The 173,674-nt window shown below is 53.4% G+C and carries 123 protein-coding genes, 3 tRNA genes, 3 pseudogenes and 1 riboswitch; of the genes and pseudogenes, 102 read left to right on the top strand and 27 right to left on the bottom strand.

The genetic code is table 11. From position 1 onward, the window contains the following. Positions 1 to 279: pseudogene (locus HYD27_RS13185) on the top strand (transposase domain-containing protein); the annotation flags it as partial. A 260-nt stretch (positions 280 to 539) separates the two neighbouring features. Here the strand turns inward: HYD27_RS13185 and ytvI are convergent. Then, positions 540 to 1,655, bottom strand: coding sequence for a sporulation integral membrane protein YtvI (gene ytvI / locus HYD27_RS13180; protein ID WP_219215790.1), 1,116 nt, complete (start codon positions 1,653 to 1,655; stop codon positions 540 to 542). Positions 1,656 to 2,054: 399 nt separating this feature from the next. On the opposite strand from ytvI, the gene HYD27_RS13175 reads away from it, so the two are divergent. The 9 genes from HYD27_RS13175 (at position 2,055) to thiH (ending at position 11,407) form a co-directional block, all read left to right on the top strand. Beyond that, positions 2,055 to 3,167: a citrate/2-methylcitrate synthase gene (locus HYD27_RS13175; RefSeq protein ID WP_219215788.1), complete on the top strand. Its 1,113-nt coding sequence runs from the start codon at positions 2,055 to 2,057 to the stop codon at positions 3,165 to 3,167. Positions 3,168 to 3,336: 169 nt separating this feature from the next. After that, positions 3,337 to 4,632, top strand: coding sequence for an NADP-dependent isocitrate dehydrogenase (gene icd, locus HYD27_RS13170; RefSeq protein ID WP_219215785.1), 1,296 nt, complete (start codon positions 3,337 to 3,339; stop codon positions 4,630 to 4,632). Between the two features lie 18 nt (positions 4,633 to 4,650). Beyond that, the gene (mdh, locus tag HYD27_RS13165; protein WP_219215783.1) at positions 4,651 to 5,592 is read left to right on the top strand and encodes a malate dehydrogenase; all 942 of its coding nucleotides are present in this window, start codon (positions 4,651 to 4,653) and stop codon (positions 5,590 to 5,592) included. A gap of 121 nt (positions 5,593 to 5,713) precedes the next feature. Beyond that, positions 5,714 to 6,139, top strand: a complete 426-nt coding sequence (locus tag HYD27_RS13160; RefSeq protein ID WP_219215781.1) for a hypothetical protein — start codon at positions 5,714 to 5,716, stop codon at positions 6,137 to 6,139. An 859-nt stretch (positions 6,140 to 6,998) separates the two neighbouring features. After that, the gene (locus tag HYD27_RS13155; protein WP_304623768.1) at positions 6,999 to 7,868 is read left to right on the top strand and encodes an SDR family oxidoreductase; all 870 of its coding nucleotides are present in this window, start codon (positions 6,999 to 7,001) and stop codon (positions 7,866 to 7,868) included. A gap of 174 nt (positions 7,869 to 8,042) precedes the next feature. Beyond that, positions 8,043 to 8,144, top strand: a riboswitch (TPP riboswitch). 119 nt (positions 8,145 to 8,263) lie between these two features. Next, a complete protein-coding gene (locus HYD27_RS13150; RefSeq protein WP_219215777.1) occupies positions 8,264 to 8,866 on the top strand; it encodes a thiamine phosphate synthase in 603 nt (200 codons plus the stop codon). 35 nt (positions 8,867 to 8,901) lie between these two features. Beyond that, positions 8,902 to 9,105: a sulfur carrier protein ThiS gene (thiS, locus tag HYD27_RS13145; protein ID WP_219215775.1), complete on the top strand. Its 204-nt coding sequence runs from the start codon at positions 8,902 to 8,904 to the stop codon at positions 9,103 to 9,105. A gap of 394 nt (positions 9,106 to 9,499) precedes the next feature. Further along, entirely contained in the window at positions 9,500 to 10,264 is a 765-nt protein-coding gene (locus HYD27_RS13140) for a thiazole synthase (RefSeq protein WP_219215773.1), read from the top strand. Between the two features lie 30 nt (positions 10,265 to 10,294). After that, positions 10,295 to 11,407: a 2-iminoacetate synthase ThiH gene (gene thiH / locus HYD27_RS13135; RefSeq protein WP_219215771.1), complete on the top strand. Its 1,113-nt coding sequence runs from the start codon at positions 10,295 to 10,297 to the stop codon at positions 11,405 to 11,407. Between the two features lie 310 nt (positions 11,408 to 11,717). Here the strand turns inward: thiH and yfbR are convergent, their stop codons facing one another. Further along, entirely contained in the window at positions 11,718 to 12,359 is a 642-nt protein-coding gene (yfbR, locus tag HYD27_RS13130) for a 5'-deoxynucleotidase (protein WP_219215770.1), read from the bottom strand. Positions 12,360 to 12,462: 103 nt separating this feature from the next. Here yfbR and HYD27_RS13125 point away from each other — a divergent pair, with 103 nt between their 5' ends. Then, complete coding sequence (locus HYD27_RS13125; RefSeq protein WP_219215768.1) at positions 12,463 to 14,136, top strand: fumarate hydratase; 1,674 nt, start codon at positions 12,463 to 12,465, stop codon at positions 14,134 to 14,136. A 1,228-nt stretch (positions 14,137 to 15,364) separates the two neighbouring features. After that, positions 15,365 to 18,292 carry an alpha-amylase family glycosyl hydrolase gene (locus HYD27_RS13120; RefSeq protein WP_219215766.1) on the top strand — a complete coding sequence of 976 codons (2,928 nt, stop codon included), beginning with the start codon at positions 15,365 to 15,367 and terminating at the stop codon, positions 18,290 to 18,292. Between the two features lie 116 nt (positions 18,293 to 18,408). On the opposite strand, the gene HYD27_RS13115 is transcribed toward HYD27_RS13120, so the two are convergent. Next, positions 18,409 to 19,425 (bottom strand): LacI family DNA-binding transcriptional regulator, encoded by a 1,017-nt coding sequence (locus HYD27_RS13115; RefSeq protein WP_219215763.1) that lies wholly within the window; start codon positions 19,423 to 19,425, stop codon positions 18,409 to 18,411. Between the two features lie 216 nt (positions 19,426 to 19,641). Between HYD27_RS13115 and pnpS the strand changes: the two genes are divergently transcribed. From pnpS to HYD27_RS13070, 9 genes are all read left to right on the top strand, one after another. Then, on the top strand, positions 19,642 to 21,435 hold the full coding sequence (gene pnpS, locus HYD27_RS13110; RefSeq protein WP_219215762.1) for a two-component system histidine kinase PnpS: 1,794 nt from the start codon (positions 19,642 to 19,644) through the stop codon (positions 21,433 to 21,435). 191 nt (positions 21,436 to 21,626) lie between these two features. Beyond that, positions 21,627 to 22,355, top strand: a complete 729-nt coding sequence (locus HYD27_RS13105; RefSeq protein ID WP_219215760.1) for a response regulator transcription factor — start codon at positions 21,627 to 21,629, stop codon at positions 22,353 to 22,355. Positions 22,356 to 23,249: 894 nt separating this feature from the next. Then, a complete protein-coding gene (gene pstB / locus HYD27_RS13100; RefSeq protein WP_219215758.1) occupies positions 23,250 to 24,005 on the top strand; it encodes a phosphate ABC transporter ATP-binding protein PstB in 756 nt (251 codons plus the stop codon). Between the two features lie 70 nt (positions 24,006 to 24,075). Then, positions 24,076 to 24,735, top strand: coding sequence for a phosphate signaling complex protein PhoU (phoU, locus tag HYD27_RS13095; protein ID WP_219215756.1), 660 nt, complete (start codon positions 24,076 to 24,078; stop codon positions 24,733 to 24,735). Between the two features lie 330 nt (positions 24,736 to 25,065). Further along, positions 25,066 to 27,735: a DNA polymerase I gene (polA, locus tag HYD27_RS13090; RefSeq protein ID WP_219215754.1), complete on the top strand. Its 2,670-nt coding sequence runs from the start codon at positions 25,066 to 25,068 to the stop codon at positions 27,733 to 27,735. Between the two features lie 51 nt (positions 27,736 to 27,786). Beyond that, a complete protein-coding gene (gene mutM, locus HYD27_RS13085) occupies positions 27,787 to 28,629 on the top strand; it encodes a DNA-formamidopyrimidine glycosylase (RefSeq protein WP_219215752.1) in 843 nt (280 codons plus the stop codon). A gap of 260 nt (positions 28,630 to 28,889) precedes the next feature. Further along, positions 28,890 to 29,645, top strand: a complete 756-nt coding sequence (locus HYD27_RS13080) for a manganese efflux pump (protein ID WP_219215750.1) — start codon at positions 28,890 to 28,892, stop codon at positions 29,643 to 29,645. 9 nt (positions 29,646 to 29,654) lie between these two features. Further along, positions 29,655 to 30,251: a dephospho-CoA kinase gene (gene coaE / locus HYD27_RS13075; protein ID WP_219215748.1), complete on the top strand. Its 597-nt coding sequence runs from the start codon at positions 29,655 to 29,657 to the stop codon at positions 30,249 to 30,251. Continuing rightward, complete coding sequence (locus HYD27_RS13070; RefSeq protein ID WP_219215810.1) at positions 30,248 to 30,811, top strand: lytic transglycosylase domain-containing protein; 564 nt, start codon at positions 30,248 to 30,250, stop codon at positions 30,809 to 30,811. The genes coaE and HYD27_RS13070 overlap by 4 nt, the downstream gene beginning before the upstream one ends. Positions 30,812 to 30,909: 98 nt before the next feature. Here the strand turns inward: HYD27_RS13070 and HYD27_RS13065 are convergent, their stop codons facing one another. Further along, the gene (locus HYD27_RS13065; protein WP_219215747.1) at positions 30,910 to 31,128 is read right to left on the bottom strand and encodes an alpha/beta-type small acid-soluble spore protein; all 219 of its coding nucleotides are present in this window, start codon (positions 31,126 to 31,128) and stop codon (positions 30,910 to 30,912) included. A gap of 165 nt (positions 31,129 to 31,293) precedes the next feature. Between HYD27_RS13065 and nrdR the strand changes: the two genes are divergently transcribed. The 12 genes from nrdR to HYD27_RS32935 all read left to right on the top strand — a co-directional run bounded on the left by nrdR (position 31,294) and on the right by HYD27_RS32935 (position 40,290). Continuing rightward, positions 31,294 to 31,770: a transcriptional regulator NrdR gene (gene nrdR / locus HYD27_RS13060; protein WP_074084047.1), complete on the top strand. Its 477-nt coding sequence runs from the start codon at positions 31,294 to 31,296 to the stop codon at positions 31,768 to 31,770. Positions 31,771 to 32,152: 382 nt separating this feature from the next. Next, a tRNA-Ala gene (locus HYD27_RS13055) sits at positions 32,153 to 32,228 on the top strand. Between the two features lie 6 nt (positions 32,229 to 32,234). Then, positions 32,235 to 32,307 (top strand) — tRNA-Lys (locus tag HYD27_RS13050). Between the two features lie 541 nt (positions 32,308 to 32,848). Beyond that, positions 32,849 to 33,121 carry a YciI family protein gene (locus HYD27_RS13045; RefSeq protein WP_219215745.1) on the top strand — a complete coding sequence of 91 codons (273 nt, stop codon included), beginning with the start codon at positions 32,849 to 32,851 and terminating at the stop codon, positions 33,119 to 33,121. A gap of 14 nt (positions 33,122 to 33,135) precedes the next feature. After that, a complete protein-coding gene (locus HYD27_RS13040; RefSeq protein ID WP_219215743.1) occupies positions 33,136 to 34,332 on the top strand; it encodes an aminotransferase-like domain-containing protein in 1,197 nt (398 codons plus the stop codon). 68 nt (positions 34,333 to 34,400) lie between these two features. Further along, entirely contained in the window at positions 34,401 to 35,405 is a 1,005-nt protein-coding gene (locus HYD27_RS13035) for an MBL fold metallo-hydrolase (RefSeq protein ID WP_219215741.1), read from the top strand. After that, on the top strand, positions 35,398 to 36,720 hold the full coding sequence (locus HYD27_RS13030) for an LLM class flavin-dependent oxidoreductase (protein WP_219215739.1): 1,323 nt from the start codon (positions 35,398 to 35,400) through the stop codon (positions 36,718 to 36,720). The genes HYD27_RS13035 and HYD27_RS13030 overlap by 8 nt, the downstream gene beginning before the upstream one ends. A 46-nt stretch (positions 36,721 to 36,766) precedes the next feature. Next, positions 36,767 to 37,519, top strand: coding sequence for an amino acid ABC transporter ATP-binding protein (locus tag HYD27_RS13025; RefSeq protein ID WP_219215737.1), 753 nt, complete (start codon positions 36,767 to 36,769; stop codon positions 37,517 to 37,519). 30 nt (positions 37,520 to 37,549) lie between these two features. Beyond that, positions 37,550 to 38,413 carry a transporter substrate-binding domain-containing protein gene (locus tag HYD27_RS13020; protein ID WP_219215735.1) on the top strand — a complete coding sequence of 288 codons (864 nt, stop codon included), beginning with the start codon at positions 37,550 to 37,552 and terminating at the stop codon, positions 38,411 to 38,413. A gap of 33 nt (positions 38,414 to 38,446) precedes the next feature. Then, positions 38,447 to 39,148: an amino acid ABC transporter permease gene (locus HYD27_RS13015; protein ID WP_219215734.1), complete on the top strand. Its 702-nt coding sequence runs from the start codon at positions 38,447 to 38,449 to the stop codon at positions 39,146 to 39,148. A gap of 12 nt (positions 39,149 to 39,160) precedes the next feature. After that, positions 39,161 to 39,913 carry an amino acid ABC transporter permease gene (locus tag HYD27_RS13010; protein WP_309242058.1) on the top strand — a complete coding sequence of 251 codons (753 nt, stop codon included), beginning with the start codon at positions 39,161 to 39,163 and terminating at the stop codon, positions 39,911 to 39,913. Between the two features lie 170 nt (positions 39,914 to 40,083). Beyond that, the gene (locus tag HYD27_RS32935) at positions 40,084 to 40,290 is read left to right on the top strand and encodes a KTSC domain-containing protein (RefSeq protein ID WP_375373914.1); all 207 of its coding nucleotides are present in this window, start codon (positions 40,084 to 40,086) and stop codon (positions 40,288 to 40,290) included. Here the strand turns inward: HYD27_RS32935 and HYD27_RS13000 are convergent. After that, a complete protein-coding gene (locus tag HYD27_RS13000; protein ID WP_219215727.1) occupies positions 40,287 to 40,460 on the bottom strand; it encodes a hypothetical protein in 174 nt (57 codons plus the stop codon). The two genes, HYD27_RS32935 and HYD27_RS13000, sit on opposite strands and share 4 nt — an antisense overlap. A 137-nt stretch (positions 40,461 to 40,597) precedes the next feature. On the opposite strand from HYD27_RS13000, the gene HYD27_RS12995 reads away from it, so the two are divergent. Beyond that, complete coding sequence (locus tag HYD27_RS12995; protein ID WP_219215725.1) at positions 40,598 to 41,194, top strand: TetR/AcrR family transcriptional regulator; 597 nt, start codon at positions 40,598 to 40,600, stop codon at positions 41,192 to 41,194. 89 nt (positions 41,195 to 41,283) lie between these two features. Next, entirely contained in the window at positions 41,284 to 41,733 is a 450-nt protein-coding gene (locus tag HYD27_RS12990) for a DoxX family protein (protein ID WP_219215723.1), read from the top strand. A 15-nt stretch (positions 41,734 to 41,748) separates the two neighbouring features. On the opposite strand, the gene HYD27_RS12985 is transcribed toward HYD27_RS12990, so the two are convergent. Continuing rightward, on the bottom strand, positions 41,749 to 42,123 hold the full coding sequence (locus HYD27_RS12985; protein WP_219215720.1) for a VOC family protein: 375 nt from the start codon (positions 42,121 to 42,123) through the stop codon (positions 41,749 to 41,751). A gap of 492 nt (positions 42,124 to 42,615) precedes the next feature. Between HYD27_RS12985 and HYD27_RS12980 the strand changes: the two genes are divergently transcribed. The 6 genes from HYD27_RS12980 (at position 42,616) to HYD27_RS12955 (ending at position 50,016) form a co-directional block, all read left to right on the top strand. Continuing rightward, positions 42,616 to 46,161 (top strand): discoidin domain-containing protein, encoded by a 3,546-nt coding sequence (locus tag HYD27_RS12980; RefSeq protein WP_228745101.1) that lies wholly within the window; start codon positions 42,616 to 42,618, stop codon positions 46,159 to 46,161. 245 nt (positions 46,162 to 46,406) lie between these two features. After that, positions 46,407 to 46,577: a hypothetical protein gene (locus HYD27_RS12975; protein ID WP_219215718.1), complete on the top strand. Its 171-nt coding sequence runs from the start codon at positions 46,407 to 46,409 to the stop codon at positions 46,575 to 46,577. Next, complete coding sequence (locus HYD27_RS12970; protein WP_219215716.1) at positions 46,574 to 46,762, top strand: hypothetical protein; 189 nt, start codon at positions 46,574 to 46,576, stop codon at positions 46,760 to 46,762. Before HYD27_RS12975 ends, HYD27_RS12970 begins: the two co-directional genes overlap by 4 nt. Positions 46,763 to 46,934: 172 nt before the next feature. Continuing rightward, positions 46,935 to 47,007 (top strand) — tRNA-Lys (locus tag HYD27_RS12965). Positions 47,008 to 48,148: 1,141 nt separating this feature from the next. Next, the gene (locus tag HYD27_RS12960; protein ID WP_219215713.1) at positions 48,149 to 48,622 is read left to right on the top strand and encodes a MarR family transcriptional regulator; all 474 of its coding nucleotides are present in this window, start codon (positions 48,149 to 48,151) and stop codon (positions 48,620 to 48,622) included. A 158-nt stretch (positions 48,623 to 48,780) separates the two neighbouring features. Continuing rightward, the gene (locus tag HYD27_RS12955; protein WP_219215711.1) at positions 48,781 to 50,016 is read left to right on the top strand and encodes an MFS transporter; all 1,236 of its coding nucleotides are present in this window, start codon (positions 48,781 to 48,783) and stop codon (positions 50,014 to 50,016) included. Between the two features lie 223 nt (positions 50,017 to 50,239). Here the strand turns inward: HYD27_RS12955 and HYD27_RS12950 are convergent, their stop codons facing one another. Continuing rightward, positions 50,240 to 51,007 carry an ABC transporter ATP-binding protein gene (locus HYD27_RS12950; RefSeq protein ID WP_219215709.1) on the bottom strand — a complete coding sequence of 256 codons (768 nt, stop codon included), beginning with the start codon at positions 51,005 to 51,007 and terminating at the stop codon, positions 50,240 to 50,242. Then, positions 51,007 to 52,113: a FecCD family ABC transporter permease gene (locus HYD27_RS12945; RefSeq protein WP_219215707.1), complete on the bottom strand. Its 1,107-nt coding sequence runs from the start codon at positions 52,111 to 52,113 to the stop codon at positions 51,007 to 51,009. The genes HYD27_RS12950 and HYD27_RS12945 overlap by 1 nt, the downstream gene beginning before the upstream one ends. A 200-nt stretch (positions 52,114 to 52,313) precedes the next feature. On the opposite strand from HYD27_RS12945, the gene HYD27_RS12940 reads away from it, so the two are divergent. From HYD27_RS12940 to HYD27_RS12925, 4 genes are all read left to right on the top strand, one after another. Next, entirely contained in the window at positions 52,314 to 53,384 is a 1,071-nt protein-coding gene (locus tag HYD27_RS12940) for an ABC transporter substrate-binding protein (protein WP_219215704.1), read from the top strand. A 424-nt stretch (positions 53,385 to 53,808) separates the two neighbouring features. Beyond that, positions 53,809 to 54,864 (top strand): LLM class flavin-dependent oxidoreductase, encoded by a 1,056-nt coding sequence (locus HYD27_RS12935; RefSeq protein ID WP_219215702.1) that lies wholly within the window; start codon positions 53,809 to 53,811, stop codon positions 54,862 to 54,864. A gap of 308 nt (positions 54,865 to 55,172) precedes the next feature. After that, positions 55,173 to 55,826 (top strand): hypothetical protein, encoded by a 654-nt coding sequence (locus HYD27_RS12930; protein ID WP_228745100.1) that lies wholly within the window; start codon positions 55,173 to 55,175, stop codon positions 55,824 to 55,826. A 1,549-nt stretch (positions 55,827 to 57,375) separates the two neighbouring features. Beyond that, positions 57,376 to 58,614 (top strand): RICIN domain-containing protein, encoded by a 1,239-nt coding sequence (locus HYD27_RS12925; protein ID WP_219215698.1) that lies wholly within the window; start codon positions 57,376 to 57,378, stop codon positions 58,612 to 58,614. A gap of 105 nt (positions 58,615 to 58,719) precedes the next feature. Here the strand turns inward: HYD27_RS12925 and HYD27_RS12920 are convergent, their stop codons facing one another. The 3 genes from HYD27_RS12920 to HYD27_RS12910 form a co-directional block, all read right to left on the bottom strand. Further along, complete coding sequence (locus HYD27_RS12920; RefSeq protein ID WP_219215696.1) at positions 58,720 to 63,537, bottom strand: galactose-binding domain-containing protein; 4,818 nt, start codon at positions 63,535 to 63,537, stop codon at positions 58,720 to 58,722. A 154-nt stretch (positions 63,538 to 63,691) separates the two neighbouring features. Continuing rightward, positions 63,692 to 65,335: a response regulator transcription factor gene (locus HYD27_RS12915; RefSeq protein ID WP_219215694.1), complete on the bottom strand. Its 1,644-nt coding sequence runs from the start codon at positions 65,333 to 65,335 to the stop codon at positions 63,692 to 63,694. Between the two features lie 28 nt (positions 65,336 to 65,363). Continuing rightward, the gene (locus HYD27_RS12910; protein WP_219215692.1) at positions 65,364 to 67,094 is read right to left on the bottom strand and encodes a sensor histidine kinase; all 1,731 of its coding nucleotides are present in this window, start codon (positions 67,092 to 67,094) and stop codon (positions 65,364 to 65,366) included. 390 nt (positions 67,095 to 67,484) lie between these two features. Here HYD27_RS12910 and HYD27_RS12905 point away from each other — a divergent pair, with 390 nt between their 5' ends. From HYD27_RS12905 to HYD27_RS32010, 4 genes and pseudogenes are all read left to right on the top strand, one after another. Then, on the top strand, positions 67,485 to 68,342 hold the full coding sequence (locus tag HYD27_RS12905) for an ABC transporter permease (protein ID WP_228745108.1): 858 nt from the start codon (positions 67,485 to 67,487) through the stop codon (positions 68,340 to 68,342). 13 nt (positions 68,343 to 68,355) lie between these two features. Then, positions 68,356 to 69,234: a carbohydrate ABC transporter permease gene (locus tag HYD27_RS12900; RefSeq protein ID WP_219215687.1), complete on the top strand. Its 879-nt coding sequence runs from the start codon at positions 68,356 to 68,358 to the stop codon at positions 69,232 to 69,234. Positions 69,235 to 69,364: 130 nt separating this feature from the next. Next, a complete protein-coding gene (locus HYD27_RS12895) occupies positions 69,365 to 71,104 on the top strand; it encodes an extracellular solute-binding protein (RefSeq protein WP_219215685.1) in 1,740 nt (579 codons plus the stop codon). Positions 71,105 to 71,229: 125 nt separating this feature from the next. Further along, positions 71,230 to 71,340, top strand: a pseudogene (locus HYD27_RS32010) (DNA-binding response regulator); the annotation flags it as partial. Between the two features lie 15 nt (positions 71,341 to 71,355). Here HYD27_RS32010 and HYD27_RS12890 read toward each other — a convergent pair. Next, positions 71,356 to 71,895, bottom strand: coding sequence for a hypothetical protein (locus tag HYD27_RS12890; RefSeq protein ID WP_219215683.1), 540 nt, complete (start codon positions 71,893 to 71,895; stop codon positions 71,356 to 71,358). Positions 71,896 to 72,017: 122 nt separating this feature from the next. Here HYD27_RS12890 and HYD27_RS12885 point away from each other — a divergent pair, with 122 nt between their 5' ends. Together HYD27_RS12885 and HYD27_RS12880 are read left to right on the top strand one after the other, a co-directional pair. Further along, entirely contained in the window at positions 72,018 to 72,605 is a 588-nt protein-coding gene (locus tag HYD27_RS12885; protein WP_219215681.1) for a TetR/AcrR family transcriptional regulator, read from the top strand. A gap of 26 nt (positions 72,606 to 72,631) precedes the next feature. Further along, positions 72,632 to 73,014 (top strand): annotated as a pseudogene (locus tag HYD27_RS12880) (iron chaperone). Here HYD27_RS12880 and HYD27_RS12875 read toward each other — a convergent pair. The 3 genes from HYD27_RS12875 to HYD27_RS12865 form a co-directional block, all read right to left on the bottom strand. Further along, complete coding sequence (locus HYD27_RS12875) at positions 72,924 to 73,202, bottom strand: hypothetical protein (protein WP_219215811.1); 279 nt, start codon at positions 73,200 to 73,202, stop codon at positions 72,924 to 72,926. The pseudogene HYD27_RS12880 and the gene HYD27_RS12875 overlap by 91 nt on opposite strands. A gap of 552 nt (positions 73,203 to 73,754) precedes the next feature. After that, the gene (locus HYD27_RS12870) at positions 73,755 to 75,446 is read right to left on the bottom strand and encodes a M3 family oligoendopeptidase (protein WP_219215679.1); all 1,692 of its coding nucleotides are present in this window, start codon (positions 75,444 to 75,446) and stop codon (positions 73,755 to 73,757) included. A gap of 199 nt (positions 75,447 to 75,645) precedes the next feature. Next, positions 75,646 to 76,413 (bottom strand): alpha/beta fold hydrolase, encoded by a 768-nt coding sequence (locus HYD27_RS12865; protein WP_219215677.1) that lies wholly within the window; start codon positions 76,411 to 76,413, stop codon positions 75,646 to 75,648. 197 nt (positions 76,414 to 76,610) lie between these two features. On the opposite strand from HYD27_RS12865, the gene HYD27_RS12860 reads away from it, so the two are divergent. Continuing rightward, entirely contained in the window at positions 76,611 to 77,249 is a 639-nt protein-coding gene (locus tag HYD27_RS12860) for a hypothetical protein (RefSeq protein WP_228745099.1), read from the top strand. Between the two features lie 305 nt (positions 77,250 to 77,554). On the opposite strand, the gene HYD27_RS12855 is transcribed toward HYD27_RS12860, so the two are convergent. After that, positions 77,555 to 78,370, bottom strand: coding sequence for a sugar phosphate isomerase/epimerase family protein (locus tag HYD27_RS12855; RefSeq protein ID WP_219215675.1), 816 nt, complete (start codon positions 78,368 to 78,370; stop codon positions 77,555 to 77,557). A 507-nt stretch (positions 78,371 to 78,877) separates the two neighbouring features. Here HYD27_RS12855 and HYD27_RS12850 point away from each other — a divergent pair. The 5 genes from HYD27_RS12850 to HYD27_RS12830 all read left to right on the top strand — a co-directional run bounded on the left by HYD27_RS12850 (position 78,878) and on the right by HYD27_RS12830 (position 87,068). Then, on the top strand, positions 78,878 to 80,743 hold the full coding sequence (locus HYD27_RS12850) for a rhamnogalacturonan lyase (RefSeq protein ID WP_219215672.1): 1,866 nt from the start codon (positions 78,878 to 78,880) through the stop codon (positions 80,741 to 80,743). Positions 80,744 to 81,613: 870 nt separating this feature from the next. Beyond that, positions 81,614 to 83,050 (top strand): flavin-containing monooxygenase, encoded by a 1,437-nt coding sequence (locus tag HYD27_RS12845; RefSeq protein WP_219215804.1) that lies wholly within the window; start codon positions 81,614 to 81,616, stop codon positions 83,048 to 83,050. A gap of 967 nt (positions 83,051 to 84,017) precedes the next feature. After that, on the top strand, positions 84,018 to 84,590 hold the full coding sequence (locus HYD27_RS12840) for a TetR/AcrR family transcriptional regulator (RefSeq protein WP_219215670.1): 573 nt from the start codon (positions 84,018 to 84,020) through the stop codon (positions 84,588 to 84,590). 162 nt (positions 84,591 to 84,752) lie between these two features. Beyond that, positions 84,753 to 86,594 carry a UbiD family decarboxylase gene (locus HYD27_RS12835; protein ID WP_219215668.1) on the top strand — a complete coding sequence of 614 codons (1,842 nt, stop codon included), beginning with the start codon at positions 84,753 to 84,755 and terminating at the stop codon, positions 86,592 to 86,594. A 255-nt stretch (positions 86,595 to 86,849) separates the two neighbouring features. Continuing rightward, the gene (locus HYD27_RS12830) at positions 86,850 to 87,068 is read left to right on the top strand and encodes a hypothetical protein (RefSeq protein ID WP_219215665.1); all 219 of its coding nucleotides are present in this window, start codon (positions 86,850 to 86,852) and stop codon (positions 87,066 to 87,068) included. Positions 87,069 to 87,318: 250 nt separating this feature from the next. On the opposite strand, the gene HYD27_RS12825 is transcribed toward HYD27_RS12830, so the two are convergent. Further along, positions 87,319 to 88,476 (bottom strand): glycosyltransferase family 4 protein, encoded by a 1,158-nt coding sequence (locus HYD27_RS12825; protein WP_219215663.1) that lies wholly within the window; start codon positions 88,474 to 88,476, stop codon positions 87,319 to 87,321. 343 nt (positions 88,477 to 88,819) lie between these two features. Here HYD27_RS12825 and HYD27_RS12820 point away from each other — a divergent pair, with 343 nt between their 5' ends. From HYD27_RS12820 to HYD27_RS12800, 5 genes are all read left to right on the top strand, one after another. Beyond that, positions 88,820 to 90,742, top strand: coding sequence for a beta-glucoside-specific PTS transporter subunit IIABC (locus tag HYD27_RS12820; RefSeq protein ID WP_219215661.1), 1,923 nt, complete (start codon positions 88,820 to 88,822; stop codon positions 90,740 to 90,742). 39 nt (positions 90,743 to 90,781) lie between these two features. Next, a complete protein-coding gene (locus tag HYD27_RS12815; protein ID WP_219215659.1) occupies positions 90,782 to 92,236 on the top strand; it encodes a glycoside hydrolase family 1 protein in 1,455 nt (484 codons plus the stop codon). A 45-nt stretch (positions 92,237 to 92,281) separates the two neighbouring features. Beyond that, positions 92,282 to 93,118, top strand: coding sequence for a BglG family transcription antiterminator LicT (gene licT, locus HYD27_RS12810; protein ID WP_219215657.1), 837 nt, complete (start codon positions 92,282 to 92,284; stop codon positions 93,116 to 93,118). A 61-nt stretch (positions 93,119 to 93,179) separates the two neighbouring features. After that, positions 93,180 to 93,350 carry a hypothetical protein gene (locus tag HYD27_RS12805; RefSeq protein ID WP_219215655.1) on the top strand — a complete coding sequence of 57 codons (171 nt, stop codon included), beginning with the start codon at positions 93,180 to 93,182 and terminating at the stop codon, positions 93,348 to 93,350. Between the two features lie 1,080 nt (positions 93,351 to 94,430). Continuing rightward, positions 94,431 to 95,747 (top strand): MFS transporter, encoded by a 1,317-nt coding sequence (locus tag HYD27_RS12800; RefSeq protein ID WP_219215653.1) that lies wholly within the window; start codon positions 94,431 to 94,433, stop codon positions 95,745 to 95,747. 275 nt (positions 95,748 to 96,022) lie between these two features. Here HYD27_RS12800 and HYD27_RS12795 read toward each other — a convergent pair whose 3' ends face one another. From HYD27_RS12795 to HYD27_RS12780, 4 genes are all read right to left on the bottom strand, one after another. Next, positions 96,023 to 97,003: a zinc dependent phospholipase C family protein gene (locus HYD27_RS12795; protein WP_219215651.1), complete on the bottom strand. Its 981-nt coding sequence runs from the start codon at positions 97,001 to 97,003 to the stop codon at positions 96,023 to 96,025. Between the two features lie 555 nt (positions 97,004 to 97,558). Further along, positions 97,559 to 98,038, bottom strand: a complete 480-nt coding sequence (locus HYD27_RS12790) for a GNAT family N-acetyltransferase (RefSeq protein WP_219215648.1) — start codon at positions 98,036 to 98,038, stop codon at positions 97,559 to 97,561. Then, positions 98,031 to 99,851, bottom strand: coding sequence for a glycoside hydrolase family 20 zincin-like fold domain-containing protein (locus HYD27_RS12785; RefSeq protein ID WP_219215646.1), 1,821 nt, complete (start codon positions 99,849 to 99,851; stop codon positions 98,031 to 98,033). Before HYD27_RS12785 ends, HYD27_RS12790 begins: the two co-directional genes overlap by 8 nt. 990 nt (positions 99,852 to 100,841) lie before the next feature. Beyond that, positions 100,842 to 101,606 carry a sugar isomerase domain-containing protein gene (locus tag HYD27_RS12780; RefSeq protein ID WP_219215645.1) on the bottom strand — a complete coding sequence of 255 codons (765 nt, stop codon included), beginning with the start codon at positions 101,604 to 101,606 and terminating at the stop codon, positions 100,842 to 100,844. A 349-nt stretch (positions 101,607 to 101,955) separates the two neighbouring features. On the opposite strand from HYD27_RS12780, the gene HYD27_RS12775 reads away from it, so the two are divergent. From HYD27_RS12775 to HYD27_RS12725, 11 genes are all read left to right on the top strand, one after another. Further along, positions 101,956 to 102,810: a carbohydrate ABC transporter permease gene (locus HYD27_RS12775; RefSeq protein ID WP_219215802.1), complete on the top strand. Its 855-nt coding sequence runs from the start codon at positions 101,956 to 101,958 to the stop codon at positions 102,808 to 102,810. Positions 102,811 to 102,853: 43 nt separating this feature from the next. Next, a complete protein-coding gene (locus HYD27_RS12770) occupies positions 102,854 to 103,690 on the top strand; it encodes a carbohydrate ABC transporter permease (RefSeq protein ID WP_219215642.1) in 837 nt (278 codons plus the stop codon). A 133-nt stretch (positions 103,691 to 103,823) separates the two neighbouring features. Further along, positions 103,824 to 105,185 carry an ABC transporter substrate-binding protein gene (locus HYD27_RS12765; RefSeq protein WP_219215641.1) on the top strand — a complete coding sequence of 454 codons (1,362 nt, stop codon included), beginning with the start codon at positions 103,824 to 103,826 and terminating at the stop codon, positions 105,183 to 105,185. 110 nt (positions 105,186 to 105,295) lie between these two features. Continuing rightward, complete coding sequence (locus HYD27_RS12760) at positions 105,296 to 107,125, top strand: sensor histidine kinase (protein ID WP_219215638.1); 1,830 nt, start codon at positions 105,296 to 105,298, stop codon at positions 107,123 to 107,125. After that, positions 107,118 to 108,761 carry a response regulator transcription factor gene (locus HYD27_RS12755; RefSeq protein ID WP_219215636.1) on the top strand — a complete coding sequence of 548 codons (1,644 nt, stop codon included), beginning with the start codon at positions 107,118 to 107,120 and terminating at the stop codon, positions 108,759 to 108,761. Before HYD27_RS12760 ends, HYD27_RS12755 begins: the two co-directional genes overlap by 8 nt. Next, positions 108,761 to 109,537 (top strand): glucosamine-6-phosphate deaminase, encoded by a 777-nt coding sequence (locus HYD27_RS12750; RefSeq protein ID WP_219215634.1) that lies wholly within the window; start codon positions 108,761 to 108,763, stop codon positions 109,535 to 109,537. The genes HYD27_RS12755 and HYD27_RS12750 overlap by 1 nt, the downstream gene beginning before the upstream one ends. Continuing rightward, positions 109,534 to 110,862: an N-acetylglucosamine-6-phosphate deacetylase gene (locus HYD27_RS12745; RefSeq protein ID WP_228745098.1), complete on the top strand. Its 1,329-nt coding sequence runs from the start codon at positions 109,534 to 109,536 to the stop codon at positions 110,860 to 110,862. Before HYD27_RS12750 ends, HYD27_RS12745 begins: the two co-directional genes overlap by 4 nt. A 45-nt stretch (positions 110,863 to 110,907) precedes the next feature. After that, positions 110,908 to 111,105, top strand: coding sequence for a hypothetical protein (locus HYD27_RS12740; RefSeq protein WP_219215632.1), 198 nt, complete (start codon positions 110,908 to 110,910; stop codon positions 111,103 to 111,105). Positions 111,106 to 111,325: 220 nt separating this feature from the next. Further along, positions 111,326 to 111,742, top strand: coding sequence for a VOC family protein (locus HYD27_RS12735; protein WP_219215631.1), 417 nt, complete (start codon positions 111,326 to 111,328; stop codon positions 111,740 to 111,742). Between the two features lie 1,706 nt (positions 111,743 to 113,448). Continuing rightward, positions 113,449 to 114,180 carry a helix-turn-helix transcriptional regulator gene (locus HYD27_RS12730; RefSeq protein WP_228745107.1) on the top strand — a complete coding sequence of 244 codons (732 nt, stop codon included), beginning with the start codon at positions 113,449 to 113,451 and terminating at the stop codon, positions 114,178 to 114,180. A gap of 190 nt (positions 114,181 to 114,370) precedes the next feature. After that, a complete protein-coding gene (locus tag HYD27_RS12725) occupies positions 114,371 to 116,188 on the top strand; it encodes a methyl-accepting chemotaxis protein (RefSeq protein WP_219215627.1) in 1,818 nt (605 codons plus the stop codon). Here the strand turns inward: HYD27_RS12725 and HYD27_RS12720 are convergent. Then, complete coding sequence (locus HYD27_RS12720; protein ID WP_219215625.1) at positions 116,168 to 117,061, bottom strand: NAD-dependent epimerase/dehydratase family protein; 894 nt, start codon at positions 117,059 to 117,061, stop codon at positions 116,168 to 116,170. The two genes, HYD27_RS12725 and HYD27_RS12720, sit on opposite strands and share 21 nt — an antisense overlap. Before the next feature lie 263 nt (positions 117,062 to 117,324). Then, positions 117,325 to 118,092, bottom strand: a complete 768-nt coding sequence (locus tag HYD27_RS12715) for an RNA polymerase sigma factor (protein ID WP_219215623.1) — start codon at positions 118,090 to 118,092, stop codon at positions 117,325 to 117,327. 185 nt (positions 118,093 to 118,277) lie between these two features. Between HYD27_RS12715 and clpP the strand changes: the two genes are divergently transcribed. Both clpP and HYD27_RS12705 read left to right on the top strand, forming a co-directional pair. Then, complete coding sequence (clpP, locus tag HYD27_RS12710) at positions 118,278 to 118,859, top strand: ATP-dependent Clp endopeptidase proteolytic subunit ClpP (RefSeq protein ID WP_304623767.1); 582 nt, start codon at positions 118,278 to 118,280, stop codon at positions 118,857 to 118,859. Between the two features lie 18 nt (positions 118,860 to 118,877). Continuing rightward, on the top strand, positions 118,878 to 119,084 hold the full coding sequence (locus tag HYD27_RS12705) for a hypothetical protein (protein ID WP_219215619.1): 207 nt from the start codon (positions 118,878 to 118,880) through the stop codon (positions 119,082 to 119,084). Between the two features lie 457 nt (positions 119,085 to 119,541). On the opposite strand, the gene HYD27_RS12700 is transcribed toward HYD27_RS12705, so the two are convergent. Then, a complete protein-coding gene (locus tag HYD27_RS12700; protein ID WP_219215617.1) occupies positions 119,542 to 121,437 on the bottom strand; it encodes an acyltransferase in 1,896 nt (631 codons plus the stop codon). A gap of 218 nt (positions 121,438 to 121,655) precedes the next feature. On the opposite strand from HYD27_RS12700, the gene HYD27_RS12695 reads away from it, so the two are divergent. From HYD27_RS12695 to HYD27_RS12615, 17 genes are all read left to right on the top strand, one after another. Further along, positions 121,656 to 122,501: a helix-turn-helix transcriptional regulator gene (locus HYD27_RS12695; protein WP_219215615.1), complete on the top strand. Its 846-nt coding sequence runs from the start codon at positions 121,656 to 121,658 to the stop codon at positions 122,499 to 122,501. Continuing rightward, a complete protein-coding gene (locus HYD27_RS12690) occupies positions 122,494 to 122,685 on the top strand; it encodes a hypothetical protein (RefSeq protein ID WP_219215612.1) in 192 nt (63 codons plus the stop codon). The genes HYD27_RS12695 and HYD27_RS12690 overlap by 8 nt, the downstream gene beginning before the upstream one ends. Positions 122,686 to 122,824: 139 nt before the next feature. After that, the gene (locus HYD27_RS12685) at positions 122,825 to 124,474 is read left to right on the top strand and encodes an AraC family transcriptional regulator (RefSeq protein WP_219215610.1); all 1,650 of its coding nucleotides are present in this window, start codon (positions 122,825 to 122,827) and stop codon (positions 124,472 to 124,474) included. Between the two features lie 97 nt (positions 124,475 to 124,571). Continuing rightward, on the top strand, positions 124,572 to 125,600 hold the full coding sequence (locus tag HYD27_RS12680; protein WP_219215608.1) for an ABC transporter substrate-binding protein: 1,029 nt from the start codon (positions 124,572 to 124,574) through the stop codon (positions 125,598 to 125,600). Positions 125,601 to 125,631: 31 nt separating this feature from the next. Beyond that, positions 125,632 to 126,642: a FecCD family ABC transporter permease gene (locus HYD27_RS12675; RefSeq protein WP_219215605.1), complete on the top strand. Its 1,011-nt coding sequence runs from the start codon at positions 125,632 to 125,634 to the stop codon at positions 126,640 to 126,642. A 4-nt stretch (positions 126,643 to 126,646) separates the two neighbouring features. After that, the gene (locus HYD27_RS12670) at positions 126,647 to 127,678 is read left to right on the top strand and encodes a FecCD family ABC transporter permease (protein WP_219215798.1); all 1,032 of its coding nucleotides are present in this window, start codon (positions 126,647 to 126,649) and stop codon (positions 127,676 to 127,678) included. Positions 127,679 to 127,734: 56 nt separating this feature from the next. After that, positions 127,735 to 128,487, top strand: coding sequence for an alpha/beta hydrolase (locus HYD27_RS12665; RefSeq protein ID WP_219215603.1), 753 nt, complete (start codon positions 127,735 to 127,737; stop codon positions 128,485 to 128,487). Positions 128,488 to 129,973: 1,486 nt separating this feature from the next. After that, entirely contained in the window at positions 129,974 to 131,173 is a 1,200-nt protein-coding gene (locus HYD27_RS12660) for a saccharopine dehydrogenase family protein (RefSeq protein ID WP_219215601.1), read from the top strand. A 26-nt stretch (positions 131,174 to 131,199) separates the two neighbouring features. Further along, a complete protein-coding gene (gene nspC, locus HYD27_RS12655; RefSeq protein WP_219215796.1) occupies positions 131,200 to 132,336 on the top strand; it encodes a carboxynorspermidine decarboxylase in 1,137 nt (378 codons plus the stop codon). A 495-nt stretch (positions 132,337 to 132,831) separates the two neighbouring features. Further along, on the top strand, positions 132,832 to 134,595 hold the full coding sequence (locus HYD27_RS12650) for a cache domain-containing sensor histidine kinase (protein ID WP_219215599.1): 1,764 nt from the start codon (positions 132,832 to 132,834) through the stop codon (positions 134,593 to 134,595). Next, a complete protein-coding gene (locus HYD27_RS12645; protein ID WP_219215597.1) occupies positions 134,592 to 136,160 on the top strand; it encodes a response regulator transcription factor in 1,569 nt (522 codons plus the stop codon). The genes HYD27_RS12650 and HYD27_RS12645 overlap by 4 nt, the downstream gene beginning before the upstream one ends. Positions 136,161 to 136,308: 148 nt before the next feature. Further along, entirely contained in the window at positions 136,309 to 137,592 is a 1,284-nt protein-coding gene (locus HYD27_RS12640; protein WP_219215596.1) for an ABC transporter substrate-binding protein, read from the top strand. A 74-nt stretch (positions 137,593 to 137,666) separates the two neighbouring features. After that, complete coding sequence (locus HYD27_RS12635; RefSeq protein WP_219215594.1) at positions 137,667 to 138,533, top strand: carbohydrate ABC transporter permease; 867 nt, start codon at positions 137,667 to 137,669, stop codon at positions 138,531 to 138,533. Between the two features lie 13 nt (positions 138,534 to 138,546). Beyond that, complete coding sequence (locus tag HYD27_RS12630) at positions 138,547 to 139,422, top strand: carbohydrate ABC transporter permease (protein ID WP_219215592.1); 876 nt, start codon at positions 138,547 to 138,549, stop codon at positions 139,420 to 139,422. A 26-nt stretch (positions 139,423 to 139,448) separates the two neighbouring features. Further along, positions 139,449 to 141,530, top strand: coding sequence for an alpha-glucuronidase family glycosyl hydrolase (locus tag HYD27_RS12625; RefSeq protein ID WP_219215590.1), 2,082 nt, complete (start codon positions 139,449 to 139,451; stop codon positions 141,528 to 141,530). Between the two features lie 344 nt (positions 141,531 to 141,874). Further along, complete coding sequence (locus HYD27_RS12620) at positions 141,875 to 142,498, top strand: deoxynucleoside kinase (protein ID WP_219215794.1); 624 nt, start codon at positions 141,875 to 141,877, stop codon at positions 142,496 to 142,498. Further along, positions 142,495 to 143,148, top strand: a complete 654-nt coding sequence (locus tag HYD27_RS12615) for a deoxynucleoside kinase (protein ID WP_219215588.1) — start codon at positions 142,495 to 142,497, stop codon at positions 143,146 to 143,148. The genes HYD27_RS12620 and HYD27_RS12615 overlap by 4 nt, the downstream gene beginning before the upstream one ends. A 501-nt stretch (positions 143,149 to 143,649) precedes the next feature. Here HYD27_RS12615 and HYD27_RS12610 read toward each other — a convergent pair. Further along, the gene (locus HYD27_RS12610; protein WP_228745104.1) at positions 143,650 to 143,889 is read right to left on the bottom strand and encodes an RNA polymerase sigma factor; all 240 of its coding nucleotides are present in this window, start codon (positions 143,887 to 143,889) and stop codon (positions 143,650 to 143,652) included. A 530-nt stretch (positions 143,890 to 144,419) separates the two neighbouring features. Between HYD27_RS12610 and HYD27_RS12605 the strand changes: the two genes are divergently transcribed. Next, complete coding sequence (locus tag HYD27_RS12605) at positions 144,420 to 144,842, top strand: RNA polymerase sigma factor (RefSeq protein WP_219215584.1); 423 nt, start codon at positions 144,420 to 144,422, stop codon at positions 144,840 to 144,842. 113 nt (positions 144,843 to 144,955) lie between these two features. Here HYD27_RS12605 and HYD27_RS12600 read toward each other — a convergent pair whose 3' ends face one another. Beyond that, on the bottom strand, positions 144,956 to 145,837 hold the full coding sequence (locus tag HYD27_RS12600) for an RCC1 domain-containing protein (RefSeq protein WP_219215792.1): 882 nt from the start codon (positions 145,835 to 145,837) through the stop codon (positions 144,956 to 144,958). Positions 145,838 to 146,322: 485 nt separating this feature from the next. On the opposite strand from HYD27_RS12600, the gene HYD27_RS12595 reads away from it, so the two are divergent. The 4 genes from HYD27_RS12595 to HYD27_RS12580 all read left to right on the top strand — a co-directional run bounded on the left by HYD27_RS12595 (position 146,323) and on the right by HYD27_RS12580 (position 148,564). Beyond that, complete coding sequence (locus HYD27_RS12595) at positions 146,323 to 147,054, top strand: MerR family DNA-binding transcriptional regulator (RefSeq protein ID WP_219215582.1); 732 nt, start codon at positions 146,323 to 146,325, stop codon at positions 147,052 to 147,054. Between the two features lie 468 nt (positions 147,055 to 147,522). Then, on the top strand, positions 147,523 to 147,783 hold the full coding sequence (locus HYD27_RS12590) for a hypothetical protein (RefSeq protein ID WP_219215580.1): 261 nt from the start codon (positions 147,523 to 147,525) through the stop codon (positions 147,781 to 147,783). A gap of 35 nt (positions 147,784 to 147,818) precedes the next feature. Further along, entirely contained in the window at positions 147,819 to 148,088 is a 270-nt protein-coding gene (locus tag HYD27_RS12585; protein WP_219215577.1) for a hypothetical protein, read from the top strand. A 5-nt stretch (positions 148,089 to 148,093) separates the two neighbouring features. Further along, a complete protein-coding gene (locus tag HYD27_RS12580) occupies positions 148,094 to 148,564 on the top strand; it encodes a TetR/AcrR family transcriptional regulator (RefSeq protein WP_219215575.1) in 471 nt (156 codons plus the stop codon). 22 nt (positions 148,565 to 148,586) lie between these two features. Here HYD27_RS12580 and HYD27_RS12575 read toward each other — a convergent pair whose 3' ends face one another. Next, a complete protein-coding gene (locus tag HYD27_RS12575; RefSeq protein ID WP_219215572.1) occupies positions 148,587 to 148,985 on the bottom strand; it encodes a winged helix-turn-helix transcriptional regulator in 399 nt (132 codons plus the stop codon). 148 nt (positions 148,986 to 149,133) lie between these two features. Between HYD27_RS12575 and HYD27_RS12570 the strand changes: the two genes are divergently transcribed. From HYD27_RS12570 to HYD27_RS12550, 5 genes are all read left to right on the top strand, one after another. Further along, a complete protein-coding gene (locus tag HYD27_RS12570) occupies positions 149,134 to 149,712 on the top strand; it encodes an NAD(P)H oxidoreductase (RefSeq protein WP_219215570.1) in 579 nt (192 codons plus the stop codon). Between the two features lie 728 nt (positions 149,713 to 150,440). Beyond that, the gene (locus HYD27_RS12565) at positions 150,441 to 156,107 is read left to right on the top strand and encodes a DUF5011 domain-containing protein (protein ID WP_219215568.1); all 5,667 of its coding nucleotides are present in this window, start codon (positions 150,441 to 150,443) and stop codon (positions 156,105 to 156,107) included. Between the two features lie 26 nt (positions 156,108 to 156,133). Further along, positions 156,134 to 163,801, top strand: coding sequence for an S-layer homology domain-containing protein (locus HYD27_RS12560; RefSeq protein WP_219215566.1), 7,668 nt, complete (start codon positions 156,134 to 156,136; stop codon positions 163,799 to 163,801). 98 nt (positions 163,802 to 163,899) lie between these two features. Then, positions 163,900 to 172,593: a chitobiase/beta-hexosaminidase C-terminal domain-containing protein gene (locus HYD27_RS12555; RefSeq protein ID WP_219215564.1), complete on the top strand. Its 8,694-nt coding sequence runs from the start codon at positions 163,900 to 163,902 to the stop codon at positions 172,591 to 172,593. Between the two features lie 22 nt (positions 172,594 to 172,615). Continuing rightward, entirely contained in the window at positions 172,616 to 173,305 is a 690-nt protein-coding gene (locus tag HYD27_RS12550) for a S1 family peptidase (protein WP_219215562.1), read from the top strand. Positions 173,306 to 173,674 lie beyond the last annotated feature (369 nt).

Here is a 173,674-nt window from a genome sequence, read left to right as displayed (position 1 = left end):
GTTGGACAACAACCGAAGCGAACGGGCGATCAAACCGTTTGTGATCGGGCGGAAGAACTGGCTGTTTGCCAACACCCCCAAGGGAGCGAAGGCCAGCGCTGTTACGTACAGCCTGATCGAAACGGCGTAAGAAAACGGGCTGAATCCGTACGAATACTGCGCTATGTGCTGGAGCAATTACCCCAGTTGCCTGACCCCAAGGATACGACGGTATTGGATGGGCTGTTGCCCTGGTCCAAGACTCTACCGGCGGACATTCGAATACCGCCATCCAATTGAATGAAGCATCCCGCTTGCCCCGATTCACCACCGAATGGGGGCTATTCGGCATTCCCTCGTCGTGATGCCATCCTCTCATAGATCGGACGGCTATGCTGGGTGGTCTGTATTTGACGCTTACGCAGAAACTGATTTTCCAGCTCTGCTGGAGCGTTGGCTTTCTGCGAGCCGCGGTTCTATTCCGCGGGATTCCGTTAGCTGCAGGTTACCCTTAATCGGCTCAGTCGGTCCAGCCGCCGGGAGTAAGCGCACTCCGGGACTCAATGCAGCCTGCCGCTGACAATATAGCTGTGCAGGGCGCGGAATACGCCGGCCCGGTGGAAGGCGTCAAGCACAACCAGCAGGACGGGGCCAAGAAGCAGGCCGAGCATGCCGAACAGCTGGAGGCCGGCGAACATGCCGATCAGCATCGCAAGCGGGTCCAGGCCTATGCTGCTCGCAAGCACCTTCGGCTCCAGCACCTGGCGGGTAATAAGGATCACCGCATAGAGCACCGACAGTCCGATGCCGAGGGCCAGATTGCCGGTCATGTAGGAGTACAGCGCCCACGGAAGCAGCACGATGCCTACGCCGAGATAGGGAACCAGATCGACAAGGCCAATCGTCAGCCCGATGGCAAAAGCGGAATTCACGCCAAGCAGCAGCAGGCCGATGATGACAATTACGGCTGTGATCGAGATCAGCACCAGCTGTGCCCGCAGATAGCCGAACAGCGCTTTGCGCAGGTCCTGCCAGATCTCCGATACGGGTCTGCGCAGCGGCGCAGGCACTATTGCTCTAAGCTTGGCGTTATGCCGTTCCCAGCCGGTGCTGAGGAAAAAGGCGGATAACATGATGACGATAAGAATGGTGCCCATGCTGGGCAGTGCGGAGATCAGCTTAAGGATCATATTGAAGAACCCGGTAATCACCTGGGTCATGGCCTGGCCGACCGTCTCGGTGGTCCTGCTGATATTGCTGTCGATCGTAGCGTGATAGTTCGGGTTATCGTGGTAGAACTGGTTGATTTGGTTAATAATATTTTGAATACTAGCATTCCGGCTGATGGACAGCAGCAGCTCCCGCCACTGGCCGGTATGGAGATCAAAGGTCTGAAGCAGCACAATCAGCTCTTTGACAAGGCGGGTAATCAGCGCGGTCAGCACCAGCGCAGTTCCTCCCACATAGAAGAGAAGCGAAAGGGTCACAGCGAGCCAACGCGGAAGCTTGAACCCTCTTAGAATAAGCACCAGCGGATGCATCAGATAGGCGAGAAGGTAGGCGAGCAGCAGAGGATACACGAGCGGGAGCAATACATAGACCGCCACCAGCAGCAATGAGGCGGCAAGCACAACCCAGAGGCCGCGCAGCACTCTTTTTAATACCAGCGAATCCATGCTTGATCCCTCCAGGGTCACAGGCTGCTGACTCATAGAACCAGCTCGTCTAATATATATTCAAAGATTGAATTTAAAGACTATCCGGTTACCGGGAGGCCCCAGTCCGCCGCAGCGAGGCTGCCTCTATAAACTGAAAGCGCAACCACGAAACAGGGATTTCGGAAGTTTTTTTCTATCTGTCCGATAAAATCATTTGATCCGCTGCAAAGCTCCCACGTTGTTCACATAACCGTCAAAATCCGGTATGATAAATAAAGGTTACATGCCGAAAGTTCGTTGCATTCTCTGCAGGATGTCGCTGCGCCTGGTTATTTAAGATTTGAATACATCAAAATGTAAATGTTTTCATGAGCGAAAAAACAGCTTTTATACCCTTGTTGGCAAAGGAGAGAGATTATGACAGCTACTAAAGGATTGGAAGGCATTGTTGCCACTACCTCCTCGATCAGCTCCATTGTGGACGGAGTACTCACTTACCGCGGTTATGATATTGATGAACTTGCGGAGAAAGCCACCTTCGAAGAGACCGCATATTTGTTATGGTTCGGCAATCTGCCGACGACTCCCGAGCTGCAGGCACTGCAGCGTGATCTCAGCGCCTTTGCCCCTATCCCGGATCAGGTGATTGCGCAAATGAAGCTGTATCCCAGGGAAGCCAACACTATGGCTGCACTGCGTTCGGCTGTATCTAGCCTTGCCCTCTATGACGAAGCGGCAGACGATATGAGCCGTGAGGCCAATGAGATCAAGGCCGTGAAGCTGCAGGCGCAGATTCCGACGGTTGTGGCTGCACTGGCGCGCATCCGCAAAGGCCTGGAGCCTGTAGCTCCCAAGGAAGGCCTGTCGCTTGCCGAGAATTTCCTCTACATGCTCTGGGGCAAACAACCGGATATCGTATCCGTCAAAGCATTGGATGCCGCGCTTGTGCTTCATGCCGATCATGAACTGAATGCGTCCACGTTTGCCGGACGCGTAACTGTGGCTACATTGTCGGACATTTATTCGGGTGTGACATCGGCCATCGGTGCGCTGAAGGGGCCGCTGCACGGCGGCGCGAACGAAGCAGTTATGAAGATGCTGGAGGAGATCGGCAGCCTGGATGCGGTAGAGCCATACATCCGCGGAAAGCTGGAACGCCGCGAGAAGATTATGGGCTTTGGCCATCGGGTCTATAAGAATGGCGATCCGCGCGCCAAGCATCTGATGAAGATGTCCCACGAGCTGGGAATGATGAAGAATGACACAACCCTCTACGATATGTCTGTCAAGGTCGAAGAGCTGATCACTTCGCAAAAGGGCCTCAAGCCTAACGTCGATTTTTATTCGGCTTCGGTTTACACGCAGCTTGGCATTGAGCGGGAGCTGTTCACGCCTATCTTTGCGATCAGCCGCACTTCGGGATGGACTGCACATTTTCTGGAGCAATATGAGGATAACCGCATCATCCGCCCGCGTGCGGAATACACAGGCATGTCCGAACAAAAGTACATTCCGGTGGACGAAAGATAAAGCGGCCCTTGCAGGCCTCTCCACCCCTTTAGTAGAATGAAATATGCGCAAGTCCAAAGCCTGTGCTTCCGAAGTGCGGGCTGCCCCCATTAAGCAGATGCTTCCATATTTGCATGAACTGCCGCAAGGAAGCCATGCACTACAAAACTTTTAGGAGGAATACCCACTAATGTTGAAACTGGAAAAATACGATCTGCCGACAGAAGGCGAACAAATCACAATCGAAGACGGCAAGCTGCTCGTTCCGGATCATCCGATCATCCCGTTCATTGAGGGTGACGGTACAGGACGCGACATTTGGAAAGCCTCCAAACGGGTACTGGATGCCGCAGTAGCCAAAGCCTACGGCGGCGCAAAGCAGATTGCCTGGTATGAAGTATTTGCCGGCGAGAAGGCCTTCAATACATATGGTGAATGGCTGCCGAATGATACCCTGGAAGCAATCCGTGAGTACATCGTAGCGATCAAGGGGCCGCTGACTACTCCAATCGGAGGAGGTATCCGTTCCCTGAATGTGGCGCTGCGCCAGGAATTGGATCTGTATGTCTGCCTGCGTCCGGTACGCTATTTTGACGGTGTGCCTTCGCCTGTGAAGCATCCCGAGCTGGTGGATATGGTGATTTTCCGTGAGAACACGGAGGATATTTATGCCGGAATCGAATATCAGGAAGGCTCCGCCGAAGTGAAGAAGGTAATAGATTTCCTGCAAAACGAGCTTGGTGTGAACAAAATCCGGTTCCCGGAAACCTCCGGCATCGGCATCAAGCCGGTATCCTCGGAAGGCTCGAAGCGGCTGGTCCGCTCCGCCGTTGAATATGCAATCAAGCATGGCCGCAAGAGCGTAACGCTGGTGCATAAAGGCAATATCATGAAGTTCACCGAAGGCGCATTTAAGAACTGGGGCTACGAAGTGGCTGAGCAGGAATTCGGCGATCATGTCTTCACCTGGAATCAGTATGATGCGATTAAGGAGAAGAGCGGCGAGGCTGCGGCGAACGCAGCCCAGAAGGAAGCGGAGGCGGCCGGCAAAATCATCGTCAAGGATGCGATTGCGGATATCGCCCTGCAGCAGGTGCTGACCCGTCCAACCGATTTCGATGTTATCGCTACGCTCAACCTGAACGGCGACTACCTGTCCGATGCACTGGCTGCGCAAATCGGCGGTATCGGCATTGCACCGGGAGCGAATATCAACTACATTACGGGACACGCCATTTTTGAAGCCACTCATGGCACTGCACCGAAGTATGCCGATAAGGACGTAGTGAATCCGGGTTCGGTTATCCTGTCCGGCGTAATGCTGCTGGAGCACCTGGGCTGGCAGGAAGCGGCGGATCTGATCTACAAAGGCATGAGCACTGCAATCAACAACAAGACCGTTACCTACGATTTCGCCCGTCAGATGGAAGGTGCAACAGAGCTGAAATGCTCCGCGTTTGCTGACGAAATCATCAATCATCTGTAATCTTTGGGAGGACAATTCGTGGCCATCAAACGTTATAAAATTACAGTCGTGGGTGCCGGTTTTACCGGCGCCACCACGGCGCTTATGCTTGCCCAGAAGGAGCTTGGCAATGTGGTGCTGCTGGATATTCCCCAGCTGGAGAACCCGACCAAGGGCAAGGCGCTGGACATGCTTGAAGCCGGTCCTGTGCAGAATTTCGATGCCCAGATTACCGGAACCTCAAGCTATGAGGATGCGGCGGATTCTGATATCGTAATTATCACTGCAGGCATTGCCCGCAAGCCGGGGATGAGCCGCGATGATCTGGTCAACACCAATGCAGGCATTGTGAAATCGGTCTGCGGGAATGTGAAGCGGGTAGCTCCGGAATCCATCGTCATCATCCTGAGCAATCCGGTGGATGCCATGACTTATGTGGCCTATAACGCGCTGGGCTTCCCCAAAAACCGTGTAATCGGCCAATCCGGCGTGCTGGATACGGCACGTTACTGCACCTTCATCGCCCAGGAGCTTAATGTTTCGGTGGAGGATGTGCGCGGCTTTGTTCTGGGTGGACACGGCGACGACATGGTTCCGCTGGTGCGTTACTCCAGTGTCGGAGGCATTCCGATTGACACGCTGATCCCGGCTGAGCGGATTGCGGAAATCGTGCAGCGCACACGCGTCGGCGGCGGAGAGATTGTAAGCCTGCTGGGGAACGGCAGCGCTTACTACGCACCGGCGGCATCCCTGGTGCAGATGACGGAAGCCATTCTGAAGGACAAGAAGCGGATCATTCCCGTCATCGCTTTGCTTGAAGGGGAATACGGCTACGATGGCCTCTTCATGGGCATTCCGGCACTGCTTGGCGCGGATGGCATTGAGAAGATTTATGAGCTGGAGCTGACAGCGGAAGAACAGGCGGCTCTGGATAAGTCTGCGGATTCAGTACGTGCGGTAACTTCAGTAGTTACAGTCTGACTTCAAGCTGTCACAAGCCCTCATTTGCGTTTATGGAATGAGGGCTTTCTTTTCATCGGCAAGGCGGTTGGGTATAATAACGATGTAACTTATATCACAGTGAGAAGTGAGGAGGTTAAGCATGGACCGGATTTTCTTTTTCCTACATATGATCGGGACCTTGGCGCTCGGCTTCTATCTGGTGCTGCCGTTTATTCTGAGCGGTACGGCCAAGCTCTCTGCTGCAGCCAAAGAAGGGACGCTTACCGCCATCGGCGGCTTCAACCGGTTTGCCCAGTACGGGCTGGTCATTCAGCTGCTGACCGGCGGCTATATGATGACGCAAGGGGATTATACCGTGGCCTGGATGGTTGTCGTTGTTGTACTACTGCTGGCGATGTTTGCCCTCGGGGGAATCATGAGCAAGCCCCTGCGTCTTGCTGCGGCCGGAATGCGCGAGAACCGCGATGTGTCGGGCCATACCGCGAAGCTCCGGACGATGAGCCTGCTGTTGATGGCGGTGCTGATTGTGATGATGTTTTTCATGGTGTACAGACATATTATCTAAGGAGATGTAAGATGAGATGGCTCTGGCGGCTGCGGCTGCCGGGGCTTTTTTTTGAAATATAAGCATTTATATGTTTCACGCTATCCATTATCCTTCTATTTCTCGCTGGAACACCCCGTCCTTTACAAGGACGGCGAAGCCGTTTCTGCTTGTATAGGAAATTATGAATTTCTTTTGCTGCGGATAAGGTATGTATAAGTTAAAAGGCGTGGTAGCCGTGCTGAACCTGTGGGTTCTATGTTTTGCAGGAAGAAGCACGGAATTCAGGGGCACCCGGGATCACTACCGGGGCAAGGACGTGAATGGACTGAAGTGGAAAAAGTGAACCTAAATGGACAAAAAAACTTGCGGGAGAGGGAATAGTGGGAAAAAGGTAACTTATTTTAAGCATATTTCCCTCTATAAGGGGGGAACGGATGGATTAGGGTTCCTTTTTCCCACTAACGCTTGCGAAAAATGGGTGATGGAGAAAATTAAGTTCACTTTTTCCACTCGGGTGGCTTCCAAACGACTTTCAAGCAGGCAATCTTTCACCTGAATACAGCTGCGCTGTCCACCAGTCAAGGACGGCATAGCCAGTTTGTTCCCTCTGAAGCAAGGTATTTACTAGATGCGCAGAAGACGCTGCCTGCCAAAGCCGGTGAATCCTTTGCCGCTGGGTGGGCAGAGAAATGAATGCAACTATCCGGCCTTTTCGCCGGAAACGGCTCTGTTTTCTGTTTGGCCGGCTGTGAAGTGTGGTAAGTAACATTACGTAAAGCGAATTCAGCTATTGTCCCTGATGTATAATCCAAAACTCATAAGCCATCCTAACAGGATGTGGCACAACCAAGATTGCACAGCGAAAGGAGAATGGATCATGCCAGAAAACAATCAAGCTCAAAAAACCTTGCCGCCGCAGGTGCAGGACCGGCAGCCCGGAATAGAGAGCGAGATGAATCCGCGTCCGGAATTTGAAACGTCAAGCTATAAGGCGGCAGGCAAGCTGCTGGGCAAGGCGGCTCTCATTACGGGGGGCGACAGCGGAATTGGACGGGCGGTTGCCGTTCATTTTGCCAAGGAAGGTGCGGATGTGGTCATTTCCTATCTGAATGAGCATTCCGATGCCGAAGAAACCAAGCGCCAGGTGGAGCAGGAGGGCCGGAAATGTATTCTGGTCGCCGGTGACATCGGAGTAGAAGCGTTCTGCCAGGATTTGATCAACAAGACGGTTGAGGGATTGGGCAAGCTGGACATCCTGATCAACAATGCCGCCGAACAGCATCCGCAGGACAAGATTGAAGATATCACCTCCGAGCAGCTTGAGCGGACGTTCCGCACGAATATTTTCTCGATGTTCTACCTGACCAAGGCAGCCATGCCGCATTTGAAAAAAGGCTCCACAATCATCAACACGACTTCGATTACCGCGTACCGGGGCAGCCCGCAGCTGCTGGATTATTCGTCTACCAAAGGCGCAATCCTCAGCTTCACCCGCTCGCTGTCGATGAATCTGGCGGAAAAAGGCATCCGTGTCAATGCTGTGGCACCGGGTCCGATCTGGACACCGCTGATTCCCTCAACCTTTGATGCCAAAAAGGTCAGTGAATTCGGCGGCACCCAGCCCATGCAGCGTCCGGGGCAGCCGGAAGAGCTGGCACCGGCCTATGTCTATCTGGCTTCCGATGATTCATCCTATGTCAGTGGACAGGTGATGCATGTTAACGGCGGTGAAATTGTCAACGGGTAAGAGCAGCTGTGCAGACCAGGCTGACAGGAAAATACAGATATTCAAGAGTGTGCCTCAGCATCCGGGGCCGCTCTTTTTTGCGCCGGTTCAGAAGATATGAATTGCTGGGCGGCAGGTATAGCTTTTTGGAAGAATAATATGTTAAGATGGACCACAACAGCAAATTGAATACGCATATGTCACTAGGGGTGCCGCAAGGCTGAGACGAACGGAACGTTCGGACCCTTTGAACCTGATCTGGTTGATACCAGCGTAGGAAAGTGGAGAATGAATGAACTGCAGGTGGGTTGCAATTTTCAGCCCTTATTCCTGTACAAATTTCTGACTGCCTCCTATCGCGGGGGTGGTCTTTTTGTGTTTTGGCTGTAAAGGATTGGCGATGGAAGGTGAGAAGAATGGCTGAAATTCATTTGATTTCGGACGGGAAGCTGGAGACGGAACGGTTCGTCAGCCTGGCGGCGGCTGTGTATCCGCTGGTGGACTATATCCATCTCCGGGAAAAGCACCGGTCCGCCCTGGAACTGCTGGACATGGCAGAGCGGCTGCTGCGAGCCGGAATTCCCGCATCCAGACTGGTCATTAATGACCGGCTGGATGTTGCGCTGGGAGCCGGAGCGGGCGGTGTGCAGCTTGCCTGGCATAGCCTGTCTCCGGCGGCTGCACGCGCTGCCGCCCCGGGCCTGCGGCTGGGAAGGTCGGTTCATTCGGCGGCGGAGGCTGCGGAAGCGGGCCGGCAGGGGGCGGACTACGTTCTGTTCGGCCATGTCTTCCCCACCGCCAGCAAGCCGGGACAGCAGGAGCGCGGCCTGGAGCTGCTGGCCGGAGCAGTGCGCAGCAGCAGCATTCCGCTGATTGCCATCGGCGGAATAGAGCCGGTCAATGCCGGACAAGTGCTCCGGCAGGGTGCAGCCGGCATAGCGGTAATGTCCGGCATTTGCGGTGCGGAGGATGCTGCAGCCGCTGCCCGGGCTTACCGGCTGGCAGTTCAGAACGCGTGAACGGTGAATGTAACACGCAAAGGAGGTGAGAAGGCATGAATCTGATCATCAATGGCAAAGCCGCCGAGTATGCGGAAGACTGCCGGACCGTGGCCGACCTGCTGGGCCGTCCGGAATGGAACGGACGGCTCGTCATCGTGGAGCGCAATGGCGAGATTGTCGGCAAGGAGCATTATGCGGATACGGCGTTCAATGAAGGCGACCGTTTGGAGCTTGTGCATTTTGTCGGGGGAGGCTGAAGCCAGGGCCGGGGGCGGAGTTTAGGACTCTACAGTGGGGGAGAAGTTACGGGGAAGCGGCATGGATGTCTAATGTACAAAGTACAATAGCTTCCGTTTTTCGGACGATACAGGGGAAATCTATTGCAGAGAGTGCAATAGAATACACCCGACCCCTCATTTAAATGAGCTTCTAAATGAGCTTCGAATTGTCATACGGATCTTAATCGGCCGTTCTTAACTTTTCAAGTTCAGATGATATAGTCTCCGAAACAACGCAGAAATGCCGTTGTTGAAGCTCCCAGGCTAGAGCTTTGGGCCAAAGCCAAAGCCTTGCTTCGCCGTCAGGTGTGTCCGTTCTTCGTCAAGCTAGCTTATTTTCACTACTGTATTTCATATTCTGGGAGGCGGGTTTATGTTAGATCCTTTTGTTATTGGCGGCGTGTCTTTATCGAGCCGGCTGTTCATCGGCACCGGCAAATACAGCCGCAATGCCTTGATTCCCGAGGTGATTGCCTCCTCAGGCTCGCAGGTGATCACGGTTGCCCTGCGCCGGGTCGACCCGGAGAGCCAGGATAATATTGTCAGCCATATTCCATCGTGTATGACCCTGCTGCCCAATACCTCCGGCGCGCGTACCGCAGAAGAGGCTGTGCGGATTGCCAGACTGGCCAGAGCCGCGGGACTCGGAAGCTGGGTCAAGATTGAAGTCATTAAAGACCAGAAGTATCTGCTGCCGGATAATCTGGAGACGATCCGGGCCACGGAAATCCTCGCCGCCGAAGGCTTCGTGGTGCTTCCCTATATGAGCCCGGACCTGTCAGCTGCGCTGCGGATGAAGCAGGCGGGAGCCGCCGCCATTATGCCGCTAGGCTCCCCCATCGGCTCGAACCGAGGTCTGAAGACCAGAGAGCTGCTGCGGATTCTTATCTCCGAAGTGGGGCTCCCGATTATTGTGGATGCCGGAATCGGCCGTCCGTCCGAAGCGGCGGAAGCGATGGAGCTTGGAGCCTCTGCTGTGCTGCTGAACACGGCTATTGCGACTGCCCGCGACCCGCTGCTGATGGCCGAAGCCTTCCGCGAGGCAGTGTCCGCAGGCCGCAAGGCCTATCTGGCCGGACTGGGTCCGGTTGAAGAGGCGGCAGTCGCCTCTTCGCCTTTGACAGGCTTTCTGAATTGATTCGCAATCTAACGGAAATGAGGGAGGAATATGAGCTTTTTTGAACCACTGACCCGTCTCCAGCAGCTTCCTTACGAGCGCTTGTGGAAGCAGTACAGGCAGGAGGATGTGAAACGGGCACTGTGCAAGGAGCGCCTTGACGAACAGGATCTGCAGGCCCTGCTGTCTCCGGCTGCGGAATCCTGCCTGGAGGAGATGGCCCAGCGTGCGCAGCGGCTGACCCGTACGCATTTCGGCCATGTGATGCAGATGTTCACGCCGATGTACCTCGCCGATTTCTGCGTCAATCATTGTACGTACTGCAGCTTCAGCTCGATTTATGATTTTCCGAGAAAGAGACTGACGCCGGAAGAGGTGCGGCAGGAAGCCAAGGCTATCTCTGCCACAGGCCTGCGTCATATTCTGATTCTGACCGGAGAATCCCGGAGGGAAAGTCCGTCCGCTTATGTGAAGGAATGCGCAGAAATTCTGCACGAATACTTTTCCTCCGTCAGCATTGAGGTGAATCCGCTGTCTACTGAAGAATACCGGGAGCTTAGGGAAGCGGGAGTGGATGGACTGACCCTGTACCAGGAGGTCTACCATCAGGAAACGTACCGCAAGCTGCATGTGAAAGGTCCCAAAAGAGTCTACCGCAACCGCCTGGACGCCCCCGAACGGGGCTGTCAGGCCGGATTCCGCTCGGTCAACATCGGTGCTCTTCTTGGAATGTACGATTGGCGGCAGGAGGCCTTCATGACAGCGATGCATGCACGGTATCTGCAGGACAAGTACCCGGAATGCGAAATCGGCTTATCCGCCCCGCGGTTCCGGCCTTATTTGGGCGAATTCAATCCGGAGAGTGATGTAACCGACCGGGCGCTGGTACAGATTATTTTGGCCTACCGTCTGTTTCTGCCCCGTTCCGGCATTACCCTGTCCACCCGGGAGCCCGCAGCCTTGCGCGATCATCTGATCCACTTGGGCATTACCAAAATGTCCGCAGGCGTCTCAACCGAGGTGGGGGGACACACCCGGGAAGGCGGAACGCCGCAGTTTGAAATTTCGGATAACCGGAATGTGCAGGAGATCACGGACATGCTTCACGCAAACGGCCTGCAGCCGGTATTTAAGGATTGGGACCTTCTGGCGCTTCAGGTGTAACAAGGCTTGCTGTGGCAGCGGAGCTAATTGGCTGTATGCATGCTGAGCTCTGGTGCGGCAGGAGTTTGTGGGGAGTACTTAGGTGTACAAAATACCACTACACACTGCTGTGAAGCGGCATTTCGAGAATTAGTTTTACTATTTCCACCCGGCTTTCAGCAAGAATGTGAACCCTTACTTTGGACCCGCATATGATGTCCTTTTTTCTCGCAGCCAGGCTTTAAAAATAGTAGCGAATAACCGAATACTCCATTCGCTTCAAAAAGTGAGTGTGCGGAGCCGCCGCCTTATTGAACTTGTCTACTGTTTCTCACGGTTTGTCCGCGCCATCCGCAGCCTGTGCGCCGTCTGCTCCGGCAGACAGCTCGTCCAGGGACATCTCAAAGCCGGGAGCCATGTGGATCAGGAAATAATCCATCTCCGGCATGTCTAGCCCGCGGAGCTTGGCGGCGGTCTGCGCCTTGGCGGCGGCGAATTCACGGTTGCCTGCGGCGACCTCCCAGACGCATTTCAAATAGGCGTCGAGATGATCCGCTGCTTTGACATAGCGCAGCAGTCCGGCATCCCCGGAGCCGGGGGGACAGTCCTGCGGCTGCAGGAGCGGTGCATAGACGGCGGTAAGCTCAGGCGGAATCATCGCCGCCAGCCGCTCGGCGGCGATCCGCTCCATGTCGCGGAAGCTGGACAGCAGAAGCGGATTGTTGTGCTTGACCGGCGTGGCGATGTCGCCGGTGAAGACCTCGGTGGCGTCATGGAACAGAGCCATCGCGGCGGCCCGGTCGGCATTCAGCGAGCGGGCGAAGTGGACATTGCCGATGGAGCAGAGCATATGCGACAGCAGGGCTACCTGGAACGAATGCTGCGCCACGTTCTCCGGTGCGGTGCTGCGCATGAGGCTCCAGCGCTGGATATACTGAAGCCGGTAGAGATAGGCAGAAAAATGGTAATTCAATTTTGAAGTAACCCCTTTCATGCGTGGTTTAATATGTTATGATAAAGCTAATTGTAACAGAGTTTGGATAACCGCGAACGCATGGAGAGGAGCTGGACTGAAGATGCAGCATTTTGAAGACAGCGTGTATGATCTGATCGTAGAGACCTCCACAAATTTGCCTGGCGATGTGCGCCGGGCGGTAGCCAGGGGACGTGCTCTGGAGGACCGGGCTACACGATCCGGCCTCGCACTCACCACCATTGCGCAGAATATCGGCATGGCTGAGCTTCAGGTCTCGCCAATCTGTCAGGATACGGGAATGCCCACTTTTATCATTCATACACCGGTAGGTGTGAATCAGATTGAGATGAAGAAGGATATCCATAATGCGATTATCCGGGCCACGAAGAACGGCAAGCTGAGACCCAATTCCGTAGACTCGCTGACAGGCGAGAACAGCGGGGATAATCTGGGAGCAGGCACACCGGTCATCCATTTTGAGCAGTGGGAACAAGAAGGTGTGGATGTGCGGCTGATTCTGAAGGGCGGAGGCTGTGAGAACAAGAACATCCAGTACAGCCTTCCGGCGGAGCTGGAGGGCCTCGGCAAAGCAGGCCGCGATCTCGACGGCATCCGCAAGTGCATTCTCCATTCGGTCTATCAGGCCCAGGGACAGGGCTGCAGTGCGGGCTTCATCGGTGTGGGCATCGGCGGCGACCGTACTGCCGGCTATGAGCTGGCCAAGAAACAGCTGTTCCGCAAGGTGGAGGATGTCAACCCGAATGGGGATCTCGGCAAGCTGGAAGATTATATTATGGAGAATGCCAACAAGCTGGGCATCGGCACGATGGGCTTCGGCGGGGAAGTCACGCTGCTGGGCTGCAAGATCGGTGTGATGAACCGGCTTCCGGCCAGTTTTTTTGTCTCCGTGGCCTATAATTGCTGGGCATTCCGCCGCCAGGGTGTATTGATTGATCCGGCAACCGGAGACATTAAGCAATGGCTCTATGAGAGCGGTACGGGAATCTCTGTGGGGGCTGAAGACCGCTCCGAACCTGCGGCTGTGCTGGAGACCGTGGGTGCGGCTGCAGACGGTGGTGGCTTGGGGGTTGTTCCCGAGGATGCGGCGATTCCTGCTGCGCCTGCAGTGCTCTCTGCTGCAGAAGCAGCGGTGAATCATGACGGTGAACCTGCGGATGAAGCGGCTGGAGGCTCGCGTGAGGTCCGGCTGACTACACCCGTCAGCGAGGAAGACATCCGCAGCCTGCGGGTGGGAGACGTAGTCATTCTGTCCGGGGAAATGCACACCGGCCGCGATGCGCTGCATAAATATCTGATGGACCACGAAGCGCCGGTTGATCTGGACGGAGCCGTGATTTATCACTGCGGACCGGTGATGCTGAAGGACGATGAGGGCTGGCATGTGAAGGCGGCAGGCCCGACGACAAGCATCCGTGAAGAGCCCTATCAAGGCGATATCATCAAAAAGTTCGGCATCCGCGCCGTTATCGGCAAAGGCGGCATGGGCCCCAAGACGCTGAAGGCGCTGCAGGAGCACGGCGGCGTCTATCTAAACGCGATTGGCGGAGCGGCGCAGTATTATGCCGAGTGCATCAAAAAGGTGAACAGCGTCGATTTTATGGAATTCGGGATACCGGAGGCGATGTGGCATTTGCAGGTGGACGGCTTCGCGGCAATTGTGACCATGGACGCGCACGGCAACAGCCTGCATGCTGATGTGGAGAAGGACTCCGCCGCCAAGCTGGCCCAATTCCGGGAGCCTGTGTTTAAATAAGCTGTGAAATAAAGCTATGCCGTAATTCTCCCTTAAGCCTTCTCCCATTTCTGATGGGGGAGGGCTTTTTGTTTCGCCGGAAGCAGGCACATGGCGGAATGAGGTAAAAGTACTCTGAATTCGGCTGGAGCGGCCAAGGTGGTGGAATGAGGTATAAATACCTCTGAATTCGGCTGGAGCGGGCTAGGTGGTGGAATGAGAGGTATAAATACCTCTGAATTCGGCTGGAGCGGGCTAGGTGGTGGAATGAGAGGTATAAATACCTCTGAATTCGGCTGAAGCGGCCAAGGTGGTGGAATGAGAGGTATAAATACCTTTGAATTCGGCTGAAGCGGCCAAGGTGGTGGAATGAGAGGTATAAATGCCTCTGAATTCGGCTGGAGCGGGCTAGGTGGTGGAATGAGAGGTATAAATACCTCTGAATTCGGCTGGAGCGGGCTAGGTGATGGAATGAGAGGTAAAAGTGCCTTTGAATTCGGCTGGAGCGGGCTAGGTGGTGGAATGTGAGGTATAAATACCTCTGAATTCGGCTGAAGCGGCCAAGGTGGTGGAATGAGAGGTATAAATACCTCTGAATTCGGCTGGAGCGGCCAAGGTGGTGGAATGTGAGGTGAAAATGCCTCTGAATTCGGCTGGAGCGGCCAAGGTGGTGGAATGAGAGGTATAAATACCTCTGAATTCGGCTGAAGCGGCCAAGGTGGTGGAATGAGAGGTATAAATACCTCTGAATTCGGCTGAAGCGGCCAAGGTGGTGGAATGAGAGGTATAAATACCTTTGAATTCGGCTGGAGCGGCCAAGGTGGTGGAATGAGAGGTATAAATACCTCTGAATTCGGCTGGAGCGGGCTAGGTGATGGAATGTGAGGTAAAAGTGCCTTTGAATTCGGCTGGAGCGGGCTAGGTGGCGGAATGAGGTAAAAGTGCCTTTAATTACGCCGGAAGCAGACTGCGTGGCCGAATAAGTATCAGCCGTGATAGTTTCAGCTTCCAGTATCCCGGTTGATTCGCGCGGCAGGATGCTTTTTCAGGGAGAATGCACCTTGCTTCAGCAGCCATGGAAACCTGATTCAGTGAAAGATATTTATTATGCTTGACAACGCATACATTGCGTGGTAATTTTTATAAGGGAAACCGGTTTCCTTATCCCGTGGTATAGTCTTGCAAGTGATGTAAGGGTATTCATAGGCTGTAAAGCTCTATATGCGCTTTTATGAGAGGGAGATGAGGAATGAAACGTAAAATATGGCTTATTCCGGTTCTGATCACATCCATTGTTCTGTCCATTACGGCGAATTTATTTGTGCTGCCGCCTGCACGGGTTGAAGCAGCCAGCATTGGCACCGTTACCGAGAATGACACGATCTATCAGATTATGGTTGACCGCTTCAATGACGGGGATACGTCCAATAATGCTACCGGCGCTGCCATCCGTTACGGCGAAACCTCCGAGGATGATTTCCGCTATATGAAGGGCGGCGACTGGCAAGGGATTATCGACAAACTGCCCTATATCCATAACATGGGCTACACCGCGATCTGGATTTCTCCGGTTGCAGAGCCGCAGATGACGAGCCGCGACAACAACGGTACAGGCAAAAACACAGCCTACCATGGATACAACGTTAAGGACCCCAATAGCGCCAATCCCTACTTTGGGACCAAGGAAAAGCTTAAAGAGCTGGTGGATTCCGCACATGCGCTTGGGATTAAGGTGATTATCGACGTTGTGCCGAATCATATCGGAGATTATATGCTGGGTACCCAGGCTTATTATGATATAGCGGGACTGCAGCCGGCAGCCCCTTTTAACAATCCGGCCTGGTACCATCATAACGGAGATATTGACTGGACCCTGGTAGACGGAAGATATGATCAGTGGGCCCAGGACTATATAGAAAATCACGATCTTGCGGGGCTGGATGATATCGACTTTGATGTTCCTGAGGCCAAACAAGCCGTCTTCAGTTCCATAAAAAGCTGGTTTGACTATACAGGAGCGGACGGCGCACGCGTGGATGCGGCCAAGCTGATTAAGCCGACGGATATCGGCGAGCTGCAGAACCTCCTCGGGGTGAACACCTTTGGCGAGAATTTTGACGGCAATGCCGAATTTGTCTCCCGCTGGGTAGGCACGGACAAGGAATGGGGCATGCTTGATTTTCCATTGTTTTTCTCCGTGCTGAACAGCTTCGCTTACGGGCAGTCCTTTGACTCCAACATTAAGGGTACGCTTGCTCAAGATTCTTATTACAACGGAAATGCGAACCATATGGTTACCTTTATCGACAACCATGACCGTAACCGCTTCCTGACGGAAGCCGGAGGCAGTGTTGAGAAGCTGCAGAATGCACTTTCGTTTATCTTTACTGTCCGGGGAACACCGGTGGTCTTCCAGGGGACGGAGCAGAATAAAGGCAATGGCAACGGCCAGATCATGACAGGTGGAATCGCCGATACCTGGAACCGCTGGTCAATGGTGAAACGGGATGCGAACGGTAATGTCCTGGAGAATTATTTTAATGAAAATACCAGCACTTACCAGCATATTGCCAAGCTGAATGAAATCCGCAAGAATAATCCGGCCCTTCGTACAGGCACCCAGCGTGAAATGTGGTCAGCACAGAACCTGTATGCCTTCTCGCGCCGCATCGACAGCGGCACCAATGTGGGCCAGGAAGCAGTCTCTGTATTCAGTAATGCTTCCAGCGGATCGCAGACCGTTACAATTCCGCTGCGTGCAGAGAGCACCTTGACGGCCGGGACGGTTCTGATCAATCAATTGAACACATCCGACACCGTAACTGTACAAGCGGGCGGAACAACCGGCAGACAAATTACCGTAAACGTAGGTGCCAATGCGGCGAAGATCTATTCCACAACACAGCCGGTTGCCGATACTGCCGCACCGACTGTTCCAACCAATGTGACAGCCACAGTGCAGAATGCCTCCAGTGCGCTAGTCAGCTGGACAGCGTCCACGGACAATGTCGGAGTAACCGGCTATGAAATTTACCGCGATGGAGTAAAAGTCGGAACTTCGGCAACCACCTCTTATACAGACAACGGGCTGTCAGCGCAAACCAGCTACAGCTATTCAGTAAAAGCCTTTGATGCCGCTGGCAACCTGTCGGCACTCAGTGCAGCGGCGCTTGTAACCACTCCGGCAGGAAATAATGTAACGATCTATTACAAGCAGGGCTACTCCACGCCTTATATTCATTACCGTCCGGCCGGAGGAACCTGGACGACAGCACCGGGCGCGGTCATGCCGGCAGCCGAAGTATCCGGCTACAACAAAATAACGATCAGCATTGGCTCCGCCACCCAGCTTGAAGCCTGCTTCAACAATGGCAGCGGCACCTGGGACAGCAACGGCGGCAGCAATTATTTCTTCGGCACCGGCACATGGACCTACACGCCAACCGGAAGCATCCAGGCGGGAGCACCGGTGACGCCAACGCCGACTCCGACACCAACGCCGACTCCGACGCCAACGCCAACAGCCACACCGACAGCCACACCGACCGTGACGCCAACGCCAACGGCAACACCTGTTGGCAATTCAGTGACCGTTTACTATAAGAATACCGCATACAACAGTTCTTATATCCATTATAGCCTGGACGGTTCGACAGTCTGGACCACATCGCCGGGAGTACAGATGCAGGCATCCTCCTATCCGGGCTACAATATGGCCACGATACCCCTCGGCACAGCGGCAGGCCTGACGGCGGCCTTCAACAACGGCAGCGGCACCTGGGACAACAACGGGGGCAGCAATTATCACTTTGCTGCAGGCAGCTGGAGTCTGGTGAACGGCAGCATCGCAGCAGGAGAGCCGCAGGCAGACAGCGTAACCTTCAGGGTGAGCGTGCCAAGCACGACTCCTGCAAGCGGGCCGGTGTATCTGACCGGCAGTTTTAACAGCTGGAACGCGGCGGACCCTGCGTATCAGCTGACCAAGGGCGGCGATGGCGTGTATTCGATCACCCTGAGCCTGCCGGCGGGAACAGCGTTGCAGTATAAAATAACGCGCGGAAGCTGGGCCACCGTGGAGACAAGCACGGGCGGTGCGGACATTGCGAACCGGACCCTGACCCCCGCAGGCGGGGCGCAGACAGTAACACTGACCGTGCAGCGCTGGAAGGATCTGTAGCAGCTTGGCTGAGCAATATATATTCCATGTGTTATCAGAGGTATACAGCAAGGAGCGGCCCTTCCCGGGAGCCGCTCCTTGCTGTGCAGGGGAAATTCCATGGATGCAGAGACAGCCTATTGAAGGCGCTTTGCGGTGGATTCGCGCACAATGAGCTCCGGCTCCAGCAGCTGCTGCTGTGCAGCTGTACGGCTTCCCTGTATATGGCCCATCAGCCATTGGCCGGAGGTGACTCCCAGTCTGAAGGTATCAATATTCAGCGAGGTTAGGGGAGGAGTGGTGTAGCGGGACAAGGGATACTCATCAAAAGCGGCAACGCCAAGCTGGCCAGGAACCGCAATTCCGAGTTCACGGGCAGCTTTCAGCACACCAAAAGCGAGATAATTGGTCATGCATACGACCGAATCTGGCCGGTCCTCGCCCTGAAGAAGCTCCCTTGCTGCACGGTATCCTTCATGCTCATCCGCCTGAACGTTTATAATCCAGTCCTGGCGGACAGCACGGCCGGACTGCTGCAATGCCTGAAGATAGCCGTTTGCACGGCGGCTGAAAATCCTCTCGTTCCGCTCGCCGCCTATAAAGGCGGGGCTGGAATAGCCCCGCTCCAGCAAATGGCCGGTCAGCATTCTGCCGCCTGCTTCGTTGTCGAAATCCACCCAGCTTGCGGCAATATCCATCTCACCGATGGAGACGTAGGGGAAGGCCAGCCGGTCCAGCTCTCTGGACAGTTCCTCGGTCAGCACCGAATTGTTGGCAATAATGCCGTCGACACGCTGGTTCAGCACCAGCCTGTTCAGGAAATGGCCCTCCGCAGCATGCTGCTGGATATTGCATAGGGTCAATTCGTATCCCAGGGGGCCGATCACGCTCTCAATGCCTCCGATAATATTGTAAAAGAACTGGTTCAGGAATTCGCTCTCTTTGGACATGTCAATCAGGAGGCCAACCGTATGGCTGCTCTGCCTGGCTAGCCCCGTAGCCATGCTGCTCGGAATATAATTCATCTGCTTCATAATCTCACGCACTTTGCGCTTGGTTTCCTTGGAGATCTTGGGAGAATCGTTCAACACCTTGGATACGGTGGATTTAGCCACATTGGCGGCTTTTGCAACATCAGAAATCGTCGCTTTCATCGGCAGCCCTCACAAGAATTGGAAAAGGATAGGTTTCATCTCATAGTTTATCATTTTGTTGCGTCATGTCATAATACCAGCATTTTTGCAGGATTCCTGTACATTCAGCCCTTGATTTTACACTGCGTTGATAATCGCTCGGGGAACTGGCATTTTGCCGGAAATGAAGGTAGGATGTTCTCAAGGACACTACGACAAGGAAGAGGACATATTCTAATGAGACCGTTCCGCATTCGTTTGACGTTAATATTGATGGCCTTGGTCGGCATATCCATGCTCGGTGCCGGTGTAACAATGGCCAAGCTTTTTAAGGATTCGCATATTTCCGTGCTGGAAGAAAACATGTCCCGGGAAATAAATTTGCTCTCAGGCACCTTTCAATTTATCGATACAGGCAGTCCGGATGCGGTCAGCTATTATACGGAGCAGGCTGAGCGAATCGCCAAGCTGACCAATTCACGGATTACTTTTATTACCAGGGACGGCCAAGTCATCGGAGATTCGGAGAAAGATCCGCTGGAGATGGATAACCATTCCACCCGTGAGGAGGAAGTGCTGGCAGCAAAAGAGGGAATTGGCCGTGCGATCCGTTACAGTGATACGCTTAACCGCGAGATGCTGTACGTCGCCGGTGCGGTCACCTCAGACCAGGGCTTTGACGGCTATATCCGGCTTTCCATGGGTCTGGATGCGGTGTCGGAGGGGCTTAACCGGGCCTGGATGATCATGGCGGGAGGACTGCTGCTGCTGTTCATCGCAGCGGCCTTTGTAAGCTACAAGGTTGCCTCCGGCATGACCTCTCCGCTTGAGCAGATTACAAGAGTGGCCCGGCGGATTACCGACCTGGACTATGATGCGAGGGTTCCCATTAACCGCAGAGACGAGGTCGGGCAGCTGGCAACTGCGATCAATGCCATGGCGGACAGCCTGCAGGCCCAGCTCAAGACGATCCGTGACAACGAGGATCTGCTGCAAAGCGTGCTGGACAATATGACAGGCGGCATCGTGATGATCAATGCAGAAGGAGAAATCGCGCTGCTGAACCGGGCCTCGGAACGGCTGCTGGATGTGAAGAACAGCGAGATGACAGGCCATTCCTATAAGGAACTGAAGCATCATTATGAGCTTACGCGTCTCATAGAGGAAGGAGTCTCCCGCAATGAGCCTATCCATGAAGAGCGGAGCATTTATAATCCCGCCGAGCGGATTGTGCGTCTGGATGGCGTGCCCATGATTCAGGACGGCTCCTGCCGGGGGATGCTGTTCCTGCTGCAGGAGGTGACGGAGATTCGCCGCCTGGAGAAAATGCGCAGCGAGTTCGTGGCGAACGTATCCCATGAGCTGAAGACTCCGGTTGCCGCAGTAAAAGGCTTTGCCGAGACGCTGCTTGGCGGCGGGGTCACGGATGAGAAGACTGCACGCTCCTTCCTCCAGATCATTTATGATGAGAATGAGCGGCTGAACCGCCTGATCGGCGATATCCTGGAGCTGTCCAAAATCGAATCCAAACGCGTGCAGCTCGAATGCTCGCCTGTGCATCTGATTGAATTCTTCGATTCCGTGCTGGAAACGCTAAGCAAGGTGGCGGAGAAGAAGAATATCAGCCTGCGCGCGGAGGTACCCGAAGAGCTGTTCATAGAAGGGGATGAGGATAAGCTGCGCCAGATCTTCATGAACCTGCTGTCCAATGCGATTAATTACACCCATGATGGAGGAAGTGTGAATGTAAATGTTGTGACCGGCCAGAAGGAGGACGGTACGGAGACGGTTGTCTTTACCGTCCGGGATACCGGCATGGGCATTCCGCGCAAGGACCTGCCGCGGATCTTTGAACGCTTCTACAGGGTGGACAAGGCCAGATCCCGAAGCTCCGGCGGAACCGGACTGGGACTGTCGATTGTCAAGCATCTGGTAGAGCTGCATCAAGGCTCGATTTCGGTAGAGAGCGATCTGGGAATCGGCAGCTCGTTTATTTTGAAGCTTCCGCTTCTGCAGGAAGAAGCATACTGAGCAGACCGTGTGGACCGGATAACAGCTTGCCCCTGCCGGATTGCCAGCAGGGGAGCAAGGCGCTACTATTAATTTAACGGCCGGAAATATAATGAAACCTTTGTTATTTTACACCGGGTTAACATTACGGTGATATGATGGGCTTGCCTGCAGTTTTGTAAAATTGAAAACATATGAAGACGGGGGAAACTATGGCACAACGATTGCTTGTCATTGAAGACGAACCAACACTGTCCCGGCTGCTGTCTTATAATTTGACGCAGGAAGGCTATGAGGTCACAGTGGAGGATCATGGAACGGCAGGATACGACCGTGCGACTAGAGAACCTTTTGACTTGATCGTATTGGATCTGATGCTGCCTGGAATGAACGGAATTGATATTCTGGATAAGCTGCGAAGTCAGGGCATCCGCACGCCTGTGATCGTGCTGACCGCCAAAAATGCCGAAGAGGATGTGGTCCGGGGCCTGAAGTCCGGCGCTGATGACTACATCACCAAGCCCTTTGGCGTATCGGAGCTGCTTGCCCGTGTCAGTGCAGTGCTGCGGCGGATATCCGGTCTGGCCGAGGAAGTTCAGCCGGAAGCTGCGGTATCTGCATCAACCATTATCCTGGGACAGCTGGAGATTTATCCCGAACGGTATGAGGTATCGCTGGGCGGCCAGAGCATTAATCTGCGTCCGAAGGAATTCGAGGTCCTCCTGTATCTGGCCCGCAAGCCTGGAGTCGTGCTTACGCGTGATGATCTGATGAACGCTGTCTGGGGCTTTGACTACATCGGCGGGCAGCGTACGGTGGATGTGCATGTCAGCTCCCTGCGCAAAAAGCTGGAGCTGGACCCGGAATCGGTGCATATCGATTCAATTCGCGGTGTAGGCTACAAACTTGTAGTGAACAAAAAAAGAACGCCGGTCATTTAAAATGACGGCGTTCTTTTTGTCCGCAAGCAAGATTTATAGATTTCACTCTGGCAAAAATACCAGCTTCTTCGCAAGGGCGGTGCAGCTATTTCAGTTTGCATTTTTAAGCCTCCGCATTGTGAGGCTTTTTGTAAATATAAGAATTTCCTGAACAAGCTGATGGAACGCAAGGAAGAGATTCATACGGGACTGAAGCGAAGTGTAAAAAGTAACATTAATGGGCTGGAATTCTGGCTTGAACGGGCTTTAGTGGGATTTTGTACACTTCATGGAGGCCTGCTCACCCTATAGGGCTGATTTCAGCCGAATTAGTTGTACTTTTTCCCACTAGGGATGATCCAGTCTCCGAATGCGGTGAATTAGTTATCCTTTTTCCCACTAAAATGGCTGCTCTTTGGATGAATGGTTCAAGTTCCATCTTAATGTAGGCGTATTCCTCTGCAGGGGAGAGAAACGGATCGATTAGGGAGCCTTTTTCCCGCTGCCCTTGCGAAAAAGCGGCTGGGGGAATATGAAGTGATCTTTTCCGCCTGGCTCCCCGCCTGGCTTCAGCGCCAGCCTTACACCTGAAATGCTAACAGCTGCGCTGCCCGGCCAAGACGGCGAAGCCGTTTCTGCTTGACATTTTGCGACAAAACCTGTCTTTAACGCTCCCGTAACCTTAACTCGACATTGAGTTTACAGAATACTGGTATGATTTTTGGCAATAAGCACCAGGATAATCATAAAGGGATTGCGAACCGGGGTACGAGTTGCCGGTATAGCCCTGGTTTGCTGTCAAAGGGGAAAACCTGACATTTGATTTTACACTGCGTTAACAATTCTCTACAACTCCATTTACACTGAAAGCTTATCATGGGGTACGAAGATGATGAGAAGGAGACACATAAACTAATGAAATCCATCATTGACATAGAGAAGCTTGATCTCTTCTATGAGTCATTTCAGGCGCTGAAGAGCGTGGACCTGCAAGTGCCCGAGAAGCAAGTGACCGCTTTTATCGGGCCATCCGGCTGCGGAAAATCCACCTTGCTGCGCACACTTAACCGAATGAACGACATGATTCCCGGCACACGAATTGAAGGAACCGTTAACATTGGCGGCAAAAACATTTACAGCGACGAGGTTGAGGTGGAAAGCCTGCGCAAGCAGGTGGGCATGGTGTTCCAGCAGCCCAATCCGTTTCCCAAATCGATCTATGACAACGTGGCCTATGGCCCCCGTCTGCATGGAGTGCGCGGCAAAGCGGAGCTGGATGTGCTGGTAGAGCAAAGCCTGCGCCAGTCCGCCCTGTGGGAGGAAGTCAAGGATTTCCTCAGGAAATCGGCACTCAGCCTGTCCGGCGGCCAGCAGCAGCGGCTTTGTATTGCCAGAGCGCTTGCCGTCCAGCCGGATATTCTGCTGATGGATGAGGCAACCTCTGCGCTCGACCCGGTCTCCACCCTCAAGATTGAGGAACTGGTGCAGGAGCTGCGGGACAAGTATACGATTGTCATGGTCACGCATAATATGCATCAGGCCGCACGGGTATCGGGCCGCACTGTATTTTTCCTGAACGGTGTGATTGTGGAGGCGGCGGATACGGAATTGCTGTTCTCGAATCCCAAGGACTCCCGCACTGAAGATTATATATCAGGACGCTTCGGCTGATTCTTGGAGAGCGGCACAGTTCTGGCAACAGCAAGCTGACCATAAGTTTTTGAGGAGGATCGCTTTTATCATGATTCGCAGAAAAGAATTCGATAAGGATTTGGAAGAGCTCCGCAGCCTGCTGCAGCAGATGGCCGAGCATGTGACGGATGCACTGGAAGGTGCGGTACTTGCTCTGCAGACACTGGATACCGTCCGTGCACAGGAAATCGTCAAAGCGGATTTGCGGCTCAATGCCATGGAAGACAGAATTATGGAAATCGGCTCGCGGCTCATTATCACCCAGCAGCCGGTGGCCAAGGACCTGCGCCGTATTATTGTTGCTTTCAAAATATCAAGCGATCTGGAGCGTATGGGCGATCTGGCGCTGGATGTCGCCAAGGTGACAATGCGTATCCAGGGTCAGCAGCTCATTAAGCCGCTAGTGGATATTCCGCGTATGGCGGAGATTGTAACAAGAATGACCACGGAAGCGATCCAGTCCTATCTGGATGAGAATACCGATCTGGCCTACAAAATGGCCCAGGATGACGATCAGGTCGATCAGCTCTACAGCAGCATGATCAATGAGCTGTATGCGTACATGGTCGAAAAACCGGAATTTCTGAATCAGTCGATGCTGCTCACGCTGGTCGGCCGTTATATCGAGCGCATTGCCGATCACGCCACCAACATTGGCGAGAGTGTCGTCTACTTAGTGACCGGCAAGCGTCCGGATCTGAACCAATAGCGGGCCGCACGATTTTTCTTAACAGGCAGTGCAGATATTGACTTGTTCGACAAAGCGCAGGCTTTCTTAAATGAAGGCTTGCTTTTTTATGTCAACACGCTGCTTGCGGTTTTAAACGGAGTTCATTGGGAAATCCTGCAATTCTTCATAAGAACGGCAATGCCGTTTTTGCTTGAAATATAAGAATTTATCTGTTTCACGCTATCAATTATCCTTCTACTTTTGGAGAAACGGGTGCCGCCTCTTTCAGAGGACGGCGAAGCCGTTTCTTCTCATGCGGGGCATATGTTAAAATGTAAGGAGTATGCAAGATAAAGGCGAGGTGCTGAAGTGGACAAGTTGATTCTTATAGATGGCAATAACATTATTTACCGCGCATTCTTCGCAATGCCGCCGCTGACGAATACCGCAGGGCAGCAGACGAATGCGGTGTACGGATTTACAACCATGCTGCTCCGCTTAATTGAAGAGCATAAGCCGACCCATATGATTGTTGCTTTTGATGCAGGGAGGATTACCTTCCGGCATGAAGGCTATGAAGACTACAAGGGCGGCCGGCAAAAGACACCGCCGGAGCTGTCCGAGCAGTTCCCCATGCTGAAGGAGCTGCTGCGGAATCTGGGTGTGCCGCAGTTCGAAATTGAAGGCTATGAAGCCGACGATATTATCGGCAGCATCTCCCGTGAGGCCGATGAGGCCGGACGGCAGGTTATGATTGTGTCCGGGGACAAGGATATGCTGCAGCTGGCTTCGGAGCATACGACCGTTGCTCTGGTGCGCAAAGGGGTTACCGAGGTGGAATTGTACGGGCCTCAGCAGATCCGCGATAAATACGATCTGACGCCGGAGCAGATCATCGACCTAAAAGGCCTGATGGGCGATGCCAGTGATAATATCCCCGGAGTTCCGGGCGTGGGTGAGAAGACGGCGCTGAAGCTGCTGCAGCAGTTCGGGTCCGTGGAGGGAGTGCTGGCCGGAACGGATGAGCTGAAGGGCAAGATGAAGGAGAAGCTGGAGGAGCATGCGGACAGCGCCGTCATGAGCAAAAGATTGGCGACGATCTACCGCGAGGTTCCGCTGGAGCATGCCTGGGAGGATATGGTGTTCACCGGAATCAAAGGCGATACCGCCGGCCCGGCGCTGGCCAAGCTGGAATTCAAATCCCTGCTGGAGCGGCTGTCGCTGAGCGCTTATGCACCTGCCGCCGGCGGGGGGGATGGACCTGAAGCTGCGGAGGCCGCGGTGCTCGACATCACCATTGTAGGTGAAGCGGAGATGCCGGACCTTATAGCCGCCTTGCCGGGCATTTCCGCGCTGCATGTGGAGTCAAGCGGCGAGAACCCGCATCGTGCCGAGGTGATCGGCATTGGCCTGTCCTCCCCGGAGCGGCATTATTTCGTACCGTTTGGACTGCTGAAGAGTCCTGCTGCGGCGAAGCTGCGGGATTGGCTGGGGGACGAGCAGGCGCCGAAGAGCGGCTATGATCTGCACCGCGCGGACCTGGCGCTGCACTGGCAGGGAATCGCTTTTGCCGGAGCCGCCAATGATGTTCAACTGGCCGCCTATTTGCTGGACCCGACGGAGGCGAACCAGAACCTGAACGACCTTACCGCCAAATACGGTCTGCCCCGCCTGTCTCCGGATGAAGAGGTGTTCGGCAAAGGCGCCAAATATACAATACCGGAGCTTGAAACCCTGGGCAATCATGTCGCCCGCAAAAGCGCCACCGTACTCGGCATCGTGCAGAAGCAGCAGCAGGAATTGACGGACACCGCGATGACCGGTTTGTTTGTCGACCTGGAGATGCCGCTGTCGCGCATTCTGGCCGATATGGAGAAGCAGGGAATTGCCGTCAACAGAGAGGATCTGATCGACCTCGGCAAGGAATTTGAAGCGCAGATTTCCAGGCTGGTATCGGAAATCTATATGATCTGCGGAACGGAGTTCAACCTCAACTCTCCGAAGCAGCTGGGGGAGATCCTGTTCGTGAAGCTGGGGCTGCCTGTAGTCAAAAAGACGAAGACGGGATATTCCACCGATGCCGAGGTGCTGGAGAAGCTGGCCCCGTATCATGCGGCAGTACGTCTGATTCTGCAGTACCGCACCATCGCCAAGCTTCAATCCACCTACGTGGAAGGTCTGCTTAAGGAAATTTCCCCTGAGACCGGCAAGGTACACACCTTCTACCGCCAGACCATCGCGGCAACCGGACGCCTCAGCAGCCAGTTTCCGAATTTGCAGAACATTCCGATCCGGCTCGAGGAAGGCCGCAAAATCCGCAAGGTATTCGTACCGTCCGAGCCGGGCTGGTCGATTCTGGCAGCGGATTACTCGCAGATTGAGCTGCGGGTGCTGGCGCATATTTCCGGCGATGAGCGGATGAAGGAAGCTTTTCTGGAGGATATGGACATTCACACGAAGACAGCGATGGATGTGTTCGGTGTTGCCGCCGATCAGGTGGACAGCAACATGAGGCGTTCTGCCAAAGCGGTCAATTTCGGGATTGTGTACGGCATCAGTGATTACGGCCTGTCGCAGAATCTGAATATTTCCCGCAAGGAGGCTGCGCGGTTCATTGAACAGTATTTTGAAGTGTTCAAGGGTGTGCGCCGCTACATGGATGATATCGTCAAGGATGCGCGCAAACAGGGCTATGTCACCACGCTGCTGGAACGCAGACGCTATTTGCCGGAGATCAATGCGAAGAACTTCAATCTGCGCTCCTTTGCCGAGCGGACTGCGATGAATACTCCGATTCAGGGGACGGCGGCGGATATTATCAAGCTGGCGATGGTTGAAATGGACAAGGCATTGTATGAGCGCGGGCTGAAGAGCCGCATGCTGCTGCAGGTGCACGATGAACTGGTGTTCGAGGTGCCTGAGGATGAGCTGGAGCTGATGAAGGAGCTGCTGCCAAAGGTTATGGCAGGTGCGCTGAAGCTCTCCGTGCCGCTGAAGGCAGAGGTAAGTTATGGAAGCAACTGGTATGAAGCGAAATAGGCTCCCCGTAAGGACCGGATATCCGGTATAATGGAGTGGAGGTGAGCCATAATGCCGGAATTGCCGGAAGTAGAAACAGTCAAAAGAACACTTAATGCCTTAATTACAGGCAAGCAGATAGAGAACGTCACCGTCCGGCTGCCGCGGATCATTCAGCGCCCGGACGATATTCAGGCTTTTGCCGGCATGCTGGCAGGCCATACAGTGGTGCAAGTGGAGCGGAGGGGCAAGTTCCTGCGGTTTGTGCTGGACGGCCTGGTTATGGTATCCCATTTGCGGATGGAGGGCCGCTATGGACTTTATCAGGGCGAGGAGCCGCTGGACAAGCATACCCATGTCATTTTTCATTTTACCGACGGGAAGGAGCTGCGGTATACGGATGTGCGCCAGTTCGGCACTATGCATCTGTTCCAGCCTGGTGAGGACCTGCTGCTTCCGCCGCTGAAGAAGCTGGGCGAGGAGCCGCTCGGGCCTTCTTTTACACCGGAACGGTTCAGGGAAATTATCTCGGGCAAAAGCACCAGAATCAAGCCGCTGCTGCTCAATCAGGAATATGTGGTCGGCATCGGCAATATTTATGTAGATGAGGCGCTGCACCGTGCCGGCATTCATCCCGAGACGGGCGCCAAGGCGCTTACGGACAGCCAGCTGGATCTGCTGCATCATGCTATTGTGGCTACTTTGACAGAGGCTGTGAACGCCGGGGGTTCATCTGTGAAATCATATGTCAACGGCCAGGGGGAGAGCGGGAGCTACCAGCATCAGCTGCTTATTTACGGGCGCAAGGACCAGCCCTGCGCCAGCTGCGGCACCTTGATCGAAAAGAGTGTGGTGGGGGGCAGAGGCACGCATTATTGTCCAAGCTGCCAGCCTCAGCCTGCATTAGTAAAGTAAGCGCTGCATCGTAAGATTTGGCACGGCGGTATTTTTTGAAATATAAGAAAGAACAGGTTTCAACAAAATGTCCTCCTTCAGAGGCCGGCAATGCCGTCTCATCTTGTTCATGCTTATGCTGTCCATGCTGCGGCAAAAGGCAGGCACTCACTGCACGTCCCGCCCATATACTGTGTGAAGAATGCTGAAAGAAAGCGAACGGAGCCATGCGCCCGGATTGGTATGTGCAGGCTTTTGGTTCTTCACGGGAGGGATTGCGGGTGCTCAGCCCATTTTTTTCACTGCTGCTGTTGGCGTTTGCCCTAAGTCTGGACGGTTTTGGTGTCGGCATTACATATGGGCTGCGTAAAATGAAAATACCGCTGCTCTCTGTTCTGATTATCTCAATGTGCTCGGGAATTGTCATATGTGTCTCAATGCAGGTCGGTGTGCTGCTGGCCAGGGTGGTTTCTCCTCATGCCGCATCCAGTATTGGAGCGGTTATTCTCGTCTTGATGGGCTGCTGGTCCCTATACCAGATGGTTACACAGAAAGAGAAGGAGCACGGCGGTGCAGATGTGCAGGCAGAGTCCGGGCAGGATGGACGGGAAGCTGAACCGGAGACGGCGGCTGCCTTCGCAGGAAATGCTGCCCATGCTGCAGGCGGCGCAGCAGAGGAAGACGAACCGCAGAGGCCAGCGGTCTTCTCATTGGAGCTTCGGCACCTGGGGGTGGTCATCCAGATCCTCCGCACACCTTCGTCGGCGGATATGGACGCATCAGGCAGCATCTCCTCCATGGAAGCTATGGTGCTCGGGATTGCCCTGTCGCTGGATGCATTTGGGGCCGGACTTGGCGCTGCCTTGCTGGGGTTCAGTCCAGTTTCCACTTCATTGATGATCGCCCTCTTCAGCGGCACCTTCCTGTTGCTGGGGATGAAGACGGGGCTGAGGCTGTCAGGAAGCTACTGGATGAAGCATGCCGCCCTGTTTCCTGCGTTATTATTAATTGCAATGGGAATAATGAAGCTATTATGAGGTGAGTACATGATTATGGGCTTAACCGGAGGCATTGCCTCCGGAAAAAGCACCGTATCCGCAATGTTTGTGGATAAGGGAGCGCGGCTGGTAGATGCCGATGTCATTGCCAGAGAGGTAATGCTTCCCGGGTCCCCGGTGCTGGCTGCTGCGGTGCAGCAGTTCGGAGATGAAATTCTGCAGCCGGATGGAACGCTGAACCGGGCCAGGCTTGGCGAGATCGTTTTTCACAACCCGGAAGCCCGGCAGCTGCTGAACGGCCTGACTCATCCGGCGATACGCCGGGAAATTAAGAATCGTATGTATGCTTGGGATCAGGAGGATCCGCGGCGTTTAATCGTTGTTGATATTCCTCTGCTGTATGAATCGCAGCTGGAGAATCTGTTTCAGGACATTGCTGTCGTCTATGTTCCCCGCGAGGTTCAGCTGGCCCGCCTGATGGAACGCAACCGGCTGACGCCCCAGCAGGCTGAGAGCAGACTGGGTGCCCAGATGGATATAGAGCTGAAGCGCAGCAGAGCCACCTATGTCATCGACAACAGCCGTGATCCGGTATATACCCGGCAGCAGGTTGACGGTTTGTGGGACAGGCTGGGGCTGTCATGAAATGGCTGCGCAAAAAAAGAGTGCTGCTCCTGCTGTTCATAGGCTTTACCGCCATACTGTTCCTGAGCACGAACTGGATGTCCTGGTTCTATCCCATTTATTATAAGAACGAAATTCGCACGCACAGCCTCACCTATGAAATGGATCCGTTCCTGGTGGCGGCGATCATCCGGGTGGAGACAAATTACAAGACCGGCCGTGAGTCCAAAAAAGGCGCCATAGGCCTGATGCAGCTGATGCCGGATACGGCCAAGTGGGCGCTCGAAAAGGCCAAGCTTCCCGATGTATCGCTGGAACGGCTGAAGGAGGAGCCTTCGGCGAACATTGAGCTGGGCACCTGGTATCTGTCCTCGCTGTCCCGCCAGTTCGAGGGCAACCGCATAGCGGTAATTGCCGCTTACAACGCAGGGCCGGGGAAGGTGCAGCGTTGGCTGGCTGAGGGAGACTGGGACGGCACCGAGGCGGCGGTGAAGAATATCCCGATTGGCGAGACCCGCCATTATGTTCAGCGCGTGATCTATTATTACGGGCAGTACACGGAGATATATAATGAATTCTAAGCTGCGTTCTGCACTGAAATCACTTCGGTTATGTAAAAAGAAGTATTAAACGACCCGGAGGGTGTTTAATACTTCTTAGGCAAGCTTATGGGGACAGGTTATTTGAACTGACCTGCCAGTGATTGTTCACCCAGGGTTACAAGACGTTTAGTGATGTAACCACCGATCGAACCGTTTTCGTAAGAAGTTTTATTGCCTTGGTATCCATCTGGGGAGAGCGTGATACCGAGTTCCTGGGCAACTTCGTATTTCAGTTGTTCCAAGGCACCGCGGGAATTTGGAGCTACCAGGTTATTGGAGCTGTTGTTTTGGCTCATTGCTGTTCACCTCCTATCGGTTGGTAACTGTATTATGTGCCGTAGTTGCCATCTTCATAACAAGAAATAAACGGTGATTTATGGAAATTAGAATTAGCCTCTTCGAAGCCGGATTCCTGCCGGACCGGGACGGCGCCAATATTGCAAAAGGAAGTGATTAAGCTTATGAAATGCCCTTACTGTGATCACACCAATACCAAAGTGCTTGATTCGCGCCCGGCCAACGAGAATAAGTCAATCCGCCGCAGGCGTGAATGCGAGTCCTGCAGCCGGCGGTTTACCACCTTTGAAATGATCGAGGAGACACCGCTGATCGTGATCAAAAAAGGCGGCAGCCGCGAGGAATTCAGCCGCGACAAAATTCTGCGCGGCCTCATCCGCGCCTGCGAGAAGCGTCCCGTCTCCGTCGAGCGCCTGGAGGTTATCGTCTCCGAAGTCGAGAAATCCCTGCGCGGCATCGCTCTGGCCGAAGTGGAGAGCCGCCAGATCGGCGAGCTCGTCATGGAGCAGCTCTATCCTGTAGATGAAGTTGCCTACGTCCGCTTCGCCTCCGTCTACCGCCAGTTCAAAGATATCAACATGTTCATGAAGGAATTGAAGGGGCTGCTGTCCAAAAGCACCGGGGAGCTGGAAGGATTGTAGGGAGCTGAGGAAGCTTCCTGCAAGCGCCGCAGAATTAAGCTCTTCAAGGACTCCGCAGTGCTGCACATCCAAAGCGGCAGCCCCCTCATGTTGCGGACATGCCTTCAAGCGGCGGAACAGGCCTGCCGGCCTGTTTCCATGCAGAGAAGTAGGCCGCTGCAATGCTGGCGGCTTACTGTCAGGTCGAAGTCGGGCGGGTATGCGGATGGTTGATAATCAGCATTGGCGCGCCAAAAAAAATTTTAACAAAAGTGTTGACATGAAGCTCGATATTTTATATTATATAGAAGTCGCCTGTGAAACAAATCATCAATAAAGTGACATGAATAGTACAGAATAAGTCAGTTTTTAGAATACATATTGTAGTTCTAAAACGCGCCATGGGGAATTAGCTCAGCTGGGAGAGCGCATCGCTGGCAGCGATGAGGTCAGGGGTTCGAGCCCCCTATTCTCCACCATATTGTGGACTCTTAGCTCAGTTGGTAGAGCAGTTGACTCTTAATCAATTGGTCCAGGGTTCGAGTCCCTGAGAGTCCATCATAGAAAGAACGGCAGAGATGCCGTTCTTTCTTGCTGTCTCGGGGATTGTGAGGAGCAAGCAGGCAGCGAAAGTGGAAGCGGGATTTTTGTCATTTCGCGTTCACCTGATCCGGCGCAAACCGCCAGCCCTCAACTTCAGCGGCCAAATCCAGATGCGCAGCCATTATTGAAATCGCGAACCTCCCGCTCCGGAAACAGATGATCTAAATTGCTGATCGCCTATGATTGCTTTCATTCTCCAGATTGTTTTTTTTACCATTCTTCGTACTGCTGCTCCAATCGCGTCATCGCCGTTCTCCTACTTGAATGCTCAAGAATCCGTTGATTTTTCCCGCAAAAAAGCCGCCTTAATACCCGCCTCTTCCTGGAAGCTAACTGGGAGGAGAGCATTAAAAGCGGCGTGTAATATGTCGAAATTTAGCGAAGTTTCACGATTTGTTGTTGCAAAAGAAAGTTTTATATATTAAAATTGCAAATATCATAATTACAAGTAACCCGCTCTAAATAATATTAATATAATCCGATGGGAGAATTGGAGATGGCGTACTTTGCAGTATTTGTAACGGAATTGGATAATTCGAAAAAAGAACAATACTTTGAGGATCATATGAAATATTTAGATGATCTGCGCGCACAAGGAACAATAATTGCAAATGGTAAATTTGCGGACGGTTCTTTGGGATTGATCCTGTTCCGCGGCGGATCTCAGGCGGAGGTGGAGGAACTTTTAGCCCGTTCTCCTTTTGCCGTTCATGGTGTGCGTGAATTTAAAGTTCATGAGTGGGTAGCCAAATGGGGAAATGAAACTTAGGAGAGCGATATAGCATGCCGGAATCCTTTACGTATAACCGCTTTTTACAAACCACCAATACAGTGGGCGGCACGAAAAATGACAACCCTGATCATGTGCATTTATCCTTTGGCTTTCCATATTCGGAGCTGTTTCCGGTTCAAGCGCTGGCCGAAGCGGCAAAACAGGCTACTTTGGAGCAGGGAACACGCGCACTCCATTATTTTGGCGGTCCGGCCGTTTCTTTTTTGCCAAGCTGGGTGGGCGGGCGGCTTGAGAAAATCGGGATGCAGGTGCCGGTGGAACAAATTAAAATTACAGTTGGCGCCGCGCAGGCGATTGAAGTCATTGCGCGCATTCTATGCAACGTTGGCGATGAGGTTTGGGTTGAGAATCCCAGTTTCTTTGGCGCGGTCCGCATGTTCCGTCTTGCGGGTGCGGCTCGCATCCGATCCTTTGAAATCGACTCAAACGGTATTCTGATTGAGCCCCTGCAAGTGGAGCTGGAGAGACGGGTGCTGGCCGGTGAGCCGCTGCCAAAATTGTTGTATGTGATGCCGAACTATCAAAATCCCACAGGGGTTTGTCTGTCTGTTGAACGGAGACAGCAATTGGCGGATTTGGCAGCGAGGTACGGGTTTTATATTTTGGAGGACGATGCGTATCTTGAATTGAACTTTAACGGCTCCTTCCTTCCTGCTATTCACACCTTTGCTCCCCGTTATGTGATTCATATCGGGACGTTCTCGAAAATCATCGGTCCCGGGGTTCGCCTGGGCTGGGCAGTTGTTCCTCCGGTATTAAGCCGATTTGTGCAGCAATTCATGAGCGGTTCCCAAACAAATCCCTACATGCAAGAGATTGTGTCCACGTATTTGCAGAACAACGATTTCCAGACATATTTGGACGGTGTTAATGCGCACTACAGGGAGCAAAGGGATGTGATGGTGAACGCGCTGGTTAATACCTTCGGGGACCGTATTGAAGTCCAAGTGCCAAGGGGCGGATTTTTCTTATGTGCCCGTTTTACACAGCCGACGGATGTCATACGGCTGACCCGGCTTGCAGAAGCGCATGGAGTGAGTGTGCTTGACGGCAGTGCCTTTTATGAAAATAAAGAAGGGAGAGATACCATACGCCTGTGCTTTACATATTGTTCCGGGGAAAGGATTGCGCTGGGTATCCGGCGGTTGTATAAGGCGTACCAGGAATTGCAGCAACGTCCGGAGTAGAATAATTTTTTTATTTCTAATTCCTAGTAAATGCATATGCTTATAAATATATGGGAGTGAAAAGCAAAATGAGCGACTATTCGCTGCATCCGCACGGAATATACCAAATTCGTCTCCCCATGGGCAATCCAGCCTGGATGAACAGCTATCTGCTGCCGGATGGAGAAGGATACACGCTGATTGACCCTGGCTTTAACACAGAAGCCGCCATTGCTTTTTGGCATGAAACGAGTAAAAAGATCGGTTTTACCTTTGATCAAATCCGTAAAATTATCGTTACGCATCATCATCCTGATCATTATGGCCTTGCCGGCTGGTTTCAACAACAATCCCGTGCACCAGTTTATGTGTCTGCCGTAGCCCGGAAGCAAATTGAAGGGTTATGGGGAGAAGGCCGCCCGCTGGTTGCTTATTTCCTCGATACCTACCGCAAGAACGGACTGCCGGAAGATTTGTTGGAACAGATGCAAATCCATCTGAACAACAATATACAGCAAGTGCTCCCGCAGGCGTCCCTGACCCTGCTGGACGAAGGGGAAAGGATTCAAATCGGAGATGCGGAATTCGAGGTATTGTCTGTTCCGGGCCATGCCGCCGGCCACAACGCCTTATACAGTAAAGCTTGGCAAATCATCTTTGTGGGTGACCAAGTGATGCCCGACAGCTTGCCCGATACCTGTTATGTGTCCGACGAGTTTGATCCCAGTCCCATTCACAGCTTCATCCAATCGTTGGATAAATTAAAGCCGTATGCCGTACAATTGGCGTTTCCGGGCCATCATCAGCCCTTTGTTGATTTTGGCGGGCGGCTGGCGCAGCTTCAGGAGTTAAATGCCGAACGTCAGCAAAAGGTGGTCAGCCAATTTACTGCGGATACATGGAAATCAGCCTACGAAGCGTATTACGGGGTATTTGAACCTGTACCTGCTTTAATTCAGAAACGGTTCCATTTTACCGAAACCATCTCCCGGGTCCGTTATGCCTTGTCCCAGGGCTTAATCGAACAAACGGAACAAAACGGAGTTGTGAAATATAGACAAGCTGTTAAGGACGGAGGGAAAAGCAATGACTGATAAACATAAAAAACAAATGAAATTAGGTGCCCGTGTGTTCGGCATTGGACACTATCGCACCTCCTGGCGTCATCCCAACGTGCCCTCGGACGGCAATGTGAACTTTGAAGAGCATGTCCGTCAAGTTCAAGAGGCGGAGGCGGCAAAATTTGATTTTGTATTTTTCTCTGACCGCCTGTACTTTGATGAGCATAGCGCCCCCAAGTCCGTGAACCAGTTGGAGCCGGTCACCTTGCTTGCCGCCCTTTCTTCCGTTACCAAAAATGTGGGTCTGGTGGCCACACTGTCGACTTCCTACACAGAGCCCTTTAACGCTGCACGCCAATTTATGACCATCGATAAAATCAGCGGCGGCCGCGCGGGCTGGAACGTGGTTTCCACCGCATTAAGCGGAGCCTCTCTGAATTACAGCCGTGATGTCCACTACGGGCATGCCGAGCGATACAAACGCGCCCGGGAGCATCTGGATGTGGTGCAGGGGTTATGGGATTCATGGGAAGATGATGCGTTCGTGTACGACAAAGAAAACAATGTATTTTACGACCCCGGCAAATTGCACACCTTGAACTATGAAGGCGAGTTTTTCAAAGTGCGCGGACCGCTGAACATCAACCGTTCTCCGCAAGGACAGCCCGTGATTTTCCAGGCCGGTCAATCCGAGGACGGCAAGAATTTTGCGGCGGAGTATGCGGAAGGTATATATACGACTCCGATTACGTTTGAAGAAGCCAACGCTTTCTATGATGATTTAAAAGCGCGTGTTGTACAAGCGGGCCGTGAGGAAGACGAAATTCTCATCTTTGCCGGCTTAAATCCGGTCATCGGCAGAACTGAAGAAGAGGCCAAAGCCAAATTTGCAGAAATTCTTGCTTACATCAGCTATGAAGAAGCGTTAACAGAGCTGAAGCTGTTCTTTAAAAATGTGGATTTGTTTAAGCTTGATCCGGATGCTCCCTTCCCCGAATTGCAGGACGAAGGCAATGATGGCTACAGCTATATGGCCAACCGCATTAAAATAGCTGCCCAAAAAGAAGGCTTGACCCTTCGGCAAGCGGCATTCCGTTATGGTACCCCCAAATCCGAATTTGTAGGGACACCCGAGCAAATAGCCGACCGTATGCAAGCGTGGTTTGAGGGCAGAGCCTGTGACGGGTTCTTCGTATGGCCTCCATATTATGAAGGAACACGTGAGTTCATTGACCTGGTGTTGCCGATTTTGCGTGAACGCGGATTGTTCAGAGAAGAGTATGAATCTACAACCTTACGCGGAAATCTGGGACTGGATTTTGTTCCGAACCGTTACACTGAATCATGAGAGGTTCAGCGGGATCGGTCGGGCAGCGAAGAGAGGGGGTGTGAAGATGCTTCGGGTAGAAAACATCCATAAAAGGTTCGGTTCCGAAGAAGTGTTGAAGGGAATTTCATTGCAGGTTAAGCGCGGTGACGTCGTTTCGATTCTCGGTCCAAGCGGATCAGGGAAAACCACTCTTCTCAGATGCATTAATTTATTGGAGAGACCCCAGACGGGAACGGTTGCCATCGGTGGTTTATCTGTCAATACCGAGCATTTAACCCGCAAGGATATACTGAAGCTGCGACGGAAAACAGCGATGGTATTTCAGTCGTACGGCCTGTTTATCAACAAAAACGCCCTGGAAAATGTAATGGAAGGCCTGCTTGTAGTGAAGAAAATGAAAAAAGCGGAAGCACGCCTCAAAAGCCTGGCCCTGCTTGAAAAGGTCGGGCTGGCCGACAAAGCGGAGCATTATCCCTCCCAGCTGTCCGGTGGACAGCAGCAGCGTGTCGGTATCGCCAGAGCACTCGCTTTGGACCCGGAAGTTATTTTATTTGATGAACCAACATCCGCACTCGACCCGGAACTGGTTGGAGAAGTGTTGGAGGTCATCAGAAAAATAGCCTCGGAGGGGGTAACGATGATTATCGTTACCCATGAACTGAGTTTTGCCCGGGATATTTCCACCCATGTTGTTTTTATGGAAAAGGGGAACATCGTGGAGCAGGGCGAGCCGAGGCAAATTTTCTTTGAGCCCCGGAAGCAACGGACAAAAGAGTTTATGAGCAACCGTCTGTCAGAATGGACATTTGAAATCTAATAATTCAACATAGAAGAGGGAGTAAGTACAATGAAAAAGATATCTTTGGCAGCAGTAATCCTGACATCTGGCTTGGCGCTTTCTGCATGCGGTTCTGACCCGGAAAAAAACAGCGGAGGGGCAGCTCCAACAACCGGCGGTGAACCTGCTGCCAATGTGACGGTGCTCAAGGTAGCGCAAAATGCCGTGCCAAATCCTCCGTTCAGTTATTCGAACGACAACAATGAAATGGAAGGGTACACGGTCGAATATTTGAAATTATTGGATGAGCGTCTCGAAGAATATGAATTCGAATATGAACAGATCGCCCGTGAAGCCATGCTTGTCGGCGTGGAGTCCGGCAAATATGATTTTGCGGCAAACTTCTACTATCGCAACCCGGACCGCGAAGCCAAGTATTTGTTCGGTGATGTGGAATATGGATATTCCCTGAACGCTTTGATCGTGAAAGAAGATCGTAATGATATCACAAGCCTGGATGATATGAGAGGCAAAACATTGACTCCGATGAGCCCTTCCACCGGATTGCGCACCCTGGTTGTAGATTATAACAAGGAGAATGCGGAGAATCCCATTATTGCCGAAGATATCGATGCGGTAACCGATGCAGAATCTGTACAATGGGTAGCAGATGGCAAATATGACGCCTATTTAACCAATAAAACCGTTTTTGACAACGTAAATGCAGAATTGAAATTGCCTTTAAAGGTTGCAGCTTATGTAACCAAAGAACCGATTTGGGTATTGTTTAACAAAGAAAAAACGGATTTGGCAGCCCGTTTTGACGAAGTGACCCAACAATTGATTGATGACGGCACATTGCCGAAGCTTTCTGAAGAATGGTTTGGCGTAGACATGTTCCAGCCTATTGAAGCAGTGAACGGGCAGCAGTAAGCTAAAAGATACTTTGAACGGAGGGGCAACGGTTTGATTAATTTGGCAGAAGTAATAGATGCGTTTTGGAAGTTGCTTCCGAAGCTGCCCCTTACGTTATCCTTTACAGCATTGGCCTTGGCCGGGGGAATTGTACTGGGATTCATTTTGGCGCTGATTCGAATTTTTCGAATCCCCGTGCTCTCCCAATTGATCGTGGCGTATGTTTCCTTTATGCGCTGTACACCCGGCATCCTGCAATTATTTTTAATTTTCTACGGGCTGCCGCAGCTGCTGCGGCAGGCAGGCATCGATATTAACTCATGGAGTAATTTCACGTTTGCCGTGATCGCTTTTGGATTGCATTGCGGAGCGGTGATGTCGGAAGTGATCCGTTCAGCTTATCTCGCTGTGCCGGCATCACAGCATGAGGCGGCGAGCGCAGTCGGCATGTCGTATTTCCAGGCGCTGCGGCGCATCATTGTTCCTCAAATGCTGCGCATCGCCATTCCGGTGATTGGCAACAATGCCATTACGATTTTTAAAGAGTCGTCTTTGGTCTTTACCGTCGGCGTGGTTGATTTGATGGGACAAGCCCAAATTTTAACCCAACGCAGATATGGCGTAACCTTGATTGAAACCTATTTGGCGGTATCGTTTATATATTGGTTCTGTTCCATGCTGCTGGGGCGCTTGCTGGCCTTCTATCAAAATCGTTCGGAACGGAAATACAAGATTATGGCCAGAAAGGCATAGAGGTGATTCCATATGTTGCTGGATTGGGATTATATGTTGGGCAGGCTGCCCCTGATTATGGAGGCAATACCAAGAACGCTGCTGATGGTGCTGGTATCGGCAGCTGTTGGATTTATTTTCGGCTTCGTGCTGGCCATTGTCCGCTCTTACAAAATACCTGTATTGTCCCAGCTGGCCACGGCCTACATATCCATTTTCCGCGGAGTGCCGTTGCTGGTGCAAATGTACCTCGTTTATTTTGGCTTGCCGGATATTTTTTCCTATTTCAATGAGGTTTTTGGCGGTGGCTTCCTTCCCACCGAGTTTAACAACATGTTTATTGCGCTGCTCATTTTTTCACTCTATACCGCAGCATATCAGGCCGAGGTATGGTATGCCGCACTCCATACAGTGGACTATAGTCAGATGGAGGCCGCATTATCGGTCGGAATGACCCTGCCGCAAGCCCTGCTTCGTATTTTTATTCCTCAAGCGCTGGTAAGCGCCCTGCCGAATTTCGCAAATTTATTTATTGCTTTATTTAAGCAAACCTCACTGGCCTTTACCATAAAAGTAATTGATATTATGGCAGTAGCCAAAATGGAGGCGGGTTCCACTTATCGCTATTTGGAGATGTATGTACTGGTTGCCATTGTCTACTGGCTGTTGATACTCGGATTTGAACGGTTGTTTGTATTTCTGGAACAATATTTTTCCAATCAGAAGAAACATAATGCCGTTTCAAAAAGACGGAAAAAGGGAATTCAAGAAAACCAGGCGAAATGACAATAAAGCACCCCAAGACCATGGTCCCGCAAAACAACTGCTTCAATACAGTGTCCGTCTGTAATTTCAGCCGGATACTGCATGTAAGCGGCGTGCTTCACAGCCTATATTTTCTTATCATATCGTGAACAATAAAGGTATGATCGAATAAGGAGTGGAGCAATGTGGATATGATTCCAGTCTTATCCTCAAGTATAAGCAGAGTAGGATATGATGAAGCGCTTAGAATTCTTCGTATTGAATTTCACAATGGCACTCTTTACCAGTACAGCAATGTACCCGGAATGGAGCATGCTGCTTTACTTTTGGCTGGATCGCTGGGCCGGTATTTTAATCGCCATATCCGCAATAACTACCCATACAAAAGAATCAGTTAGAACATTTCACTGAAATCGTGAATGCCTGTTAATTCGAGCTGTGAGGCAAGCCATTGCCGGTCCAGCTTGAGCTGTTCCAAATTGCTGTCATAGGACCAGCCCCTCCCTGATGAGAGGTACAGACAGGCCGTTAACGGATGTTTGAATCTGGACGGCGAAGCCGTTTCCAATTGCTAGTATCTCCAATGGTTGTTGGGCTTATAGCCTAATCGGCAGAGCGGGTGGCAATTATTAAACACCTTTACAAACCGATGGTCGGTTTGTATAATCAGGCTATAAGCTTATTGCACAGTCAGGAGGGAAGGCCATGAAGAACGAGGACCGCCGAAAGCTGGCCGTCCGGCAATTGCTGGATGCGACAAAGTTGCTGCTGCAGGAAAAAAGCTGTCATGAGATTACCTTGAAGGATATTATGGAGCAATCACAATTATCGAAGGGCGCCATATTCCATTATGTGAAGAGCAGGGATGAGATTTTTGCCTGGGTGCTGCACGAGCGGCTTAAAGCCGTCGATGAACTTTTTAATGCGGAGGTTGCCAAAACCGGGGACAGCACGTTCGAGAGGCCGATGCAGGCCATTTCCAGGAATCTTGCAGAATTGGAAGACAGTCATGAGGTGACCAACAAAGTTCTTCTATACTTGCTGGGCAAGGAAAATGAACCGGCGGTTGCGGAAGTGCTTCAGCAGTTCTATGAGCGGTCTGTATCTGTCTCCAACCAATGGATCAGAACAGGACAGGAGCATGGGGTTATCAAAGAATCTGTACAACCGGACGAAACGGCTGAATTGTTCGTTCTCCTGTCGCTGGGGCTGCGGGTGCGGGCATCTATCCCAACATCATCCGCATCACTCACAGCGAAGGAAGTATCGGATTTTATGGCAGGTATTCTGAAAAAACAATAAGCCTCCAAATGGAAATGTCATTGCCCGTAACGTTGATATTCGTACCGTATGCTTGTGACAAGACACTTAAATGATGGGGAGGAAATTGCATGGTGCCCTTTATAGCCCTTGCCGGGTCCTTTTTGTTGTTCCGGATGGCCGGTTTCCTGGGCGGAGCTTACTTCGATGACTGGCATACATCCATCCAATGGGCAGTAGCTGTGATGCTGCTGCTGTCCGCTTCGGCCCACTGGGGACAGCGGCGTGCTGATCTGGTCAGAATGGTCCCGCCTGCTTTTCCGCGGAGAGAATGGATCGTGACCGCAACAGGGTATCTGGAAATTGCCGGAGCTGTCGGTATATTGCTGCCCTCGGTGTCTCTGGCTGCTTCTGTGTGCCTGGCGCTGCTGTTCATCGCAATGTTCCCGGCCAATTTCTATGCGGCCCGGGAAAAGATGGCATTCGGCGGCAAGCCTGTGCCGAAGCTGCGGGTCCGAGCAGCGCTGCAGCTCGTATTCATCGCTGCGGTGCTGCTCGCTTCCCCCCTATTCGGCGGATAGGCCGGCGGACGCTTATCAGCGGGTCCGGCTGTGCTCCGCAATCTGCACCTCGAAGCCGTCCGGGTCCAGCACATAAAAGAACCGCAGGCTGGGATTAGGCGAGATCGGTCCGCGCGCAACCGGGATGTCCCGGCTGTGCAATTCCTCCAGGGCCGCATCGAGCGACTCCACTTCGAAGCCAACGGAAACGCCGCATTCCGGCTTAAGAGCCGTGTCATTTCCCTCTATAAGCTCGATCTTGGGTTGACCCTCCGGGCCCAGCATAGCGATTTGTCTGCCTCTGCTCTCAAAGCGGCGGCCAATGGGCAGCCCGAGAATCCTGTTATAGAAATCAAGTGAAGCCTCCAGATCGCGCACTCTGAGCGTAATCCAATTCAGGCTCAATTTCATAATTGTCATATCCCCCCTGTGAGTGTTCCGGCATTTCCTTCCCCGCGTGAAGTAAAGGGAGCTTGAACTTAATTATTATAGCACTTTGCGCGTAAAGCTACATTCGAGGCGCATAATCCGCTGTGGAATACTATTCCTGCCGTTCAGAACGGCAAGGCGTATGAAACAGAAGTCATCATCGAAGCCAAGGCCCCACTTTGTGGGGTGATTTTGCTGCTCTTTTTGCAAATAATAAGGGCTGCAAGGCTGCATTATTAAAAAATCTTAAGAATACCGCATATATCGCTTAAAAAACCGCATTTGAATGGGGAAGCCGCCGTGATAACCTTATAGCGTTCCCGCATAGCCGGGTTGTTGCCGGGCAATATGAACGGATTATTTTTTGCGGGAATTGCAAGCGCATACAAAATGTTGGAGCAGCAAGTGTGCGACTGCAGCTCAGCTTCAGGGAAATATTCAAGGCCAATCTATCTAGAATATGGAGGGAAGAACTTGAAATCAGGACAGGCGACGGTTTTCAAAAGGGCATGGAGACGTGTGACGGCGGGGATAGCGGCGGCCGGCATGGTAATTGCGTTTATGCCAATAGCGGCGGCGGACACGGAGGTCCAGCCGGGCACCTTGGCGGCTGCAGACACAGAGAACAGGGTTGAAATCAATGAAAGCGTCAGCAATGGCTTTATTCATCCGGGCGTTGGACTGACCAAAGAGGTTCTTGAGAACATGAGAACCCAGGTGCTGGCGCAAAAAGAGCCCTGGTACTCCTATTATCAGGCAATGACCGTTTCTTCATCCGCTGCAACAAATGTTGCCTCCAGCAACAGGAGCGCTGCGGACCCCACGAAGCCGGACAGCGATGCATTCAACAGCCAGAGCTTCAACTCGAAGTTTATCGCCGACGGATTGAAAGCGTATACGCAGGCGCTGATGTATTATATCACCAGTGATGAGGTGTACCGGGCCAATGCGATGGCGATTATCCGTATCTGGTCTCAAATGGACCCGGCGAAATATGTGTATTTTACAGATTCGCATATTCATACGGGCATTCCGCTGAACCGGATGGTCGCAGCCGCTGAAATATTAAGATATACAACCCCTGAGACGGAAGCGCTGAAGTGGACGGCACAGGACACGGCTGATTTTACGGACAACCTTGTCAATCCGGTAATTGAAACCTTCCAGCATGATAATAATTACTTCATGAACCAGAACAATTATGCGCTGATGGGTGCCATGGCCGGTTATATCTTTACCGATAACAGAGAGAGATACAATGAGGCCGTCGAATGGTTCACTGTGAACAAAACGGCCACGGACCAAGGCTTTAACGGTTCGGTCAAGCAGCTGTTCCGGCTGGTCGATACCAATGCCGCGACGGGGGAACCCCTGGACGTGCCGCATGTGCAGCATGTGGAGATGGGCAGAGACCAGGCGCATGGCGGCGGCGATTTAACGAATGCGGCGATCATATCGCGCATGTTCCTGGCCCAGGGCACCAAGGTTGATCCGGTAGAAGGCACCGTATCTGCTGACAATGATGCAGTGGGCCCGTATGAGTTCCTGGACGACCGGATTTTGGCGGCGGCCGATTATTTTTGGCAATACATGCTTGGTTACGACACTGTATTTACCCCGGTGCCCTACGCTATATCCCCCGATGGCACGGTAAGAGGCATCTATCATTATTTATCCGACTCCTACAGGGGGCGAATGACGACCGCTAATTTCTGGGATCTCTACTACTACTACACGTATGTCAAAGGGATTGATGTAGCGCAGAAGGCCCCGTACTATTATGAGGCTTTTACCAAGAGAATCCCGTCCAACTACTATCATCAGGGAGAATTCAAGCAAAATTGGGATAATGTCGATGGCGGGGGAGACTTCTGGCTGTATATCCCGCAGGCGGCTGAGGCTGAGGGGGCATTGTATCTTCCCAAGGAGCAGCCCGGCGCCGCATTCGTAGAAATCGAAGACAGGTTTACGGATTTTGACCAGCATGCTGCGGCTGTTCAGGAAGGCAGCACCTCCTATGTGCAGATTCAGGCCACGGCAGCGGGAAGCATCATTGCGGTGCAGAATCTGTCCTATGCCGACCGCACGAATTCGCGCCTTATTGGCTTGAAGATACGGACGAACGGCACAGCCGCTTTGGAGCTGGGCAAAGAAAAAAACTCTACTCCATATCACACGCTGGCGCTGCCGGATACGCACGGTGAGTGGAAATATGTGACCTATGACATGGGAATCAGCCACGTCAGCTATGGGCAGCTCGACAAGGATTACAATCTTCTGTATTTGAAAGTAAAGGGAGACGGCACAACGGTTGACATCGATCACTTCAATGTAAAGGCAGGAGAACAGCTGACACCTCCCGTATTCCAGGCCGGTGCAGCAGATATGGATCTCGTTGCCTATGCCTATGCACCTGTGACTCTGGACTTCTCTGCAACGGACTCCGCTGCTGCGGATGCCGTCACCTATAAGAGCTCGAACAAGCCGCAGGGCGCTGCGCTTAATGCGGGTACCGGCGCATTTTCCTGGCAGCCTGTACAGTCCGGTTCGTATTCTTTTATCGTCGAAGCCTCGGACGGGACTACGCTGGCTACCAAGAAGGTCAATATCGTTGTAACAAATGACCGGGCTTCCGCAGTGGAGGCGGCAATTGCGCGCTATAATCCAAATACAGCCTATGTCACAGAGACGCTGGATCATTACAATGCCGTGTATAATGAAACTTTGAGTCAGCTGGACAGCGCTTCGGATGCGGCATTTTATCAGCAATTGCTGGCCCTGGGGAATGCGGTGGAGGGCCTGCAATTATTGACGCCCCTGCTGGATGACGGCAGCATGGACTATTCCAATGCGGTTGCCTCCACCTTTGGCAGCTCGATATCCCTGCTTGTGGATAACAATAATAATACTTTTCCTGTCTACACGCTGGCGCCCGATTTATCCCATATCCTCGATTTCGGAGCTGACTATAAGATCACTGCGGATGCCTTCAGCTTGCAGAGCCGGATGAACTTTGTGGACCGTATGGCAGGCTCGGCGGTGTTCGGGTCGAACGACAAAGAGAACTGGATACGGCTGACACCGGGCGAAACTCCGTTTACCGATGATCTGGCCAGACTCGACGTAGATGATGCATACAGGAATGAGCAGTTCCGGTTCATCCAAATCCAAATGCTTCATCCGCAGCCCGATGTCCTTCATAATGTGGTTGGCAATATGCTGGAATTAGGCGAATTCCGCATCTTTGGCGAGCGCCATGAGACGGAAAACAAGCTTGCTGCGGTCTCGCTCCAATCCGACCAGAGCATCAACGGCAGAATTGTGCTGGGCAGTACAGTGAAATTAACGGTCACAGCCAAAGAAGCTCTTCAAAATGTAGCGGTCACCATTCAAGGACTTCAGGCAGCAGTCAGCAGCACCGACAATATCCACTGGACGGCTGAGGCTGTCATGGCCGGCAATGTGCCTACGGGAGCCGTGGAATTCTCCATCGACTACGAGGCGAATGACGGAACGCCGGGAGATACCACGTATTTTACAACCGACGGCTCCAAGCTGCACCTTGCGGACGAGTCGGATCTTATCAGCAATGTGACAAGCGTGGCTGATTTGTTGGATTCCACCTCGGGAAGAACGGCGGCGGCCACTTTGCAGCAGGTGAACTATTTATTTGACAACAATCCTGCGACTTCATCGGACTTCCGCGTAAACGGCTCCGGTGCGGGAAGCTATATTACCTTTGACTTCAAAGCAGGCCATCAGGCGGTGCTGTCCGGTATAGAGCTGCTGGCAAGACAGGATACCTATTATGGCAGAATTAAGGGAGCGGTGGTCCAAGGCTCCAATGATAATGCATCTTGGACGAATCTAACAGCAGCAGCAGCTTCCACTGTGGATTGGCAGAGCTTTACCATTAACAGCACGGAGCCGTACCGTTATATCCGCATCTATAATTCCGGCACATGGTTCGGGAATATCGCCGAGCTGAAGCTGCACGGAATCGTTGAGACAGCAGACTGAACCTTTTAATAAAACGGTAGTCTTTACTATATCAAGTGAAAACGGATACCGTCCTTATAAGGATGGTATCCGTTTCAGCGGGAAAGATAAGGCTAATGTATAGCGTGAAACATATAAATTTTTATCTTTTCAGAAAAATGGCGGAAACGCCGTTTTTTTGCTGTCACTATTGACTATTTGTCGGGGGTTGAGCAAAATATTATGGGTAAGTATAATAATATCCAAGTACTAAGGGGAGATGAGTGATGGGCAGAAGAAGCCCGGAAGTCGAGGTTCAGCTGGATTCCGGAGGTATCCGGAACCTCCCGGAGCATGACATCAAAGCCATTTTCCGTGCAGCCGGTGACCTGATTATGGCTGGAGGGAGAAACCTGCTGGCCAAAATTCTGAAAGGCTCCAGGGATAAGCGATTTTGAAGCATGAGCTTCAGGCATCTCCCGTGTATGGTTACTACAGTGATTTGAAATTGGAAGAGATTATGCACCGAACAGACTGGATGATCCGTAAGGGATATCTGGAAATTGAGTATAGCGACAGGCTGCCTATGATTGTCTTTTCGGATAATGGGCAATATTTGCTGCAGGAAGGTCAAATTAAATGACGCCCGGGAGGCTTTGGGTGGATTGATGGAGATCATGGATTAAATCATCCGGATTGCTTGCTGAAAATAAATATTGAAATATATTTTTGAAAATGATATACTCTTTTATACGAGAGATTTAAATATATCCTCACATATGAGCTGAAAATGATATAGTTAGAACTCATAATGAGGACTCTTAGCTCAGTTGGTAGAGCAGTTGACTCTTAATCAATTGGTCCAGGGTTCGAGTCCCTGAGAGTCCATCCTGAAGAAACGGCAGAAATGCCGTTTTTTTTGAAAGATAAGAATTTGTATGTTTTGGGGTCCCCGCAAAGTACCTGAGTCATCATCGAAGCCAAGTCCCCACTTTGTGGGGTTATTTTGCGTAGGATATACGTAGGCTTTTGGACTGGACGCTCCGCGAACGGGCCGTTGTTCGGGTTGCTGTGCTCTCCAGATTTATTTCATTCCCCTTAGCGGTGAAAATCCGGAGACCCAGGCGGCCGCTGCCGCTGTTCCGCGGGTCCGACCGCTCCGCTGTTTAAGCGGGAAGGTGGTACTGTAATCTTTAAAAAACACAATAAAGAAACTTAATTTATCCTAAATGGAACCGGAGAACCTGAACAAGCTGACGGAACGCAAGGAAGAGATTCATAGGGGACGGAAGCGAAGTGGAAAAAGTAACACTAATGGGCTGGAATCCTGGCTTGAACGGGCTTTAGTGGGATTTTGTACACTTAATGGAGGCCCACTCGCTCCATATGACTGATTTCAGCCGGATTAGTTGTACTTTTTCCCACAAGGGATGATCCAGTCTCCGAAGGCGGTGGATTAGTTATCCTTTTTACCACTAAAATGGCTGCCCTTTGGATGAATGGTTCAAGTTCATCTTAATGCAGGCGTATTCCTCTGTAAGGGAGAGAGAAACGGATCGATTAGTTATCCTTTTTACCACTAAGGAGCTGCGAGGAAATTAGTACCCGCTTTTGTTGATTTGGGAGTTTTGTCAACAATGTAGCGGTACTTTATTTCGTCGCAGTCTCTAACACTTGCGAAAAAGCGGCTGAGGGAATATGAAGTGACCTTTTCCACTTGGCCTTCTGCCTGGCTTCAGCAGCCAGCCTTACACCTGAAATGCAAACAGCTGCGCTGCCCGGTCAAGGACGGCGAAGCCGTTTCTGCTTGAAAGATAAGAATGTATATGTTTTGGGGTCCCCGCAAAGTACCTGAGTCATCATCGAAGCCAAGGCCCCACTTTGTGGGGTTATTTTGCGTAATACCCACTCCCCTATATATGGTATATTTATTATAAGCAGCATGGCATATGCCGGGGAACAAGGTCAATTCATTTTTGAAAATAAATATTCAATATTGTTAATGCACCGGCGGGTGGGGGGACAGGCCATGAACAAAGAAGAACAGGTCATAACGGGCTTCAGGGACTTATTCAACAAGATGGTTTGGCTTAATAAGTCTAAGATGGAGGCCAGCCTTGAGGGTTATAAGTCTTCTGAAGTACATTGCATCGAATACATTGAAAAAAATGTGGATTCCAACGTGACAAAGCTTGCGGAGTCCCTTTATATGACTAGCGGTGCCATAAGTAAAATAACTAAGAAGCTCATGAAAAAAGGCATTATCGAAAGCTACCAGAAGCCGGATAACAAGAAAGAGATCTATTTTAGGCTTACTGAGCAAGGGAAAGTAATCTATAACATCCATGAGGAGCTGCACAAAGAGTTTCATGAGCGGGATAAAGCCGTGTTTGAGCAGGTAACCGGGGAACAATTTGACAGTATGCTTAGCTTCATGGAAAAGTATAGCAGGCATTTGGATGCAGAAATAAAGAAACAGGGTATAGATATTAAGCCGGAATAAATTTGAAGATTTGAAATCAAACTACAGGCAGCCAGGCTCTATTGGGAGCGGGCTGTCTTTTTATTGCCTTTATTTTGTTGCCAGGGAAGCAAAATTATGATACGATATTTTTTGCTTCCTAGGAAGCAAAACGGCAGATTTTTAAGGGGGGAATTTAAGTGTTCAAATCTAGATCACACAATAAACAGAACACAGAACAAGCCGTAGATCAACACGCTTTAATATTCGGTCTTATCTCTGTGTTCCTTTGCGGATTAGGCTTCAGTATCATAGCACCTGTCGTTCCATTCTTAGTACAGCCTTATACAAGCAATCCTGGAGAACAAGCTATCGCTGTTACGCTGCTGACCTCTGTTTATGCACTCTGTGTGTTTTTTGCGGCCCCCGTACTTGGAGCTTTGAGCGACAAATATGGCCGTCGTCCTTTGCTCTTGATATGCCTTTTGGGTTCCGCAACCGGGTACTTGGTTTTTGGCATAGGAGGAGCGCTATGGGTACTGTTTGCCGGGCGCATAATAGAGGGGATAACAGGCGGGAGCATAAGCACGATCTTCGCATATTTTGCAGACATCATTCCTCCGGAGCAGCGGACCAAATACTTTGGATGGATGAGTGCGGTTGTAGGTGCAGGCACCGTCATTGGCCCCGCTCTGGGCGGGCTGCTTGCCAGGTTTGGTTACTCTGTACCCATGTATTTTGGCGCAATAATAACTTTATTGAATGTAGCGTATGGATTCTTTTATATGCCTGAGAGCCTTGACAAGAGCAATAGGCTGAAAGAGATTGCCTTTGTAAGACTGAATCCATTTTCACAGCTTGCAAGCCTGCTTTCCATGAAAAACTTGAACAGGCTGCTTGTCTCAGCGTTCCTGCTTTGGGTGCCCAACGGATCATTACAGGCGATTTTTTCACAATTTACAATGGATACCTTCAGTTGGAAGCCTGCACTGATCGGACTTATGTTTTCAATCATAGGCTTCCAGGACATCATTTCACAAGCTTTCATCATGCCAAAGCTTTTGCGGAAATTTAGTGATAAACAGATAGCAATTCTCGGAATGGCTTCGGAGATTATAGGCTACAGTCTTATTGCACTATCTGCCTTATTCTCCTTCTATCCTCTTTTTATCGCTGGAATGTTTATATTTGGTTTTGGTGATTCGGTCTTTGGACCTTCATTCAACGGGATGCTCTCCAAGTCAGTCGATTCAAGTGAACAGGGAAGAGTTCAAGGAGGCAGCCAGTCCATTCAGGCTTTGGCAAGAATGATTGGGCCTGTCATTGGAGGTCAAATCTATGTATCGCTTGGGTCTGCCGCACCTGCTGTTATGGGCATGATCCTTATAGCAGCGGCAATACCGGTTTTATATAAAAGAACGCATGGAAGGGTGTAAATACTTGCTGTACATTGAACGGCAATGCAATAGAGCAAAGTGAAAAAAAAGCCTGCCCTGTTGAAAATAAAAAACCGCAGCTTTGGCAGATGGTTTTTTGCGGAAATTTTGATCGAACAGCTGCCCGTGCCAAAGCGATAACCGGATTGAAGGCCAGATGGACGATGGGGCATGATCCCGGAGATTCCCGGCCTGCCTCCCATACGTTCAGCTGCAGGGACGGCTAGCGGGTCTCCAGATAAGCAATGCCAAGCGCCCCGGTCACGGGGTTGCGGTAGGTCTCACAGGCGACATCGAATACCTGTCCGATTAGTTCTTTGGTCAATATTTCTTCAGGCTTTCCGCTGGCGGCCACCCGGCCCTCCTTCATCACATACAGATAGTCGCAGTATTCCGCGGCAAGCGTGAGGTCATGGAGCGCAGCGAGAATGCCGATGTCCAGCCTTTTGACGATATTCAGAATTTGCAGCTGATACTTAATATCAAGATGATTGGTCGGTTCATCCAAAATCATGAATTCTGGCTGCTGGGCCAGCACGCGCGCCAGAATCACACGCTGCTTCTCGCCCCCGGACAATGAATTGTAGCTGCGGCCTGAATGCCCTTCCAGGTTGACTTTGCTCAGGGCGGCGGACACGATGCTGAAATCCTCCTGGTTGTCAGTCTCCAGCATCCCTTTGTGCGGCGTTCTGCCCATTGCGACCATCTCCCGGACGGTGAAATCAAAGCTCAGTTCGTTGAACTGGCCGACCACTCCCAGCTTTTGCGCCACAATGCGGGGGCTGGATTTCATCACATTGAGCTCAGACAGGTACACATCGCCTTGCCGCGGCTTGATGACTTTATAAATACTTTTGAGAAGCGTGGATTTGCCGCAGCCGTTCGGTCCGATCAGCCCCACGAATTGCTTGTTTCTGACCTTCAGGGATACATCCTTCACGATACTGGCATCGCCGAAAGATACGCTTAAATGATCAACGTTCAAATTCATTAGCTTTTGCCTCCAAACGCATAGCCTTTTCTGATCAGCATGTACATGAACATCGGTGCCCCAATCAAGGCGGTGATGATCCCGATCGGCAGCTCCACATTCGGCACAATCGTCCGTGCGATCACATCTGTCCAGATCAGGAAGATGGCGCCGAACAGAATGGACGCCGGCAGCAGCCTGCGGTGATCGGAGCCGACCAGCCCTCGTACCAAATGGGGGATGATAAGCCCCACGAAGCCGATCATGCCGCAGCTTGCCACCATAACCCCGGTAATCAGCGCGGTAAGGATCATATAGGCTTTGCGGTATGCGCCGAGTTGAATCCCCAGAGTGACCGCAGCCTCATCCCCAAGGAGCATGGCGTTCAGGACACGGAACTGCAGCAGGAAAAAGAAAACGGCCAGCAGGACGGCTATCGAGACCAGCGGAAGCTTGTCCCAGCTCGAAGCGGCCAGGCTGCCCATCGTCCAGAAGGTAACGGTCTTGATGCCTTCTGCGTTATTCGCAAAATAAACAATAAAGTTGGCAAAGGCGGTACACAATGCGTTGATAACCATACCCGCCAGGACGAGCTTGACGGAGGTCATTTTGCCGCCTGCACTTGCCAGCATCAACACAAGAAGCGAAGCGCCGACCGCACCGGCGAAAGCCCAGAAGGCGACGCCGGTCTGACCGAGCAGCCCCATGGAGCCGAAGCCGATCAGGATGGCGAAGGTAGCGCCGAGAGAAGCACCGGAGGAAATACCCAGTATGTAAGGATCAGCCAGGGGATTCTGAACAGCCGCCTGCATGATGGTTCCGCACAGCGTAAGTCCGGCACCGATGAACATGGCCATCAGGACACGGGGAAAGCGGATTTTCCAGATAATATCGACGAAGGAACCGGAGGTCAGCTCCTGAACATCTCCAATCTGAATGCCAGTGATGTGATGGAGCAGAATCCGGTAGGATTGCGACACGGGAATATCGACCTGTCCAAAGGAGACAGCGGCGCCGGCTGACAGTATCGTGAGAATCAGCAGGACGCCTATGACAGTTATAAAGCCGGAACGGGTATGAATAAGGGATTGCTTCGGTTCGGATGGTGCGGCTAGTTCAGTTTGCATGGCATTCATAGGACTCCTTAATAAATTTACATGGTTTAATTTAAAATATAATTCATATTGAGAACTGCTGTCAATGATAATAGTTCTCATTGACAGATAGTCTGACATTCTATATTCTACGATTGTACTCCCTGCGAGACTTCGGCTTGATACATACCCTGCAGGATACACAAATGTGCATACAGAAAAGGGGACTGGAAATGAAGAGTGTATTCAAAAGATATGTGCCGCTGCTGGCGGTTTTGGTAATGGCGGTTATGATCGCAGCGTGTTCCTCGAATACAGGCAATCAGAATGAAGCTGCGGAATCGGCCGCACCAGCGGCCAGCAGCACTGCCGCCCCGGAGGAGACTGCTCCGAGCACCAAGACTGTGTACCCGCTCACAGTTGAGAATTACACGAACAACGGTGAAGGCACGGAATGGAAGGCAAAATCACAGACCTTCGACAAAGCACCGGAAAAAGTCGTAGCCAATACCCAGGGCTCCGCCGAGCTGCTGATCAAGCTGGGGCTTACCGACAAAATGGTGGGTGTTGCCGCACTTTACGGTGCAGGTGATCCGGCGGTACAGGAGGAATTCAAAAGGATCCCCGTTATCTCGAAGGATTATGCGAGTAAGGAACTGGTTGTGGGGGCAAGCCCGGATCTCGTTCTGGGACGCAGCGGCCTTTTTGCGGATGCGGATTGGGGCGTAGGGACTGTAGAAGGCTTGAACGAGCTGGGCATCAAGACGTTCGTGCAGAGTACCAGCTTGGAGGGAGCCACACTCGACAGCTTGTACAAGGATATTGAGCAGCTGGGCCGGATTTTTGATGTGCAGGAGAACGCAGCCGCCTATACCGCTGAGTTGAAGGAGCGTGCGCAGGCGCTTAAGGATAGCGCAGCGGCAAGCGGTGAAAAGACCTTTGCTTATGTGTCCGATGGCGGCAATGGGGCCATTGCGGTCTATAGCGGGAACATCGATACTTTTGCAGGAGATGTGCTTGGATTGCTTGGACTTAAAAACAGCTTCGGCGACGTTACCGGTGAAATCAGCAAAGAGCAGCTGATTGCAACCAACCCGGATGTCCTGCTGCTCTCGGTGTATACCGGAGGAGTGGACCCGGAGCAGACGCTGGAGGCATTCTACGCCGATTCGTCGCTGCAAAGTCTGAATGCCATCAAGAACAAAGCGATTTACCTGATCGACTTCAACCAGTTCTGGGGCTACAGCTATTCTATCTTTGACGGAGCCGAGAAGCTTGCATCGGAACTGGTAGCTGCACCGTAAGTCAGCTTGATAATTAACGGCAGAAATGCTGTTAATAAGGCTGGCCCGGGGTGTAGGCGTGGAAATAACGTCAGAAATGCTGTTAATAAAGCCATCGCCGTGCCTTAGGCGTGTCGAATAAGTAGATCCAGAGTTCAACTTGTATGAAAGCAGATTGAGTGATCACGCAAGTGATGATTCAATCTGCTTTTTTTGAAATAATAAGACCCCCAAGCCGCTGCGCGGCACCACTGAGGAATGAAATATCGCTGCGGCCGCGTTATTCAGTGCGGAATTTAATAAATTCCACGCTACCGCTTATTCTTCCATGTTTATTTGCATGGATGGTGAAACGCGATAAGGGAATTTAAATTTTGAACATTCAACTATAAAGATATAGAATGAAGTAATTAACGATTTGATAACAGCTTGGGGGAACAGAGAAGTGGAACTGGGAATAAGCACTTTTGTCGAAACAACGCCTGATGTGAGCACAGGTGAAACAATGAGCCATGCGGAGCGGCTGCGTGAAGTGGTGGAGGAGATTGTACTCGCGGATCAGGTGGGTCTGGATATATACGGTGTTGGTGAGCATCACCGTCCGGATTTTGCCGCATCCTCGCCTGCGGTTGTAATGGCTGCAGCGGCAGCCCTAACGTCCAGAATCCGGTTGACCAGCGCGGTTATGATTCTGTCGTCAGCCGATCCGGTCCGTGTATTTCAGGATTTTGCCACGCTGGACGGACTTTCGGACGGAAGGGCAGAGATTATGGTCGGCCGCGGTTCGTTTACGGAGTCCTTTCCTTTATTTGGCTGCGATCTGAAAGACTATGAAACCTTATTCGAGGAAAAGCTTGATTTGCTGATGAAGCTCCAGAAGTCCGGGAAGGTGAGCTGGGAAGGGCAACACAGGGCCGCCATACATAATCTGGAGATTTATCCGCGTCCGGTGCAGCAGCCATTGCCGGTATGGATTGCCAGTGCGGGGAGTCCCGAATCTGCGGTCCGTGCAGGTTCGCTCGGGCTGCCTTTTGCGCTGGCAATGATCGGACCGGTGCGTCCGCTGCAATTTGCGTCGCAGGTTCAGCTCTATAAAGAAGCGGCCGCACGTGCAGGCCATGACAGCTCGGGGCTGCCGATTGCGGCGCATGCACACGGCTTTGTCGCTGAGACTACGCAGAAGGCGATTGAACAGTTTTTCCCTTCCACCTATGCAAGAACGAATGTGAGAGCGGTGGAGAAGGGGCTTCCGCCGTACCACCGTTCGGATTATGATGCGGCATGCAGCTTTGAGGGGGCATTGTATGTGGGGGACCCGGAAACCGTGGCGGACAAAATCATCCACCTGCGCAAGCATGTGGGAATCACGAGATTCCTGCTGCATGTTCCCCATGGCACGATGCCTCATGCCGAGGTGATGGAAGCGGTCAGGCTGTTCGGAACCGAAGTGGCGCCGCGCGTGCGGGAGGAAGTGGCGTATTGGGAGGAGAATAAGCTGTAAATGGCTGCCAATCTAATTCTTGCCGGTTAGCACAGGGCGGCGGCTGACCCGTTGAAAGCGCGAATGGATACTGGAAAAGTCAATGCCAGGAGCTTGTTCAAAGGGGCTTGGGCGGCGGGAAGGAGCGGAACCCCTGGGACCGGAAGCCAGCTGCCGAAGCGGCGCTCCATCGGATAAGAAAAACTCAAAAGTCCTGCAAATGAATGGAAGCAGCCTGATTTACAATTTGTCCATTACATGTCTTGTCCATAACAAGATGTCGTTTCCAGTCTTGGGATGGTATGATAGGAAACGGGGTGAATATGAAAATGAATAATAAAACAACGACCGGTGAAGCAGTAAAAGAAACAGAAACAGGCGAGGAAGCTGCCAGCCCACAGGAAACCATGACCGAAGAGAAAATGGCAGAGCTTGTACAGGCGGTTCATCATAATGGCATTGTGGCTCTGAAGATGCATTTCAATGAAGTACAGGGACAAGTGTTGAACCTGGAGCCTTATGGTCCGGTATTTGTGTTTCATGTGATGAATGAAGAGAAGGAAGTCTATTCCTGCGGATTTTTCCTGCGCGAGCTGATTGCCAGATTCCAGTCCAACAACAGTCCTGCGCTGTGGATGGCGTCCTTCTTCATCGACCTGATGAAGGTCAAGGGAGGCAAGGCTCTCACGCCGCCGCCTGCAAGTGAAGAAGAAGCCAAAGCCATGATCGATAACGTACTCGTGCCGCATTGCATTGCCGCCGTGCGTGAAGAATTTGCTCCGGAGCAGGTGCACGCCGGCCTGGCCTGGAATGAAACCCACGGTCCCGTGTTTGAAGCGGGATTCCCGGCGGTTACCGAAGGCAATAACGTATGTGCGATTCCGCTGCATATGCTGTTAATTCATCTGCAGCTCAACCGTGATCCTTCGGAGCTGCTGCTGCAGGGCTTGTACAACATCCGGAAAGAACATGGCATGGATTGAGCAATAGTCTGCATTTGCAGCATGAAAGAAACAGCCCGTATCCTTTATGAAGGAAGCGGGCTGCTTTTGTTCAAAGATAAGAATTGATCCTGAATTCCGAAAGTAAGTATCCACAAATCCTCTAAAAAGCTCTACACGAAGGGATTTCTTGCTAAAAACAGCTTGCACCCAATGGATGAAGGAAAAAGGAGGTTTATCCCTTGTCCGATCTGGATTTGTTCAATTCACTTTCGGAATTCAGGTTTATTTTATATGTTTCACGCTAAAAATTAGCCTTATCTTTCCCGCTGAAACGGATACCGTCCTTATAAGGACGGCGTAGCCGTTTCCACTTGTTATTGGTTGGGGAATTATGGTTTCTAAAAAATGCTGACAGCTAAGCCTGATGCTAAACGGTGGTTGGAAGGTAAAACTGCCTTTGATTTCGCTTAGAGTGGGCGGATGGCGGAAAAACATCAGTAGCATCAGGTACAATGTCAAGGTGTGTGCAAACGAATTCATCTGAAAGGGTGATGTTGGTCTTGGGAACCTGAGGGTGCTGTTTTGCAGGAGGAGGTGCAGAATTAAGGGAGCTGACCGGGTTCGCTACCGCAGGCAGGGGAGTGAAGTGGAATTAGTGAAACTAAATGGACTGAAATGCTTGCGGTAGAAGGAATAGTGGGAAAAAGTGAATTTAATTTAGGCGTATTCCCCTGAAAGGAGGAGAAACGGAGGAATTAGGTTTCCTTTTTCCCACTAACGCTTGTGAAAAAGAGGATGTGGGGGAATTTATGTGTACTTTTTCCACTTGGGCTTGCCGCCGCCGGGTCTCAGCAGGAAGGTCCTGGAGGGATTGGGGAGGAAGAGCTTCAGCCGGCCAGGGGAACCGCAGAGCCAGGGAGCCGCAGCAACCTTAACCCCTGAAATTTCAAACGGCAACGCAGTCCAGTGAAGGACGGGATAGCCGTTTTATTATTTGATCTCGCGGAGGAGAGGGTGATGCCCGCTGTAGGCTTTACCCGCCTGACCCTAGAGGGAGTTGCAGAACGTGCGGGGACGGAAAGACGGAAAGACGGTCATCTGCCGGCCTGCCGGCGGTGGCCGAGCCGGAGCCGGCAGATTTTGGCGGCGCTGTGTTCACGGGGGCCGGTGTTTTTTTGAAGAGAAAGTTCCAGAGGAGACCGGAGCACTGCGCAGAGATGTGATCATTCAGCTTCACCGTATGGCGTTGCCCATGCAGGAATTGGGTCCAGAAGCCATTGAATGCCGCCTTGTGCAGCGCAAATCAATCTGCGGCAAACAGGAATATTCTGCACAGAAAACATATACAATGCAAAGGGAGCGGCAGTGAAGCGGTTTCGGGGTCGTCAGAATTCTGCCGGAGAAAATCGAAACCGGTTGGGGAACAGGGGCTTCCTTAATGGGGCTAATGGGGGCTGCCTGCTGTTCATTCTGCCGGTTATGGAATGTGAAAGCTTATACATACGGAATATGTCGGACGGGTTTCAATTGCACGTTCGCGCGGCGTGTATTGAAATAAGCAGGTAACCATACTTTTAGGAGGAATAAGATGCGTAGAAGAGGCAGGATTTGCAGTTTGTTTGTAATGTTTACACTTCTGATTGCGTTAATACCCGTGGGAAGTGCAAACGCAGCTCCGGCATGGAATCTGGTATGGAGCGATGAATTCGACGGCACGTCCCTGAATACCGCAAACTGGACAGCCGAAATCGGCACGGGCAGCAGCGGCTGGGGAAATAACGAGCTGCAGTATTATACGAACCGCACCCAGAACCTTCAGGTAACAGGCGGAAATCTGGTCATTACGGCGCAAAAGGAATCCTATAACGGCAGCAGCTATACCTCTGCACGGATAAAGACACAGGGCAAGAAGAGCTTCACCTATGGAAAAATTGAAGCCAGAATCAAGCTGCCTTCTGGTCAGGGGCTATGGCCGGCCTTTTGGATGCTTGGAACGAATATAGATACCGTGGGCTGGCCCAAATGCGGAGAAACGGATATTATGGAGCGGGTCAACAATAATGCCTTTGTCAACGGCACGGTCCATTGGGATGCGAACGGCCAGGCGGATTACGGGCAGGTTTCGGGGAGCCTGGACTTTTCCCAATACCATGTATACAGCATTGAATGGGATGCGAGCTATATCAAATGGTTCGTAGACGGCGTCCAGTTCAATCAGTTCTATATTGAAAACAGCACCGGCAACACCGAGGAATTCCATAAGCCGTCCTTCCTGCTGCTGAATCTTGCCGTGGGAGGAAACTGGCCTGGAGCTCCGAACAGCGCGACCGCATTCCCTGCGCAGATGCTGGTTGACTACGTGCGTGTCTATCAGCAGTCTAGTGCGCCGAGTATTGTAAGCGGCGGAGTCTATACTTTTGCCTCCAAAGCCAGCGGCAAGGTCATGGATGTTGTGGATGTATCCACGGCAAGCGGAGCCAAAATCCAGCAGTGGACCAACTATACGGCCGTTAACCAGCAGTTCAGAGTGGACAGTACGGGAGACGGTTATTACAAACTGACGGCCGTGCACAGCGGCAGGGTGCTCGATGTCCCAAGCTCATCCACGGCTACCGGCGTACAGCTTCAGCAGTGGGATGACAATGGCAGCAATGCCCAAAGGTGGAGCATTGTCGATGTGGGAGGAGGCTACTACAAGCTGATCTCCAAAGTAAGCGGTTTGGCCGTGGATGTATCCGGATCTTCCACAGCCGACGGAGCAGCGGTTCAGCAGTGGACCGACAACGGAACGGACGCCCAAAAGTGGGCGCTGACCAAGGTGAACTAATTCCGGTTGTACCTTCATTCGAATGGAAGTACAGCCTCGCGTTAACTGCAATGCAAACGGAGAACGGCGATGGGAAGGATTCCGTCAGCCGTTCTCCGTTGTTCATTATTTGAAATCCATATAATTGAAGTTCCAACCGTTGGTGACGCTGTATACCCGCAGAGTTTGAGTTCCTGCACTCAGGGTTACAGTGGCGGTAGCCGTCTGCCAGGTCTGAAAGCTTCCCGTATTAGGCACCGTTACTGCGGCTAACACGGCTGTGTCCTTCATCAGCTGAAGCCGGGTATTGTCGTAAGGACTTGCGACCCGGAATTCGACAGTATAGGTTCCTGCCTGGGCAACGTTTACTGTGTAGTCCATCCAGTCCCCGCCATCCGTATAGCTCACGTTCAGTGTCCCTTCGGAGCAGGCCTCTGTCTGTATGCCGTTCATTGCTGTATAGCTCTCCGCTTCGATCTTGCCGGGAACTGCATTGCCCGACGGCAAATTAATGGTGTACGTGCTGCTTGCGACGTCGGAATCGGACATGCCGGCCTTGACAGCTATGGCTTTGAGGGTGCCCGTGCTTGATACTGTAAGCGGACTGCTGTAAGTGGCGGAATCTGAAGCGGGTGCTGTTCCGTCCGTTGTATATTTGATTGTGGCGCCTGCGGTGGCGGAAGTCAGCGTTACGCTCTGTGCCGAAGCATATGTTCCGCCCGCCGGGCTGAATACAGGCGCCGCCGCCTGATTGGCCACAGCGGTGCCATAGACTTCAAACTCCCAGAGGGAGTAGCCGTAGCCGGTGGTTCTGGCCGTGCCGGACAAGCGGACATAGCGGGCTGTTACCGGCGTGGTGAAGGCAAGGGTTTCAATTCCGCCGGTTCCTCCGGTCCTGGTAAAGGCATCGCTCCAGTCGGCATTGTCGGCGGATACCTGAATCTTGTAGTCCTTGCCCGCCGCAGTCTCCCAGTTCAGCTTGACGCCTGTGACACTGTAGGCCGAGCCCAGATCGGTCTGAATCCACTGCGGATCGCTGCTGGCCGACTCCCAGCGGGTTGAAGCGCTGCCGTCAAAGGCTGCGGCTGCTGTATTGCCGCCTAGTGAGGTAGAGGCGCTGGCCGTTTTGTTCAGTGCCAGATTTGTGCTGTCGGCGCTGATTGTAAGGACGGAGACAGCTACGGCAGAGTCGGTCATTCCGGACTTGTAGGCAATCGCCTTCACCGTAGTCGTCACCGGCACGGTGAACGAAGCGGAATAGAGCGTGCCCGTACTTGCTGTAGGTGTCGAACCGTCTGTCGTATAGCGGATACTTGCGCCCTGTGTGCCGCTGGTAATCGTCACGTTTTGGGCTTCTGTATAATTCCCCGTAGCCGGAGTAATCACCGGCTGCGCAACCTGGCTGGCAGCATTGATGATGTAGGCGGCGCTGGAGGTTGTGGAATCCTGCAACAGCTCCTTGAAGGCTTTGGCCTTGAGTGTCATGCTCTGTGCTACATTGACAGGTGCGGTGTAGCTGGCCGATGCCGCTGTAGGCTCGCTGCCATCCGTAGTATAGCGGATAGTGGCTCCTGCCGTCGCGCTGGAGATAGACACCAATTGGGCCGAGGTATAAGTTCCGCCTGCCGGGCTAAAAACAGGTGCAGCTGCCTTTTCATCGGAATTCGGCGGCTGAATGCCGTTAACCGGATTTCCGGCAACGGTTTTCTTGGCCGGAACCGTTATGGTGCCTACGATGTCTCCGCCTGCATTCCGGAAGACAACGTATTTGGTTTCGTCCGTAGGATTCCAGATGTTGGCCGTATAGGTTCCGTTCTTCTTGAACATTTGGTAGGTGGACCAGTTGGAGGACCAAATATCCGTTGTGCGCGTGCCGAAGGCATCCATGGCATGGAGGAACCAATAGGTATTCGCCCATTCTTTTTTGCCGTTGTTGTCATCGTTCGCAATTTTGACCGGGTCCCATTTGGAGAGCGCATCCTGAGGGTTGCTGAGCGCCTCGAACGGCCAGATGATATGATACCAGCCAGTCTCGGGCCCGCCTTTGTCCGTCTTGAATGCGTTGTAGGTTCTTGCCGCCGCATCGGGACGCAGGCCGAGATAGGTCATATATGGAGCGGTCGGCAGCCACTGAATGCCATAGATATTATTGGCATCGGCGGCAAAGTAGGTTCCGTAGAAGTTCTTGCTTCCAAATAGCTGCCCGACGACTCCATGCCTGTAGCCCGGGAGCCAGTTGTCCTGGTCATAATTGAACCAGTACTGCATGACGGAATTGGTCTCTACCGCATAGACCCACATCCCGGCATCCCGGTAGGCATTGTTGTTGGTCAGAACCCCCCACAGATACTCGCCTGCATAAGCGAACAGCGCCTCGGAGGTGGCCTCCTGATTGTTGCCGTCGTAGCTGTCCCCGTAGCCTCCGGCCCAAGATACCCCTTCATAGGGATCAAATGCCCGCATGAACGGATACATGGAATCGGTGCGCGAAGGATTACCGACATCCCGGATGAGATGCTCGACGATGCCGCCGTAGCTGTTCACGAAATCCTGGTCGTAAGTGCCGAGGATCGCCGAGGCGTAAATGTAATAGCCCCATACATAGTGATGGTCGGACATCCATTTGGCCATGCCGTGATCTCCGCCGTCTCCCTGCATTGCCCCCCATTCAGGAGTGTAGTACAGATAATACGGGTAATCATCCGGCCACCCCCCGCTGTAGGTGTACCAGTCCGTCAGGATTTTTTTCAAAATGGATAAGGCCTTGTCGCGGATTGCCGTTTCACCCAGCTGGTCGGCGATAAGTATGCCCTGTGCCAGCGGCTGAAGGTTCTTGCCTTCCCAATAAGGGTCATCCCACATGTAGTTATTCTCCAGCATGTCATTCATGGTATTCAGATAGCTGATCGCGTCAGCCTTATTATAAGAGCTGGAGCCGGTCGGCTCGGCGAATTGCGGGATAATGCCTGTGAACTTGTTCTCGGTGGAGAAGGTGCTGCCTTCATGCACTTTCATGATCCCCCGGATGGAGGGATAGGTATGAGCGGTTAAGGAGGTGCCGGAAGCCAGCGATTTCCATTGGTTCGGCAAAAGCGCCATCAAGGAATCCGCCGGGAAGCCGCTGCGTTTCAGCTGCACGGTTGAATTGTAGGTTGTCGTAACGGTACCGGTTTCGTCCTGAACATTGTAATTGGCTCTTGTGTCGGTAACAAAGGCATAGGCGTGCAGGTAATAGTAGTTCAAGTCGCCGTTTGCGGGCAGGGTGGCGACGGACAGATATTGTTCCTGGCTCCCCAGCTGGATGGTAAGCTTGCCGCCTGTTCTCTTGAATATGCTGCCTGCCGGAGCGAATAATCCGTAGGATCTTGTCCTGCTGTTGCCGCCGCTGTCGGTATTGACCACTTCAACACCGATATGGTCAGCAGTTACCGAAGCTCCGTCGGCTGCCAGAATCGTCCCGTTGCTGTCATTGAAGAAGCGGGTGGAGCTGCCGTTCAGCACAAGAAAGGGAGAGCTTGGATCGGTAAACTCATTGTAAAAATACGGTGAGCCCTTGACCAGTGTGGTCTTCATCTTGTAGGTGCTGTCGTCGCTTAATACAGCTCTCACGGAATAGTCGCCGTATCCGTCTACTTTGGAAGACATATTCAGCGGATCAATGTTACCAGCCATCAAATAGAAATCAGGTGCGCCCGCGGTACTGACCGTGTTGCCGTCCGCCGACATATAACCCGCTCCGGGATTCATAACGCTAAGCCCCTGGTCGGTATATTGCGTCCGCAGCGGCAGGGAGACCAGACCGTCGCTGAGGCGTTTGATGAGAATAGACTGCCACCATCCGCCTGAAGGCAGCGGCCCGGTTACGTTGGCTGTTTTATATTCGGGGTAGGTGGGGGTGGTGGTTGTAATGTCATTGGTTTTGTAGCTTCCCGCACCGACATTGACGATTTGCGGGACGGGCTTGTCGGGAATATGGACTGCCGGTACAGGATCACCCGTTACGAAGTCATAGACTTCGAGTTCATACAGCGAGTACCCGTTGCCTGTTCCCCTGGCAAAACCGTACATCCTTACATAGCGCCCGTCTGCCTTGACCTTGATGGTCTCGACTCCGCCGCGCCCGTACAGCTGTCTGTATACCGTGTTCCAGTTGGTTCCGTCACTGGATACCTGAATGTCATAAGACTTGCCGTACGCAGCCTCCCAATTCAGGATCACCGTGCCGATTGTATGCGTGCTGCCCAGATCGACGCTGATCCACTGCGGGTCCCAGGACTCGGATGACCAGCGGGTCGTGTAGTCGCCGTCGTTCACTTTCACTGCCGCCACGATTCCGGGGTCCGTTGACCAGCTGGGCACTTCCCAGGTGGAGGCCAATACCGCTTTATTCACAGCAATATTGACAGGGGGCGGCGGCTGGGGCGTGGTGAATTCACCGTATACCTGGAATTCATACAGCGAATAGCCATAGTCGGCCAAGGCGCGCTGCGTGCAATAGACACGCACATATCTTCCGGTTCCCGCAAGATTGGTTAAATCGCTGATCCCGCCGGTTCCGGCTGTGGTGGAATAAATATCGTTCCACGTATTGGCGTCGCTGGATACTTGAACCTTGTACGCTTTGGCATAAGCGCCTTCCCAGCTCAGATAGACGCGGTTGATATTCGCCGCCGCGCCCAGATCGACGTAAATCCACTGCGGGTCCATTTGCCAGACGCTTGCCCAGCGCGAGCTGATGTTGCCGTCCACAGCCCGCTCCGTCGTATTGTCGCCTTCAGCCGAAGAGGCAAGAACCGCCTTCCTAAGGGATAAGAGCTGCGAAGCTGCGGCATGGGCGGGACTTGCGCCGAAAGAAGCCCCCAGACTAAGCAGCATTGCCAGGCTGAGCACCATGGCAGCAATCCGGTTGCCTTTGCGGGCGTGGAAATCACTTCGTGGATACACTCACCATTCCTCCTTGAATTTATTCTCAAATGTAAACGAATTCATTTACGATGTTCACCTTACAGGAGGGAGCAAAAGGATGCAATACGTCCTAAGTGGAAATATAGAAAAACACCGGAATATTAGTATGTATCACTAAATTATGGCATCGGAATTACACCCCGAGCATGTTGCGGTATTCCTGCGGCGTCATGCCGTAATGCTTCTTGAACAGCTGTATGAAGTAGCTGGATTTCTGGTAGCCGAGCATGACGGAAATTTCATAGATTTTGTCCGGCGCTTGTGAAAGCAGGATCTTCGCCTGCTCCATGCGGATGCGGAGAATATACTCGCTGATCCCTTCTCCGGTCTCCAGCTTGTAGATTTTGGAGAGATAGGAGGGGTTCAGGTAGACGCTGGATGAGATCGTCTGCAGGGAGGCGGCGGAGAGATTCTGCGTGATGAATTCCTGCACCCTGCGGATGATGGAGGAACGGGAATCCCTGTCCATATTGCTGACTGCATGGCGGTAGGCGGCAATCACGCGCTCCGTCCAGCTGCGCAGCTGGCTGACCGTCTGCAGAGGCCGCCCGCCCGCCACGGTAAAGAAATCATCGCCGAGGGTATCCGCCAGCCATTTTTTTGTGCGGTGGATCAGCGAGGCGATGGAGGAGGCAATCGAAAAATAGGTTTCGAGAATATGCTCCTGTGAATCAGGCCAGTCCTCCTCCAGCTCCCGGAAGATGGCTCCCACCTTGTCTTCGGCCGCTTCCCATTGGCCCATTTCCAGCAGGGTGCCCAGTGTCGGTGTGCGGTACAGCTCTCCGAGCGCCTGCGTTTCACCGCGTTCGGGCGCTTGGGCGAGTGAGACGAACAGCTCGGTATCATTGCCGATGAAATGGCGGAAGCCCGCGAGGGAGGACTGGTACATGAAGCTGAGTTCACCTGGAAAAAGCCCGCCTTTGCTGGTGAGAACAGAAATACCGGCTTGCAGATAGGATTTGGCCGCCTGCTGAAGCTGGAAGGCCTGCGTTTCGATCCAGCCGTTCAGTTCTTCCTCCGTTTCAGCACCGCCTGCCCCATCCCCGGAAGGCTGTCCGGGCGAAAGCACGCAGACAATGAAGCCGTTCGCGTCCATGCAATGCCACAGCCGCATCCGCTCGCCGAACAGCTCGGATGTCATATTCGCCAGCGCATACTCAATCAGCGCCCCGCCGGCAGGATTGTGGATATCCTTCGTATCGTCGATCCGCACCAGCAGCAGCCGGCAGGCCGCGCCGTATGCCATCCCGATTTCGTACATTGCAAGCTTGCTGCCCAAAGGTCCGGGAGCCGTGGACTGCTTGCCGGACAACAGATCCAGCAGCAGATATTCACGCAGCTTCGGCAGCTGTTCACGCAGTGTGCAGGCGGCCTTTTGCAGGGAAGCGATGTCCTGCCATTCCTGCTCCAGCTCGCCCAGCGCCCGCCGGACCGCCTCCATCAGCTCCTCGTCCTCAACCGGCTTCAGCAGGTAATTGCTTGAGTGCAGCCGCAGCGCCTGCTGGGTGTATTCGAAATCGGCATAGCCCGTCAGCAGGATGCACTTGATATGCTTCCATCTGCTCCTGATTTCAGCAATCAGCTCCAGCCCCGACATGCCGGGCATGCGGATATCGGTTACAACGACGTCAATGGAATGCTCGTAGAGCAAATCCAGCGCCTCCTTTCCCGAATAAGCCTTGTGCACGGTGCCGATGCCGATTTCCTGCCAGTCCAGCATATAAGCCAGATCATCGGCAATTGCCGTCTGGTCGTCGACAATGAGCAATTGATGCATACTGTTCCCCCCTTGATCATTTTTTGTTTCAGGCGCTGCCCTCGCCTTGCGTCACAGGCCAATACAGTTGGGCCTCGAAGCCGCCCTCTTTCCGGCTCAGCACGCGCAGTCCCGCGTCCGCTCCGAACTGCAGCTGCATCCGCTGCCTTGTGTTCCACAGGGCGCAGCCCTTGTCTTCGGCCGGAGGCGTTACAATTTGCCGCTGCAGCGCGGCGAGCTGTTCTTCGGTTACGCCGACGCCGTTGTCCCGGACCGAGATGAGGTGATAGGAGCCGGCGGTGCAGGCGCCGACCGCAATGCTCCCGCATCCGGCGGGCTCAATGCCGTGGAGAACGGCATTCTCCACGAGCGGCTGCAGAATCAGGCGGGGCAGCTCCAGCGCGGCGAATTGCTCGGAAATAGCGATTTCGTACCGGAGATCCTGAACCTTGATCGCCTGGATCGCGAGGTAGCTCCGCACCAGCTCCACTTCTTCGCGCAGCCCGGCGGTCTGGCGTTCGGAGCGGGTGGTGTAGCGGTAGTATTTGCTCAGGTGCATCGACAGCTCCATCACCGTGTCCTTCTCGCCGAGCCGGGTCAGGCTGCGGATAAGCGTGAAGCAGTTATAGAGAAAATGCGGATTGATCTGTGACTGGAGCTGCTTCAGGTTGGCGTCGCGGGAGCTGATCTTCTCCAGGTAGACATTCTGAATCAGCCCCTCGATCTGCTTGGCCATATCGTTGAAGCTGACGAGCAGGAAGTGGAATTCGTTGCGCGGATGAAGCACGTTGATCATCGTGTAATCGCCCCGCTTGAGCCGGCGGACGCCGCGCACCAGCTCCCGGATCGGCACCTGGACATTGATATAGAGAACATAAGCCGCGATGGTGCTGCCGATCAGCAGGAAGAAGATTGAGCCGTAGAACAAATAGCCGTTCGCCGTAATCGGGCGCACCACGTCCTGGATCGGCGTATAGTCGACCAGGAACAAGCCGAGCTCCGGCATCCAGACGCAGCTGACCGCATATTCGCTGCCGGAGAGCATCATACGGGTAAACGGCTTTTGGGAAAGCATGTCCATATCCATTCCGGCGATCAGTTCGGCCTGCAGCGGTTTGTTGGCATCCTGCGGATGAATCACGTTGCGGCTTGGCGTAATAAAGAACGGATCGCCTTTGCCGCCCAATTTGAACCGGTCCAGTGCCTTCGTCAGCTCCGTGACGGGAAAGCTCATTTCCACGATCAGTGCGGCGTTGTTAAGTGCGGAGGAATAAGGCTCCGTAATATAGCGGACGAAGCGCGGCTGCTTATGGTAGTAGGCAGGCACATCCTCCGTATATCTCCAGACGCGGGAGAAATTGCGTCCCATCAGTCCCGCGTCATAGGAAAGGGTGACATTTGAGGAGACAAAGGTCCGGGTATCGGGCGCATAGAGGGAGATCGTTGTATCCCAGGTGGAGGCGGCAATCAGCAGCTGCAGCTTCTCATCGATCCGCAGCTTCTCGTTGGTCTGTTCATACAGCGTGGCGATTTCACTGAATTCAAGAGCGCGGACGTTGATATCCCCGCTGATGATCAGGCCGCTTTTGGAGAGCTGCTCGGCAATGGTGTCGGTCTGGGCGGCAAAATAGGAAAGGTCCTTGTACATCGACTTTTCCACCTCGTCCGATACGACGCGCAGGCTCGTCCGGTTGGAGAACCAGTACAGCACGAGGATCGGAATGAGCAGAAGAAGAATCAGACCCATGATTTTTGTAAACGTATTCAATTTTAGGCTCATGGCCAGTCGTCTCCTTCAATCATGAAATGGCAGGAAACAAAGAATAGGGCATCGTTCTCAAATTATCGGCGCAGACCTGTAAAACAGGCCTTGCTATACTTACTATTGCAGGAGGAAAGCGAAAATGTCAATCCTGTAATAATACCCCAAAGCGGCTTGTTTCTTGGATACGGCCTTATGAATACCGGACAGCAGTTGCTTCCAGAGCAGCAGACGGTGTTCACAAGCGGATTCAGCCGCTGTGCGGAAACCCGGGGAATACATAGCTTCTAAATATGGCAAAAAGGTGGAGTGGGTATGGGAACAACCGATAGTGTGGCCGGAGTCGTTGCACCGGCTGCGAGGACGGGACTTAAGGGTTTGTTGCGGCGGACCTGGCCGCTGCACGTTATGCTGCTGCCGGCAGTGGTGCTGCAGTTTATCTTCGGCTATTTGCCGCTAAGCGGCCTTGTAATCGCCTTCAAGGATTACAAGCCCTATGACGGAATATGGCATTCCAAATGGGTGGGACTGGATCATTTCCGCTTCATGTTCGAATATCCGGACAGCAAGCAGGTCATTATGAATACCGCCCTGATTGCCGGATTGAAAATTGTCTGCAACATCATTGTCCCTTTCGTGTTCGCACTGCTGCTGAACGAGGTCAGACGCAATTCCGTCAAGCGCACGGTGCAGACGCTGGTGTATCTGCCTTATTTCATTTCCTGGGTGTTCCTCGGGGGGATTCTGAACGACATGCTGTCCACGGACGGCATTGTGAACAGTGTCCTGCACAGCTGGTTCGGCCTGAGTCCAATCCTGTTCCTCGGCAGCGGCAACTGGTTCAGGTTCATTGTCGTGCTCAGCGATGTGTGGCAGCAGTTCGGCTTCGGAACCATTGTATATCTGGCGGCGCTTGCCGGGGTGAACCCTTCGCTGTATGAAGCGGCCGAGGTGGATGGCGCGAACCGCTGGCGCCAGACGCTCAGTGTGACGATCCCGTCGCTGACTCCCATCATTATCGTTGTGGGCACGCTTGCCGTCGGCAATATTTTGAACGCCGGCTTTGATCAGATCTTCAATCTGTATAATCCGCTTGTGTACGACAAGGGCGACATTATCGACACCTTCGTGTACCGGACCGGCATCCTGAACGGCCAGTACAGCTTCGGTACGGCGGTAGGCATCTTCAAATCGGCCGTCGGCTTTGTGCTGATTGTGATCGGTTACCGCGCCGCATACAGGCTGGCGGATTACAAAATATTCTAGGGAGCGTGCGGGCATGTATTACAAATCACGGGGGTACAAGCTGTTTACGGTGTTTAATTACTTTCTGCTGCTGCTGGCCGGACTGCTGTGCATTCTGCCGATGGTCCACATTCTGGCCATCAGCTTCAGTGCCAGCGCGCCGGCCAATGCGCATCTGGTCGGCCTGTGGCCGGCCGGTTTCAACCTTGAGTCGTACACGAAAACCTTGAACAATCCGAACTTTACGCGGGCGTTCCTGGTTTCGGTAGTCCGAACGCTCCTTGGAACCGCCATGACCATGAGCGTCATCACGCTGGCCGCCTATGCTTTGTCCAAGGATTCGTCCGCTTTTAAGGGCCGGAATATGTATTCGTGGTATTTTGTCTTTACCATGCTCTTCACCGGAGGGATGATTCCTTCGTACATCGTGGTGCGGAACCTGCATCTGATGGATACGATCTGGGCGCTCGTGCTGCCGGGAGCGGTTCAGGTGTACAATATGATTCTGATGATCAACTTCTTCAAGGCAACGCCGAAAGAGCTGGAGGAGGCTGCCCTGATCGACGGCGCCGGGCATTTCATCATTCTGTTCCGGGTCTACCTGCCGCTGGCGCTGCCTTCCATTGCCACCCTGTCCCTGTTCTCGATCGTCGGCAACTGGAATGCCTGGTTCGACGGCTTGCTGTATATCAACGACTACCGGAATTATCCGCTTGCGACCTTCCTGCAGACGATCATCGTGCAGCAGGACTTCAGCAAGCTGAATCCCGACATCAACGAGCTGAAGAATATTTCACAGCGGACGGTAAAGGCTGCCCAAATCTTTATCGGCATCCTGCCTGTGCTGATCGTATATCCCTTCCTGCAGCGTTTCTTTGTAAAAGGCATCGTGCTTGGCGCAATCAAGGAGTGAGGGGCAAGAGGATAATATTTTGGCATCCGGAGCAAGTTTCGGGCATTTCCCGAAATCCAAACCGGTTTTATAGTGAGAATGCAAGGGAAAGGAAGCGTTATCAATCTGATATTGCAGGGGGAAAAAGAATATGCGGTTTCAACGAACGGCCGGCATGCTGCTGGCAACGGTATTGATGCTCGGCCTCACAGCCTGCTCGGGAAACAATAACAATGAGGCTGCTCCGGAGAACAAGCCGCCCGCCGCCGGCACCGGGACGAATGCCTCCGGCGGCGTCGACGCAACCGGTTGGGACGGCGAGAAGTATGCGGAGCCGATTACTCTGACCACCGTCAAGGGCATCGGCACCAACTACTTCTTCAAAACCGGCGAGACGATGGAGAACAATGTGCTGCAGCGCTACATGAAGGATCATCTGGGGATTGATGTCAAATACGATTGGATCGTTACCGATACCAATGACGCCTACAAGACGAAGCTGCGCCTCATGCTCTCCTCGGGTGAAAAAATGCCGGACATCATCACCTACCGCGGCGAGGTGGAAACGGTCAACATGCTGATCGATTCCGGCCAGTTCATGGAAGTCGGCGGCCTGTTCGACAAGTATGCCGGAGACCATTACAAAGAGGGGGTAGCGCTTAATCCGGATACCTGGCTGCCGGTAACGCGCGACGGCAAGCGGATGGCGCTTCCGGTTCTCGATTACGCCTACAATGACGATATGCTGCTGTGGCTGCGCCAGGACTGGATGGATAAGCTGGGCCTTGAAGCCCCGGAGACGCTGGCAGATCTGGAGAATATCTTCGATGCTTTTGTCAATAAAGACCCTGACGGCAACGGGAAGAAAGACACCATCGGGCTGGCCACCGGCTTCAAGAACACCTTTCTGGGCTGGATGGCGGACATCAGCTGGCTGTTCGGCGATTACGGCACCATGCCGGGGCAATGGAATAAGGCATCCGACGGCACGCTGGCCTACGGCTCTATTGATCCGGGCGCCAAGCAGGCGCTGGCCACACTGAAAACATGGATGGATAAAGGCTATATCTCCAAAGACTCCGGATTGAAGGACGAAACCAGCGCTTCGGAGCTGTTCACCAAAGGACAGGCAGGTGCCATCGTCGGCCGCAACTGGCTGCCGGACTGGCCGTTCGGCGATCTGCTGAACAACGTGCCGGGAGCCAAATACAAGGGCTATCCGATCCCGGCGGGCCCGGACGGCAAAATCGGCGCGCAAAGCGGCAATCCGTCGGTCAACGGCTGGATGCTGATCAACAAGGAGGCCAAGAATCCGGAAGCGCTGATCCGCTACTATAATTTCTTCTTCGACAACTGGGCCAATCCGGTGCAGGGCAGCGAGTTCGAGAACGGCTTCGCCGAAGGCTATGACTGGGCGAAGCTGCCGGACGGGACAATTACGAAGGACCCGCAGAAATATCCGGAGCTGTTCCCGGACTATGCGGACCGCACGCATCTGGTTGAACCGATCTACTACTCGCTGACTTTCGAGGGTGCCCGCCAACCGGCACTGTACGCCGATACCATGATCAAGCTGGCGAACGGCGGAACGCCGGAAACGCCGTATGAAATTCAGGCGGCCGCAATACGCAAGCCGGAGAATCTCGAAGCGATGACCATCATTCTCGGACAAAAGGATATCCGCATGAAGAACTACTTCCAGGGACCGCTGACCGACACCATGAAGCAGAAGAACGAGCTGCTGAACAAGCTGCTCAACCAGACGTATTCGAAGATTATTTACGGACAGTCGCCGATCGGCGAGTTCGATACGATGGTGGAGAACTGGAAGAAGTCCGGCGGCGACCAAATTACGCAGGAAGTCAACGACTGGTATAATTCCGCCAAGTAACAGCATATTCCACAGGCCGTCCGGCAAAGAGCCGCTTCCAAGTTACCGTGAATACGGCGGTGATTTGGCGGCGGTTATTTTACTGTCAGGGGGAAAACAATCCGGGGATTGCCGGAGAATGATCCATCTCCATTAAGATTGTTAAGACGCATATAACCAATATTTCAGCCAGGCTGAAGGCGGACGACTGCACGAAGGCAGCCGTGTATGTTCACCGGAACGGGGAGCGCTGCTGATAGGCAGGCTCCAGTCTAATTTTTTACTTTTCGCGGCCAAATAAAGTAAGAGCTTGAGATGATCAGATCAATGACCAGCACAACTGTCCACACGCCCAGTATGCTGGAGAGCGCTCCCGTCCGGTCCGGATCGTCAATCCAGGCAATGAGTCCATATAAAATCCCCGCCCCCAGCAGAAAAGCGAGCACATGCTTCAGCCAGCTTTTGAAATAATGCTTCGCGTGGTCCAGGCCATAACGTTTGGCGGGTGCGGGTCCCTGCTTGGTTACATAATAGCGGAAGCGCTCGTCAGCCCAACGGATCATGCTTTTGCCGAACACGACAGACACGGAAATATAAATCGCTGCCAGCGCATGTGCCGTGGTGGCGGAAGCGCCGCTGTTCAGATCGATGCCTGCAATCAATAACAGAATCAGATCCAGAACCGGAGTTAAGGCGAGGAAGAACAATCCCAGCTTCTTTTGTCCGAATAGATAACGTGCCGTAAAACCGGCAAGAATGACCACCCAGAACAAGACTTCGCAGGCGACAATCGCCCAGGCCACCAAATTCATAATCCACCTCTTTTGCACAATAAATGTGTGTTTGATACAGGGAATTATATCAACGGGCTTTAAATAATACAACTGTATTTTTTAAATTGCGCTTGTAGTTTTCTGTATGATACAATATGGACATGCCCAAAATAGTGGATCATTCGGAGAGAAAATCGCATATTGCAGAAGCAACCTGGCGCGTCATCATGAATCAGGGGATGAAGGGAGCGACGGTACGGAAAATTGCGCAGGAAGCCGGAGTATCCCTGGGAGCCTTGCGCCATTATTTCTCTTCACAGCATGAGCTGCTTGCTTTTGCCATGAATCTTGTAAAAGAACGGGTCAACGCCAGAATCGCCGCCATTCTCGGACTCGGGCTGCCGCCCAAAGAGAAGGTTACAAGGGTTCTGCTGGAGCTGATACCTGTAGATGACACCACCATGGCTGAAATGGAGGTATGGTTCGCCTTCGTCTTTCACCTGAAATATGCGGACGAGGAATATGCCGAGCTGAACGATGAAATATATCCCGGTATACGCAGGCTGGTTGACTATCTGGACCGGCAGGGAGTGCTGAGGCAGGATCTGGATAAGGACAATGAAGCGGAACGGCTGTATGCCCTGGTTGACGGATTGGCCCTGCATGCCATGCTGGAGCCTGAGCGGCTGGACAAGCAGCGGATCATCTGTGTGCTGACGGGCCATATGAATGCTATATGCAACGTTTAATTTGGAAAGTCCGGGAGGAGCAGGGTATGGAATCCCCTAAAATCACTTATGAACCGGTAGACAATTATATCGGCAAAGCCCCTGCCGGGGTCCGGGAGAGGCTTGAGGCGGTAAGAAGGGTTATTCATGAGTCCGTACCGGAGGCCGAGGAGAAGATAAGCTATCAAATGCCGACCTTTTTCCTGCACGGAAATCTGGTGCATTTTGCAGCGTTCAAGAAGCATATCGGATTTTACCCGGCACCCTGCGGATTGAGGCTTTTCAAGAGGAGCTGGCACCGTACAAAGGGGCAAAAGGCTCCGTACAGTTTCCGCTCAATCAGCCGCTGCCGCTTGAATTGATCAGCAGGATTGTGAAATTCAGAGCGGCGGAGAATAAGGAAAAGGCGGCGGCAAAGGCGAAGGAATGAGCATGGCGGTAAGGCGAGGAAAAGAGCGCGGCGGTAAGGCGAGGAAATGAGCGCGGCGGTAAGGCGAGGAAATAAACGTGGCAGTGAGATGAAGGAATGAGCGTGAAAGTAAGGCGAAGAAATGAGCGCGGCGGTAAGGCGAGGAAGTAAACGTGGCAGAAAAGCAAAGAAAATGAATGTGGCAGCATAAAAAAAGGGACCCCGGGCTCAGTGGGGGCCTTTTTTAAAAAGATAAGAATTTATATGTTTTGGGGTCCCCGCAAAGTACCTGAGTCATCATCGAAGCCAAGGCCACACTTTGTGGGGTTATTTTGTGTACGCTGTGAGTTAAAACGGAGAAGCCGCTCGAGCTAAGTGGAAAAAGTAAAACTATTTGGCGGGAATCGTGGCTATACCGGGCTTTAGTGGGATTTTGTACAACTAATTCAAGCCCATTTGGCCCATATGGCTGGTTACAGCCGAATTAGTGATACTTTTTCCCACTAAGTTGCTTCATTGGGCCAACCTGGTCAGATTAGTGGTGCTTTTTCCCACTATTTTAGTAAGAATGCAGGTCTCACGGCGAGCAAAGCTCCACACTACAATGGAATCAACCTCATCCATTTGCAGCCTCTGCGGTGCAGCGGCCAGCGGAAAGGTCAGCGGGAAATTAAGCGGAAAGAATGGTTGCACCGGCAGTGTATGCGTTGTTGCGCGGACTAACGGAAACAGCATCAGCCGGGGCGGAGCCTGGCCTGCGCTTACAGCTGCTTATCGTCTACCCCGTCCAGCCAGCCCTCAATATCGCCGATTACCGAGCTGATGCAGCCATCCTCGAAGGGAGACTTCAGTCCGGCCAGCTCGACCAGCTGCAGGAAGGACAGGCTTCCGCCGGCCTGGCAGAGCCGCAAATAATCGCTCCATGCGGATTTGAAGTCCTCGTTCGACCGTTTCCAGAACTGGAAGGCGCAGAGTTGGGCCAGCGTGTAGTCGATGTAATAGAATGGAGAGCGGAAGATATGGGCCTGCTTCTGCCAGAATCCCCCTTGCTCCAGATAAGCATTGCCGTCATAATCGCGCAGGGGCAGATACTTTTTCTCGATTTCCCTCCAGGCAAGCTTGCGCTCGGCAGGTGTCGCATCCGGATTGGCATAGACAAAATGCTGGAATTCATCCACGGAAACGCCGTAGGGAATGAACTGCAGACTGTCGCCCAGATGGTTGAAGCGGTATTTGTCTGCATCCTCCCCGAAGAACAAATCCATCCACGGCCAGGCAAAAAACTCCATGCTCATCGAGTGGATTTCCGCGGCTTCGTAGGTGGGGAAAGCATACTCGGGCACCTGGATATGCCTGCTCTGGTATACCTGGAAGGCATGCCCCACTTCATGGGTCAGAACATCAATATCCCCGGAGGTGCCGTTGAAGTTGGAGAAGATGAAGGGGGCTTTATATTGGCTGAGATAGGTGCAGTATCCGCCGCCCTGCTTGCCTTTTTTGCTGACCAGATCCATCAGCTCGTTCTTCTGCATGAAGCCGAAAAACTCACCGGTTTCAGGAGACAGCTCCTTGTACATCTCGGCCCCGTTCGCAATGATCCAATCGGGACCGCCTTTGGGTGTTGCGTTGCCGTTGCTGAAGTTCAGACTCTCGTCATAATACTTCAGCTGCTCCAGACCCAAACGCTCAGCCTGGCGTTCCTTCAGCTTCCGTGAGGCCGGAACGATATGCTCCTGCACCTGCTTGCGGAAATTGGCCACCATGTCGGCGTTGTAGTCGGTACGCATCATCCGGTCGTAGCCGAGCTCCACGAAGCTTCGGTAGCCGAGCTTGTGCGCCATGGCGGTGCGGACCTTGACAAGCTCATCATAGATACGGTCAAATTCAGGCTCGTGTTCTGCCATGAAGCTGTATCTGGCCGCGGATGCGCGCTGGCGCATATCCCGGTCTGTCGACAGCTCAAAAGGAGCCAGCTGGGACAGGTTCCGTTCCTCCCCTTCGAACTGGATTTTGGCGGAGGCGATAAGCTGGGCATATTCGGTGGACAGCCTGTTCTCAAGCTGCAGGTCCTCGATGATGTCCGGACTGAACGTCCGCAGCGAGATTTCGGCAATCTTCAGCAGCTGAGAACCCCATTCCTGTTCGAACTCGGCTCTGAACTTGGAGTTCACGAGTGCGCTGAAATAGCCGGTTATGTACTCCTGAATCACCGGCCCAACTTCGTCCATGTACTCCTGTTCAGCTTTGTAGAATTCATCCTCCGTGTTGATCGAGTGTCTGATGCTGACCAGCGTTTCCATCGTGTCAAATTCATTCCGCAGCTTATTAATTGCAGTAACAGCAGACTTCTGCTCTTCCAGGCTATCGGCGCTGAGGCCCTTCAGCAGCTCGGTGAAGCTAGCCTTCAGCTTGTCTACGTCAGGACGCTCATAACGGTATTCGCTAAACTTCATGGGATTATCAACATCCTTTCGGGGTAGCTTTCGGTAATATACAACTTGTATTATATAATCTGGAAGAAAATAATTCACTAAGTTTGTAATTGTATTTCCATCTGTCCGGCAAGCTCCAGGAGACCAAGCCCTTTATTGCCTATGCGGTTCCCCATCATCTCTACCCGCCCGCCAGGATCACTTCAATCCGGAGCATCCGCTAAGAGTAACCATCAGCTATAGGATGCAGCTTCAAAAACTGCAGGATTGCATCATTCACCAGAACAGGATTCTCTCTCAGCATGTGGGGGCGGCGGCTGCCTCCGGGGACAACAAGATACTCTGAATTCTTCACCAGCGAGTTCAGGTGCTTCAGCTGTGCTTCCTTTACATAAGGATCATGCTCCCCGGCAATAAACAGGGCAGGACAACGGATGCTGCGGATCTGCTCCTCGCTTAGCTGCGGGAACAGCCGCCAATCTGCGGCGCTCTGCCGCATGAATTCCTGCCAGTTCCCCCGGTGTGCGTCCTCATGTCTTTCAATCATTTGGCTGATGGCGGCATGCTTGCCCTGGGCGATAAGCGCTTCCGGTTCATATTCGTCCGCACCGGACGGATCATTGAATCCGCTGCAACCGATGGCCGTCATTGAAAATACACGCTCTGGTGCGTTGACTGCAACATACATGGCAGCACCCGCGCCCAGGCTGTAGCTGATGAAATGCGCTTTGGGAATATCCATTTGCTCCATGAACACCGTGATATCATCAGCCAGCTGCGGGGTGCTCCAGGCAAGGCTCTCGCATCTGGTTCTGCCGTGGCCTCTGAAATCAGGGAAATAACAGGTGTACGCATTCTGGAAATCAAGAATTTGACTTGCAAAAGCCAAGATTCCCCGCGAATAAGCGCTGTGCAGAAAAATTAACGGCTCCCCGCTGCCCATTTTCTCATAAAACATTTCCAACCCGTTCAACTGAATATATGGCATTAAAATCCTCCTGTTAAGAACAAATGTTCCTTCTATTGTACTCCCAGCATCTGGATATGTCACTGTGAAAATGACTGCAAAATTCACGGAAGGATTTAAGCAATTATAAGCTGCCGGAAATCCAGTATATGGTATAATACCCGGGGAATTAGATGCTCTTTATAGAGTGCCGGCTGAAACGGAAGGATGAACTGCTCATGATCAGAGTAATGGCAAGGGCACAGCTTAAGGAAGATGACGAAACGGCTATACTTTATCTGCAAACCGGAGGAGAAGCTGCACGGCTGATCCGGGAAAAGCGGCTTATGACCGCAGCGGCGTATAAATGGAACCGCAATGTGTTCCTCTACTATGAGTGCATGGAGGAAGAACTGTCTCCGGAAGAGCTTCTTCCCGGGGCGGCTGACGGCCTCTCGGATTGGCCGGGGGAAGAGCGGCCGCGGAAGTGGATTTCCCTGATCGATGTTTTTCACTTCAATGCGCCGAAGGATGCCGGGCATTGGCGGAGGAAGTCCCCTGTGGAACGGCAGGTCGGACGGGTTGCCCGCCTGAAGCCGGAGATGGCGGCAAGCTATGTGTATTATCATTATCAGCTTCAGGAAGAGCAGGCGTTTCATGGTCCGAAATATGAAATCATAGGCATTCACGAAAATCTGCTGTTCGGCTACCAGGAGTTCCCGGCGGTGGTCGAAGAACCGGTGCTCCCCGGGAAGCTGTCCACCTCAGGCACGCCGAAGGAGTGGGAGGATTCCAGAATGGATCTTCATTTTCAGCCCTGGCCGGACGGGCATTTGTTTTTCAAGCCAATTGAGACGTTATTTGCTGTGCAGCTGTAGCCTGTGAATGCTGTATGGAACTTTAACAGATTCCAGACCCGTTGCGGCCGGGACTGCAGGCCGGCGGCTGGAGCTTTGCGGAATTATTCCGCAGTCATCCGGATGCGTCCGGTATCCGCCACGGATTTTCCGGCGCAGAACCGGCTTTCCTCAGCGATGATTTCCACCTCCGGTTGCCCGGAGAGCAGCGGGCCGGACTGGCTTTTTAGAGCGGCGGCGGGTGTCTGCGCGGCACAGCAGCAACAGCCTGGATATTCACAGCAATAGGGACCACAGTATTTCTGCGATCCCCTCTGCTGCTTGTCCTAGTTAAATCTGGCCTTCAGCCATTCTGCCGATTGCTTCATGTAGGCCAATTGGTCTTCGGCATCAAAATGCTCAATGGCTACCGTATCCTTGTACCCGACCGCCTTCAGCCGTTCCATGATCTGCTCCATTGGAATACAGCCGGAACCGACGGGAGAAGGGTACAGCGCAATTCCGCTTATACTGATCTTGGGTGTTTCACTGCTGTTTTCTTTCAGCGAGCGGTCTTTGCAATGCACGTGAACAATTCTCGCCTGAAGCTTCCCGAAGGCTTCCAGCTCGTCTTCGCCGCTGTAGATGAAGTTCCCCGTATCAAAGGTGATGCCCAGCTTCGGAACCTGCTCCAGAAACCAGAGCAGTTCACCGGATGTGGCGAAGGGTGCCCGGCTGTCATCAAAATCCTCCAGGGTAATCACGATCCCTTTGCGCTCCGCATAATCGCACATTTCCCTGAGCGCGGCAGCCATTCGCTCCAGCGAGCTCTTCCGCAGCTCTGTGCTGGCCGATTCTTCAATAAATCCCGGAATCACCAGCACCTTGCCCGCGCCCAAATATTCGGCAGCATCAATAAATTCCAGTCCGGGCTGAATCTCCGGAGCATTGCCGAAATCAAAAAAAGCGTGCATGGAAGCCACGGTGATTCCAGCCTGCTCCAGCAGACCTCTCATAGCCTGGCGGCTGGGCTGGACCTCGTCCAGATTCAGCTCCACAGCCTGGATGCCCAATTCGCGCGCACGCCCCAGTACCTCCGGTACCGTCAGCCCTGTCTGTCTGCCCGCCGTAACAATATGGTTGTAAAACACAGAAATCTGCATCGTGCTGCCCCTTCCGTCCTGTTAGAGTTTTGCAATCGCTTCCCTGATTAAGTATAGGTGAAAATCAGCAGGGGTTCCACTGGGGAAATCTTCGAAAAGAGCTGAACATACAATTTTATAAAAATGTAAACAAAAGCGCAGGAGGGGAGCCCACATGAAAATCACCCTTTAGAGCACACCGGAGCACAGCGGGCCTGAATTATCTGGAGGTGCGATGATCCTGACGAAGCGGTGCTGAAGCTGCTGTATTCCCTTCCGGACATGGCGGCTTCCAAGAAGCTGATTGGCATGGCCGGACTTTAAATACATGTCATCGATCCGAATAAGTTGCATTATTTTTGAGGCTGTGGATGGTGTACATCATGCTGCATATAAGAAATTATTCACAGCCTCCTCTTTTGTTTTAACAATATGTTTACTTTTATGTATTTATATGTAACAATGAGACCGACAACCTGTTCAAACCTCGTGGACCTATTTGCCAAAATAGAAAAGGAGGATTTATTAATGGGTAAGCGGTTACATTCACCTTTGTATTACACACTGATTTTATTTTTGGTCTTTTCTTTAGGTTTTCCGTTACTGGCTCCGCTCCCGTCAGCAGCGGCAGCGGCAGCCCGCCAGGCCGAAAAGCTGAACCGGGGATTGGTGGCGGTAAAAGTGTCCACCGGCGTCTTTGTCAGCTGGCGTCTGCTGGGGACGGAGGAGCTTTCGGTTGCTTTTAATTTGTACCGAAACGGCACCAAGCTTAACGCAAGTCCGATCACGGACCGGACGAATTACCAGGATAACTCGGGCACATCTTCGTCGAGCTACACGGTCAGAGCCGTTGTAGGCGGCGTTGAACAAAGCGATTCCCCGGCGGCAAGTGTATGGGGCTCGGGCTATCTGGACGTTCCGCTGCAGATTCCGGCGGGCGGCACCACACCGGATGGCGTAAGCTATACCTACAGTGCGAATGATGCCAGTGTGGGCGATCTGGATGGCGACGGGGATTATGAAATTGTCCTCAAATGGGACCCCTCCAACTCCAAGGACAACTCACAAAGCGGGTACACCGGCAATGTCTACCTGGATGCCTATGAGCTGAACGGCACCAGACTATGGCGGATTAATCTGGGCAAAAACATTCGCGCCGGCGCACATTATACGCAGTTCCTCGTGTACGACTTCAACGGGGACGGCAAGGCCGAGGTGGTCTGCAAAACGGCGGACGGAACTGTGGACGGAACCGGGGGCACCATTGGCAGCGCGAGTGCGGACTACCGGAATTCGAGCGGTTATATCCTGTCGGGTCCTGAATATTTGACCGTCTTCTCCGGCCAAACCGGGAAGGCGCTGACCACCATTGATTACGTTCCGGCAAGAGGAACCGTATCCAGCTGGGGAGACAGCTACGGCAACCGCGTAGACCGTTTTCTGGCCGGAGTCGCTTATTTGGACGGCGTGCATCCGAGCATTATTATGGCCCGCGGCTACTACACCCGTACAGTTGTTGTTGCCTATGACTGGAATGGAAGCTCGCTGACCCGCAAGTGGACTTTTGACAGCAACAGCTCGACCAATCCAGGGACCACAGGCCAAGGCAACCACAACCTCAGCGTCGCCGATGTGGATGCCGACGGCAAGGATGAGATTATTTATGGCGCGTTGACCATTGATGACAATGGAGCCAGGCTGTACAACACAGGGCTTGGACATGGAGACGCGCTGCATGTAGGAGATCTGAATCCAAACCGCGCAGGCCTTGAGGTCTTCAAAGTAATGGAGGACACAAGCTCTCCTTACGGGGCCGCTGTGTGGGATGCCGCAACTGGAACAGTTCTGTGGGGTGTCCGTACGGGGGCGGATACCGGACGGGGCATGGCTGCGGACATTGACCCCAATTATCCCGGAGAAGAGGTGTGGGCCAGCAATGGTGTGGGCCTGTATTCGATCACCGGCACGAAGATCAGCTCTTCAACACCTTCGATTAACTTCGGTATCTGGTGGGATGGAGATTTATCCCGTGAGCTGCTGGATGGAGTCAAAATTGACAAGTGGGTGCCTGCTAGCAGCTCGTCAACCAATCTGCTGACCGGCGCAAGCGTGTCCTCCAACAACGGCACCAAAGCAACGCCGAGTCTGCAGGCGGATCTTCTTGGAGACTGGAGAGAGGAAGTCATCTGGCGGAAAACGGACAGCACCGCGCTGCGGATTTATACAACTACGGCGGCAACCAGCTATAAATTCTATACACTGATGCATGATCCGGTGTACCGCCTGGGCATCGCCTGGCAGAATACCGCATACAATCAGCCGCCGCACACGGGTTATTTCCTGGGCAATGGGATGGGGGCCGTATCGAAGCCCAATATTTACACGGTTCCCTGAAACCGGGAGCCGGCAAGAGAAGCAGGGGATGAAATAATCCCTTGCTTTTTTTTGCAGTCCGGAAAATATAAAACACCCGTCAAAGCGGTTTTGCTGCTGCTTGGTTCAATGTCCACCGTAAGTAGAGCAGCGGCAAATTCTTTATGGAGATGATCCCATATTACTGGCCAAAGCCCCGGCAGGCTGCCATTTGGATCTCTGCGGTCTGTCACAATCAGCACCCTTCCGCAAGCATAGGCAAGCTGCCGCTGGGCTTTCAGTGCATTGGAAGCTATGGTGAGTACGAGCTGCTGCTGCTGGTATAGGCCGAGGAAATTTCACAGCAGACATCCATGCCGCTCTCGCAGCATTTCAGACGATGGGATTTCGAAGAAGATCTCTGGGTTTGGCTTCGCCAAATTCGAGGCAATCAGCTGAATAATCAGGAAGTTCATAAGCTGAAAAGTCCAGCAGATAGCCTGGCAGCTTGAACATATCAAACAGATTTCTGGAAATAAATAAGGGAATAGTCACCCATTACAGTGTTATATCGCCTCAAAGAGAGAAGGCGGACAGATCTGCCGCCAAGATTCAGAGAAGCCGTGCAGGCATGCTTGAATCAGTATAACAGAGTTTTGGGGGATGGGCAGGTCAGCCCGGTCAATGGGCTGCTTTTGCTGATTATATGATGGGCGGAATTAATAAGCGGGGACACTGATTTTTCTTTTGTCAATATAATAGAAATGCTGAACCCCAAATGTTGGTGATCGGATACAATCCGGCTCACGGATTTTGGCCCCAGTGACAATAAACTTGCCATCTCCATTCAAAAGGCGGGGCTTACACGCTATAATATAGCCTAAAGATGCCATCCGAAAGGTCTGAGGAATGATGAGTCTGGAAGCCTTGAATGAACGAGTGAAAACCGATCTTTCCTATCTTGCCTATGGTGGCGCAGACTGGGTGCGGCCGCTGAGCCATACTGAAGGTCATGTGTATGATGTTGTAATTGTGGGCGGCGGGCAAAGCGGCCTCGGGGCGGCTTTTGGGCTGCTGCGTGAACGGATATCCAACATTCTGGTCATCGACGAGAACAGCGAAGGGCTGGAGGGGCCTTGGGAGACGTATGCCCGGATGGTCACGCTGCGCACTCCCAAGCATTTAACTTCTGTAGACCTGGGGGTTCCCTCTTTAACCTTCCGCTCCTGGTGGGAGGCGCAGACCGGACCCGGGGGCTGGGAGGCGGTAGAAAAAATTCCGCGCGGCGAATGGATGAACTATCTGCGCTGGTACCGTAAGATTCTCGGCCTGCCCGTAATTAATGAAGTCCGGCTGAAGCTGATTGAACCCGGTCAGGATGGAATTCACCGCCTGCATATCGCTGGGGCGGGAGCACCTTCGGAGCAATTGCTCGCCCGCAAGGTTGTGCTGGCGACGGGCATTCAGGGCGGAGGAGAATGGCATGTGCCGCCGATGGTGGCCGACCATCTGCCCAAAGCGCTGTATGCCCATACCTCGGAGGCGATAGACTGCACGGCCCTCCGGGGCAAAAAAATCGCCGTCCTCGGCGGCGGCGCCTCGGCCTTTGACAACGCCAACTTCCTGCTTGCGGAAGGTGCGGCGGAAGCCCATGTGTTTGTCCGCCGCGAGCGGCTGCCGAATGTTAACCCGATCCGCCAGATGGAGGTGTCGGGAATGATTGAGCGGTTCCATGCGCTGTCTGATGCAGATAAATATGCGGTCATTTCGCATTTCTTCAAATATAATCAGCCGCCGACCAATGATACCTTTGCCCGCGCGGCGGGCTGGCCGGGCTTCCGGCTGCATCTGGGTTCACCCTGGCTGAAGGTGCAAGCCATCCGCGACAAGGCGGCGGTGACGACGCCGAAAGGGGAATTCTCCTTTGACTTTCTGGTGGTCAGCACCGGCCTGCTCAGCGATCCGGGCCTGCGCCCGGAGCTGAAGCTGGTGGAGCGCCATATCGCCCGCTGGAGCGACCGCTATGAAGCGCCGCCGGAGACGGCGAACCCGCTGCTGGATGCGCATCCGTACCTCAGCCCGGGCTTTGCGTTCCAGCCCCGTGATGAAGAGGGACGGAAGCCGGTACACGGACTGTTTGTCTTTAATTATTCCGCGCTAGTTAGCTGCGGCTTATCGGCGTCGGCTATCTCCGGCATGAAGAATGCGGTGCCAAAGCTTGTGGCCGGAGTGGCCGACCAGCTGTTCATGGATGACCGGGAAGAGATTTTGGATGCCTTTTTCGCCTATGATGAAGTTGAGTTCTCCGGTGTGTGGCCGGCTGCGAAAGCTCAAGCCTCCCTTGAATAGTCAAGGGGGCCTTTTTTTTGCAAATTGGGAAATGGTTCTGGTGTGTAAAAAATGATGAAGCTCCAGACCTGATGCCAGATGTCGGAATGAGAGGTGAAAGCATCTTGTCCGCGCAGGTAAGCAAAGTGGCGGAATGAGAGGCGGAAGCATCTTGTATCGCTCAGGGCGGACTGGCTCTTGGCCCAGCTCCTAAGGGGCAAGTTGATTCATCTGCCAAGGTGCTTTTGTTCAAAAATATAAATTTATCTGTTTTGGGGTCCCCGCAAAGTACCTGAGTCATCATCGAAGCCAAGGCCCCGCTACCCTGGAAAATAACTTTACGGATGAGGATAATCGCTCCCCATTTCCATCCTCTGTGGTGCCGCGTCAGCGGCATGGATGGCTTTGTGGGGGGATTTACTGGCGACCCTGTTGGTTCTGTTTTGCAGGAGGAAGCGCGGAATCAGGTGAGGTAACCGGGACCGCTGCCGGGGGCAGGGGAGTGAGGTGGAATTAGTGAACCTAAATGGGCTAAGGAGCTTGTTGTAGAAGGAATAGTGGGAAAAAGTAAACTTAATTTAGGTGTATCCGCCTCCAAGGGGCAAAATCGAGCGGATTAGTTATCCTTTTTCCCACTAACGCTGGCGGAAAAGGGGATATGGGCAGATTTAGGTTTACTTTTTCCACTTGGGCCTCCCGACGGGGCACAGCAGGAAGGTCCGGAGGACTGGGGAGCATAGCTTCACCCGCCAGGCCGAACTGGAGAGTCTCAGACAACTTGAAACCCAACCTGCAACCCCTAACGGCTGCGCTGTCCGGCGAAGGAGGGTGCGGCAATTGCTTCCCTTTTTCCAGTCAGCCTGTGGGCCAGCTGCTGCAGAAATTGCAATAGCACACACCTTAGCCTGAATGATGAGCAGGAGTTTTTAAATAGCAAAATAATTAAAAACAGCTTGATATTAATTGAATGATTATTTAATATTAACGCATGAGACATAAGGATGAAAACAAAAGCGAGGCTATCTTTCAGGCCACTATAGATTTATTGAATGAAATCGGATTCTCGGACATTTCCATGTCCAAAATTGCCAAGCGGGCCAACGTTTCCTCGGCGACGATTTACGTTTATTTTGAGAATAAGGAGGATATGCTGGGTAAGCTGTACAGCAAGGTGAAGGGCAAAATGAGTGAGCAGATGCTTGCGGGGCTTCACAGCGGCTTAAGCACAAGACAGGCCTGCGAGCTGTATATGCGCAATTCGCTGCGCTTCATTCTGGAGAACAAAGCTTATTTTCTGTTCCTGGACCAGTTCCTGACCTCACCGCTGATCGGGAAGCTTGCGCTTGAGGACACAACGGCCATGTTCGCGCCCCTCTATGAATTCATAGAGAAGGGCAAGCAAAGCGGAGAGCTGAAGCCGCTGGAAACGGTGTTTTTGTTGACCTATTGCTATTTTCCCGTCACACAGCTGGCCAAAGCCCATTTCAAGGGCCAGTTCGAGGCCAATGAGGAAAGGCTGCAGGAGATGATTGCAATGAGCTGGGATGCCATCAGAGCTTAACCGCGTGGCATCTGTATTTTTCAGCAACAATTAATTGAATGTTCAATTAATAAAGCGGATAATACGCCGCATGGCCGGATTGAAACGCTGAAGTTGACCTGGTCTCCAGCCTCATTGATAATATAGAGAGTTCACATTTTTTCTGAAGATTGGAGTAAGGCCATGAGATACCGCAGTATGGAAGAATGTATTGCCGATTTGGAGAAGCACGGACATTTGGTCCGCATTCATGAGGAAGTGGATCCGAACCTGGAGATGGCGGCGATTCATCTGAAGACTTACGAGGCGGGCGGTCCGGCCTTGCTCTTTGAGAAGGTCAAAGGCTCGAAATACCGCGCGGTGTCGAACCTGTTCGGCACCATAGAGCGCAGCAAATTTATATTCCGCGATACCTGGGAGCCGTCCCGGGAGGTGATCGCTTTGCGCAGCGACCCCATGAAGGCGCTCAAGCAGCCGTTCAAATATATCGGCACAGGGCTGGCGGCGAGAAAGGCGCTGCCGCTGAAGAAGGGAAGCGGCGTTCCGGCGGGTTTCGAGGAGATTCGGATTTCCGATCTGCCGCAGATTAAGCATTGGCCGGGCGACGGCGGCGCTTTTGTCACCCTGCCGCAGGTCTACTCCGAGGACCCGGACAAGCCTGGCATCATGAATTCCAACCTGGGCATGTACCGCATCCAGCTCAGCGGCAATGAGTATGAGGTCAACAAGGAAGTAGGCGTGCATTACCAGATTCACCGGGGCATCGGCATCCACCAGACAAAGGCCACGCGGAAGGGAGCGCCGCTCAAGGTCAGCTGCTTCATCGGCGGCCCTCCGGCGCATACGCTGTCGGCAGTCATGCCGCTGCCTGAAGGCTTGAGCGAAATGACCTTTGCCGGGCTGCTGGCCGGACGCCATTTCCGCTATAGCTATGCGGACGGCTTCTGCATCAGCAGCGACGCTGATTTTGTCATTACCGGCGAGATTCACCCCGGCGAGACAAGGCCGGAGGGCCCTTTTGGCGACCATCTGGGCTATTACAGCCTCACCCATGAGTTCCCTGTCATGAAGGTGCATAAGGTCTACGCCAAAAAAGGGGCGATCTTCCCCTTCACGGTTGTGGGTCGTCCGCCGCAGGAGGATACCGCCTTCGGAGAACTGATCCATGAGCTGACCGGCAGCGCGGTGAAGCAGGAGGTTCCGGGAGTCAAGGAGGTGCATGCCATAGATGCAGCAGGTGTGCATCCCTTGCTGCTCGCCATTGGCAGCGAGCGCTATACGCCTTACCAGGAGCTGAAGCAGCCGGCGGAGCTGCTGACCATCGCCAACCGGATTCTCGGGACCGGCCAGCTCAGCCTGGCGAAGTACCTGTTCATTACAGCGGAAGAAGAGCGGCCGGTCACCACGCACAACATCGGGGATTTCCTGGCCTACATTCTGGAGCGGATCAATCTGCGGCGGGACATCCATTTTCAGACCCATACTACGATAGATACACTCGATTACTCGGGCACAGGAATTAACAGCGGCAGCAAGGTGGTTTTTGCGGCGGTGGGAGAGCCTGTGCGAAGCTTGTGTACGGAGGTGCCGGAAATTCTGGGGAAGCTGCAGGGGTTCGGGCAGGCCAGAATGATTATGCCGGGGATTGTGGCGCTGCAGGGACCGGAGTTCACCACCTATCCGGGGGCTTTGGAGGAGACGGACAAGCTGAGTGCTGCCATTCAGGAGCAAGGTGCGCTGGATACCTGCCCGATGATCATCCTATGCGATGACAGCACATTCATGAGCGAAACCCTGAACAACTTCCTCTGGGCCACCTTTACGCGCAGCAATCCCTCGCATGATATTTATGGGGTGAACAGCGGCGTGGAGAACAAGCACTGGTTCTGCGACAATGTCATTATTGATGCCCGTGTGAAGCCGCATCAGGCACCCCCGCTGATCCCGGATGCCGGGGTGGAGCGGAAGATTGAACGCTTCTTTGTACCGGGGGCCGTTCTGGCCGGACTGCGTGAGCCGCGCTGACTGTTCCCGGCGGTGCGATAACCTTTGCATATTCCTCTTCGGCCGGGCGGACGGCGGCGGCTTCTTCAGCGGCGATTCCCTGAATGGAATCAGTTGCCGCCTGCCGCAGAAGAGCGGCGGGGAAAGGGCCGGGCGGCGTTGCAGGCCGTTCAGCCTGATTCAAGCTGAAACGGCATTAATATTTACTAATAATTTCATGGCGGAATCTGTCATTCTGTGACACAATGGAGAAAATGCTGAAAGGAGCTGTCTGTTATGGAAAAAACAAATGATACACTGGTTCTCGATTTATGGGATGTCCATCAGATTCGGGTAAACGTCGAGGATAAAAGTATGACTTTTGTTGAGGCAGTAGAGACAGAAGCGCGTTCTCAAGGGGTCTCAGTAACAGGGGCCGATAATGTCGATGTACCGGAGAAGCACTTGTATATTAAAGAAAAAATCATAGAGGCATTAAACATAATGAAGCACTAGCGATCGTCGCCCAATTGAGGGGCTTTTTTTATGCATAGAATTTCCGCATGATCCGCATGATAAATGATTGCCCCTGGCTCCGCTGGGAGGGTATCTTGATGGCCGAGCATTCAGCACACCTTCGTCCGGTTGGCCCTGCCCGTTGTTGCCGGGGTTGCCCGCTGCAAAAAAAGGCGCCCGGATAAGGCGTCTTTTATAATTGGACATGCAGGGAGGCGGCATATCCTTGCCCCGTTGCATTCATCTGCCCTCAGGCTGTAAATATCCCTGACCGGCTCTTCACGCGTCTGTTGTCGATCACTTCTTCATAATCACGGATCAGCCCGTCAAAAATATGCTCCCAGGAGCGGCCGAGCGCCTGCCGCCGTCCCTCGATACCCATGGTTGCCCGCAGCAGCGGCTGATCGGCCAGGCGGCATATTTCCTCTGCCAGCGCTTCCGGATCATGAGGCTGAAACAGCGCACCGGTAATCCCGGATGCGACCAATTCCTTGGACCCGCCGGCACCGGCGGCGAGGACAGGCAGCCCGGAGGCCATAGCCTCCAGCACCACATTGCCGAACGTTTCCGTGCTGGAAGGAAACACGAACAGATCGCCGGAGGCATACAGCTCCGCCAGTTCTTCGCCGTGCTTGGCGCCGGTGAAGATGACATTGCGCGGCGCCTGCGCGCTCAGCTCAGACAGCAGCGGTCCGTCGCCGACCACCAGCAGGTGCACTCCGGCGGCGGTGGATTCCGGCAGCTGCCGCATGGCCTGCAGCAGGGTGGCGATATCTTTTTCCGGAGCGATCCGGCCTACGTAGAGCAGGACCAGCGGCGCGGTAATTCCATAGCGCTCCCGTACCGCCCCGCTGCGCTTCTGCGGGGAATATTGCTGGCAGTCGATGCCTCTGGACCAGAGCTTGAGCCGCTCGAAGCCCTGCGTCTGCAATGCGGCTATCGTCTCGTGAGACGGAGCAAATGTGGCATCGCAGGAGCGGTGAAACCAGTTCATGTATTTCCAGTAGAGCGGTACGATCCGGCGTATCCGGTAATATTCCAGGTAGCGGTCAAAATGGGTATGATACGAGGCTACATGCGGCAGCTTGTGCCTATGGGCATAACGGAGGCCGCACAGGCCGATGTTGAACGGAGTAGCCATATGCAGCAGCTCCGGCTGGAAGGCGTTCAGCTGGCCTTGAATGGAGGACATGCTTGGCAGAGCCAGCCTGCACTCCGGATACAGAAAAAAAGGAATGCTGGCGACAGGGCGGACCGGATCGGGGTAGCTGTCCTCGGGGGCGGATTTGGGCGTAAACAGCAGATGCTCGATTCCCCGGCGGTTCAAATGTCCGGTTAACCTGTTAAGTGTACGGGCCACACCGTTTGTTTGCGGAAGAAACGTGTCCGTAAATAAGGCCAGGCGCATGAAATCCCTCCCTATAGTCTTCTTGCCCCGATCTTAACAGGCGAATATTTGAAGGGCGTTAACCGGAGGTTAAACAATAACAGCGGACATACAGTGGGCAATATTGGAGGCTCAACAGCCCTCATGCCAGGTTGACAATAAAATATTGACATGCTATCGTAAGTTTAGAATAACAATTAAATATCCAATACAAGACGTGTTACTGGTAATGCAGGCAGGATCTGATTTGGAAGCGCTATATACATTTTTTTGAATGTATATACTTCTTTCTGGTTGGATCTTTTTTGTTTTCTACATCTAGCTCAAATCATCTTGATTTGTGCACAAATGGAGGAAATGACAGATGGAAAGAGACAAGCTTGCAGCCGGAATTCTCAAGAACGTCGGCGGAAAAGAGAATGTGGAGACGGTCATTCACTGTATGACCCGCCTGCGCTTCACCCTGAAGGACAACAGCAGGGTGAACGAGGCCGAGCTCAAGAATCTGAAAGGGGTTATGGGCACCACCAACAACGGCGGCCAGTATCAGGTCATTATCGGCAATGACGTACCGCTGGTGCATCAGGCAGTGGCCAAGCTGCTTCCGGCACAAAATGTAAGTGCTGCCAATTCCGGCGGCGGCATTGAAAAGAAAAAATTGAACGTGTTTCTGCGGATGGTCAATGCGCTGTCTTCGGCTATGACCCCGATCGTGCCGGCACTCGCCGGTGCTGGGATTATCAAGGTTATTCTGACCCTGCTGGTGATGGCGGGTGTACTCGAAACCACAGACTCCACCCATTACTTCCTCAGTTTTTTCGCAGATGCGGTGTTCTACTTCCTGCCGTTCCTGCTGGCCTTTTCTTCGGCGCAGAAATTCAAAGTCAATCCGTATCTGGCCGTCTCTCTGGCCGGGATTCTGCTGCATCCCAATTTCGGCGCTTTGGTGACAGCCAAGGAGCCCGTGTCCTTGTTCGGACTTCCGGTGACCCTGATTAACTACAGCTCCACCGTTATTCCGATTATCCTCACCGTGTGGATCATGTCCTATATCGAGAAATTTGCGGACAAGGTCTCGCCTTCCGTAATCAAAATCTTTTTTAAACCGCTGCTGGTCATTATTATTACCGGATTTTTGGCCCTCGTTGTCATTGGCCCGCTCGGCTATCATCTGGGCAACGGCCTGGCGACGGCGATCTATTTCCTGCAGGACAAGGTCGGCTGGCTCTCACTTGCCATTTTGTCCGCATTCAAGCCGCTGCTCGTGATGACGGGAATGCACTGGGCCTTTACGCCGGCAATTATCACTTCCATCTCTACCTACGGCTATGACGGACTGATGCTGGTAAGCTCCCTGTCGGCGATCTTCTCCCTGACCGGTGCTTGTCTGGCTGTAGCGATCCGCACCAAGGATAAGGACATGCGCCAGATTGCCTTGTCGGCTGGCACGACTTCACTGCTGTCCGGGATTACCGAGCCGGCTATCTACGGGGTGGCCTTTAAGCTCAAAAGACCCATGATCGCCACCATCATCGGCGGTGGGCTGTCGGGGATTTACTCCGGGATAACGCAGCTCAAGATTTTTGCGATGGTTACCCCATCCATTCTTAAGCTCCCGACCTTTGTGAGCAGCGAGTATCCGGACAACTTCATGAATGCCATTATTACGGCGTTGATTGCCATTGTGGTATCTTTTGTCATGACACTGGTGCTTGGCTTTAAGGACAATGAGAGTGCATTTCAGACTGCAAATGCATCCGGGAACGGGACAGGAGCAGCGGGGGGAGACCAGACAGCCGGTCAGCCGGAAGACAAGCCCGCGGTCAGAGAAAAGCCGCAGACGCCGGTATACAGCCCGATAAGCGGGCAATCCGTCAACCTGTCGCAGGTGAGTGACCAGGTATTCTCCCAGGAGTTTATGGGTAAGGGCATCGCCATTATCCCGGCGGAAGGCAAGGTGGTGTCCCCGGTGAAAGGGACGGTAACTACTTTGACGAAGAGCAAGCACGCTGTTTCCGTAACGTCCGAGGAAGGGATCGAAGTGCTGATCCACGTCGGGCTGGATACGGTGAAGCTGAAGGGCAGATTTTATGAGAATTATGTAAGTGTCGGAGATCAGGTCAATGTAGGCGATGAGCTGATTGGCTTTGATATCGATGGCCTCAAGGCTGAAGGCTTCGATACCATCACGCCGGTCATTATCACCAATACCTCCGATTATCTGGATGTCATAGGCAACGAGAACAAGAATATCAAGCAGGGTGATGAGCTGATTTCTATACTATAAAAAAGCCATTCAAATAAATAGAAGCAAGGAGCGGATGAGATGAAGACAGTGCGAGAAGGCTTTCCGGAGGATTTCCTGTGGGGCGGGGCAACCTCTGCGATTCAGATTGAAGGCGGGTACGACAAGGGCGGCAAGGGGCTTGGCACCGGGGATATGGTCACCGTCGGCAGCCGGACCTCGAGACGCAGGGTGACAAGAGAATTGCAGGAAGGCGTTTTTTATCCAAGCCATGAGGCTATAGATTTCTACCACCGCTACAAGGAGGATATTGCGCTTTTTGCGGAAATGGGCTTCAAAATCTTCCGGATGTCCATCTCCTGGTCGCGGATCTTTCCTACGGGCGAGGAAACGGAGCCGAATGAGGAAGGCCTCAAATTCTATGACAATGTGATCGGCGAGCTGAAAAAATACGGGATTGAGCCATTGATTACCCTCTCGCATTATGAGCTGCCGTTTGCCTTGAGCTTAAAGTACAACGGCTGGGGCTCCCGCAAGCTGATCGACCTCTTCGTGAATTATTCCGAAGTGCTGTTTAGCCGTTACAAAGACTCGGTGAAATACTGGATCACCTTCAATGAGCTGAACTGTCTGCTCAAGCCATATGGAACTTATATCGCAGGAGGCATGCTGTCAGAGAACAGCGACCTCACCTATGATCTGGAGGCGGATACGAAGCAGGAGCGCCTGCAGGCGATGCATTATCAGCTTGTTGCCAGTGCGAAGGCGGTCATAAGGGGCAGGGAGATCAATCCGGAGTTCCGGATCGGCTGCATGATCACCTACCATACCCCGTATCCTTATACCTGCAACCCGGATGATGTGATGCTGGCGCAGGAGGAGGATCTGATTAATAACCTGCTGTGCTCGGATGTGCAGATACGCGGAGAGTATTCAGGTCAGGCCGTGCGGTATATGCATGATCACCGGATTGCGCTGGATATTACGGATGAGGACGAGGCGTTTTTGAAAAAGGGTTGTGTTGATTATTACACCTTCAGCTATTATACTCCCTTTACACTGAGCAAGGACCCTGCGCTAGAGCTGACCTCCGGCAATATGGCCAGAGGCATTAAGAACCCTTATCTGAAGACAAGCGATTGGGGCTGGCAGATTGATCCGCAGGGCCTGCGCTGGGCACTCAACAACATTTACCACCGCTATCAGATTCCGGTGATGATTGTAGAGAACGGCCTCGGGGCTGCAGATACAATAGAGGAAGACGGCTCGATCCGGGATGATTACCGGATTGAATACTTCCGCGAGCATATCCGGGCGATGAAAGAGTCCATCAGGGACGGCGTGGAGCTGATCGGCTATACCCCTTGGGGCTGCATTGATCTGGTCAGCGTGTCTACGGGCGAAATGGCCAAGCGCTACGGGATGATCTACGTCGATAAGCATGATGACGGCTCGGGAACCCTGGAAAGACGCAAGAAAAAATCATTTGACTGGTACAGGAAAGTGATTGCAACCAACGGAGAAGACTTAACTTAAGTCACTAACCCTGAACTCACTTCAGGGCGAAAAGGGTGAAGGCAAATGCGGATCATAAAAAAATTGAATAACAGCGTCGTGGTGGCGAAGAATGATCAGGATCAAGAGGTCGTCATTATGGGTAAGGGCATCGGGTGCAATTACGAGATGGGCTATGTGCTCAGCAGGGACGAGTTCGAGCGCGTATATGTGCTTGAAGATGAGAAAATCTCCAATGATGTCATCCGGCTCTCCCGCGATGTCCCGGAGGTGTACTTCGAAATCTCGCGCAAAATCATTGACTACGCCAAGCAAAATATTAAAGCCAAATTGAACGAGCATATCTATGTGGCTCTGACCGACCATATTTATTTCGCGGTGCAGCGCCACAAGGATAACATCACGGTGCAGAACCGGCTGTTCTGGGAAGTGAAGAAATTTTATCCGCAGGAGTTCAAGGTGGGATTATACGGACTCGGCGTGATGTTCGATGAGCTGAGCATTGTGTTCCCGGAGGAGGAAGCCGGAAATATCGCCTTCCATATTGTAAATGCGCAGCAGTACACCGATGATCTGTCCAAAAGCACCTTTATCACGACTGTGATTAAAGATGTGCTGAACATCGTATCCTATCACTTCGGCGTGACCCTGGACCATGAATCGCTGAATTATTCCCGTTTTGTGACGCATTTGCAGTACTTCTCGCAGCGCCTGATTGAGAAAATAGATACCGAGGCGGATGATGGCTTCCTGTTCGATCAGGTCAGAACCAGCTACAAGAAAGAGTTTGAATGCGCGGGCCGGATTAAGAACTACATTCAGAAGACCTTCGAGCGCGAGATTTCCAACAGCGAGCTGATCTATCTTACGATCCATATCAACCGTGTGATCAACCGGGGCTAAAGATTTGAAAACCCCCGCCCCGGGTATTCATTGGTATCAGGAATGAAGGAGGTGCGAAGCCATGAACAAGGATTTGCCGCCCGAGGTTCCCCCCAAGGCTGTTCCTGAAGTGAACCCGGAGCGGATACCGGAGCCGAAGCCATCCGATATTCCGCCGGAGGTTATCCCCCGGAAGCAGCCGGAGATACCGCCGAGGGTACCGCCGGAGGCCCCGCCGAAGGAGCCGCTGTAAAGGCGGAATTTATGAATTGAACAAAATTGTGATGCATTACAGGGCGCCCGGGAAACCGGGCGCTTTTGTAAAAATATAAGACACCCATGCCGCTATGCGGCACCACTGAGGAATGAAAATATCGCTGCGGCCGCGTTATTACAGGGCAGACTTTATATGCTTGGCACACTAAATGATCCTTCTATTTCTCGCTGAAACACCCGTCCTTTACAAGGACCGCGCAGCCGTTTCTGCTTGTTATATAAGGATAGCAGGCTTTATGCGCTGCGCCGTTCTGTGCCCTTTAGCTGACGGCTGATTGGATTGGAACAGGACTGCCTGTAATGCATCAGTGCCGGAGCAAGCTGAACAATCGCCGCTGAAATGAACCTAAGTGGAAAAAGTAAAACTATTTCACTAGATACGGCCGTTGTATGCTGAAACAGCTTGAAATAGGTGTAGAAAATCGCACTATATGAATTGAACCGGAGAACCTGAACTAGCTGATGGACGCAAGGAGGTTCATAGGGAACGAAGCGAAGTGGAAAAAGTAACACTAATGGGCTGGAATTCTGGATTTAACAGGCTTTAGTGGGATTTTATACACTTATTGGAGGCCATCTCCCCCCATACACCTGATTTCAGCCGAATTAGTTGTACTTTTTCCCACTAGGGATGATCCAGGCTCCGAATGCGCTACCTTAGGGGTCCTTTTTACCACTAATTACGGCTGGCGAAAAAGGTGCGGAAGGGAATTTGGAGACTGCAGGAGCGGAGCGTCTGCCTTTGTCTGCGGATTTCCACCGCGAACAGTGTATACATCAAGAAATCTGCAGACGGGCAGCGGCGGGAAGTCCAAGCATTCTCCGGAGTCACGACCAATCCTAAATAGAAAAATTACAAGTTCAATCTATGTAGGAGCTGCTGCTAAACAATTTTCTGAGAAATTAGTGTTACTAATTCCACTTAGCTATGTCCGGAAGAATTAATACTCCGCAAACATTGACAGAATACCTCTGTGACGTTTCCCGTCTATAATCTATCCAAGTGAACGAGGCTGCGTACTTGTAAATTCGGTTAGATGAGAGGGAAATGATTAGCATGAATAAATCTGCGGTACGGGCATGGCTCATGTATGATTGGGCAAATTCAGCTTATGCGACCACTGTATTGGCCGCAGTGCTGCCGGTTTTTTACAGCTCGGTGGCGGCGAGCGGGCTCAGCGAGAATACGGCGGCTTCCTATCTTGCTTATACACACGCCATCGGGATGGCGCTGGTCGCGGTGGTGTCGCCGCTGCTCGGCTCCATTTCCGACCTGTCCGGCCGTAAAACCAGCTTTCTGACCGTGTTTGCCCTGCTCGGCATTGTTTCAACCATGGGCTTTGCGCTGGTCGGAGAGGGGGACTGGCTGCTCGCTTCCACGCTGCTGGTGCTGTCTACCCTTGGCTTTGCCGGGAGCCTGACCTTTTATGACTCGATGCTGCCTGACCTGGTCCCTTCCGGTACAAGAGATGATGTCTCCGCCAAAGGCTATGCCCTCGGTTATGCGGGAGGCGGCGTGCTGCTGGCGGTCAACCTGCTGATGATCCAGCAGCCGCAGCTGTTCGGTATGAAGGACACGCTGACGGGAACAAGGCTGTCGTTTGTAACGGTAGGGCTGTGGTGGCTGATATTCTCCATTCCGGTTATCCGCCGTGTGCCCAATCTTCCCCGTCAGACCGGGAGCTTAAGCGTAAGCGGGTATGTCCGGGCAGCCGCCCGGAGAATCGGGGGAACTTACCGTGATATCAAGCGCTATCCCCAGCTGGTCCGGCTGATTGCAGCCTTCTGGTTCTACAACGATGGGATCAACACGATTATATTGATGGCGACGATTTATGGGACGACGATGGGGATCGGCGCAAGCGATCTGATTCTGGCGCTGCTGATTACGCAGTTTGTGGGCTTTCCAAGCACCATTCTGCTCGGCAAAGCTGCGGAACGCCTCGGGGCCAAACGGATGCTGCTGGTCTCGCTGTGCATCTATCTGCTGATCGTAATTCTGGGCTTCGGCATGACCCATGCCCTGCATTTTTATATCCTGGCGATTATGGTGGGTCTGGTGCAAGGGGGAAGCCAATCGATTTCCCGTTCCCTGCTCAGCGATCTGATGCCGCTGAAGCGCACCGGGGAGTTTTTTGGCTTTGTGAACATAACCAGCAAGTTCTCTTCCATCTTCGGCCCGTTTGTATTCGGCCTGGTCGGGCAGCTCACCGGAAATCCGCGGCTTGGCATCCTCTCTCTGCTGCTGTTCTTCGGGCTTGGCATTGCGGTCGTGCTGAAGCTTGATGTGGAGAAGGGGAAGAAGGACGCGCTGCAGGATGGGGAACCGCCCGTCCCGCCAGAGTTTCAAGCAAATGCGGCGGCAGAGGTCTAGCTGCTCATGGATGCTCTTCAACAATAGAACAGCGGCAGCCTGGGACGGAAATAATGTCCTGGACTGCCGCTGTTTTGCTGAAACTTAGCTTTTGTCAAATATACAGACTGCTTAAGGCCGCGCCTGTCCTTGTATTCTTCGCTCTGCTGTAGAATGCCCGGCGAGCGGACAAAACATGCGGATTTTTACATTGAACGTGTCGTAATGATAAGTTTTGCAGACGCAGGGATCTGCGGCGCAAGATCTGCCGTTCATTGGGGGCATGAATTGGGGCTTTAGGAGATAATGCCCGTATCCCAAATCGGCTCGGCATACAGATTCTTCAGCTGGCTGCTGCACTCTTTGCCTGTATCGTAGGAACGGTCACCCAGCACATGCTTGAATTGCTCCAGTGCGCGGGCGGCTTCTGCCGGCACCGTGCTGTTCAGCCATGTAGCCAGGGCACGCAGCACTGTCCGCCCCTCCGCAAGCGCCTCTTCCCATAGATCCCAGACGCTTTCGGTCCGCACCTCGGAGTATAGCGCCGAATGCCGCCATTCGCCGTGCTGCTCATTCAAATAATCAAGCCGTTCCTCCGCAGGGGACAGCTGCTGTGAGAAGAGGCGGCGGGCTTTGCCCCTGAGCAGCGATTTCTTCCAGCCCTTAGGATCAAATAAGCATTTATGCGCCAGAATCATGTCAAGGTACGCCTCATGCCAGATTTCAGCCGGCAGGCGTTTGGTCTCCGGGTACCAGACAGCCGCCGTTTCGTGAAGAATATGGTGGACCGGGAAGGGCAGGCGGGAGCCGACATTGATTTTTTTCCAGACCGCATGCCTCCACGTATCCACCTGCTTCAGCCGCTTCATGAACAAGGTGTCGAGAACAATCTCAAAACGCTGGTGATTGCGGTGCTTGTAGCCCGCTTTCCAATTGATATAGGGATGAAGATTACGGTCCAGCAGATGGTGGGTAAGGAAGCCCAGGAAATATTGCTGCGCCTCCTTCAGCTCGTCAGAGGGCAGGGCCAGGGCCCGCTGCCAAAATTCGAACAGTACAGGCCCGCAGCTCTCCGTGTGCATGAGGTCACCCAGCCTGAGCGCCCGGGTATCCTTTTTCCAGGGAAGAAAGCTGTGGTACAGCAGGAAATCCGGTCCCTGGCAGCCGAGCTGGAACAGCTCAGGACGGGTCTTCATCTCCGCCAGAAATGGAAAATCTCCGCTGAACTCCTCCGCAAGCTGCTGTCCATATTCCAGATGCATCCATATATTCGGCATTCACTTCACCTCTCTGATTGTAGTTGCCTCCAGCATACAGGCTTCGTGTTAAAAGAGATTGAATGATGCTCAAGCTGATTGTAATTCTCCGGATGAAGCATGAAGGAAAAGCCGCCTTTTTTGCGGTTCCGCTTATTCTTAAGATTACTCTTCACCCGGATTAATTTCAATAAGTAAGAATATGGAAGCATTGAAAGCAAGCGCCGCCCGGGGGAATCCGCAGGCAATTTGTTCAATCCATTTAGAGCCAGGTGCAAGCTTGTCCGCAAAATAACCCCACAAAGCCATCCATGCCGCTGGCGCGGCACCACAGAGGATGGAAATGGGGAGCGCTTATCCTAATCCGTAAAGTTATTTCCAGGGTAGCGGGGCCTTGGCTTCGAAGATCACTCAGGTACTTTGCGGGGACCCCAAACCATATAAATTTTTATCTTTCAAAAAAAGCCGTACAATCCCGTAATTACGGGATTGTACGGCCTGTTTATTGCTGGATGTTATACCGGGCGCATCGACTGCCGGGCCTTGGGGGGACCCTGCAACAGACGCTGCAATAAGCTACTCCAGCCCGATCATATCCCTGTAGGCACCGGGAAAGGAGTCCGGAATGGCGATGGCCCCGACACTCCGCTCATAGAAGGAGAGTGCGTCCACGACCCAGCCGATCACGGCATAGCCATAGCCATTTTGGCGCATGGCGCAGAGGCATTCAAGCAGCAGCGCCTTGCCGACGCCAAGTCCCCGGTATTCCTCCAGCACGCCGGTGGGGCCAAAAAAGTTGCGGACGACCACATCATGGCAGGCGAAGCCAATGACGGTCCCGTCCTTGACGGCGATATAGCAATTGACGGGCAGCCGGGCAAAAGCACATTCACATTCGCTGCGCCAGCTTGCCGTGAAATGGCTGCCGACAAAATCGACGATGGCCTGCTTATCCCCGGTCATGGCCCGTTTAATGACGATGCCCCGGCTGCGCAGGCTGTCCAGCAGCCCCTGCTTCTCCGGCAAATCATACAGCTTGACAAGCATATCAGGCATGAGTATCTCCACCTTCCTGATTGATGACGGACAGATCCTTGATCATTCCCCGCAGATTGTCCTCGAACAGCTCCATGCGGTAGAACCGGGACATCAGGAACAGCCCGGCCATGCGCGGAGGCAGCAGCTGTGCCAGCACGGCTTCCATGTTTCTCTTGGCAGCGAGCAGCTTGCCATAGCCGGTTTTGTGCTTCTCCCGCATGAAGGTGAACACTTCCTCGCTGTCCGGGGAGAGCACTCCCCGGAACAGGAAGGTCTGCAGCGGGAAGCTGCGCTGTGCAGGAATTTCATACTGGAGCATCACGTCGATCAGCTCGGCGGTAAGCCGGTTCCGCTTCAGTGCCGGGAGCAGCTGCGGAACCAGCTGATAATAATCCGCCGCTGTGTAGTCCTCCCAGCCCTCCAGTACTCCGGGCGGCAGCTCGGCTGCCGGAAGACCGTGGTACTGAAGCAGAAAACGCTCCAGATAGCTTCCCTCATCCGCCGCAAAATTCCAGCTCTGATCAGCTGAGAAAAAAGCGGGGTATCTCGAAGTTTCGAACAGCCCGTACGGGCTGCCAAGGGAGAACGGGCAGGCCCAGTTCGTGCCGATGATGCCTTCCAGCTGCTCCGAGCGCGCCAGCCCGGTCCAGCCCAGAATGTTGCTGATCCGGTTGTGAATGACCGGGTAGTTCTGGTCGCCGTTATCATCCCAGCAGCGCACGGAGGAGGCGCCAAGCGTCTCAATCCCCGCATCGCGCAGCTTGTGGAGAATGGCCCGGGCGTCGGCCTTCATCCGGTGTCCGCCGTAGAGCCACACGACAACAATCACGCGTTTGTCGAGTAAGGCAAGCTCCTCCGGTGCGGCATGCATCAGCATGTCATGCCAGATCATCGGCCGCTTGCCCAGGCTTACGGCCTTGGCAGCCAGAAGATTGACGAAGCGGATGAAGGAGGCTTCGCGGGTCAGGCCCGATCTGCGGCAGTCCTCGCAGGTGCCGAGGCTCCAGACTTCATCGCAGCCGAGATGAAGATATTCGCTCTCCGGATGCAGTGCGGCGACCTCCTCCAGGATGCCGGCCATCATCTCATAGGAGCCGGCCCGGTTCGGGCAGAGCTCGGATACCGTCTCCGGGGTTTCGCGCAGGCCGATATAGGCCGGATGCTTCAGGATGTATTCCAGGTGGCCGAAGGATTGCTGCTTGGGAATGACCGTTACGAAGTTGTCGTGGGCCGTCTGCAGCAGCAGGCGGTGTTCCTCTTCCGTGAACGCGAACTCGGAATGCCGCAGGAAGGCAAGCTGCCGGAATGGCAGCTTGTCTTCATACTCGATAATCAGCGTGTTGATTTTATAGCTTGACAGCTCTGCCACGTACTCCAGCATGTGCTCATAGGTCGGGTAGACGGTGCGCAGATCGAGATAATCGCTCCGCAGCCGCAAATCGGCCCAGTCCGCGATAGTCAATGCGGGCACGCTGCCGCCGCCGCTTAACAGCAGCTGCTCCAGCGTCTTAAGTCCATAGAACAGCCCGGGAGCAGAGTGGGCATACACCTCCAGCCGGCCCTGGTCCACGGCCAGCACGTAGCCGTCATGCTTCCCGGCGACCCTTGCGGCCATAACGGGATTCAAGGGCAGTCCTTCCAGGACCAGAGCGCAGATGCTGCCGGGCTGCGCCGTCTCCTGCACTCCGGCAAAAAGCGCCTCGGCGAGCCGGGTTATACGGGCATCCGGGACAGGCAATGCCAGCCGCACCGTCCAGCCGGAAATGCCGCTGACCAATTCCTGTCCCCGGCTCTGCACCACCTGCGGCTGGGGAATTAGATGAATATTCATAGCTGCCTCCTAGGTTTATGATACGTGCTCCGCCTCTTTTAACGGGTGGCGGGAGCGTTTCCGCTTAAAGGAATAGAACGAAAGTACACCAAACGACCAAACGACCAAACGACCAAAACGAGCTAACCGACCAAAACGACCAAACAACAGAAACGCTTAACGAGCTAACCAACCAAAACGACCTAACAACTGAAAACGATATGAAAGACCTGGAAATCGTCTGAACGCCGATTTTACATAAGCCAGGCCGGAGAAACGCGGGAACTAGTGAGTGGTCGGATGAGTGACAGCCGGAAGAGAGAGACTGAACGGCTCTGTGACTTTCCAGGTAAGCGGCTGACCGGATAAGCAGTTGATGCTGACCTGAAAACTAAGTGGAATTAGTAGAACTATTTAGCTGAAATCCATCCACCAGCAGGATTTAGTGGGATTTTGTATACCTAATTTAAGCCTAGTGACCAGATTTTGGTACATTTGGTCCGATTAGTTCTACTTTTTCCCACTACGGATGGTTTGAGAGTCAGATGGCCCCGGATTAGTTTTACTTTTTCCACTTCGCTCTCCGCAGATCAGCTCCACGGCAGGAGTTGCCAAATTCTCATTAGCGCGAAGACTGCGATGAAAGTATTCTAGGCTGGAACGCTGCATCATTCTTGTTAAGCTGCTACTTATTTGTTCAAAGATAAAAATTTATATGTTTTAGGGCCTCCGCAAAGTACCTGAGTCATCTCGAAGCCAAAGCCCCGCTTTGTGGGGTTATGTTCAAATATAAGCATTTATATGCTGGCCCACTAAGTTATCCTTCTATTTCTCGCTGAAACACCCCGTCCCTTATAAGGACGGCGTAGCCGTTTCTGCTTGTCGGGCTCCTCTGCAAGCAGGGCCTCCGGGTACGGATGGAGAGAGGCACTGCTGCCTGAAAATAGCTTCGTCCCCATGCTCATTTCCTATGGGGGCCATCAGCTGCACAGGCGGCCCGGCCTTATTGCCTTACAGCCAGCGGACGCGGCCCTTGAAGCGTTCAATGAAACGGTTGTTCCATTCATCCCCGCCGGGGGCGTTGCCGCTGCGCCAGACCGGCACCTCAAGGCCTTTTTCCCCCAGATAGGCGGCTGTGGTCATCATCAGTGAGTTGAGCAGAAAAGCGTTGGCGAATGTCGAGGTGGAGCCCATCTTCGGTTCAATGCCGTCAATGTGAATTGCGGCATCCCCGGGCTTCACTTTGCTGTCCAGGCAATAGTCGCAGAGCTCATACAGATTCTGCCCCGAAGGGTGGCGGGCAATATGGTCTTTGGGGGTGGCCTGCGCATGGCCCACCGAGGTTACGGCAATCGTGGTGACGCCCCGCCGTTTTGCCTCCTCCGCGGCATCGATGCAGGCGGTGTTAATGCCATAAGCGTTGGCCAGAATCAGAATGTCGCCTTCCCCCAAACGGTTGTCTTCAATAACAAGGGTGCCGTAACCGGGGGTGCGTTCAACGGCCATGGAGCGCAGGGCTCCGTTCGAGATCATCGTGCCTTCATCCAGAATGGCGCTGATATGCATCAGGCCTCCGGCGCGGAAGAACACCTCGGTGGCATTCATATTGGAATGTCCGCCCGGACCGTACAGATATACCAGCTTGTCCTCCGCAATGTGATCGGCAAGCAGCTGCGCCACCTCCTGCAGCTTCTCGCGCGGCTCACTGCGGATTTCGTCCAGCAGCCCCACAATGCTATCCATATAAGCAGCCATAATATCCGAATTCGCGTTCATTAACATTCCTCCTCAAAGTTTTGTCAGCATATGCTTCCTGAATAATTCTTAACAGAACTCGCTTTGGAAGCATTGACTATGTTTGTGCCTAGAACATAACAAAGCGCGTTCCCGCTGTAAATCAACTATTTTGCGCAATCCCGGACCGTTTTTTACCGTTTTCAGATAAGGTAAAAATTTTTCCGAACGGGTCAGGATCGTGACTTATGTAAAATCCGCCGCTTTTCTATAATGAGAGATAACATCACGCAAGAAGGGGGACAGCACCTTGAAGACGTCAATGGCCTTGCCAAAGTCCCGTGAGGTTCCGGCAGCCCGCAGCAACAAACGTAAATGGAAAGAGACAGGCATGGGTTATTTCTTTGTTGGCCCGATGCTGCTGGGAGTGGTGGTGTTTACATTGCTCCCGATGATTTTCTCCTTCGCCCTCAGCTTCACCAAATGGTCCTTCGTTACCGGTTTTGATAAGATCCGCTTCAGCGGCCTGGATAATTTCCGCCAGCTGTTCCAGGATGATGTGTTTCTGAAGTCGCTGGGCAATAATTTCGTCATGCTGCTTGCGGTGCCGATCGGAATGGCCATTGCGCTGGTGCTCGGCGTAATCATTTCCAACCATGTGTACGCCCCGGGCGCCTTCAAAGTCATCTATTTCATGCCGCAAATCTCCAGCGTAGTTGCGGTGGCAGTCGTATGGCAGGTTCTCTTCCATCCTTCTTACGGCCCGGTGAACGGTTTCCTGATGGCGCTCGGAATCGAGCATCCGCCCAAATGGCTGGCCGATCCCTCGTATGCGCTTCCTTCGGTCATGATGCTGATGATCTGGATCGACCTCGGGGTGTCGCTGATCATTTATATCGCCGGGATTAAGAATATCCCCGCGGATTTGTACGAGGCGGCGACGATCGACGGAGCTTCCAAAATGGCCCAGTTCCGCTCCATCACCTTTCCGCTGCTGACGCCGACCACTTTTTTTCTGCTGGTGACCGGAATTATCGGCAATTTCAAATCGTTTGCCCTTGTCAAGGTGCTGACCGACGGCGGTCCGGCGAATTCGACCTCTGTGGTGGTGTATGACATGTACCAGACCGCTTTTGTCGATCTCCAGACAGGCTATGCCTCATCCATGGTTATGGTGCTGTTCGTCATCGTGCTTGCCATCACCGGACTGCAGTGGCTGGGCCAGCGACTGTGGGTCAACTATTGAGCGCGCTGCGGTCAGGCCGCCGCCCCCGAGAGGAGGAACTGATATGAGAACCGGCAAGCTGGATTGGGGAAAAGCAGCTGTTACTTTATTGATGGCCCTGCTTGGCATTGTGTTTTTGCTTCCTTTTATATGGATGCTGTCCGCGTCGTTCAAGCCGGAGGCCGATGTGTTTAAATATCCGATTGAATGGATACCGCATACATGGAAGGCGGCGTTCAATTATCATTCGGTCTGGTTCGGAAAAGCGAACTTCACGCTGTATTACTGGAACTCCTTCAAGGTCACAGCTCTTACGACCCTGTTGTCGGTGCTGGTCTCCAGCATGGCCGCCTACGGCTTCACCAAAATCCGGTTCCGCGGCCGGAACGCACTGTTCGTGCTGGTGCTCGCCACCTATATGATTCCCGCCGAAGCCACGCTGGTGCCGCTGTTCATCATGTTCCGTACCGTAGGGCTGTATGACACGCATCTCGGCCTGATTCTCCTGGGCGGCTTCAGCGTGCTGGGCACCTTTTTACTCCGGCAGTTTTTCGCTTCGCTGTCCAATGAATATATGGAATCTGCGCAGATTGACGGGGCGGGGCATCTCCGGATTTTCACTTACATTCTGCTGCCTTTGGTGCGTCCGGCGGTTGCCACCTATGCCATCCTCCGGTTTATCTGGACCTGGAATGATTTTCAGACACCGCTGGTCTTCCTGAACAGCAAAACCCTCTACACGCTGCAGCTCGGCATGAACGCCTTCGCCGACCGCAACGGCGCATTCTATTCTCTGATCATGGCAGCTTCCGTCTCGGCGATCTTGCCGCTGCTGATAGTATTTATTCTCGGACAGAAGCAGGTCATTGAAGGCATTTCCTTTGGGGGGGTGAAGGGGTGAAGGCAGGCAAGAACCCGGGCGAGACATAACCGGTGTTGGGACAAGGCGTGGACAGGACTTCGCGAATGTGAGACAGCTGTATGATCAGCTGGGCTGGCAGGAGATACTTAACCATAATAAAGGGGTGTTATTCATGAAGAAGAACGTATTCGCGTTAGTATGGATCTGTGTGCTCCTTGTGGCCCTGGCGGGCTGCGGCAATTCGAACAATGCCAATAATGCTTCTCCTGCCGCAAGCGGCAGCGCTGCGCCGGATGGGTCAGAGAGTGCCGCGCCTTCAGCGGAGCCCGTAACCATCAAAGTGGCCAACTGGTCTCCGGCAGCGGATATGGAGCCGATCTTCCAGGCTTACGAGGACGCGCACCCGGGCGTTACACTGGAATATGTGGAGCTGGCCGACAATGGGGATTCCGTTGCCGGGATGAAGAAGCTGGATCTGCTCGTCGCTTCCGGCGAGAATCTGGATGTGGTGTTCATGCCTGGCGCCACGGACTACTCGCAGCGTGCAGGCCTTGGCTTGCTGGCTCCGCTCAATGATCTGATTGCCAAGGAAGGCATTACGCTTACGGATGAATATACGGTTGATCCTTCCATCGACGGCCAGATCTACGCGCTGCCTGATACACTGGAGAATTATTTCGTCCTGCTGAACAAGGACAAGCTGGATGCGGCGGGACTCGCGGTTCCAACGGATTGGACCTGGGATGACTACCTGGACTATTCCGCGAAGCTGACCAGCGGCTCCGGGGCCTCCAAGACCTTCGGCACTTATTTCCATACCTGGGCCATGTACTGGGAGCTGGCGATCATCAACCAGAAGGAGAAGAACAATCTGGTCACTGACGGCACCGTGAACATTGACAGTGAAGGCATCCGCAAGTCGCTGGAGCTGCGCTCCAAGGCGGAAGAGTCCGGAGTAGCCGTACCTTATGCCGATACCATTTCCCAAAAGCTGGCCTACCGCTCCGAATTCTTCACCGGACATGCGGCAATGATCGTAACCGGGAACTGGATGATCGGTGAAGCGGGAGGCTCGGAAGAATTCCCGGCTACCTTCACTACGGCGTTTGCCCCAATGCCCTCCAACGCGTCGGGAGATCCCGCAGGCGTCAGCATCGCCAACGGCAACTACATCGGTATTTTGGGCAAATCGGAGCATCAGCAGGAAGCCTATGATTTCGTCCGCTGGTATTCCACTGAGGGCGAGCAGATGCAGAATGTGTACTCCGCCTGGAAGCAGCAGGATGTGGACCAGTTCATCGCAGGTGTGAAAGAGAATGCCATGAGCCCTGACAAAATTGATGAAGCCTCGCTGGCTTATGTGATCAAAAATGCGATCCCGGCTCCGCTCAGTGTGCCGCCAACCTATCAGGGCGAGCTGGAAGAAGCCTTCCTGAAGGAAACCGAGCTGTATATCCTGAAACAGCAGGATTTGGACACAACGATCAGCAAAGCGCAAGCTGAACTGCAGAAAATCGTCGATGCCAATAAGTAACTTATATTTTGTAAAAAGACGTAGAATGTCGAATTTTGCTGGAAAATAAGCTGTTCATGGCGGAAAGCTGATATGATAGAAGCAACGAAGAGTGTGAAGGGGGATTGCCATTGCTGCCAAAAGGATGGAAGCTCGGTTTCCGCAACAAACTTCTCGTCGCCTCGCTGCTCTGTCTGCTGCTTCCCGCCTCCATTACGCTGTATATTTCAAATTCCTATACTGAGCATATTCTCCGCTCCCAGGTGATACAGAACGAGCGCCGTTCGCTGGAGCAGGAGAGTATGTATATTTCCAATCTGCTAAGCAATCTGGTGCTGGTATCGAATTATATTCAATTTGATACCGGCATTACCCGCATTCTCAAAGAAAACTGGCAGCGCAGCAAGCTGCAGCAGCCGGACCCGGCACAAAGTGTGCTTCAATTCTCAGAGGTTACCAGGAAGCTGGACAATGTGACCTCCATGATGGAGAAAACCTATGTGACTGTTCTCACCTCCGATGGCCAGTCTTATACCAATTATGCCTTGGGCAGTTTTGATGTGAAAACACTGCTGCTCCAGCCGTGGATGGACAAGATCCGGCAGCAGCCGGTCTTTGATCTCTATTGGGCGGGGGTGCTGAACAATTATATTCCTGCACTGGCAGCGGACAGCCCGCAGGTGCTGACAATCGGCCGCAACCTCAAGCTGTCCTCAAGCTCGATTTATGCGTATATTATCGTCAGTATTGATGAAAGCCGGATCAGCCAGATTTTTAACGACAACCAGCGCGGGCAGGAGACGCTGCTCATCGGACCGGATGGGGCGGTAATCGCTTCAAGGGACAAAAGCTTGCTTGATCAGCCCTTTGCGCTGGCAGATAAGCTGGAAACGGCCGGAGACTCCGGGTTTATTGATTACAATGGGGAAAAATACCTGCTTAGCAGTCTGGAGCTTCCCTATGGGAAATACCGGATCGTAAGCTTGTCTCCCTATCTGGAGGCGGTTAGGCAAATCAGCGCGACCCACCGCTGGAGTACGGCGGTGCAGATTGTCTCCGGCGCTTTTTTTCTGCTGATTCTGGTGGTGCTGGTCCGCCAGTTCACGAAGCCGGTAATCCGGCTGGACAGTGTGGCGGCGAGAGTGGAGCTCGGGGAACTGGGCATACGCTCCGGTGTGCGCGGGCATGACGAAATCGGACGGCTGGGCAAATCCTTTGACCATATGCTGGACCGGGTGGAGAAGATGATTATCCAGATCAAGGTCGAGCAGGCACAGAAGCGCAAAGCCGAGCTGGCCATGCTGCAATCACAGATCAATCCGCATTTCCTGTTCAATATCCTCAATTCGATCCGCCTGCGCATTATGATGAAGGGCGACGAAGAGAATGCGGAGCTGCTGTTCTCGCTCTCACGGCTGCTCCGCATGACCATTCAGCAGCGGGACGAGTATACCACCCTGCATGATGAGCTGCTGATTATCAGCAGCTATGTAGAGCTGCTCAATTTCCGGCAGGCCGATGAAGTAACGCTTGAGACAGACTGCACTTCGGAGAGCCTTGGCATAGTACTCCCCCGGTTTCTGCTGCAGCCGGTCATAGAGAACGCTTATATCCACGGGCTGAAGCAGGAGAGCGGCACGATTCAGATCCGTACCTGGACGAAGGAGCACCGGCTGTCGATCAGCATCAGGGACAACGGCCGGGGTATGGACGGGCCTACCCTTGAACGCTTGCGGGCCGAGACCGGCAGCTCCGGACTTCCGGAACAGGATACGCAATCAGCGATCCGGCTGGCGCATATCGGCTTATCCAACGTATATGAACGTCTGTATTTGACCTATGGCGCAGACTTCCAAATCACCATTGACAGTAAGTCCGGTGAGGGGACCACCTTCCTGTTCGTGCTTCCCGAGGCGATACCGGATCAAGGCTATGAAAGGGAGAGTGGAGAACATGTATAGCGTAATGCTGGTAGACGACGATCAGCCGGTGCTGGACTTTCTCACAGCGGTCATTCCCTGGAACGAGCTCGGGCTCAGCCTGCATTCGACTTGCAAAAACGGCCTTGTCGCCTTAGAGAAGGCCCGGGACTGCCCGCCGGATATTCTGATCACGGACATCGGAATGCCTTATATGGACGGGATCGAGCTGATCCGTGAGCTGAAAATGCTGAACGGGGAGTTGCGGGTGGCGGTGCTGTCGTGCATGGATGACTTCACCTATGCCCAGCAGGCCGTGAAGCTGATGGTCAACGATTATGTTCTGAAGGAGACGATCAGCCGGGAGATGATCGGCGGCTTGCTGAAGGAGTTGACCGGCGAGCTGCGGCGCAGGGATGAGGAAAAGGCCCAGACGCTCAAATGGAAAAACATGGCCCGGAGCCAGCAGACGCTCCTGAAGCAGAACCTGCTGCAGCGGATTGTCAGCCGGGAGACGCCGGTTGGAGACTGGGGGCCGGATGCGGCGGAGCTGGGCATTAGGACGGAAGCTGCGGCGAGTCTGGCCGTGCTCTGCCGGATCAAATGCAGCAAGGGCGCAGAGGATACGCCAGCCGGGGATTTGGCGGTCATGGCACTTGTGGAATCGGCTCTGCCCGGGGTGCTTCAGGATGGGGAAGGAGCAGTGTGCCTGCCGGTCAGCGGCAGGGACTGCGTTCTGGTCTTTGGCGGGGGGCCGGGAAAAAGCGGCAGCGCCGGCCACCTCTCCAGGCTCGGCAGGCTGCGGGCGGCAATCGGGCGGACAGGCGCTGCCGCTTCTTTGCAATACATCAGCATCCCGCCGGGCAGCGGCCATTTCCGGGAGGGCATGATTAGCTTGCTGACCCAAGGGCGGGAGTATGCTTTTTATGTTAAGCCGGGGGAATTGCTGGAGCTGAAGGAAATCCGGCCCTTTGCAACGGAGGATCTGTTTGCATGCTACTCCGAGGCTTCCGGGGAAATCCGCGAGGCGTTCCTGGAGGAGTCCGCGCAGCGGCTTGCGGAACTGGTGGCGAAATGGATGGAATATATCCGCAGCAGGCGTTTTCCTCCGCGCCAGGTCAAGGAATGGACGCTGAAGCTGCTCTATGATAATCAGCTGCGGCTGATGGCCCGCCAGCAGTTTCAGTCGAGCTTCTCGCTGGAGGTGCTGCATGATACGATTTCCGGCATGGATCATATCGACAGTCTTGAGGAATGGGCCATGGGGTTCTTTTACGAGCGGCTGCCCTATATCCGGGAGATGTATCAGGAGACCCGCCGGGATGAGATCAAGAAGGTCAAGCAGTATGTGGACAGGAACCTGAACCGGAAGATCACACTGGAGGAAGTGGCGGAATACACACATTTGAATTCCAGCTATTTCAGCCGCCTGTTCAAGAAAGAGACCGGCATGAGCTTCATCCACTATGTCACCCACACCAAAATGGAGCATGCCAAGGAGCTGCTCGACCAGTCTCCGCAGAGCGTGGAGCAGGTCGCAGAACAGCTCGGCTACGAGAACAAGAGCTATTTCACGAAGCTGTTCAAGCTGCACACCGGATCTACCCCGGGCGAGTTCCGTGGTGAGGAAGGGCCGAAGAACGGACAACTACAGGGCTCAAGGAGGCGTTATTTATAATGCTGGTGACACCTATTCATACAGAAATGGCTGAATCAATGCTTGTGCGCGTGTTCGCGAACCGTCAAATGCTTGGGGAAGCGGCTGCGTTTGAAGCCGCTGCGGCCATCCGTGCGCTGCTGGCCTGCAAAGGGAACGTTAGAATGATCTTTGCCGCCGCACCTTCCCAAAATGAGTTTCTGGCTGCGCTTGGCGCCATGCCGGATATCGACTGGGGCCGGATTACGGCTTTTCATATGGACGAATACCTGGGTCTGCCGTCGGGTTCTCCGCAATCCTTCGGCAGCTTCCTGCGGGAAGCGCTGTTCGACAAGGTTCAGCCGGGCCGGGTGCATTACATCAATCCTGCAGCGGAGCATGCAGAAGAATGTGAGCGGTACAGCAGGCTGCTTGCCGAAGCCCCCATTGATATTGTCGCCCTCGGTATCGGAGAGAACGGGCATCTGGCCTTCAATGATCCGCCGGTGGCCGATTTCCGCGACCCGCTGGCGGTCAAGGCAGTGACGCTGGATCATGACTGCCGGATGCAGCAGGTGAACGACGGCTGCTTCCCTTCCTATGAGGCCGTGCCGCAGCAGGCGCTGACGCTGACGATTCCTGTTCTGATGTCCGCCACCTGGCTGTTCTGCATGGTGCCGGGACCGACCAAGCGAAATGCGGTGGCGCGTACCCTGCATGACCCGCTGTCTACGGCATGTCCATCAACCATCCTGCGCAGCCACAGCGACTGCCGTCTGTTTGTGGACACGGATTCCTTCGGGGCGGTGGTCCAATGAAGGTGGCAGCGCGGCATTACCGCACAGGGGAAGCGCTGCTGATTCATCTGGAAGGCGGGGTCATAACCGCGCTGGAGCCGCTGGGGGAAGCGGAGCCGCCGCCGGCGGAGATGGATGCGGAGCGGACGGCAGCGAATTGGGGCGCCGGAGAAGGAGAAGCCGCAGCAAAGCGGGCTGCGGGAGCAGGAGAGGCAGAAGTAGAGGCGGCAGCAAAGCGGCAAGCGGGAGAACGAGAGGCGGCGCTGCGGGCTGCGGGAGAACAAGAGGCGGCAGCAGGGCTGCCGATCGTTGCCCCGGGCCTGGTCGACCTGCAGATCAACGGCTATGGGGGACATGATTTCAACAATCCCCTGCTTACGGCAGCGGAGGTTAAGCTTGCGGTTCGCACCCTGTGGCGGGAGGGTGTGACCACCTGTTACCCCACCGTAATCACAGGTGCGGCGGATAAGATTGCCGCAGCCATGCGGGCGATAGCGCTCGCCTGCGAGCAGGACAGCGCCGCCGCAAGCACCATCGGCGGCATCCATCTCGAAGGTCCGTTCCTCTCCCCCGAGGACGGACCGCGCGGCGCGCATTCACTGGAGCATATCCGCCCGCCGGATATCGACCTGTTCGACCGCTGGCAGGAGGCTGCAGGCGGTCGTATTTCCATTGTGACGCTGTCCCCCGAATGGGAGGGCAGCGAAGATTTCATCCGCCACTGCGTGCAGCAGGGCGTTACGGTCTCCATCGGCCATACCTCGGCCGACAGCAGGCAGATTGCCGGAGCCGCCGCTGCCGGAGCACGGCTGTCCACGCATCTCGGCAACGGCGCGCATCCGGTGCTGCCGCGCCACCCGAATATGCTGTGGGCCCAGCTGGCGGAGGAAAGGCTGTGGTGCACGCTGATTGCCGACGGCTTCCATCTGCCGGATGAGGTGCTGAAGGTGGCCATGAAGGTCAAAGGCCGGCAGGCGCTGCTGATCAGCGACGCCGTGTCGCTCGGCGGCCTGCCTCCCGGCAGCTATGTGACGCCGGTGGGCGGCGCCGTCGTGCTGACTCCGGAGGGCCGGCTCCACCTGGCCGGCCAGCCTGCACTGCTGGCCGGTTCGGCGCAGATGCTGCTGCGCCATATCGAGCATGTCTCCGCGGCAGGTCTGGCGGATTTCCCGGACGCCTGGGACATGGCGTCGATCCGGCCCGCCGGCTTCATGGCGCTGCCCGCCGCCGCGGGCCTTGTTCCCGGCGCACCGGCCGATCTCGCGCTGCTGCGCCGCAGCCATGGCGGCAGCCTTGAACTCGAAGCGCTCTGCAAGGCCGGAGAATGGGTCTGCCGCACGGTGTAGTGCGGAATTTGGCCTTGCTGCTTTTTCTGCTGGAGTGCTGCTGGGATGCTGCTGAACTGCTGCGGCCCTGCTGTTGAACTGCTGCTGAAGGCCCTGGAGTGTTGCTCAACTTCTGCTGCCGGAGTACTTCAATTGCGCGCTGAAGCAGGGCAGCTTATGAACGCTGTTTCTGTTGTGCTGCCTATGTTGTTGTTTTGTGGGACTGTTCCAGTTGCGCTGCTGCCGCAGAACGGCTCCTTTTAATTTCTCCTGCTACTGGAAGGGACTTGCAAAACTGCTCCAGCGTTGCCGCAATTGTACCAACACAGTACCTGTTCCCGGGCAACACTGCAGTAACCCGCGAGGCGGCTGCATTGTTCACAAGAAGACGGATTCAATCCAGCAATCGGGAAGAAACTCCACGGATCACCTCATGCTATAATCGAGCGGTAAACATTCAAATACTAGCAGAGGTGATCCGAGAATGGGATTTAAGGCAGGCCAGCTTTTTGTCAATTTGCCGGTAAATGATCTGCAGGCTTCGATTAACTTTTTTACCGCTTTAGGCTTTGAATTCAACCTGCAGTATACCGATGAGAACGCCGCGTGCCTGATCATCAGTGACAACACTTTTGCCATGCTGCTGACTAAAGAGTTTTTCAAAAGCTTTGTGTCCAAAGAGATCACCGACACTTCCAGCCACACCGAATTGATTATGGCATTCTCTGCATCCAGCAGAGCTGAGGTGGACGAGCTGGTGCATAAAGCGCTGGCAGCGGGAGGCAAGAAATATAATGATCCGGTTGATCACGGCTTCATGTACAGCTGGAGCTTCCAGGACATCGACGGCCATCTTTGGGAGACCATGTATATGGAAGAGGGAACACCGGAGCAGGCGTAACTTGAGTTTGGACAAAATCAGACCTTGCGCTGCAAACGTATCGAATATACAGGGAACGCTAGAGTTGGGCAGGCTTCCGGGCAACCGGGGCCTGCTTTTTTTAAAAGATAAGACTTTATATGTTTCACGCTAAAAATTAGCCTTATCTTTCTCGCTGAAACGGATACCGTCCGTATAAGGACGGCGAAGCCGTTTCCACTTAAAAATATAAGCATTTATATGCTCTGCACATTAAATGATCCTTCTATTTCTCACTGAAACACCCCGTCCCTTATAAGGACGGCGAAGCCGTTTCTGCTTAAAAGATCAGATTTTATATGTTTTGGGGTCCCCGCAAAGTACCTGAGTTATCATCGAAGCCAAGGCCCCACTTTGTGGGGTTATTTTGAAAGATAAGACACCCATGCCGTTGCGCGGCACCACTGAGGAATCAAATATCGCTGCGTCCGCGTTAGGGACGGAAAGGTCTTAAAGGAATCGCGGGAAAAAGCTGGCTCCATCTAAATTCAACCATCAATCTTATTCCAATCAGGAAACCGGGCTTTAACAGCGATCAGAAGAACCCTCTGAACCTGCCGGACTTTCATTCACATCGTCAACCGCTGATTTTGGTGTTGAGCCAACAAGGTAATTGAATGTAGAGGAATGGAACCGGTTAACCTGAACAAGCGGATGGAACGCAAGGAGGAGATTCATAGGGAACGGAAGCGAAGTGTAAAAAGTAACACTAATGGTCTGGAATTCTGGCTTGAACGGGCTTTAGTGGGATTTTGTACACTTAATAGAGAACCGCTCCCTCCATACGGCTGATTTTAGCCGAATTAGGTGTACTTTTTCCCACTAGGGATGATCCAGTATCCGAATGAGCTACTTTAGTTATACTTTTTACCACTAAAATGGCTGCCCTTTGAATGAATGGTTCAAGTTCATTTTAATTAGGGCGTATTCCCCATAAGGGTTCCCGGTCAAGGACGGCGAAGCCGTTTCCACTTGAAAGATCAGAATTTATCCTGAATTTCGAAAGTAAGTATCCACAAATCCTCTAATAAGCTCTACACGAAGGGATTTCTTGCTAAAAACGGCTTGCACCAAAGGGGTGAAGGAAAAAGAGGGGTTATCCCTTGTCCGATCTGGATTTGTTCAGTTCACTTTCGAAATTCAGGTTTATATGTCTTGGGGTCCCCGAAAAGTATCTGAGTCATCATCGAAGCCAAGGCCCTACTTTGTGGGGTTATTTTGTTAGTTTGGACTAGTGAAATCTGAAATTTGTTGATCACCCTAAACCAGTTCCTGCTTAAGCGCCGAAGCTTATTGATTGCGTAAAAGAACCCTTGACTTGCTGAAGTGGGCTAGGGGCGAAATGAGAAGTAAAAGTGCTTTAGAATTGGCCGGAAGGGCTTGGTCAGGCGCGGGCAACACATTGGAAGGAGGGGAATGTTCATTCCGGATTGTATAGCCGCTATTTGCTCATTTTTGTGTATTTAGCTGTGCTAACGGACCGGATGGCATTCTCCTTCAGCCTTGAAATGCCAGCCTTTTCAACTGCTTGCATATGGATGCATTTTGCGGGTTCCAATTAATTTGAATTTGTGATATTATTTATGCGAACTTACGTTCCGGATATTAATCCCCGAAGAAGGGTGAAGCTTATTTTGGCAGAAAGGTTTGCAGAGATCGATGGGGTTATCGCCTTCATTCATCAGCATATGTATGATCATCTTCCGCTTGAGCGACTGGCGCGCTATGCCGGGTACAGCCCCTATCACTTTGCCCGCATTTTTAAAGAGCGGACCGGCCTGTCGCCGTTGCACTATGTATCCTCCCATCGTCTGCAGCGGGCGAAGGACATGCTGCTGCGCACGGGTCTCACGGTCCGCGATATTTCGCTGGAGATCGGGCAGCAGAGCCTTGGTACCTTTACATCCCGTTTTGCTGCACGGGTGGGAATGTCTCCGGCGGAATTCCGCAATTCGGTGCAATATGCCGGAGAGCAGATGGACTCGCTGAGGAAGCTGCAGGACTGGCGGCCCTTTTACTCCATCAGCAGGCTGCCTTCTTCCGTACACGGTACTGTTTCTGCGGAGGTTCCTTTTGACGGGATTATTCTGATTGGCCTCTTCGCCAAACCGATTCCCGAGGGACTGCCTCTTTATGGCACCCTGCTTTCTTCGCTGGGGCATTTTCATTTCAATTCTGTCGAGCCCGGGACTTATTACCTGCTGGCTACCTCCATTTCATGGGGGACACGGACCATGGATTTCTTGCTTCCGCATGCCACGCTGCGCACCAGATCGAAGGCCCCGATCCATGTCGGCCCGGGCTCCCCGGTTCCCCATCAGCAAGTTACCCTGCATCCCCCAAGACTGGACGGCCCGCCGATTCTAATCTCCCTGCCGCTGCTCATGAACCGGTTCCTGAACCGGATTTCCGTCAGATAACAGCGCTTTGCGACAGAAGGAAGCATAGGCTTAAGGCTGTTCCCGATACCCATTGTTAACCTTTCCGCAACGGATTCTTTACGATTCGCATACAAAAGACAGGAGAGCAGTTAATATCCAGCTTCTACAATGAGTGTGTTAGTAAAATATACCTATTGTAAGCGAAGCTTGATATGAAGGGATGATACTCTTGAAGGGAAACCTGCTGCACTTTTCTATGAAATGGAAGCTGATTCTAAGTTTCTCGGCCATTACACTTATTTTCCTGGGGGTCGCATTGTACCAAGGGAACAAGATCGGCCAAGTGGAGCTTTCCATGGAACAACAAAAAACAGAGATGGAAAAGAGAATCACTGTCTCAACGGTCACGGGACTGCTGCAGGAGCTGAATCGTGCAGAGACTGCGCTTGCCGAATCCAGTGATCTGGAGCTGGCGGGGCTGTTTGAGGACAAGCAGCAGCAGCTTGCCGGGGAACTTTCGGCAGTGAATTTTGAGGCGGATACGCCGGCATCCCAAATTTTGGAGCTGCTGCGGACGCAGGCTGCAGAATATAGCGGGATCTTTGATCAACTGGTTAAGACCATGGGAGACGACAGCCTCGATCCATTGACTGTGCTGGAACAAATTGATGACTTACATACGAAGGCATTGGCATTGAGCCAGTCCATGCTGGAGACAAACGGCAAGCTGTATGCCGCAGCGGCGGATAATGCCGAGCAGGCGCAGAATTATTCTTTTCTTTTGCTGGACCATACGGTTTCAATCGTAGTCTATGCGGCAGGAGGCGTATTTCTGTTCACGCTGCTGCTTGGCTGGCTGCTGATCCGTTCTTTTGTGTCGCCGGTCGGCAAGCTGCAGGCAGCCCTGCGGGAGATCGCCGAAGGAGACTTGCGGCAGCAGATCAACTCTCCTTATAATGATGAGCTTGGACGGCTGAGCAAGCATTTCGATCATATGGTGCGCCGGGTGCGCGACATGCTGCGGCAGACCCTAACCGCGGCTTCTTCACTTGCGGATTATTCGCATTCTTTCCAGCAGTCCGCTACAATTACCGCCCATACCAATCAGGATATTCTCCGCACCATCCGGGAAATTTCCGTAGGGGCCGAGCAGCAGGCGGTGCAGTCTGAACAGAGCTCAGTGCTGCTGCAGGAGCTGGAACGCGAGGTTCTGGAAATTACGGATTATACGGATGGGATGCTCCGGTCCAGTGAAACGGCCAACCGGAATACACGCAAGGGCTCTGATACGGTGAACGCGCTCCGGCAGATTTCCCGAAAGTCCAATGCTTCCATCACACAGGTATATGAGGCCCTGGAGAAGCTTGTTCAGCAATCCGCTGATATTTCGCGCATTACCAGCTCAATTACGGAAATTTCGAAGCAGACCAATATCCTGTCTCTGAACGCCGCCATTGAAGCAGCAAGGGCCGGGGCCTCAGGCAAAGGCTTTGCCGTTATCGCCGATGAGGTCAGGCATTTATCCGTGCAGACAAATGATTCGTCCATACATATCAGCAGGATTATCGGTGAGCTGCAGGATAACATGGCGGATTTTCAGGAATACATGCTGGAAAGCAAAAAAAGCCTGGAGCAGCAGGATCACCAGGTGGTGGAGACCCTTGCCTCCTTCGAGGCGATTGACGAATCGATTACCGGAATCAGCCTCCAGATTGGACAAATTCATCAGAAGGTGGAGCAGACCCGGAAGATTAACGCGCGGCTGGCTGAATCTGTACATTCTGTTGCTGCTGTAGCCGGGCAGACGGCGGCAGGCGTGCAGGAGGTCAACGCTTCCAGCATCCAGCAGGATCTGGCGGTCAGCGACATTGCCCGGCAGGCGGTAGAGATCAATGGGATTTCTCAGCAGCTGTTCCGGGAAATCAATGTGTTCAAAATCGAAGAAGAGACCGGAACGGATGCTCCGGCCGGCCTGCTGCTAACTATGAAAGAATCCGGAGCGGAGAATGTGGAATCCCCCGGACAGCTACGGGCGGCGGCGGAGTGAAGCAGTCAGGGCCATGACCAGCTCCGGGAACCATTCGGCAAGCTTCAGGAAGTGGAAGCCCGCCCCGCGGGCTTTTGCTGTATCCATACGCCAGGACTCCTCGATTCCAAACGGAGACATATCCCCGTCAGCTGCTTCACTTAGAACAAGCGGTTCTTGCCCGGCCGCCTGTCCGATGATGGACAGGATATCCCCGATCGCCAGCGCTCCGTCCGAACAGGCATTCACAGGGCCACTCAGAGGGGAGAAGCCGAGCCAATACAGGAACTCTGCCGCCTCGTCGGAACGGATGAACGAGATTACCGCATCCGGATTGGGGACGCCGATGGTTTTGCCCTCAAGTACATGCTCAATGTGAAAATGCAGCCGCTTCGTATAATCATCTGTCCCCAGCACAATCGGAAAGCGGACCGCAGCCACCGGAAAAGCAGCTTGGCTCAAAAGCACCGTTTCAGCCAGTCTTTTACCCTCCTGGTAGCTGAAATCCTCCTTCGCTCCCAGCCGCAGCGGATAGGTATCCGGCTCAAAGTCTGCTTCACGGAGAATCTCCGGCCTTGGATCATACACAGACAGGCTGGAGGTCAGAATGTAACGCTTGGCGGAGTCCGCAAATATACGGGCGGCTGCAGCCGCCTCATCCGGGGAAAAGCAGATGTTGTCATAGACCACATCCCATGCGGCATCCCCCACAGCTTCAGCAAGCGCTGCCGCATCCGAGCGGTCCACGTTCAAGCGGTTAACATTTTCGCCAAAGCCGTCCTCCGTCAATCCACGTGTAAGAATCGTTACCCTGGTATCTGCGTCCTGCAGCAGGCGCTCCACTAACCGTTTGCCAAAAAAACGGGTTCCCCCGAGTACAAGGATGTTCCTCATTGTGTATTCACTCCTAAAAGTTTTGTGGAAGGACCGCTTCCTGGAAAATCGCTGTGCTGCGAAGCTGACTGGGCCAAGGAGGCTCGTGAGCCTCTGTCCGCAGCAGCTTATCGCGCCGGCTTGATAGCGGCTAGCCGCAACGCCGCCCCAGCGCCAGCGGTTTGACGCCGCTCTGTCCGCCGCCCCAGCGCCAGCGGTTTGACGCCGCCCTGCCCGCCGCCCCAGCGCCAGCGGGTTAACGCCGCTTTAGCCGCTGCCGCCAGCTACGCTGCCATCCGCAGCATCGCCATGCTGCCAGCCGACATACCGGCACCGGACAGTCCTCCGCTTAAATGCAGCGCCTGCACGGTGCCGTAACCTACAGCCATCGTTATCTCTGCGGCTGTCTCCCGGCGGAGCAGCTCCAGCAGCACCGGCAGCTGGCCTTTGTCATAGGACTCGGCCAGCGCCCGCAGCAAAATCCGCAAATCCATATCCTGCGGCTGCGCAGGTCCTCCGCCCTCCGCAAGCTCCTTGCGGACCGCGCCAAGCGCCTGGCGTGCCCGGTGCAGCGCCGCTTTCACAGCTCCTTCGGTGGTCTCGAGGATCTCTGCCGTTTCGCCGGCCGGATAGCCCAGCACATCGCGCATCACGAACACTGTTCTTTGCAGCGGAGATAAATGCCGGATCAGCGCCTGGAAAGCCAGCTCCATTTCAGTCAGGCTGTTCTCCGGTGACGGCTCCGCAATCCGTAAGTGGTCTGGCGCGGCCGCAGCATGTGCGTGCTCCAGCACGCGTCCGCGCGAAGCTTGGCGCCGCAGGGCATCAATCCATGTGTTTTTGGCAATCCGCAGCAGCAGCGCCTCGGGATTCGGGTTGTCCGCGAACTTCTCATAGGCCAGCGATTTGCTCCAGGTGTCCTGGGCCAAATCTTCCGCTTCAACGCGGGAGCGGGTCAATGACAGGCAATACCGGTACAGAGCCTCGCGGAGCGGGAGCAGCTTTTGTTCATCCATTAATATGCCAGTGCTATATGATTCAAGGACCTTCACTTGCGATCATCTCCTATTCGGTTAAGCTGAGTTTTCTGTTGCCTCTAATTATATAAACGATCCGCACAATGTAAAGGATACGCTGAGAGTAAAGCTTTATTTTACCGGGCCAGCCGTATCCTTTGGCTGATTCCATCCGTTTACAGGGTATAAAACAAAAGCAATCCACAGGAGGCATGAACAATATGAGCATAGTTCCTTACGTTATTGAACAAACAAGCAGGGGGGAGCGCTCCTACGATATTTATTCCCGGCTGCTGAAGGACCGGATTGTGTTCGTAGGTGCGGCGATCGATGATCAGCTGGCGAACAGTATTATCGCCCAATTGCTGTTCCTGGCGGCAGATGAGCCGGAGAAGGATATCCAGATGTATATCAACAGCCCGGGAGGCTCGACTACCGCAGGCTTTGGCATTTATGATACGATGCAGGTAATCAAACCGCAGGTCAGTTCAATCTGCACCGGGTTTGCCGCTTCATTTGCTTCACTTCTGCTGCTGGCTGGAGCTACCGGCAAACGGTATGCGCTCCCGAACAGCGAGATTATGATTCATCAGCCGCATGGGGGTGCCCAGGGCCAGGCCAGCGATATTGCCATCAGCGCGCGCCGGATCCTGCAGGTTAGGGAAAAGCTTGTGCAGATCAGTGCGGAGCGCACGGGCCAGCCGGCGGAGAAGATCGCGAAGGATATGGACCGGGATTATTTCATGTCGGCCCAAGAGGCGCTGGAATACGGCATTATCGACAAAGTAATCACCAAACTTTAAACGAAGGAGCGGATTGAAATGCTGGAAGCCTTGCGAGGCCAAGAGGTATCTGTGAATTTTCTGGATGGTTCCAGTGTCAGAGGCGGCGTATTGGAGGAAATTGATGAGCGGTTCGTGAAGTACCGTACGGAATATCAGGTGCTGTATATCCCAATCACCTCGATCCGCGCCGTGGCTGTGGAGACAAAAGAGCGTGAGCGTCCCCGGGTCGGATTCGGCCAGTAGGCTTAGGATTCAAGGAGCCAGTCTGTCCGGTTCGAAAGATGCAGCGGGATAAGGCAAAAACGCCGCAATCAACAGCCTTCATTTCCCCCATGGGGAAGTGGAGGCTGTTTGGGCTGATGCCGGTTCATGTGCGGGTGCTTCAAATGGCTGCTCAACCAGACCTAAGTGTAAAAAGTAACACTAATCAGAGGAATTCGGCGATTCTGCGAGTTTTAAGTGTAAAAAGTGAAACTAATTGCCCCCTGGAATCCGCAATAGGCAGAATTCACCGGAATTAAGTGTAGAAAATACAACTAGCAACTGGGATTTAAGGGATCTATTCGTTTTAAGTGTAAAAATTCCCGCTGTAAGCTACCTCGGGAGCTTGGGTTTGAAAAAGTTTGCTAGCCTGCAGCAGGCCAGCCCCAGACCCAGCCGACACACACCTCGCAGCCCCAGCCGACAGCCACAGCCCGCATCATCCCTTATCCAGCGAAAAGGCGGGCTCCGTGCGGTGCACGCCTTTGGGGCTGTAGCCCAACTGCCGGCTTAATCCGCAAATATCAGCCAGCAGATAGACGATGCTCAGCCACATTTCCGTCCCCTGCAGACCTGTAGCCTGCGGTTGAGATAATACAAAAGCGAAGCCGCGTCCCGGAACCCAGGAGCTCACCGCTTCGCCAAGCATATCTTCCGCCCACGCCTTAATTTCCGTTTGGCGGTAGCCGGCCTGCCTGACGCAGAGCCAGAGCGGGTGGGCTACATCCAGCACATTGCAGGCATTCAGCAGGTCCGGCCGGAAAAATCTGCGGTCACGGCTGTGCGCCAGCACGGTGTCAATGGTCTGCTGCGGATAAGGCAGAGGGAGGCCGAACTGGGCATAGGTTGCACGGGTCAGCCGGTAAAAGCCGTTGACCGGCTGAAGCCAGCCTTCACCGGAAGACGGTCTTCCCCACAGGCCGGATTCTGCACAGCAGTGCGTGGTGAGCCAGCCGAACAAGTCGTCAGGCCGCTTGCGGGACCCGAAATGCCGGAGGTTAAGATACAGTCCGGTAGCATAGCAATCGATCCAGTCGCCGCAGCCCCAGGCATTATCGGTCCAGGGCAGGGCAGCCAATTGCCGGTACAGCGTCACAGTACTCATGTTCTCAATAACATGGACGGGCTGGAGCAGCGAAGAACCCAGTGTCTCCAGCGCATAGCCAACCGCCAGCAGATGGTACCGGGCCAGGTGGTCGCTCAGCAGCTCGGGCCGGTACTCTTCAGGATCGGGCGGTGACCATGGATCGGGCAGCAGGCCGGTATGAATGTCCTGAAAGCCCCGGAGCCTGCCGATCAGCTGCTCACGCGTCCACCCTGGCGGCAGGCCGCCGAACATCGCTGCGATTTCGACCGCATCGCAGTAGGCTCTGACTGTGCGTCCCGCTCCGGGGCGGTCCAGGAAACAGTCTTCTTCTTCTGCTGAACAGGAATAATGCTTCAGCAGCGAATCCAACTGACTCCTTGCATCTGCCCCGAAAGCTTCCAACCGCTGCGCCAATGTATTCATCTTCCCGCCGCCATGCGTCAGGCCGTCCCTTTCCGCTTGACCCAGCGCATCCGCTTGTGTCCGGGTTCCGTCTGCCCTTAGCCGATCCCCAGCTGCCAGTACCCCGTCTATTTCCGTCTCTGATCCCGCATGGGCAGCCTGGCCCGCCATTGTTCCATCAGCGAACGGGATGCTCGCAGGGGGGCTTGCCGCGCCCTCCCTCAGCCCGGACAAGCCGGCCCATTCCTCAGCCTCCTGCCGGGCCGCCGGCTCTCCCGGCCGTCTGCTGCGGATGAGCCTTGCCGGATTGCCGCCCATGATGCTGTATGGGGCAACATCCCTGGTGACAACGGAGCCGGCGCCGATAATGCTGTGTGAGCCGATGTGCACGCCGTCCAGAATGACGGCGTTAGCGCCGATCCATACATCATCGCCGATCTGAATTCCCTTGCTGCTCACCGGCTGCCGGAAGATAGGCTGCTCCGCCGATTCATAGCCGTGGTTGAAGCCGTAAATGCTGGCATGCGAAGCAATGCGGACCCCGTTGCCCATGGTGATATTTCCGGACAACACACTGTAGCTGTTGATGGAGCAGTCGCTGCCCATAACCACGCGGGCACAGCGGATAATGGCTGCTCCTGCGACATAGCTGCGATCCCCCATGTGCAGCTCATCCGGCAGAATCACAGCCTCCGGGGACACAAAGCACTCCCCGCCAAACGTACACGCATATTCTGCGGCCAATTGCTGCTGATAGGCTGACTGCTCCTGCCGTTCCTGGGCGTTTTTTTCGATCCAGGGTGTATAATCGAGGGCCCGCCTTCTGGCATAATACATCTCCGGCATATAAACTCTCTCCTTCGTCGCTTTACTGCTTGGCTTTACAAGCTTCAAGCTGATTATCCTTGTTTCCATTTGCCGCTCTCAGTTTAGCAGCCTGCCGGGGAAATAAACATGGCATTATGAACGCGAATCCCTTGTCAAAAACGCTTCAGCATTCTATGCTGAAACCAATATGAATACTGCACAGGGAATTATGCATCCAGCAGCAGAAGGAGCTTGCCATGGAAGAGACTCTGCACAATCTTGCCATTGATATTCACTGGATTCACGATAAAGTCACCCTTCCCCGCTGGAAGGATATCCGTCAGAATGTGCATGTGCACAGCTTTTATTGGATTCAGGAGGGGAAGGGAACCTTCCGTACGGATGGCGAATTTCCGGCAGAAGCGGGAATGCTGTTCTACTTGCGGCCCGGGCTGGCTATGGAGATGGAATCGCATGGCGGCTACCCGCTGCGGATTGCAATGGTGCTCCTGTCTCTGTTCACGCTGTCCCCTTCCCCGGGGAATGAGGGCGGACTGAAGCCGCTGGGCGCACTGCCGCTGAGGTTCATGCTGAAGCCGGAAGGAGAGCCCGCCGGTGCGCTCGCCCGTCTTTTTAAGCAGATAACCTCGGACTGGGTGCCGGGACAGGTGGAGAGCGAGCTGATAACCAAATCACTGCTCTATCAGATCATGTATAAAATGCTTCAAACCGAGGCCTCCGCAAGAGCGGATAAAGGACTGGGGTATGACATTTTTCTGCAGGCCAAGGATCATCTGGAGCGCAGCTACAGCGAGCCTCTGCTGATCCGTGAAACAGCGGAACGGTTCGGCGTCTCTTCCTCGTATTTGCGCAGTCTTTTTCACCAGTATCTGCAGAAGAGTCCCAAAGCCTATTTAAGTGATATCCGCCATGAGCACGCGAAGAAGCAGCTGCTGTATACCAGCCTGACGATGAAGGAGATTGCCGCGGCCTGCGGCTACAGTGACGAGTTTCATTTCAGCAAAAGCTATAAGCGGCGCAGCGGGCAGCCGCCGTCGGCGCTGCGGAGCGGTTTGTGCGAAAGGGGCGGAGCCCATGTCTGAGGGCGGATTTGCGGTGACAGCGTATGAACCGCTCAGATTCCGCGCGGCCAGCAGCTGGATGTATCCGCACTATCTTACCGGAGGCAAGGTTCAAGGCCGGAATGCTGTTAACTGCCGGCTGATTCTTGACGATTGCACAATGAGCGGGGAGACGGACGGCAGGGAGATGGATTTTCAAATTTAAAGTGTTTGTCGGCAGCGGCAGGGAATGGCCTTATTTGTGTTTGTATTTACAAAAAGTACTCGTTCTGTCATTGCCATTGAGAATGGTTATCAATATACTTAACTTAGTATATAAAGCTCAACATGGGGGATGGTCAGCTATGAAAAAAAACGCAACTCCGGCCAAGGGCACCGGGCTTCTTTCGGGCTGGGACAGGCTCTCCTTCCGTCTCTTGTCGGTTCAGGCGGTAAAAGACAACGGGGAAGTGCAGCTGCCCCAGCAGCTTGTCTTCTCCTATGCGCTCATTGTTGTGACCAGTGGAGCTGTTCAGCTGATGGTCGATCAGAAGCAGTTTGAAATGACGGCAGCCTCAGCAGTGCTTTGCCGGCCCGACCAGACTTTTGGAACCGGCCAGCCGGTTCACGGCGTGGAGCTGTATATCTATTATTTCGATGTGTATGATCACGGGGAGGCGGCAGAAACCAGCGTCATTGCGGTCAAAGATTCGCCGCTGTTCCCGGAGCAGGAGATTCATGCATTGCCCGACATGAAGCCTGTTCTTTCTATTAATAATGAAGTATTCCGCATGGACCACGCCAGTCTCCAGCCCCTAAGCTTCCGCGCACAAATCGATTTCCAGGAGCTGCTGTATCAGCTTCAACAACACAGCGGACAACGTCCCAAGGACGCTAATTCAGCCCTGGAGCACGCCAAACAATACATAGAAGCGCATTACACCGATCCGTTGACGGTAGAGCAGCTCGCCCAGGCCGCAGAGTTCAGCCCGAAATACTTCATAGACCTTTATAAGAAAAAGTATGGCAAAAGCGCGCTGGAGTACGCCGCCGAGCTGCGGCTGCAGCAGGCCAAGCGCATGATGGCGGAGAGCGGAGTCCGGCTGCGCGATGTCGCTCATCAGGTGGGCTATGCGGACGAATTCTATTTCAGCCGCAAATTCAAGAAAATGATCGGTGTGCCGCCGGCCGTGTATATGAAGAGCCGCCGCCGCAAGCTTGCCGCCTACACGCCTGCGCTGCTGGGGCAGCTGCTGCCGCTGAATATTACGCCCTATGCGGCGGCGCTGCATCCGAAGTGGACGGAGTATTACTACCGGAACTACCGGGCCGATATTCCCGTGCATATCAGCGCGTACCGCAGCAACCGCGATTGGCAAGCCAATCTGGAGCTGCTGCGGCAGACCCCCGCCGATCTGATTCTTGCCGCCGGGGAGCTTCACACGGAGGAAAGGCGTGAGCTGGAGCTTATTGCTCCTGTCTATTACCAGCCAGCCGAAAGCGAGGATTGGCGCGGGCAGCTGCTGCAGCTGGCCCGGTATCTAGGCGAGAGCTGGCAGGCGGAGCAGTGGCTGGCTGCGTATGACTGGGAGGTAAGCAGTGCCAAGGAACAGCTGCATAGACAGCTGGGCGGTGAGCCGGTGGTGGTCATCCGCATGCTGGGAAGCAGGCTGTATCTGCACTGCAACCGCGGGATGGCGAACATGCTCTACCGCGAGCTGGAGCTGCGGCCAGCCTATGAGAGCGGAACGGAGCTGTATAATGTGCCCGTGACTCCGGCAGAGCTTGCAGCTGTCCCGGCAGACCATCTGCTGATGCTGATCCGCCGGGACAGTGACACGCTGGGCGAGTGGGGCAGATTGCAGAATGACCCGCAGTGGCTGAAGCTTCCTGCCGTGCAGCGGCATCATGTGCATTTGCTGAATTCAGATCCCTGGCGTGAAGATTCCGCCTACGCCCAGCTGCGGATGCTGCGGCAGACGCTTCAGCTGTTCCCGGTTAATCGTCCATCGTAGTTCGGTCATTTGTCCATGGTGAAATTATGCTCCCTTCGTTATAATCGAAAATGAGAATCATTATCATTTGATACGACGAAAGGGGATTTACAGAAAGATGAAAAGGTCATTTTGGATGGCAGGACTTCTAGCCTTGTTTGTATTGATGCTTACGGCGTGCGGAGGAAACAGCGGCAATAATCAGACTGCGGACAATGCGGCGAACAGCGGGGCTGCGGCCAATGCGGCACCGGCGGCAACTGCTGAGGCAACGGTGGAGCCGGCCCCCTCTGCTGCGGAAAGCGCGACACGCACGATCGAATATTTGGGTGAAGAATATACGGTGCCCGCAACTGCGGAACGGATTGTAATCACAGGGGCCATGGAAGCTATGGAGGATGCACTGGTGCTGGATGTACATCCGGTGGGTGCCATTACGTTCGGCGGAGCCTTCCCGGAACGGTTCGCCGCGATTACGGACAAGGCCGAATCCATCGGGGAGAAGACCGAGCCGAACTTCGAAACCATTCTCAAGCTGAAGCCGGATGTAATTCTCGGCACCACAAAATTCAAGCCTGAGGTGGTAGAGCAACTGAAGAAAATCGCCCCGCTCATTCAAGTCTCGCATATTGCCAGCAACTGGGAGGACAACCTGAATCTTCTGGCAGAGCTGACAGGCAAGCAGGAGCAGGCCCAGGCGGAGATTGCCAAATATCAGGCGGATCTGGACAGCGCCAAGGCTCAGCTGGGCGAGAAGCTGAAGGATCAGAAGGTAGTGGCGCTGCGTATCCGGGCGGGACAGGTGTTCATATTCCCGGCAACGGTATTCGTAAATCCGATTTTGTATAACGACTTGGGTCTGGCTGTTCCGGCGGAGGTTGAAGCGGCCAAGGCGCAGGAGGCGATCTCGGTGGAGCAGCTTGCGGCAATGAATCCGGATGTTATGTTCCTGCAGTTTGCCACAGATGAGAATGCCGAAGCGGCAACGGCGCTTGAGGACCTGCAGAATAACCCGATTATTCAAAAAATCAATGCGATGAAAAATGATAAAACCTTCGTAAATGTGATTGATCCCTTGGCTGAGGGCGGACCGGCGTGGAGCCGGGTGCAATTCCTGAAGGCCTTCGTAGAGAAATTGAACCAATAAATTCAAGTTTGCATAAAAAGAGTGGGATGACATGAAATGGACTGCCGGAGTCAAGACCTCCTCCCTGCTGGTGGCGGGAGCTGTACTCATCATATTTATCAGCGTGCTGTCAGTGCTCTATGGTACTAAATCCATCAGCTATGACACGGTCTGGAATGCTTTGTTCCACCCGGATTCGGAGGATATTGATCATCTGATTATACGCACCTCGCGAATTCCCCGTGCAGCGGGCGGACTGCTGATCGGCGCTTTTCTGGCGGTGTCCGGCGCATTGATGCAGGGAATGACCCGGAATTATCTTGCTTCACCTTCGATAATGGGCATCAGCGACGGATCGGTGTTTGCCGTTACTTTATGCATGGTATTTCTGCCCGGAGCTTCTTCCCTGTCCCTGATCCTCTTTTCTCTGGCCGGTTCGGCGCTGGGGGCGGTTCTGGTCTTCGGTACGGCCAAGCTTCTTCCCGGAGGGGCATCTCCCCTGACACTGGCTGTACTGGGCACTATCATCGGGACGTTTCTCGGCGGGGTCTCGCAGGCCCTTGCCACCTACTTTCAGGTATCGCAAAATATCAGCTTCTGGTACAATGCCCGCCTGCATATGATGGACCCGGCTTTGATCAAGCTGGCGCTTCCGTTTGCCGTTGCGGGACTGGTGCTTGCGCTGCTCATGTCCCGTCCGGTAACCATGCTCTCTCTTGGAGATGAGACGGCGTCCGGACTGGGATTGAAGGTTACTGCCGTAAAAGGGCTGACCATGCTCAGTGTAGTGATTTTAACGGGCATTTCGGTGGCGATAGCCGGTAAAATTGCTTTTATCGGGCTGATTATCCCGCACATTACCCGTTATCTGGTCGGGCAGGATTACCGCAGGATCATCCCTTTTGCCGCAGTATTCGGCGCAGTGTTCCTGGCTCTGTGCGATCTGATCAGCCGGTTCATGAACTTTCCGTTCGAAACGCCGATCGGTGTTGTAACTGCTCTGTTCGGAGTGCCCTTCTTCCTGTATTTAATCAAGACAAGAGGAGGCGGTGCACGTGAATAAGCGCATGCTATCGCCGGGGGCGAAGATCAGCACCTTCTGGAGCCTGTTTTTGCTGACTGGCGTCCTGACGCTGAGCGCCATGTATGCCAGCTTGACCAACGGCACATTTGATATTTCACCTCTTGATGTTGTCCGTACGCTGCTGCGGATTCATCCGAACGCGGATTATGATCTTGTTATCTTTGAATTCCGGCTGCCCCGGATTGTCCTGGGGGCGCTCGTCGGATTTGGCCTGGGCATTGCGGGGGCGGTGCTGCAGGGCATTACCCGCAATTCGCTGGCTGATCCGGGAATACTCGGCATCCATGCCGCTGCGGGCGCCTTCGTCGTAGTGTTCATGTTCTTCAGCGCAGGAACTCTCAAGGCTCCGGGCTGGCTGTCGGTTCTGTCGATGCCGATATTCGGATTCCTTGGCGGGCTGGCCGCCGTGGTTCTGCTCTTCATCTTTGCAAGGCGGGCCGGTGAATTCGAGCCGCAGCAGTTAATTCTGGTAGGTATCGCGCTGGCTTCCGGCTTCGGTGCCATTACCCTGTATGTCTCGCTCAAGATGGACCCGCAGAACTTCGAGATGGCCGCTGTCTGGCTGGCCGGAAGTGTCTACAACGCGAACTGGAAGCAGATTCTGTCGACCCTGCCCTGGCTCGTGATTCTTACTCCGGTCATCTGGCGGCGCGCAGCGGTTCTGGATCTGCTCCAGCTGCATGAAGTAAGCGTGAAGGGAGTGGGCGTGGCGGCGGGAAGGGAGCGGCAAATTCTGCTGTTCTGCTGTGTGGGTCTGGTCAGCGCTTGTGTATCGGTGTCCGGCAGCATTGGCTTTGTGGGCTTGATCGCTCCGCATATCGCCAGACGTCTGATCGGCAACAGCTATAAGTATATTGTTCCGCTGTGCGGCATGATTGGAATGCTGATGGTCGTCGTTTGTGATTTTATCGGCAAAACTGTATTTGCCCCCGCAGAGCTGTCCGTGGGCATTGTAGTTTCAATTATCGGGGTGCCGTATTTTCTGTTCCTGCTGTTCAAAACAAGAAAAAGATAAGGCGCGATGCAGTACCGCGCATTCACGAATACGCTACGGGAAAGGACACTCCATTAATGGAAGGGACATTTAGGCGGGAAGAGGTCCGGGGCCGCAGACTGATGATCTATTTGCCGCGCTCTTATGGCACGGAAGGCCGGAAATACCCGGTCGTGTATCTGCAGGATGAAGGAAGCGTGATGAGGCAGACAACGAATTATCTGGAGCATCTGTCCATCACCGGAGAGCTGCCGGAGCTGATTTTTGTCGGCATTGCCACTCCTGACCGCAATCATGAATATACCCCGTGGCCGCGTGCAGCGGCCACGCCGGGCTCGCCCGATTTCGGCGGAGGGGGGAGCGGTTATCTGAAGGAGCTCGTGGAGGTTATCAAGCCTTATATCGACAGGCATTATGCCACCTTGCCCGGGCGCGCGGATACCGGGCTGATCGGATATTCTCTCGGAGGCCTAATCTCTATGTATGCTTATTACCTGTACCCGGATATTTTTGGCCGGATCGGGCTGCTCTCCGCCTCGTTCTGGTATGAGGGGATGCTGGAGTATATGCGGACCCGTGTGGCTACCCCCTGCGGGCCACAGCTCTACATGTATGTCGGGGAATTGGAGGGGCTGTACAAAACCAATGTGCAGAAGCAAATGGTGCCGTCTACCCGGAAGGCGCACAGACTCCTGAAGGAGCAAGGCTTAAGCGAGCAGGTGCTGAGATTCGATACAGACCGGCAAGGAACCCATGACAGTGTGTTTTTCAGCCGTCAGCTGCCGGCGGCGTTGAAATGGCTGTTCGGAGCGGGACATGATGCAGGCTAGAAGCTCTGCAGGTATGGATTATGAGCCAAGAACCGGGCAATGAATACGCAAATCATAGAAAGACACGGAAACGGCCCCGATATGGGGCCGTTTCTATTTTTGGAGAAACGGGTGCCGCCTCTTTCAGAGGACGGCAAGCCGTTTCTTCTCAAAATATAAAAATTTATAGGTTTTGGGGATGCAAGCTGCCCCCTGATTTAAATTTTTGCCAGAATCCCAAGATGGACTCAAAACTTCTATAGCAAATTTTTTCGCTATCGCTGCCCTAAGTGGAAAAAGTAACACTAATCAAAGCTTTTCAGCCCCTTGGGTAGCATGAAGTGGAAAAAGTAACACTAATTCGAGCAAATGAGCCATCAGGCGCTGAAATCCCTCAAATTAGGTGTACAAAATCCCACTATTCCCTCCTGCGGCTGCCCGTCCCGGGAAATAAGTGTACAAAATCCCCCTAATCCTGTTATGGCACGAACCCGGGAGAAATCGTTGTTTCAAATCCGCCTGGCATCTCTGGTTGCGAAAGGCTGCGGGGACTGTGGCGGAGAAATGTACCCGGAGCACTACATCGCCCTCCATGGATACGAATATCCAATGATTCATCGAAGCCAAGGCCCCACTTTGTGGGGTTATTTTGAAAGATAAGAATTTATATGTTTCACGCTATAAATTAGGCTTATCTTTCTCGCTGAAACGATACCGTCTTTATAAGGACGGCGAAGCCGTTTCTACTTGTGGAGGGCTGTTTATCTGTGAAGTCAGGGATTGGATCAACGGCGTTACGCATAATAAGCCAAGAAGCGGCAGTTATATAGGAGGTTATATAAGCACAGGGGCAAATTAAATTCTTAAGTTCAGTTTGTATAGTGCCGTTTAAAAGCGGGTAAGGATATATTGCGGCCATAAAGAGTCAGGCGCAGGACTTGGGGAGCTACGCAAGGGCATGGCAGGGAGGTGAACCGTTTGAATTTCCGCTGAACCCCCTTCCTTTTTCAGGAGCATAAGGCCGTTTTATGGGAATTGTAAATTAGCTTTTTCGGGGAGTGTAAATCCGTTTCTGCTTGTTGCTTTTTCAAATAGTGTTATGAAGTAGAACGCTGCTGTGATACAATAATCTGGTTGTCCTGGTTTACGGGGGACCGATCGCTCCGCTGAATATCCATATGTTGGGATTTTAAGAAAAAAACGCAGGAAAACAGAGTATTTCAGTGTATTTCCATGCGTTCCGGAGTATTAACAGGAAAAACAGAAGATTTTACAGTCTCGATATCAATTTTTGTCGTTTTTTATTGATTTATTGCTGTGCTTTCTGTATAATCAGCCTTGTTGATTTTTCAAATGGAATAGCCCATGCTTCCGAAGCAAGTTTTGTACGAAGCTATTCTTATGAAGCAACGCTGACAAAACTTAAGCTTGTGCTTTCGAAGTCAGTTTTGTACGTGGTAGGTCATATTGAAGCAATGCTGACAAAACTTTTAGGAGGTAATCAATTTTGGGAAAAGCGTTAATTATTGGCGCTGGCGGTGTAGCGAGCGTTGTTGTTCATAAATGCTGCCAGAACCCGGATGTATTTGAAGAGATCTGCATAGCGAGCAGAACCCTCGCGAAATGTGATGCTCTGAAAGATAAATTGGCCGGAGGCCAGACGAAGATTTCTACGGCGCAGCTTGATGCAGATAACACAGACGAGGTAACCCAGCTGATCAAGAGCTTCCGGCCGGATGTCGTGATTAATGTCGCTCTCCCATATCAGGACCTGACCATTATGGATGCTTGCCTGGCAACGGGAGTGCACTATGTCGATACGGCCAACTACGAGCCGCAGGATACGGCGAAATTCGAATATTCCTGGCAATGGGCGTACAAGGAAAGGTTCGAGAAGGCCGGAATCACCGCGCTGCTCGGCAGCGGCTTTGACCCCGGGGTAACCGGCGTGTTCACGGCTTATGCGCAAAAGCATTATTTTGACGAAATCCACACGATTGATATTGTTGATGCCAATGCGGGCGATCATGGTTACCCGTTCGCGACCAACTTCAATCCTGAGATCAATATTCGCGAAATCACAGCCAACGGACGTTACTTCCAGAATGGCGAATGGATCGAAACGCCGCCGCTGTCCGAGAAAAAAGTCTACGATCTCCCGGAGATCGGTCCGAAGGATATTTACCTGCTGTACCATGAAGAGCTGGAATCCCTGGCGGCCAACATCAAGGGCGTGAGGAAAATCCGCTTCTGGATGACCTTCTCGCAGAACTATCTGACTCACCTGAAGGTGCTGGAGAATGTCGGCATGACCTCCATTGAGCCGATTGTGTATGAGGGCAAGGAGATTATTCCTTTGCAGTTCCTGAAGGCCATTCTGCCTGACCCGGCTTCACTGGGCCCAAGAACCAAAGGCAAAACGAACATCGGCTGCATTATCCAGGGTGTGAAAGACGGCCAGCCAAAAACCTATTATGTCTACAATGTCTGCGATCACGAGGAATGCTACAGAGAGGTTGGCTCCCAGGCCATTTCCTACACTACCGGCGTACCTGCGATGATCGGAGCCATGCTTATCATAAAAGGCATCTGGAAGAAACCGGGCGTATACAACGTGGAAGAATTTGACCCGGACCCATTCATGGAGCTGCTGAACAAACACGGGCTGCCTTGGCAAGAAGATTTCTCGCCGACGCTGCTTGATTAGGGCGTAACGCAATGAAGGATAAGGATATAGATATCGATATCAGCACGCTGCCGTCTCCCGCTTATCTTGTAGACGAGCGGCTGCTGACGAAGAACCTGGAAACCTTGGATTATGTGCAGAAGCAGACTGGGGCCAAGATTCTTCTGGCGCAAAAAGGGTTCTCGATGCACGCGCTGTACCCGCTGGTCGGGAAGTACCTGCATGGCGTGACCTCCAGCTCCCTGTTCGAAGCAAGGCTCGGTTATGAAGAAATGGGCAAAGAGGTGCATGTCTATGCTCCGGCCTATATGGACCGCGAGCTTGACGAGCTGCTCGGCTATACAGACCATATTGTGTTCAATTCATTCGGCCAGTGGAGCCGGTTCAAGGAACGGGTGCAGAATGCGCCCAAGAATATCAGCTGCGGCATCCGCGTCAACCCGGAGTATTCCGAGATTGAAGTGCCGCTGTACGATCCTTGCTACAACTACTCCCGGATGGGTGTGACCCTGCCGAATTTCCGTCCGGAAGAACTGGATGGCATTGACGGGCTGCATTTCCATACGATGTGTGAGCAGAATTCGGATACACTGGAGCGTACACTAAAGGTTGTCGAAGAGAAATTCGGAGAATATCTGCATGGCATGAAGTGGCTCAACTTCGGCGGCGGGCATCACATTACCCGTCCCGACTATGATCTGGACACCCTGATCCGCTGCATTCTTCATATGAAAGAAACCTATGATGTGCAGATCTATCTGGAGCCAGGAGAGGCGGTTGCCCTGAACACCGGATATCTGGTAGCCACCGTGCTGGATACCATGCGCAATGGCATGGATATTGCCATCCTGGATACTTCGGCAGAATGCCATATGCCGGATGTGCTGGCGATGCCGTACCGTCCGGAAATTATTGGAGCCGGTGAGCCAGGGGAATACCCGTACACCTACAGACTCGGCGGCATGACCTGCCTGGCGGGCGATGTCATCGGGGATTATTCCTTCAAGGAGCCGCTGAAATACGGCGACAAGCTGATTTTCCTCGACATGGCGCATTACTCCATGGTGAAGAACCATATGTTCAACGGTGTGAACCTTCCGGCTATCGTTAGCTACAACGACGAAGAAGGCATCAAGGTGATCCGCGAGTTCGGCTACGAGGATTTCAGCGGCCGCCTTTCATAGTACCGCGGACGACGCCATCTCCGTATATAACCGGCATCCTTTCCCGATGGGGAAGGATGCCGGTTATTTTTGAAAAAGATAAGAATGTATATGTTTCACGCTATACATTAGCCTTATCTTTCCTGCTGAAACGGATACCGTCCTTATCAGGACGGCGAAGCCGTTTCCGCTTGAAGATAAGAATTTATAGGTTGTTTTGGGGTCCCCGCAAGGCACCTGAGTGATCATCGAAGCCAAGGCCCCGCTTTGTGGGGTTATTTTGAAGAGAAATCGGGATTAATTAAAGGGAAATCTTCGTGAAAACGCTTAAAATAGGACATATCCCCAACAGGCTGTACAGCTAAAGCTCGTTCTCGACTGCTGCTTCGCCGTTCATCCGGCGAAAATACTAGTACCACCCCTCCTCTTCCCTTTCTTCGCTCTCCCTCATGCATTACATTAAGAGCAGGCCGGTCTTAAGGAACGGCCAGACCTACGATCAGGGTGTGAGCGCAAATGAACAAGAAACTTAAGCTGAAGACGAAAATGCTCGGCAGTTTGTCTATATTTTTGCTGATATCGTCGATAATGACCGGTTATATTTCCTACCGCGTACATATTTCCATCGCCCAGAAGGAAGTGAACCAGCAGTTTCATCTGAAGATGGATCAAGTGCTGGCGCGAATCGACCAGAAAATAACCGATATTTACCGGTTCAGCAACTCCATCATGTTTCATCCCAATATCGCTGAATATATGGCCATCTCCAGTGAGAGGGGCAACGTTCCATACGACAAAAAGATGGCGCTCAACCAAATTTTAAACGAGATGCTGCTGAACATGCCGTATGCGCTTTCTATCGAGATGCATGACAATGCGGGCGGGATCTTTAAGCCTACCCATTCGATGAGCTTTGCCGACTTTAATGCCGGTATACAGGAGAAAATCAACGCCCGCCTGGAGCAGACGGACGGAGAACTGGTGTGGTTCAGCGAAAGGTTTGACGACTATTACAATGTCATTATCGCTGCACGCAAATTCAAGAATGAGCAGTTGCAAAATCTCGGACAGATGGTCATTGTCATGGACGAAAAATTCATGAAGCCGCTGCTGGAGGAAATGACCGCGAACGAGAACGACAGCGTGTATCTGCTCAATGCGGACGGAAGGCTCCTGTATCCGGCACCCGGCGCCGCCATTGATGCGGGGTTGCCGCCGGCTGCTGCCTTAACGGAAGGAACGGCCGGCAGCGGCGCGGAAACCTTGACAGGTCAGCTCAGGGCGGTCAGCCTGTCGGAAGCAACGGGATTTACGCTGGTCGGCAGCAGCACGCTGGGCGAACTGGAGGACAAAAGCCGGGTGATCTTTAGCATCATTCTTTTCAGCGGGATGCTGAATATAATCATTTCCGTCCTGCCGATTATCTTGATCTACAACCGCCTGCTGCTTCCGCTCAAATCGCTGCTTAAGGGGATGCGCCGGGTAGGAGAAGGGAACTTTCAGACCCGCGTTCAGGTACAGTCCGACGACGAATTCGGTTTTATCGGCCAGGGCTTCAACTCGATGGTGCACAGAATCAACGATTTGATCAACGACGTATATCAGAAGCAGCTGCTGCAGCGGGAAGCGGAGCTTACGGCGCTGCAGGCGCAGTTGAACCCCCACTTTCTGTACAATACGCTGGATATGCTGCGCAGTCAGTTTTATTTGCAGGAGGATCACGAAAATGCGGACCTGGTCGTTTCTTTGTCGGGTATGCTGCGTTATGCGTTGGAGCCTGCCGCGGAACATACCACGATGGGGGAGGAGCTGACGCAAATACGCCACTACCTGAACGTTCAGCAGGTGCGGTTCGGCGACGAGCTGCAGACCGATATTCAGATGGAGGAGGAAGTGAGAGCGCAGCCCGTTATGCGGCTGCTGCTCCAGCCTTTGGTGGAGAACGCCTTCGCCCACGGTTTCCGCGACAAGTCGAGCGATATGCGCATTGCGATCAGGGGATATATAAGCGGCGAGGGCGAAAGCGGCCGCTTAATAATCGAGATAGAGGATAACGGCTGCGGGATGGAAGCGGAAAAAAGGGAGAAGCTTGTGCGTCCCCGGCATGATAAATTCAGCATTGAGTCGCGCAATATCGGCATTCATAATGTAATCCGCCGGCTTGCGTTGCTATACGGTCACGAGCATTACCGGTTCGAGGTGGATAGCTCGCCGGGTAAGGGCACATTAATACGGCTGTCATTGCCAGCTGCGGAACCCAAATCGGGGGGGAGAACATGAACCTTAAGGTGCTTATCGTAGACGATGAAATGTTGATCCGCCGGATGCTTTGCAAAATGATTGTGGATAATCGGGTCGGCTGGACGATTGCCGGCGAAGCGGCCAATGGAGAGGAAGCTGTCAGCCTGATCGAAGAACGGCGGCCGGATCTGGTCATTACCGATATCCGCATGCCGATAATGGACGGCATACGGCTGGCGGAGCATATCCATTTGAACCATCCGGACGTTCAGGTCGTGATCCTGACCGCTTACAAGGATTTTGCTTACGCTCAGGCGGCGGTGAAATTCAAGGTCGCGGACTTCTTGCTAAAGCCAAGCCCGGAGCAGGAAGTGCTCGATCTGCTGGTGCGGGTGCGCAGGTCAATGATCGCCGCGCGGCAAAAGCGGTTGAAGCAACGACAGATGATGGAGCAGATGTGCTTCCGTTCCATATGCCTGCGGTTGCCTTACGACGCCAGTGTGCTGGGCAGTATTCGCGAAAGCTATGCCGGAGCGGCCGTCTGGGCCGTGCAGGTGGACGATTATTTCCCTCCCGCCAAGCCGTATACTCCCGCCGACCGCGGATTGCTTCACTTTTCCATCGTCAATGTCATGGAAGAAATGTTATCGTCTGCCGGCGGGCAAGCACAGAATTTGATCGTTCCGATTGACTACGACAGCTTTATCGTCTTGGGAGAAGGGCGGGAGAGGCATGAGCAGGTTTTCGACGTTATCAAGCGGACTGTACACGCCCTGCTGGGCATTCAAATGTCGGCTGCGCCGCTTGGGACGCTGGAGCATCCGCAGCAGCTGGCCGAGCTGTATGATCAAGCTGGCCAATCCCGGATTCGGCAGGAAGAGCCCGAAAGCCGGATCGGCATGCCCGGAGAAAGAGAGCCGGAAGAAACGGAGGGAGCGGCTGCCCCGTTTTATGTCAAAATTGCTGACAATCACACCGTACCCGAGCTGAAGGAATTATTGCTGACCCCGCTGCGGGTCGGCGAATACGGGCAGTTTAAATTGGCGCTGGATGAGCTGCTGCAGCGACTGGACAAGCTGCCGCTTGGCGATATGAAGCTTGAGGCCTTTATGCTTGCTTACGTATTGGATGCGGTTTCACGGCAGGAATTTCAATTTGATCTGGACTTTGCGATGGCCAGGGAAATCGCCAACCAACAGCGTATCAGCAGCAAAGAGGACGTGCGGGAGTGGATTCGTCGTTATGCGGATCGTTTCCTGGAACAATTCGAGCTCTGGAAGGTGGAGCGCAGCGAAACCGTCGTAGACAAGGTGCAGGAGTTCGTGGAACGGCATTACATGGAAACGTGCAGTTTGGCGGAAGCGGCGGCTTACGTCTATCTGTCTCCCAAATATGTGAGCGACTTGTTCAAGAAAAGAACGGGCATCAGCTTCACTCACTATGTAACACAGGTGCGGATCAAGAAAGCGGAGATGTTGCTGAGCAATACGACGTTGAAAGTTACCGAAATTGCCAACAGGGTCGGCTTCAACGATCCGAACTATTTCTCCACCGTATTCCGCAAAGCGCTGGATGTCTCGCCGGCGCAGTTCCGCAAACGATGATCGGGATAAATTCAAGATAGAGGCAGACGAATTAAAGGCGGACGTCACGAAAGAAACCTACAATAAAGGTAAGAAACAAAGCCATACTGTAAATCTGAAGCAAAGGATGATGAATGTGGGCAAAAGAGAAAGGGGTAAGCTTTGGGGCTTGATTGCGATAAGCTTGGCGCTAGTGGTAACCGGTTGCAGCTCCGCGGCCAATAATGAGGCTCAGGGAAACGGCGACGCAGCCGAAGGCAGCCCGGTCACGATCCGGCTGATGAACAGCTTGACCGGCTCCCAGCCGGAAGCGCTTGTTTTCGAGCCGTTGATTGAAAAATTCGACCAGGAGCATGAGGATATCAACGTGAGAGTGGAGACGGCCGCCGGCAATTCCATTCGCGAAAAGCTGCTGGCGGAAGTGGCGGCCAACAATACGCCTGACTTGTTCGTACACTGGGGCGTACGACGGACGGAAAATTACCTGAAGGAAGGCAAGATCGCCGATCTGAGCGAGCTGATCGAGCAGGATAGCGAGGTTAAGGACCTTTATCCGGAAGAATCGTACAACGGCGTCGTCTATCAAGGCGGGACTTACGGCCTGCCGCTGACCAATTACAGCTACTATATGATGATTAACAGGGAGCTGTTCGAGCAGCACAACGTGGAGGTTCCGACAACCTACGATGAGCTGGTTGCCGCCATAGAAACGTTCAAGCAGGCGGGGTTGATTCCTTTTGCCGCCAATAACCACAGCGCCCGGTACATGATGCTCACCTGGCTTGCGCAGAAGACAACGACGGAAGAGCTGATTCAGCGCACAACCGCCAACGAACCGTTTGGCGACGAGCTGCTGCAGGCGGCCGAGAAAGCGGTAGCATTGCAGAAGATGGGCGCTTTCCCTGAGGGCAAGGAAACGCTGGCTACAGCCCAATCACTGGAGCTGTTCAACGCGGAGCGTTCGCCGATGTTCTACCAGCTGGGCTGGACCATCGGCTCGATTAATCCGGACCTGCTGGACAAGCTGGAGGTCGTTCCGTTTCCGCTGGCCGACGCAGAGGCCGAAAGCACTGTATTGTCCGGAACGGGTTTCTACATCTACATGAGTCAGGATGCGTACGATGATCCGTTGCGCAGAGATGCGGCCTGGAAGCTGATGAAAACGCTGGCCGGTCCTGAATTCGGCAAGCCGCTGCAAGAGCAGGGCATTGGCATTACGCCGATTCCCGGTGAATATGATGTGTCGCAGACGTCCGTTGTCTTCCAGCAGGTGCTGGAGCAGCTGGAGCAGGCGCGCACGATTCCGTCCATGGATGAGCAGATGTTATCCCAGAAGGTGTCGGACGAGTATTGGACGCTGACGGACCAGCTCTCATTGGAAGCGATTACGCCGCAGCAATACGTAGAAGAGCTCAATAAGTTGATTGCGGATAATCCGAGTATCCAGTTTTAAAGAAAGCCCGTTTTGAACTGAAAGGAATGTGAGAGCGCTTAACGCGCTCTCGTATTGTGTAAGGAGGAAAAGCGATGGTCAAAAAACAACATTGGATTCTCGTATCATTTGTGCTGCCGACGCTGTTGTTTTATCTTTATTTTTTTATTGCGCCGGTGGGCAGCACGGTGTACAACAGCTTTTTCGAATGGAACGGAATGTCGGCCAAAGTCTTTATTGCCCTGGAGAACTACGTGACCCTGCTGGGTGATACGATCTTCTACAAGTCGCTTCTCCATTCGTTTTATTGGGTGCTGCTGGTGCTGGTCATTCAAATTCCGCTCGGTTTTTTCTTGGCTTATTTTTTGTCCGCCGAGGTGAAGGGCTTCAAATTTCTGCGTACCGTTTATTTCATTCCAGTCGTTACATCTACCGTAGCCGTAACACTTGTATTCTCTTTCATTTACGATCCCAACTTCGGCATTCTGAACGCATTGCTCAGAAGCGTGGGGCTTGAACAATGGGCGACGGCCTGGCTGTCCAATCCGTCCACGGCCATCCATGCGGTATCATTGCCGTTTGTATGGCAGAACATCGGCCTGATGATGGTCATCATTTATGCGGGGCTGCAGTCCGTTCCCGGCGAAATCATCGAAGCGGCTCAACTGGACGGAGTGAACGCTTTCCAGAAAATCGTGCATGTCATCATTCCAATGGTGTGGAGCGTCATCCTCGTCTGCATCGTCATGGGCATTACGTTTGCCTTCAAATCGTTTGACTACGTGCTCTTGCTCACCCGCGGCGGTCCGCTTCACCAGACCGAGGTATCAGGCAGCTACATGTACCTGCAAGGGTTCGACAAAATGAACTACGGCTACGGAAACGCCATCGCCGTAACGATGATGGTGGTCGTGCTGGTGTTGTCCGTTGCCATCAATAAAATGTTTAAGTCGAAGGTGTAAAGGGGGATTATCGATGCAACTGAACAGCCAGACCGCCGCTGCGGCCGGGACTGCCCCCATTCGGCGGCGAAACTTGGTGCCCGGCCTGCTTAAGAATCTGTTTCTATGGGGTTATGCCGTAATCACGATAGGTCTGTTCGTGTGGGTAACGATGACTGCTTTCAAGGAGAACAGAGAAATCTTTGCCAGTCCTTTCGGTCTGCCCACCGACTACCGGTTTGACAATTTTGTCGACGCTTGGAATAAAGGCAACATGTCTCAATATTTCTGGAACAGCCTGTTCGTCTCAATCTTTACGGTGTTGCTGTGCATAGCGCTAAGCTCCACGTTATCCTATGTGCTGGCCCGGTTTCGCTTCAAGGGAAATACGGCCATTTATGCCCTGTTCGTCTTGGGTGTAGCGATTCCGCTGCAATCGCTGCTGCTGCCGATCTTCTTCCGGATGGATGACATCGGACTGCGCGATACGCTGGCCGGGCTGGTGATCGTCAATGCGGCGTTAAACCTTCCGAAAGCGGTGTTTATGCTGGTCGGCTTTATGCAGGGCATTCCGAAGGAAGTCGAGGAATCGGCGATCATCGACGGCTGCGGCTATGGGGGGATTTTCTCGCGGATTATCCTTCCGATGAGCAAGCCGGGATTGGCGACAGCCGGCATTCTCGTTTTTATCTCGGTGTGGAATGAATACGTGTTCTCTACCGTTCTGGTTTCCTCCAATGCGGTTAAAACGCTGCCGCTGGGACTAGCCAGCTTTCAAACGTCATTCATCAGCGATTATGGCCTGATCTCAGCGGGCGTCGTGTTGTCGATCATACCGGTGCTGCTCGTTTATGTGCTCATGCAGGAACAAATCATCAAGGGAATGACGGATGGTGCCGTAAAGGGATAAAGCCTGACTATAGGAGGATTAAGATCATGGTATTACTGGAAAAAGAGAGCGGCTACGAAGCGTGGCTTCGTTATAAACTGCTGGAAGAGGGAGCATATGCGGCAAGAGTCCGCGACTGGACCGGCGTACTGGCAGCCTCGGCGGAAGGCTCGGAGGTGTTGACCGCTGCCGTGCAGGAGCTGGAGCGCGGAATCGGCGGGATGCTGGGTATCCGTCCGGTACGGGCGACGCTGGAGAACGGAACGGGTCGGCCGCATGTGGAGCTGGGCGCAGCGGGGCAGTCCCCGCTTATTGACAGCATATTGGGCGATTATCCCAAGCTGAGGGAAGACGGATACGTCATCCGTGCGGTTGCGGACCGGGAAGGCGGCCATTGCATCGCTTTGGCAGGCTCCACGGAACGCGGCGTCTTGTATGCGGCATTCCACTTTTTGCGCTTGCTGCAAATGGAGACCCCTTTGGACAGCCTGGAGATCGTGGAGGATTCGGCTAACAAGCTGCGCATGATTAACCAGTGGGATAATATGGACGGAAGCATCGAGCGGGGATATGCGGGCGGCTCCATCTTTTACAAGGATGGCGACTTTGCGGGCAACCGGGGGCGAATTACCGATTATGCGCGTTTATTGGCTTCAACGGGCATCAACGCCATCTCCATTAACAATGTCAACGTGCATCAGACGGAAACGCTGCTTGTTACGGAGGCTTACCTGTCCCGCGTGGCGGAGACGGCGGGGCTGTTTCGCCCGTACGGCATCCGGATTTTTCTGAGCGTTAATTTCGCCGCTCCCATTGGAGCGGGCGGACTGTCTACGGCCGATCCGCTCGAGGAGAACGTCCGCAGATGGTGGGCGGACCGGACGGCAGACATTTACCGGACCATTCCCGATTTCGGCGGATTCCTGGTGAAGGCGGATTCGGAATTTCAGCCCGGGCCCTTCACCTACGGCCGAAATCATGTGGACGGAGCCAATATGCTGGCCGAAGCGTTGCAGCCGCACGGCGGCCTGCTGATCTGGCGCTGTTTCGTTTACGACTGCCTGCAGGATTGGCGCGACCGTTCCACGGATCGGGCCAAGGCGGCTTATGAGCATTACACGCCGCTGGACGGTCAATTTCACGGCAACGTCATTCTGCAGATCAAAAACGGGCCGATGGACTTTCAGGTGCGTGAGCCGGTATCGCCGCTCTTCGGCGGCATGTCGGGCACCAATCTGATGCTGGAGGTGCAAATCACCCAGGAATATACTGGCCATGACAAAGATCTGTTCTATCTGGCTCCGCAATGGAAACGCACGATCGACTTCGACACGCATGCCAAGGGACCCGGTTCAACTGTGGGGAACATGGTAAGCGGCGAAGCCTACGGCAGGCCGCTCGGCGGTTATGCCGCCGTGTCCAATATCGGCGAAGACTGCAACTGGACCGGCCATCCGCTGGCCCAATCCAATCTGTACGGATTCGGACGGCTGGCCTGGAATCCGCGGCTAAGTGCCGAGGAAATCGCGCGTGAGTGGACCGCTCTCACGTTCGGGAACGGCGAGAGGGTAATGGCGACGGTATCCGGCATGCTGATGCGCTCCGGCCGCATTTACGAAAATTATACGGCGCCGCTTGGCGTGGGCTGGATGATTACGCCCGCGCTGCATTACGGACCAAGCGTGGACGGTTACGAATATTCCAAATGGGGGACTTATCACTTTGCCGACCGAAACGGTCTCGGAGTGGACCGTACGGCGGCAACGGGCACCGGTTATACACGGCAATATCATTCGCCGCACTTCGAAATTTACGAGTCGTTGCAGAACTGCCCGGACGAGCTGCTGCTCTTCTTCCACCACGTCCCGTATACGCATGTGCTGCAATCCGGCCAAACGGTTATTCAGCATATTTACGATACGCATTTCGCGGGCGCCGAGCAAGTAGAGGAGCTTATTGCCGAATGGAACGGACTCCAGGGCCTGATTGACGAGGACCGGCATGCGCGGGTGTTGGACCGGCTCCGGCTTCAGACGGACAATGCTGTGGAGTGGCGGGATACCGTCAACACTTATTTCTACCGAAAATCCGGCATCCCGGATGCACAGGGCAGAACTTTATACGGATAAAGTGGATGTGCACGGCAGAAGCTTATACAGTTAGACTCAATTTTAGACAGCAATCGGACGGACGGGCGGCCCGGCGCGGTTGCTGTTTCTTTTTTAAAGATAAGTTTGGGGTCCCCGCAAAGTACCTGAGTCATCATCGAAGCCAAGGCCCCGATTTGTGGGGGTATTTTGTGTACACAATATACAGGGATAAGCAGTGAAGAACCTTCGCGTTATTCGACAAAAAGTTTCACGAATTGACGTAGGAAGGGCAAGCGTACTGTGTTACAATAGGCTAGCCCGTTTTTGACGGTGCCGTGCCGGCCGCGGAGCAGGGTTGATTCAGGGAGGATCGAACAGAAGTGATGAGACAAGCGCCATTTATAGCCGTAGAAGGCCCAATCGGAGCCGGAAAAACAACGTTAGCCATCATGCTCGCCCAGGAGCTGCGGCTTCCGGTTATCAAGGAAATCGTGGAGGAAAATCCTTTTCTGGATAAGTTCTATCAGAATATGGACGACTGGAGCTTTCAGCTGGAGATGTTTTTTCTCTGCAACCGGTACAAGCAGCTTGAGGATACCGTGAATGAGTACATAGATAAAGGTAAGCCGGTCATTTTGGATTATCATATTTATAAGAATCTGATCTTTGGCGAGCGTACACTGAAGGGAACGAAGCGGGAGAAATACCGGGAGATTTATCATGTGCTGACCGATGATCTCCCGAAGCCGGATATTATTCTCTACATCCGTGCGGATCTGGACACCCTGCTGGCGCGCATCGCGAAGCGTGGACGGCCGTTCGAGAAGGAGATTGCCCCCGCCTATTTGCAGCAGTTAATCGGGGATTATGATGCAGCCATGGCCTCGCTGGCACTTACCGAGCCGTCTACCGTCATTGTCAACATCGATGGAAATCAGGCTGATTTTGTGGAGAATAAGGAAGACTTCACCGCAATCGCCGCACAGCTAAAGGAGCTTATGAAATGAACCCATACAACATCCCGGATAACGCCATTATCACTGTAGCAGGAACGGTAGGGGTCGGTAAATCGACGTTGACCGCGGCCCTGGCCGGGCACCTTGGCTTCCAGACATCCCTGGAGCAGGTGGACCACAACCCGTACCTGGAAAAGTTCTACCACGATTTCGAAAGATGGAGCTTCCATCTGCAGATCTATTTCCTGGCCGAACGCTTCAAGGAGCAGAAGAAGATGTTCGAGCTTGGCGGCGGGTTTGTGCAGGACCGTTCGATCTATGAGGACACCGGTATTTTTGCCAAAATGCACGCCGATCAGGGCACGATGTCCCAAACCGACTATGACACCTATACCAGCCTGTACGAGGCCATGGTGATGACACCGTATTTTCCGCATCCCGACGTGCTGATCTACATCGAGGGCAGCCTGCCGTCAATCCTGACCCGCATCAACGAACGCGGACGCGAGATGGAGATCCAGACGGACGTCTCCTACTGGGAGCACATGCACGGCCGCTATGCCCAGTGGATCAATGAGTTCAGCGCCTGCCCGGTGCTCCGCCTGAACATTGACGATTATGATGTGTTGGACCCGGCCTCCATGGCGGAGATCCTCGGGAAGGTCGGCGCGGCGATTGGCCGGGTGCAGATGGGGAAGTAAGGCAGCGGCGGGACGAGGATCCGGCAGGGGGATGAATTTAGGCAGAGAGATGAAGTTAGGCAGAGAGATGAAATTAGGTAGAAAGATGAAAGTACAGGACCGATACTTGAGTAGAGAAATGAGACTTGAGCAGAGGAAGGTACTGAAGTATAGGCGAAATGCGATAGAGTGACATTGGAGCGGCGCCTGGGGCGCTGCTTATTTGTTGTTAAGGCATTATAGATTTCTTTTATTGCGGCTAAGAAGCGCGGAATTAAGGGGGAGCTAACCGGGAGCGCTGTGGAATATGGAAATGAAGTGGAATTAGTAAACTTAGATGGACAGAAAAGCTTACGATAGAGGTAACAGTGGGAAAAAGGCAACTTAATTTAAGCATATTTCCCTTAAAGTGGCCAAGACGGATGGATTAGGTATCCTTTTTCCCACTAATGCTTGCGGAAAGGGGGATGGGGGGAGATTTAAGTTTACTTTTTCCACTTGGCTACGCCGTGTCAGACAAACTTAAGCTTGAATTTCAATGTTCACTTGATTCCGCGCAGTCTTATACAACCAGCCCACAAGATTGGGGTGAGCCTGCAGGGTTCTGATGTTCTTCTGCACCTGTACAAAGGTGTTCTGCGCACATTCCTCGGCCATCTCGAAGGCCTCTCCCCTCATTAGCCTCTCGCAGTAGTTCAAAACACGGGTGAAATACCTGCGAAATACATCCTCGAAAAACGTTTCATGACTCCTGAGCTTCATCAAAATCGCGTCCTCCTTCTAAATTCAGGTACACAGACAACGATGAATGGAACGAAGCGGCTGGCAACGTGAAAGAATGCTGCTTTTGTTAAATCCCCCCTTTTATAAACAGCTATTTATACCAACAAGGAGCAGGTCCAAAAGCCTCCCCGTCGTTGTTGCTTTGACAATCCCCTCCGTCATTCAAGCTGGTTCCAAAGGCATTGTTCATCCCGGAAAGGTATGGCTTTCTATGAGTAGATTTTCCCGAAAAATTGTTGTCGAATCCCCGGTCCATTCGTCATAAATTAACACTTTTTTGACGCATTACGCGATTTTACGACTACAGAGCAACATGTGTTGTATAAGGGGATTTTACCCTAATTTCGATTCTTGGCCCAATGGCTCTAAATGTGTTAGCCGGAACCTCTCAAGCGGGGGGTTTTTTTTGTCTGCGTGAACGTCGAAGGAAGCGATGGACAGGCACCATGGGCTGCCGTTCCCCGCCTCCGGTTTGGTTTTGCAAAAAAACCAAACCGGAGGCGAACATAATGAAGATAAAAATCAGCCTGCGCGAAATCTATCCCTTCTACCAAACCGATATTCGGGTGGAGGTAGAGGAGGAGATGGCTCGTGAGCTGAGACAGTTTGAGTTAATTGAAAGCGCGTACGATTTAAAACGATATCGAAACCGTGCCTATTTCTCCCTGAACCGGGAGGACGGCATTGAGCAGGAAGCCTTGCACAATGTGGCTTCTCCAGAAGAACTGCTGCTTCACAAGGCTTCCCGTGAAGAATTGTACCAAGCCTTGTGTCAATTGCCGGACAAGCGGGTGCAACGCATTTATGCGCATTATATATTGGGGATGAGCAAGGTTGCGATAGCGCGGTTGGAGCGGGTCGATGAGAGTACCGTTCGTAAGTCGATTGAACGGGGGCTTAACCGGTTGGAAAAGTTATTGAAAACGGAATAGTATAATTTTATGTTGGCGAGACAAAGGCGCTCTAAGCGGAGTGCCTTTGTACTTGCTTTTTTTCTCCTGATAGCGATTCGGCCCATTTGAGAGTTGAGTTATAATATTGAAGATTAATGATCGGGTAGTTGGATGTCTTTCCAGGCGCTTACATCGCATTGGCCATATTCATTATCACCTGCAGAAACCACCGTCCCGTCCGATTTAAGCCCGACGGTATGGGCACAACCCGCAGCAATCGCCACAATATCGTGCCAATCACTTACATTACATTGGCCATGCTCATTCCAGCCCACGGCCGCCACCGTCCCGTCCGATTTAAGCCCGATGGTATGATTACTGCCCGCCGCAATTGCCTTAATACCGCGCCAGGCGCTTACATCGCACTGGTCATGCTTATTCCAACCCACAGCCGCCACCGTTCCGTCTGATTTAAGGCCGACGGTATGAAGGTAACCCGCGGCTACCGTCACTATGTCTCTCCAGCCGGTTACATTGCATTGGCGATACCGATTATTACCTACAGCCGTCACCGTGCCGTCCAACCTAAGACCGATGGTATGCCAGTCACCCGCTGCGACCGCCATAATATCATGCCAGCCGCTTACATTGCATTGGCCTTCATTATTTCGCCCCACGGCTGCAACCGTGCCATCGGATCTAAGCCCAAGGGTACGGCGCCAACCTGCCGCAACTGCAACAATATCGCGCCAGCCGTTTACATTGCATTGGTCATGCTTATTCCAGCCTACAGCCACTGCCTTGCCGTGCGACATAAGCCCAATGGTATGAGCATTGCCCGTGTTCGTCGCCCTGTGAACATTGCCCGCCGCAATTGCCGCTATATTGCGCCAGCCGAGTACATCACATTGGCCGGATTTATTATCACCCACAGCCGCCAAGGTTCCGTCCGATTGAAGAGCAACAGTATGACGAGGACCTGCCGCTATGGTGTTATTGGTTTGCCTTCTCGGTCTTTTGATCCAATCGTCCATATAAAAAATGGCAACCTCAAAAGCCTTGATCCTACTCGTAATGTAGGTATGCTGCCCACTACCCTCTTTTGATCTCTTCAGGAAAACAGGAAGGGTCAACAGCACAACCTCCAGTTCTTTTCGGGCTTCCTTTAAATCTGATAGGCCAATATCCAATACTTTACCTTCCCAATATGCAAAAAGGGTATCTACGCCTATACGGGCAGCTTTCATTCGTTTCTCCAGTAATCTCGTCTGCGGCGCATCTGCTTTCATGTGGGACAGCGCCTTTTCCGATTTACGAATAACCGACTTGAAGGCTTCAACCATTCGATCTTTTTCTTCTAATGTCATATGTTTCATGCTTCTTCACTCTCCTAACTTAAATCATACAACATTCATGCAAGATTTCGTTTGGTGTATCAAGAATCCTTTCAGAATACGGGTTTTTTATTTATAATATTGTTGATAAACTTTAAACTTTAACTTTAAGGAAGATGGTGCCATTGAACGATATCTTTACTCCGAGGCAGATAGCTCAAAAACTTCAAATCAGTACCACGACCCTGCGGAGATACGAAGATTTAGGTTTAGTACCCGATGTACATCGTACAGCCAGCAAAAGAAGAATTTATACCTCGGTTCATGTTCAGTCATTCTTGGCTTTACGTGCCTTAATCAAAGGATTCGATGTTCCTGTCAGCTACGAGGTTATGAGTTTGTTGAAGAAAGGTCACGTTGAAGCTGCTCTCTGGAAAATCAATTTGCATCAGCATAACATTCAAGTGGAGAAACAACGGGTTGAAGAGGTCATGAGTCTGATTCAAAAAACCGACTTCTTCAAATACAGGAATGTGCCGGTAACGGAAGAGATGAAAATCGGGGAAGTGGCCGCTATTAGTGGTGTAAACCCTTCCGCTATTCGCCATTGGGAAAAGGAAGGGCTTATTCGCGCTAAGCGGAATCCAGAGAACGGATATAGAGTCTTTACATCGAGGGAATTAAAAAAGATTATCGTCCTCAGCAGCTTGAGGAAAACCGTCTTTTTCATTGATACCATGAAACAGCTGCTAGATGCTTTAGAGACCCATGATCTAACTACGATTGAACGTTCCTTCAAGGTGGCTCTCCAGAAGCTGAATGAGCAATTGAAGAAGCAAATGATCGGCGTATCAGAAATGATGAGATATATACAAGTACTTAACCATAGATCATCATCTAGCTGCCCAATCCAATAATATTCGCCTGAATGGATCACGGTTAAGTATTCCCCTTCGGCAACCCTGTCGTCATAATCATGCCCCAACCGTTAAGAAGGTGCGGAAGATGAGAATAAGAACAGGGAGAGGGAAATCTCTTGGATTTCCCTCTCCCTGTTTGAATTTTCCTGCAGTTGTTCGCTCCCAGCTGCCCTCTAAAGAAAGGATCTTCGGGGAGTTTCAGGCGTATTTGCGCATGCACCCCGAACCCGAGTGGATTGATTTTACATTGGGTTACTTTAAACTCGAAAGGTTTATACCAGGGAGGTCAGCCAGATCGAGTTTGAGCTTCAACGATCGATGGATACATCCGGAAATACAACGTTCAGGAGGTTGTGACCACGGAGATCTACGGTTAACGACTACGCTGTATTCCTGAATACGCTCACTCAAGGCGGAACCAGTCCGGACGGTGTGCGAATTCTTTCCCGGGCATCTGTGGACTTAATGCGAGCCGACCACTTAAACGAACAGACGCGCGGCGATTTCAATTGGGAGCACTTCGGCGGCTTCAGCTATGGACTTGGAGTTCGTACTCATGTTTCTCCGGCCCGCAGCGGCTCCTTGAGCCCGCTGGGCGAATTTGGCTGGAGCGGCGCCGCCGGGCCGGTTGTCTGGCCATCATGGACCTATGCCCAGCACCTGTTAAACAATCAGGAGCCTTACGTTCACCGGCGCTTGCGGAATGTGATATACGGATGCCTGTAATGCGGGCCGAAAACCAGAAGAAAGAGGCGTGAACCATGTCAAACCCGGTTTTAATCAAACAGCTGTCCCAGGAAGAAGAAGCCGCTGAGTTAAATCTGGAATTTTCTAAAAGATACCCCTGGTACAAGGAGAGTGACTATTTTCTGCGTTGTTTGGAAGAGAACCGGGGCGGCAAAAGGATTACGCTAATTGCATACGATGCCGGGGATCTGGCCGGGTGTTGCCGTTTGCTGTTTGCTTCGGCCTATCCGCCTTTCTATGAGTCCCGGATTCCTATGAGCACGGCTTTCATTCCATCGGCCTGAAGCGGGTGATCGAAGAAGCGGGCGTCCCCATAATGACACTGTACAATCATTTTGCTTCCAAGGAAGAACTGATTGTGGAGATGCTGAAACGCAGGGAGAGCAGGTATTTCGCCCGGCTCCGTTTCCGGCATCAAGATCATCAAGGCGGCCTTGCTTCTGCCTGTCTGCAGATGGCTGAGGCTCATATCGAATGGCTTAAGGAGCATGAAGCACGGGGATGCTTGTTTCTGCGGGCCAAAGAAGAGTTCGGGGGCGATCCTGCGCATCCTATCCTGCAGTTGGTTAATGGGCATAAACGCAGTATGCTGCAGTTTTTCGGGCAGCGGGGCATGAAGGAAGCGCAGGCGATGCGGCTGGCGCTTTTGGTTGAAGGCGCAACGGCCAAGGAGACGGAAGAGGCGGACAAGGTGGGGAGGTCGCAAAGGCTTCTCGAAAAAATGAGCTTCACCGGCAACAGGAACAACGCGACAATCTAATCTATTACATATTGAACAAGCACTACTTAACAGGATCTAAATGATCTGTTGAGCACTCCTGAAAATCCTCCAGTACCTTGGATTTGTCGCCGTGTACACGGTCCAGATGATCTTCTCCCCAGCAGCACAACAAGTCCAGTGCCGGTTTTAGTCCCCATCCGTAAGACGATAACCCGTACTCCACCCTGGGCGGAATTTCTTCATACATTTTGCGGACTACAATTTCATCCTTCTCCAGACTGCGGAGCTGGGCGGTCAGCACTTTTTGGGTAAGGCCCGGAATGAGGCGCAGCAGCTCCGACGACCGCTTGGCTCCCGTCATCAAGTGATACAGGATCAGAGGCTTCCACTTTCCCCCCATTACCTCCAATGCGGCTTCGACTCCGACCCGGTAGGGTTTAGTCTCGCTTCGTCCCGTCATCTTATCATCCTCCGTTGGCTTAAGGGCACTTTGAGGTGCCTGGGGTACTTGAAAGTGCGTACTTCCGGCTGCAGCCGCCATTTTTTATAATGGTATCAGTCATGAACGCAGACTACAAGTGAACGCAGAGAAAGGATGGAGGAGAAAGATGAAGGTATTGACCGTTGTCTCACACCCGCGCAAGGATTCGCTCACCTTTCAGGCGGCCGGTCGCTTTGTACAAGGGCTCCGCGATGCCGGCCATGAATATGAGGTATTGGATTTGCACGGGATCGGCTTTGACCCAGTCCTGCAAGGAGCGGATGAGCCGGATCTTTCAGCAGGGAAGCAAATCTTCTCGGAGCAGGTGGAGACAGAAATAAAACGAATGAAGGAGCATGACGCGTTGGCTCTTATCTTTCCCGTCTGGTGGTGGCATCTACCGGCCATGCTGAAGGGTTATATCGACCGGGTATGGAACAACGGATTTGCTTATGGAGACGATCACCTGCATCACCGGCATGTATTATGGATGGGACTGGCAGGTGTCACACAAGAGCAGATGCAGAAGCGCAACTACGACGAGGCGATTACCCGGCTGCTTAACGTGGGCATTGCCGATTATTGCGGCATTTCCGATTCCAGGGTGGAATTTCTGTATGAAACGTTGGATGCCAAGCCTGAGCATTATGAAAGACTGCTTGAGCAGGCTTATCAGTTGGGGCTGCACTATGGCCAGAAGCCATAAGGCGATAATTGAAGGTAAGCGAAGAGTTGACCCGAAGCTGTTGTACGGGGAGGCTCTTTGTTCATGATATGTCTTCTGTTCCCTATGGTACAATATGGATAATGAAGCGGCAGAGGTGAGGCGATGGATGATCGTTTAGAACAGCAGAGAGGATTTGTATATCTTTTAAAAGAATCTTTAATTGATGTCACGGCGTTACGTTGGCTGACGATAGGCAATATTACTTCCTTGATATGCAATTGCGTGTTGACCAAAAGTCTAACTTTCCTTTATATAATGATGGGGATTATACCAATGTATTGAAATATGAAGGTGTATTATTATAAATGGTGGTTATGTTTCTAGGAGAAATGAATTTCAATTCCATAGCTCTGATTATTTTCAGGATTTTTCAGCGCATGCGGGCAAACACTCCATGCGTTTTTTTGCGTTATAGACCAATTTTTTTAAAATAATTTCGATATTTTTTCGTAACTGAGGAGATTACCCCTGTTTTGGTCCTTTTGAAACGGTTTTTGTCGATATTTGTTAAGAGTTTGTTTAGAGCGACCTGCTAATATGATTGCAGATATGAAAAAATAGGTAGTTTGAATCTAGTGTTTTTTGTCCGCCGGAGCAAAAGTCGAAAGGGGAGAGGGCCCAGGGCATAGGGGAGATGCAGGGATATGCAATTCAAGTAGGCGGCGGACAAAAAATGATGAACGATAAGGGGGAGCATCACATTGCTAATGAGCAGAAAAATGAAGAAATATATCTCGTTAAGTTTGATCCTCAGCATGCTGCTGTCGTTGGTGCCCAGTTCATGGAGCGGGCAGGCCGATGCTGCGGCCAAGGACTTGGAAGTGACATTCTCATCCGGAGCACATGTAGGCAACCTGTCGTACCCGGCAGATAACACCTTCATTAACTTCTACAACAATATGGTTCCTGGTTTTAAGCAGACAGAGACAGACAAAGATGCACGTTACGACTGGGCAAAAGGAGATATTTTTGCCGGTGTCGATGATGAGGAGGCTACAGTCCGTTTCCAGATCAATGTAGCCCAAAATCCGATTCTTAGTGAGATGGCCAAAAGCGGCCATGCTGAATTGCTTACGGGATTCGATGTTCTGAGGTATCATAGCGGATTTTTGTGGACACGAGTTTCTCATATTGGTGTGTGGGTAGATGGAGTGAACATTCTTCCGTTCTCAGCGAATGATGGAAATGTGTATAACAAGTCAGCTTCAGCAATCATTAAGCCAAATTCTATTATTGAAGTGATGGTATATGGTGAAGGGGATGACGACGGGGAAGCCGCCGGTGTACGCGGTTTCTACCTCAAATTCCAAGATATGCAGCGCCCCGTTCTGAACAGCTACACTTTTACTGGGAATGGTGCCGAACGTGAGAATACCACGATTAATCAGCAAGAGCTTTATGTAAAAAGAGACGAGAACATTACGCTCGCTTATAACTTCACCGAGCCGGTAAATCCGACGAAGCTGAATTCGGCTTATTACCAGCAGTTCCTCCGGCATCCTCTATTTGTGAGTGAGCCGGGGACCGGACTGCCGGCAGCCGGAGAGCAGCAGTATTTGCAGAATATTACCTACAGCCTGGATAACATCAGGACCTATCACAGCAGTGTTGCCTTTCAATATATAGGCCAGATGTATCATTCCAGCGGCAATCTTCCACTGGAGCCGAAGATTACCGGCAGCTCTGCCGGAGCGGCACCGATGGACAAGACGCTGGAGGAGAAGTTTACCGAGGCTGAATTTGCGGATGCTGCGGGGAACCGGGCGGTTGTCAGCTTCCCGAATGTGGGCAGCACCTCCAGCAACACTACAGTTCAAGCTAAAAATATTAATCCCTTCGATTACAATAATGGCGGTTACCGCGTAATTGTTGACGCGGTGCGCCCTAAGTATACGAAGGCCGGCAACGGTATCCAGCCGGAAATTCTGACGGGAAGCACGCTGAATAAAGGCGATGTGATTGATTTTACCGTTCAAATGACCGAGGACGTCGTGGTGAAGAAGGGCTGGGATGTCAACAAGACCTTCCTCTACTTCAACAATGGGATGAAAGCCTACTATACCGGAGGTTCCAACACAAGGAACTGGAAGTTCAGCATGACCGTTCCCGATGGAACAGCTGTGGAAGCTCCATTGCTGAAGGTTATTGCGCTGTCGAACGATGCCAAAGGCGACAGCACTGACATTAATGTCATTCAGGACTATGCAGGGAACCTGCTGGCCCAGCCGGCCAATTACGACGGTAATCACGCAACGGATATTGAGCCGGGTGACATTTCCAAGGTCAACTCCAAGATTGACTGGGCCAACCTGTCGATTGACAACACGAAGCCGGTCATTGGCTACCGCTATGAAACCGGAGGAGGCAGCAATACCGCTTACCAGAAAAAAGGGAAAGTCACCATTGATGCCAATGATCCGGCAATCAAAGTACCGGGTCTTGACCCGATTGCGGAAGATGCCGGGAAGGAACGGCCGAGCCGGGGAATCTACCGTCCGACCAACATGACGGGTGAAGCTTCGCCGTCGGTTGGACTTGTCTATTATCTCTGGAGCCAGGACAAAGCGGACCCGTTCGCTTCCAAATCCCAGGATAACTTCGCAGCGCTCAAACGGTATGCACTCGCCGCCAAGCAGCCCTCGGAGGATCTGTACCCCGGGGATTTCACCAATATTCAGCTGCAGGTAGCCAATAACAAAACAAACCTGCTGACACCTCCCGCGGAAGCTTTCACCCCGGAGAATAGCGGTGAATGGTATCTCCACACCTGGACAGCAGACATGACTTGGGACTCCGCACGCGAGCTCAAGCAGTATGAACTGATGAAGACGTACATCGCAGGCCACTACGAGCAATATGAAGCCTGGAAAGCGGAAGCTCCGGGCTCGGAAGCTGACAAGATCTTTTACGCCGACAACAAGGCGCTTGCCGCCGTCGGCCAATATGGGGATCTGAATGAGTGGAAGCTGGATCTGTTCAAGCAGGATGATTCCAACTGGACGCATGAGGTAGGCATCCTGAAGCTGGACAACCGGGTGCCTTCGATTACGGATGCCGGAACGGCTGGCGACAACTCCAACAATGTTACGGTATCGGCATTGGTAGAGGACCCGCACAGCGGAATCGCCTCGGTTCAGTATCAATGGGTCAAGGACGGCGGCCAGCCGCTGGATATAGACTGGAAGCCTGCCGGCTACTCCGCAGCTACGGTAACCCAGTCTACCTATGAGGATGTATTTGAGGATGGGACGTACTGGCTGTATCTCAAAGCCGTGGACCATGCGGGCAATGAAATTGTGAAGAAGGGCTCGGATGAAGCCGTTACTGTCAATTCACAGGACAGCATGCCGGCGGAATTCACTCCCGGCTCCAATTCAAATTATGTGCAGAGCCATGATCTGTACTTCAACTTCGGCGGAGTTACGCCGGATTTCGTAGGGTTTACATGGAGCAGCAGCTCTACCCGTCCTGAGGACAAAAACTTTATAGAGCTGCAGCCGGTTGCACCGCTGCTGAAGGCGCTGGAGCCGGAGGCAAGTGCATCTCCTGAGCCTTCGTCCGGGGCATCTCCGGAACCGGCAGCGGATACGGGTTCTTCCGGCGGAGCCGGGCCTGTTGTCCCTGAGCCGGCACCGACTCCTGCGGCGCCTGAGACAGGCGGTCTGTCCGCAGTAAGCGCGACTGCAGGTCCGGTTGCCATGATGAAACTGCTGTCCGCAGGCCCGCTTCAATTGCCGGGCAACTCCCTCAAGCAGGTGCCGGCGGTTTCCGTCCGGGAAGCTGTATCTGAACCGGGGGCTGCTCCAGGGCCGGAAGCGGCGCCTGCGGGAACACCGGCACCAGCAGCAGCACCGGCGCCGGAAGCAACAGCCGCTCCTTCGGCGGAAGCATCCGAAGGCCCGCAGGCAACAGCGGCCCCGGAGCCTGAAGAAGCGGACATGCTGCTGGCTGCCGCGGCAGACAAGGCTATGCTGAGCTATCTGATTCCGGCGGATAGCGGACTGAATGGCACTCAATATATTCATATGGTTGTGAAGCAAGGCGGTACAGCCTACTACTATTCCAAGGCCTATTATTTCGACAATACGCCGCCTGTGGTGGGCTTCAGCAAAACCGGGGTTGATTACCCGCTGCCTTCCCAGAACGTGAAGGTTACCGTTTCCGAGCTGTACAGCAAAACAGGACTCACCGGCAAATACCAATGGGTGAAGGCTGACGTTGCAGCTCCTGACAGCAATTCGGCAGGCTGGACCACTCTTCCTGACGGCGGCGGAGTTGAGATTGACGGCAAGGAGCTTAAGCCGGGCGAGGTTGCGGACTACAAGCTGTATGTGTGGGCAGTGGACGGTGCCGGCAACAGTGTGGTCAGCAGCACGCCGGGAAGCTTCAAGGTCTCGGCATCCTCGGATGATGATGCCCCGCCTGCAGATGCCGAATCGGCACTGGTCTATCTGTACGGGGATACAGAGGACGGATATACGGCAATTGTGAAGCTTAGCCTGGATACGGAGGACAAGGCGGGCTACGAATATTCGATCTCTTCCGACAATGGCGGCTCATGGGTGAACTGGCGTCCGTATACGAACTTTGTCTCGCTTAAGGTTCCGTCAGGCGTGCCCGGGCAGCTGAATATTATGGTCAAATACAGAACGCCGGGCGGCAAAATCAGCGAGCCGGCCAAGCTGGAGCTTCCCTCAAAAATGCCCGAAGAAGCGCCGGTATATGCTTTGGCTTCACTCAGCTCCACTGGACCGGTGAATGCTGCGGCAGGCGTGAATATTGACATTGCTTTGCCGGTCGGCATCAAAGTCACGCTGTCCAAGGCCAATCCGTCAACACCTGTGCGGACGGGCAACTCTTTTAACGTCAAAGAAAACGGCTTCTACAGCTTCGACCTGTTCGACCTGAACGATAAAGACCGGACCGATACGCTGTACGTAGTCGTAAAAAATGTGGATGGAACCCTTCCGCGGGCCACGGTTGAATACCCGGAAACGGGCTTCACGAACAGCAGCATTACCGCTTTTCTGGTAGACCCTTCGGAGCCGATAATTGTCACCAACAATAACGGCAAAACCACCCATACCTTTACGGAGAACGGCACCTTCACCTTTGAATTCAAGGATGCCGCAGGCAATGCGGGATCAGCTGTTGCGACGGTGGGGAATATCGACAAGAATCCGCCCAAGGTCAAAATTGTCCGCTCCTATCAATACGGCACCGATGGCAGCAAGATGTTCGGCACCATTCTGGACGAGAGCGGCAATGTGGTCTTCTCCTCGGGGGTTACCCTTGAAGTGCAGAAGGCGGACAATTCCGCCAAAGAGATTTTTGTGACGAGCCAGTACCAGACAATGTCCATGAAGGAGAATGGCACAGCTTCCTTCACTGTAGCGGACCAATACGGCAATACGACAGTGGTTAAGGAGGAAGTGAAGAACATCCTCACCGCTCCGCCTGAAGCGCAGAAAATCACGTATACCTTCGTGGATGCGGACGGCACAGCCGTTGCAGCGGACAAAATCGCGACAGTCGGGGGCCAGAAATATGCCAAGGGCAAGGTGAAGGTAACGGTCACCGGCAAAACCACAGCACCGAACATGGTGTTCTCCGGGCTGAAGCCTGTTCCATCCGGCGCGGGCTACAGCAATAAAATCAGCGGCGCTGACGGCAGCTTTACCTTTACCCGGCTGTTCGAGAGCAATGGCCAGACGGTAGTCACGATCTCGGACGCGCTGGGAAATGTGAACAAGATTCCCGTCACTGTAGCCGGACTGGACAACACGGCGCCGGAGATCACCCTGAAGCAGGAAGCGGCCGGCATTGTGCAGAACAAGAAGGATTTTGTATTCGGCACCGATCTTGGCGGCTATACGGTATCTGATAATGTGTCGGCTGCGGGCAATATCAAGGTGGACGTCAGCGGACTGGACCTTAAGACGCTCGGGCGCCAGCGTGTGACCTATACAGCAACCGACGAGGCGGGCAATACCAGTGTTGCTTATCAGGATGTCATCGTTGTGAAGGACGGCGGGCTGCTGATCTTCGGGGACGATGTACTGATCTCGGCCTCCTCCGGAGAATCCGCACTGTTCTCCACCAACACGATTACCTTCAAGGTCAGCGGCTATAACGTGATGAAGGTGGCCGGTACGGATAAGGTCAACGAAGCGGGAAACTTTGAGCTGCTGTATCAGCCGGGGCTCTACCGTGAAGGCCAAATGAAATCTATCGCCGCCAAAATTACCTATCAGCAGCTGGTCAGCGGCCAGTACAAGGTTACTTTCCCGAAAGCGGGCTGGTATACGATCATCGTGAGAACGCAGGAACGCGACCGTGAGTATGCGACCTTCTTCGTAGGCAGCACGAAATAATGAACAATGAACTGGGGGGACTATGAGTGAAGCTGCTTAAAAGAACGTGTGCGGTAATGCTCTCATTTATTATGGTATTTCTGTCAACCTCTGAGAGCTTGCATGCTCTGGCGGAAGCAGTTACTGCTGCCAATACAACCACGATCCAGAATAACTTTATCAAGATCACTGTGGACAACAGCACAGGCCGCTACGGTATCCGTACCCTCGAAGGCCAGCCGATCCGCAAGAATGACCAGAATGTGAACCTGCTGTACAAGGGAGATGATCCGGAAACGTCGTTCACGACATTCCGGATTGACGGCACGGATTACATCTACGGAAACAAATACAAATTCGGCAATGATTTCTATTCGGAAACCACAGCGCCGAAGATTGTAGCGAACGCGAACGGCACCCAGCAGCTGGAGATGCTGTGGAAGATCAAAGGCGTGGAGATCAAGCAAATTCTGATGCTCTATACGGATGCGAAGGATGCCGTGAATTCAGGAAATGTAAATATCCGCTATGAAGTCAGCAACAAAAGCGGTGCCCGGGTATCGGTAGGCAGCCGGATTCTGCTGGATACGATGGTGGGCGGAAATGACGCGCCGTTGTTCCAGATTGGCACTGCCTACCAGGCACCGCTGATGGTGGAAAGAAAGCTGACCCATGATCCTGAAAAGAACGCCGGTATTCCTGAAGAGGACAGAGCCTTGTACAAGCTGCCCGCTTACTGGGTCATGCGCGACAAGCTGAATCTGACCAACCCGCAGGCGACGAACGTTGTCGCCTACGGCTTCAATAACTTTGCCGAGCAGAACATCAACATTGTGGATGAGATGATTGTCGGCCACTGGAATGGACTGGCGAATACCAAATGGGATTATAACGTGAACCCGAATCTGGATTTCACGCGGGATACCAATGATTACGGCAGCGCAGACTCGGCGGTCGCCTTCTACTGGAATCCGGATTCCATTGCCGCAGGAGCTTCACAAAGCTTCGAAACGGTATACGGCCTGGGTGAAATTATTGCACCGGACAAGGTCTTCTCGATCCGCTATGTGGATCAGGTGCAGCAGCTGGCGACGCTTGCGGACGACAGCGCCTACGCGGGCGAGGGTATTTTTAATATCACCGCCGAAGTGGAGAACCTGGCCGCCTACAATATGGAGCATTCCAGAATTGAGATGGAAATCGCGCTGGAAAGCGGACTCAATCTGGTCAGAGTCGATGCCAAAGGCGAGGTGGTCAGAGATGCGGACGGCAAGCCCGTTCTGGAGACCTCGCGCAGCAAGCTTCTGGAGTTCAGGAAATCAGCGACGCCGGAGGAGGCCGAGCAGGGCATTCAGCCGAAGTACAAGCCGGGCGACACGATCACCGCTTCCTTCAAGGTGATGGCGAAAGGCCGCCCTTGGCCGACTACCAAGGAATATATGATCTCGGCGCGCAGCCCGGAAACACAGGCGAAGATCGAGGGTGTTGAAGATGAGGGCATCAAGGCCCAGTATGAATCGGTCAAGTCGAACTTCATCCTGCTGCCTCCGATCGGTGAAGCGACTCCGACTTATGTATACGGGGTTTCACCGAAAGAGCTGTACAGCACGGATGTGAAATATTTGACCGTCAATCTGTCCAATATTGAAGCATACAACACCGGCAATGAGACTACCGCCCCGAACTTTGATCTGTACCTCAAGGAAACAGTGACCGGTGAACGCTACAAGGCTGATGTGCAGGATGCGGTCGTGATGCAGCCGACGGATGACGGCATGTCCGGGGATATGCGGATTACCTACCGCGGCGGCGACAAGGTGGATAGGGCAGGCGCAGTAATAGAAGCGGATCTTGGACCTGAGCTGCCGCCCGGCGAGTACCAGGTGGAGATTGATTACAAGGGCGATGCCGGCGGGGATGAAGAGGTTGCCGCTATGTATGATATCACCTCCACGCAGGCGGTGCTGGTCTCCGACAACAACGAGTCGCGGATCAGAGAAGCCGGAATCATGGCCGTATACAAGCAGCTGGTGGATGTCAGCGGCATCGCGAACGGCTCTTCGGTCAGCGGCGACCTGCTGGATGACCTGAACAGTCTTTTCCCGGGCGAGCCGTTTGAGGACGGGGCCTTCCTGTACAATGCCGTAACGGAATACAAGAAGACCAAGGCCCTGTTCGGGATTGCCAGCAAGGCGGCAGATCCGGAATTTGAGCTTGGCGAGTTCACGGACGATGAGGCGCTTGAAGAAACGCCGCTGTACAATTACCAGCTGTTTGACTCCGAAGAAGAGCTGGAGGCCTTCGGGCAGGAGGCGGAAGATGAAGAAATTGACCGCGAGGTTGTGCTTGTCATCCGCGGGATGATCAAGCAGGTAGGCTCCGGCGCGGATGAGCAGGTTGTGGTGGATACCAAAACAGAACCTGCGATCATCAACGATTCCGTAGCCTATACAGGCAAGGACTTGGCTTTTGTCCGGGGCAAGCTGAATATCTTCGGAGTTACCCAGCCGCAGGATATGCCGTTTCTGGATACGCTGTTCATCAAGGGAGACGGAACGCTCAGCGTGGCGAGCAGCGGCTTTATTTTCCACAAAGGCGAATGGACGCTGGATTTCTTCAACGGCTTCAACAAGTCGCTGGGCGGGGAAAACTATAATCTTCCGTCAGCGGATTCCGGCGGAGATGATGATGAGGAAGAGGAAGCAGAGAACACCAACCCTGAAGACGATACGGAGAACGGCAGCTTGAAATGGGCGGTCGGCGGCGTGGGCGACAGACTGAACCCGCTGCGCCAGGTCATGATCGAGGATGTGTATTTCAACAAGCAGTCATTGTTCGGTGCGCCGAGCTTCTCGATTGACGGCTTTGGACTATCCTTCAATGATTTCATTCTGAGAGAAGGCGGGATCTCCTTCGGAGGAAGCTTGTCGATGAAGATCGTCAATGCGGAAATCAAGAATGTTGTTTTCAATGACAAAGGCTTTGTCGGCATCGATGCGGCGCTGAAATTCGATCTGGGCGAGGAACTGGGATTGTTCGGGCCGAAGAAGGAAGGCGCAGCCAAGAAAAAAGAAGATGAGCCGAAAAAGCCAAGCGGTGAGATTACCGTTACACACTTTGTGCAGGACGTAGGCGGCGAGCCGGTTGAGAACCAGTATGGCCTGGCGTTCGATGCCCAGTTGAAGAATATGCTTGAGGTATCCGTTGAGCTGTCTCTGAAAAAGGTTAAGGACGGCCGTATTTTGCCTGACGTGATTGCCTTTGGTGCGGGACTCCCTTCACCGGGAATTCTCATCACCGGCGCAACCTATCTGACCGGCATCCGCGGTGCGGTTCGCGAGCTGGCGGATACGATTGCCGGGGGAACCCGGAATGATCCCTTCCCGATTACCGTGTCGGCAGGCGTGAGTGTGAGATTCGGCATGGCTCCGGCGTATTTCTTCGGAGATGTCGATCTGACCGTCAAGCGGACAGGGCTCAAGGTGGAAGGCAAGCTGGACTATTCCGCCAAAGAAGACGCGGAGGAGGATGACAAGCTTCCGATGCTGACCAAGGCGCTTCTGGAAGCGCAATGGGTAACTCCGTGGTTCGTGCGGGTAGAGGCGGAGATGGATATCGGCGGCTGGGATATTATCATCGGGAAGGCCGGGATCTTCGTCGGACAGAATTTGGAGAAGAACCGGACCGATTTTGAAGGCTATATCGGTGCCAGAATGCAGATTCCAAGCAGTGTGCCTGTTGTCGGCGGACTTCCGCTGTCCAGCATATTCCTCGGCGTGAACAATGATAAGGTCTGGGGCAGCATCGGTATTCTGCTGATCTCGCTGGGCGTCACTTATTATTGGGGCGGCGGAGTTGAATTCGGAACCTCCACGGACCAGCTGCCTGAAGGCATGATCCATCTGGTGGTGGATGATCCCGAGCTTGGACCGCGCCTGATGGTAATTGGACAAGGTGTAGAGACACTGGCTACATCTGAAATAAGTACAGAGAAAGAGAATCAGGAAGTCATTTACCGCGAAGTTGCGGAAGGTGTGAATTATGTCGAGAATGGTTCGATGAATATCAGCGTGGGCGGCATTACGGTCAAGAACAGCGGAAGGGTGCACGAGATTCCAATGGATGGCGTGAGCGGCAATGCGCTGATCGAGATGGAATATGATTCGAAGGAGATGCCGGAATTCACCCTTAAGGATGCCGGCGGCAAGGTATTCCCGGTGAAATTCGACAGCACGAATACCGATCCAACAGCCAATGCATTCCTGCAGCACATCCCGGCTGCACAGAATCCGGATCAGGTGGATATCCGCAGAGCCTACATTATCGTACCTGCCGATAAAGCGAAAGCGGGCGGCAACTGGACCTTGACTGCGGTATCCGCGGTGAAGACCAAGCTGCTTAACGTACCTGCTGCTCCGCAGCTGAATGAAATCAATCTGGCCAAGGACAGCACGAATGCAAATAAGTTCAACGCTTCCTGGAAGGTTGCCAATGCCGCAGAAGGCGATACGGTCAATCTGTACCTGGCAGAAGATGCTGTAACCAGGGACGAGACTGTGCTCGAAGACGGAACCAAGGTGCTGGACACAGGGGACCCGGGTCTTCTGGTCGCCAAGGATATTCCTGTCGGCCAGAACGGCGGGGTCAGCGGAGGTGTTACAAGCGGCAGCACCAGCATTGATGTAACGAATGTAACGCTGCTGGGGAACCCGGAGGATATCCGGGGCTTGCTGAGACAAGGCAATTATTATTTGCGGGCAGAGCTGAAGTCCAGCGCTACCTTCGCAACGAAGACCTCGGCGCAGAAATTTGAACTCATTGATCCCATGGCGCCGCAGAACGTCAGCGATGTGAAGGTTGAACCGGCAGGCAACGGATTGTTCGCCTTGTCCTTCAAGCCGGGCGCCCAAAAAGCGGGACATGCAAATTATGAGCACAGCTATGTAATTGATGCCCGGCGCGAGCAGGGCGGAGTCATGGCTGACTACTCGAACTTCGGGGAGGTTCTGTTCACGGAAGCCGAGCTTGCTCCATACTGGAACGCAGCCAGCGGCAAATATGAAGGCATCCTGATCGGCGGCTGGTCGGCAACATCGACTTCAGACACCGTGAACCTTGAGAGTCTGGAAGGCACCGTGATGGACCTGAAGGATGTTAAATATGCCGGGCTTGAAGTGGGCTATGAATATGAGGTAGGCGTATCTGCCGCAACGGTTCCGACTGCGGCGGACGACAATAACCGGAATTATCATTATGCCGACCGTGTCAGCAGTGTGAAGAAGCTGCTTCCGGAGCCTGTGAAACCAGTGCTTACTGTAGGCGGTTCCGGCAAAGTGGAGAATACCGGCAATTATATCAACCTTCTTACGAACCAGACGGAGCAGAGCCTTACACTCGGCTCCGATCAGAAGAATGTATCCGTTGAAGCTTTCTATGCCGAGCAGTCCATCGGCAAGGTTAGCCTGGCGAACAGCGGAAGCGGAAGCCAGGGCAAGCTTGATTTCACCCAGTTCAAGACTGATGGCCCTTATGCTGTTGAGCTGAGAGCCGCCAATACAGTGACCAAGGATCTTTCCGTCACAATGCTGTATCTGACCGTAGACACCCTGGCACCGGTGCTCTATATTGATTCACCCGCAACGGGGGCAAGAACCGCAGGCGGCAAAATTGCGGTCTCCGGGACAACGACCAGGGGTACCCTTCTCAAAGTCGGCGACACTATAGTCCCTGTAGCCGAAGACGGCACCTTTAACAGTGAGGTTCCAGTTGCTTCAGGCGATCCGACAGTGGCGCTCAGGTTCACGGCCACAGACGCTGCGGGCAACGGGAATTCGGCAGTGGTCGATATTACCAACGACAGCTATGAGGTTCCGGCAGCGTTGATTCTGCAAGAAGTGCCTGCACTTCAGCCTGGTCAGACCAGCACCATCAAGGCTTTCCTGAAGGTAGCCAGAGGGAAAGACGAAAATGGCAAGCTGGAATTTGAACAGATACCTGTGAAGGACAGTGATCTTGGACGTCTGGCCTATTCAGTATCTTCAGGGGATTCGGTTGAGGTGACAACCAGCCAGACGAATGTAACTACAGTCACTGCTTTGGCGACCGGGGCCAGTCTGATTGAAGCCGAGTATACCATCGCAGACGGCGTTACCCTTCAAGGCTATGCGGTCGCTACTGTTGAAGTGCCTGAGCTGACTGCTCTCGGCACGTTGACGGTGTTTACTCAGGGCGTCAGCGGAGACACCACGCATACCAGGGTAATTGTATCGAATGCCGGGGATATGACCGGCCAGCAGCTGGCCTATAAGATCTACTCCGGCGGAAGTGCTGAATTGCCGGTCTTGCAGGAAGACCTCAGCAGCTGGACGCTGCTTCCGGCGGATGGTGTGATTCTCGCCAAGCCGGGTGATGTCATTGTTGTTGCAAAACGGACTTCACTGAAGAAGCTGGCAATGGCGGCGGCCGCAGTACCGGCAGTCTTCTGGAGCAGCAGCTCCAGCGTCGGAGGCGGAGGCGGCGGAATCGGAGCTGTTCTTCCGGTTCCCGAAGCCCCGCCGGTGTTCAGCCTTGGCGGCAAGGAGATCGAAGCGGCTTGGGAAGGATCAACCGCAGTCCTGCATATTAAGGACGGCGATGCGGCAGCGGACGGCAGCGGCGATATTGTGATTGCCTCCAGGGAGACTGCAGCCACAGGCTTCAGCATCACTGCAGATCGGGGTATCGTGCAGCTGGCGGTAACGGCGAAGAAGAAGATTGTCATTGATGTTCCGCTCGGTCAGCTGACGCTCGCTCCTGAGAATCTGAGCGGCCTCTCTGAGCCGCTCAAGATCAGCATCGGCAGCAATGCTGCTGCTGACCGGGAGGCCATGATCACTGCCGCAGCAGCGCAGGGCTTCACCGTGCTGGGCGGAGGACAAGGCGTAACGGTCCGCGTGAATCTGGCGGCAGGCAAATGGGCACCGGCTCTTGCAGGCCGGCTAGCCATTCCGGCAGGCATCGCCGCGGAGGATATTACCGCAGTGGTGTTGAGAAATTCAGCAGGGTTGTGGACTACTATTCCATGGAAGCTGGATGCAGGCGGCAGCGCGGTGAATATCCGGCTGACGGGAGAAGGCAGCCTGTTCTTCGTCAACAATGCCAAGACATTCAGGGATGTAGCCAAAGGCTTCTGGGCTGAACAGAGCATCAGCGACGCTTCAGGCAAGCTGTTTGTGCTCGGCACCTCTTCAGACACCTTCGCTCCGCAGTCGAAGGTAACCAGAGCCGAGCTTCCGACGATTCTGCTGCGTGTGGCCGGACTGATGAACAATACGGCAGCCAAGCAGAACTTCAAGGATGTGGCTGAGAGCAGCTGGTATTTCCGCAGTGTCTCCATTGCAGCAGATCTGGGTATCGTTACCGGTCTCGGCGAGGGCACATACGCACCGCAGTCCACACTGACGCGGATGGAAGCTATGGTCATGGTAGGAAGACTGCTGAATGCAGTCAGTGCAGGCGGGGACAGCATCGAAGACGCAGAGGTAGAACAAATTCTCAGCGCCTTTACAGACAAGGATGACATTCCTGCATGGGCGAAAAACTCTATCGCACTCAGCATCAAATACGGCATTATCCGTGGAGCGAACGGCAAAGTCAATCCTGCGGGAGCATTAACCCGTGCGGAAGCAGCCGCCATGGCGAACAGGCTGGATGAGTTCATCACCGGCAAGCAATAAGGAGGCAATACCCGCACCGGACCGTCTTGGCGGCAGGTGCGGGTTGCTTCACCCATACAGTTTCAAACGGTTCACAATACATTTGAGGCGGTGTCATGATGGCAACAAAGCATAAATCACTGATCGGCCTCGCGGTTGCGCTGATCGTTCTGGCGGTCGCGGCGGTTGCCGGAGGCTTGATGGCCAAAGCCGACGGGCAGACCTGGACAAGCTCAGCCGACACGTCATGGTATAACCCGGTCTATACTACCTTTAAAATTGATACGGCAGAGAAGCTTGCCGGGGTGGCGAAGCTGGTCAATGAAGATGGGGATGGCACGGTTAACGGATTGAACGGCAAAATCCTGGAAATCGATAAAGACTTGGATCTGTCTGCACATCTGTGGGTGCCTATCGGCAACGGAGAGCATCCTTTCCGGGGAACACTGATCTCCAAGGACGGTGCGATTCTCAGGCTTTCGGGCATGAATGTGCAGCCAAGCCTCTCTTATCAGGGCTTGGTCGGCAATATGGATGGCGCGACTGTGGGCGGCTTCGAGTTCACCTCCAGCGGCTCCATCAGCGTGACCAGCGTTACTTATGATGTCTACGCCGGCGCTGCCGTCGGTAAAATGACAGGCAACAGCACGGTGTACGACATTATCAATAAAATCAAAATTGAGACCATCAGCCTGCCGTTCCATGCATATGCTGGCGGAATCGTGGGTATGGGAACAGGCTCCATCGCAAATTCCGTGAACGAGGCTGCAATTACGGCGAACGGTGCTTCAACTGTCGGAGGCATTGTCGGCTACGGCGGTCCCGGCAGCCTGAAGATCAAGAAAGCATCCAATTCCGGCGCCTTGCTGGTAAACGGCCTGGAAGGGACCAGCTATGCCGGCGGGATTGCCGGGCATACCTCCGGCTCCCTGATCATGAATGATGAGGATACAGCTATCAGCAATACGGCATCCGTTACGGCAACTGGCGGGGAAATTGTCTATGCCGGGGGAATTATCGGCAGAACCGACGGAACCATCGTGTTCTCGAGTGCTACGGCCAGCGGCGGAGCTGTCAGTGTGAATGCTCCGGGGGCAACCGGCGCTTATGCCGGAGGACTGATTGGCGCTGTGGGCGCCGTGCAGAATCCGGATATCAGCATTGCCTTTGCCCATACGGCTCCGGTAACCAACAATGGCGGCATGAATGTGTACACGGGCGCAATTGCCGGTTATGCGGACAGTGCGCTGTCCTGGTCGGCAGCCTACAATAATGCGAACCCGGTTACGGCAACGGGCTCGCAGAACATATATACCGGCGGCTTCATCGGGTATGCGGCAAAGGGGATCATGCTGAATAATCCGGCAGCCGGAGCCTATCAGAATACGGCGGCAATTAACGTCAGCGGCGGAACGGCGATCTACACCGGAGGGATTGCCGGTTATGATGCCGGCGGAAGCATCATGAATGCTTCCTTCACGGGCAGCCTGAATGTTGCCGGTGCTGACGGTGTATACACCGGGGGGATTGCGGGCTATGAAATCGGAGGGGTAATCACAGCCTCCCAGGCCGGGGCTGCAGCCAGTCCCTTCAATACCATCATTTCCGATGGTACGGTCGGGGGAATCGCCGGTTACCTGGAAGGGACCATCAGCAATTCGGCAGTGAAGCACATCACGCTGAAGACTACCTCGGAGGGGGGCGTTGTCGGCGGAATCGCCGGAAGCGCGCAGGGAACAATCACCGGCGTACTGGCCGGGGATGCTGCGGGTGCCGACTATAACAGCCTGCGCATTGAAGCGGAGGCCAGTGTTCCGGCAGCGGATGGCAGAGACAACGTCACAGCGGGCGGACTTGTCGGCAGCAATGACAAGGCGCTTGCGCTGACGGACAGTCTGGCAGCCAAAATCGGTTTCATTAACGTAAACGGCCGGAGCGGATATACGTTCGGAGGTGTGGCAGGACGCCTGAATAATGAGGCTTCCATCGGTACGGCGGCGCAGGCTGTTGCAGCCAGCGATATCATAGTGGAACTGAAGGCAGAACAGGTGAGCTTCGGCGGCGCGGTTGGCGACAACCGGGCTTCTGCGCTGCATCTGCATACGAACCGGATTGAAATCCGGGCCTTGGCCGCGAATGGCTATGCCGGGGGGATGTTTGGGGAGAATCACGGAGCCAGTCCTTATGTGCTGGCGGAGAACATCACGATCGGCTCCCCGGGTCCGGACAACGCCGTGGGCGGTATCGCCGGGTTCAACACCGGAACGCTGACGGATGTGACGGCCCGCTCGGTGGTGATTGAGGCCAGCGGTCCACGGACGGAAGCGGGCGGTATTGCCGGACGCTCCGAAGGCCTTGAAGGCAGCCGCGCCGGGATCATCACTCCGGTAATGTTGGCCGGAGAAAATGCGGTGATTACCGTAACCGGAACTGAAGTGAAGGCCGGCGGAATCGCGGGTTTTGCCAAGGCAACTGATATTGTGAAGCCGGCAGCTACGGCAGTGGCACCGGATTATGTCATTTTCTCTATATCAGGTATTGACGCTAAGGCAGGAGGATTGGCCGGAGCACTGGAGAACAGCACCATCAGCGGAGATACGGCGGCTCTGAATGCCGAGAACCTGCTGATCAATACAACCAAGGATGCGGCAAATGCCTATATCGGCGGATTTGTCGGCTACAACGATCAATCCAGACTGGAACGACTTGTCGGCAGAGCCCTGAACCTGACGCTGAACGGCCCGAATGTGCAAGCAGGCGGCATGAGCGGCTATAATCTCGGTTCAAATACGGCTGTAATCACAAACAACTATATTACGGCTTTCAGCTTGAAGACGAATGCCACAGCGGCAGGCGCCATTATTGGCGGAATTGTCGGACTGAACGATGCCAGAGCGGGAGATCCGGTCCAGAATCCGGGGACTGCCGTCAGCACCCTTCAGAACAGCCGCACGCTGGGCAGCATCAATGCAGCTTCTCCGGCCTCCGTCGTGGGCGGTATGGTTGGCGAGAACCGCAGCTTGATTGCCAACAACAGTATTACGGATAAGCTTCCGGTAAGCTCCAAAGGCGCTAATGTGATTTTTGGCGGACTGGCCGGACGGAACACAGCAGCAGGCACACTCTATTACACGTATTCCAACGCCAACCTGACCATTGAAGGCGAGGGAACATTGGCCGGAGGACTTGCCGGTGAGAATGCCGGACAGGTCAAAGGCTCGTATGTGGACATCGATATTACAGGCAAAGCTGCCGGAACCGCCGGACAACCGGTATTCCTTGGGGGACTGATCGGAAGAAACAGCGCAGGTGCCGTGGAGCAATCCTATACTTCTTCCAAAATAACCGCGAGCGGCAGCTACACTGTTGTCGGCGGTCTTGTGGGCGAGCACACTGGAGGCACAATCAAGAATTCGTATGTAGCCAAAAGTGTAACAGCCGACAGCGATCACTCCTATGCGGGCGGCTTCATCGGCAGAATTACGAACGGTAAAGTATCGAACGCCTATTCTGCGGCGGAAGTTAACGCGAGCAGCGGCGCATATGCCGGAGGTTTTGCCGGCCGGTATGACAATGCCAGCAAAGAGCTGCTCTACAAATCCTACTATATAAAAGATGAAGACAAGAATATCAACAAGGACCTTCCGGACTTTGCCGAAGGCAACCACCGCTGGCTGGACGTGCATGTGCGTCTGACCACCATCCTCTCGGAAACGCTGAGAGACAGAGAGGTTTTCCCGGGATTGTCCGGATGGGATTTCACCGGCGCCTGGAAATACGGCTCGCTGAATGCCGAATACAAATATCCTGAAGTGAACCGTGAAGCCAACACCGGCGGGGATACCGGGGGCGATGTGAACTCCAACATCAACTGGTACATGAAGGATAAGGATGCCATCCTCTTCCAAATTACATCAGAAGCAGAGCTTGCCGGATTGGCAGCGATTGTGAACGGAACGATTGCCGGTGTGGATAGTTTCGATTTTGCAGGAAGAACGATTACCGTAGCAGGTCCGATCCATATCCAGTCGAAGCAATGGACCCCTATCGGGGACACGGAAGAGAATGCCTTCCAGGGAACCTTTGAGGGCGGCAGCCATTTGATTGACGGGCTTACGCTGCAGTCGGCAGTGTTCAGCAACTCCGGATTGTTCGGGGTAATCGGCGATGAGGGAACGGTGAAGAACATCAATCTGGAGCCATTGTCCATCGCGGGCAGCCAGTATACCGGGGCGCTTGCCGGCCAGAACAAAGGTACGGTATCGAATATTGATCTCAAGCTGCTGAACGGTGTGAAAATCAGCGGCGGTACCGTCGGAGGTATCCTGGGCAAAAACACAGGTGCGCTGGCATCGCTTCATCTGACACTGGACGGCGGCAGCAGAATCGAGACGGTCTATACAGGCGGCATTGCCGGCGGGATCGCCGGCGACAATGCTTCGGACATCACCTATGTCCACGATGCAGACCGCAGCAAGACACTCGCAGCATCCACTTACCTGCTGACTGCAGTTGACGGCAGCATCGGCAGCTCTGCCGATCAGGCGGTCATCGGCGGATTGATCGGCAGGCAGGCAGGGAATGTGACGGGTATGAAGGAAGAAGCCAGCCCGAAATACCGGATCGCTTCGACAGGCATGAACACGGTCACCGGCGGATTGATCGGCCGTTATGTAACGGGGACTGCCGATCAGCTGACTCTTGAATTCAAAGACGGCCAGCTTGAAGCGCTTGGACTGGATTCGGTACTGGGCGGACTGATCGGCCATCTGGATACAGGCGCCAAGATTACGGGCGGCACAGTGACCGGACCCGGAACCGGCGTGCAGCTGAAGGGAAATGGCACCATCGGAGGTATTGCAGGTACTGTAGACGGTGCAGCCGGAGGAATGAAGCTCTCCGCAGCCTCATCCGGCAACGTGTATGATATCGATCATTCTTCGGTGAGCGGTGTTGCGATTTCCGCAGTTGACGGCAGCCTGGAGGCGGTCATCGGCGGTATCGCGGGCGAAGCCTCGGACGCAGCCGTGAATGATGTGCAGTTCCGCGGTTCTCTTCAATCCGCAGGCGAAGCCAATATGGCCGGCGGTATTCTGGGACAAGGCGTGAACACGCTGCTCTATAATGTGAACGCCGCACCTCAGCTTGCAGTAACTGCGAAGAATGGAGCAACTGCAGTCGGAGGGATTGCCGGAAGCATGTCGGCAACTGACCTGAACGAAGGCTTCGAGTTCGGCAAAGCCTATCCGTTATACAGAGGCATATACCTGGCGAAAGCCCACACCGGATCGATTGAGGTCACGGGTGCAGGCAACGCCGCAGAGCTGAATGCCGGCGGGATCGCGGGCAGAAATGAGAATGCATCCATCTACCGTTCGGAAGCGGCCATTGATCTGAACGTTACCGGCGGCAACACGGCAAGCGTCGGCGGGATTGCCGGCTACAGCAGCGGAATTATCGTTGATGCTGCCGCACAGGGCAGCCTGAATGCCGGCAACAGCAGAGTCTACAATGCGGGCGGCATTGTCGGCTGGGGAGAGGGCGGCGAAATTCATTACAGCAGCATCTCGGGGGCGGATGGCCAAGCCATTACGCTGGGTACGGCGGTAACAATGGGTGAAGCCGTTCCATCGACCCGCGCCGGTGGATTGGTCGGCCTTGGAGACGATATGAAGATTACGTATTCCCATGCGGACATCCCGCTGCGGATTACGGATACGAATCAGGACAATACGATTTATGCGGGCGGCTTCGCCGGTCTGCTGGGAGATACGGATATCCGTGAAGGCAGCATTGAGCGTTCCTATGCTACAGGAGCAGTGACGGTAAGCGGCAGGCTGGGCGCCTATGCCGGAGGCTTCGCCGGTTCGGTAGACCACTTCAGCATCAGGAATGCCTATGCTTCAGGCAATATCGACAACACCGGATTTGATACTCGCAGCGGCGGCTTTGCCGGTACGGTGGAGAGAAGCGCGGTGATCAGTGATTCCTATGCACTGCAGGCGAAGGTTTCCACGGTGGGAGTCAAGTCCTCCCCCCGTTCCTACACAGGCGGCTTCGCGGGCTACAACGATGGAACCTTGAGCGGGGTATATGCGGGTGTGCCGGATATTTCCGTCAATGTGACCGGCTCGACGGTCTATGCAGGCCGGCTGGCCGGCTATAACTTCCGCGACGGCCAAATTATCGGCTCCACCTTCTCTCCGGCAGCGACTGCACAGCTTCCTGCCGTAGGGCGCAACGCAGGCGCCGAGCCAGGTGCGGTATCTGTGGATGCATTTGACCCGCTGGCATCCGGCAAATGGAATATCGATTTCGATACTTCATTCATGGACCATGCAGCGGATGGCGTGGCAACCCTCGTTACGCCGCAGCAATTGAAGGGCGCAGTGCTGCTCTACAATGAAACGGGAATTGAATATTACCGTCTGTACAACAGAACAGCCACCGGAGGTCTGGCGCTGAACAAGCTGCTGCTTGGAGCGGACATCGATCTTGGCGGCAGCCCTTGGACCGCCATAGACAGCTTCACCGCTGAATTCGACGGCCAGGGACATACCATCTCCGGGCTGCGGCTTGGCAAGGAAGACAGTAAATATGCAGGCTTTGTATCCGAGAACAGCGGAAAGATCATCAATGTGGGCTTTGCAGGTGCCAGGATTGAAGCGGGCAAGGATGCCGGTATTGTTGCAGGCATCAACCATGCCGGAGCTGAGATCTCCGGTGTAACCATCAGCGGAAGCGTAGCTGCCAGTGAAACTGCAGGCGGCGCGGCGGGGATCAACCTGGGAACACTCACAGCCCTCCGGACAGATAACCTTACTGTACAGGGTGCAGGTTACGCCGGAGGCATCGCCGGTATCAACAGCGGCACTATTGCAGAGTCCGCTTCTGCCGGAAGCATCGGCACCGGCGGACCGGCCGCCGGAGGCATCACGGCACAGAATACGGCACAGGGCATCATTAAGGATTCCATGTCCTATGCGGATGTTCAGGCAGCTGCAACTGAAGCAGCTGCCGGAGGGATCGCCGGTCTGAATGCAGGGGAGATCAACAACACCTATGCTTCCGGACGGATCAAGGCCTTTGGAACAAACAAGGCGTGGGCCGGAGGGATTGCCGGACATGCTACAGCCGGTTCCATCCTGTCCTCCCTGAACACCGGAGAAGCCAGTGCGGCAGTGAACGGCAAGCTTCTGCCGCAGCAGGCATTCTTCGGCGGAATTGCCGGTCAGAAGGATAACGGGGCTATCATCAGCCGCTCCGCCTTCAACAGACAAATGCTGAAGAGAAATATCGCCTACTATGACGGGGCAGGCAAGAGCAAGGCGGGGGAAGCCGGTGAAGGCCTGCCGGCAGCACAGCTGGTTGCTGCGGCTCTGCCGGCGGGACTGGATGCGAACCAGTGGACAGCACACGAGGGCTTCTACCCTGTGCTCAATGTATTCAGCGGAACGGCTGAAGGCCTGCTCGGCTCGGCCGCAGTCATACTGAATCCGCAGGATCTGATCAACCGCGTGGACGGAAGCTTCAGCCTGAGCAGCGGTATAGCCTGGAGCGCTGATCCGTCCAAGGCAGCGCTCAGCGGTACAACAGGCAAGCTGCAAACAAGCGGCAGTGCTGTACTGACTGCGGCTGCCCAAGGCAAGAGCCGGAGTATTGCAATCAACGAAGCTGCGGTGAAATTCCCTGAACAGGCAGTGCCGCCGGCTGTTGTATCCGGCGACAAGGTGTTCAACGTCCAGGTTAACGTTGTTCTGGCAACGGCGGAGCCGGGCGGCAGCATCTACTATACGCTGGACGGCAGCCGTCCTACGGAGAATTCCCAGCTCTACAAAGAACCGATCGTGCTCAGAAGCGCTGCCAAGATCCGGGCGGTTACCATCTTGGAAGGCAAGGAATACAGCGAGGAACTGGCAGGTGAATGGTCCCCGCCTTCCTACTATGGTGGTCCGATTACTATTGTGGCTCCACCAGTGAAGGAACCGGCAATCTCCGCAGTTGCGGGTACAACCACAACCAGCGGCGGCAGCGAAGCTCCGGTCAAGGTAGCCAAGAACAGCAGGCTGAAGCTGACCGCACCGGAAGGCCAGACGATTTATTACACTACGGACGGCAGCACGCCGACGGTGAACAGCACGAAATACACCGGCGAGCTGCTGATTACGGGCAATATGACGATCAAGATGATTACGGACCAGGATGACACTGTAATTACGATTGAATATGTAGTCGAAAATGCAAAATACAGCCTGAAGAGCAACGCAGGCGAAGTGAAATATATGATTGCACCGGCAAGCGGCCTGTTCCAGCCGAATGCGGCGATTACCAGATATGAGACGATTGCCGCACTGGCGCCGCTGCTCGACATGGAGGAGGTCAATGTGGGGAACCTGTTCAACGATGTGAACGCCGAGAATCAGGCTCTGACTGCCTTCTTTGCTTCGGCAGGCATCGTTGAAGGATACCCGGACGGCGGCTTTGGCGGCGGGAAAGGCTTGACAAGAGCCGAATTCTCCAAGATCATGACCACCGTGCTGAAGCTCGATGTGACAGAGAACGGTGTGACGAAGCAACCGGATCTGAAGGGCCACTGGTCGGAGCAATATGTCAACGCACTGTCCAAAGCGGGCTATGTACAGGGCTTTCCGGATGGTACCTTCAAGCCGGGCGACCCGATTACCCGGGCACAGGCGGTTGTGCTCATCAACCGTATTGCCGGCACCCAAAAGCTTAATGTGACCGCAGTAAGGTTCAAGGATCTGCCGGCGACACACTGGGCGTACAAGGACATTATGTCTGTAATCCAATAACCGGAAGCGGGGGATAAGAGAGATGAAAAGAAACTGGCTGGCCGTGTGCCTGGTGTTCTCCGTTGTGTCTGCGGTGCTCTTCTATGCCGGCACTTCCAGCGCCGACACACTGGCGGTTAACAGCGCCGAGCAAACGTACCGGCTTGCGGAGAATGCAATGTTCTACCTGCGGGTGCTGAAAAGCGACGGTACGGCAAGTTCCACAGGGACAGGAATTATCCTGTCCTCCGGCGGAACAGCGGCAACCGCCTACCATGTGGTCAAAGGCGCGGAGCGGATGGAAGGGATCATGGCGGACGGAACGGTGATCAGTCCGATCAAAGTCGCCAAATACGATGAGCTTAAGGATGTGGCCGTGCTTGCGCTGCCTGATCCGGCAGCCATGAAGGTGAAGGGCAATGCGTATTCGTACCTGAATGTGCGCAAGGATGCGGTCAAGCATGGGGAAGCCGTGTTCGCACTGGGGTATCCATTGAAGAATACGAATATCATCACCGAAGGCATTGTCAATTCGCCGGATGCGGAGATTAACGGCAGAAGCCGGATTCTGGCCTCCGCCCAAGTGGCGAGCGGGATGTCCGGAGGGCCGCTTATGGATGCCCATGGCCGGCTGGCCGGGATCATCTCCGGTTCCCTGCGGACGATGAACAACATCCATCTGATCATAAGTACCGAGGATCTGCTCAGCCTGCTGCCGGCAGTGCTCAAGTAGACGGGATCAGAACCATAACCACCCTGGCTGTCCCCGGACGTTTGCGGCAAACGCGGGGGCAGCTTTTTTTTAAATATAAGACTCCCATGCCATGCTTGCTTGGCAATTAAATGATACTTCTATTTCTCGCTGAAACACCCCGTCCCCCGTAAGGACGGCGTAGCCGGTTCTGCTTGAAGGATAAGAATTTTAAAGTGGAATTCGTAAGAATATGTTTTGCGGGAAGCGAAGCTTACCCCTTATTCTGGCTTTAGCCAGTTGAGTGCGTGAAACGCGCGAAACAAAAAACCACCCGCTATGCGGGTGGAGGGAACGAGGGTTTGACCACCAAGACCATTCCGATAGAATTGAGATGTTCAGGCTCAAACG

Source organism: Paenibacillus sp. S150 (assembly GCF_019352175.1).
Classification (GTDB): domain Bacteria; phylum Bacillota; class Bacilli; order Paenibacillales; family Paenibacillaceae; genus Paenibacillus_AQ.
This window is presented reverse-complemented; position numbering and strand designations above follow the sequence as displayed.

Coding starts and splice junctions, on each gene's coding strand:
- HYD27_RS13115 (WP_219215763.1), bottom strand. CDS start 19,425: ATGAAAGCGACGATTTCTGATGTTGCAAAAGCCGCCAATGTGGCTAAA.
- nrdR (WP_074084047.1), top strand. CDS start 31,294: ATGAAATGCCCTTACTGTGATCACACCAATACCAAAGTGCTTGATTCG.
- HYD27_RS13030 (WP_219215739.1), top strand. CDS start 35,398: ATGACTGATAAACATAAAAAACAAATGAAATTAGGTGCCCGTGTGTTC.
- HYD27_RS12890 (WP_219215683.1), bottom strand. CDS start 71,895: ATGAATTTGGTGGCCTGGGCGATTGTCGCCTGCGAAGTCTTGTTCTGG.
- coaE (WP_219215748.1), top strand. CDS start 29,655: ATGATTATGGGCTTAACCGGAGGCATTGCCTCCGGAAAAAGCACCGTA.
- HYD27_RS13035 (WP_219215741.1), top strand. CDS start 34,401: ATGAGCGACTATTCGCTGCATCCGCACGGAATATACCAAATTCGTCTC.
- HYD27_RS12860 (WP_228745099.1), top strand. CDS start 76,611: ATGATCAGAGTAATGGCAAGGGCACAGCTTAAGGAAGATGACGAAACG.
- HYD27_RS12720 (WP_219215625.1), bottom strand. CDS start 117,061: ATGAGGAACATCCTTGTACTCGGGGGAACCCGTTTTTTTGGCAAACGG.
- HYD27_RS13025 (WP_219215737.1), top strand. CDS start 36,767: ATGCTTCGGGTAGAAAACATCCATAAAAGGTTCGGTTCCGAAGAAGTG.
- HYD27_RS12865 (WP_219215677.1), bottom strand. CDS start 76,413: ATGCCATATATTCAGTTGAACGGGTTGGAAATGTTTTATGAGAAAATG.
- HYD27_RS12590 (WP_219215580.1), top strand. CDS start 147,523: ATGCGAGCCGACCACTTAAACGAACAGACGCGCGGCGATTTCAATTGG.
- HYD27_RS12780 (WP_219215645.1), bottom strand. CDS start 101,606: ATGAACGCGAATTCGGATATTATGGCTGCTTATATGGATAGCATTGTG.
- HYD27_RS12745 (WP_228745098.1), top strand. CDS start 109,534: ATGAAGGTGGCAGCGCGGCATTACCGCACAGGGGAAGCGCTGCTGATT.
- HYD27_RS12555 (WP_219215564.1), top strand. CDS start 163,900: ATGGCAACAAAGCATAAATCACTGATCGGCCTCGCGGTTGCGCTGATC.
- HYD27_RS12900 (WP_219215687.1), top strand. CDS start 68,356: ATGTATTACAAATCACGGGGGTACAAGCTGTTTACGGTGTTTAATTAC.
- thiS (WP_219215775.1), top strand. CDS start 8,902: ATGAATCTGATCATCAATGGCAAAGCCGCCGAGTATGCGGAAGACTGC.
- HYD27_RS12650 (WP_219215599.1), top strand. CDS start 132,832: ATGAACAAGAAACTTAAGCTGAAGACGAAAATGCTCGGCAGTTTGTCT.
- HYD27_RS12575 (WP_219215572.1), bottom strand. CDS start 148,985: ATGACGGGACGAAGCGAGACTAAACCCTACCGGGTCGGAGTCGAAGCC.
- HYD27_RS12815 (WP_219215659.1), top strand. CDS start 90,782: ATGAAGACAGTGCGAGAAGGCTTTCCGGAGGATTTCCTGTGGGGCGGG.
- HYD27_RS12550 (WP_219215562.1), top strand. CDS start 172,616: ATGAAAAGAAACTGGCTGGCCGTGTGCCTGGTGTTCTCCGTTGTGTCT.
- HYD27_RS12925 (WP_219215698.1), top strand. CDS start 57,376: ATGCGTAGAAGAGGCAGGATTTGCAGTTTGTTTGTAATGTTTACACTT.
- HYD27_RS12665 (WP_219215603.1), top strand. CDS start 127,735: ATGGAAGGGACATTTAGGCGGGAAGAGGTCCGGGGCCGCAGACTGATG.
- HYD27_RS12630 (WP_219215592.1), top strand. CDS start 138,547: ATGCAACTGAACAGCCAGACCGCCGCTGCGGCCGGGACTGCCCCCATT.
- clpP (WP_304623767.1), top strand. CDS start 118,278: ATGAGCATAGTTCCTTACGTTATTGAACAAACAAGCAGGGGGGAGCGC.
- HYD27_RS12960 (WP_219215713.1), top strand. CDS start 48,149: ATGAACAAAGAAGAACAGGTCATAACGGGCTTCAGGGACTTATTCAAC.
- HYD27_RS12740 (WP_219215632.1), top strand. CDS start 110,908: ATGCTGCTGAACTGCTGCGGCCCTGCTGTTGAACTGCTGCTGAAGGCC.
- HYD27_RS12940 (WP_219215704.1), top strand. CDS start 52,314: ATGAAGAGTGTATTCAAAAGATATGTGCCGCTGCTGGCGGTTTTGGTA.
- HYD27_RS12695 (WP_219215615.1), top strand. CDS start 121,656: ATGGAAGAGACTCTGCACAATCTTGCCATTGATATTCACTGGATTCAC.
- HYD27_RS12985 (WP_219215720.1), bottom strand. CDS start 42,123: ATGAAATTGAGCCTGAATTGGATTACGCTCAGAGTGCGCGATCTGGAG.
- HYD27_RS13175 (WP_219215788.1), top strand. CDS start 2,055: ATGACAGCTACTAAAGGATTGGAAGGCATTGTTGCCACTACCTCCTCG.
- HYD27_RS13140 (WP_219215773.1), top strand. CDS start 9,500: ATGTTAGATCCTTTTGTTATTGGCGGCGTGTCTTTATCGAGCCGGCTG.
- HYD27_RS12565 (WP_219215568.1), top strand. CDS start 150,441: ATGAGCAGAAAAATGAAGAAATATATCTCGTTAAGTTTGATCCTCAGC.
- HYD27_RS12855 (WP_219215675.1), bottom strand. CDS start 78,370: ATGCAGATTTCTGTGTTTTACAACCATATTGTTACGGCGGGCAGACAG.
- HYD27_RS12795 (WP_219215651.1), bottom strand. CDS start 97,003: ATGCCGAATATATGGATGCATCTGGAATATGGACAGCAGCTTGCGGAG.
- HYD27_RS12805 (WP_219215655.1), top strand. CDS start 93,180: ATGAACAAGGATTTGCCGCCCGAGGTTCCCCCCAAGGCTGTTCCTGAA.
- HYD27_RS12835 (WP_219215668.1), top strand. CDS start 84,753: ATGAGATACCGCAGTATGGAAGAATGTATTGCCGATTTGGAGAAGCAC.
- HYD27_RS12830 (WP_219215665.1), top strand. CDS start 86,850: ATGGAAAAAACAAATGATACACTGGTTCTCGATTTATGGGATGTCCAT.
- HYD27_RS12605 (WP_219215584.1), top strand. CDS start 144,420: ATGAAGATAAAAATCAGCCTGCGCGAAATCTATCCCTTCTACCAAACC.
- HYD27_RS13040 (WP_219215743.1), top strand. CDS start 33,136: ATGCCGGAATCCTTTACGTATAACCGCTTTTTACAAACCACCAATACA.
- HYD27_RS12895 (WP_219215685.1), top strand. CDS start 69,365: ATGCGGTTTCAACGAACGGCCGGCATGCTGCTGGCAACGGTATTGATG.
- HYD27_RS12950 (WP_219215709.1), bottom strand. CDS start 51,007: ATGAATTTGAACGTTGATCATTTAAGCGTATCTTTCGGCGATGCCAGT.
- HYD27_RS12785 (WP_219215646.1), bottom strand. CDS start 99,851: ATGAATATTCATCTAATTCCCCAGCCGCAGGTGGTGCAGAGCCGGGGA.
- HYD27_RS12670 (WP_219215798.1), top strand. CDS start 126,647: ATGCTATCGCCGGGGGCGAAGATCAGCACCTTCTGGAGCCTGTTTTTG.
- HYD27_RS12915 (WP_219215694.1), bottom strand. CDS start 65,335: ATGCATCAATTGCTCATTGTCGACGACCAGACGGCAATTGCCGATGAT.
- HYD27_RS13045 (WP_219215745.1), top strand. CDS start 32,849: ATGGCGTACTTTGCAGTATTTGTAACGGAATTGGATAATTCGAAAAAA.
- HYD27_RS12585 (WP_219215577.1), top strand. CDS start 147,819: ATGTCAAACCCGGTTTTAATCAAACAGCTGTCCCAGGAAGAAGAAGCC.
- HYD27_RS12570 (WP_219215570.1), top strand. CDS start 149,134: ATGAAGGTATTGACCGTTGTCTCACACCCGCGCAAGGATTCGCTCACC.
- HYD27_RS12635 (WP_219215594.1), top strand. CDS start 137,667: ATGGTCAAAAAACAACATTGGATTCTCGTATCATTTGTGCTGCCGACG.
- HYD27_RS12755 (WP_219215636.1), top strand. CDS start 107,118: ATGTATAGCGTAATGCTGGTAGACGACGATCAGCCGGTGCTGGACTTT.
- HYD27_RS13160 (WP_219215781.1), top strand. CDS start 5,714: ATGGACCGGATTTTCTTTTTCCTACATATGATCGGGACCTTGGCGCTC.
- HYD27_RS13010 (WP_309242058.1), top strand. CDS start 39,161: ATGTTGCTGGATTGGGATTATATGTTGGGCAGGCTGCCCCTGATTATG.
- HYD27_RS12870 (WP_219215679.1), bottom strand. CDS start 75,446: ATGAAGTTTAGCGAATACCGTTATGAGCGTCCTGACGTAGACAAGCTG.
- HYD27_RS12690 (WP_219215612.1), top strand. CDS start 122,494: ATGTCTGAGGGCGGATTTGCGGTGACAGCGTATGAACCGCTCAGATTC.
- HYD27_RS13120 (WP_219215766.1), top strand. CDS start 15,365: ATGAAACGTAAAATATGGCTTATTCCGGTTCTGATCACATCCATTGTT.
- HYD27_RS12775 (WP_219215802.1), top strand. CDS start 101,956: ATGGGTTATTTCTTTGTTGGCCCGATGCTGCTGGGAGTGGTGGTGTTT.
- HYD27_RS12905 (WP_228745108.1), top strand. CDS start 67,485: ATGCTGCTGCCGGCAGTGGTGCTGCAGTTTATCTTCGGCTATTTGCCG.
- HYD27_RS13070 (WP_219215810.1), top strand. CDS start 30,248: ATGAAATGGCTGCGCAAAAAAAGAGTGCTGCTCCTGCTGTTCATAGGC.
- HYD27_RS12770 (WP_219215642.1), top strand. CDS start 102,854: ATGAGAACCGGCAAGCTGGATTGGGGAAAAGCAGCTGTTACTTTATTG.
- HYD27_RS12850 (WP_219215672.1), top strand. CDS start 78,878: ATGGGTAAGCGGTTACATTCACCTTTGTATTACACACTGATTTTATTT.
- mutM (WP_219215752.1), top strand. CDS start 27,787: ATGCCGGAATTGCCGGAAGTAGAAACAGTCAAAAGAACACTTAATGCC.
- HYD27_RS12825 (WP_219215663.1), bottom strand. CDS start 88,476: ATGCGCCTGGCCTTATTTACGGACACGTTTCTTCCGCAAACAAACGGT.
- HYD27_RS12620 (WP_219215794.1), top strand. CDS start 141,875: ATGAGACAAGCGCCATTTATAGCCGTAGAAGGCCCAATCGGAGCCGGA.
- HYD27_RS12750 (WP_219215634.1), top strand. CDS start 108,761: ATGCTGGTGACACCTATTCATACAGAAATGGCTGAATCAATGCTTGTG.
- licT (WP_219215657.1), top strand. CDS start 92,282: ATGCGGATCATAAAAAAATTGAATAACAGCGTCGTGGTGGCGAAGAAT.
- HYD27_RS12975 (WP_219215718.1), top strand. CDS start 46,407: ATGGGCAGAAGAAGCCCGGAAGTCGAGGTTCAGCTGGATTCCGGAGGT.
- HYD27_RS12700 (WP_219215617.1), bottom strand. CDS start 121,437: ATGCCGGAGATGTATTATGCCAGAAGGCGGGCCCTCGATTATACACCC.
- HYD27_RS12800 (WP_219215653.1), top strand. CDS start 94,431: ATGAATAAATCTGCGGTACGGGCATGGCTCATGTATGATTGGGCAAAT.
- HYD27_RS12845 (WP_219215804.1), top strand. CDS start 81,614: ATGAGTCTGGAAGCCTTGAATGAACGAGTGAAAACCGATCTTTCCTAT.
- HYD27_RS12820 (WP_219215661.1), top strand. CDS start 88,820: ATGGAAAGAGACAAGCTTGCAGCCGGAATTCTCAAGAACGTCGGCGGA.
- HYD27_RS12645 (WP_219215597.1), top strand. CDS start 134,592: ATGAACCTTAAGGTGCTTATCGTAGACGATGAAATGTTGATCCGCCGG.
- HYD27_RS12625 (WP_219215590.1), top strand. CDS start 139,449: ATGGTATTACTGGAAAAAGAGAGCGGCTACGAAGCGTGGCTTCGTTAT.
- HYD27_RS12600 (WP_219215792.1), bottom strand. CDS start 145,837: ATGGACGATTGGATCAAAAGACCGAGAAGGCAAACCAATAACACCATA.
- HYD27_RS13020 (WP_219215735.1), top strand. CDS start 37,550: ATGAAAAAGATATCTTTGGCAGCAGTAATCCTGACATCTGGCTTGGCG.
- HYD27_RS12910 (WP_219215692.1), bottom strand. CDS start 67,094: ATGAGCCTAAAATTGAATACGTTTACAAAAATCATGGGTCTGATTCTT.
- HYD27_RS12675 (WP_219215605.1), top strand. CDS start 125,632: ATGAAATGGACTGCCGGAGTCAAGACCTCCTCCCTGCTGGTGGCGGGA.
- HYD27_RS32935 (WP_375373914.1), top strand. CDS start 40,084: ATGATTCCAGTCTTATCCTCAAGTATAAGCAGAGTAGGATATGATGAA.
- HYD27_RS13125 (WP_219215768.1), top strand. CDS start 12,463: ATGCAGCATTTTGAAGACAGCGTGTATGATCTGATCGTAGAGACCTCC.
- HYD27_RS12705 (WP_219215619.1), top strand. CDS start 118,878: ATGCTGGAAGCCTTGCGAGGCCAAGAGGTATCTGTGAATTTTCTGGAT.
- HYD27_RS12790 (WP_219215648.1), bottom strand. CDS start 98,038: ATGCCTGATATGCTTGTCAAGCTGTATGATTTGCCGGAGAAGCAGGGG.
- HYD27_RS12995 (WP_219215725.1), top strand. CDS start 40,598: ATGAAGAACGAGGACCGCCGAAAGCTGGCCGTCCGGCAATTGCTGGAT.
- HYD27_RS12885 (WP_219215681.1), top strand. CDS start 72,018: ATGCCCAAAATAGTGGATCATTCGGAGAGAAAATCGCATATTGCAGAA.
- pstB (WP_219215758.1), top strand. CDS start 23,250: ATGAAATCCATCATTGACATAGAGAAGCTTGATCTCTTCTATGAGTCA.
- HYD27_RS12615 (WP_219215588.1), top strand. CDS start 142,495: ATGAACCCATACAACATCCCGGATAACGCCATTATCACTGTAGCAGGA.
- HYD27_RS12685 (WP_219215610.1), top strand. CDS start 122,825: ATGAAAAAAAACGCAACTCCGGCCAAGGGCACCGGGCTTCTTTCGGGC.
- HYD27_RS12930 (WP_228745100.1), top strand. CDS start 55,173: ATGAATAATAAAACAACGACCGGTGAAGCAGTAAAAGAAACAGAAACA.
- pnpS (WP_219215762.1), top strand. CDS start 19,642: ATGAGACCGTTCCGCATTCGTTTGACGTTAATATTGATGGCCTTGGTC.
- HYD27_RS12730 (WP_228745107.1), top strand. CDS start 113,449: ATGTATGATCATCTTCCGCTTGAGCGACTGGCGCGCTATGCCGGGTAC.
- HYD27_RS12945 (WP_219215707.1), bottom strand. CDS start 52,113: ATGCAAACTGAACTAGCCGCACCATCCGAACCGAAGCAATCCCTTATT.
- HYD27_RS13105 (WP_219215760.1), top strand. CDS start 21,627: ATGGCACAACGATTGCTTGTCATTGAAGACGAACCAACACTGTCCCGG.
- HYD27_RS12680 (WP_219215608.1), top strand. CDS start 124,572: ATGAAAAGGTCATTTTGGATGGCAGGACTTCTAGCCTTGTTTGTATTG.
- icd (WP_219215785.1), top strand. CDS start 3,337: ATGTTGAAACTGGAAAAATACGATCTGCCGACAGAAGGCGAACAAATC.
- ytvI (WP_219215790.1), bottom strand. CDS start 1,655: ATGGATTCGCTGGTATTAAAAAGAGTGCTGCGCGGCCTCTGGGTTGTG.
- HYD27_RS12875 (WP_219215811.1), bottom strand. CDS start 73,202: ATGCTGCCACATTCATTTTCTTTGCTTTTCTGCCACGTTTACTTCCTC.
- HYD27_RS13155 (WP_304623768.1), top strand. CDS start 6,999: ATGCCAGAAAACAATCAAGCTCAAAAAACCTTGCCGCCGCAGGTGCAG.
- HYD27_RS13065 (WP_219215747.1), bottom strand. CDS start 31,128: ATGAGCCAAAACAACAGCTCCAATAACCTGGTAGCTCCAAATTCCCGC.
- HYD27_RS12610 (WP_228745104.1), bottom strand. CDS start 143,889: ATGAAGCTCAGGAGTCATGAAACGTTTTTCGAGGATGTATTTCGCAGG.
- HYD27_RS12990 (WP_219215723.1), top strand. CDS start 41,284: ATGGTGCCCTTTATAGCCCTTGCCGGGTCCTTTTTGTTGTTCCGGATG.
- HYD27_RS12840 (WP_219215670.1), top strand. CDS start 84,018: ATGAGACATAAGGATGAAAACAAAAGCGAGGCTATCTTTCAGGCCACT.
- HYD27_RS13150 (WP_219215777.1), top strand. CDS start 8,264: ATGGCTGAAATTCATTTGATTTCGGACGGGAAGCTGGAGACGGAACGG.
- thiH (WP_219215771.1), top strand. CDS start 10,295: ATGAGCTTTTTTGAACCACTGACCCGTCTCCAGCAGCTTCCTTACGAG.
- HYD27_RS12765 (WP_219215641.1), top strand. CDS start 103,824: ATGAAGAAGAACGTATTCGCGTTAGTATGGATCTGTGTGCTCCTTGTG.
- HYD27_RS12735 (WP_219215631.1), top strand. CDS start 111,326: ATGGGATTTAAGGCAGGCCAGCTTTTTGTCAATTTGCCGGTAAATGAT.
- phoU (WP_219215756.1), top strand. CDS start 24,076: ATGATTCGCAGAAAAGAATTCGATAAGGATTTGGAAGAGCTCCGCAGC.